This window comes from Xanthomarina arctica (assembly GCF_014638915.1).
Lineage (GTDB): Bacteria > Bacteroidota > Bacteroidia > Flavobacteriales > Flavobacteriaceae > Xanthomarina > Xanthomarina arctica.
Genome location: NZ_BMFQ01000003.1, coordinates 576,714 through 807,399, shown reverse-complemented (window position 1 = coordinate 807,399; position 230,686 = coordinate 576,714). Strand labels below are relative to the sequence as shown.

Below are 230,686 nucleotides of genomic sequence, written 5' to 3'. Positions count from 1 at the left end.
TCGTGAGTTATTGTATTGACATCGGTTGCTGCATTTAAATAAACGACACCAACAATATCTTTTCCACCAGAAGGTGAAAGTTTAAATGCCATTCTAAAATCTAAAATCTCATGATTGTCCCAACTTTCAACTTGTGGTTGGTAAGCGGATAATGTGGAGTCTCCTTGGGATAACTCTTTTGGCCAAAGAATTTCTTGCGAAAAAACGTGGGCTAAAATAGCCAAAAATGCTAATAGACTTAGTGCTAACTTTTTCATTTTTATTAGATTATAATTTTTTATATATTCAAATTTAATATTATTTTCTAAGCTAATTAATCAGAATTATATAAAACTGATCAATGCCTATCTTTCAATTTCAATTTTAAGGCTTAATTAATAAGTAGGTGTTCCTTTTGAGGTAGCCTTTTTTATGTCAGAATTTTTTGTCAATTACCCTAACAGGATTAAGGGAATTGTTGACAATAATTTCAAAGTCAATGACACCTATTACTAATTCTTCTTCAGTTATCACTTCTACCTTCCATAAACCTTCCTTTACATTACTTTTGAATGTATGGCCACGAAAACCTCCATTTCTGCCACCCGAAATTTCATAGCCTATATCCTCTACAATTTCCCATTCTTCTGTTTCATCGTTGTACCATTCCCAACGATGAAAAATTGATTTCTCTATGTCGGTAGGAGCAAATATGGATGCAAAAACATAAACATTTTCACCTGGTTCGTAAAGGTATTTTAATCTATGCTTTCTCCAAAACACATACCATTCATCCCTTTCATACGTGATAATATAATTATTGTTTTCCACTTTAATATTGTGAGCAACGATGCCATTCTCTAAAGCAAGTGGGACAGGCGGAATGAGTTTGAAAAAATAAAATAAATTAATGATTGCGTATATTGAAAATACCAAACCCAAAAGTTTTCCAATACGAATTTCAGCACGCGTACTTGGACTTAAATTATAAATGATAGTTATTAATATAAGCGTAAAAATTAAACTAATTAATCCTGAAATAATAAAAACATTCGTATTCATTAATTTAATGAATACTGGGATTATGAAAGTGAAAAATGTGAAGCTTATAAAGAAATAGACACTAAATTGTAAGTATTTATTTGAGATTCTTTTTTTAAGAAACTCGTTTGCGAAAAGTAATGCAAGTAGGATGATAAAGAATGAAAAGGTTCTTGATAAAGAAACACTTCTTGAGAAATAAATAACAAATGCACTTGAGAGTCCACCAAAGAAAAACTGAATGGCTAAAGGGAAATATGTCTGATAGCGCTCAAGAAAGGTATTTTTCCACTTCCCGTCATCAGCTAAATTATAGAGAAAAAGTGTGATAGTCAATAGGCTCATGTGTAAGCACAAGACAATTAAATCATACAAGCGATCAATGCGACCAAGTGTTAATGTATCGAAAATAAACCCTCCTATAAAAAAAATAAGGGGAGCATACTTTCCGTGCTTTCTAATATAATTTCGAAAGGCACTATTTCTAAACTTAACTAAGGTTCTTTTCATATAAATTTTGAAAGCGTTTAAATGGCTAACGTTTTAGAATATGACTAATAGACTTTCAAATCGCTAAATTTTCGGGTTCTCATATTCTCAAATTTAGTATTGAGCTTTACTTAAAGTTAAACAAAAAAATAAATACTTTTCTAAAATGCTTCATTCACACCAAAATAAATACCACTACTGCCATCAATCCCAATAGCCGCATCGAGTCTTACCCAAGTATCCTGAGTCTTTAAAATCTTATATCTTAAACCTCCGCCGGCACTAGGTTTTAGTTCGTTAAAATTAGCGAGTTCTTTAAAATCGCTTGCTACTTTTCCAAAAAGACCAAACCCAGCTAATGCCCATCTTGGTTTAAAGCGATATCTATATTCTGCCTGAAAGAGATATAGACTGTTATCTATAAAACGACCTTGGTAATAGCCCCGTGCTCTATTGCCTCCACCATACCAAGCCAACCCTTGAAACGGAGCCGTGCCATAATTTCCTTCGTAATAAAGTTGAAGGGCAACAATACTATGTTTGCTTATTTTCTGGTAGGTGCGTAAATCGGCAATAAACTTGTTATAATTCTGAGTGGCTCCAAAAAGTTCACTTGAAAATTGGGCATTTATTTTAAGTAAATGTCCCGCAGTAGGTGATCCCACATTATTTCTAGAATCTAAATTAAAAATGGCACCAAAACCACTTATTATGGCACCATCGCTACCAGGAATTTCTCCGGAAGCTAAAAGACCACCTTCTTGAACCTTTGTAACATCGTGATTTTCATAAATGTATTCGAAGCCAAAATTTAAATCGGGAGGCAACCTTTTTAGAAAACTTACTTTTGTAATGTAAGAGGTCATATCATAAGATTCCTCATTGCTGTTTGGAGTGGTATTACCAATTCCCCAAAAGTTATTCGGAAAAATCTTCCACTTAAAACTCATGTCAAGAAAATAATTACCTTGACCAAAATAAATTTGAGGAATCACATCAACAATAAATTGCTTATTAGATGTCATAATAAAGTCTACAAAAATATTTGAGACGCGGTCGTTATATATATTTTTCTCTTTTAATAAAAATATTTGCGCGCCAGCACCAAATCCAAAACTTGTTTCTGGGGTATAAAAAATAATGGGAATAGCCACAAACTGAAATTTCTTACCCTTATTAAGAGTATCAGATTTTATAACGTCTTCCTTGGTCTGACTATAACTGTCAGGTATTAGAAAGAGACTAATTAATATGAGGAGAATTAGTTTTTTCATTATAGAGGTTTCGAGTCTATTAATATTTTAAAACCAAAAGAAAAAGAAATGTTACTTAGTTCGTAAGTCACATTGTTTGAATTTTGATTAACGCTAGTTCCTTGATTTAAATTTAGCCAATACACATTGTAATTAAGACCTAAATCAAAAACAATTCGATCTTGAATCACATAAGAAAAACCAAACGTAGAAAGAAAACCAAATCCACCGCCCTTATTTATATTTTCAACGTAAATTTCATCTTCCAGACCTCCCAGGGTTTCTCTATATAGCGCGTAACCTGGAGATAAACTAAAAAACACGGAGCCAATACTGCTGGGAGACAAATAGTAAGTTCCTTTAGGGCCTACAAAAAATGTTTCGGAGGTGTTTTCTTCATTTTCATTTTCCTCATTGCTACGTTCCATGTTGACCGATAAGCCTAAGTTTAAGCGGTCTATTAGAAATGTTCCTGTGGCAATTTCAAATCGGTACCAATTGCTTATGGATTTATTATCGGTTTTTGTGTTTTCAAAAGACCCAGAGCCAATAGCCCCAGAAAGTCCTGTTAGCCATCTACCTTTTCTAAAAGGAGTTTGATTACCGTAATCTGTAGAGTCTAATTTAGTGTCTTGTGCAAAAGTTAAAGTAGGCATAAAGCCAATGCATGCAACAAAAAAAAGTAATAAAATTGATTTGTTCGTCACTTAAATAGCGCTTAAATTAAGGTTTTGAATTCTAGGACTAAAGTATTAAAAAAAATAAACAATAAACTTAATTAATTAAAAAGTTGCGAAACTTAAAAGAGCTAATTAATGCAAAAAGAAGGCTTCGATGCTTCAATATAGATTACTTGCTTAGATAATAGAATGTTTAAAATTTTTAAAACTATCTTTGCCATATTAAATTATCATGATGCATAAAGCAGGTTTTGTAAATATTATAGGAAATCCAAACGTTGGAAAATCGACATTAATGAACGCTTTTGTTGGTGAAAAGCTATCAATTATCACCTCCAAAGCACAGACAACCAGACATAGAATCTTGGGAATAGTTAATGGTGAAGATTTTCAGATGATATTATCTGATACACCTGGGATTATTAAACCAGCTTATCAGTTGCAAGAATCGATGATGGGTTTTGTTAAATCGGCTTTCGATGATGCTGATGTGCTAATATACATGGTTGAAATTGGCGAGAAGGAATTAAAAGACGAAGCTTTTTTTAATAAGATAACCAGTTCTAAAATTCCGGTTTTATTACTCCTAAATAAAATTGATAAATCCGATCAAGACCAGCTTGAAGAGCAAGTGCAAAGTTGGGCTGCAAAAGTGCCAAATGCAGAAATATATGCTATTTCGGCTTTAGAAGGGTTTCAAGTAAAAGAAGTTTTTAATAGAATTATTGAGTTACTTCCAGACTCACCTCCATTTTACCCTAAAGATCAATTAACAGATAAACCAGAACGGTTTTTTGTAAACGAAACGATCCGAGAGAAAATATTAATACACTACAAAAAGGAAATCCCTTATTCTGTAGAAATTGATACCGAAGAATTTTTTGAGGAAGAAGAAATTATTAGAATGCGTTCGGTAATTATGGTAGAACGCGAAACCCAAAAAGGAATTATTATTGGACATAAAGGTTCTGCACTAAAACGTGTTGGTGTTGAAGCTAGAAAAGATTTAGAGAAATTCTTTGGTAAACAAGTCCATTTAGAACTTTATGTAAAAGTCAATAAAAACTGGAGAAACGACCAAAAGCAGTTAAAACGTTTTGGTTACAATTAGTATAAAAAGGTGTGAGGTATTAGGTGTGAAGTGTTTTGGAACTGAACATTGAAATTCGGAATATTGATTTATACCTTAAATCTAATCTCTTAAGGTGTCTTTCATAAACCCATGTAATAAATGCATGCCGTCTTTGCCTGTCTTTTTTCCCATCTGGCCAATAACATACAAAGCAACCCAAATAAGAATCATAAGAAACATGACACTTAATTGTACAGCATAACTTGTTTTTAAAGCCCAATTGGTGTATCCCCAAACGCCAAATCCAAGAAAAAGGCCACCAACAATAAAATGAAAAAACATAAACATGGTCCAAACAGTTGGGTTTGGTCCAAATAACCCACGTAATAAACTGTTGTTAGAGTCTATTTCTTCAATTTCTAAATGTAATTGTGGAGACCAAAAATGCTGTTTGTGTTTTGGTAATTTAATAAACACGTGATTGTCAATTCGCGACACTATAAAGTGGTTTTGGTCTTTTTTAGCTTTATCAAATAAGCTCAATAAATCTTCATTATTTTGGGGTCTTTCAAATTTAAAACGTGGTCTTAGAACCACTTCATTGAGTGTTGAGGAGTTGGACATATAAATTTTTAAATTAATCAATGTTTCTAAGTTGGTAAGCCTATAAATACACTCAACGTTTTACGAAGTTTTTGAATTCAGAAGGTATAACTATAAAGTCAATTAAATCGTTTAATAAATGTTGCAAATTATATCTCATTCACATATTTATTTTTTTGAAGCAAACAAAATACAATTTAATACTTAGCATATCATTATATTTGCATCAAAATTATTTAAAATGAGTAACATAGTTGCTATAGTAGGAAGGCCAAATGTTGGGAAATCGACTTTTTTTAATCGTTTAATACAACGAAGAGAAGCGATTGTTGATGCTGCAAGTGGGGTAACCAGAGATAGACATTACGGTAAAAGCGATTGGAATGGAAAAGAATTTTCTTTAATCGACACAGGGGGATATGTAAAAGGAAGCGACGATATTTTTGAAGCTGAAATTGATAAGCAAGTTGAATTAGCTATTGATGAGGCCGATGCTATTATTTTCATGGTAGATGTGGAATCTGGTGTGACAGGAATGGATGAAGATGTAGCGACTTTGCTTCGAAAAATTAAAAAACCAGTTTTTTTAGTAGTTAATAAAGTTGATAATGCTAAAAGAGCTCAAGATGCCGTAGAATTTTATTCTTTAGGTTTAGGCGAGTACTTTACCATTGCAAGTATTAATGGAAGTGGGACAGGAGATTTATTAGATGCCATTGTTGAAACTTTTCCTTTAAAGGAGGAAGTTGAAGAAGATGAGCTACCAAGATTTGCAGTTGTTGGAAGACCAAATGCTGGAAAATCCTCTTTTATCAATGCCCTTATTGGGGAAGATAGATATATAGTTACAGATATTGCTGGAACAACTAGAGATTCTATAGATACCAAATTTAACCGTTTTGGTTTTGAGTTTAATTTAGTGGATACCGCTGGAATTAGACGAAAAGCCAAAGTTAAAGACGACTTAGAGTTCTATTCTGTTATGAGAAGTGTACGTGCAATCGAGCATTGCGATGTGTGTTTGATAGTTATGGATGCTACTCGTGGTTTTGATGGGCAAGTACAAAATATCTTTTGGCTAGCGCAACGTAACAGAAAAGGAATCGTGATTCTTGTAAATAAATGGGATCTTGTTGAAGATAAAGGGAACAATTCTATAAAAGAATATGAACGTGTTATCAGAAGAGAAATGGAACCTTTTACAGATGTGCCAATTGTCTTTATTTCTGTATTAACTAAGCAACGTATTTTTAAAGCTATTGAAACAGCCGTTGAGGTTTATAAAAATAGAACTAAGAAGATTAAAACAAGCGTGTTGAACGAGGTTTTATTACCAATTATAGAACACAATCCACCACCAGCTTATAAAGGGAAATATGTAAAAATTAAGTATATCATGCAGTTGCCAACACCGCAACCGCAGTTTGCTTTTTTCTGTAATTTACCTCAATATGTTAGAGATCCATATAAACGTTTTCTAGAAAATAAATTACGTGATCAATTCGATTTTAACGGTGTTCCCGTGAGTGTGTACATGCGTAAAAAGTAATTATATCTTATTATAAATAAAAAAGGTTCTACATCAAGTGGAACCTTTTTTTTGTTAGAAAACCTGGTATAAAATTATTAATTGAATAACTCAGATTGTAATTCTTAAACGAATGTTATTTAGAGTTTATTTTAGTTTTATTTGGAATCTTTATATGGTGATTTTTAGTTCTCTCACGTTGGATGATCTGATAAAATATCACGAAACTTTAGTGCTGTATTACCAACTTCCACCAGCTCCACCACCAGAGAAACCTCCGCCGCCAAAACCGCCTCCAAAGCCACCGCCACCAGAAGAACCACCAAAACCACCAGAAGAACCGCCAAAGCCACCTCTACCCATATTACTTAGAATAATAGCATCAAGAATACTAAAGCCTCCAGATTTGTTGTTTCCAGAGCCTCCAGAGCCTCCTTTTCGATTTTTAGAAATGGAAATTAAAATAAAAATAAAAATGATAAATAAGAAGAAAATTAAGCCTGCAGGAAATCCAGGATCCTCTGTAGATTGTCTGGAACCTTGATATTCTCCCATTAATACTTGAAAAATAGCATCTGTTCCTTTGTTTAAACCTTCATAATAATCTCCTTTTTTAAATTCAGGAATTATCACGTTTCTTGTAAGTTCACCAACAATACCAGCAGTTAATTTATGCTCGACGCCATAACCTGGCGAAATCCAAATCTGTCTATCGTCTCTGGCTAATAAAACAAACACGCCATTGTCTTCTTTTGCTTGTCCAATACCCCATTCTTGAGCCCATTTGGCAGATAAAAGTCCAATGTTTTCACCTTTGGCTGTTGGAATTATAGCAACCACAATTTGTGTTGAGGTCGTATCAGAATATTTAATGAGTTTTTGTTCTAAACTACTTTTTTCTGAAGCAGATAGTAATGATGCATAGTCGTAAACACTAGTTTGTTCTTCAGGTATTTTAGGAATATCAAACTGTGCAGAAATATTTTCAAATGAAAATAATGAAATACATAAGACTAAAAAATAAAATTTTCTAGAGAGGTTACGAAAAAACTGTAAACTACTAACTGAATACTGCATGCTATTTTATCCTTTTGATATCTCGTTACTTAATTCGTTGGTGTCGTTATGTTGCCAAGGAAAGTGTTTTTCTAAAGCATTTCCTGCTTTTAAAATACCATTTACAAGGCCTTGTTTAAAATTTCCAGATTTAAATTGCGATTGAATAGCATCTTTCGTGTCATCCCAGAAATCTTTACCAACTATGTCATTAATGCCTTTGTCGCCATATATAACAAACGTTTTATCTTCTACAGCAACATAAATTAATACCCCATTTTGTTCTTTTGTATTGTCCATTTTTAAATAATGGAAGACTTCCATGGCGCGATCAAATACGTCCGTTTTAGAAGATTTTTCAAGATGCACCCTGATTTCCCCAGATGTATTTTTTTCAGCCACGCGAATGGCATTAATAATATCTTGTTCTTCTTGAGCAGTTAAAAAATCTTCTATTTTAGACATATCTTTTTATTTAAAATCAAATTCAACTTCTACTGGTTTTTCAGCTCCAGCTTCAGCATCGAAATATGGTTTTCCTTCAAAATTAAAAATACCTGCTAATACAGAATTAGGGAATGTTTTAACATGAGTGTTATAAGGTTTGATAGCTTCATTATAACGTGTTCTAGCAGTTTGAATGGTGTTTTCTGTGCTAGTTAGTTCATCCTGAAGTTTTAAGAAATTCTGATTGGATTTTAGTTCCGGGTATCTTTCAACGGTAACCAAAAGTCTGGATAACGCACTGCTTAATCCTCCTTGAGCTTGATTGAATTCTTGTAATTGCTCTGGTGTAATATTTGAAGGATCAATTGTTGTTTTTGTAGCTTCACTTCTAGCTTTAATAACAGCTTCAAGAGTGCTTTTTTCAAAATCGGCAGCTCCTTTAACGGTATTTACAAGATTGCCAATTAAATCGTTTCTACGTTGATAAGAAGTTTGGACATTTCCCCAAGCTTCACTTACGTTTTCATTAAGTACAACCGCCGTATTATTAAATCCTACAGCCCATCTGTAAACGCCAAAAGCAATGACTGCTATAATAAGTACAGGAATTAACCATTTTTTCATAATATTTAATTTTAAGTGTTAGTGTTTTTTTATATTAGTTGTAAAAGTTATAAAGATGTTACAATTGCTCTTTAATTTTATTTAGTTGCGACTTGATATTTTCTAATTTAGTAATAATTTCGAAAACTTCAAGGGGTTTCTTTTTCTCTTCTTTTAGATGTGTTTTTGCACCTTCAAGAGTAAAACCTCTTTCTTTTACTAGATGAAATATAAATTTTAGATTTTTAATGTCTTCAGGCGTAAACTTCCTATTGCCTTTTGCGTTTTTCTTAGGTTTTAAGACATCAAATTCTTTTTCCCAAAAACGAATTAAAGAGGTATTCACGCCAAAAGCATTAGCTACTTCGCCAATACCGTAATATCGTTTTTCAGGTAAATCTATATGCATTAGTCTAAAGATTGATTTTCTAAGGAAGCGTGTTCCAATAATTTATTAAATTCTTCAGCAGATAAACTTCCGTAATAGAAATTTAACGGATTGATACGTTCGCCATCTTTAAAAATTTCATAGTGTAAATGTGGCGCTTCAGATCGTCCTGTGCTTCCAACAAATCCAATGATATCACCACGTTTTACTTTCTGATTCTTCTTTACATTGTATTTATACATATGTCCGTAAAGACTAACGTATCCATATCCATGATCTATTCGTACATGGTTTCCATAACCAGAAGATGCATTGTCTGCCCTTACTACAACGCCATCCCCAGAAGCATAAATAGGTGTGCCACGAGGTGCTGTAAAATCCATGCCCCAGTGCATTTTTCTTGCTTTGGTAAAAGGATCGGTTCTAATCCCATAACCAGAAGCCATTCTTGTTAAATCTTCATTTGTAACAGGTTGTATGGCAGGAATAGCTTCCAAAAGTTTTTCCTTTTGTTCCGCTAATTTGGTGATTTCATCTAGAGATTTTGATTGTACCACAATTTGTTTTTGCAGTTGATCAATACGTTTATGACTTTCTATAATTAATTTCGAATTATCGAATCCTTCTAAATCTTTATAGCGATTAATACCTCCAAAACCAGCTTTTCTTTGTTCATCTGGTATTGGATTTGCTTCAAAATACAAACGATAAATATTGTTGTCTCTTTCAGCAATGCTGGCTAAAACAGTCTCTGTCTCGTCCATCTTTCTGTTTAATAACTCAAGCTGTAATTCGGCATTCTGTAATTCGTGTTTTAAACCTTTTTCTCTTGGAGATTCAATGAATTGACTAGATATAAAAATAAATATAAAGGCGAAAATAGCAGAGGCCAGTAAAAATAGCATCATGTATTTTACCGTTCTACTTTTTTTTCGCTCTATTCTTCTATAAGAAAGCGTATCAGGATCATAATGATATTTTACCTTACTCATTATCTAATTTATGCTATTTTTGCATGGAATTAATTTATAACAATTTATCAATTAATATCCAAAACGAACAAACCTACAAAATATTTTTAATGTAAATTTAGTGAAAACTAAATGATAAAATAAGAAAGTAGGGTCTCTCAATCCGAAATTTAAAATAGATTTGTAGAGAAATTGTAAAAAATGTCTCGTTTTATAGAAAATTTAACAGAAATCAAGCTTTCAAAATAAATAGATGAAGTCTCAAGAAGTACGCGCAAAATTTTTAAGTTTTTTTAAAGATAAAAAACACAGTATTGTACCATCTGCTCCAATGGTGTTGAAGGACGATCCAACGCTTATGTTTGTCAATTCAGGAATGGCACCTTTTAAAGAATATTTCTTAGGAAATGCTGTACCAAAAAATAATCGTATTTCAGATTCCCAAAAATGTTTGCGTGTATCTGGAAAACATAACGATTTAGAAGAAGTTGGTTATGATACTTATCATCACACGCTTTTCGAAATGCTAGGAAACTGGAGTTTTGGCGATTATTTTAAAAAGGAAGCGATAGCTTGGGCTTGGGAATTGTTAACCGAAGTTTATAAAATTGATAAAGACATCCTTTATGTTACCGTTTTTGAAGGTGATGAAGGTGATGGAATCCCTATGGATCAAGAAGCTTACGATTTATGGAAACAGTATATTTCTGAAGATCGTATTCTAATGGGAAATAAGAAAGATAACTTTTGGGAAATGGGAGATCAAGGTCCTTGTGGTCCTTGTAGTGAGATTCATGTAGATATTCGTTCAGCAGAAGAGAAAGCGAAAGTTGATGGAAAATCTTTAGTGAATATGGATCATCCACAAGTGGTGGAGATTTGGAACCTCGTATTCATGCAATACAATCGTAAAGCAAATGGTTCTCTTGAAGCTTTGCCAAATAAGCATATTGATACAGGCATGGGGTTTGAACGTTTGTGCATGGTTATGCAAGGTGTTCAGTCTAATTATGATACGGATGTGTTTACACCAATCATTAGAGAAATTGAAACTATTGCAGATAAGCCTTATGGAAAAGATGAAAAAGTAGATGTCGCTATTCGTGTTATTTCAGATCACGTGCGTGCAGTTGCATTTTCTATAGCAGATGGCCAATTGCCTAGTAATACAGGAGCAGGTTATGTAATTAGACGAATTTTGCGTCGTGCTATTCGTTATAGTTTTACGTTTTTAGATCAAAAAGAACCTTTTATTTATAGATTAGTAGATGTTTTAAGTGAAAAAATGGGAGATGCATTTCCAGAACTTAAATCTCAAAAGCAACTTATTGAAAATGTAATTAGAGAAGAGGAACATTCTTTTTTAAGAACCTTGGATCAAGGATTAGTCTTACTTAATAGAATAGTTGAAGAAGAGAATTCTGAAATTATTTCTGGGGAGAAAGCTTTCGAATTGTACGATACGTTTGGGTTTCCAATAGATTTAACCGCTTTAATTCTTCGCGAAAAAGGCCTTCGGTTAGATGAAGCAGGTTTTCACGTAGAAATGAAAAAACAGAAAGACCGTTCTCGTGCAGCTAGTGAAATGAGTACCGAAGATTGGACCATTTTAAAAGAAGATGCTGTTCAAGAATTTGTTGGTTACGACCTTCTTGAAACAAACGTGAAATTAACACGATACAGAAAAGTGATTTCTAAGAAAGATGGTGAAATGTATCAATTGGTTTTCAATTTAACACCTTTTTATCCGGAAGGTGGAGGACAAGTTGGAGATAAAGGGTATTTGGAAGATGCACATGGAGATGTGGTTTATATTTTGGATACGAAGAAGGAAAATAATGTTATTATTCACTTTGCGAAAAATCTGCCAAAAAATTTAGAGGAAACTTTTAAAGCTACCGTAGATTCAAAACAAAGATATAGAACAGAGTGTAATCATACTGCAACACATTTGTTGCATCAAGCTTTAAGAGAAGTTTTAGGAATGCATGTCGAGCAAAAAGGCTCTGCAGTACATTCCAAATATTTGCGTTTTGATTTTTCTCATTTTGCAAAAATGACTACAGAAGAATTAAGCGACGTTGAAAATTTTGTGAATGCTAGAATCGCAGGAAAATTACCGCTTCAAGAGAAAAGAAACATGCCTATGGAAGAAGCTATAGAAGAAGGAGCTATGGCACTTTTTGGTGAAAAATATGGCGATACCGTTCGTATGGTTCGTTTTGGTCAATCCATAGAATTATGTGGAGGAACACATGTTAAAAACACAGGTGATATCTGGTTTTTTAAAATTGTATCAGAAGGAGCTGTGGCGGCAGGAATTCGTCGTATTGAAGCGATTACTAACGATGCTTTAAAAGATTATTTCGTAGATGTAAATAAGACGTATACAGAAATGAAATCCTTATTAAATAACAACGAACCTGTTAAAGCACTTCAGAATTTACAAGACGAAAACTTAGATCTTAGAAAACAAATTGAAGGGTTACTTAAAGAGAAAGCTAAAAATGTAAAAGGCGATCTTAAAAACGAATTAACCGAAATAAATGGGATTCAGTTTTTAGCTAAAAAATTAGATTTAGATGCTGCTGGAATTAAAGATGTTTGCTTTGAACTTGGAAGCCAATATAAAAATTTATTCTTGTTATTTGGAGCAGAAAACGACGGAAAAGCCTTATTGTCTTGTTATATATCTAAAGAATTAGTTGCTGAAAAAGGACTAGATGCTGGAAAAATAGTAAGAGAATTAGGAAAACACATCCAAGGAGGTGGAGGCGGACAACCTTTCTTTGCAACTGCAGGAGGAAAGAAACCAGAAGGTCTTGAAGAAGCTTTGGAAGCTGCTAAAGCATATTTAGATTAATATATAACTAAGTTTTTTCACAGAGTTACACAGAGTAAATTCTCAGAGATTCTCAGAGTTTTTTTTAATCCAAATCTCTCTGTGAATCTTTTTAACTCTGTGAATCTCTGTGTAATAATTAAATAAGTGTCTAAATGAACCTCCAAACAAAAATCCCATTAATAAAACAACAGCATAATCAAATAGATTATCATTCGAAATTGCTTTTAATTGGGTCATGTTTTGTAGAAAACATGGGACAAAAATTGGATTATTTTAAATTTCAGTCTCTTCAAAATCCTTTTGGAATTTTATTTCAGCCATTAGCAATTGAAAACTTAATTACAAATGCTATTAACGAAAAAGAATATTCAGAAGAAGATGTTTTTTTTCAAAATGAACAATGGCATTGTTTTGAAGCCCATTCAAAGTTAAGTTCGCCCTCCAAAGAAGATTTGTTAGATAGTTTGAACAAGCAAATCAAACTCACAAAGAAACATCTTCAAGAATCAACACATTTAATAATTACATTAGGAACAGCTTGGGTTTACAGAGCTATCGAAACAGATACTATTGTGGCGAATTGTCATAAAGTACCGCAAAAAAAGTTTTTAAAAGAACTGCTTTCCGTTGATGAGATTTCCCAATCTCTAGAAGCAATATTTAGTTTAATTAAAAGTGTCAACCCTCAAGTGTCAATCATATTTACGGTTTCGCCTGTTAGGCATTTAAAAGATGGCTTTGTAGAAAACACTCTAAGTAAGGCACATTTAATTGCAGCTATTCATCAAGTTTTAAATAGTAATAGGTTCTTGAGCGTAGCCGAAGGATACTTCCCGTCTTACGAAATTATGATGGACGAGCTTCGCGATTACCGTTTTTATGCCGAAGACTTGATACATCCAAGTCAAACAGCTATTAATTACATATGGGAGGCCTTTAAAGAAGTTTGGATTTCAGAAGAAGCTTCAAAAATAATGGAAGAAGTAGATGCCATTCAAAAAGGACTTCAGCATAAGCCATTTAATCCAGATTCTGAAGCTCATAAATTGTTTCTTCAAAAGTTATCTGAAAGACAAAAAAAGCTACAATCTCGTGTGTCACACCTTTCTTTTTAAACTTTATTATAAGAAGAGGAATGTCTAGACGGAGGATCGATATGTAGTTAATAAGGTACGGATATGACGCTTAATCTTTTTTTAATATCTGTTTATCGAATATTTAATTTAGATAAACCTTTAAATTGTACTTTTAATATGCTATTAATCAATTATATTCATAAGCATCAAACAATATCTATCTTTTGAGGGATTGAGTTTGATGTTTTTTTTATGCTTAAATAATTAAAAATATTTGTTGTATTAAAACTTAATAACCCAATGATTAAATAAGAATTTCATTTCCACACTGCCTAAAATTTTATCAAAAAAAAATCTCATTCCGTTAGAACTTACACTTAATATTTTCATCTTCTTTAGAGTGTGAAAATTATAATTTTTAATTGTTCCTGGGTTTTTTGTAATTAATTTGATTCAAAATTTTGTCAAATAAATCATCATATAAAAAGCTTATCGTTTATTCTAACTTGAGTTAATGAAGTACGGAAATGAGTTTTGATTTTTTTAATTGAGTATTTTGTATTAAATTCACTAGTGATTTTTATAAAAAAAAACAGATATTATGAAAAAAATAATTTTTGCCTTATTTGTATTCCCTTTCCTTTTAACTTCCTGCTCAAGTGATGACGATTCACCGTCTCCTATACCTATTGAGAATTCCCTGAAATTGAAAACACAAATATCTACACCTAGCGATGGTGAAGTTGTAACATCCAATTACATCTATGATGGAAATAAACTTATAAAGTTCACAGGTGATCATGGTTTGCACGAGGATTACTTATATACAGGAGAATTTTTAACTGATATAAATGAATATATTAATGACGAACTAGTGACTACATCAAACTTGACATATGATTCGAATAACAGATTAATAAATGTAACCAAAAATTTTGTAGGAAGTAGTTCTGAAGGAATGATAACTACAATTACTTATAATGATGATGATACCGTAACATATAATATAAACAATGAATTAGAATACATCTATACATTTCTAGATGGGAACATTGTTTCGGCGGTTGATACTAATAAGACTAATACTTACTATTATGATAATAAGAATAATCCTTTTACTAATGTTGATCATAAGGAAGTTTTAGGATTTCTTGGATACCCTGTAACAACAAACAACCTAACAACTTTAACTCAAACCGTAAATGCTAATCAACCAAATGTAATTAGGACTGTGGAATATAGTTACAGTTCAGATAATTATCCAATTTCTGCCACCGTATTTTCTGGTGCATTAGGTTCCGAAGAATTTGCAACAATAGAATTCATATATGAATAATTGATTATAAACATACTTTTAAAAGACATTAGTTTGCTTAATTAAATTAAGAAAGCTAATGTTTTTTCTAAATTAGAAATATGAGAAAAATCTTATTCGGTGTTATTATAACTTTAATTGTACTTTTTACCTTCAAATATTGTGGAGATAAGCAAGAAGATGAAACGATTCTTAAAGAAAGTTCTGCCTTAATTCAAGAGCAAATTAAGAATGTAGGAAAGCTAATTGTTACCGAAGGTCATTTTAGTGAAGTTTTTAATTATAAGAATTCTAAAGAGATTTTAGGAGACTATATTACCTCAGAGAAAAAAGCATTAGTTGTTGTTAATGCCGATGTTTTCATTGCATACGATTTAAGTAAAATAGAATTTGAACTAGATGAAGAATCAAAAACACTTATCATTTTATACATTCCCGAAGAAGAAATAAAAATAAGTCCGGATTTTGAATATTACGATGTGCAAGCCGATTTCTTAAATCCGTTTGAAGCAAGTGACTATAATAATATTAAGGAAACGGTCAAAGAAGCATTGATGAAAAAAGTAGAAGCTTCAGAAATAAAAACCAATGCTAAAAATAGATTAATTAGCGAATTATCTAAATTCTATATTCTCACAAATTCTTTAGGTTGGACCTTGCAATACAATCAAACTCCTATTAACAACATCCAAGAATTTCAAGGTTTAAAACTATAATTTTTTTTTCAAATTTATCCAACCTCCACCATTAGTCGCATCTATATTGTGGAGACTTAAATATTCGGCTGCTTCAGAGCTTCTAACGCCACTTTCACAACAAACTATAAACGATTTATTCATTTGTTTTAATTCACTAACATGATTTTGTAAATCATCTAATGGAATATGTTTTGCGTTTTCAATATGCCCATTATCCCATTCGCGTTGAGATCTTACATCCAAAATGACTGCGCCTCTATCTAAATATTCCTGTACCTGTCTTTTTTTTGCGCCAAAAATAAAATCTAAAAATCCCATAGTTTTTCTTTTGATATAAATTTACAACAATTAAATAGAAACTTCAGTTGAAATAAGAATCACATATAGCAGAAATTACAAAAACAGTAACCAAGCTTTTAAGGGAAACATATAGGGCTGTAACTAGGAGAGACTTATAGTTTTTTGCTCAAACTATTCCAACCTCCACCATTTATAGTCTCTATGCCATTTTTATTTAGTAAAGATGTAGCACTTGCAGAACGCATTCCACTAGCACAACAGGCAATTACGGGTTTGTTAAGCTTCTTAATTTCGTTAATTTTACTGTTTAATATTTGTAAAGGAATGTTTTTGGCCCCAGCAATAGCTCCTTGAGCAAATTCCTCTTTCGATCTTACATCTATTATAATAGCTTTTCTAGATTGAAAATCTTTTATTTTATCACCTTTATTACCTGTTAGAAAATCTAATAATCCCATAATTTTATTTTTTTACAAAGTACCTGGTTTTTTTTGAAATTGAATGTAACAAGAGTTACACCTTGATTTTTTGAGTATCTTCATCCAATATTATGAAAGAAATTACACGTAAGGAAGAAATTATAACAACGGCGGCTAAACTTTTTAAGGAAAAAGGATATAGTGCTGTAACCATGAGAGACATTGCAACTGCCATGGGAATGAAGGCGGCAAGTTTATATAATCACATAAGTTCCAAACAAGAAATTCTTAAGGACATTATTATTTCTTTAGCAGAGGAATTTACTGAGGAAATGTTTTTAATTAAACAATCTGAAACCAATACACTCAATAAGTTAGAAAATATTGTTGCTCTTCATGTAAACATAACAAGCAGAAATCCAGATGGAATGGCATCCTTAAATAGTGATTGGATGCATTTGGAAGAGCAACTTGATTACTATTTAGAGTTACGTGTTAATTATGAAAACGACTTTAGAAGTATTCTAAAGTCTGGAATTTTAAATAAAGAGATAGCTAATAACAATATGGAAGTAATGCTCTTTTCCATGCTGTCCACCTTGCGTTCCTTATATATGTGGATACCTTCCAAAGAAGATTTGGAATTACAAAAGATAAGTTCAGAGCTAAGTAAGGTTCTCATAAACGGAATTAACAAATAGTTAAGAATTTATTTTGTAAATTTGTAATCCTAACTAACAAGTGTTAGTTAATTATATTAAAACAATTCATGGCAGATTTTTTTAAATTAAAGGTTGCAGATATATATAAAGAAACTAAAGACACTGTAGTAATATCTTTCGATGTGCCTGATAATCTGAAGGCTCAATTTCAGTTTAAACAAGGGCAACATCTTACGCTGCGCAAAGAAATTAATGGTCAAGACATCCGAAGAAGTTATTCTTTATGTTCAAGTCCGTTGGATAATCAATGGAAAGTAGCTGTAAAAACCATTCGTCAAGGAGTTTTTTCTAATTATGCCTTTAACGAATTAAAAAAGGGAGATGAACTTCAAGTCATGGCTCCTCACGGAGAATTTTTTGTGGATTGTGAGCCAGAATCTTCAAAAAATTATATTGCTTTTGCTGCAGGAAGTGGTATAACGCCAACTTTATCTATTATAAAAACCCATTTGCTTCAAGAGCCAAACAGTACTTTCAAACTGTTTTATTTGAATCGCACAGTAAAATCAATTATCTTTAAAGAAGAGATCGAACAGCTGAAAAATCAATTTTTTGAAAGGTTTCAGGTGTTTTATTTTTTAACAAAAGAACAACGAGATATTCCATTCTTAAATGGTCGTTTCGACGAAGAAAAATTAGGAATTTTAACAAAAACCTTCATAGATATTCCAGACACGGACCATGCATTTATTTGTGGACCTCAAGACATGATTTTCCTAATTCGTGATGAATTGCAGAAAGCCGGTTTATCTAAAGATAAAATACATTACGAATTGTTTTTCTCTGGAAGTTCCGAAGAAGAAAATAAACATATTGCTGAAATTTTAGAAGAAAAAGCAGATGGCACACAAGTAACCATAATTGATGGAGGAAAGGAATTTCATTTTATAATGGACGACGATTTCGATAACATCCTTGATGGAGCACTTGCTGCTGGAGCCGATTTGCCTTTTGCTTGCAAAGGAGGCGTTTGCAGTACATGTAAATGTCAGGTAGTAGAAGGATCTGTAAAAATGAAAGTAAATTATGCGCTAGAAGAAAAAGAAGTAGCGCAAAACTATGTATTAAGTTGTCAAGCCGTACCAACTAGCGAAAAGGTAGTTGTTAATTTTGATGTTTAACATTCCTGCGAAGGCAGGAATCTTATGAATTATAAAATATTCATAATTTGAATTAATGATTATAGCGTTACCCTAAAAAGGGTCAGGCTTTCGGCAGTCGCTCTTTGCAAGGAGCTCCAACAGAGCCTCAATCCTTAACGCAGATTGAATTAAATAAAATAAATGTCACTTGCTAATGGCGATAAGTCAAAAGCTAAAAGCTTATAAATTATGAGTGAAGAACAAATAAATTTGGAGGCCGAGCGTAGTCGAAGCCTAGAAGAACAATTTGAAGCACGTATTGTACGTGACGAAAAAATTGAAGCTAAAGACTGGATGCCAGAGAAATACCGAAAAACTCATATTAGGCAAATGTCTCAACATGCACATTCCGAAATTGTAGGAATGCTTCCTGAAGGAAACTGGATTACCAGAGCACCTTCTTTAAGACGTAAAGTTGCGTTGTTGGCAAAAGTTCAAGACGAAGCAGGACATGGTTTGTATTTATATTCTGCTTGCGAAACCTTAGGGATTTCTAGAGACGAATTGTACGAACAATTGCATTCTGGAAAAGCAAAATATTCCAGTATTTTTAACTATCCAACAGTTACTTGGGCAGACATGGGAGCTGTAGGTTGGTTGGTTGATGGTGCAGCAATTATTAATCAAGTGCCGTTATGTAACACTTCTTATGGACCTTATGCAAGAGCTATGGTTCGTGTTTGTAAAGAGGAAAGTTTTCATCAACGTCAAGGTTATGAAATCATGATTAAGTTAACCAATGGAACCCCAGAACAAAAGGAGATGGCGCAAGACGCTTTAAACCGTTGGTGGTGGCCAAGCTTAATGATGCTTGGACCAACAGATGCAGAATCTATTCATACAGAACAATCTATGAAATGGAAATTAAAACGAAAATCTAATGATGATTTACGTCAGCAATTTATAGATCAAACCGTGCCACAAGCAGAGTTAATAGGATTGACTATTCCAGATCCGGATTTAAAATGGAATGAAGAAAGGGGAAGTTACGATTTTGGAGAAATCGACTGGGAAGAATTTTGGCAAGTCGTTAAAGGTCATGGTCCATGTAATAAAGAGCGTATGAAAGCGCGAGTTGGTGCTTGGGAACGTGGCGAATGGGTTCGTGATGCGGCAATGGCTCATGCAGAAAAGCAACAAGAAAGAAAAGAAAAACAAGCAGTATAAAAGAACTTGAACTTGAAGTTGAAATCGAAAAAGGTTCAACTTCAAGTTCGATTTCAATTTAATAAGAAAATTATGGCAACAAAAAACTGGCCACTTTGGGAGGTCTTCGTAAGAAGTAAAAACGGATTAGAACATCGTCATTTTGGAAGTCTTCATGCGGCAGATGCCGAAATGGCACTTGAAAATGCTCGAGATGTATATACTAGAAGAAATGAAGGTGTTAGCATTTGGGTTGTAGAATCTAAAAATATTACAGCATCAAATCCAGAACACAATGGCGAAATGTTTGAGCCTGCTCAAGATAAAGTGTATCGTCATCCAACCTTTTACGAATTGCCTGATGAAGTAAAATATATGTAACAGAGAAATTGAAACTGAAGTTGAAATTGAAACATGAATGAGAATAAATTTGATTTATCAGAACGTTTAGAAGATTTTGCCGCTTCAGTAATTGTGTTATATAACAATAAGCCACTTTCTTATGCGGGAGAGTATTTAGCAAAACAATTAATAAGATCATCTTGCTCTTCTGCATTAAACTATGGAGAAGCGTTGGGTGCTGGTACAGATAAAGACAAAATTAATAAGTTGCGAATTTCATTAAAGGAATTGAGAGAAAGTCAAAGGAACTTGAATATTCAATCTAAAGCTAATTTATTTTCAGAGGATAATCTTTCAAAGTTAAAAGACGAAAATGATCAACTAATAAGAATAATGGTAACACGAATAAAAAATATTAAGTAAGAATAGAGAATTTCAAAACGAGTGTTAATTTCGATTTCAAGTTCAAATTCAATTTTAAGTTCATTTTATGAAAAACGATAATTTATACAAATACATTCTAGGAATAGCAGATAACTCCCTTATCCTAGGTCAACGTCTAGGAGAACTTTGTGGACATGGACCAAGCCTAGAAACAGATATAGCTTGCACCAACTTATCACTTGATTTATTAGGGCAAGTTAGAAGTTATTATCAATATGCCGCGAAAATTGCTGGAGATGGCAGATCAGAAGATGATATTGCCATGCTTCGTAAAGAACGTGACTATTTAAATGTTTTGTTAGTTGAACAGCCTAATACCGATTTTGCTTATTGCATGGGACGTCAGTTTTTGTTCGATGTTTATCATTTCATGTTTTTAAATGAATTGCAAAAAAGCACCGATTTTACTTTGTCTGCAATCGCTATAAAATCTATAAAAGAAGTAAGTTATCATCAACGTTTTTCTTCCGATTGGATTAAAAGACTAGGAGATGGAACAGAAGAAAGTCATCTAAAAATGCAAACAGCCATTGATGATTTATGGACTTACACAGACGAATTATTTCATCAAACAGATGCTGATAAAGCGATGGTAACTGAAGGAATTGGAGTTGATATTACGAAACTTAAAAGCGCGTATTACCAAAAAGTAAGCGATATTTTAGAGGAAGCTACTCTAAAAGTGCCTGAATCAAAATATTTTCAAAAAGGAGGAAAACAAGGTATTCATACAGAACATATGGGTTTTTTGTTGGCCGAGTTACAATATATGCAACGTGCCTATCCTAATATGGAATGGTAACTAAATTCCTGCGCACGCAGGAATCTAATAAATAATAAACAATATGTCATGCTAAGCTTGTCGAAGCATCTCAAAATGGTTACAGAAAAACAACATATAGCTAATGAATTAATTCCAATTTTGGAACAAGTTTCAGATCCTGAAATCCCAGTTTTATCTATTATGGATATGGGAGTTGTGCGTACGGCTGTTATTGAAAACAACATAGTAAAAGTTCAAATTACTCCAACATACAGTGGTTGTCCGGCTATGGATGTTATTGGAGACGATATTAAAGCCGCTTTAAAAGAAGCGGGATATGATAGTGAGGTCGAATTAATTTTATCACCTGCGTGGACTACAGATTGGATTACTCCAAGAGGCAGAAAAGCTTTGGAAGATTACGGGATTGCGGCTCCTTTAAATGCTGAAGCAGATATAGACGTGTTGCTTCACGGAAAACGCCTTGTAAAATGCCCACAATGTGGATCGACAAACACCAGATTAGTTAGTCAGTTTGGTTCAACAGCATGTAAAGCACAATTTCAGTGTGATGATTGCCAAGAACCTTTTGATTATTTTAAGTGCTTGAAGTAGATGTCATTCTAGATGTCATTCAAAACGAAGTGAAGAATCGGCTGAAAAGGTTGATACGTTCTTACTTCTGAATGACAATTAATAAATTAAGATAAAATAAGATATGAGTAATAATTCAATTCTATTAAAAATTGAGAATAAAGTAGCCTATATAACTCTAAACAGACCAGAAGTGTTTAATAGTTTTAATCGGGAAATGGCATTTTTACTTCATGATACTTTAGATGCTTGTGAGAAAAATGAGGATGTTAGAGCCATCGTACTAACTGGAAATGGAAAAGCATTTTGTGCCGGTCAAGACTTAAAAGAAGTTACAGATCCAGAATTAAATCCAGGATTCAAAAAAATATTAGAAGAACATTACAATCCAATCATAACCAGATTGCGTGCCATAAAAAAACCAATTATTGGAGCTGTAAATGGTGTTGCGGCAGGAGCAGGGGCAAACATTGCTCTAGCATGCGATATTGTTGTTGCCCATGAAAAAGTGAGTTTTATTCAAGCCTTTAGTTTAATAGGTTTGGTGCCGGATAGTGCTGGAACCTTCTTTTTACCGAGATTGATTGGTTTTCAAAAGGCCTTAGCATTAGCTATGTTGGGTGATAAAATTTCAGCTGAAGAAGCCGAAAAAATGGGAATGATTTACAAAATGATTCCACTAGAAAATTTTGAAGAAGATGTTAATAATCTTGCTTTAAAATTAGCCAATATGCCAACTAAAGCGCTTGGCCTAATTAAAGAATTATTTAATCAGTCCATGACGAATGATTTAGAATCTCAACTTGCATTAGAATCTAAATTACAAATAGAAGCCGCTCAAAGTGAGGATTATGCCGAAGGAGTTGCAGCATTTATTGAAAAACGAAAACCAAATTTCAAAGGAAGATAATTAACGATTCATAACCTGCAAGGTTTTTAAAACCTTGTAGGTTTAAATAAAAGAAACACGGAATTTATGAATATAGGAATTATCGGTTGTGGAACCATGGGAAGCGGTATCGCGCAAGTTGCAGCGACTTCTGGTTGTAAAGTAAAATTATTCGATACCAATTTAGCAGCTTTAGATAAAGCAAAAGTAGCTTTAGAAAAGATATTGGCGAGATTAGTTGAAAAAGGACGAATTGATAACTCTGAAAAATCACGAATTCAAAGCAATATTTCATATGTTAATACTATAAAAGAGCTTTCAGATTCTAATCTGACCATTGAAGCGATTATCGAAAATCTGGAGATTAAGAAAAAAGTATTTTCAGAATTAGAAACTTATGTGTCATCAGATTGCATTATTGCATCTAATACGTCTAGTTTATCTATAGCTTCCATTGCAGCCTCATTACAAAAACCAGAACGCTGTGTTGGAATTCATTTTTTCAATCCAGCACCTTTAATGAAGTTGGTTGAGGTTATTCCTGCCATTCAAACTTCAAAAGAAGTACTTGACAAATCGATTCAAATTATTTCAGATTGGAAAAAAGTAGTCGCTGTGGCAAAGGATACACCCGGTTTTATTGTTAACAGAGTGGCAAGACCTTTTTATGGCGAAGCATTACGTATTTATGAAGAAGGACTAGCAGATTTTGCAACTATAGATTGGAGCTTAAAAACCCTTGGAGGTTTTAGAATGGGACCCTTCGAACTAATGGATTTTATTGGGAACGATGTAAATTATACTGTAACTGAAACCGTATTTACAGCATTTTATTTCGATCCAAGATATAAGCCAGCATTCACACAAAAACGATTTTCGGAAGCTGGATATTTAGGAAGAAAATCTGGGAAAGGTTATTATAATTATGATGAAAATGGACGTGTCATTCAGAGCGATGCTGTCATTCAGAGCGATAGCGAAGAATCTCAAAAGAAAGAATTAGCACAACAAATATACGAGAGAATACTAGTGATGCTAATCAATGAAGCTGCAGATGCTCTGTTCTTAAATATCGCATCCGCTGAAGATATCGACAATGCCATGACTAAAGGTGTTAATTATCCAAAAGGATTATTAGCTTGGGCAGACGAAAAAGGTATCGATTGGTGTGTTAAGAAAATGGATGATTTATATAATGAGTATCACGAAGATAGATATCGTTGTAGTCCGTTATTACGTAAAATGAATAAAAAAGGAATGAGGTTTGAGGTATGAGGAAGTCAAAGTATCATTTTAAATTTGAGGAATTAACGATTTATTCGATGGCTATGGAATTCGGAGAAGTTGTTAATATGCAGTCAAAAAAATTCCCAAAGGATGAAAGGTTTGAGTTGACATCACAATTTAAAAGGGCAGCAGATTCTATTGCATTAAATATTGCAGAAGGTTCAAGTGGTTCCGATAAACAGTTTCATAATTATCTAGGTAATGCTTGGTTTAGTACTCATGAATGTATTGCTTGTAGTTCAAAAGCTTGGATAAGAAATTATATAACGATTGAAGAAGACGAAGAAAACAGAAGATTAATTACTGAATTATCAAAAATGATAACAACTTTACGTGCTATAATTTTTAAAAGAATAAATAATTAATTTTAAATAACGGATGAAACCTATTGCCTCACACCTCATACCTGTAAAGATGCTATCCCAAGATGCCTACAGCCAATGGCTTGGTATCGAGATTATCGAAAGCGAAATCGGGCGTTGCAAAGTTGGTATGACCATTAGAAAAGACATGCTAAACAGTATGAACAAAGCTCATGGAGGTATTAGTTATTCGTTAGCAGATACGGCATTCGGATTTGCCGCCAACACGCATGGAAAATATGCCGTTTCTATAGAAACGAGTATCAATCATATGGAAGCTTTAAATGAAGGAGATTATATTGTTGCAGAATCAGTTATCGAAAATGTAAAAAATAAATTAGGCTTTAATATCATTGAAGTTAAAAGAGGAGAAGAACTTGTTGCGCTTTTTAAAGGCGTTGTATACAGAACAAGTAAAGATTGGGAGTTATAAATAGAGGTTTCCATATAATTTAATAAAAAATTTAATGTTATGAAATGGCAAGGTCGAAGACAAAGTAGCAATATGGACGATCGCAGAGGAATGGGATCAAAAGGCAAACTAGCAGCTGGAGGTGGAGTTATAGCCGTAATTGTAATTTTATTACAACTTTTTGGAGGCGAAACAGGACAGCAAATTGCGCCAATAATCGAACAGATAAATCAAGGTCAATCTTCACAACAAGTAGAACAAAGAGATCTTACTGCTCAAGAAAAAGAAGTTGGAAGTTTTGTTGCCACGGTTTTAGCAGATACTGAAGATGTTTGGAACCAGGTTTTTATGGAGAATGGTTTAGGGAATTATAAGGAGCCTACCATGGTTTTATTTTCGGATGCAGTAAGTAGTGGGTGTGGAAATGCAACTGCAGCTTCAGGGCCTTTTTATTGTCCTGCAGACCAAAAATTATATATGGATTTGACTTTTTTCGATGAATTAAAAACACGTTTCGGAGCTCAAGGAGGCGATTTTGCTATTGCCTACGTTACTGCTCACGAGATTGGTCATCACATACAAACATTAATGGGAACATCGCAAAAAGTAAGACAATTGCAACAACAAACTAATAAAGTGGAAGGGAATAAACTCTCCGTTGCTCAAGAACTACAAGCAGATTTTTATGCAGGAGTTTGGGCGCATCATAATCAAGATTATTTAGAAGTAGGAGATATTGAAGAAGCTTTAAGCGCTGCAAATGCAGTTGGAGACGATGCTATTCAAAGAAGAGTGCAAGGAGATGTGCAACCTGATTCTTTTACACATGGAACTTCCGAACAACGTATGGAGTGGTTCATGAAAGGTTATAAAACAGGCGATATGAGACAAGGAGATACATTTTCGGCACTTCTGAATTAATTCTTTTTTTTATATGATTTTAAAAATCTTAAAAGGATAAAATTAGAAACAAAAAACTTCGTATTCGAAGTATAAATAAAAACATTAATTTGAAAAGAAGTTTCAATTTACGACTTCAATTTCAATTTCAATTTTAAACATGGAAGCATATATTATAGATGGTATTAGAACACCAATAGGAAGTTATCAAGGTACGTTATCTGCTGTAAGAACAGACGATTTAGCGGCTCTGGTAATTGAAGAAATAGTAAAGCGAAACCCAAATATTCCTAAAGAAGCATACGACGATGTTATTATAGGTTGCGCTAATCAAGCCGGAGAAGATAATCGGAATGTTGCAAGAATGGCATTACTTTTGGCAGGTTTACCTGTAACCGTTCCGGGAGAAACCGTAAACAGACTCTGTAGTTCAGGATTGTCTGCAATTGTTCAGGCAAATAGAGCTATTAAAGCTGGAGATGGCGATATATTCATTGCTGGTGGCGTTGAAAATATGACCCGTGGGCCATACGTAATTGCAAAGCCATCGACTGGCTTCGGAACAGATGCCAAAATGTACGATTCAAGTTTTGGATGGCGTTTTATCAATCCAAGAATGCAAAAAATGTACGGAACTGATGGGATGGGAAATACAGCTGAAAATCTCGTTGAAAAATATAATATCTCTCGAGAAGATCAGGATAAGTTTGCTTTTTGGAGTCAAATGAAAGCTACTAAAGCACAAGAAAATGGTCGTTTGGCAAAAGAAATTGTTACAGTAGAAATTCCTCAACGAAAGAAAGATCCAATAAAATTCTCTAAAGATGAGTTTGTAAAACCAAACACCTCATTAGAAGTATTAGGAAAATTAAGAGGTGCTTTTAAAGCCGAAGGAGGAAGTGTTACCGCTGGAAATTCATCTGGATTGAATGATGGCGCAGCAGCTACAATCATCGCTTCAGAAGATGCTGTTAAAAAATATAATTTAAAACCCTTGGCAAGAATCGTAAGTTCTGCCGTAGTAGGTGTTGAACCTAGAATTATGGGAATAGGTCCAGTAGAAGCTTCAAACAAAGCCTTGAAAAAAGCTGGTTTGACAATGGCAGATATGGATATTATTGAATTAAACGAAGCTTTTGCCGCACAAGCCTTGGCTTGTACTAGAGCGTGGGGTTTGGCAGATAACGATCCAAGAATAAATCCGAATGGAGGTTCTATTGCCATCGGGCATCCTCTTGGAGTTACTGGAGCAAGATTAGCTCACTCGGCGGCTTTAGAGTTGCAAGAGCAAAATAAACGTTATGCTTTGATTACCATGTGTATTGGTGTTGGGCAAGGTTATGCTGCCATAATTGAAAGAGTATAATTCCTTCGAAGGCAGGAATCTCATAATAAAAGGGACGAACTATATTGGTAAGTCTATTTTTTATAATAGAGAATAAGGATTAACCAACAATAAGATACCTGCCTGCGCAGGCATTCATATGAAAGTAAAAAGAACAGGTTTAATTTTATACGTCAAAGCATATCATGAATGTGTTCTTTTTTATGCTGAAACTTTAAACCTTTCTATTCTGTTTCAGAAGGAAGATTTAACCTGTTTTGATTTTCACGGAACATATCTCATGGTTGAAAAGGAAGATAGAACTGATTATTTAGAAAATCATTCAGAAATAAAAAATCACAGCTGTTTACGAATTCATGTAGCTGATGTGAAAGCGATTTCTGAAAAACTGAAAAACCAAAACATAAAAGTAGATTATCAAGAACATGCTTGGGGGAAAGTAGCAAAATTTAAAGACCCTGAAGGGAATTTAATTGCTTATAAAGACGAAGAGAGTTTTGCAAAACAAATAGAAGATTATAAATCCTGCAAGGTTTTAAAAACCTTGTAGGTATGAATAAAATTAATTAAAACGTTACTTCGAGGGATTCCCATTGTTATCAGATTTGTCTCGAAAACATAAATTAGATTTCCGTTTTTACGGAAACGATAAATAAATTTATCGATGAAAAAAATACAAAATTACGTCACAGGACAATGGTTGGAAGGTAAAGGCGAAGGCGTTCCTATGTTCGATGCTATTACCGGAGAAATTGTAGCACTTTCAGATACTGAAGGTTTGGATTTTGCCGAAATTCTACAATACGGACGAACTAAAGGAGGTGAAGTTTTAAGAAAAATGACTTTCCAAGAACGTGGTAACATGTTGAAAAGTCTCGCCTTATATCTTACAAAAAGAAAAGATGCTTTTTACGAATTAAGTTATAGAACCGGAGCTACTAAAATTGATAGTTGGATAGATATTGAAGGAGGTTTTGGTAATCTTTTTGCCAATGCATCTTTAAGAAAATTATTTCCTAACCAATCCTATCATGTTGAAGGTGAGGCAATCGATTTATCTCGTGGCGGACGCTTTATGGCTCATCATATCATGGTGCCTAAACGAGGCGTAGCAATTCATATCAATGCTTTTAATTTCCCAGTTTGGGGAATGTTGGAAAAATGTGCATCCAATTGGATGGCAGGTGTTCCAGCGATTGTAAAACCAGCAACAAATACGTCGTTTTTAACAGAAGCGGTTGTGCGTGAAATAATCGCTTCTGGTATTTTACCAGAAGGTGCTTTGCAATTAATTACAGGTTCGGCAAGAACTATTTTAGATACTGTAGAATCTCAGGATGTTGTGACCTTTACGGGTTCCGCTACAACCGGAAGATTATTAAAATCTCATAAACGCATCATTGAGGAATCTGTTCCTTTTAATATGGAAGCCGATTCGTTAAACGCATCCGTTTTAGGTGAAGATGCTCTTCCTGGAACTCCAGAATTTGATTTATTTATCAAAGAAGTCAGAAATGAAATGACCGTAAAATGTGGTCAGAAATGTACCGCGATTCGTAGAATTATTGTACCTCAGAATCGTGTTGAAGATGTTCAAATAGCTTTAGGCAAAGCTTTGGATAAAATCACTATTGGAGACCCACGACTTAAAGAAGTTAGAATGGGGGCTTTAGTAAGTAAAGATCAGGTTACCGAAGTTAGAGATCGGGTTCAAGAATTAGCTAAAACAGCTAGTATTGTATATGGCGATTTAGATAAAATTGAAACTATTGGAGCCGATGCTAAAAAAGGTGCCTTTTTAAGTCCTATTTTACTTAGAGAAGACAATCCGTTTATAAATTTAGCCGTTCACGAAACCGAAGCTTTCGGTCCAGTAAGTACCATCATGCCTTATAAAAATTTAGATGAAGCGATTACTTTAGCCCAAATGGGAAAAGGATCTTTGGTCTCTTCTATTGCAACCAACGATGATAAAATTGCCAAAGAATATGTTATCAATGCGGCCACTCATCATGGACGAATTTTGGTTATCAATCGCGATATGGCTAAAGAAAGTACTGGTCACGGTTCGCCATTACCTAGCTTGGTACATGGAGGTCCAGGTCGAGCTGGTGGAGGAGAAGAAATGGGAGGAATGCGTGGTATTAAACATTATTTGCAACGTACTGCCATTCAAGGTTCACCAACTACCTTAACAGAAATTACAGGTATTTATCAGCCAAATGCAGCCTATAAGGAAGCTCCAGAGCATCCATTTAAATATCATTGGGAAGACATTCAACCAGGGATGTCTTTAAAAACACATAAACGTACGTTTACAGATACAGACATTATAAATTTTGCCAATCTTACTTGGGATCATTTTTATGCTCATACAGATATTACCTCTTTAGACGGAAGTATTTTCGAACAAAGGACAGCCCATGGGTATTTCATTATTTCAGCAGCAGCTGGATTATTTGTTTATCCGAATAAAGGTCCGGTTTCAGCAAATTACGGGTTAGAAGAATGCAGGTTCCTAAGACCTTTATATCATAACGATACCGTTTATGTACGATTAACATGTAAGCAAAAAGTAGATAGAGATGTTGTCTCAACAGAGCATCCAAGTGGTATTGTAAAATGGTTTGTTGAGGTTTTTGATTCAGAAGATGAATTAGTGGCGGTTGCAACCATTCTAACGATGGTTCAAAAGAAACAAGAAACGTTTGTTGAGATGACAGAAGATAAAATTACTGAATGTCTTTCGAAATTAAACAAGGATACCAAACCAAAATGGGGAATTTTAACGCCTCAACATCTACTGGAACATTTAGAACATACCTATAGGATTTGTTCTGGAGAAATTCAGGATTTTGATATAGCAACCCCAGAAAAAATATTAGAAAAAGTACATAACTCTTTATATAGTTATGATAAATTTCCAATGGGAACATCTTTTCCAACATATAAAAAGAAAGAGTTGGAAGATTTAGTGCATCCAGATTTTGAGACTTCAAAAGAAAAATTAATAGAAGCTAGAGAAGCTTATAAATTATTTTTCAAAGAGCATCCAGATGCAATAATGAAGAACATGGTTTTTGGAGAATTGAATAAATATGAGTCTTATTTATTGGAAAGAAAGCATCTGAATCATCATTTCGAGCAGTTCAATTTGCTATAGCAAATTGAACTGCTCGAAATTTCCACGAAAGTGGGAATCTCAAATATTAAAATGAAGCATTGTGTCTACATAATAACTAATAAACCCAGAGGTGTAATTTATGTTGGTAAAACTGGACAATTAAAGAAAAGAATTTATCAACATAAAAAGAAAGCTCATCCAAGTACTTTTTCAGCAAGGTATAATTTAGACAAGTTGGTTTATTTTGAATATTATGAAATGGGAGACGAAGCTAAATTAAAGGAGAAGCAGATAAAGAAATGGAATAGAGATTGGAAAATAGAATTAATAGAAAAGCAAAATCCTGATTGGAAGGATTTGTATGAAGAATTATAAAATTAGAGATTAACGAATATTCACTAAAGTGAATAACCAAAAAAAGATTCCCACTTTCGTGGGAACACATAAATGTGATGACCGAACCTTACGTTAAATTAAATATAAAGAATGAAGTAGGATATATTGAGTTTTTTCATCCTGCTCATAATTCCTTACCTGGAGATTTGTTAGCAAAACTGGCTAATACAATTACCGATGTAGGAAATAATTATAAAATAAAAGTACTTGTTTTAAAAAGTGGAAATGACAGAACATTTTGTGCTGGTGCCAGTTTTAAAGAACTTATAAATATCAACGACGAAGCTACTGGAAAGATTTTCTTTTCAGGTTTTGCCAATGTTATCAATGCCATGCGTAAATGTCCAAAATTTATAATTGGTCGTATTCAAGGTAAAACAGTTGGTGGAGGAGTAGGTTTAGCTGCCTCTACAGATTATTGTATGGCTACTAAATTTGCATCTATAAAATTAAGCGAATTAAATGTTGGGATTGGACCTTTTGTAGTTGGTCCAGCTATAGTTCGTAAAATTGGTTTATCAGGAATGTCGCAAATTGCCATAGATGCAGATACTTTTTATTCTGCAGAATGGGCAAAACAAAAAGGCTTGTTTACGCAAGTTTTTGAAACAACGGACGCTTTAGATGAAGCCGTAAAAGAATTTGCTGAGAATTTATGTACATACAATCTTGAGGCTATGAAGGAAATGAAAACCATTTTCTGGGAAGGGACTGAAGACTGGGATAATTTATTAGCAGAAAGAGCGGCAATAAGTGGCCGATTGGTGCTTTCAGAGTTTACCAAAGAAAAACTAAAAGGGTTTAAGTGATTAGGAGTTAGTTGGTAGTCGGTAGTAAAGATTTATTGGAAAGTTTAAATTTAAATTTCAAATGAAAAGTAAGTATCATTTTAATTTTGAAGAGTTGATAGTGTATCAAAAAGCTATAGAATATGGCGAGTTGGTTCATATACAACTTAAAGATTTTCCTAAAATTGAAGATTATAGGTTGTCAGCTCAATTTGCTCGTGCAGCAGATTCCATTGCATTTAATATAGCTGAAGGTTCTGGTAGTTCTGATGCTAGTTTTTTGAACTATTTGAGGATTGCCAAAGATAGTTCTCGTGAATGTGTAGCGGCAACAACAAAAGCGCATTTACGACACTATATAACTTTTGATCAGAGCGAAAATAATCGAGCTCTACTTGTTGAAATTAATAAAATGTTGTCAGCTTTAATGAAACACTTAAAAAATAAAAACAAATAACTTGAATTAATGAAGCAATTGATAAAAATAGACGGAGTTCACCCTCTACCTACTACGATCTAAAAACTATTTTCTATGATTTACAGTTTTAAAGGATACACACCAGTCGTTCACGAAAGTAGTTTCGTGCATCCTCTCGCTGCTGTAACAGGAAACGTCATTATTGGCAAAAATTGTTACATAGGTCCAGGGGCGGCTATTCGAGGAGATTGGGGACAAATTATTTTGGAAGATGGCGTCAACGTACAAGAAAACTGTACCGTTCATATGTTTCCTGGAAAATCTATTACATTAAAAGAAAGTGCTCATGTAGGTCATGGAGCCATTATTCATGGTGCTAATCTGGGCAGAAATTGTTTGATAGGAATGAATTCAGTCATCATGGACGATGCCGAAATTGGGGACGAAAGTATTGTTGGAGCCATGGCATTTGTTAAAGCTGAAACCAAAATTCCGAAACGCAGTTTGGTAGTCGGTAATCCAGCAAAAGTCATTAAAGAAGTAAGTGATGAGATGATTGCATGGAAAACGAAAGGAACGCAATTATATCAACAATTACCAGCCGATTGTCATGAAAGTTTAAAAGAAGTAGAACCTCTGAGAGAAGTTCCAGATAATATGAAAATCCAGGAAGATGTTTATAAAACACTTCGTGATTTCATGAAATAATAAGAATGTCAATCTGCAAGGTTTCTAAAACCTTGTAGGTTTAAATAAAGATCTAAATTTAGTTAATAAATTAAGAAATGAGTGAAGATAAGAGATTTCCACTTTCGTGGGAGCTGAAGATGCCTAAAATGGGCGAAAGTATTACAGAAGGTACCATAATCAATTGGTTAATTGCTGAAGGAGATAGCTTCGAAGAAGGCGATATCATCCTTGAAGTTGCTACCGATAAAGTAGATAATGAAGTTCCTGCTCCAGCTTCTGGAATCTTAGTAAAAACCTTGTTTCATGCAAAAGATGTTGTTCCTGTTGGAGCAGTCATGGCTATTCTTGAAGTTTCAGAAGAGGCAAAATCTTCAAAAAAGGAGAATGTCATTCAGAGCGATAGAGAAGAATCTCATAAAATCCAAAATGAACTAAAAAAGAAGCGAATTGTCATTCCGAGAGCAGTCGAGGAATCTCGTTCAACTTCATTTTTAACAACAAATTCAAACACCTTCTTTTCCCCATTAATCATAAAAATAGCCAAAGAACAGCATATCAGTTTTGAAGAATTGGCTAGAATTCCTGCAACAGGAATGGAGGGCAGATTAAGAAAAAGCGATATTTTTAATTATATAGAAGAAGGTAGGCCTTTTAAATTCGCGCAACCAGTAGCCGAGAAAGATCCAACAGCCTATCGTATTCCGCAATTACAATTTGATAAGGGCAAAGGGAAAATCATTGAGATGGACAGAATGCGCCAGATGATTGCAGACCGCATGGTGTATTCTAAGCACACATCACCCCACGTTACCGCTTATGTTGAAGCAGATATGACAAATATGGTTCAGTGGAGAAATGCCAATAAAGTAGCCTTTCAAGAAAAGCACGGAGAGCGTTTAACATTCACACCACTATTTGTGGAAGCTGTGGCAAAAGCAGTTAAAGACTTTCCAAATATAAACGCTTCGGTAGATGGGACGAATATTATTGTAAAAGAAGATATCAATATCGGCATGGCAACCGCCTTGCCAAGTGGGAATTTAATTGTGCCTGTAGTTAAAAATGCAGATACTAAAAGTTTGGAAGAAATAGCTAATAATGTGAATGCTCTCGCCGTAAAAGCTAGAGAAAATAAGTTAGGAGGAGAAGATATTAAAGGAAGTACGTTCACCATTTCCAACGTAGGAACCTTTGGAAGTGTCATGGGAACTCCAATTATCAATCAGCCAGAAGTAGCTATTCTAGCTTTAGGAATTATTAAAAAACGCCCAGAAGTTATTGAAACTGAAAAAGGCGATGAAATAGCCATTCGAAGTATGATGTATCTATCCTTATCCTTTGACCATAGAGTGGTTGATGGTTTTTTAGGTGGAAGTTTTGTGCGTCGCGTAGCAGATTATTTTGAACAATTTGATATCAATAGAAAAATATAACTAATTCCTGCGGAAGCAGGAATCTCATAATAAAAAGAGTCTAAACATAGTTTAAACACCAACCTAGGTAGATGTGTATTAAAAGAAAATTAGATATGTGTTGCCATTCAAGATTCAATTGGGAATTCACGAAAAATAGTTATAAAATAAAATAGATTCCTGCTTCCGCAGGAATGTGAAAAATTATGAAATACGAAATAAAAATATCCAAAGTCGATAAATCCAGAGTTGATGCTTTAGACTTCAACAACATTCCATTAGGAACCACTTTTACAGATCACATGTTTATATGCGATTTTGAAAATGGACAATGGGTAAATCCTAGAATAGAACCTTTGGCAACCATTCCTACACATCCGGCAGCAATGGCTTTACATTACGGACAAGCTATTTTTGAAGGCATGAAAGCAACTTTGGATTCAGAGGGAAACCCAAGGTTGTTTAGACCTACAAAAAATGCGGAGCGTCTAAATTTTAGTGCAGATAGAATGGGAATGCCAGATTTTCCTGAAACTTTATTTGTGGAAGGATTAAAACAATTGGTAGCATTAGAAAAAAGTTGGATTCCGCCTCAAGATGGAAGTGCATTATATTTACGTCCCTTTATGTATGCCGACGAACCTTTTATCGGGATGCGAGCAGCGACTCATTATAAATTCATCATTATAGCTTCCCCAGCAGGACCTTTCTTTAGTAAGCGCATAAAATTATGGGCAGAAAGAAAATACATTAGAGCAGTCGCTGGTGGAACCGGTGAAGCAAAAGCCGCAGGAAATTATGCGGCAGCCATTCGTCCTACAGAACTAGCAAAAGCAAGCGGTTACGATCAAGTATTGTGGCTCGATGCTGTAGAACATAAATACATTCAGGAAGTTGGAACCATGAATATCTTTTTTAAGATAGCTGGAAAAATAATTACACCTAAAAGAGACGGAGCCATTTTAGATGGTATTACTAGAAATAGTGTTATAGAACTTTTAAAACACAAAGGTTTTGAGGTTATTGAACGTTCAATTAGTATTGACGAGGTTAAAGAAGCATCAAACAACGGAACTTTAGAAGAAGCCTTTGGAACTGGAACAGCAGTAGGTATTGCCTATATTCAGGAAATTGGGTTTGATGGCGATGTGATTCATGTTTCCAATGAAAGCCCCGTTGGTCTGGATATCAATAACACCCTAAACGAAATTAAAACTGGGAAAATTGAAGATCCCTTCAATTGGATGGTTAAAGTTGAAAACGAACGTGCCTAATGAAAAAAGATATTTTAAAAAAAGGATTTTCAAATTTAGTTACTGCCAAAGCAATGGCAGAATTATACGAAGCTAATTTTAAGCAAGTATCCAAATATGTACATGCCACTTCTAGAGGGCATGAAGCCATTCAAATAGCCTTAGGAATGCAGTTATTGCCTCAAGATTATGCCTTTCCATATTATAGAGACGATGCCATGTTGCTTTCTTTTGGTTTAGAGCCTTACGATTTAATGTTGCAACTATTAGCAAAAAAAGACGATCCTTTTTCTGCCGGAAGAACCTATTATTGCCATCCTAGTTTAAAGGATGCAGATAAACCTAAAATCCCACATCAGTCTTCTGCAACCGGAATGCAAGCCATTCCGGCAACAGGAGTTGCTATGGGATTTAATTATCGCGAAAGCGGTAATCTCTTTGCGGATGAAAACAAAACAAAGGATGTTTTTCACCCAGATTACGATGCTTCTGTTCATTCAGAAGATTCCCGCCTTCGCGGGAATGCGCCAATTGTTGTTTGTTCCCTAGGAGACGCATCAGTTACCGAAGGTGAAATAGCAGAGGCATTCCAAATGGCAGCATTAAAACAAATGCCTATTTTATATTTAGTGCAAGATAATGGTTGGGATATTTCAGCAAATGCTGAAGAAACCAGAGCCCAAAATGCCTTTGAATATGCTCAAGGTTTTAAAGGATTAGAGGCTATTTCTATTGATGGAGCTAATTTTATTGAAAGTTATCAAGCCATTGAAAAAGTAATTGAAACCATTAGAAAAGAACGTCGTCCATTTTTGGTTCATGCCAAAGTTCCTTTATTAAATCATCATACATCTGGTGTACGAATGGAATGGTATCGTGACGATTTGGAAGAAGCACGTTCTAGAGATCCATATCCAGTTATAAAACAACAATTATTAGACAACGGTTTTTCTCAAGAAGACATTGAAACTTTAGAAAGTAACGCAAAGGAGAAAGTACAGGCTGACTTCGAAAAGGCACTAAAAGCTGAAGATCCAAATCCTGAAGATTTATTTACAAACGATTTTGTTCCTACCCCAATTACGGAGGAAAAAGGAGAGCGTTCTCCAAAAGGAGCTGAAAAGGTAGTGATGGTAGATTGCGCCTTGTTTGCTATTGAAGAACTTATGGCAAAACATAAAGAGTGTTTGTTATATGGACAAGATGTTGGAGGAAGACTTGGAGGTGTGTTTCGTGAAGCGGCAACCTTAGCACAGAAATTTGGAGACGATAGAGTCTTTAACACGCCAATCCAAGAAGCCTTTATTGTAGGTTCAACCGTTGGAATGAGTGCTGTGGGATTAAAACCTATTGTTGAGGTTCAGTTTGCCGATTATATTTGGCCTGGATTGAATCAACTATTTACCGAGGTTAGCAGAAGTTGCTATTTAAGTAATGGAAAATGGCCCGTTAGCATGATTCTTCGTGTACCAATTGGCGCTTATGGCAGTGGAGGACCTTATCACTCGTCTTCCGTAGAAAGTGTGATTACTAACATCCGAGGAATAAAAATAGCATATCCAAGTAATGGTGCCGATTTAAAAGGTTTGATGAAAGCCGCATATTACGATCCTAATCCTGTAATTATTTTAGAACATAAAGGCTTGTATTGGTCTAAAGTGCCAGGAACTCAAGGAGCTACTTCGGTAGAACCGGCTGAAGATTATGTCTTGCCTTTTGGAAAAGCTTGGGTATTACAAGAAATTTGGAAGCAAGAAGATGTTGAAACCCTGACAATTGTTTCTTATGGAATGGGAGTTCATTGGGCCATGAATGCATCGGCAGAATTAGGAATGACAGATCAAATTGAAGTTATTGATTTACGTACCTTATTTCCTCTGGATGAAGAAACCATCATGAAGTCGGTTAAGAAAACTGGAAAATGTTTAGTAGTTACAGAAGAACCGAGCAATAATAGTTTTGCCAGAGCTTTATCTGGAAAAATTCAGGAAGAATGTTTCAGGTTTTTAGACGCGCCAGTAATGACTATTGGTAGTGAAAACTTACCAGCAATACCATTAAATGCCACTTTAGAACAGGCGATGATTCCTTCAACAGAAAAAGTGAAGGCTAAGATTAAAATGATATTGGATTATTAAATTATAATTCCTTTTTTACTCATACTTTGCAACCAAATAAATTGTAACAAGTAGTTTTATTTTTGAAAACAGCCCATTTGATAAAGACAAGTCAGCATATAAGTATCGAAGAATTTGATGGTAGGAAACATCGAGAAGGGTGTATACAACCTCATGACAAGGCGTTGATTACTCATTATCTTCATAACAATCAGAACAGTGTTTCTAAACATTATAAAAAGGAAGCCTTAAAAGCCATCCACAATTTTATTAGCTATAAAGAACAAGTAGACAATGTGTCTCTTGAGCAAGAAACAGCTTTAAAACAATTACTTTCTGAAGTTGAAAATGTCCCTTTCCCCACTTCTAAAGCTTCTAAATTTAAATTTATAGATTTATTTGCCGGAATTGGTGGTTTTAGATTAGCCATGCAAAACATGGGAGGAAAATGTGTTTTTACTAGTGAATGGGATACAAATGCTCAAAAAACATATAGAACTAATTTTGGTGAAATTCCTTTTGGAGATATTACCAATGAAAAGGTTAAAGGATTTATTCCTAGCGATTTTGATGTGCTTTGCGCCGGCTTTCCATGTCAGGCTTTTTCAATTGCTGGAAACCGAAAAGGTTTTGCAGACACCAGGGGAACTTTATTTTTTGATATTGAACAAATAGTCACAACCCATAGACCCAAAGTCGTTTTTTTAGAAAACGTTAAGAATTTAGTGACACATGATAAGGGGAATACCTTCAAAACAATCATTTCTGTTCTTGAAGATAAGCTTGGTTATAAAACGTTTACTAAGGTTTTAAACTCCATGACGCATGCAAATATTCCTCAAAATAGAGAGCGAATTTTTATTGTAGCATTCGATCCTAAACAAGTTGAAAACTATGAGAATTTTCAGTTCCCAAGTAAAATTGAATTAATAAAAACCATTCACGATATATTAGAAAAAGGAAAACAGGATGATAAACTTTATTATAAAAAAGAACATGCCTATTATCCGGAATTAGAAAAAACGGTAACTTCTAGAGATACAGTTTATCAATGGCGAAGAGTTTATGTTAGGGAGAATAAGAGCAATGTTTGCCCAACCTTAACTGCTAATATGGGTACTGGCGGACATAATGTGCCTATTATAAAAGACGATTATGGCATTAGAAAATTAACTCCTAGAGAATGTTTCTTGTTTCAGGGGTATCCAGAAAATTATCTTTTACCAGAAATGGCCAATGGTAGATTATATACTCAGGCAGGAAACTCGGTAACTACTACTTTAATTGAGCGTATTAGTAAGGAAATTATTAAGGTCTTATAAAGTTTATTCAATGTTACTTATTTCAACATATCAATATGCTTTAAAAATTTAAAGCCAGTAAAATCCATATAATAGTCGGTACTCGATCTAACAATGCAAGTTTCTATGAGGTTTTGTTTTATTACTTCAACAGAAGCAAAGCCACAAAGTAAAAAGGTTAGGTTGTCTTTTTGAATAATAAAAAACACAGTATCGTTTATATCATCTACTTTTAGTGATGGCAAGGTGCCAAAATCAAAAACATGAACATCAATTTTAGTATCGTTTAACTTGATGTAAGGATGGAAATCTGTAAGATTGGCTTTGTCTACATCTATAAGTTCCTTGTTTAAATATTTCTGGACAGCCATCAAACCACCAATATTCTTCATGGTTTTATCAAAAAAGGATTGACCTTCGTATCGATCTCTTAGTTGATTAATGTTAGTAAAACCCAAATGTCCCATAGCGGAATCTCTTATTTGGATTGCATCATTTTTTGAAAACTTAACTTGAGGATATGACCTTAAATACTCACCAAGGTATTTTAAAAATAGTTTCATTTTTCAAATTTGTAAACAAATCTAATAATTTAATTGATTAAATGTTAGATTAAAAAAATTGGAAAGGGAATTTATAAGAGCGAAGGTTAAATAAGATTCGGTAAAATAGAGCTAAAAGTAACTTCAGATAAGAAAAGTGTTAGAAGTTTTTAATGGTTAAAAAGGACAATGATGTAGTTTGAACATAATTATAGAACTTTTAAATTTAAGGTTAAATAAGAACGGAGAAAGTATTCCGTCGGGAAGATAGAAGGTTATAAATGAGTTATTAAATTATTGATTCGAGTTAAATTGTGGAAGGGATGATGTTTATTTTTGATAAACACAAAAATCAAATATTATGAAAAAAGTAATTTTTATGTCATTCATGGCCTTACTTATGGCCACCTCATTTACATCATGTAGAGAGGAGAAAAAAACTCAATCGGAAGAATTAATTGATGATATGCAATCAAAAGGAGCCGATATAGAAGTTAAAGATCGTGCTAATGACACCAAAATCAAAATGGAAACTGATGATAAAAAGGTGAAAATTAAGGAAGGTGACGACGGCGATACCAAAATAAAAGTTAAAGAAAACGAAATGTAATCATGCGCCTAGTTTCTAATGGAATGAAAATTTCCGTTAATTAAAATATAGTAAAATAAAAAAGCCTATCGTAATGATAGGCTTTTTGAAAAAGTTTTAAAAGTATATATTTAGATAACTTTTACGTTAATCGCGTTTAATCCTTTTTTACCTTCTGTTAAATCGAATTCAACTTGGTCACCTTCTCTTACTTCGTCGATTAAGCCAGAGATATGAACAAAATGCTCTTTATTGTTTCCTTCTTCTGTTATGAATCCAAAACCTTTAGAGTCATTAAAAAATTTTACTGTACCAGTACTCATAATAATAATTTATTTAATTAAGCGACAAAGGTAGTGTAATATTCTGATAATTAAAGCTTTTTTTGATTTAGTTTTATAATTTTATTGAATACTTAAAAACTCTCTGTTATTTCTAACCTTTGGTAGTTGATAAAAAGTCTTATTTTATTTATAGATGTTGCCAAGGAATTGACGGTATATTGATAATTTTTGTATATTTATTTTTTTATAAATAATATTAACTAAAAAGAATCATGAAAAAATACGTATCGTTATTAAGCTTTGTAGCTTTATTTTTTATTGGGATGCAATCCTCTAATGCTCAAACAACTGAAAGACAACAAAGTCCTGAAGCTATTGCCAAACAAAAGACTTACCAATTGCACGAGCTTGTAAATTTAACAGGTGAACAACAAAGTGCTGTTTTTAAAGTGTTAGTTGATGCAGAACAAAACATGAGCGAATTGGTGAAAAAAGATACTTCTGACAAATTTAGACAAGAAGGTATTAAAACTGTAGATAAACGAATTGAAGATAGTTATAAGCAGATTTTAACACCATCTCAATATAAAACTTACGAAGAATCGTTAGTTAAAAAGTAATTGTAACATTGTTTTAAAAAAAAAGGGACTCAATTAAATTGAGTCCCTTTTTTTGGTTTCTATTTCTTTTCAGATCCGGGTGGATATAGCTCGAAAATAGAAGTTACAAATTCTTGAATGCGTTCTTCTTTCTTAGTGTTATTCTGACTTAAATAGCCTGTACCAACGCCTTGCCAAACAAGTTCTTTTTTATTGGCATCAATTAAGTCGATGTATAAAACTCCTTCAGTAGAGGTGGTTACCGTATTATAGTTACCGTAATAATATGGACTCCAGCCCCAACCATAGCCATATGGTCCAAAACCATTATTATTATATACATTTACTTGTTCACGAGATTTAGTAAACATACTCACCAATAAATCAGGTGTTTCAGATTTAGTAAAGCCTTTGGCTAATAATTCACTTTCTATAGCACGGAGGATTCTTCGTTTGTCAATATCATTAATTTCAGCTTTATCAATACCAGGTTTATAAAAGGCAAACGTTTTGTATGTTGCAAAATCTGCTCCTTTATCATAATCTGAAGCTACTTTTACAGATGTGCAGGATGAAAGCATAACAGCAATAAGTAAAATGCCTAAAACTGGATACAAATTCTTGTTCGAAAGACTTGTAAAACGAAAGTGCTTTCGACTCGGTAATAATTTTTTCATAGCGTGAATTTTTAAGTTATAACGAGTTAAGTAACTTTTCATCAACTAAGTTAGGAAGTGTGACTTTTAAATTAGGTTCAACTTCCATAGCTCTTTTAATGGCAAAAATAGCTTCTTTGTTTCTTGCCCAACTTCTTCTGGAAATACCATTATTGACATCCCAGAAAAGCATGGATTTTAAGCGTCTTTCTGCATCATTACTACCATCAAGAACCATACCAAAACCTCCGTTTATAACCTCTCCCCAGCCTACGCCACCACCATTATGGATGCTCACCCACGTCGCTCCTCTAAAGCTATCTCCAATAACATTATGAATGGCCATATCTGCTGTAAAGCTTGATCCATCATAGATGTTGCTTGTTTCTCTGTAGGGTGAATCGGTTCCGGAAACATCATGATGATCTCTTCCTAAAACGATATAACCGATGTCTCCTTTTGCAATAGCATCATTAAACGCTTGAGCAATTTTCATACGTCCTTCAGCATCTGCATAAAGAATTCTAGCTTGCGAACCAACTACCAATTTGTTTTCCTGAGCTCCTTTTATCCATTGAATATTATCCGTCATTTGTTGTTGGATTTCTTCTGGAGAATTCTTTTTAATTTCTTCTAGAACCTTACAAGCAATAGCATCTGTTTTTGCTAAGTCTTCGGGTTTCCCTGAAGCACAAACCCAGCGAAAAGGTCCAAAACCATAATCGAAACACATAGGTCCCATAATATCTTGAACATAACTAGGATATTTAAATTCACGCCCTATGGTTGGATTTTCAGACATAACATCTGCACCAGCTCTTGAGGCTTCTAATAGAAATGCATTTCCATAATCGAAAAAATAAGTACCTTTTGCCGTGTGTTTATTAATTGCACGAGCATGACGACGTAAGGTCTCTTGCACTTTTTCTTTAAATAATTCTGGATTGTTTGCCATCATATCGTTGGCCTCTTCAAAAGATATACCTACAGGATAATATCCTCCAGCCCATGGATTATGAAGTGAGGTCTGGTCGCTTCCTAAATCGATAGTGATATTTGCTTCATCAAATTTCTCCCAAACGTCTACAATGTTGCCTAAATAAGCTAGAGAAACCGTTTCTTTATTGGTTTTTGCTTCTGTAACTCTATCAACTAATATGTTTAAATCAGTTATTTTTTCGTCTATCCAACCTTGGTCTAATCGTACTTGGGTTATTTTCGGGTTCACCTCAGCACAAACCGTAATGCAACCCGCAATATTTCCGGCTTTTGGTTGTGCGCCACTCATGCCTCCCAAACCAGAAGTTACAAACAAGTTACCTTTTGGCTCTTTTTTTATTTTTCTAAAACCGTTTAAAACGGTAATGGTTGTTCCATGAACAATACCTTGAGGTCCAATATACATAAAGCTTCCAGCCGTCATTTGGCCATACTGTGTAACGCCAAGGGCATTGAATTTCTCCCAATCGTCAGGTTTAGAATAATTAGGAATCATCATTCCATTTGTAACAACCACTCTTGGAGCTTCTTTGTGACTTGGGAATAATCCCATGGGATGACCAGAATACATGACTAAGGTTTGCTCTTCGTTCATCTCGCATAAATACTTCATGGTCAATCGGTATTGCGCCCAATTGGAAAATACGGCTCCATTGCCACCATAAGTAATTAATTCGTGAGGATGTTGTGCAACAGCATGATCTAGGTTATTTTGAATCATGAGCATGATAGCGGCCCCTTGTTTGGAATTTGCAGGATAGTCGTCTATTGGTCTTGCGTAAATTGCGTAATCTGGACGATAACGATACATATAGATTCTTCCGTAAGTTTCTAACTCGTTTTTAAATTCTGGAAGTAAGGTTTCGTGATGTTTTTTATCAAAATAACGAAGGGCATTTTTAAGAGCTAGTTTTTTTTCTTCAACCGATAAAATATCTTTTCGTTTTGGCGCATGATTCACGCTTGGGTCGTATGATTTTTTTTGTGGTAGGTTTTCTGGAATGCCTTCTAGTATTTGTTCTTGAAATGTCATTTGTTTAATGTTTGGTGTTTTGTTTTCCCGTCTTCGCTAAAAAGCTACGGTCGGGCAAGCAGTTATCTGTTTACTGTTGTGTGCATATTTCTTATTTGAGCAGACCGTTTTTTAATCCATTTACTACCATCTATTTCTTGCAGCTCACTTCATGGCCATTCCCTAATGCCTTTTATCATTAAACCCATAAGGACAGTGTCTGCAGCCGCTTTCGCAACAATAGCCTCTTTTTAGAAGGTATTGTGCTGTAAAACAGCGATATCCTTCTGGTGTTAGGTAATAATCTCCTTCCTCTAAGGGAATATTTTTTTTCATGTTGTAAAGATAGTAGAAATGATTTATGATTTACGAATGATGATTAATGAATATGGATTAAGGCTTGATGATTAACCATTAGCGAATCTCGATTAACCATTGTTGATTAACAATCATGATTCTTGTTAAAAACTCCTTTTTTAACTTTCCATTCTCATAAGTAATCATAGAGTATCCATAGGGAAACCATAGGGAAACCATAGGGAAACCATAGGGAAGCCATAGGGAAGCTATAGGAATGACCCGTCTTAAACATTTTAAGAATGAATTGTAGGATTTATTTTTCATACATTAGTCATACACTCTTCATACATTAGTCATACATGAGCCGTACATGAGCTATACATGAGCCACATTTGTAATCCGTTTTAGAATAACTATACAGATACCACTGCTTTAGCTATTGTTATTAAAAAGAACATATTTAAGTTGTAATTTTGGTTTGATTTTTGAAAGTTTATATTTATGATTTTAATTTTTAAATACATCATTCCGAAAGGTTATACAGGAATTGCCATTTTTCCATGTATCTTTTTAAAACATCCACATCTAAAAAAAGATACAGCATTAATTAACCACGAACGAATTCATTTAAGACAACAAATAGAGTTATTGGTTTTACCTTTTTTTGTGCTTTATGTTTTAGAGTTTTTAATAAGGTTGGTTCAATACAAATCTTGGTATTTGGCTTATAGAAACATTTCTTTTGAGCGTGAAGCTTATGCCAATGAAAAAGACCTTAACTATTTAAAGTCAAGGTCTTTTTGGGGTTTTACAAATTATTTCTAATTATTATTTTAGAATCACCTTTTGTGTTTTTTGAAGTCCGTTTGCTAAAGTAACTTTTACAATAAAAGTTCCAGAAGCATTTTTTAAGTCATTAATAATAACTTCAGATTTTAGAATGTTTTTAGTATCAAATATTACTTTTCCTAATAAATCGTATACCACGATGTCTTTTATAACATCTTTTGCTGAAGTTATTTTAATGTAATCATTTTTTGGAGCAGTAATGCTTAGATCTTTAATAGTATTAAATTCTTCGTTGCTTAAGACATCATTAGTATAGCGTAACACAAAACGATTGTTAAAAGTGCCTACTTCTGCATTAAAACTATAAGGGTTAACTCTTAAATCGTGAATGATTCCAGTAAAGGTGTCTTCTAAATAGATGTCTTGAGCACCTGTTTCAAATAAACCATCTAATGTGTTAATAGCTATGGTGTAGTTTCCAGGTTGGGGAATAAGTAACCCAAGAGGAACCAAATCCGTTTCTATAAATGGGAGGGCTTTTCCTTGAATAGCCATTTTTTCTTCACCTATTAAAGAATAGAATCGTGTGCTAGTTTCACTTAAGTCGTAACCATCATAAAGTAGGTCTAGTCCATCAGTGGCATTTTCAATATATCCCACTAAAATAGAGGTTGCCATATTATTTGGAGCTATTAAATCTAGCCAAATTCTATGTTTTTCAGTTGGAGAAGGATCTTGGTTTGTTCTATAAAATTGGCTATTGTCATATGATGCACTTCTCATCGAATTATTAAAAACGATATTTGAAGGTGTTGCGGCACTATGATCCATTAGAACGAAGAAGCCTTGACCTGATGCAATATTCCCTTGAAACCCCACGGGATTAGGTCCTGAAAGATTGTAGGCTATATAGTCGTTAGGGTTGTAGTTATAAACAAAATCGCCATAAAAAGGATTATTTGAAGTGCTTGGTGCAGATGCGTGCGTCCATAAATAAACAGTGCCTGTAATGCTAGGTGATTCACCTAAAAGGCCCGCATTCTGAATAATGAAACTATCCGCAAAAATAGCAGACGGATATGGATTTCCAATTAAATTCCAATTATCGTCTAAATTAGTTGCCTCCGTGGAATTTCCGGTCCCATAATAATTAGGGCCTGTATAATTACCTCTAGTAATAGGGACAGTTATATCTCCATTATTAATGCGATTAGTAAAGTTACTGGTGATTGTGCCATTCGTACCAGATCGTTTAATATAGCCTTGACCAATATTCATAGATCCAGAAGCTGCTGCCCAGTCTCCATAATGCCCAATTCCATTACTGTTTATAGTTGGTATCCAATAATAGGATGCATTCCCTGGGACATTGCTGATGTTAAAGTTACTTACAGGTGATGACCAGTATACATAGTCATTACTATTAGTTATACTGTTACGTTTTATAGTTCCCTTACCTGTGTTTTGAATGTTGTCTATTTGAATCAAACTGGCATTGTTGTTAACAACAAAATTTCCGTTTGTTTTTACGTCTAAATCTTCTTGTATGAGTAATGTACCATTAACTTCTAAGTTACCATTGGGGTTAACAATGACATTAAGAGCACTCCCAACTGAACCACTATTTATAACAGTAGGATTCGTAGGATTTATAATTACACAATTATCTAATGTTGGCAGAACAGCAGGCTTCCAGTGACTTGGATTATTCCAATCTGTGGTAGCACCTGTAAATACCCTAGTATTATTGGTTACAGTTACACTTCCATTAGCGGTACAGCCATTGGATAGTGTAGATGTAACTGGGATATTAAATGTTGATAAATTCAGCTGAGCTTCAGTCGGTTTTATCCAAATGGTCGTAGCTGGGTTACCAGACGTATAAGGTATTGTGGCTGCAGCATCTGTGTATGCATTTACTGCTGAGGTATCATAATTGAAGGAGGTAGTTAATGGTCTCGTTCCAAATAACTTTATATTATCTACTGCAATTCCATCTCCCCAACCACTTCGAAATTGAATTCTAATGCTTAATGATGATGAACTATTATATGATGTAGGTAGGTTGATACTTTGATTCTCAAAACGTGTGCCTATACCTTCACTTGTTGTATACGTACTTAATGTATTCCAACCTGTTCCTCCATTTGCTTGAATGCGAATTTGATCTCCAAAATTTGAATAATACATATCAAATGTTAGTGTCAGGTTTGTCATGTTGCTAGCATCAACAGGAGTAGTAAGTTGAAGGTATTGATAAACATTGCCAGTAGGAGGATTCACATCTGATGTTGACATGACAAAATGATTACCAGACAAGCCAGATGAAATAGCTGGAGACCAAACTTCTGTATTATTAGGGATGTATGGGCTTGTTTCATTTTGCCAAGCAGTAATACCATCATAGGGATTCCCATTTGGGTTATCATTATTATTTGTGAATACACCTAAGCCTCCATCTTCAAAATTTTCATTTACTAATACCACTTCTTCAACATCTCCTCCAGCAGTTATTTGTATAGCTTCTTCACCACAAAATATAGGGTTTGAAGGTGTGAATATGACGGTTGGTGTAGGGTTTATATTTGCAATTACAGGAGTTCTAAAATAAGATTCACAGGTGCCATTGTAAGCTGTAACCCAGTAAGTTGTTGTTGTGGATATGTTTGGTGTTGTCCAAGTTCCTGTTGATGCAGTATCATCATAGAGCAATGTGCCTCCTGTTTCAGAACTATACCATTTGAATCCAGTAGTTCCAGCAGTTCCAGTAATAGACAAATCTACGGTTCCTGGCCCACAATTGTCACCGTCTATAACTGTTACAATATTAGCATTACACGCAGGAATTACAGTAAAAATATAATCTTCTGCTTCACCATCAGAATAATTCCTATTAGTGTAATCAAAATCTTCACAACTGTCAAAATCATAAGAAGAAGAAGAAGAAACTACATTATTTCTTATACGAATTCTATAATCCCCAATAGGAGTCCCTAAAGGAATAATGACACCAAAAGTGGCAGAACTAGTTGAAACGGTGCCAGTGTCGTAGACTAATTCACCAGAATCACTAAAATCACCATTTTTGTTCCAATCTACCCATGCTTTCACATGAGCACCTCCAGAATAACTTTCATTATTATAATAAATATTCATTCCCTCTCCTTGTGCCTGAACAGCATGTGGTAAATTCGTGAAGTCTTGATATCCATTAGAATATCCGCTATTTAGATTATCTACATCATTCAAAGTTCCCATAAAACGAATATCATCGATATAAACATATTCTGGTCCTTCGGATGTAGGTTCGCAGTAAGTAACTGTTCCTGGTGGTACGACTCGGAGTGTGTAATCTTCAGCTTCACCACGGTTAATTGAACTACAAGGGTTAGGGTTTGTTATATAGAAGTCGTTTCTAATTCTCATGGTATAGTTACCAGCTGCGGTAGCGCCAGGAATGGTGAAATTACCTGTTGCACCAGTAACATATGCGTTACTTGCATAAACTCTTTCACTATTTTCAAAGATTGCATTTTGATTCCAATCTACCCAAATATTAAATCCAAAAGTAGTATCTCTATCACTAAAATCTGTTGAGAAATTTAATACGCTACCTGCAATTTGAGATGCAGATTGAGCCGTATAATCACTATACCCATTTGAAGTAATTCCTGTTCCAGTATTATTATTAGTAATGTTTGTTGTACCTCCAGTTGTACTGAAATCATCTATGTAATATGATGTACTCGTTGAAGAAGGTGTGCAATAGTCTTCATACAATTTTACAATTTGTATTTCATGATTCATTGCGTTACCACTTCTGTGTGACCAATGTGCAGCTTGAGTAGGAGAATTTATTTGGTAATTACGCCATCCTCTACCATAAGCAGTACCATTACCACTTGATGTTGAAGTCCCAATTATTAAAGCTTGATTTATAGATGTTAATCCAGAAGAAGTAATATTAAACGTAGATTCTCCAGCACCATTATCATTATTGCCATTAAAACGAGTTACAGAAATTTCAGGGTTATTTGCAACATGCACAAAATGTCTGTTTCCATTATTTTTTGCATCATGATCCGAATTAAAAGTCCAATCTACAGTTTGGTTATTGCTTCCAGGACTCATCAAAGGCCAATTGTCAGCAATAGCATCATCAACACCGTTATCATCCATATTTCCTCTGTGTTGAGTAAAAATCATAGAATTTGCCCAATCGGTAACACTTGTTGGTGTACCAGTGCCATTAGAATTTGCTCTTAAGTTAACAGATCCTGTGTCTGCGTTTACTGGACCTGAATCACCATGTAAAATGGTCCAATTGCTACCTGTAAATTCTACTAGAGTTATGTAGACGGATACATTATTCGCGTTAGAACCTTTTTGTACTCTTAAAGTTGTTGCATTTTCTAAATAAGCTATTGCTGTACCAGAATCTGCATCATCATCAGATGCATTTGTAACGATTCCAGTTATAAAAGGAATACATTTATTAGCATTAGTAACTCCACTAACAGCTTGTGTAATATTATTTGTAATACCATTTAAATTTACAATTAACCTGTCTCTAACAATAAACTGGTTATTACCGCCAGGTGTACCAGTATACTCCCAAATAGAAGAACTAAATTTCATATTAGTATTTAATGAACCAGAATTTCTAAAGTATGTTAATGTGTTGTTTGCAGTTAATCTTACAGCACCAGATAAATCATCACTATCTAAATTAGTATCAGTTTCATCTGTTCGACCAGCATGCGTTTTTCTATTATTGTTAGGTAAAACAAATGCGCTGTTTGTACTAGATACAGGAGTAAAACTCGTGGTTCCTCCAGTTCTTGCAATATTATTTTGAATATGTTGTACATTAAAATCTTGTCCATACCCTATTGAAGAAAAAAGGAGCGCAAATAATAAGAATAAAGCGTTGAATTTTGCACATAACATGCGTGTTAATACTAAGAGAATGTAGGATTGTTTCATAATAGTTGGGGTCTATTTAGCTTTTATGTTTTTTGATAAATAGGTATTTTGTTGTGATACAAATCATTAAATAACAAGCAAATATAAATAAAAAACGCAGTTAAACTAATAAATCGTACGTTTTATCGACAAAAGCAGTATTTTGTCTGTAATTAATCCTGAAAACGAACAGCGATTCGATATTCTTTATTCTCTAGAGGTATTCGTTTGTGGCTTTATTTTATACGACTTCGAGATCTCTTCGTGAAAATTAAATTTTTAAAATATAGTATGAAGGGTTTCTCGAACAAGTCTCGAACAAGTCTCGAACAAAACCCCTTGAAAATTGGAATTTGTTGTCAAATTGTGTCAATATGTGCCAAATCATACCAAAACGCGCCAAATGCTACCATTTTAGGAATAAAGGGATTTGGAAGGATGTGGATTATAATGTTTGAATCTATTTTCTAAAAGGTAAATTAATGGGCTTTGCATTTAAAAAGGGTGCTAATTAAAAGACCCTTGAATTAAAAAGAATCAAGGGCTTTTTGGTTGGCTATTAATCGGGTAATAAAAAAGATAATTATTTTTTGAGGACTACTTTTTGTGTTTTTTGAAGTCCGTTTGCTAAAGTAACTTTTACAATAAAAGTTCCAGAAGCATTTTTTAGGTCATTAATAATAACTTCAGATTTTAGAATGTTTTTAGTGTCAAATATTACTTTTCCTAATAAATCGTATACCACTATGTCTTTAATAACATCTTTGGTTGACGTTATTTTAATGTAATCATTTTTGGGAGCAGTAATGCTTAGATCTTTAATAATATTAAATTCTTCGTTGCTTAAGACATCATTAGTATAGCGTAACACAAAACGATCGTTAAAAGTGCCTACTTCTGCATTAAAACTATAAGGGTTAACTCTTAAATCGTGAATGATTCCAGTAAAGGTGTCTTCTAAATAGATGTCTTGAGCACCTGTTTCAAATAAACCATCTAATGTGTTAATAGCTATGGTGTAGTTTCCAGGTTGGGGAATAAGTAACCCAAGAGAGACCAAATCCGTTTCTATAAATGGGAGGGCTTTTCCTTGAATAGCCATTTTTTCTTCACCTATTAAAGAATAAAAACTAACTGATGACCCAGCAAATTCATGGCCATCAAATAAACGATCCTTGTTATTTGTTGCGCCTTCTATATATCCAACAAGTATGGAAGTCGCAATTTCATTTGGAGTTATTAAATCTAACCAAATTCTATGGCGTTCTATTTCCGTGAAATTTTCGTTGGCTTCATTTAATTTATAAAACTGACCATTGTCTAACGTTTGATTACGCATGGTGTTATTAAAAACGATGTTTTCTGAAACAGCTGCAATAGGACTGTCTAACATGAGAACAAAAAAGGCCTGTCCAGCTGCAATATCTCCATTAAAACCTGGCGGATTTGATCCTGTGTAATTGTTGTCAATATAATCATCGCCATAATTATAAACAAAATCATAATAGAATGGGCTGTCAATGGCGCTTGGAGCTGCTTGATGGGTCCATAAATAAATTGCTCCATCTATATACGGGTTTGCAGCTATAAAGCTACTATAGGAAATAGCGGAAGGATATGGGTTTCCAATTAAATTCCAATTGTCATCCAATGCCGTAGCTTGGGTATTACCAGGTCCGTCATAATCTCCTGCAACATATGTTCCTCTTGTAATTGGAGTTTCAATAAGGCCATTTTGTGGTTTACCAGTAAAATGTGCCGTATTGGGTGGGACTGGATTAGTAGAAACAAGCCCTCTTACGATATAGCCTTTTCCTCTTGTCATAATTCCAGAGGCAGGAATCCAATCTCCATGAGTCACTCCATTTAAGGTGGGATTCCACTCGTAAATGAGTTCTCCTGTTGCTGAAGAAATATTTGTTACGTTAAAATCGTTATCTGTTGGAGAACTCCAATACACATAATCGTAACTATTGACGCCTGGCACCGTTCTTTGCATGTTCATAACTCCATTTCCAGTATTGTTATTGGTGTTAACAGCGCCATCTGTAACTTGAATTAAACTTCCTGTATCTTGGATATTTAAAGTTCCGTTTAAATCTATTTCATCTGTCACAACTAAATAGCTGCCTGCGAGAATTTCTAGGGTACTGCTTGAATTAATCGTTAGTTTTCTCGTGTAACCAGGTACCGGAGGAAATGGTATCGTGCTAGAATCTATAAAGTCTATTTCAGGAGAATTATTGCTTCCTGAGCTTACGTCTGGGATAACAACACAGTCATTATTATCTGGTTTGCCTACAGGATACCAGTTGTTGTCATTATACCAATTAGTATCTATGTTTCCCGTCCAGGTTTTTTCTGCAGTAATTATTGCCGTTCCTGTTAATCCTGCAATATTCGCGTTGCAATTCATGTCATTGACTGCAGTTAGAGTATAGGTCGTTGCTATAATTGGAGAGACAGTAAAGATGTGAGGAGAAGAAGTAATTCCTGAAATAGTTATAGGAGTTGTGCCATTAGTGTAAGTTACATTCCAAGGTTGCGTTCCGGTAAGTGCTATAGTTATTTCAACATTAGGATCAGCGCAAATAGAACCATCACCTGATATAGATGCCGTAGGTAAATCATTAATAATAACTTCTACAGGAGTTCTATAGGAAGGAACTGCGGAACAAGCGGCATAAAACGTATAGGTTCCAGGCGTACTTGTATCAGGTAGTAAAGTTGTGCCAATAGGATTAAAAGGAGTTCCAGTCCCTATTGACGTGCCTCCAGTGGCTATGTCATACCATTCTATTTCGCCAGAAGATTCACTGCTAAGTACTCCGGGGCCTGTAATATTCCATGAATAAGATTCTGTTTCTAAAACGCTTGAAAAGCTAAAAGCAGTTGTTATAAGAGTGTAGGTTATCCCTGCTGTTAAGTTAGCAGTTAAGATAGCCTCTACACCAACTCCACTGTCATCATCACCAGTTATCCATGTCCAATTTGTTCCTTCTCCTGCACAAGTTCCCGCATTGAATAGTCCATTTGGATCTATTATAATATAACCCATGATATCAAAATCTGGAGCATCTGAAGAGAAGGTATAGGTTCCACTTATCGAAACTTGAAAATTTATCGTTGTATAATTTGCTGTATTCCCATCATCATCAAAATCACAATTATCTGGATTGGTAATGAAAATTTCTGGTTGAATGGCTATACCGCCTGTAGCTCCGTCTAAATTTCCATCAATGGTATTATCAATAATTGTGTTGACAGTACAGGGTGCTGTAGCACTTATGGTTCCAGTATCACCAACGCATATCGTTAAACCAGTTGTAACTGGTAATTCAGGATCTGTGGTAAAACTTTCAGGTCCTATCCAAGTACCTTGACCATTTAGTCCCCCACATTCAGATCTAACCCATACATAATAAGCGGTGTTTGAAGTTAAAGGGCTTAAAGTAACTGAAGTTCCAGAAGTAGAACCGCCTGGAGCTATTGGAAGGGCGCTAAAATTAGGCGCTGTTGGATTTTCTGAAACATAGTAAGAGTATCCATTGGCTGGTGTTGGAGAAGCTGCTGTCCAGCTTAAAACGGATGAAGTTTCTGTTATAGCTAAAAAAACTATGTTTGAAGGGGCGTCTACGCAGGTTGGTGTTAAAATAGTTATAGTATAATCTTCTGCTTCACCATAGTCAAATTCTCCACATGCAGGGGCAGGATTACTAAGATATGCATTTCTAATACGCATTCTGTAATTTCCGGGAGTCTGACCTCCAGGAATTGTTACTGTTCCTAACGCAGCAGGAGTAGCAAGGTATCCAGTAGATATTACATTTTCAGCAGGATCATCAAAGTCTCCATCATCGTTCCAATCTACCCATACATTATAGCCATATGTGCTTGATGGATGAGTTGCAGTAAGTGTAAAGTTAGATCCAGGATATTGACTTACAAAGAGTGTTGAATAATCTGTATAACCAGAAAAACCTGTTCCTGTATTATTAATGTTTGCAACACCACCCGTTGTTGTAACGCCACTAATATAGTATGAAGTTGAATATGTGTTTGTTGGTGTACAATAAGAAATTACAGATGTAAACGTTCCTGTTGAAGAATTTCCGCTAGAAACAGAAGCTGTACAAGTGACAATCAAACGCCATGTTCTAACGATTCCTAGAGCTGGAGCTGTCAATCCAGTAAGCGCTACGTATGATGCCGTTGTTGTGCCTTGGTTTGTCCACGGAGCGCCACCAGTATCACTGTGTTGCCATTGATATGTTAGACCTGTACCTATAGTATAACCTGTGGCAGTTACACCATAGGTAGAACCTGGATTTCCAGATGTAGGGTTTACTGTTACAGTTCCGCCAGTTGGTGTACCAGAACAAACAGCTAAAGTTAGTACTGTAACTGTATAATCTTCTGCTTCACCATAATCAAAAGAACCACAGGCAGGAGCAGGATTGCTAAGAAATGCGTTTCTAATGCGCATTCTGTAATTGCCTGGAGTCTGACCTCCTGGAATTGTTACGTCACCCAACGTTGCAGGAGTAGCCAGGTATCCAGTTGATATAACATTCTCACCGACATCATTGAAATCACCATCATTGTTCCAATCTATCCATACATTATAACCATAAGTGCTAGAGGGGTGTGTTGCCGTTAAAGAGAAGTTCGATCCAGGATATTGACTTACAAAAAGTGCAGAATAGTCTGTGTAACCAGAAAATCCTGTTCCTGTATTGCTAATGTTTGTAACACCACCCGTTGTTGTAACACCACTAATATAGTATGAAGTTGAATAGGTGTTTGTTGGCGTACAATAAGTAATAGCAGATGTAAATGTTCCTAAGGAAGAACTTCCGCTAGAAACAGAAGCTGTACAAGTGACTCTCAAACGCCAAGTTCTAACGACTCCTAAAGCTGGAGCTGTTAGTCCTGTAAGTGCTGTGTAAGATGTATTTGCGGTTCCTTGATTTGTCCACGGAGTACCACCCGTATCACTGTGTTGCCATTGATATGTAAGACCTGTGCCTACTGTGTAGTCAGTTGCATTTACACCATAAGTAGAGCCTGGATTACCAGATATAGGAGCCACCGTTACGTTTCCACCATTTGGCGTACCTGAGCATGGTGTTGTAGAGGTAAATTCTAACTGGATTTGATTTCTATAAGAAGTTCTAACTCCTGCTAAGGTAATAGAAGTAGGATTAGGATTTGTACTATCACTTTGGTAGTATATCCCTGAATTAGTAGTCGGGGAAGGTGTGGATGGTGTAAAAATTCTAAAAGCATTTCCATTACCATTGTAGCCAGTTGCATTTTCGTCTACCGCTACTACTAAGTTATCAATATTGTTGTAATTAAAAGGAGTGTCTAAAGTTATTTCCATCCATCCTGCCAAAGGATTAGCAGGGACTGTTCCTGAAAATACTTGTGTCATTGCTCCAGATAAGATCCAATCAGTATTATTTGTAAAAGTTGTTTTATTGGTATGGCCTAAATGGATTGTCCAATCATTTGAGTTTCCTATAGGAAGGCCAGTGCTATAAAACCTAATCGTTGTAATGGATCCTGCATTGTTGATTTCGGTTTGGGGAATAATTTGTTCAGATAATGAATATCCAAAAAACGGTACTATAGGTAATTTATTACCAGTATTGGTTCCATTTCCTATTGTGACCGTCTGCCCAATCCCATTAAAAGAAATTAAAAAAAATAAAAAACTTAGGTAACAAAATGTGTAGAGAGAATTGTGAGAGTACTTTTTCATCATGCGCTATTAATCAGTTTTAAAACCTGTTTATGGTTATTTATTAGTAAAAGCATTGCTAATGCTTCTTTATATTTTGGGAGAATATTAAAAAATTATGATATTTTTAATTATTTTAATTTATTAGTTCGATTTATTTATAAAATTAACTATAAAGTTTGTGTTTTTGTTGCTATTATGATTAATTTATTAGCAATATGTTAACATAAATGTAATCGTTTTTTTAAGTTGTAAAATGATAGTTTCAAATTTTCGGTTAAAAGCATAAAAACAAGTTTAAAAGCGTACAATTTGGATAAAATGGCAAATTAATTAGGGAATGACTTACAGTTTCTTATTCATATCTTTGCAACTATAAAGTTATTCCCAATTAAATGTTTGAAATAAAAAATCTACTAAATATCGATCTTGATAACCAGGTTTTTATAAAGCCAGATTATTTAAATCATCCATGTATCTCAGGGAATAAATACCGAAAATTAAAGTATAACATTCTTGAAGCTAAACGGTTAAATAAAAAAGTATTGTTAACCTTTGGTGGTGCTTATTCTAATCATATTCAGGCTGTAGCAGCTACTGGAAAAGAATTTGGTTTTAAAACCATTGGCGTGATTAGAGGAGAAGAATTGGCTGATAAAATTCAAGAAAATCCAACCTTATCGTTTGCCAAACAACAAGGCATGGAATTTCAATTTGTTTCTAGAGAAGCTTATCGCGAAAAAACAACTGACTCGTTTATAAATAACTTAAAAAATCTGTTTGGCAATTTTTATCTCATCCCGGAAGGAGGGACAAATAATTTTGCTGTAAAAGGCTGTGAAGAAATACTAACAGAAACCGATAAAACCTTTGATTTTATATGTTGTCCAGTAGGAACTGGAGGCACTATTAGTGGCTTGATTAATTCCAGTTTTCCAGAACAGAAAATTCTTGGGTTTCCTGCGTTAAAAGGTGATTTTTTACAAGAAGAAATTAGTAAATTTGCAAATAATTCCAATTGGGAATTAATTCTAGAGTATCATTTTGGGGGTTATGCTAAAATAAATACCGAATTAATAAGTTTTATTAACATGTTTAATGAAAGGTATTCCATTCCATTGGATCCTATTTACACAGGAAAAATGATGTTTGGGATATTCGATTTAATAAAACAGGGTTATTTCCCCAAAGGGTCTAAAATTTTGGCTATTCATACAGGAGGGTTACAGGGAATTGAAGGAATGAATAAGACATTAATAAGGAAGAAATTACCAATAATTAATTAATAGATTGCCGCTTTCCTGTCTGCCGACAGGCTGGTGCGAAGAAAATAAATATGAGAAAATTTATATTGCTATTTGTTTTAGGGATGATTGTTTTTAGTTGTGGTTCTAGTAAGAAAACAAGTTCAAAACGCTCTAAAAGTAAAGCGAAAACGGAACGTGTTGTTAGAGATACGAGACCAACACCTACGCCTAAAAAAGAAGAAACTGTAGAGGTGATTGTGGTAGAAGAAACGGTTGTAAAAGTTCCAAATTCAATTGAAGAATACATTCTTCTTTTTGCTCCTATCGCACAAGAAGAAATGCGTTTATATCATATTCCTGCAAGCATCACTTTAGCGCAGGGTATTTTGGAGTCTGGTTCGGGAAAAGGTCGTTTGGCTGCCGAGGCAAATAATCATTTTGGAATTAAATGCCATGAGTGGACGGGTGCGAAAATTTATCATGACGACGATGCTTCCCAAGAATGTTTCAGAAAATATAATGATGCCAAATATTCATATAGAGATCATTCCTTGTTTTTAACCAATAGATCACGTTATCAAAATCTCTTTCAGTTGAATATTCATGATTATGAATCTTGGGCCAAAGGGTTACGCCAAGCAGGTTATGCAACCGATAAAAAATATCCAGAAAAATTAATAAGCTTGATAGAACGTTACCAACTTTATAAATACGATGATGTTGTTTCTGAAAATAAAACCACTAGAGCTACTAGTCCTGAAAAAACTGAAAATACACACCAAATTGCAAAAGGAGACACCTTGTATTCTTTGTCAAGAAAGTATCAAACAAGTGTTGAGGAGCTAAAAAAACTAAATAATTTAACGAGTAACGATTTAACTATAGGTAGAATTCTAGTAGTTAAATCTAATTAATAAGAACTTATTTCATGCAATATAAAAGAAGTCATGCGTTATTTGCAGAAGCAGAAAAAGTGATTCCTGGAGGTGTAAATTCACCAGTTAGAGCGTTTAACGCTGTTGGAGGAACTCCTGTTTTTATAAAAAAAGCCTTTGGAGCTTATTTGATAGATGAAGACGATAATCAATACATTGACTATATAAATTCTTGGGGTCCTATGATTTTAGGTCATGCGCACAAACCCGTAGTTGATGCCGTTATTGAAAAAACCAAATTAGGAACTTCTTTTGGAACACCTACAGAAATTGAAACAAAAATTGCGCAATTAGCTGTTTCTATGGTGCCAAATATAGAAAAGATTCGTTTTGTAAATTCAGGAACTGAAGCTTGCATGAGTGCTGTGCGCTTGGCAAGAGGTTATACAGGGAAAGATAAAATAATAAAGTTTGCAGGTTGTTATCATGGTCATAGCGATTCGTTTTTAATTCAAGCTGGAAGTGGAGCCATTACTTTTGGAAGTCCTAATAGTCCTGGTGTTACCAAAGGAACTGCTCAAGACACGTTATTGGCAAGATATAATGATATTGATAATGTGGAACAACTAATTGAAGCTAATAAAGGTGAAATTGCTTGTATTATTTTAGAACCGGTTGCTGGAAATATGGGGTGCATTCCTCCAAAAGAACAATTTTTACAAAAGCTTAGAAGCTTATGTGATGCTAACAACATCTTATTGATTTTCGATGAGGTTATGACAGGTTTTAGATTAGCAAAAGGTGGCGCACAAGAATTATATGATGTTGTTGCAGATCTTGTTTGCTTTGGAAAAGTTATTGGCGGAGGCTTACCTGTAGGCGCTTTTGCAGGACGTTCAGAAATTATGGATTGTTTAGCACCAATTGGTCCTGTGTATCAGGCAGGGACTTTAAGCGGGAACCCTTTAGCTATGGCGGCAGGATTGGCCATGCTAACAGAATTAAATTCAGATAAAAACATTTATGATCGCCTTGCTGAAAAGACAGCGTATTTACATAAAGGTTGTGAAGCCATTTTAAATAAACATAAAATTCCGCATACTATTAATAGAATTGGTTCTATGATCTCCATTCACTTTTCAGATACAGATGTGGTTGATTTTGAAACTGCAGTCGAAGGAAATAATGATCGCTTTAAAGGATTTTTTCACGGGCTATTAAAAGGGGGAGTTTATATTGCGCCAAGTGCTTTTGAAACTTGGTTTATAACAGATGCTTTAAGCTATGAGGATTTAGATAAAACTATTGCTGCTTGCGACACTGTTTGCAGTACGCTATAAAAAAAAAGCTACCCTAACTAAAATAGGGTAGCTTTTTCTTATTGATTAAAACAGAACTTATTGTTTTTGCGCGCCCAAACTTGCTTTTTTCTTGTGTTGCATGTTTTTTTGATGCTTCTCTTTCTTTTCCTCATTCATTTTCTCCCATTTGGTATATTGTTCTGGAGTAAGAATGCTTTTCATTTCTTTCTTCATCTTTATTTGATGATCTAATCTGTCATTTTTCATCTGAAGTTTATCTTCCTTACTAAGCTCATTTTTAGAAGCGACTTCTTTATTTTCTGAGCCTCTTTTTTCTTGCATTACCTGTCTTTCTTTTGCATTTTCAAGCTGAATTTGTTCCACTTGTTTTTGCTGGGTGTCGCTTAAATCTAAATCTAAAGTAAGTTGTTTTGTTTGTATCTGTGCCATTTCTTCTGGCGTGTAGTCTTGCATTTTTTGTTTACTCTGCATCTTTTCTTGTGCATTTGTAAAACTTACCATAAATACTAGAGCGATAAATGCTAATTTTTTCATTTTATATTATTTTAGGATTATGTTATTAAGACTCTTTAAAGATAAAAAGGTTTAATGATAACCAATTAATCTATAAGGTATTTAAATACTCTCTAATTAAATCATAGCCTTCCGGATGCATCATCGTTGTTCCAATTAGTGGCATGCTTATCCCATCATAATACATAGACATTCTAAAATCTATGTTGGGTTTGTCTTCCAGAATATAAGTATCTGCAAAAGGTGTGTCGTAATCAAACCTTAAGTAAGACTGATCTCCACAACTGCCACCAGCACTATGGCAATGGGCGCAATTCATATCAAAGTAAGCTCTTGCTCGTTCTTCTAAAGTGTAATTTACAGCATCTTCCCAATTAGGTAAAATCGAAACTTGGGATGCGTCTGTTAAATTACTGATGTAATTGTTTGCAATCCACTCTTCTAATTGGTTATTTCCGTTTATTGCTCTTAGTTTTGGACCAATAGGTAAAATAACATTGCTAGAACTATGGCATTCTATGCAATCTTGGGCAGAAGGAATCACATAATCTACATTAACCGTCGCTCCATTATTGTTTGCATAACTTATAGGAACAGTACTTGTAGTGTTGTCTAAAACAGCGTCTGTTTGATTGGCATTCCACTTGTAGTTGCCTAACTCCCAAACTCCATTTTTCTTAATGATGATACGTGTTTCAATTAATTGTCGACCTTCAGACTCATCTCTCTCATTATTAAAGTAATAAAAAGTTTTTGCAATAACGGTGTTGTTTGGAAAAACAGGGAAACCATCATCCACATATTCCATTGTTGTTCCTTCTGGGAGGGCTAAAACACGTTGTTTGTGTGAATAATCTGTAAAAAGTGTGGTATTTAAGTCGTAAATAAAAGCACGATCACTGGGTGTTAAATCGTTTAAATTTTCTGTGAATAAGTTGAGGTCAGACAAATTAGGTAAAAACTCGGGAACCACAAGTGGAGCAGCAGTTGTAAAGCTTATTGGTCCTGTGTATAGACTCATGTTAGATGCAGAACAGTTGGCTTTTACATAAACATCGTAAATTGAATTACCTGACAAATTAGATAATGATGCCGAATTACTGTTAATATCTATCGATGTTCCTGATCCTATTGAAAATCCAGACAGACCATATTCTAAAGTGTAAGAGGTGTTGCCATCATTGTCCCATATTATGGAGGCGCTATCAAAAGTTATATTGTTGACAGTTATATTTTGTGGTTGATCGCATTGTGCTACAATCACTTCATCATCATTATCAGAACATGATGTGAATGTAAAGATTAGAGCGACTAAATAGATTATTTTTTTCATTTTATGAATTGATTTTTGCTGAGTGAAAATAATAAAAAAGTTTTATAGGAAGATGAAAATAGCGATAAAAATCTGATATATAAATAACAAGCATCTATATTCGGATTTCTTTTCATCTAAAATTTATGTCTAAAACCCTGAAATAGCCAATGGTTTTATATAAATAAAATACTATTTTTGTGCTATGCAAAACACCATAAAACCGTTTGTAAACGAAAATGTTTTAAGTCAAGTTCTTGAACTTTTAAATCATGATCATTTATCGGTTAAGGTGAAAAAAGAGCGAAAAACCAGACATGGGGATTATAGGTCTTTACCTAATGGAAAACATCAAATTACGGTTAATTCTAATTTAAATTCTTATCGATTTTTAATAACCTTAATACATGAAGTAGCCCATTTTGAAGCTTATAATAAATTTGGTAGATTTATAAAACCACACGGAAAGGAATGGAAATATACTTTTCAGCGCTTGATGTTGCCATTTTTAAATCCCGAAGTTTTTCCAAAAGAATTATTACCTCTTCTTGCGCAACATTTTAAAAACCCAAAAGCCAGTAGCGATTCGGATGCTAAATTAGCATTAGCTCTAAAGCAATTTGACGAGCCAAATGATAAAACCTATGTTTTTGAGGTGCCAATAGGTGTAAACTTTAAGTTATATAATGGAAAAATATTTAAAAAAGGAGAAACCAGAACAAAACGGATTGAATGTGTTGAAATAGGAACTGGAAAGTTGTATCTTTTCAATCCGAATGCGGAAGTAGAGTTGTTGGATGAGTGATTTTATTCCATAATGAATGGGGAGCTTTTAACGGGTTTGATGAAATAGATTGTTACGTTTATACTTCGGCTTCGACTATGCTCCGTGTGACATCTCGCAACGATAAATAGAAATTTTAATAAAATAGATTTCCTTCATCAAAGGAATGAAAAAAACAGTTTCAATGAATAAAAATTATTACGCCATATTAATGGCTGGAGGCGTAGGCTCCAGATTTTGGCCAGTAAGTACACAAGATTTTCCTAAGCAGTTTCACGACATGCTTGGAACTGGAGATACATTAATTCAAAAAACATTTCAAAGACTTTCTAATATAATTCCGAAGGAGAATATTTTCATTTTAACCAATGAACGTTATAACGATTTGGTTTTTCAACAACTTCCCGAAGTTACCAAACGCCAAGTGGTATTAGAACCAGCCATGAGAAACACAGCACCGTGCATTTTATATGCGTCTTTAAAAATTCAAAAAGAAAACCCAGATGCTGTTATGATTGTTGCTCCAAGCGATCATTGGATTGAAGACGAACAGGCTTTTACAGATAATGTGCAACAAGCTTTTGATTATTGTTCAAAAAACGATGCTTTAATGACTCTGGGAATTAAACCTACTTTTCCAAATACGGGTTATGGGTATATTGAATATAATACCAGTTTTGAAAAAGACATCAAACAGGTCAATCAGTTTAGAGAGAAGCCAGATTATGCAACGGCCAAACAATTCATGGAACAAGGTAATTTTTTATGGAATGCAGGTATTTTTATGTGGCATGTAAAACATGTTGTAGCCGCTTTTAAAACGAATCAACAGGAATTGTTTCAACTTTTTGAAAAGGGAATTCCCGTTTATAATACCGAAGGTGAGAGCGATTTTATAAATGAAAATTATGGTTTGGCCGAAAATATTTCAGTTGATTATGCCATTATGGAAGCTTCTAAAAATGTCTATGTTATTCCTGCCACTTTCGATTGGAATGATCTGGGGACTTGGGGAAGTTTATACGACAAACTGGATAAAGATTCAAACCAAAATGCCGTAGTAAATGCAAAGACCATATTGGAAAATGCTTCTGGTAATATGATAAGCACTAAAAAAGATAAAGTGGTAGTTGTAGATGGGCTAAAAGACTATATTATTGTCGACAAAGACGACGTGTTACTTATTTATCCTAAGTCCAAAGAACAAGACATTAAAGCGGTGCTGAACAAAGTAAAAGATACTTTTGGAAATCACTTGGGATAAGCATTAAAAATTTTACTAAGAAATAATTCAAAAAAAATAACCAACGATATTTATTTATATCTTGGACGCAAGTTTTAAATACCAAAAAATGGAAGAGAATAAGTTCAATTTTTCTGAAGAAGAAACAGCTAAAAATGAAGCCGCTGAGAATGCGAAAAAAGATGAAGCAGTGAAAGCTTCAAAAGAAGCTGTAAAGAAAGATGCGAAAGGTTTATTTCATAATATTAAGAATTTTTTAAATGAACTTCTAGATTTTAGAGAAGATACAGATAGAGACGAAACCATTGAAGCTATAAAAAGAGACATCTCTTTTAAAGGCGCGACAGCTTGGATTTTAGTTTGTTCTATCTTTGTGGCTTCCATTGGGTTAAATGCAAATTCTACGGCTGTTGTTATTGGAGCCATGTTAATTTCTCCCTTAATGGGCCCTATTTTAGGAGTTGGTATGTCGGTGGCAGTTAACGATATTGACACCATGAAAAAATCGTTAATAAACCTTGCAATCATGATTGTGTTGAGTTTATTAACAGCCTTTTTGTTTTTCTGGTTATTTCCACTTAGCGAAGATACTTCCGAACTTTTAGGAAGAGTAAAGCCAGATATTCGAGATGTATTGATTGCCTTTTTTGGTGGTTCTGCCTTGATTATTGCTAAAACAAAAAAAGGAACCATAGCATCTGCTATTTTTGGTGTGGCAATTGCTACAGCTTTAATGCCTCCTTTATGTACTGCAGGTTATGGTTTGGCAAAAGGGAATTGGCCTTACTTTTTTGGAGCCATGTACTTATTTGTAATCAATACTATTTTTATTGCCTTGGCAACCTTTATCATTTTAAAGGCCTTGCGTTTTCCTATGCTTAAATATGCGAACTCTCAAAAGAGAAAGCGTATAGCAAGAATTGCATCTGTTTTGGCAATTATTGTGATGATTCCAGCAGTATGGACTTTTGTTGAAGTGTTGCGAGAGAGTAATTTTTATGCTGATGCTAGAAATTATGTTGAAAAGGAAGTAAGTGGTTTGCCAGATTATGAATACATTAAAAAGAACATTATCTATAAGTATGATAAGAATGAGCCAAATATTGTTTTTAATACGTATGGTTTAACTGAAATGCCCCAGTCCACTATTGATCTTTTAAAACATAGAAAAGATGCTTATCCGGCTTTAGCAAATACCAAAATATTATTTAATCAAAGTAAGATTGAAAAATATGATAACATGAAATATATGGAGCAGTTAAGAACTCGTGACTCCCTAGATTTAATGTCTCAGACTGAAAAGATTGAATTTTTGGAAAAACGTGTGAAATCCTTATCAGCTTTGGAAAAAAACACGATTCCGTTTAGTCAAGTGGCTCAAGAAGTGAAAATTAATTATGAAAATGTATCAGATTTTAGTTATGCAAATCTTATAAAAACAAACTTCAAAACAACAGATACCATTCCTGAATTTTTAGTGACTTGGGACAAAGAAAAATTGAAAGCTGATGACATTGTCAAGGAACAAGACAAACTAGAACGCTGGCTAAAAGTAAAGCTAAAATTAGATACGTTGGTGGTAAGACGAGTTAAAATTAGATAACTTCAAATTTTACACGTTAAGAAGGTTATAAGTAACTTTGATGATTTATTTCATTGGAAGACTTTTTAGATGCTAATCCAAATAAGATTTTTTGACATCTACATTATAGACTCTTGAAGTATATTTAAGGTTTCAGGAAGAATCACAAATCACGGGGTTTTTAGTAAACAACCGTCCTTATGATTTTTGAATAGAGCGTTAAATTTATAATGAATAGAAGACTTAAGAGGAAATTATTAGTTTCTTTCCTCTATGTACATCTGGCGTACTTTTTTAAATAACTCAGAGGAGTAAACAAAATCCGTAACAACCTCGTTGTCGGTTTTAAAAATAGTTTCTTTTGTTCCTTCCCAAGCTTTTAAACCATCTTTTAAAAACACAATTTTTTCGCCTATTTGCATCACGGAGTTCATGTCATGCGTATTAATGATGGTCGTCATATTATATTCCTCGGTTATTTCATGAATCAGGTTATCGATTACAATAGCTGTTTTTGGATCTAAACCGGAGTTAGGTTCGTCGCAAAATAAATATTTAGGTTTATTTACAATGGCACGAGCAATGGCAACCCTTTTTTGCATTCCACCCGAAGCTTCACTAGGCATTTTATTATGGGCATCTTCAAGATTGACACGCTTTAATACAAAATCTGCACGATCTTGCATTTCACTTTTACTTTGTTTGGTAAACATGCGTAACGGAAACATCACGTTTTCCAAAATGGTCATCGAATCAAACAAAGCACTGCCTTGAAAGACCATGCCCATTTCAGAACGCAGGTCTCTTTTTTCATTGCTACCTAATTCTGAATATATTTTTCCATCATATGAAATAGTGCCTTCTTCAGGTTCAAACAAGCCTAACAGACATTTCAAAAACACGGTTTTTCCAGAACCACTCTGTCCAATAACTAAACTGGTTTTTCCTTTCTCAAACGTGGTGGATATCCCTTTTAAAATATGGGCATCACCAAAAGACTTATGGATGTTTTTTACTTCTATCATTAGCTTAGTAAGAGTTGGGTTAATATATAATTTAAAAGAATAATAGCCACACTAGTCCAAACAAAGGCTGTTGTACTTGCTTTACCAACTTCTAATGCGCCACCTTGCATAAAATAACCATGATAGGACGGAATGGTTGCAATAACAAAAGCAAAAACAAAAGTTTTAATAAAGGCATAGGTTATATGAAAGGGAATAAAATCTAATTGGATACCTATAATATAATCGTCTATCGTGCTATAGCCACCATAAATGCAAGCAACCATACCTCCAATAATACCTAAAAACATAGCAATAGAAATAACAAAAGGATAAAGCATTAAAGCAATAAACTTAGGGAAAACCAAATAATTAATGGCGTTAATTCCCATAACTTCCAAAGCATCTATTTGTTCTGTAACACGCATGGTTCCTATACTTGAAGTTATAAAAGAACCTACCTTTCCAGCCATAATAATAGAAATAAAGGTTGGTGCAAACTCCAAAATAATGGATTGTCTGGTAGCGAAACCAACTAGATATTTTGGAAACAACGGACTGGTCATGTTTAATGCCGTTTGGATGGTTACAACACCACCAACAAAAAACGAGATAAAAGCTACTATGCCTAAAGATCCAATAATTAAATCGTCTATATCTTTAAAGATAAGTATCTTCATCACAGACCATTTGGTAGGTTTGCGAAACATATCTTTAATCATTATAAAATAAGCACCAATACTGTTCAGGTATGTCATGTTCTAATTTGTTGTTGCTAAAGTATAAAAATAACCTTAATTTAAAATAATGACGTGTTAAATTCCTTATTTTTGAAGTTAAATAAGTCTACATAATGAAAAAGCTAGTTTTTGCCCTTTGTCTTTTAATATCGAGTGTATCATGCAAATCTCAAAATGAAACAGTTATATCTTCTAGTAAAATTGAAATTCCTCAAGATAATCCAAAGTTAGTAATTGGTATTGTTGTAGACCAAATGCGGTACGATTATTTAACACGTTTTTATAACAAATTTGGTGATGGCGGTTTTAAACGCATCTTAAACAATGGTTTTAATTGTAAAAATAACCACTACAATTATATTCCAACCTATACTGGCCCAGGACATGCCTCAGTATTTACAGGTACAACACCAAAATATCATGGAATTATTGCTAATGATTGGTTTGATAAAGAAATAAAAGAATATGTTTATTGTGCAGGAGATGATACAATGAATCCTGTAGGAACCGAATCTAGCGCAGGACAAATGTCGCCACACAGAATGAAAACGACTTCTTTTGCTGATGAAAATAGAATGTTCACCCAATTGAAGGGGAAAACTATTGGAATTGCTATTAAGGATAGGGGAGCTATTTTACCTGCAGGACATACGGCCAATGCGGCATATTGGTTTCAAGGAAAAGATGAAGGCCGTTGGATAACAAGTTCCTATTATAGAAATGATTTACCAAATTGGGTAACAGAATTCAACGCTTCAGATGTTGCAGAGTCTTACCTTAAACCTTGGAACACACTTTATGATATTAATACCTATACAGAAAGTGGTTCGGATTTAAATATTTTTGAAGGCGGATTTAAAGGAAAAGAAACAGCAAATTTTCCTTACGATTTAAAAGCATTAAGTACAGATAATGGCGGTTTCGATATTTTGAAGGCTACAGCTTACGGAAACTCATTAACTACAGATTTCGCTATTGCTGCAATTAACGGGGAGGAATTAGGGCAAGATCTTTTTACAGACGTTCTTACTCTTAGTTACTCTAGTACAGATTATGTGGGACATAATTTTGGCGTAAATTCTAAAGAAGTGGAGGATACCTATATTCGATTAGATCTAGACCTTGAACGTTTAATGAATGAACTTGATGCAAAAGTAGGAGAAGGAGAATATGCGTTGTTTTTAACTGCAGATCATGGTGCAGTAGAGGTTCCTGCTTATTTGAAAAGTTTGAGGATCCCTTCAGGGAATGTAGATAATAAAACAACTAAAGCTCGATTTAATACATTTATGCAAGAGACTTATGGGGCTTCAGATTTAGTTGAAAATGTGAGTAACAACCAAATATTTTTAAATAGAGAAAAAATAGCATCATTAGATTTAGATTTAGCAGACGTACAGCAAAAAATAGTTAACGAATTAATTAACTATCCTAATGTGGATAAGGTTTATAGTGCAACAACTATGAGTACCACTTCATTTACCCAGGGAATTGAGGAATTACTTCAAAACGGGTATAGCCAAAAGCGATCTGGAGATATTTTAATTGTAAACGATCCTGCATATATATCTTATGGACTAACAGGCTCCACTCATGGTTCTGGATTAAATTATGACACACATGTGCCTTTATTATTTTATGGAAAAGGTATAAAACATGGTGCTAGCTTTAAAAGAACTGAAATTATTGATATAGCTCCAACGATGTCTGCATTGTTAGGTATTAGTTTTCCTAATGGCTCTACAGGTATTCCATTAGAGATGGTTTTAGAATAGGTAGTTTGAAAGTTTAAGCAATAAAGCTCAAACCTTGAATAAAGAATTTTAAATATTGAATTGGGTAGGAGTTTACTTTCGGTAGAGGAAATAATTGTTAACAAGCCCTATATAAGTTTCTTTCGCTTCATCTTGAGTGATGGATTGAATTTGAAATAAGGCATTTGTTTTAAAAGCTGTAATTAAAGGTTTGCTACTACTTGGTCTACTATAGTCGTTTGTTGCTTTTTTATAATAGGCATATAAACGCAATAAAAAATCGGCAGGAAAAGGTTCTGTATAATCGTTAATCCGATCTACAGCTTCTCTAAATTCAATATCTAATTCTTCAGAAGTCATTATTTCTCTGCAATGATGGTTTCACCACCACGAACTTTTTGATTTAATTGTACTTTAATCTTGGTATCTAAAGGTAGAAATAAATCGACTCTAGATCCAAATTTTATAAAGCCTGAATCTTCACCTTGTAAGACCGGTTGATCCACTTTGGCATAATTTACAATTCGTTTTGCTAGTGCTCCGGCAATTTGTCTGTACAAGACTTTTCCATAACTTTCATTTTCAACAACAACGGTTGTGCGTTCGTTTTCTTCACTGGCTTTTGGATGCCAAGCTACTAAGTATTTACCTTTGTGGTATTTACTAAATAGAACTTTACCACCAATTGGGTAACGAGTAACATGGACATTTATAGGCGACATAAAAACACTTACTTGAATGCGTTTTTCATTGAAATATTCTTTTTCAAAAACTTCTTCAATAACAACTACTTTTCCATCGACAGGAGATACAACATGATCAGCATCTCTATGACTAAATCGTTTTGGATTTCTAAAAAATTGTAAAACGATGATTAAAAATGCTAAATAGATAATCATTAACACCGTATTCAACCATGGAATGGTTACAAAGCTATCTGTTAATAGAAATAGAGCAACAATTACAATAAGTGTTACTAAAATAATTCTGTGGCCTTCTTTATGAAACATAATTTATAATGCGTAAAAACAAATAAATAAAAGGTGCAGCAAACACAATGCTGTCAAACCTATCTAACAATCCGCCATGTCCTGGCATAATAATTCCGCTATCTTTTACCTTAGCTTGACGTTTAAATTTAGACTCTATTAAATCACCTAGAGTACCAAAAACACTTATAATAATACCTAAAATTAGCCAATTGCTAAAACTCAGGGTTTCTGTAAAGGTAGCAATAAAATAACTTGCTACACTAGCAAAAAATAAACCTCCTAAAAATCCTTCTACCGTTTTTTTTGGAGATATGCTTGGAAATAATTTTTGTTTACCAAAATTCTTTCCTACTAAATAGGCAAATGTATCATTAGTCCAAACTAAAATAAAAGATCCTAAAATAATTAAAGGACTAAACGTATCATGATAATTGGCAATTAAAACCAAAAACACAAAACCACTAGAAATATAAAAAGTAGTAAGTATTATTTTTTTAGAAATAAATAGCGGGATATTTTTTTCTGTAAATAAATCTCTAATTAAGAAGAGTTGCACAAAAATGGTAATTACCTGAAGAATTTGAGTGGCTTCGTTTAAGCCAGAATTGGAGTTCATTACAAATTGCCAATAGCCAAAAACGCCATAAAGTACTGTGAAAACAATATAAGGTGCAAATGATTTATAGTGGATTAATTTTTTTAATTCGGCTAAACAAATTATCCCGAAAATGAAAAATAGCACTATAAATACATGTTTGTTGAAAAGTGAAAAAACCAACAAAGAAACATATACAAGTCCTGAAAGAGCTCTTATTAGAATTTCTTTCATGGACGCAAGTTTGTTTTTTTATTTAAAAAAAATGCTAAGATTAATTTCATGAATGGTTTTTAGAACTAAAATTGGTTGTTTTCTAAATAAGTTAGGCTATAAATCTTCTAGCAATAACAAATATAAATTTTTTGAACTACTACCATAGGTCATAAAATCTTTTTCTTCTAAAGATTTAAAGTGCTTAATGGTTGTAATATTGGTTGGTATTTGCTTTTTGTTTTTAGATTTAATGCTTTTAAGCCCTTCGCCTATATTTTCAACTATTTGACTAGTTGTTGCAAATACAATAAAGTTTTCTGGTAATTCTATTAATCTTTTTTCTGCTATTTGTTTAGATGAAATCAACAAGGATCCATCATCTGCAATTAAGTTTTCGCAAGTCGATAAAAAATAGGATGCTTCTTGAGAATTAGAAGATGTAGGTAAATTAAAATCTTTAAAGCGATCTTTTAAGTTTTTGTCAAAAATAAGAGCTTGCTTTTCTTCCCATTCATTTTCCTCAATAATACTATTTAAAGAATTAAATATCTCATCTAAATTTTCGCAATATAGAAACTTGCCACCATTAGCTTTAAAGTTTATTGTAAACCTTTCATCTACTGGTAATTTTATTTCTGGCATATATTTGCCTCTCTCATGTGGCTTTAATTCATCCTCTGATTTTTCAGATTTAGAACCAAAAATTTTTCTAAAAAGACTCATTTAAATGTTGCTATTAATCTAGGCATCGAAAGCTTATTTTCAAATATAAAAAATCTTAAATTAACCATAGGGTCAATTTAAGATTTTTGCTTAACCTTAACAAATATATAGTAGAAATTTTATTCTTCTTTAGTTTTGTCTAGTTCTTTTTCTTCTTCTATTATTTCTATTGTTTCTTCAACCTTTTTATTGACAACCATTTCTTCTTTTTCAAATGGACGCTTTCCGAAAATTAATTCTAAATTATCTTTAAAGATGACTTCTTTTTCAAGTAATACATCTGCAAGCTGTGTTAATTTATCTTTATTTTCTTCAAGAAGTTTGATTGCTCGTTGATATTGAACTTCAATAATATCGGATATTTCTTTATCAATTAATTCAGCTGTTTTCTCACTATATGGTTTAGTAAAACCATATTCGTTTTGTCCAGAAGAATCATAATAGGTTAGATTTCCTACTTTCTCACTTAAGCCATAAATAGTTACCATAGCTCTTGCTTGTTTGGTTACTTTTTCTAAATCGCTTAAAGCTCCTGTTGAAATTCTATTGAAAATTACTTTTTCTGCAGCACGACCACCTAAAGCGGCGCACATTTCGTCTAACATTTGTTCTGGGTGAACAATTAAGCGTTCTTCTGGTAAATACCAGGCAGCACCTAAAGAACGTCCACGAGGAACAATAGTAACCTTTACCAAAGGAGCAGCATGTTCCAACATCCAGCTTACTGTAGCATGACCAGCTTCATGAAAAGCAATGGCTCTTTTTTCGGCTACGGTCATTATTTTATTTTTCTTCTCTAAACCTCCTATAATTCTATCAACAGCATCTAAGAAATCTTGTTTGTCAACAGCTTTTTTACCTTGTCTCGCGGCAATTAAAGCCGCTTCATTACAAACGTTTGCTATATCTGCACCAGAAAAACCAGGGGTTTGTTTCGCCAAGAAATCGATATCAAGATCTTTAGCTTTCTTTAAAGGTCTTAAATGAACTTCAAATATTTCATTACGTTCGCGAACATCTGGAAGATCTACAAATATTTGTCTATCAAAACGTCCTGCACGCATTAAAGCTTTATCTAAAATATCAGCTCTGTTGGTTGCAGCAATAACAATAACGTTTGTGTTTGTACCAAACCCATCCATTTCTGTTAATAACTGGTTTAAGGTGTTTTCACGCTCGTCATTACTTCCAGACATGGCGTTTTTACCTCTTGCACGACCAATAGCATCTATTTCATCAATAAATATAATGGCTGGCGATTTTTCTTTTGCTTGTTTAAAAAGGTCTCTTACTCTAGAAGCTCCAACACCTACAAACATTTCAACAAAATCTGATCCAGATAAAGAGAAGAAAGGTACTTGTGCTTCACCAGCAACAGCTTTCGCTAATAAGGTTTTTCCTGTTCCAGGAGAACCAACTAATAAAGCTCCTTTTGGAATTTTACCTCCTAAAGATGTGTATTTTTCAGGGTTTTTAAGGAAGTCTACAATTTCTTGAACTTCTTCTTTTGCTCCTTCTAATCCAGCAACATCTTTAAACGTTGTTTTTACATCGGTATTCTCGTCAAAAAGTTTGGCTTTAGATTTACCAATATTGAAAATTTGACTTCCGCCGCCACCTCCAGCACCACCGCCAGACATACGACGCATAATAAAAATCCAAACTCCTATTAAAAGTACAAATGGTAACAAACCAATAAGGAAATCTCCCCATAGGTTTTGTTCGGTTTTATACTCGATTTTTGGTTTTGGATCTAAATGCTCGTCTGTAACTACCTTAGCAATTTCATCTTCAAAATTTTGAAGATCACCAAATTCAAATTTATAATTTGGTAATTGTGTAGCAGATGGTAATAAAGAAGTAGGCTTCGATTTTTTATGCGTTTCTTTTTGTTCAGCTTCAGGAGTTAAATAAACTTTAGCTTCTCTTCTGTTTACAATTTCTACTTTCTCAACATCACCTTCTTTTAAGAATGTCATAAATTGTGAAGGGGTAGTTGTACTAGCTTCTTGGAAACTACTACCACTAAACAATTGCATACCCAAAAAGATGACTATGATGATTCCATAAATCCAGTAAGGACTGAATTTAGGTTTTTTAGGATTAATTTTTTTCTTATTTGTCATTAATTCTTTTAATAATTTGTTTCAACTACTGTTGTTTTTGCATCTCCCCAAAGGCTTTCAAGGTCGTAATACTCTCTAATTTGTTTTTGAAAAACATGTACAACAACGTTTACGTAGTCCATTAAAACCCATTCAGCATTGTCTTGACCTTCAGTATGCCAAGGATGGTCTTTTAATTCTTTACTTACTTTCTTTTGTATGGAATTTACAATGGCATTTACTTGTGTGTTAGAGGTACCTTCGCAAATAATAAAGTAGTCGCAAACTGTATTTTCTATGTCTCGTAAATCTAGAATATTGATGTCTTTTCCTTTAACATCTTCGATTCCACTTAAGATAGTTGCTATTAGCAAGTCTGCATTTGGTTCTTTTTTAGCCATTAATCATTTTTAATTTGTGCAAAGTTATTATTTTTTAGTTCTTTATACTCTAAAATTTTCATAAGATTTTACAGTACGAATATAACCAATTAATATGCGTATAATCAAACTTAATGCCATCGATTCGACAAATAGTTATTTAAAACAATTAAGTGTTGAGGAGTCCTTAGTGGACAATACGATAGTTGTTACTAATTATCAAACTAAGGGAAGAGGACAAATGGGAACTACTTGGGTTTCTGAAGACTCTAAAAACCTTATGTTTAGTGTTTTAAAGGACGTTTCTTGGCTTCATGCCGATAAAAGTTTTTATATTAGTATGGTAACTTCTTTGGCTATAATTAAGTCTTTAGAATATTTTTCTATCCCTAAATTACGTATTAAATGGCCTAACGACATTTTGTCAGAAGACATGAAGGTCTGTGGTGTTTTAATTGAAAATGTCATAAAACACACACATTTAAAAGATTCCATTATAGGAATAGGGCTAAATATAAATCAAACAGATTTTTCTAATTTGCCAAAAGCAACTTCCTTAAGGTTAATTTCGGGCCAAGTTTTTAATTTGGATGAAGTTATGATTATGATAATTAAAGAAATTACCTATTATTTTAAACTTTTAAAAGCCGGAAGGTTTCAAGAAATAAAAAATCTTTATGAAACTTTATTGTTTAGAAAAGATAAACCTTCAACATTTAAAGATGCTGAAGGTTCTATGTTTTCTGGTTTTATAAAATCAGTTTCAAATTCTGGTAATCTTCAAGTCTTGCTGGAAGATGATATTATTAAAGAATTCGATTTAAAAGAAATAAGTCTGCTATATTAAATAGAAGATGGGATATTACATGCTAAGGTTTCAATAAATTTAGAGATAGGACCTTTTATCATCATCGCCATCATGGAATTAAATTCGCCATCGAAAAGTAATTGCACTTCGCTTTTGCCAGCCTCAAGTTCCGTAATATTTCCTGTTAAAGAAAAGTCTAATTTTCCACCAGCGGCACCTAAAACTACTTTATTAGGAGAGATTAATTCTTTTTTCTTAAGTACAATTTCCGGCATCCCTTTTAAAGCGAATAAAAACTTCTCATCGTTTAAAACTTCAAATTTACTAATGTTTTCAGGCATTAATTTTTCAAAGTTTTTTATATCAGATAAAAAATTAAAGACTTCTTCTGCAGATTTCTCTACTGTAACTGTTGTTGATTCTAAATTCATCTTATTATTGTTTAGTTCTATGCCGTGAAGCTATTTATTTGTTGGGTTTCAATAAAATCTACTATTTTGTCTCGACATCTTAAGCGCTTCACGCCTTTACATTTTTAAACTCAATGGCCATTCCACTCACTAGGATTGGCGTTCCAATCTGATAATGTTTTTATTTCTTTTTGAGTTATATAATTGGTTTCTAAAGCTTGTTCTAATAAGCTTTCGTAATTACTTAAGGTGTGAAGGGTAATATTTTCAGATTCGAAATTTTTAACAGCAATATCGAAGCCATAAGAAAAGATGGCAACCATACCTTTTACATTTAAATTAGCTGCTTTCAAAGCTTTAACAGCATTCAAACTGCTATTACCTGTGCTAATTAAATCTTCAATAACAACCACATTTTGTCCGCCTTCAGCATGCCCTTCAATTTGATTTTGTCTTCCATGAGATTTAGCCTCAGGACGCACATATATAAAAGGAACACCTAAATATTCTGCTACCAACATACCAATACCAATAGCACCAGTAGCTACACCTGCTATAACATCTGGTTTACCATAATGTTTCTCAATTTGTTTCGCCATGGTTTCACGAACATAATTTCGAATAGTAGGGTAGGATAATATAATTCTATTATCACAATATATTGGAGATTTCCACCCTGACGCCCAGGTAAAAGGCTCTTGTGGACTTAATTTAATAGCATTAATTTGCAATAAAACTTCTGCGGTTTTTCTTGCGGTATCTTTGTTGAAAATCATAGGAGCAAAATTACACTTTTTTAATTAAAATTATAATTTGAATTTGTATTTATAATTACCTATGAAATCTATTGTTATGAATAAAAAATTTTTATTTTTACATTTCATAACTGCCTTAAAACACTTTATGCAGAAAGTTTTTGTAAACGATAAGCCCATAATTTTAACTACTATAGTTGAAAAGGAAGATGGATTTAAAAACTATTCCTTAAAATCTGTTAACCTTAATAAAGTTATTCGGGAGCTTAACCATACCTCTTTAAAAGAGGTTCGGTTAATTCATAAAAAGGAAGATAAGCTTTTAAAGAAATTCTTAAAAAAGCTACCTAATGTTATTGCTGGTGGCGGAAAAGCTTTCAACGAAAAAGGTGAAATTTTATTTATTTATAGAAATGATAAATGGGATTTACCTAAAGGGAAAGCCGAAAAAAAAGAGACTATAGAAGATACTGCTCTTAGAGAAGTTGAAGAAGAAACAGGTGTTCAAGGTCTTGAAATAGTCAAACCTCTTGAAACGACCTATCATATTTTTAAACGAAATGGGAGGAATAAAATTAAAGTTACCCACTGGTTTGAGATGAAAACAGCATATACTGGAAAACTAGAACCTCAGCAAGATGAAGGCATTACAAAAGTAGCTTGGTTAAATCAAGATCAAATTGTAACGGCTATGGAAAATTCCTATGCAAACATTAAAGTTTTGGTTTAAATTTTCTCCTCAATTTTGACCGTATTAAGGATTAAATTTGAAGCAATTTTAAATAAGACGAAAATCTGATAATTAAAATAAGGTCAACTCTTTATTAATAGCAATCAAATCCTTAAATTTGCATCTTTAAAATTCAGAAGAAGTATGTTTAATAATTTAAGTGAAAAGTTAGATAAAGCCTTACACGTATTAAAAGGTCACGGAAGTATTACAGAAGTAAACGTAGCCGAAACCTTGAAAGAAGTGCGTAGAGCGCTTTTAGATGCCGATGTTAACTTTAAAATTGCTAAAGATTTTACCGTTCGTGTAAAAGAAAAAGCACTTGGACAAAATGTACTAACAACATTACAGCCAGGACAATTAATGGTTAAAATCGTTAAAGACGAATTAACCGAATTAATGGGTGGAGATGCAGAAGGACTTAATTTGTCTGCTAATCCAAGTATTATATTAATGTCTGGTTTGCAAGGTTCTGGTAAAACAACCTTTTCTGGGAAACTTGCAAATTTTCTTAAAACAAAAAAAACAAAAAAACCTTTATTAGTTGCTTGTGATGTGTATCGTCCTGCGGCGATAGACCAATTACATGTAGTTGGAGAGCAAATAAAAGTAGAGGTTTTTAGCGATAAAGGAAATACAGATCCGGTTGCTATTGCTAAAGCTGGTGTAGCTTATGCGAAAGCCAATGGATTTAATGTGGTAATTATTGATACAGCTGGACGTTTGGCTGTAGATGAGGCCATGATGACCGAAATCTCGAACATTCATAAAGCCATCGAGCCACAGGAAACATTATTTGTTGTGGATTCCATGACTGGTCAAGATGCAGTTAATACGGCAAAAGCCTTTAACGATGTCTTAAATTTTGATGGGGTTATTCTTACCAAATTAGATGGTGATACTCGAGGTGGAGCCGCTATTTCTATTAAATCTGTAGTTAATAAACCAATTAAGTTTATTGGTACTGGAGAAAAAATGGAAGCGATTGATGTGTTCTATCCATCGCGTATGGCAGATAGAATTCTTGGAATGGGAGATGTTGTGTCTCTTGTTGAAAGAGCTCAAGAGCAATACGACGAGGTAGAAGCAAGAAAACTTCAAAAGAAAATTGCCAAGAACCAATTTGGTTTTGATGATTTTTTAAAGCAGATTCAGCAAATAAAAAAGATGGGGAACATGAAAGACCTTATCGGAATGATTCCTGGAGCTGGAAAAATGATGAAAGACATAGATATAGACGACGATGCTTTTAAAGGTATTGAAGCTATCATTCATTCTATGACACCTTTAGAGAGAACAAATCCATCTGTTATAAACTCTAGTAGAAAAAAACGTATTGGTAGTGGTTCTGGAACATCAGTTCAAGAAGTGAATCAATTATTGAAGCAGTTCGACCAAATGAGTAAAATGATGAAAATGATGCAAGGTGGAAAAGGGAAAGCTATGATGCAAGCAATGAAGGGAATGAAATAGTTTTCAGTCTCAGTCCCAGTTTTCAGTTTTTATCCAATTAAAATTTAGAATAATAAAATAGGATGGATTTTAAAAAATTAATAGCATACCAAAAAGCATTTGATTTGGCTATGTCTGTTTTTGAGATTTCAAAATCATTTCCAAAAGAAGAAACTTATTCTCTGACAGATCAAATTAGAAGAAGTTCACGTTCCGTAAATGCTAACTTAGCTGAAGCTTACAGGAAAAGAAAATATCCAAAGCATTTTATTAGTAAGTTAACAGATGCTGACGGTGAAAATTCTGAAACACATACATGGTTAGATTTTGCTCTTGCCTGTAAATATATTTCTAATAAACAACATATAGATTTATCAAACAAAGGAATTGAAGTTGGTAAATTAATAAATTACATGATAAACAATCCAGGAAAATTTGGAGTAAAAGAAGATTAGCTTAGTTTCTTATAAAAAGATTAAGTGTTTTTACTAAAACCTGCGACTGAAAACTAACACAAGAGTAAGCGCTGAAAACTGCGACTGCGACTGAAAACTAATAACTATGATTTTACTCGACGGAAAGAAAGTAAGTAACGACATTAAAAATGAAATTACTGAAGAAGTAAAAAAAATGAAAGCTAAAGGAGAAAAAGTGCCTCATTTAGCGGCTATTATTGTTGGTAACGATGGCGCGAGTTTAACTTATGTAGCTAGTAAAGTTAAGGCCTGCGAGCGTGTTGGTTTCGAATCTACTATGATTCGTATGTCTAATACAACTAGCGAAATTGAGCTTTTAGATAAAATTGAAGAATTGAATTTAAATGACGAGATCGATGGGTTTATTATTCAATTACCGCTTCCTAAGCAAATAGATACCCAAAAAGTTTTAATGGCTGTCGATCCAGATAAGGATGTCGATGGATTCCATCCAATGAACTTTGGGAAAATGGCACTAGATATGTCAACCTTTATTCCTGCAACTCCTTTTGGAATCCTAGAATTATTGGATAGATATAATGTCGAAACAAAAGGAAAACATACCGTAGTTATTGGTCGTTCTCATATAGTTGGTCGTCCTATGAGTATCCTCATGGGGAGAAAAGGTTTTCCAGGAAACTCTACAGTAACTATTACCCATAGCCACACAAAAAATATCACGCAAATTACCTCTCAAGCAGATATTATTATTTCTGCATTAGGAGTTCCTAATTTTCTTAAAGCCGAAATGGTAAAAGACGATGTGGTTATTATTGATGTTGGAATTACACGCGTTGCAGATGAGTCTTCTCCTAAAGGTTATGTTATTACTGGCGATGTAGATTTTGAAAACGTTAGTAAAAAAGCAAGTTTTATAACTCCTGTTCCTGGTGGCGTTGGACCAATGACAATTGCCATGTTATTAAAAAACACGTTGTTAGCAAGAGAGTTACGTCATAAATAGGCTTTCGGAAAAAGAGCGATTTTATTTCTACCATAAAATTCTTACCTTTTCCGGAAATAACCAATCCTATGAATTCTTTTTCGAAATACGCAATTCTACTTTCTGTTTTTGTGCTAGCTTGCCAGTCCAAATCATCAGATACATCTAAAGAGTCTCATATTTCTGTATCCTATTCTGACAGTCTGAATCTGGATAATCTGGATGGCAGATTACTTCTTGTTTTAGCTGATAATAATGAGGATGAACCTCGATTTCAAGTTGCCTACGATTTAAAAGCTCAACCTATTTTTGGAAAAAATGTAGAAACATTAAAACCTAATCAAGATGTTGTGTTTTCTGATGACGTTTTTGGTTTTCCATACGAATCATTATCCAATGTAAAACCAGGTGAATATTATGCACAAGCTGTGTTGCATGTCTACGAAACCTTCAATTTGTCTACGGGAAAAACGGTTAAACTACCTATGGATAATGGTGAAGGGCAACAATGGAGCAAGTCTCCTGGGAATTTATATAGTAAACCGGTTAAAATTAAAATTACCGAAAATTCGGTTCCAAGTATCCATCTTGTTATGGATCAAATTATTCCTGAAATAATAGAACCCGAAGATACAGAGTGGATAAAACATGTGAAAATTAAATCGGAATTGTTGTCAAAATTTTGGGGACGTGATATGTATATAGGAGCTCATGTATTGTTACCAAAAGGCTTCAAGGAGCATCCCGAAGCCAAATATCCACTTATGGTTTTTCAAGGACATTTTCCAAGCGATTTTGGCGGATTTAGAACCTCTCCTCCAGATCCAAATTTAGAATCTGAATATTCAGATCGCTTTGGAGTAGACGGTTATAACATAATAGAACAAGAAGAAGCCTACAATTTTTATAAACGTTGGAATGAGCCAGATTATCCAAGATTTTTAATCATTCAAATACAACATCCAACGCCTTATTACGACGATTCTTATGCTGTAAACTCTGCAAGTCAAGGCCCTTATGGAGATGCTTTAACTTATGAATTAATTCCATATATAGAAAAGATGTTTAGAGGCCAAGGAGAAGGATGGGCACGATTTTTATATGGGGGCTCAACAGGTGGTTGGGAAGCTTTGGCTGTTCAAGTAAAATACCCTACTGAATATAACGGTTGTTTTGCAGCTTGTCCAGATCCAATAGATTTTAGAGCCTATTGTTTAATTAATATCTATGAAGATGAAAACGCTTATTATGCAAAATCTAATCATAACACTGTTGAGATTCCAGCGCATAGAGATTATTTAGGCAATATTAGTGCAACTTTAAAAGATGAAAACCATTTAGAATTAGTTCTAGGAAATAAATCTCGATCCGGAGGTCAATACGATATTTGGGAAGCTACTTATTCGCCTCAAGGAGCAGATGGTTATCCTGAGCCTATTTGGGATAAATATTCTGGAGACATAAATCATGAAGTTGCTACATATTGGAAAGAAAACTACGATTTAAGACATATATTGGAACGTGATTGGGATAAATTAGGAGATGATTTGAAGGGTAAAATTCATATTTATTGTGGCGATATGGATAATTATTATTTGAATAATGCCGTTTATTTAATGGAAGATTTTCTGGAAAGTACAACAGATCCATATTATGAAGGGGAAGTAGCATATGGAGATCGAGCTGAACATTGTTGGAATGGCGATCATGAAAATCCTAACTATATTTCAAGATTGCGATATAATAGTATGTACGTGCCAAAAATTATGAAACGGATTATGGAGTCTGCTCCAGAAGGTGCAGACTTAACCAGCTGGCATTATAAGTAATATGCTATTTAGCAAATAACTGATTCATATCTTTAAACGCTTTAAACTCTAAAGCATTTCCAGCAGGATCATAGAAAAACATGGTTACCTGTTCGCCAACTAAACCTTCAAAACGGATATAAGGTTCTATAATAAAGTCAATATCCTTTTGTTTCAAATTTTCAGCAAAGGTTTGAAATGTATCCCAAGGTAAAACCACACCATAATGTGGCACAGGAACCGATTTTCCATCAACTGAATTGGTGTGTACTTCTTCTTCAGACTTTGGTTTATAATGAATAACCAATTGATGCCCAAAGAAATTAAAATCGACCCAATGGTCGCTACTTCTGCCTTCTTCACAGTTCAAAACATCGCGATAAAAATTTCGGCATTCACTTAAATTATGAACTGGGATGGCAATGTGAAAAGGACTAAGATTTGACATGTTTTTATAAGGTTTGTTTTCTTTAAACAAGAAAGCACTTTTAATTCAAAGTTTTGCCTTATTTCAAAATTAAAATTTGGTAGTAGAAAGCGTCTAAACTTTGATTTACTGAGTTTATAATTTTACAATTTTAGAAAAATAACTTTTATGCTCGTTGGTAATTTTAACAAGATATACGCCAGGGTTTAAAAAGCTAGTTGAAAACGTCTTTGAACCTTCTATTTCTTTAATTATTTGACCCGAAATAGAATAAATCGCAATCTTTTTAATATCTTTTTTTGTACTAATCCAGACGATATCACGGGTTGGATTTGGGTAAAGTACTAAAGGAGAATCTAATTCGAAAGAATCTGTATTTAAAGTATATGCGTCCTTAAATCGGACAAGCATTGTTTGTGGACTGGTATTTGCCGAAGATGTTTTTACGCCTACTGAAAGTATTTTTCCATTAGCCTGTATTAAGACATCATTAGAGAATTCTTGTAATGTACTATTTTGATGTAAAAACTGACCATTTGTGGCAAAACTACTGTCTCTAGTGCCATTGATGTGATATGCTGTAAGTAATAAGTCGTAATTATTATTACCAATCGCATTACCAGAAACTAATAAATTACCATTCGGCATTATATTAATATCTGTCCCGAAACAGGTATTGTAATTAGAATGGTCTGGAGATTCAATAAGCTTACCATCTGTACTAAAATTAGTATCTAATGAACCATCAAAATTATAGCTTGCTATTCCAATATGTGGCAAAAAATCTGTGGACGAAATAGTGCCAACTGCTATAATTTTTGTGTCTGTAATTACAAATTCGTTTATGGATTCATTTAAATAACCAAAATCTGTAATTACAAGTCCATTTGTTCCAAAGGAGGTGTCAAAACTGCCATTACTATTCAATTTTGCTAGAAGGAAATCCTTATCATTTGTAACTCCTATTAAAGATCCAGAAAGTATGATGCTATCATCACTTTGTACGAAAATGGAAGTTAAATTGATGTTATTATCTAAGGCTATATTCTCAATTCCATTAGAGCCAAAGTTTGTATCTAAATTACCATTAACATCATATTTTAAAACCTGGGCCGTATTATTTCCGGAGTCAGATTCTGTGCTGTGAGAAACTGCATAAATATGAGTAGAACTAGTTATGTAGATGTCGCTAATATAATCTTCATTAGAACCTAAATCTGTTTTTACAAAACCATTATCTCCAAAAGATGTGTCAATACTACCATCTGCATTAAATCTAGCTAATAGAGCATTATAATAATAGCCAGATAATGACGGATCAATATCTGATTGTCCAGCAACAATAATTTTACCGTCCTGTTGCAAGGCTATTTTATAAATAGCTTCTTTTTGGTTATTAATGGAGCTTATAGTTGTAGAGCCATATCCATTGGTTCCAAATGTTGTATCAAATGAACCGTCTGTATTATATTTAGAAATGTAAAATTGGTTACTAGCATTCTTTGTGCCGGCAACTAGCGTTTGATTATTAGGTAATAAAATGGCAGAGGTTATGTAATTGCCACTAAAAACGCCATACTCAAATTGGTAGCCATCGGTGCCAAAAGTAGTGTCTAAACTAATGTTTTGTGATGAAACCAGATTTACAATAAAAAAAACGGACAGAGTTGTGATGAATCTACCAATCATGATGAAAAATTTTTAAAATGGATGAAAGGAATAATCAAAAATCTCTACTCTTTTCTTCTTTTAAAAGTATGAGTTTTTTTGGGTTCCTTAGTCGAAGAAGGTTTTTTAGATTCTTTGTAATGCATATCAGAATCTTCTAATAGCAAGTTAAGATCTTTAAATTCAGTTGCCGTTAATTCTCGGTATTCTCCAACTGGAATATCTAGTTTGATATTCATAATTCGAACACGTTTCAGGGTTTCAACCTCGTAGGTTAAATATTCGCACATACGTCGAATTTGTCTGTTCAATCCTTGTGTTAAAATAATTCTAAACTCGTTCGAGCCTAGTTTTTCTACCGTACACGGTTTGGTAGTTTTTTCTAATTCATCTAAATAAATACCTCTAGACATATATTCTAGAAATGTTTGAGAAATACGCTTATCTACTGTAACAATATATTCTTTTTCGTGATTGTTACTAGCTCGAAGAATTTTATTTACAATGTCTCCATCGTCTGTTAAAAGAATTAAACCCTCACTTGGCTTGTCTAATCTTCCAATAGGGAAAATTCGTTTTGGGTATTTAATATAGTCAATAATATTGTCTTTTTCTACACGAGTATCTGTAGTACAAACAATACCAACAGGCTTGTTGAATGCTAAATATACAAATTTTTGTTTGGTGTTTTCTATTAACGATCCATCTACATGAACCTCGTCATTAGGTCCGATTTTAGTCCCCATTTCAGGAACCTCGCCGTTAATTGTAACACGACCAGCATCGATAAGTTTGTCGGCCTCACGACGCGAGCAATATCCAGCTTCACTTAAAAACTTATTGATACGTTTTAAATTTTCTTCCATAAGGCAAAGATAGAACTTTAGTTGTCTATAAAGTCGTAAATGTAATTTGAAACTTCGTCTGTAGCTAAAGAATGACCGAAACCTTCCGTGGTAATTAGCGTACTGTTTTTGTATTTGGTTTTAATAAGTAGGGCATCATTATAAGGAATAATTCTGTCTGTTTTATCATGAATTATTAAGCCTTGAGAGGTGTTATGTTCTAGAAAATTAGCAGTAGAATATGCTTCTGGAAGTTTCCCGAAACGGTCTTTAATGACTAAATCTATTTTTTTAGATACTCGTTTGCTGTAACTCATCATATCTGTATAACGTTTTATAACATCAGAAAACTCTGAAGGTGCTCCTAAAAAAATCATTTTTTGAATATGCTCCTTTTTGTAAGTGTGTTGAAAAAGTGCAGAAGCCATCCCGCCAACCGAATGCCCAATAATAATACTTGGTTGGAAACGATCTGAAACTACTTTTATAAATTCAGAATACATAATGGCATTAAACCTATTGCTTCCTGAGCGACCATGTGCAGGAGCGTCAAGGGCAACAACACCATAACCTTTTTTCTTTAAGTTGGTGATTAATACTTGCCATCTAGCCGAATTACTTTCCCAGCCATGAACCAGTAAAATAGTCTGCTTTTCTCCAAGCCAACGATATGTCATGATTGGCATGTTATTAAATTTTAACTCTTCAATAAAGGCCGTTTCTAAAAAATCGGATTGTTTTTCGTTTGGTTTTCCTTTTAATGGTTTTGTAAAAAGAAATAAAGCCATTCTAGCAGCTAATTTTGGAAAGAATAATCCTGTAATGTTTACAATGAAACCAATTAATTTTTGCAAGATTGTTTTCATTCGCTCTCTCTATTTACAAGGTCCGGAGAAAAAGCTGGTAAACAAATAGCAAGGTATTCGCAAGGCTCTGTAAAGGGATTGGAATATTGAACTCTGGTGTTCTTTTCTATTTTAATAGATTGTCCAGCTTCTAATATAATTTCTTCGCCATCTATTATAAACTGCTTTTTTCCTTTTATAATAAAAGTATATTCGTCGAATTCTGGAGTTTGAAAAGGTTCGCTCCAACCAGCAGGCGCAACCATGTGCGCGATACTAATTTGAGAATCTCCTTGAGTAGCATTTCCAAAATGTTCCTTAATTATTTTACCATCGGTTGTTGGAACCATAAATGGTGAATTCTGAATGGTATATTTCTTGTTTTTTTGCATTTGTTTTAATTATTACTGTGACTGTGACTGTGACTGTGACTGTGACTGTGACTGTGACTGTGACTGTGACTGTGACTGTGACTGTGACTGTGACTGTCCACTATATCTACCAGCCAATCATGAAATATTTAATTTTTGCATTCCCTGGTATTTGTACAGCTTCAATTTTTTTGCTTGTGTCAAATTGTAATTCGGCAGGTAATTGACTTTTATCAATAGTGAAAAAAGCATTGATTTCGTTTACAAAAACCACAATGTTTTTAAGGGTGTTTTGAATACTCGAAATTTTGTAATTTTTTTCTATGTCTGCAAAGGTGCTTTTAGTGCTAATTCCTTTGTCCGTTTTAAATCTAGAATCCAATATTTTAATTGTTTCTATAGTAGAAGTAGAGTCTACAAGTACTTTTGGTGTTAAAGTAAGTAATTTGTTTCCTGCTTTATCAAAAACATCAATATCTGTTCTATTAAAGGAAAATTCCTTGTCTAGAAGTCTTTCTACAACAGAATCGTTTACCAAAACAGCTTTTAATTCTTTTACTTGCGTCGAATCTGTTAACAGTCCTATATTTTGTTTACTAATTTGAAATGGGTCTTGCTCTTTTTTACAAGCAACAAATAAAAGGGTTATAATAGCTAAACTGAAAATAGATTTTTTCATATTAATTAGGGGTGAATTTTAAATTATTTTAAAGATTAATTTGGGTGTTTATTTTTTCATCATCTTAGTTAAGATGCCAAAAACGCTTCTAATAAAAGTAGCGCTTGTAAGCACTTTTACAATTGGGTTCATGGCGCTACTTTTTCTAGTAGAAGAGGTTCTGCTTTTAGAAACCGCCTTTTCCATAACTTCTTTTTCTTTTCGTGCTTTTTCTTTTAATTCCTCGGCTTCTGCTTGCTCAATTTTTTCATTCAGCATTTCGTAAGCACTCTCTCTATCAACCTCTTCGTTGTATTTTTTTACAAGTTTAGAATTATCTAATAAATTGTCTAATTCAGAATCTGTTAAAATATCCATGCGACTCATTGGAGCACGCATCATCGTTGCTGCTAATGGAGTTGGTCTTCCTTTTTCATTTAAAGCAGAAACAAGAGCTTCTCCAGTACCCAAAGAAGTAAGAACGCTAGCGGTATCATAATATTCTGTGTCTGGATAATTTTGTGCTGTAAGTTTAATGGCTTTTCTATCTTTTGCTGTAAAAGCTCTTAAAGCATGTTGTATTTTTAAGCCTAACTGACTTAAAACAGCTTCAGGCACATCTGTTGGATTTTGAGTTACAAAATACAAACCAACACCTTTACTTCTTATTAATTTTACAATGCTTTCAATTTGATTTAATAAGGCTTTCGAAGCTTCATTAAAAATTAAATGGGCTTCGTCGATAAACATAACGAGCTCAGGTCTTCCTGAATCTCCTTGTTCTGGAAAAGTAGAATAGATTTCAGCTAACAAACTTAACATAAAGGTAGAAAACAGTTTGGGTTTGTCTTGAATATCTGTTAACCTTATAATATTTATGTAACCTCTTCCGTTTTCATCGATTCTTAATAAATCTTGAGGGTCGAAAGATTTTTCACCAAAGAATATATCCCCACCTTGTTGTTCTATTTCTACAATTTTTCTTAGAATAGCTCCAGTGGAAGATGTAGAAATTCGGCCATAAGCTTCTTCAAATTCTTCTTTACCTTCATTAGTGGCATACTGAAGTATTTTTTTAAAATCTTTTAAATCTAATAGTGGTAGCTTGTTATCGTCGCAATATTTAAAAATTACGGAAATAATTCCAGCTTGCGTTTCAGTAACATCTAAAATTCTTGAAATTAAAACAGGACCAAACTCACTAATAGTCGCTCTAAGTCTTACGCCATTTTGAGCAGAAAGCGTTAATATTTCAACAGGAAATCCTTTGGCTTCAAAAGGAATTCCTATTTGTTCATGGCGTTCGTTTATTTTTTCATGACCAGGACTTGGTTGTGCCAAACCACTTAAATCCCCTTTAATATCCATGAGTAATACTGGAATACCTTTTTCGCTTAAATTTTCGGCAAGTACTTGTAATGTTTTAGTTTTACCAGTTCCAGTAGCTCCCGCAATTAAACCATGTCTATTCATGGTTTTTAAAGGTATGTTTACAAAAGCATTTTTTATAGCTTTACCATCTAACATGGCAGAACCTAAGGTAATATATTCACCTTTGTTCGTGTTCCCTTCTTCAATATGGCTAAAGAACGCTTCCTGTCTATTCATGGTTTTTGAAAATTTTTATAAAAATACTAATCTTGAGTCAATCCGAAGATAAATCTTTTCAACAATTTAAGAATTAGTTGTCAGAGATTTATTAATAATTAGTAAAGTTAGCTTCCCTATTGAATAGAAGGGTGTTAATGATTTCCGAAAAACTGTTTGCTGTATACTACTTACTGAATACTGTTTCATATCTTTGCAAACTATGACAAAAAGTGAAAGACAAGAACTGATTGATAAGGGGTTGCTTCTTCCGTTAATGGAAGAGTTTTACACCATTCAAGGAGAAGGATTCCATAAAGGAACGGCGGCTTATTTTGTAAGAATTGGTGGTTGCGATGTTGGATGCCATTGGTGTGATGTTAAAGAAAGTTGGTTGGCAGATTTACATCCTCCAACAGAGATTGATAAAATTGTTGCCAATGCTACAAAATACAGTAAAACGATTGTTGTAACAGGAGGAGAGCCATTAACTTGGAATATGGATCCGTTAACAACAGCTTTAAAAGCTAACGGACTACAAACGCATATTGAAACCTCTGGAGCTTATAAATTAACTGGTGTTTGGGATTGGATTTGCTTATCTCCTAAAAAATTAAAATTACCAACCGAAGAGATTTATGAGAAAGCACATGAGTTAAAATGTATTATTTTTAACAAGAGTGATTTTAAGTTTGCAGAAGAACAGGCAGCAAAAGTAAATAAAGATTGCATTCTATATTTGCAACCAGAATGGAGCAAACGAGATAAAGTAGTTCCGGAAATTGTAGATTATGTTATGGCAAATCCACAGTGGAAAGTATCCTTGCAAACGCATAAATATTTGAATATCCCATAAAAGGCATGAGGTATTAGGGATGAGGTTTAATTTTACAAGAATAAAAAATGTTCCAAAGCATTTAAGCTATGGAACATTTTTTATTTTTTGAATTCTAAACTTAAAACTCTGAATTTATTTGATTGGCACTGCAACTCTTAAAGTGTCCCAACCCATGTACATTGTTCCATCGTCATCAAAAGCCATAGAAAAAGCTTCTAAAGATTCCTCGTCTTGAGTAACTGGTACTGTTACTCTAGCAATATCGTTAGCTTCGTTGTAAGAATAAGATCCCCACGCATTTAAATCTGAGTTTAGTATTATAGTCCATTCAGCTTCATTTGGAATAGTGTACATAGTATAAGTACCTGCTTTTACTTTTTTGTCTCCAAACATTTTGTCTTGGTAAAAAGTAATCTCCACAGCTTCGTTTGCGCCAGTTCTCCATACTTTACCATCTGGAGCTAAAGTTGCAACGTCTCTTCCTTTTAATTGTGGTCTACTATAAATTACTTTTACTTGTTTCTCTGAAACTTTGTAACTACTAGGAAATGACGCCGCATCTAACGGGCTTTTGTCTAAATCGCTGTAAGTTTGTGCAGATAAGGTTGTTGATAATAGCATGACAAGTGAAAATGCTAAAGTTGAAATTAAAGTTGATTTTTTCATAGAATGTGTTTTTATCTCCTAAATTACCTTGAGATTCCACCAAAGTTTTAGGATTTATTTTGTTAAAGTTTAAAAATATTAGAATCGTCTTAATATTTGTCGGAAGGATATGTTAAAATTTACAATTTGGATGAAAATAAAAATAAATCATCCATAAAAACTACAAATAGGCACTAAATAAGTCTATTTGATTTTAAATTGTAACAGTTTTATGATTATATGTTTCATATTTACAATAATTAGTTCAATTTTGCTTAACTATTTAAAATAAGTATCAATAAAAAATAAAGACTATGTGTGGCATTGTATGTGCATTCGATTTAAAAGAAACCGCTGAGGAATTAAGACCTCAAATATTAGAAATGGCTAAAAAGATTCGTCATAGAGGTCCAGATTGGAGCGGTATTTATAGTAATGATAAAGTAATCATGGCTCATGAACGTTTGGCTATTGTAGATCCAGCTTCAGGAAAACAGCCTTTATTGAGTGAAGATAAAAAACTTATTCTTGCTGCCAATGGTGAAATTTACAACCATAGAGAGTTAAGAAAACAATTAAAAACGGCTTATAACTTTCAAACTGAAAGCGATTGTGAAGTTATTTTAGCATTATATAAAGAAAAAGGAGTTGAATTTTTAGATGATATGAATGGCATTTTTGGATTTGCTATTTACGATGTTGAAAATGATAGCTATTTTATTGCCAGAGATCATATGGGAATTATTCCTTTATATATTGGTTGGGATGAAAATGGGACTTTTTACGTAGCTTCAGAATTAAAAGCACTTGAAGGTGTTTGCTCTAAAATTGAATTATTTCCGCCAGGACATTATATGTCTAGTACAGATGGAAAATTCGTGAAATGGTATAAACGTGAGTGGACTGAATTCGATGCAGTAAAAGATAACGAAACGAGTATAGCAAATATTAAAGACGCGCTAGAAGCGGCTGTTCATAGACAATTAATGAGCGATGTGCCTTATGGGGTTTTACTTTCTGGTGGTTTAGATTCTTCTATTACATCTGCAATTGCGAAAAAATATTCACAAAAACGTATTGAAAGCGATGACACTTCTGAAGCTTGGTGGCCACAACTTCATAGTTTTTCTGTAGGACTAGAAGGTTCTCCAGATTTAATAGCTGCAAAAAAAGTGGCAGATCATATTGGAACAGTTCATCATGAAATAAAATTTACAATTCAAGAAGGTTTAGATGCTATAAAAGATGTGATCTATCAATTAGAAACTTACGATGTAACCACTATTAGAGCTAGCACACCTATGTATTTAATGGCAAGAGTTATTAAATCGATGGGAATTAAAATGGTATTATCTGGTGAAGGTGCAGATGAACTTTTTGGAGGTTATTTGTATTTTCATAAAGCGCCAAATGCACAAGAATTTCACGAAGAAACGGTTAGAAAATTAAGTAAACTTCATCAATACGATTGTTTAAGAGCAAACAAAAGTTTAGCAGCTTGGGGAATTGAAGGGCGTGTGCCATTTTTAGATAAAGAATTTATGGATGTGGCTATGCGCATCAATCCTCAAGATAAAATGATCAATGGAGAACGCATGGAAAAATGGGTGCTAAGAAAAGCGTTTGAAGATGTAATTCCACTAGAAATTGCCTGGAGACAAAAAGAACAGTTTAGTGATGGAGTTGGTTATAGTTGGATTGACACACTAAAAGAAGTGGTAGCTAAAGAAGTAACCGACGAACAATTGGCAAATGCGAAATACAAATTTCCTATTCAAACGCCAACAAGTAAAGAGGAGTTTTACTATCGTTCTATTTTTACTGAACATTTTCCAAGTGATACAGCGGCTTTATCTGTGCCTCAAGAAGCCAGTGTGGCTTGTAGTACAAAAATCGCTTTAGAATGGGATGAGGCATTTAAAAACATGAACGACCCTTCTGGAAGAGCTGTTGCAAAAGTGCATGCAGATGCATATTAATGAAGCTCTAAATTTTCAAGACGCAGTCGTAGAAAATTTAGTTAGCTGAATTAATCCCGATGCATATCGGGATCGTTTGAAAGTAATTATTCAACAAGACGCAGTCGTAGAAAATTTAGTAAAACCGAATTAATCTCGATGCATTTCGGGATCTTTTCATGAAAACACATTTTATAATATTCAAAGATTAGGCGTCATAAATTAAATAATTGAAAACCAGCTAACCAGCTGGTTTTTTACATTTAAAAAATAACTATCTTTAGACATTGACCAACCAACCAACCAACGAAATGAATACATACTTCTGTGTCTTCTATTGTGCTTTTAGTAAATACACTTTAAAGCCTCTAACTTCTTGTTTATTAATACTACTGTTTATAAGTAACAATGGATTTGCACAACAAAAAACACCACTTATAGATGTTTTTTACCAAGCGCTTTCATTAACAGAAAACGACACGTTAAAACCTTCTGGTAGTTTTTATGAATTCAGTCTTAAAAATTACGACAATGAAATTATTGACCCTCGAGCAATAATTAAAAAATATCCAGATGCCAAACGTTATTTAGTAAACGATTCTATTTTTAATATTAGGTGTGCTTTAGAAATAAATGGATTAATTGAAGATTTATCTATATTGGATCCACGAATTACAATTAAAAATTTTCATTTTTCAAATGATGTCCAATTAAGTTTAAAAATCTATTCCGATATCGAAGATGAAGTATTCAATTCTTCAAGATTAGTGTTTGTAAATATTAAGGCAGACCAAATGTTTATGATTTGGTTCAATAATTTCGTCACCTATTTTGGTGCTGTTGATATCAATCATTTATGGATAGGGAACGAATCTGTAGTTTCACCCAGAATTTTTGTACAAAATAGTCATATCGACTTCCTGCAACTTTGGGCTATTAAACCAGGTGAAATCAAGATAATTAATAATCAATTAGGCATTGTAGAAATTACGGAAGTTGAAACTAAAAAGTTTGATATAATTAGTAATACTTTTCAACTTCCTAAAATTCCAGAAGATAATAATTGGTATTCAACTGAAGACAGATTTAATACCCAATTAGACTCGACCGACAGTGAATTTATAAATAGGGATCATGCTATTAAAGGTAATTATTTATTAGCCATCATGTCTAACGATCGTACCATAAACACCTTGAATATAAAAGGCAATACCTTTATAGATAGTACAGCATCTGTTCCAGTTATTTTTGGGCAAAAGTCCAATAAAATGGAGGTAGTAAAAAACACGTTTCAAACACCTCTAATTTTATCTTCTATTGTAAGCGATAATTTTGAATTAGACAATAATGTTTTTACTACAGTGAGTATGGGAGCTTCCATGCCATCGACGCCTCAAAATATTGTCAATGTTAATTGGAAGGATTTAAAAGGGAAGTTAGTCTGGCAACCTACTATTTTTTCTACACCTTATCGAGGCATTTCAGAAACCGAATTACAAGACTCAAAAAGCTTTTTTCATCTTTTAGGATCACACAGCAGGCTTTTAGAAGTTTATAAAAACTATGGCAATCTGGACGATGCGAACGATGTATTTCTGGACATGAAAGGCTTGCATTTAAATCGCTATGAATATCTATATAAAACAGATGGTGGCACAACCAACTTCTTCCAATTATATCTTAATAAATTATTGAGTGTTTACACCAAACATGGCACAGATCCAGCACAAGCCATGACAGCTTCACTCTGGATAATTATCTTCTTTAGTATTATTTATTTTTTTTTCCCATCAGATTGGGATGTTTCTTCCAAGCAAAAATTAGTAGCAGATTTTAACACCTTTATAGAAAAAAACGAGAAAGGCTATGTTAGACCCTTTCTGTCATTAGCAAAAGGGTTTTTTATTAGTTTTTTCAATGCTATCACTTTAAGCGTTAATAGTTTTGTGACTTTAGGTTTTGGAACGATACCAACACGTGGCTTGGCTAAATACATTTGTATTTTTCAAGGCTTCTTAGGCTGGTTTTTATTAAGCATTTTTATAGTGGCATTAATCAATCAAATTCTAGTATAAGTAATGATTAAATTCTTTAGACATATAAGACGTAACCTCATGGAAACAGGAAAAACAGGCAAGTACTTTAAATACGCTATAGGTGAAATTGTGCTTGTAGTTATTGGGATTTTGATTGCATTACAAATTAATAACTGGAATGAAGACAGAAAATTAAGAACTGTAGAACATGCTATCCTTCAAAATATTAAAAGCAATCTTATAGATTCTAAAAGTAAGTTAGATAGGGTTGTAAATAGGGATGAGGAACAAATAAAACATTACAAACGCATCCTTCATTATATAGATCAAGATTTGCCATATAACATAGAACTAGATTCATCTTTTATATATATTTCAACTTGGGCGAGTCCTTATTTGACTTATATAGACTATGAAACTTTAAAAACGAAGGGTTTGGATATTATCCAAAACGATAGTATTAAAAATGGCATTACCTATATATATGAATCTGCTTTTGCTTGGCTTGTAGACGATTTTGATAGATTAGAATGGGCACGAGCTGAAAATGTGACCATCCCGTTTTCCGAAAAACATATTCGATATAATATCGAGAATAATCTTGCAAGACCTAATGATTTTGAAGCCTTAAAAACAAACGACGAGTTTATAAATATTTTAAATAACAACATGTATTTTCGGAAAAATGGAATAGAAGCTTGCAAAAGAATAAATAAGGAAATTGAAGAAGTTATTCAAATGATAGATAAAGAGCTAAAACAGCATGATTAAATTCTCTAGAAAAATACGATATAACCTTATGGAACAAAATTAGAAATAGAAATCCTCAATCCAATTTTTTTTGAAGCCATTCCAACGAATTATAAAGAATTGCTAAATGATACTATTTATATAAATATGATTAAGCACAGAGGATCTTTTCGAAATCATAGTGCCGAAATAAAAAAAGTGGCACTTAAAAAATCTCTATGTTAAAACAAGGAATTAATGCATACCTAGAATAGTAAATAAAACGAAACCAACCAATGAAACATTTATTAGTTATCCTAAGCATCAGTTTTTTAGTATGTAGCTGTAATACAAAAGAAAAATCAGAAAATGCTATACAGACTGATACACAAACTTATAATACCAATAGTTATGACGATTTAGTAAAGCTATTTAAGGAATGGCGTGCTTTTGAAAACCCTCCAAAACTTGATGGCGCACCAGATTACACGAAAGCAACCTTCTACAAACGTTGGCCTGAGTTTAAAGAACTTCAAAACCAATTAAAAACGATTGACACGTCAAATTGGTCTATAGCAAACCAAGTAGATTGGATGATTGTTTGGGCCGAAATGAACGGTTACGATTTTAATAATAACATATTAAAACCTTGGGTTCGCGATCCTGCGTATTACAAAGCTATTTGGATGTATAGAAGTGATGTTCCAGCACACGAAGGACCAACAAACCATGGCATTCTTGAAGTATGGAAGTATAATTTTCCGTTATCTCCAGAAGCCAGAGCTAAGTTCATTTCTGAGCTAAAAGTCATTCGTCCATTAAACACACAAGCACAACTAAACTTAGCAGGCAATGCTAAAGATTTATGGATTACAGGCATTAGGGATATTGAATATCAAAGTTATGAACTTGCACAACTTAAAGAAATGAAAGGGATAAAAGAGGATGCTGAAATAATTGAAGTTATTGATCAAGCCATTGCATCTACAAATAATTTTGTTTCATGGTTACAAAAAGAAGGGAATTCAAAAACGGGTCCATCTGGAATAGGAAAAGACAATTATACTTGGTATTTACAAAATGTTCATTTGGTGCCATTAACTTGGGATGACGAAGTTATGATTTTGAAACGAGAACTCGCTCGTGCTTGGACAGCATTAAAACTTGAGGAACATAGAAATAGAGGCCTTCCTGAACTTAAAGATGCTAATTCACCAGAAGCTTATAACAAAATGGCTGAAGCTTCAGCAGTAAGTTTAATGAACTTTTTAGAGGACCAAGATATTGTAACTGTAAAACCTTATTTCGATTCTGCACTACGCGAGCACTTAGGCGAATATATTCCAAAAGAGGAACGTAATTTTTTCTCGATTGGACAACACTATGATGCGCGACCATTATACTCACACTTTTATCATTGGTTTGAATTAGCACGTATGGATAATGAGCCACACAAAAGCGAGATTAGACGAGAACCTTTACTCTATAACATATTCGATTCAAGAAACGAAGGTACAGCCACAGCTGTTGAAGAGATGTTTATGCAAGCTGGGTTGTATGACGACAGTCCACGAACCAAAGAAATCGTCTATATCATGATAGCACAGCGTGCTGCACGAGGATTAGGCTCATTATATGCACACTCTAACGATATGACCATGGAAGAAGCTGGTGGCATTCACAGTGAGTATACACCAAGAGGTTGGATGAAAACTGAAAAAGAGCTTCTTATTTTCGAGCAGCATTTGTACTTACGTCAACCTGGTTACGGCACCAGTTATATTACTGGAAAGTATTTATTAGAAGCTGCTATGGCAGATTATGCACGAATACAAGAACTTAATGGAAACGAATTTAAAATCAAAGATTTTTTCGATACACTAAACAGTATTGGTAGCATACCAACATCTCTAGGACATTGGCAAATGACAGGAGAAAAGAAACATTTAGAATCTATTATTAATGATTAAAATCTTCAGATTATCGAAACAAAATTTTGCCTAAGCAAAATCGAATGTCCAGTGGGCATTTGGTGAAGATAGCCGTTTACGGACTTAACCTTACTCAATTTAAAACTATGATAAAATTCTTTAGACATATCAGGAAATCATTACTCATGGAAAAACCAACCTTCGCTAAAGCTTCGTCAGGCTCGAAAACCTCGAAATACTTCAAATACGCCATTGGCGAAATCATCCTCGTTGTTATTGGAATCCTGATTGCGCTTCAAATAAATAATTGGAATGAAAATCGCATCAATAACATCAAGTTAAAAAGTTATTTAACAGAAATAATTAAAGATTTGAAAAACGACACTTTAAGTGTAAATAACTCAATAAATCTCGCTAAAAGACGGATTAAGACTACCAAATCATTCTTGGCATTAACAGATTACAACGCATTAACTATAGATAGTTTAGAAAAAAGTCTGGAAACATTCTATTCAGAAGTTCCTTTTAGTACTTCCACATTTAAAAAAATAGAAAGTTCCGGAATTACAAATTTTGGTAAGTACGAGGATTTAATAGAACGTTTTAAAATCTATTATACTTTTATTATTCCAAATATTAAGGGTTTTGAAGGAACACAAAATCGCGCAGTAGATATAGAGGATAATTATTGGCGTTATAATCAAAATATATATGAGTTTAGCTATGAAGGTGATTTAGCTTCTTATCAAAATAAAGAAGAAGCTAGAAAACAATTAATACAATTATTACAATCACCAACAGCACGTAACATATTAAAAATAGATTATCGAAGAAATATTAGAAATATGGAAAGGCTAAACAGATTAAATGGTCAAGTAATGCAATTAATAGAAGCAACCGAAACTGAACTCAATGATTAAATTCTTTAGAAAATTACGATACAATCTCATGGAACAAAATAAAACAGGCAAGTACCTCAAATACGCCATTGGCGAAATTATTCTTGTAGTCATTGGAATTCTCATTGCACTTCAAATTAATAATTGGAATGAAAAAAGACTCAAACAAGAACAACTCATTTCAGTTTATGAACGCACGCTAACCGATATTGAAAACGATATTCAAGAGTTGACTACTAATTTAGAATATTACAATGGCATAGAATATATCTTTAAAAAAGTGATTAACGATTCTATAACCCCAGATTTATTCGATGTAGGATTATCTAGAATGTTAACAACTTTTGGTGTGGCTACAAGCCTAAATATGACAGGAGTCAATCAATTAAAAACATTGAATGTTAAAGATAGTTTGTCACTAGAAATAATAGATGTCTATGCTAATATGGAGATTTTATTGATTAATGGTTTTGAAAAAAGGATCAATCAGGAAAGTGAAGATTTAATATATAAATTTAGAGATAACTACAGTTGGTATCCTGAATACATGGGTAAAACCATCATGCAAGATAATAGCAGTAAAGAGTTGCAAGATTATTTTCTATACAATTCTGAATATAGGCATCGCGTGATTAGTAGCTATCAATTAATTTATAATAATTACGTAAGAATGCTAAATGGGATGATACCAGCACTAAAAGAAATCACAGAAGAATTAAAAATAAAATTAGAAAAGGCATAACATGATTAAATTTTTTAGACATATCAGAAAATCATTACTCATGAAAAATCAAACAGGCAAATACTTCAAATACGCCATTGGAGAAATTATTCTTGTAGTCATTGGTATTCTTATCGCGCTTCAGATTAATAATTGGAATGAAAATCGTAAAAGAACAAATCAAGAACATGTTATTTTACGTTCCTTAAAATCCGATTTTAAAGAATCTGAAAAACGACTGCAACATACGTTGATGATGCAGAAAAATTCTTTGGCACGAAGTATTTCTTTAATTTCTGTTTATGAAAACAAAATACCCATGCCTATTAATGATTCTATAAAAATGTATGTTGAATATGGTGCTTTTTCATGGTACAGAGCTGAGTTGGTAACAGGAGCTTATGATGCTTTAATAAATACTGGAGATTCTGACTTAATTAAAAATGGCGAACTTAATAGATTGTTGGCTGAATATTTTTCCATACTAAATGCTGGGTTTGAAGATCAGGAAACAAGTATGTTTCTCCTAAACAGATTACAAATAATTGCTGAACCCATATTGCTTACCTTGTCCGTTCCGCAATTAAGAGATCGGATAGAATTAGAACAAAATTCAGATAGAGCCAAAGAAGCAGAAGCCATAAAATTCTTATTTGAGCAAAAAGCTTTTTTTGGTCATTTGTATAATAAAACACAATTAGAAGATTTGCGACATATTATTCAAAAGGATTTAATGAATCTAATCTCTGAAATATTAGAAATAATTGATAAAGAATTGAAAACTATTAAAAATGATTAAATGCTTCCGAAAAATGAGTCAAAATAGGAATCCTTTAAATTCAATAAATCACCTCACATCAACGATTGCTGTTTTTGTGTTTTGACATTTAGAAATAAATCATCAAAATCTATTTTAAAGGTGTTTTAAGGCTTTCTGAGACGTTTTAATGTAATTAACAAATGTTGATAAAAATAGACGATATTCGTTAAAATGCTTTTTAAAAGCCTTATTTGTTTGTATCTTTGTTTGTATTCAAAAGGATGCCTCTAGCATCTTTTTTTATGTTAATGAAACTCTGAATTTTCAAGTCGCTGAGACGAATAAAATTTAGAAAGTTGAATTAATCCCGTTGAAGAACGGGGTCTAAACAAACAATAAAAATAAATAATTTCTTATATGAGCGATAAAAGAGAAGAATTTAATAAGGACAACTATTCAGCAGATAGTATTCAGGCCCTTGAAGGCATGGAGCACGTGCGTATGCGTCCATCCATGTATATTGGTGATACGGGTACAAGAGGTTTGCATCACTTGGTTTATGAAGTTGTGGATAACTCCATTGATGAGGCCTTGGCTGGACACTGTGATAATATTACGGTTATAATTAATGAAGATAATTCTATTACCACAGAAGATGATGGGCGTGGTATTCCTGTAGATCTACATAAAAAAGAAGGTGTTTCCGCATTAGAAGTTGTAATGACTAAAATTGGTGCAGGTGGAAAGTTTGATAAGGATTCTTATAAAGTTTCTGGTGGATTGCATGGGGTTGGTGTAAGTTGTGTGAATGCATTATCAGATCATTTAACAGCTACAGTCTTTAGAAAAGGTGAAATCTGGGAGCAGGAATACCAAAAAGGGAAACCAATGTATCCTGTTAAGAAAATTGGTGAAACGGATAAAAGAGGAACTATTGTTACCTTTAAACCGGATGCTACTATTTTTACTCAAACATTAGAGTACAACTACGATACTTTAGCGAGTAGAATGCGTGAGTTGGCTTATTTGAATAAAGGAATTACCATTCATTTAATTGATAAAAGACATAAAAAAGATGATGGCGAGTTTGAAGGTGAAACTTTTCATTCGACTGAAGGTCTTAAAGAGTTTATAAAATTCTTAGATGTTAATAGAGAGCCTTTAATAAAAGAGGTGATCGCTTTTGAAGGTGAAAAAAATGGTGTTCCTGTTGAAGTTGCTATGGTTTACAATACGTCTTATGCCGAAAACTTGCATTCGTATGTGAATAACATTAATACACATGAAGGGGGAACGCATTTATCAGGTTTCCGTCGTGGATTAACACATACGCTTAAAAAGTATGCAGATGATTCTGGCCTACTTAAAAATTTAAAATTCGAAATTGCTGGAGATGATTTCCGTGAAGGCTTAACAGCTATTATTTCGGTAAAAGTTCAAGAACCACAATTCGAAGGGCAAACAAAAACAAAGTTAGGAAACAGAGAAGTTTCAGCTGCCGTAAGTCAGTCTGTTTCAGAAATGTTAACGGATTATCTTGAAGAACATCCAGAAGATGCAAAAATAATTGTACAAAAAGTTATTCTTGCGGCTCAAGCACGTCATGCAGCTCAAAAGGCGCGTGAAATGGTGCAACGTAAAACCGTTATGAGTATTGGTGGTTTACCTGGAAAATTATCTGACTGTTCAGAACAAGATCCAGCAAAATGCGAAGTTTACCTAGTAGAGGGAGATTCGGCAGGTGGAACAGCCAAACAAGGTAGAGATAGAGCTTTTCAAGCCATTCTTCCATTGCGTGGTAAAATCTTGAATGTGGAAAAAGCCATGGTTCATAAGGTGTTTGAAAACGAAGAGATCAAGAATATCTTTACGGCACTTGGTGTAACTATAGGAACTGAAGAAGATAGTAAAGCCTTAAACTTATCGAAATTAAGATATCATAAAGTGGTTATTATGTGTGATGCCGATATAGATGGTAGTCACATTGAAACCTTAATCTTAACGTTCTTTTTCCGTTTTATGAAAGAGCTTATTGAAAATGGGCATATTTATATTGCAACGCCACCTTTATATTTAATTAAGAAAGGTGCTAAAAAGCAATATGCTTGGAATGAAGAGGAACGTACTGCTATTATGAAAGATTTTGGCGATGGAAGTAAGATTCAACGTTATAAAGGTCTTGGAGAGATGAATGCGGAACAACTTTGGGATACGACTATGAATCCTGAATTTAGAACCTTACGTCAAATTCAAATAGATAATGGCGTGGAAGCAGATAGAATATTTTCTATGTTAATGGGAGACGAAGTGCCACCACGTAGAGAGTTTATTGAAAAGAATGCTATTTATGCAAATATTGATGCTTAGACTTTTAAGTATATAAAAGATAATTAAAGTGCAAGAGTTTAAATCTTGCACTTTTTTATTTTAACACAAAATAATTAGTACTTTTGTTATCATTAAAAACAACACAAATTTAAAATACAATATATTATGAAAGTAACAGTAGTTGGAGCAGGAGCAGTAGGAGCAAGTTGTGCAGAATACATAGCAATTAAAAATTTTGCTTCAGAAGTCGTTTTATTAGATATTAAAGAAGGTTTTGCTGAAGGTAAAGCTATGGATTTAATGCAAACAGCTTCATTAAATGGATTCGATACAAAAATTACAGGAATTACTAACGATTATTCGGCAACTGCAGATAGTGATGTTTGTGTAATTACTTCTGGAATTCCTAGAAAACCGGGAATGACTCGTGAAGAATTAATTGGAATTAACGCAGGAATTGTAAAAGCTGTTTCTTCTAGTTTAGTAAAACATTCTCCAAATACTATCCTTATTGTTGTAAGTAATCCAATGGATACCATGGCTTATTTAGCAGCTAAATCAACAGGATTACCAAAGCAAAGAGTTATTGGAATGGGTGGCGCTTTAGATTCTGCACGTTTTAAATACAGATTAGCTGAAGCTTTAGGAGCCCCAATAAGTGATGTTGATGGAATGGTTCTTGGTGGTCATAGTGATACAGGAATGATTCCTTTAACAAGATTAGCAACAAGAAATTCTTTTCCAGTAACAAATTTTTTATCTGCAGATCGTTTAGAGCAAGTTAAAGAAGATACGAAGGTTGGTGGAGCTACGCTTACTAAATTGTTAGGTACATCGGCTTGGTATGCTCCTGGAGCGGCTGTAAGCAGTATGGTTCAAGCTATTGCTTGCAATCAAATGAAAATGTTCCCTTGTTCGGTTTTTCTTGAAGGTGAATATGGCATGAAAGATATTTGTTTAGGGGTTCCTGTTATTCTTGGAAAAAACGGAATTGAAAAAATAGTTGAAATAGATTTAAACGATGCCGAAAAAGCAAACATGCTTGAAAGCGCAGAAGCTGTTAGAAAAACTAATGGTTTACTAGAATTATAGAATTCTTAATTTAACCTAAAACAATTTAAAAAGATGAAAAAAATATTATTTATACTGTGCGTTGCCATTTCAAGTGTTGGTTTTTCTCAAGAAGCAATTACTGAAGGCGTTGTGTTGTCTAAGCAAACCATGTCTACTGATAATGCCGAGTTACAAGGGCAATTAGCAATGATTGGAGATATTGTAACAACCACTTATTTTAAAGGAAATAAAACCCGTTCTGAAACTAATAATTTCATGACTGGTTCTTCAGTAGCTATTATGGATAAAGATAACAACCAGATGTTTATGTCCTTGAATAATCAAGCTTTAGGCAAAAAGTATGTGCTTAACACTATGGAGCCTTCGGCAGAAGATACCAAAGATGTTGTTGTTACTAAAGGAGACCTAACTAAAACGATTCTTGGATACGAATGTCAACAATATCTTGTTGAAATAAATAAAGAAGGCGTGACTGTAAAAATGGATGTGTACACAACAGACAAAGTAAGTGCGCTTTCACAACAATCTACAATGATGGGAGCCGATTTAAACGGATATCCTATGTATTTGGCTATGAGCATGAGTCAGATGGGAATGGATTTAACCATTATCCAAGAAGTTACAGAAATTAAAAAAGAAACTGTACCTGATGATAAATTTGATATGACACCTCCAGAGGGTTACGAAAAAACGGACAAGTTACAAGGTATGTAAGTCAACATTTTTAGTATTATAAAAAAAACAGCTTTTTAAGCTGTTTTTTTTTGTTATATGTCTCAAACATTTTGTTAAATAAGTATAGAAGATATATATTTGCTCGTTTTTAAAAATATCAACAAGAGAACTAATTAATTTAATAAATAATGCAGAATAAAGGATTAGTAAAGCTATTTGCAATTTTATTTGGTTTGGTAAGTATTTACCAATTGTCTTTTACATTTAAGGCAAACAGTATAGATGACGATGCAATTGTATATGCAAATGGTGATGACGTAAAGGAACGTCAGTATTTAGATTCATTAGCTAACGTTAATGTTTATAACTTAGGTATTGCAGATTATACTTACAGTGAAGTTAAGGAAAATGCCATGAATCTTGGTCTTGACCTTAAAGGTGGTGTTAGTGTTATTCTTCAAGTATCTGTAAAAGATATCTTAAAAGGATTATCGAATTACAGCAAAAACCCAGTTTTCAATAGGGCTTTAGATGATGCTTCAGAGCTTCAGAAAAACAGTCAAAACACTTATTTAGAGGATTTCTATGTAGCATTCGATGCTATTAAAGGAGATACTAAATTAGCTTCTCCAGATATTTTTGCTAATAGATCTTTAAGTGAAGAAATAACTTTCGATATGTCTGATGATCAGGTAAAACCTATCATTTCTAGAAAAATCGATGAGTCTATTGTTTCTGCATTCGAAGTGTTACGTAAACGTATTGACGAATTTGGTGTAACATCACCAAGTATTCAACGTTTAGGAAACTCTGGACGTATTTTAGTAGAACTTCCTGGTGTAAAAGACAAGGAAAGAGCTCTTAAATTACTTCAAAGTACTGCACAATTAGAATTTTGGGATACCTACAAAGGAGAACAATTTATGGGCTTCTTAAACCAAGCTAACGAATTAATCAAAGGCCTTGAAACTTTAGAAGATGAAACAGCAATAGAAGACGTTGTTGTAGAATCTCAAGATTCTGAAAATGATAAAATCGCCGATTTATTAGGTGACGATCCAGATTCTTTAAGTGTTGAAAACAATCCAATAGGAGAATTAATTAGAGGTTTTGGTTACCAAGGTGGTCCAATTGTAGCACAATTTGCTATAAAGGATGAAGCAAAAGTTTTAGGGTATTTAAATATGCCTCAAGTAAGAGCGTTGATTCCTGCAGAAATGCGTGACGTGAAATTTGTTTTTGGGAAACCAGAAAAAGATAGCGAAATAGCAGATTTATATGCCTTAATAGGAAATAGAGATAATGTACCACCATTAAGTGGTGCTGTTGTTACAGATGCTCGTCAAGATTACGGACCAACTAGTAAGCCAGTAGTATCCATGCAAATGAATGCTAAGGGCGCTAAAATTTGGGAAGAAATGACTGGAAAAGCATTTGCTCAAGGAAGTTATATTGCTATTGTTCTTGATAACGTGGTGTATTCTGCGCCAGGAGTTACTACAGGAGCTATTTCTGGAGGAAACTCTCAGATTTCAGGTCAATTCTCATTAAATGAAGCAACGGATTTAGCAAACGTATTACGTGCTGGTAAATTACCTGCTTCTGCAGATATTATTCAAGGTGAAGTAGTTGGACCATCTTTAGGACAAGAAGCTATTGATAGTGGTAAAATGTCTTTCATGATTGCACTTTCTTTAGTGTTAATATGGATGATTTTATATTACGGAAAAGCAGGTTTATTTGCAGATATCGCAATGGCGCTTAACATCTTATTAATATTTGGTGTGTTATCTGGATTAGGAGCTGTTTTAACACTTCCTGGTATTGCAGGTATCGTATTAACTATTGGTATGTCTGTAGATGCAAACGTACTTATCTTTGAGCGTATTCGAGAGGAGCTCGCGAAAGGGAAAAGTCAGAAAGAATCTATTCAAGATGGATTTAGTAATGCCTTGTCTTCTATTTTAGATGCCAACATTACAACTGGTTTAACAGCATTGATTTTATTTATCTTTGGAACAGGACCTATTAAAGGATTCGCAACTACCTTATTAATTGGTATTGCTACTTCTTTATTTACTGCTATCTTTATTACTAGATTAATTGTTGATTGGTATGTTGGAAGAGGAGGAAAATTAGATTTCTCTACAAGTCTTACTAAAAACTTATTTAGAAATATCAATATAGATTTCTTAAAGAAACGTAAGATTGCTTACATTATTTCTGGAATTGCTATTGTATTAAGCTTAGGTTCTTTATTTACAAATGGTATAGATCAAGGTGTGGATTTTGTTGGAGGTAGAACGTATCAAGTGCGTTTTGCGCAAGATGTAAGTTCTTCTGAAATTACAAGCCTGCTTTCAGATCCTGCAGTGTTTGGAAGTGCAGATGCTAAAACATTTGGTAGTTCAAATCAGTTAAAAATTACAACAAAATATAAAGTTGACGAAACGGATAATGCAATAGATGAAGAATTAAGAAACTCTTTATTTGTGGCTTTACAACCACATTTAGAAGGTGTAACTTATGAAGATTTTATTAGTGATGACGAGCATAAAACCGTTGGTCTAATGAAATACTATAAAGTAAGTCCAACTATTGCGGATGATATTAAAAAGGAATCTTTCTGGGCAATTCTAGGTTCATTAATCGTAGTATTCCTTTATATCTTGTCTCGATTTAAAAGATGGCAATTCTCTTTAGGAGCAGTTGTGGCAGTATTCCATGATGTTATAATTGTATTAGGAGTTTTCTCTTTAACATATAAATTCATGCCTTTTGCAATGGAAGTCGATCAGGCATTTATTGCGGCAATACTAACAGTAATTGGTTACTCTCTGAATGATACGGTGGTGGTATTCGATAGAATTCGTGAATTCTTTAACGAACACACAAATTGGCCTTTAGAGAAAGTAATTAATGCTTCTTTAAGTAGTACGTTAAGTAGAACCTTAAATACCTCATTAACAACATTGGTTGTATTATTAGCTATCTTCATTTTTGGTGGAGATTCTATTAGAGGATTTATGTTTGCATTAATTGTTGGTGTGGTAGTAGGTACTTACTCATCATTATTTATTGCAACTCCAGTTATGTACGACTCTGTTAAAAGAGGAAATGCTGCAGATTCTTTAAGAGATAAAACTCCAGAAGAATTAGAAGCTTTAGAAGAAGCGAAAGCTTAATTCTCTTTTTAAAAGATATAAAAAAAGCCTTTCAGTTTAAACTGAAAGGCTTTTTTGTTGTTTATATAAATTTCATCAGACCTTTCAGGTTTTTAAAACCTGAAAGGTCTTTATGTATTTGTTTTTATATAGAAAGATATGGTTAAGGAAGAATGGCTTAAAAACAATTCCTAGACTTAATGAAAACCTAACTAGGAGTGACATTTTTATTTATGGAAGACTATGACTTCTAATATTTGCTTTCAGGTCTTGTTTTAAGCTTGTAAGGTGACTTTCAACCTAATTAAGTATGGATTGATGTTATTTGTGTTTAGGACAGCTCAAGCTTTATTTAAACATGTAGAAAGTTTGATTTAAAGTCTTATTCAATAGGTTTAAAGGAAACATTTACTTCTGATTAGCCATTTGTATGTTAAAGGCTAAAACTATAATTATTTGCTTTCAAATTATATTTAAAACTTGAATGTGCACAATAAAAATGAATTAGTTTGGAATAGTATTTTTAAAATTTTTCCCAAACACTAAACACTACTGATTACTTGCTGAAAATTCCATCTTATCACCAACTTGCAGTCCCCATTTATTTACCAATCCCGCATTTACTTCTAAAACATATTGAGCAGGAGCATTCGATGGTAAAGAACTTTCATTCATCGGCTCAGCGTTTTCTTGAAAGCTCACAATGTTTTTATTAGCATCCAAATAGATAAGGTCTAAGGCAAATTTTGTGTTTTTCATATAAAAGGAACGCGGTTGCGAATCTGGAAACACAAATAACATCCCTCGATCTTCCTTCATGGAATTCCGGTACATCAATCCTGTTTGCGTATCATATTCATTGTCGGCTATTTCAATATCTAATTTTGTAATAATCGAGTCTGTTGCTAATTTATAAAGAGTTAATTCTCCTTCTTTTTTAAATGAAACTTCGGTAGTCTTTATAACCTTTTTATCGTCTTTACAAGAAGTTATAACACTTGTTGTAATGATGCTAAGTGCTAAAACAAATGAGAATGTGTGTTTTATTTTGAAAGTCATATTAGCTATTTTCTGCTTTGGGTTTATAACCGAACATAAAATAAAGTCCAATAATTATAAAAGGAATACTTAACATTTGTCCTGTGTTTAGGCCCATAAAAGTAATATATTCTTCACCTTGAGGTTCTTTTACAAACTCTACAAATAAACGTACAGTCCATAATAAAACTAGAAACAAGCCAAACAAAAATCCTGTCTGATTTCCTTTATTGGTTTTAGAATAAAAATACCATAAGATTAAGAATACAAAAATATAACAAAAAGCTTCGTATAATTGTGCTGGATGCCTAAAGGGAACGGCTTGCAATAATTCTTGAAATTGCGGATTATTAGCAATAGCATCATATGCGGCTCTGGGTGTTTTCATGCCTGTAAGTTGCATGGCTTCTCCTGGACTATATTCATCTTGTATAAAACGAACTCCAAAAGCGGAATCTGTAACTTTACCTATGATTTCAGAATTAATAAAATTCCCAATTCGGATAAAAACAGCACCCGAAGCTACTGGAATAACAACACGATCTAAAATCCACATTAAAGATTTATACTTATATTTTCTTCTATATAAATACATACCTACAATAATTCCTATAGCAGCACCATGACTGGCTAAACCTTGAAACCCTGTGAATTCAAATTCTGGATGAAAACGAAATGGTAGAAAGATGCTAAAGAAATCTTGAGAAATTAATTCCGATTGATAAAATATAACATGTCCCAAACGTGCCCCAAGCATGGTAGCAAAAACCGTGTAAATAAATAAAGGATCTAAATATTCTAGCTTTATTTTGTCTTTGACAAAAATACGTTTCATAATATACCATCCTAACATGAAGGCGGTAATCCACATAACACTATAAAAATGAAGTTTGAAATTTCCAATAATATCAATTCCAGAGATTGGATTCCAATCGAACTTAAGTAAAAACATAGGTTTTATTTTATGAATGTAAATATAACATTTATGGATTATTTAAATGAATATGTTAAAAATGATTAACGAGAATTTATCATTTAAAGCTTGTGTGAGTATTTAAAGTAAAATGTCTTAGAAGGGAAACTATTTTAGTTGTCATCCTTTTCGGGAACTGGATAATACCCTGATTTTCCCCAGGGCGATGGAGCGAATCAGAAATGTACAGTGTACATTTTTAGCGAACATGCGAGGTGGCGCGTTGGCAATTTTTAGTTGTCATCCTTTTCAGGAACTGGATCATACCCCGATTTTCCCCAGGGCGATGGAGCGAATCAGAAAATGTACAGTGTACATTTTTAGCGAACATGCGAGCTGGCGCGTTGGCAATTTTTAGTTGTCATCCTTTTCAGGAACTGGATCATACCCTGATTTTCCCCAGGGATGACAACTAAAAATCCTTATAATCGCTAATTTCCCACCTTTAAAAAAACCATGTTTTTCTAAAGCTTCTTTGGCGTAATGAGAACAAGTTGGTTGAAACCTGCAAGAAGCTGGTGTTAATGGAGAAATAACCGTTTGATATATTTTTATGAGTAGTAAAAAGGGATAAGCCAATATCTTTTTCATAAGTCTATTTAAATATCATCTCCCTCTGGGAGTTTAAGTAAATCTGGATTTGGGCTAAAGACTACAAATTAAAACTCGTTCCATCCTTCCCATCATTCAATTGAATTCCAAGAGTATCAAGTTCATTGCGGATTTGGTCTGATAGTGCAAAATCTTTGTTAGCTCTTGCTTCTTGACGTAATTTAATCAATAATTCAACGGTTCCAGAAAGCTTATCAGAATTTCCATTAGCATTAGTGGAAACAGTATCTTGAAGGCCCATAATATCAAATACAAAGGCGTGAATAGTTTCTTTTAAAATAGCTAAATCTTCTTTTGTAATTGTAGCTTTTTCATCATTAATTTGATTGATGTATTTAGCTGCTTCAAATAAGTGAGCGATTAAAATGGGTGTATTAAAATCATCGTTCATAGCATCATAACATTTCTGTTTCCATTCTAAAACATTCAATGTCGATGTAGTTGCAGTTGGTAAACTATCTAATAAATGAATAGCATCCATAAGTCTATTAAAGCCTTTTTCACTGGCTAATAAACCATCATTAGTAAAATCTAACACAGATCTGTAATGTGCTTGAAGCATGAAGAATCTGGCGACAGAAGGTGTAAAACCTTTAGAGATATGTTCATTATCTCCAGAGAAAATCTCATTCGGAAGAATAAAATTCCCGGTAGATTTTGCCATTTTCTTACCATTCATGATAAGCATGTTGGCATGCATCCAGTAATTTACCGGTGTTTGGCCTTTAGCGGCTTGGTTTTGTGCTATTTCACATTCGTGATGTGGAAATTTTAAATCCATACCACCACCGTGAATATCAAAATGCTCACCAAGATATTTGGTACTCATGGCTGTACACTCTAAATGCCAACCAGGAAAACCATCGCTCCAAGGAGAAGGCCAACGCATAATATGTCTCGGTTCGGCTTTTTTCCAAAGTGCAAAATCTTGAGGATTTTTCTTATCACTTTGTCCATCAAGTTCGCGTGTGTTATGAATTAAGTCTTCCACCTTACGCTTACTTAAAATACCGTAATTATTTATTTCATTATATTTTAAAACATCAAAATAGACGGAGCCATTTACTTCATAAGCAAAGCCGTTGTCTATGATGGTCTTAATCAATTCTATTTGCTCAATAATGTGTCCAGTGGCAGTAGGTTCAATACTTGGAGGAAGAAAATTGAAAGCATTTAAAGTGTTATGAAAATCGACCGTATAACGTTGAACCACTTCCATAGGTTCAATTTCTTCCAAACGGGCTTTTTTAGCAATTCTGTCTTCTCCTTCATCAGCATCATTTTCTAAATGCCCAGCATCAGTAATATTTCTAACATAGCGTACTTTAAAACCCAGATGTTTTAGATATCTGAAAATCATATCAAAAGACATAAAAGTTCTCACATTTCCTAAATGGACATTGCTATAAACCGTTGGGCCACAAACATACATACCAACGTAGCCTTCATGAATAGGTTTAAAAACGTCTTTTTCTCCTGAAAGTGAATTGTAGATTTTTATCTCTTGCTGTTTGTAAAGTGGCATATTTTTGATGTTTGTTGTTGAGATGTTATTTGTAAAGTCGTTTGTTGTTGAGATGTTAATTCAAAGTTTTTACTTCAAAAGAGTTAAGTCGTTTATCTGTTATTCTAAGGGAAACGAAGAATCTGATTCCAAGCGGTTAAATAGTTAGCTGAAAATCGAAAATCAACAATCGTTAATCATCTATCTCCAATTAAAAAGAAGTATCCAGTTTAATATAATCTAAAAACTCTCTTTTAGTTTCTTTTTCTTTAAATTTTCCGCCAAATTCAGCCGTAATCGTACTACTTGCCGTATCTCTAATTCCACGAGAATTTACACATAAATGTTTCGCATCCACAACGCATGCAACATCTTGAGTATTTAAGACTTCTTGTAATTCTTTTACAATTTGAATGGTTAAGCGCTCTTGAACTTGAGGACGTTTGGCATAATAATCAACAATGCGATTCATTTTAGACAAACCAACTACAGTGCCATTAGAAATATAAGCTACATGAGCTTTTCCAACTATAGGTAATAAATGGTGTTCGCAAGTAGAGTAGAGCGTAATGTTTTTCTCTACCAACATTTCACCATATTGATATTTATTGTCAAAAGTAGAAGCAGAAGGTTTTTGATTCGGATCAAGGCCAGAAAAAAGCTCTTTTACAAACATTTTTGCAACGCGATTAGGAGTTCCTTTTAAACTGTCGTCTGTAAGATCAAGGCCTAAAGTTTCCATAATGTGTTTTACATCCTTTTTAATAATCTCAATTTTCTCTTCGCCTGATAATACAAAGGCATCATCGCGCATTGGATTGTTGGAAGATGTTCCTATATGGTTATCTCCTAAAGACTCAAATTCTTCAATTTTTTTATCAAATTTCATTCGTAAAAATTAAATATGTATTTAATCTGCAAAGATAAGAAAATCCATATTTAATGGTGTTTTATTAACATAGAAATAATTTCGTAAAAAATTTAACTGTATTTTTCATAAAATTTCCTTAATTTTCAGCTCAATTTTAACAATATAGACATGTTTAGTTAACGTAAAAGTGTTAATTAAATATGGTTTACCACGATTCTCCCTATGAAAAAGTTAATTACCCTCTGTTTTCTTTTATTTCTTAGTACTACCTATGCCCAACTTATAGCCATTGACGATGTCGTTGTTGGAAGGTCAGATAATCCAGCCGATTCTTATGCAACGAAAGACCAAATTTTCCTGAACGATTATTTAAATGGCACCGCCATTGGTTTTACTACATATAGCAATTTTTCCTATTCAGAATTAATTCCTGACCCTACAGGGAATACACACTTAATTACAACTGGATTTCCAAATATTCGAATTGACGCCAACACTCCAGAAGGTATTTATTATATTACCTATGAAATTCAGGAAATTGCGAATCCGGCAAATATTGCTTCTGCAGTTATAGAAATCAGAGTATATCCAGGTAGTTTAAGTTCTGGTACTGGTTCTTCTGATATGACTATTGCTACTAGTTCTGGTGCAATATATTGTGGAGGTAACGTTTGTATTACAGATGCTTTTTGTGTCGATATAAATACAGGAACCATTCCACCCTTAACTTTAACGGCAGATTATAATGAAGTTGGAGAATCTAATTCATATGATGTACGTTCTATTCTCTTTAATCCACAATTTCCATCTACAATTTCACTTACACCTTCTGAAACTGCCTTAAACCTAACTTCTGATGATGACTGGAGTCCAGTAGTGAATTTTGCTTTCGATTTTGAGTTTTATCAAACTAATTATAGCCAATGTGTGCTTTCTACTAATGGTGCTGTAAGTTTTAATTTGGCTAGAGCCAACCAACCTCACGGCTGGGCCTTTAATCCTACTGATTTGATTCCAAGAAATAATCCAGGAGCTTTTACTGGTGCAAATATTTTTGGAGCCATGCATGATACAGATCCAAATGCGTCAGGGGTTAACGAGGTTAATTATAAAATAGCATACGATGTAAAAGGAGAAGCCCCATTTAGAGCTTTTGTTTTTAGTTTTTATAATGTAGCACAATATAGTTGCAATGCTTTAAAAACGGAACAAATGATTGTGTTTTACGAAACCACGAATATTATTGAAACTTATATCTATAAAAAACCTATCTGTTCATGGAATGGAGGATTAGCCGTTATAGGGATTCAAAACCCTGGTGGAACACAAGGGGTGGCACCTCCAGGAAGAAATACAGGTGTTTGGAATGTTCCTGAGTTAAGTCCTGAAGCTTGGCAATTTTACCCAAATGGCACACCAATTACAACCTTTCAATGGTTAGACGAAGCTGGTGCTGTTATTGGAACAGACCCAGCAAATTTAACTGTTGCACCTAGCCAAACTACAACCTACGTCGCACAAGTAACTTATACAGATGCATTAACAGGTGATTTGTTTACTGCTTACAGACCAATTACAGTAGTTGTTGCACCAACTCCGGTAGTAACCGTAACTAGTAGTGCAGATGTTTGTACAGGTGGAGATGCTGTGTTTACCATTACTGGATCTGAAAATGATGTGGTAGAATATATTTTAAATGGAGGAGCGGTTCAAACGGTAACTCTAGATTCAACAGGAATTTTTGTAATTACTATTACAGGAATAACTGCTACACAAACTATCGAATTAATCTCTGCAAATAATATTAACTCTGTATGTGGTGATACGTTCTCTTTAACTGAAGATGTAAATTTATTTACAACACCAGTTGCAGATGCTCCCACAGATGTTACAGCATGTAACGATTATACCTTGCCAGCCTTAACTATTGGAGATTACTTTACTGCCACTGGAGGAGCCGGAGGAACGGGAACCATGTTAAATGCTGGTGACGTTCTTACAACAACACAAACCATTTATGTGTATGCTGAAACGGGAACAACACCAAATTGTGTTGATGAAAATAGTTTCGTATTAACTATAGATTCTTGTACCTTATCTGTAACAGCAACTGCCGATATGCCTTCTATTTGTCATGATGCCGGCGCCGATGTTACTTTAACAGCAACGGCAAGTCCAGCAGTCGCTGTTGGAGTCTATACTTATAGTTGGAATATTCAAGGTGATGCAACGGTTTTAGGAACTGGTACGACATTATTATTGTCGCCCCCACCGGCAGCCACAACCGTATATGAAGTCACTTTAACAGACGATGGTTTAACTGCGCCAAACGATACAGTAACAAATACCGTAACCGTAACAGTTAATACCACCCCTACGGTTGATGACCCAATAGATGTTGTTGTTTGTGATAGTTATATATTTCCAGCATTAACAAGTGGAGATTATTATAATGGTACTGGAGGAACAGGTGGTTTAATAACGGCAGGTACATCTATTAGCAGTACACAAACCGTGTATGTATATGCCGAAACAGGAACAACACCAAATTGTTTTGATGAAAACAGTTTTCTAGTAACTATTAATCCGACGCCAACTGTCGACGCCCCAACAGATGTTACAGCTTGTGATAGTTATATTTTACCAGCGTTAACAGGAGGAGATTACTATAATGGTTCAGGAGGTTTAGGCGGTTTAATTTCTGCTGGGACATCTATTAACAGTACACAAACTATTTACGTGTATGCTGAAACAGGAACAACGCCAAATTGTTTTGCAGAAAACAGTTTTGTGGTAACTATTAATACAACACCAATTGTAGATAACCCAACAGCTGTAACGGCTTGTAATGAATATGCTTTACCTGCACTTACAAGTGGGACTTATTATACAGGTCCTGGCGGAACGGGAACAGTATTAACGGCAGGACAATTAATTACAACAACTCAAACTATTTATGTATATGCTGAAACAGGTACAACACCAAACTGTTTTGATGAAAATAGTTTTATAGCTACTATTGATATATGTACTATATCTGTAACAGCTACTGCAGATATGCCATCCATTTGTCATGATGCAGGTGCCGATGTTACTTTAACAGCTAATCCTTCGCCAGCAGTTCCAGTTGGAAGCTATAGCTATAGTTGGAATGTGCAAGGTGATGCAACGGTTTTAGGAACCAATGCAACTTATGTAATATCGCCTCCTCCAGCAGTAACCACAATCTATGAGGTAACTTTAACAGATAACGGGTTAGTGGCTCCTAATGATACGGCAACAAATACGGTAACCATAGTGGTCAATACCACTCCAACGGTTGATGACCCTATAGATGTTACAGCTTGCGACAGTTATATTTTACCAGCTTTAACAAGTGGAAATTATTACACGGGTCCTGCAGGTACCGGCACTGCGTTAAGTACAGGAGCAACCGTTTCAAGTACACAAACTATTTATGTGTATGGAGAAACAGCAACTACTCCTAATTGTACAGATGAAAATAGCTTTGTAGTTACTATTAATAACACTCCAATAATTGACTCGCCTGCAGATGTATCTGCATGTGACAGTTATACGTTGCCTGCCTTAACTGGTGGTGCTTATTATACTGGAGCAGCAGGAACGGGAACAACTTTAAATGCAGGCGACCCTATTACCACAACTCAAACAATTTATGTGTATGCAGAAACAGGTACAACACCAAATTGTGCTGTGGAAAACAGCTTTGTAGTAACTATTAGTGCAACGCCTACCGTTGATGCGCCAACAGATGTTACTATGTGTGATACTTACACGTTGCCAGCACTAATAAATGGAGCTTATTATACTGGGTCAGGTGGAACAGGAACCGTGCTGAATGCGGGAGATCCAGTTACAAGTACACAAACTATTTATGTATATGCCGAAACAGGAACGACTCCTAATTGTTCTGATGAAAACAGTTTCATAGTTACCATTAACATAACCCCAGTTGCAGATGCACCAGTTGCTGTTACGGCTTGTGATAGTTATACGCTTCCTGCTTTAACAGTTGGTTCTTATTTTACAGGAACATCTGGAACCGGAACTGCATTAAATGCAGGAGATCCTATAACAACTACTCAAACTATTTATGTTTATGCAGAAACAGGAACCACTCCAAATTGTACAGATGAAAATAGTTTTGCTGTAACAATAAATGTAACACCTTTAGTAGATGCGCCAGCAAATGTTGCAGAATGTGTAAGTTACACTTTACCTGCCTTAACAAACGGGACATATTATACAGGGACTTCCGGTACAGGGACTGTTTTAAATGCAGGAGAGGTTATTACTAGCACACAGACTATTTATGTTTATGCTGAGACAGGAACAACGCCAAACTGTTCTGCTGAAAATAGTTTTGTAGTCACTATAAACCCGTTGCCAACAGTAGTTGCTCCAACCCCATTAATTGTCTGTGATGATAATGTAGCGGATGGCATGACAGAAATGGATTTAAATGATAAAAACAATGAAATTTCTGGTGGAAACACCAATTATATTGTAACCTATTATAATAGCCTTACAAATGCTCAAAATGGTACGCCAGAAGTAATGCCTTCTTCTTCAACTTATATTGGTACAAATAATGAAGTTGTTCATGTAAGAGTAGAAGATGCTACAACCGGTTGTTTTGATTTAACTACTTTAACATTGAATGTGGTGGAAGCGCCAGCTGCGATTACTCCTCCAGACCTACATTACTGCGATCCGAATAATGATGGTTTTGGTGTTTTCGATTTAGATAGTAACATTCCATTAATTACAACAGATCCAGCTTTACAAGTAAGCTTTTATAGAACGTCACAAAATGCTATAAATAGTTTAGAGCCACTAACCAGTCCTTATACTAATGTAGATATCGATCAACAAATTATTTACGTGCGTGTAGATTATGTAGGTACAACAACAGATTGTCCAACCTATCTTCAGTTCAATATTATTGTCGATAAAACACCTGTAATTGAAATGAATCCTGAGCCAATTGTACTTTGTGATTACGATGGCGTTGCAGATGGGATGACAGTATTCAATTTAACAGATAGTAATACTGAAATTTTAAATGGTCTAAATCCTTTAGATTATACAGTTACTTATTATACTGATCAAGCTGGAGCTGAAACAGGTCCAACAGCTTTAACGTATATTTCAACACCTGCAGCGTTTACAAATACCAATGCACCAAGTCAAATTGTTTGGGTTCGCGTTGAAAATAATACAACAACTTGTGTAACGGTAACATCTTTAGAGTTAATAGTAAATCCGTTACCAATACCTGTAACAACTACAGATGCGGTTTTATATGAAATTTGTGACGACACCATTAACAACGACGGATACGCTGTTTTTGATCTAACATCTCAGGATAATGCTATTACTGGAGGAAACTCTAATTGGTCTGTTAATTACTTTGAAACAATGGCAGATGTAACAGCTAACAATCCTATTCCAGATTACACAGCTTATACAAATATCTCAGTTGGAGGCTTACCTCATAATCCTCAAACTATTTTTGTAACGGTTTCAGAAACAGCAAACAACTTAGATTGTTATGCTATCTCTACATTAACATTAACGGTTAATCCGGTGCCAACTCCGAATCCGGTTTTACCAGCTTTAGAATTATGTGATGATATGAATCCAGGAGATTTAGAAGAGGCTTTCAATCTAACATTAAATGAAGGTCTAATGGGGCTTTCTTACAATCAAACTGCAACGTATTATACAGATATGTCAGATGCAGAATTAGGGAATAACCCTATTCCAAATCCAACTGCTTACGTAAGTCAGTCTCAAACTATTTATGTAAATGTAGCATATACGGGAGATCCTGCTAATCCATTAGATAATGGAACAGGATGTTCAACGGTTGTATCATTTGAAGTTATTGTAAATCCATTACCAGTTGCAACTCCAGTTGATAATATGATTGCTTGTGAGTTAAATACAGATGGTTACTTTACTTTCGATTTAACCACTCAGAATGATGCTATTTTAAACGGTCAACTAGAGCCTGATTTTGCTGTAACTTATTATACAACTTTGGCAGCAGCCGAAGCCGGAACAGGTTTTATTGCTAATCCGTCGGCTTATCAGAATATGATGGATCCTGCTAATCCAGGACAACCACTTAATCCGCAAGAGATTTTTGTAAATATCACAAATACGATTACTGGCTGTGATGTTACTACGGTTAGTTTCTTTATTGAAGTTCAGGAATCTGCTGAGGTAAATCCAAATTACAATTTATTCGCTTTATGTGATGATAATATGGAATTTGATGGAGATCCTTCTAACGATACAGTAGGGTTTGATTTATTATCTCAAAACACCATTTTATTAAATGGACAAAATCCTGCTAACTTTAATGTGGCATACTATGTGAATCAAGATGATGCGCAAGATGAAATAAATGCTATCGATGCCTCTTCTCCTTATGTTAACCTATCAAACCCACAAGTTATTTGGGTTCGAATAGATAACGATACCAATGCAAATTCTATTTGTTTTGATATTAAGCCTTTAACTTTAATGGTGGATCCAATTCCAGCATTCGATTTAAAAGACGTTTATACCATTTGTGTCAACTTAAATGGAACCGAAGTTATTGGAGCGCCATTAATGGAGACTGGTTTAAGTACAGCTTTATATACGTTTGAGTGGATTGAAACTGGAGATCCTTCAGTGATATTAAGTACAGATTCATCTTATATGCCAACAGTAGCCGGTAATTATACAGTTTTTGTTGAAGATATTAATAATGGATGTACAAGTTCAGATTCTACAGTGGTTCAATTAAGTTCGCCACCAAATATGACTGCAACACTAACAACTCAAGCTTTTGCTAGTAACAGTATTATAGAAGTTACTGCAACAGGAGATGGAGCCGCTTTATTTGAGTTTAGTATTGATAATGGTCCTTGGTTAAGTAATGAGCCAAATTCTAATACCTATACTTTCTCAAATGTGCCTTTTGGAAATCACCTGATACAAGTTAGGGATATTAATGGATGTGGTATTGCCAGTGATAATGTCTTAGTTATGGATTATCCATTATTCTTTACACCAAACAATGATGGTTATAATGATACATGGCAAATTTTCGGAATAGAATATTTAACAGATGTTAAAATCTATATTTTTGATCGCTATGGAAAACTATTAAAACAATTAAGTCCTACTGGACCAGGTTGGGATGGAACTTATAACGGCGAATTATTGCCTTCTAATGATTATTGGTTTACAATAGACTATAAGGAGTTAGGAGAAAGCGAAGGAGCTCAAAAGCAATTTAAAGCGCACTTTAGCTTAAAAAGATAAAGTTGTTTTAAACTTTAATAAAAACTCAGACTTGGCGAAACAAGTCTGAGTTTTTTTTGTTTCTATACAATTCTTTTTAACTTGTTATAAACCATTTTAGATAACACTTATTTTCCTGCATCTACATCTGTAACTGTGAAGCCAAAATATATTTTAATACGACCATGGCTTCTAAATAAGCATGAAGGAATTCTTTAAGTTTTGTTAACTACTTGTTGGATTAAAGGGTTTCAGTCACGTAGGTAGAGTAGGAGTAGAATTGTTCTTTTTGAGCAGAATACAGGACCTGTATTGATTCTTAAGTAACCGATAGGTGTTTTATGTAAACCTATAGATTCCAATTGAGATGATTAATAAGGATGAAGTGTCACCTAAAAATTGGAATAAAAAAAACTCAGACAAGATTCGAATCTTAACTGAGTTTTTAAATTTTTATAATGAAATGTTTTACAGATTGAAAGCAACTGTAAATGTTACATTAGTATATCTGGAATCTATGGAAGCACTACTTGGGAACCCAGAATTATTAAATAATCTGTATTCTGAAGATTGTTTTGCTTGATCGAAAGCCATATCCATTCTGAACTTACCAAAATTATAACCTAAACCTAGAGAGTATCCATTTAAATCGCCTAAAGTATTGGCGTCTTTGTATGGACTTTCTTCAAATCTGTAACCACCTCTTAGACTTACTTGGTTCAATCTAATTTCTGCACCAACTTTATAAGTAGAAGCAGTTGTTAACTGATTATTGATGGCATTGTTCTGTCCAGAAAAATAAGGGTTAGATGTTGGTTTAAATTTAGTGTTGCTGTAGTCTTTTAAAGAATAATCAAAACTTATTAAACCATATTCTCCAAAAATATAAGCTAAACTTCCTGTAAATTTCCCTGGAGTTTGGATATTGTATGCAGGGTAAACATTAATTATATTTGAAATATAAGCTATCTCAGGGTCGGCAATATTAGAACTAATGCTTTGAATTAATTCTTCTTCTATTCGATACCATGTTGGAGAATTGTAAGTAACACCAAATCTCAAATCGTTTGTAATTTTTGCAATGGCACCTAGTTGAAAAGAAACTCCTGATCCAAATGTTGATAGCAAGTTATCAAAAACAATATTTTTTGCTAAAGAATTGGGATCAGAATTGGTTTCATAAAAACTGGTGAACTTATCATAATTAATAAAATGAGAATTTAAATTAACACCTAGATATAATCTGTCTTTAAAAGCTGTGGCAAAGTTTAATGAGAACTTACCATTGTATCCTGAGGCGGCATAATAATATTCCTGATAGAGGGCATTTGCTGGAGCCGTATTAGATACGTAATCAATATTATCATTGTTGGTATCGTTGTCCATATTAAAAGGGTCTATAATTCCAGCCCAATAACCTAAAAATACTTGTTGAACAGGATAGCCGTAATTTGGATTTGATCCAATATCAGCATAAGCTCCTTCAATATATTCACCTGGCTGTAGTTTTAAAACTCCAAAAGGGACTGCTTGATTTTCAGTGATGTCAAGGAAGTACCTGTCTATAGATGTTGAATTTGTTCCATTGGCATACCAATCATTATTATAATTCTGCACTTTATCATATGCAGCACTAAAAGCGAACTTAGACCAATCGGAATTGCTATTTTTATTATAAACAACAAAAGTAGCGCCAGTTTGATTTAAATCAATGTTCGATTCTTTAGATGTATTAAATCCATTAAAATACTGAACATCATTTTTAATGTTATTGTTTGATAAAGATATTGAAATGTGGCTATCATTAAAAATAGCAGATCCAGCAGGATTAATACTAACAGCACTCATGTCGCCTCCTAAAGCTCCAAAAGCACCGCTTAATCCTCTAAACCTAGCTGTTCCTTGTATTTCGTCCTGAGAAAATCTCACAGCATCTGTAACGTCCTGAGCGTATAGTGTAGCCATAGAAAATGTGACTACGAATAGTAAAAGTAACTTTTTCATATTTTTTTCTTTTTCTTTTTCTTCAATGCAATTTTATCCTCGTCCTCTAGAACCTCCAGAACTTCTTCCACCTCCTCCAAAAGAACCTGACGATCTAGCCGATCCCGAAGAGTAAGATCTTGAACTTCCAGAAGATCGACTTGGAGTAACCGATTTACTAGGAGTAGTTGTAGCTCTTGGTCTAGTAGTTGATGAACTATTCGTTCTAGTTTTTGTTGAAGGACTTAAGGTTGAACTAGAATTTGTTGTAGTACTAGGTCTAACCGTATTTGTACTTGGTCTAACAGTCTCATTAGATCGAGTAGTCGATCTTGTAGTCGTGTTTGGACTAACTGTGGAATTAGTTCTAGTTCTTGTTTGAAGTGTAGAATTTGTTCTTGCGTTAGTATACCCTAAACTAGAACCCGTTGTTCTTGTTCTAGCATTGTAATAATTTGAACTTCTATTATTATAATTGTTTCCATTATAATAAGTTCCACGACCTCCAGAACTGTAAGATACGCCTCTGCCTCCATAAGCATAATAGCCTCCACCATAATATCCTCCGCCATAATAACCACCGCCATAATAACCATAAGGTGTTGGTCTTGGTGCATAATAGCCCCAGCCATATCCATAATAAGGGTAATAAGGGTTATATCCACCATAATAATATGGAGAATACCAAGGACTATAACCCCAACCATAACCAAAACCTGTATTTATAGTAATAGTTACGTTGCTATTATCTTCTCCCCAACCGGCATATTCGTTATATTCTACATTAGTAGTGTCTTGAACTACAGCATATTCGCCTTCATAAGAATCGACATCTGTAAAAACATCAGCTTCATTTTCTTCTTCAGGTAATTGGTATTCTAAAGATTTTTCTTTAAAATAGTTTTTATAAAAAGTTTGGCTACTAGGTTCTTGTACTGTTTCTACAACAGCAGTTTCTTGATATTCAACTTTGGTTTCAGAACCATAAATACCATCATTGTCTTGTGAAACCTGTTGTGAAGAACCACAAGATGCTAAAACAACAAATAAGCTAAAAACAGCTATTTGAGGTGTTTTAGTTAAAAAGGAGTTATTATTTTGCATATCTCTTGAATTTTTATTGTTGAACGTAACAAAAATAGTTAGTTTTGCGCAACTATTTTTATATTAATTATATTTAACACAATCACAATTTTTGTGCCAAAATCCTGAATATGAGTAAAAATCTTACGAGTAGAGCTGAAGACTATTCTAAATGGTACAACGAACTTGTTGTAAAAGCAGACCTTGCGGAGAATTCTGCAGTTAGAGGTTGTATGGTAATCAAACCTTATGGCTACGCTATTTGGGAAAAAATGCAAGCAGAGTTAGATCGTATGTTTAAGGAAACTGGACATCAAAATGCATATTTCCCTCTATTAATACCAAAAAGTCTATTTGAAGCCGAAGAGAAAAATGCTGAAGGTTTTGCCAAAGAATGTGCTATTGTTACACATTATAGATTACAAAACGATCCTGATAATCCAGGGAAATTGCGTGTGGATCCAGATGCTAAATTAGAAGAAGAACTAATTGTTAGACCTACTAGTGAAGCTATTATTTGGAATACATATAAAGGGTGGATACAGTCTTATAGAGACTTGCCATTGCTTATTAATCAATGGGCCAATGTGGTTCGTTGGGAAATGAGAACACGTTTGTTTTTACGTACTGCTGAATTTTTATGGCAAGAAGGTCATACTGCTCACGAAACAAAAGCGGAAGCTATTCAAGAAGCGGAATTAATGAATAACGTCTATGCTACTTTTGCTGAAAACTTTATGGCTATTCCAGTTATTAAAGGAGTAAAAAGTGAAAGTGAACGTTTTGCTGGTGCTGTTGAAACCTATTGTATTGAGGCCTTAATGCAAGATGGAAAAGCTTTACAAGCTGGTACATCGCACTTTTTAGGTCAGAATTTTGCTAAAGCTTTCGATGTGAAATTTACGTCTAAAGAAGGAAAGCAAGATTATGTTTGGGCAACTTCTTGGGGAGTTTCAACCAGATTAATGGGTGCTCTAATAATGACGCACAGTGACGATAAAGGTTTGGTTTTACCTCCAAATTTGGCCCCTAACCAAGTGGTTATTGTTCCTATATATAAAACAGATGAGCAATTAGAAGAAATCTCTAAAATCGCCAATTTAATGATGGGAGATTTAAGAGCGAAGCATATTTCTGTGAAATATGACAATAGAACAACTTTAAGACCTGGTGCTAAGTTTGCACAACATGAATTGCAAGGAGTTCCATTAAGAATCGCTATTGGGCCTAAAGATCTTGAAAATGGCACTGTTGAGGTGGCTAGAAGAGATACCTTAACCAAAGAAGTGATTGCATTAGATAATGTAACTTCTACTGTTGAAAATTTAATGACTGAAATTCAAACGGCTTTATATACAAAAGCATTGAATTTTAGAGATTCTCATGTAACCTTGGTAGATACATTCGATGAATTTAAAAATGTTTTAGAAACTAAAGGTGGCTTTATTTCAGCCCATTGGGATGGAACAATTGAAACTGAAGCTAAGATAAAAGAAATTACAAAAGCCACTATTAGATGTATCCCTACGGATGAAGTGCCTGAGAACGGGATTTGTGTCTATTCTGGAAGCTCTTCAAAAGGTAGAGTATTGTTCGCAAAAGCTTATTAATAAATTTTTTAAAAAAAATATCAATAAGCTCTTGCAACATTTAAAAATAGTTGTATTTTTGCACCCGCTTGAATGATATAAATTAACTCAGTCAAGTAAACAATGGAAACATTGTAAGTTATTTTGAAATAAGTATTGTGAATTAAAATATATAGTTATATATTTGCACACTCAAAACAAAATGGCCCGTTCGTCTATCGGCTAGGACGCCAGGTTTTCATCCTGGTAAGAGGGGTTCGACTCCCCTACGGGCTACAATTTTTATAAAAGAAAAGATAATAAAATGGCAAATCATAAGTCAGCATTAAAGAGAATTAGAAGTAACGAAGCTAAACGTTTAACTAATAAATATAAGCATAAGACAACTCGTAACGCGATCAAAAAATTGCGTGAAATAGAGTCTAAGCAAGAAGCAGAAGCTTTGTTTCCTGAAATAGCTTCTATGATCGATAAATTAGCTAAGAAAAATATTATTCATGCTAATAAAGCAGCGAATTTAAAATCGAATTTAACTAAGCACGTAGCTGCTTTATAAGAGTCGATTAACTCAATATATAAAAAACCTTTCAATATTTTGAAAGGTTTTTTTTGTGCCAAAAATTAAAATATTAAAAAAGGAAAAGCCTTGATTTCTCAAGGCTTTATTTATTATAATAATGAAAGAGGTTTATCCATTCATGGAAATTAAAAACTCTTCGTTGTTTTTGGTCTTCTTAAAGCGTTCGTTAATAAACTCCATAGCTTCCACAGGATTCATATCTGCTAAATACTTACGCATAACCCACATTCTTTGAATGGTGTTGGCATCAAGTAAAATATCGTCGCGACGTGTACTAGAAGATGTCAGATCGATAGCAGGGAAAATTCTACGATTAGATATTTTTCTATCCAGTTGTAACTCCATATTACCAGTTCCTTTAAATTCTTCGAAAATTACTTCGTCCATTTTAGAACCTGTTTCTGTAAGTGCTGTAGCAATAATGGTAAGCGAACCTCCATTTTCTATGTTACGAGCCGCTCCAAAGAAACGTTTTGGTTTATGTAGTGCATTAGCATCCACACCACCACTTAATATTTTACCAGAAGCTGGTTGAACACTATTGTAAGCTCTTGCTAAACGTGTAATAGAATCTAAAAGAATCACAACATCGTGACCACATTCTACTAATCGTTTTGCTTTTTCAAGAACAATATTTGCAATTTTTACGTGCTCATGAGCTTCCTTATCAAATGTAGAGGCAATAACTTCTCCACGTACATTTCGCTGCATATCTGTAACTTCTTCTGGGCGTTCATCAATCAATAGAATCATTTGATAAACTTCAGGATGGTTTGCGGCAATAGCATTAGCTACATCTTTTAGCAACATGGTTTTACCTGTTTTCGGTTGCGAAACAATCATTCCACGTTGTCCTTTTCCAATTGGGGAAAACAAATCCATGATTCTTGTTGAAATGGTACTTTGTCGTCCTGCTAAATTGAATTTCTCTTGAGGAAATAAGGGTGTTAAATGTTCAAAAGAAACGCGGTCTCTAACCACATTTGGGTCTTGACCATTAATTTTACTTACTCTAATTAAAGGGAAATATTTTTCTCCTTCTTTTGGTGGACGTACTTGTCCTAATACGGTATCTCCAACTTTTAAACCAAATAATCTAATTTGTGATTGAGATACATAGATGTCATCTGGCGATGATAAATAGTTGTAATCCGATGAGCGTAAAAAACCATAACCATCTTGCATAACATCTAAAACACCTTCACTTTCTATAATAGCGTCAAATTCAAAATCTGGCTCTCTATATCTGTTTCTAGTATCTTTATTCCCGTTATTGCTATTGGAATTTTGGTTTTTATTTTTACTTTCTCTTTTTGGACGATTTTGATTATCGTTTTTAGAGTTTGTTTTGTGATCTTCTTTATCCTTGTTATTCGAATCTTTATCTTGAGCTGGTCTAGCAGGTCTTGCAGGTCTCGGAGTTTTTTGTTGAATTGGTTTGCGAGGTTCTGGTTTAGGAGTTTCTTCCTTTGGGATCTCAGCTTTTGAAGTTTCCATTTTCGGAGTCTCAACTTTAGGAGTCTCAACTTTAGGAGTCTCAACTTTAGGAGTTGCTACTTTAGGCGTTTCTGCTTTTGGAGATTCTGATTTTGGGGATTCTATTATAGGAGTTTCAGCTTTGCTTTCTTGTGATATATTGTTATCACTATTTTTAACCTCGTTGGAGGGACGTTGAATTCGTTCTCTTGGTTTTTTTGGTTGTTGTTTAGGAGCTTCTTTTTTAGGTTCTACTTTTACAACTTCTTTAACTGCGCTAGGATTTGCAGCTTGCTGATCTAGTATTTGATAGACTAAATCTAATTTCTTTAAGGAACGATATTTTGAGACGTTCAGTTTTTTTGCTATATCCTGTAACTCAGGAAGCTTCATTTCTTTTAATTGTGAGATTTCAAACATTGATGTTGAATTGAATATTTGGATTAAATATTAAAATTGATTTTTTCTGAAAAAAAATTGATTTTATTCTGAAGAATTAACAGCTTACAACTGTGGTAGTTGTCCATTGTTATTGCAATTATACAACTTTATTTTATTAATTTAAGTTAATTTATTAAAAAGAAACGTCTATTTTTGTCTCTTCAAAATTAGAAAAGGAATGCTTCAAAGAATTCAAACCATATATCTATTATTAGCTGCAGGAGTCTCTGGAGGTCTTATATATGTTTTTGAATTATGGACAACACCCGAAAATGTGAAAGTATTTGCAGACGATATCAATTATATTTTTGCAATGTTTTTAGTGTCAGCATTTTTTTCGGTTTTATCAATAACTAGATTCAAACAAAGGAAATCTCAATTTGTGTTGGGAAGACTAAACATCATATTAAACTTTTTTTTACTAGGATTATTTGTGTATCAATCTCTAAACGTATCTGGAGAAACGGAAGTTTCGGAGAAAGGTATTGGGATTTTTCTCCCTATTATTTCTATCGTGTTGTTGGCATTAGCCAATAAGGCCATTAAGAAGGATGAAGATCTTGTAAAATCTGTAGATAGATTAAGATAAGCCTAACATCTTAGTAATTTTTTAGTGCGTGAACCCAAGGTGAAGATCTTGGGTTTTTTTATTAGTGAAACCCAAAACTCAAAAGCAAAGCGCATTGAGTTTTGTTGGTTGAACTAATCCCGCTGAAAAGCGGGATCTTAAAGTTGTTTAGCAAAGGATTCTTATGGAAAAGCAAAGCGCATTGAGTTTTGTTGGTTGAACTAATCCCGAAGAATGGAGAGATTTCAATTTTTTTAGTTTTTTCGGATATAATATGCTTATGCTCTAAATCGTTTGCTTTTTTGGAATTTGGTATTTCATTTTTTGGAATTTTATTTTATCATCTCCCTTCAAACTCTATAACTTCTAAATCTTTAATATTACTACCATCTATTACAAATCGAAGCATGGTTCTTACTTTATGGAATCCGTATTTTCCAACTGCTCCTGGATTCATGTGTAATAAATTTAATTTTTTGTCTGGCATGACTTTTAGAATGTGAGAATGTCCGCAGATAAATAATTTTGGTGGACTTTTTCTCAAGGCTTCTCTAATTCTTATATCATATCTATTTGGATAACCTCCAATATGCGTTATCCAAACATCAACACCTTCGCACATAAATCTGTTGTTTTCCGGGAATTCCGTTCGCGCTTCATGTCCGTCAATATTTCCGAAAACGGCTCTCAACGGTTTTAATTTCTTGATTTGGTTTGTTACTTCCAAATCACCAATATCTCCAGCATGCCAAACTTCATCTGCTTGTTTTACATGTTTTAAAATGGCATCATCTATATAACTATGAGTATCTGATAGGAGGAGGATTTTTTTCATGGATTGCTTTCGGTATACGGAAATCTCTTTTTATTTAACTTTTATTTGAAATTTCAAGAAGGATTAAAATTCTATCTTTGCACCTTACAAAAATAGTACTTTAGCTTGAGATATTTTTTAGAGATAGCATATAACGGAACAGATTATCATGGTTGGCAAATACAGCCCAATGCTATATCTGTACAAGAAGTTATTGAAAAAGCGTTGTCTACACTTTTAGGTCAAAGTACCACCATTTTTGGAGCAGGAAGAACAGATGCTGGCGTGCATGCCAAACAAATGTTTGCTCATTTCGATACAGAAAAAGCTTTTTTAAATGAGGATCTAGTTTATAAACTTAATTCCTTTTTACCTAGTGATATTGCTATTCTAGATGTTTTTAAAGTTATTTCAGATGCTCATGCTAGGTTTCATGCCTTGAGTCGTGCGTATGTGTACCGAATTTCATTGGAAAAAGATGTCTTTAACATCGTTGGAGCTTATTATTTGAAGCAAAAAGTGGATGTAATTAAAATGAGGGAAGCCACAAAGGTTCTATTGGAATATCAGGATTTTCAATGTTTTTCCAAAAGTAAAACAGATGTAAATACTTATAATTGTAACATCATGGAAGCCGAATGGTCCTTGGAAGGAATCGAATTGCAGTTTACAATTAAAGCCGATAGATTTTTAAGAAATATGGTTCGTGCGATTGTGGGAACTTTAATTAATGTAGGTTTAGGGAAACTTGAAGTTGCAGATATGCATAACATTATAACTTCTAAAAACAGGAGTGAAGCTGGTTTTTCTGTGCCTGCGCATGGCTTGTATTTGGTAGAAGTGGTTTATCCAGAATCAATTAAATTAAACTAATAAGATTTTTTTAAAATTATATGAGTAAAGTGGATTCCATATTGGAGATAGATTTGTTTAAAAAGCTTTTAAAGTTTATTAGACCTTATAAACATGTTTTTGTAGGAGTGCTAATTGCGGTTTTTTTACTGGCTATTTTTGGAGCTTTAAGACCTTACATACTTCAGCAAGCCATTGACCATAATATTACTAATAAAAAAATTGAAGGATTTTTTCCATATATTTTAATTATGGCTGGCCTTTTAATGGCCGAAGTTATTTGTCAGCTCTTATTTATTTATTACTCAGGTTTTCTTGGGCAAAGTGTTGTAAAAGATATCCGTGTGAAACTCTTCGATCACATGATTCGTTTTAGAATGAAATACTTCGATAACTCATCTGTAGGAATTTTAATTACTAGAGCCGTTACAGACATGGAGCGTATTGCAGATGTTTTTGGGGAAGGCTTTTTTATGATATTTAGAGATTTACTAACCATGTTGGTCGTTTCTATTGTGATGCTTTATATGAATTGGGAATTAAGCTTCATAGTATTTTTAATGCTTCCTTTGGTTTTATATGCCACTAGAATTTTTCAAAAGTATATGAAACGTGCTTTTGAAGAAGTTAGAACCGAAGTTTCTAATTTAAATTCCTTTGTTCAAGAACGGATTACTGGAATGAAGATCCTTCAGTTATTTACAAGAGAAGATACAGAATACAAAAAGTTTCAAGAAATAAACGAACGTCATAAAAAAGGCTGGTTGAAAACGGTTTGGTACAATTCCATTTTCTTCCCAATTGCCGAATTATCTTCTTCCATAACCATCGGTATTATTGCTTGGTATGGCGGTTTAAATACGGTTATAGATCATACAGCTTCGCTTGGAGATTTAACGGCTTTTATCATGATGATTCCGATGTTGTTTAGACCATTGCGTCAAATTGCCGATAAGTTTAACACGCTTCAAATGGGAATGGTTGCTGCTAGAAGAGTTTTTAAAGTACTTGAAACTACCTCGCAAATTGATGATCGTGGAACTTTAGAAGTGTCTCATTTTAAAGGGCATATTGTTTTTAAAGATGTGCATTTTAGTTATGTTGAAGATGAAGAAGTTTTAAAAGGAATTTCTTTAGAAGTGAACGTAGGAGAAACGGTTGCTATTGTTGGAGCAACTGGAGCAGGAAAATCGACAATTATTAATTTACTGAATCGTTTTTACGATATTCAAAAAGGGACTATTTGTATCGATGACATTAATATAAAAGACATCAAATTAGCTTCTTTAAGAAAACCAATAGCCATTGTATTGCAAGATGTGTTTTTATTTGCCGATACCATTTTAAGTAATATTACATTGAATAACCCAGATATAACCTTTGAGCATGTCGAACAAGCCGCAAAAGATATTGGTATTCACGATTTTATCATGAGCTTACCAAACGGGTATGACTATAATGTGAAAGAACGAGGCGCTATGTTGTCTTCCGGACAACGTCAATTAATTTCATTTTTAAGAGCCTATGTTACTAACCCAAGTATCTTGGTTTTGGATGAAGCAACATCTTCTGTAGATTCGTATTCAGAGCAACTTATTCAAAATGCCACCTATAAAATAACTAAGGAAAGAACCTCCATTATTATTGCACATAGACTGGCAACTATTAAAAAAGCCGATAAGATTATTGTAATGGATGCTGGAAAAATAGTTGAAGTAGGAACTCACGAGGAGCTCCTTAAAATTGAAGCTGGTTACTATAGAAATTTATACGAAGTTCAGTTTTTAAAGGAGGAAGTTGCTTAGTTTTTGCAAATCATCATCTTTAAACTATATCGTTTTTAATAAGTTGGATAAGTTCTTTAGTGTCTTTAAACATAATAAATTCACCATCTTTAAATAAAGATATTTGACCGGTTTCTTCACTTACAGCAAGAGCCAAAGCATCAGTTTTTTCAGTAATTCCAACAGCAGCGCGATGTCTTAATCCAAAACGTTGTGGTAAGTTGTTGTCACTGCTAACAGGAAGAATAACTCTAGTTGCTTTCACAATATTATCGACTACAATAATGGCTCCATCGTGCAACGGACTATTTTTGAAAAAGATACTTTCAATAATGGGTTGAGTCACTTTTATATTCATCTCATCTCCTGTATTTAATAGGAAATCTAAATTATTGTTACATTCAAAAACAATTAAAGCGCCCGTTTTAGTCGAAGACATTTTAGTGCAAGCAGCAACTATAGATTCGACATCTGTTAAACTATCTGTTTCTGTTTTTAAGAATTTTAATTTCCCAAAGAATTTTCTTCTCTTACTGAAATTGGTTGAGCCAACCATCAATAAAAATTTTCTAATTTCTTGCTGAAAAACTACAATTAAGGCAATTAAACCAACACTCATAAAACCGCCAAGAATTTTACTTAGCATTTTCATCTGCAAAGCTTCTGTAAGTAAATAGATGAAATAGATTATTACAATCCCTATAAAGATGTTTATGGCAACAGTACCTTTTACAAGTTTATAAACATAATAGAGTAGGGTTGCCACAAGAATGACATCTACAATATCTATAATTGTAAATTTTAAGAGGTCGTCAAAGATTTCCAAGCGCAAGGAGTTTTGGTAAATTTAACAAAATATCCTTAGAACTCAACTTAATAAAAAATGAACTCGTCATTGGCAATAAGTACCTGTTTGTTATTTAATTGATTTAAAAGAGATTTGAAAGTGATGTAATTCTGAAAAGTTAAGTTTTTATTGAAAAATAACTGGATGGTTTCTAAGGCTACATTTTTTGAAGTGATTGTTTTTAGATCTTCTAATAATGTAGCTTTTGAAGTTTTGATAGTCTCGTTATCTGGTAATTTTAATTCAATATCGGAATCCGAATTAAAAAGAACAACTAATGTATTTGGTTCTAAAGTAAAATCCTCTGATTGTTTTTCTTTGTAATAAACATCCGTAAATTCAATAAAACCTAAGTTTTTTATGGATGAATTGTTACAGGTATAATAATTTTTTGCAGCGGCATTTTTATGTACTTCTGCATTTCTTTTTTTGTCTTGCAGATATATTATTTTTGGAATGGCCTGTTTTAAGGTTAAACGTTTGTCTACGTTTACCAGCCAGTTGGTGGTTCCAATTATTGATTTTCTATTAAGTTCTATGCTGTCCTTTTTCGTTTCATCATAAAAGAGATAAGCCGCGGAGACATCCAAAATTTCTGAAACCTCAGAATGAGTTATCTCAGGAAGTTGAACAATTTTTTCATTACCACAAGACATGATTAAAAGGAGTAATGCTATTTGGAAATATTTCATTTTTAAGATTTTAATTGTTCTAATAATCGAATACATTCCACAGCTTCTTTGACATCGTGTACCCGTAAAATAGAAGCTCCTTTTTGTAATGCTATAGTATTTAACACGGTCGTTCCATTTAAAGCTTCTTGAGCCGTGTTTTCTAAGGTTTTATAAATCATTGATTTTCTGGAAACTCCAATTAAAACTGGTTTTTCAAGTAATTTAAAAAGTTCTAACTGCTTTAGAATTTCGAAATTCTGTTCTCTAGTTTTTGAAAATCCAAAACCAGGATCTACAATCACATCCATAATACCAAGAGCTTTTGCTTTTGCTATTCTTTCAGAAAAATAGAAGAGCATCTCTTTTATAATATTCTTGTAATTGGTTTCCTGTTGCATGGTTTGAGGCGTTCCTTTCATGTGCATCATAATATATGGCACTTGCAATTTGGCAACAGTTTCAAGCATTTTTTCATCTAAAAGTCCGGCAGAAATATCGTTAATTAAAGAGGCTCCTGCTTCGATTCCTTGTTTAGCGACCTGACTTCTAAAAGTGTCAATAGACAAAAGTGCCTCTGGAAATTCTTTCAGAATTAAAGTAACTATGGGTAATAGACGTTTTAATTCTTCTTCCTCAGAAATGTGATTGGCGTCTGGACGAGAGCTGTAAGCGCCAAGATCAATAAACGTTGCTCCAGCTTTGAGCATGATATAAACTTGAGACAAGATTTCGCTCTCATTTTTGAATTTTCCGCCATCGTAAAAAGAATCTGGAGTCAGGTTTAAAATCCCCATGACTTTAGAAGTGGATAAATCTATGAGTTTGCCTTTGCAGTTGATAGTCATATTAAGGTTTCGAGTTCTAAATTCAAATTCAAAAAAGGATAAACAAAATTAACACAATCAGACTAAAACATTGGTGTTTTCGAAGGAAAATAAAAACATTGCACATGGAACTTTGAACTTTAAACTATTTAAGCGAAATTTACGCAAAATTCATTTTAATTCATGCAAGACACTTCAAAACAATACGACTCAGTTATTAAAACATGTAGAGATTTATTCGTTAAAAAAATGTCGGATTATGGAAGTGCTTGGCGCATTTTGCGTTTACCATCTCTAACAGATCAAATTTTTATAAAAGCACAACGTATTCGCGGGTTGCAACAAAATGAAGTTCAAAAAGTAAATGAAGGTCAGGAAAGTGAGTTTATTGGAATTATAAACTACAGTGTCATGGCGTTAATCCAATTAGAGAAAGGCGTTGTAGAACAACCAGATTTATCTGTTGAAGAAGCCACGAAACTTTATGATGATAAAGTAGCCATCACCAAACAGCTTATGATGAATAAAAATCATGATTATGGTGAAGCTTGGAGAGACATGCGCGTGAGTAGTTTAACCGATTTAATCCTTCAAAAGTTATTGCGTGTCAAACAAATTGAAGACAATAAAGGAAAAACTTTGGTGAGTGAAGGAATAGATGCTAATTATCAAGATATGGTAAATTATGCGGTTTTTGCTTTAATTCATCTTAATGATAATTAATTTTTTTGCTACTGATCGTTGTTCACTGAGCGAAGTCGAAGTGAGTTGAAGCAAAAAGAATTGTTTAAATAGTAGTATTATTAAATAGATTCCTGCCTTCGCAGGAATGCAATATAAAATTATGAAATACATAGTAAACATTAGTAGAATTTTAGTTGGCGTTTTATTCATTATCTCAGGATTTGTAAAACTTAATGATCCATTAGGGTTTTCATACAAACTGCAGGAGTATTTTAGTGCAGATGTGTTAAATATTCCGTTTTTGGAACCCTACGCTCTTATGATTTCTGTATTTGTAGTAGTATTTGAAGTCTTACTGGGAATTTTTCTTCTAATTGGGTACAAACCTAAATTTACTGTTTGGAGTCTTTTAGGAATGATTGTATTTTTTACTTTCTTAACATTTTACTCTGCATATTTCGAGAAAGTAAAGGATTGTGGATGTTTTGGGGATGCTATTCCATTAACTCCTTGGGAAAGTTTTACTAAAGATGTTATTTTATTGGTACTTATTTTAATCCTATTTATGGGTGTAAAACACATCAAACCCTTATTTAGTAAGTTTGGATTAGCTGTTGCATCTTTATTGAGTTTTATTGCTTGTTTATCCTTTGGCTACCATGTGTTAATGCACTTACCATCTATTGATTTTAGAGCATACGCTGTAGGGAATAATATTATGGAAGGTATGATTATACCAGATGATGCTCCAAAACCTGTTCAAGAATTTACCTGGACTTTTAAAGTGAATGGTGAAAATCAAGATTTTGTTACAGACGGCAGTTATCCTGAAGTGGACGGCGAATATGTAGGTGTTGAAACAAAAATTATTGATGAAGGTTATGATCCTCCGGTAAAAGATTTCTCTATAGAAACTATGGATGAAGATTTTACGGAATATTATTTAAATGAAGACAACTTGATCATGATAGCGATGTATAATTTAGATACTGCTGAAAAAGATGGGGTTGTAAAACTGAAAGCCTTTACAGATGAAGCAATTGAAAAAGGCTATACAGTTATTGGTCTATCAGCATCTGGTGAAGAAACGAAACAACAGTTCAAAGAGCAAAACAAACTTAATTTTGACTTTTTCCTATGCGATGAGAAAGCAATAAAAACTATTGTTCGTTCTAGTCCAGGAGTTTTAAAGCTGGAAAAAGGAACTATTACTCAAAAAGTCCATTGGAATGATTTAGAGGATATGGATTTACCAGCAGTAGAGCGCAAGCCAGAGCCATTACAGGAAAAGATAGTTGTTGAAGAAGTCATTCTTTATCTTGTGGATGGTACAGCATATGAAAAATCTTATGTAGATCAAATTGACCCAAATACCATAGAGTCAATGAGTGTTATAAAGGATACGACTCTAATGAGAGAAAAAGGGATTGTAGATTATAATTCAATGATTGAAATTACTTTAAAGAAATAATAATCTGATAAACTATCTATTAAATAAAATCTTTTACGCCTTACTTACATTATTTGGAGTAATAACTGTGATATTCTTTTTATTTAATGTTCTTCCTGGAGATCCTGCTCAAATGATGCTTGGTCAAAATGAAGATAGTTCGCAATTAGCTATAGTTAAACATAAATATGGTTTCGATAAACCCATAAGGACACAGTATTTTTATTACTTAAACGATTTGTCGCCAATTTCTTTTCATTCAAAAAATAAAGACGATTACACCTATTTAAGAGACGGAAAATATACAGCTACAAAATTGTTTTCGATTGGAAATACAACCACCGTTTTAAAATTCCCGTATTTAAGAGAATCTTTTACCAAACAGGGAAAAAAAGTAAGTCAGGTGTTGGCTGAAACATTACCAAATACTATTGTTTTGGCTGTAAGTGCTATTTTTATAGCGCTTATAATTGGTTTGGTTTTGGGTGTTGTTTCTGCTTTATATAAAGATACATGGGTAGACAAAGTCATTCAAATAGTAAGTACCATAGGAATGAGTGTGCCTTCATTTTTTAGTGCTATTTTATTTGCTTGGTTGTTTGGTTTTGTGCTTCATAAATACACCAATCTGGAGATGACAGGGAGTTTATACGAATTGGACGATTATGGAGAAGCCATGCACATTCAGTGGGAAAATTTAATTCTTCCTGCTATTGTTCTAGGTATTCGTCCTTTGGCTGTTGTCATTCAGCTTATGCGAAATTCCTTATTAGAAGTTTTTAATCAGGATTATATTAGAACCGCAAGAGCAAAAGGGCTAACCGAATTACAGATTATTAGAAAACACGCCATTAAAAATGCTTTAAATCCAGTAGTTACCGCCATATCTGGTTGGTTCGCTTCTATGTTGGCTGGAGCTGTTTTTGTAGAGTATATTTTTGGATGGAATGGTTTAGGAAAAGAAATTGTAAATGCTTTAAACACTTTAGATTTACCTGTAATTATGGGTTCTGTGTTAATTATTGCGTTACTCTTTATAATAATCAATATTTTTGTAGATATAATTTACGCTTGGTTGGATCCTAAAGTGAAGTTGGAGTAAAGCCAACCAAACCTGCAAGGTTTTTAAAACCTAGCAGGTTTATAAAATCAATTTTAATTAAAAGATACCTGCTTTCGCAGGCAAAGAGATGAGAAAACATATCGTTGCAGGAAACTGGAAAATGAACAATGATTTGGCAATGACTGAATCATTAATTACGGAACTTAAAAATCAATCGCAAACTTCTAATGCTGAAGTGATGATTGCACCAACGTTTACAAATCTTTGGCATGCGTTTGAAGCTTTAAGAAGTTCAAATGTAGAAGTGATAGCACAAAACATGCACTTTGCAGAATCAGGAGCTTACACCGGAGAAATTAGCGCAGAGATGCTTAAAAGTGTTGGAGTGCAAACCGTTATTTTAGGACATAGTGAACGTCGTGCTTATTTCAATGAAACCGATGAGTTACTTGCTAAAAAAGTGGATGCGGCTTTAAAAAGCAACATGAGAGTTATCTTTTGTTTCGGGGAAGAACTTGCTGATAGAAAGGCCGGAAACCACGAAACAATAGTCGGAAACCAAATTAAAAACGGGTTATTTCATTTAGAAGCTGAAGCATTTAAAAACATCGTATTAGCTTACGAACCTGTTTGGGCTATTGGAACAGGTGAAACGGCTAGTCCGGAGCAAGCACAAGAGATGCATGCTTTTATAAGAGAAACACTGGCTAATAAGTATGGTCAAGAAACCGCCAATTCTGTCTCTATCTTATATGGTGGGTCCGTGAAGCCAAATAACGCAAAAGAAATTTTTTCTAAACCCGATGTCGATGGTGGTTTAATTGGTGGAGCAGCACTTAATGCTGAAGATTTTTATACGATTGTAAACGCTTTTTAATTTTTAATTATGTCAAATAATATTTATATAGGTTACGATTTTAAAGTAACTCCTTTACAACCTGGAACCGAAATTTTAATTGCAGAATTAGGTTATGCAGGCTTTGAAAGTTTTGTTGAAACTGATGGTGGTGTTACAGCTTATATTCAAAAAGACGAATGGAATGACACTATTTTAGAGGATATCCAGATTTTAAGTTCAGACGAATTTGAAATAAGCTATTCTTTCAGCGAAATAGAACAAGTGAATTGGAACCAAGAATGGGAAAAGAATTTTAATCCGATTATTGTTGAAAATGAATGTTCCGTTCGTGCACCTTTTCATGAGAAACCAGATACAAAATTCGATATTGTTATTGAGCCAAAAATGAGTTTTGGAACGGGACACCATGAAACCACTCACATGATGATTCATCATATCCTAAAAAACGATTTTGAAGGAAAATCGGTTTTAGATATGGGTTGTGGTACAGGCGTTTTAGCTATTCTTGCTGAAATGAAAGGTGCAAACCCACTTGATGCTATCGATTATGATAATTGGTGCTTTATTAATAGTTTAGAAAATGTAGAACGCAATAACTGTAAGCATATTACAGTTTTAGAAGGTGATGCCGCTTTACTGAAAGACAGAAAATACGATGTTATTATTGCTAACATCAACCGAAATATCTTACTTAACGATATAGAAGCGTACACCAAATGTTTAAATACTAATGGCATGTTGTTTTTAAGTGGATTTTATAAAGACGATATTCCCGTTATTGAAGAAGAATGCAATAAATATCATTTAAACCTCGTTGAAACATTGGAAAGAAACAATTGGGTTGCTTTAAAATTCTTAAATTAATAAATATTTTGTCATTACAACGTGTCACATTGAGCTTCCCTGTATTGAGCGTAGTCGAAATGTAGGTGCGAATTTAATTCATAAGATGTATGAGTACTAAAGAAAAAATACAGGAACAAGGAAGTGTTGACACTTTAGAGCAAAAAAACAATGAAATTGTATTGTATAACGACGAAGTAAACACCTTCGATCATGTTATTAATACACTCGTTTTTGCTTGCGAGCACACTCCAGAACAAGCCGAACAATGTTCGATTATAGTTCACTACAAAGGAAAATGCACTGTCAAAACTGGAGCTTATGACGAGTTGGAGCCTAGGTGTTCTATGTTATTAGATGCCGGTTTAAGTGCGGAAATAATATAAAAATAGTCACTTTAAAAAGATCACAGTTTTAAAATAGTAGCATTATTTCTCCTCTAAATTATATTGAATAATCTTAAACTACAAAAGTCTTAAAAGATAAATATAGTTGCCTAACTTAGCCACGTTTTTTAAGTGGTTTCTTTTATTAAAACCAAAATATTAAATTCAGAGTTCATGAGAACATGAACTTGATTAATCTAATTTTATTTATTAGATTTAGCATAAAGAAATCAATTCATTAAATTGGTTTCTTTTTAACATGATAATCTATTTACTCTATGAAAGTTCGTGAATACTTTGTAATTATTTCTATTGTTTTAACTGCTTCGGTAGCTGTTATAGCACTTTTTTGGACACCCATTTTATGGTTGTATATAATTGTTATCCCTCTTATACTTTTGGGAGTTTTTGATATGGTTCAAAAAAAGCGGAGTATAAGAAGGAACTTTCCGCTACTAGGGCGTATTAGATATATGTTAGAGTCTATTAGACCTGAAATCATGCAATACTTTGTAGAAACTGATACTCAAGGACGTCCTATAAACCGTATTTTAAGGTCGTTAGTATACCAGAGAGCAAAAGGGCAAAATGATACAGAGCCTTTTGGAACTCAGATGGATATTTATCATTCAGGTTATGAATGGATGGAACATTCCATGTATGCAAAAAATAACCCAAAGAATATTGGTGAATTCCCTAGATTATTAATTGGAGGTAAAGATTGTAAGCAACCTTATTCTTCAAGTTTATTGAATATTTCGGCAATGAGTTTTGGGTCTTTAAGTAAAAATGCCATCATGGCATTAAATAAAGGTGCTAAAATGGGAGGTTTCGCTCATAATACTGGAGAAGGTGGGATTAGTAATTACCATTTAGAACATGGTGGAGACCTTATTTGGCAAATTGGAACAGGTTATTTTGGTTGCAGAAAAGATGATGGTACTTTTAATGATGAGACATATAGAGTAAACGCTTTAAGACCTGAAGTAAAGATGATTGAAATAAAATTATCTCAAGGAGCCAAGCCAGGGCATGGGGGAATTTTACCAGCGTCTAAAAACACAGAAGAGATTGCGAAAATTAGACATATAAAACCTTTTGTAGCGGTACATTCGCCTCCCTCACATTCTGCTTTTTCAGATCCTATTGAGTTTATGTATTTTATTAAAAAACTTAGAGATCTTTCTGAAGGGAAACCAGTTGGTTTTAAACTGTGTTTGGGTAGAAAGCAGGAATTTATGGATTTTTGCGAAGCCATGATTTATACTGGAATACAACCTGATTTCATAACCGTTGATGGTGGTGAAGGAGGAACTGGTGCTGCGCCTGTTGAGTTTTCAAATTCTATGGGAATGCCATTGCGTGAAGGACTTATTTTTGTTCACGATACCTTAGTTGGCTTTGGTTTAAGAGATGATATAAAAGTAATTGTAGCTGGGAAAATAATTACAGGTTTCCATATGGCTAGAGCTTTGGCTTTAGGTGCAGACGGATGTAACAGCGCTCGCGCCATGATGCTTTCAATAGGATGTATCCAAGCTTTACAATGTAACACAAATACCTGTCCGGTTGGTGTTGCAACTCAAAATCCTTCATTAATAAAAGGTTTGGTAGTGGATGATAAAGCACCAAGAGCAAATAGATATCATGAAGCCACCATACATAGTTTCTTAGAACTTATAGCCGCTGCAGGACTAAATGGGCCTGAAGAGTTAAATCGTAGTCATATTAGTAAAAGAGTAGGTTTGTATAATGTGCAGACGTATGAAGATATCTATCCATATATGGTTCCAGGATCGTTAATAGATATAGCCAACATTCCTGAAAGTTATAAAAAATTCTTTCAATTAACTAGAATGATGAAGTAAAGTGGGTGAGATTTTCTTGCAATTAGCTATAAAAATAGATTAAACTTTGTACGAAATTCACTTCCTTTCAACTTAGAATTTTAAATAAATTAAAACGTGTAGACCAATAGAGAACCGAGAGGTTTTAAATTGTTCTACACGTTTTTTTATATACTTGAATAATTTAGTATTTAATGTGGAAGCTTATCCTTTAACACACCATAAACATAAGTTCCTAATAGAGCCGCAAGAATTACAATTAGTACAGTAAAAGCACCAGTGCCTACCAAAATATACATAGGTCCTGGACAAGCTCCAGATAAAGCCCAACCTAAACCAAAAATAGACCCGCCAAGTAAGTATCTGGTAAGACCATTTTCCTTTTTAGGAACAGTCATTAAGTGTCCTTCAATATTTTTAAAATGTAATTTTTTTGTTAGAAGCATTAAAACAATCCCGGTTGTTACAGCGCTACCAATAATTCCGTACATATGAAAAGATTGAAATTTGAACATTTCGAAAATGCGATACCAAGAAACAGCTTCAGATTTAACAAGAACAATTCCGAAGAAAATTCCAACTAATAAAAATTTTAAATATTTCATGTTTTTATAAGTTTTAGAAAATTAATGGAAATAGTAAATGAATCATAATCAAACCTCCTATAAAAAAGCCAATAACAGCAATTAATGAAGGTAATTGCAAACTGCTTAAGCCTGTTATAGCATGGCCTGAAGTACAACCTCCAGCATAACGTGTTCCAAAGCCAACAAGAAAACCCCCAACAATTAAAATAGAGATTCCTTTTAAAGTGAATACGGCGTCCCAACTATAAAGTTCGGCAGGTAAAAGTGTTTTTCCCGCATTTTCAAATCCTAGTAGAGAAAGGTCACTGACAGTTTCAGGATTCAGATCAATGTCTATTGGAGCTGAAAGCATAAAATGTGCAATAAAACCACCAATTATGGCACCAACGACAACCATGAGGTTCCATCGTTGTTCCTTCCAATCAAAATCAAAAAAAGCTGTGTTTTTTCCAGCGCCGCCAATAGCACATAAGGTTCTTAGGTTGGAAGACATGCCAAAGGTTTTACCAAAATATATAAGTATAAACATAACAAGAGCTAGGAGTGGTCCAGTAATATACCATGGCCAAGGCTGTAAAATATAATCCATAAATTTTAAATTAATTGCAAATATAGAAAGAGCATTGCATTTAATTTGGAATTTTATGACTCTTTTAAAAGAGGGAAATAAGTGAGAAGTAAACTTGATTTGGCTTGAATAAATAAATTAAAAAAGCATCTACGTTTTTAAGTAGATGCTTTTTTAGTAGAAAAAAAATCAGAATATTTTTAATTAAAATTCACTAATTTTATTTTTCAAGCGTTTTCTCACTCTTCATAACAATTGTTCTATAAGGAAATGGGATTTCAATTCCTTCCTTGTCAAATCGTTTTTTTATACTTTCAAGAACATCGCATTTTAAAGTAAAAGAATCTGAAAAATCCTTAGACCAAGCCCAAGCTCTTATAGTCATGGAAGAATCGTTAAGTTGCGTTAAAGCTGTTTTTACTATTGGCAGACCGTTTGTTTCTTCCAGTTTCGTGCGGTTATCTAAAATTAGTGGGTGATTTTCACATTCTTCTTGCATGATTTTTTTTGCGAGATCTATATCGCTATCATAAGAAATACCAATTTCAATACGTTCACAACATTTAAGTTCACCTAAATCGTAATTGATTATTTTTTCTTTATTCATGATGGCGTTTGGAATAACGATCATCTTATTTTCAAAATTACGAAGTACCGTATGTCTCAACGTAATGTCTGAAACTGTACCAACCATGGTGTCTGTTAACTTAACAACATCACCAATTTTAAAAGGTTTAAATGAAATAATAAAAACACCACCTACCAAATTAGATAAAGCCTCTTGAGACGAAACACCAGCAATTATTGCTAGTACACCAGCGCCACCTAAGGCTGTTTGCGCAACACCTTTAAGAGAAGGGAAAGCTAATAAGGCGAATAAACAACCAATAAAACAAATGGAAAACACCGCAACATAACGTAAGAATTTGTAGCTAGTGGAATCATATTTCAATGCAATTTTTTCTTGAATTTTGTGTTTAAACCACATGTTGCAGAGTGTGGCTAATACTATGGTTACTACGGCTACAATACCTAAATAAGACGCTAATTTAAAAAAGTGAATCAGAGTTTCACTTTTATCGTTGTCAACAAAATTATAGCTTAATGCAATAACACCTAAAACCAACCATAAAATATTTAAAATACGTTTAATAATGTTTACCGGTCTTAATGGAGCGTCTGGAAAAATACGTTTCTCCTTTTTCAGTAACCAATTGTAAAAAATAGTAGTTGTAAAATAAAGAGTCGCAACAACGACTATAATAATAGCCGAATTGATTAATTGCGATTTATGTAATTCGAAAAATTCTGTCATATTAATTATACGCTATAATTTTTATTTAAGCTTAGCTAAATTTCTATCTGTTGGATAAATTAGAAGATGATAAATTGGCTATAGCAAGATACCAAATTGCATATTCTTCAACAATCATTTTTTATAAAATAAACAGATGTTTTTTTTTGTACAAAAGCTAGGATTCCTTTTGAGTCTAAACCAATCTCGTGTTTGATTGTTTCGAGGGGTTAGTAATAAACAAAATTAGTATACATTATTAATATTCTCATTTTTAAGTATTTATTTTGCCAGCTAATAAAAAGTGAATAAATAAAATAAAAATAGAGTTGATTAAATAGTTTTTAGTAATTTCATTATCTAGAATCGCAAGGAAATTCAAACAACGAAGTGGATATCTATTATTAAAAAATGAATATGATTAAATTAATTACCCTTAAAGCTTTCAGGCTAAATTTAGTGTTGAATAATTATTTAAAAGCATTTGTACTTCTGTTTGTATTTTGTGCGTATTCTCCAATATCTCATGCGCAAACAAAATCAGATTCAATAAAAAAACATAAAGAGAAATTCTCTTTCAAAATGCTAAAAGACACCTTAGATGGAAATTTAGATATGAGTTATGTCTTGATGCATAACAACGGGTTTATTCCTGTTCCTCAAATTGTTACCGAGTCGGCATTGGGAGGTATCGGACTTGTAATGGCTCCCGTTTTTATTAAGCCAAATAAACACCAAGTAGAAGGGGAACATGTAGCACCCAATATTACAGCAGCATTTGCTGGTTATACAGCGAATAAAACATGGGGTTTTGGTGGTTTTCGTAAAGCTTCTTTGCCAAAGTATCACTTAAAGTATACTGTTGGAGCGATGTATGCTAATATAAATATGGAGTTTTATAGAGATATTCCTGTTGTTGGAAATAAAGAATTTGATTTTAATTTTAGAGTTGCAGGAGGGTTTGTTTCTGTTTTAAGGGAAATTGCCAACACAGATTTATATATGGGGTTACAGTATTATTATGGACATGTTGATGTGACACCTCAGTTTCAAAATGTTGAAATAGCAGATTTTTTTAAGGAAAAAGATTTTAGTAGTAATATTGGCAGTTTAGGCCTAGCCTTAGAATTTGATAAGCGGGATAATGTTTTTACTCCTGATAAAGGTTGGTATATATCTTCACAGTACCAAGTAAATGCTAATTGGACAGGAAGTGATTACGATTTTCAAAATTTTAATTTAGAAATTCTTAAGTATTTTCAAGTGACTCCAAAATGGGTGAGTGGCTTACGTTTCCAATCTCAACTCCAGTTTGGAGATGCTCCCTTTTACTTAGAACCCTCTGTAGTTATGAGAGGTGTTCCAATGGCGAAATATCAAGGAGATGAAGTTTATGTTTTAGCTATGGAACAACGTTATGATTTTCTCTATAGATGGAGTGCCATTGGTTTTGGTGGTTTAGCAAAAGCCCCAACTAAAAGAGTGTCCTTTGATGATGCCGAATTAGTCTATAGTTATGGAGGTGGTTTTCGATACCTTATTGCTAGAATGTTTAAATTAAGAACAGGTGTTGATGTTGCTTGGTCTAATAACGGCGATTTTGGCTGGTATATCGTTTTTGGATGCGCATGGAATAATTTTAATTAATTATCATTACAAACTTATCACTATTCATATACCTCGTTTATTTTTACACTAGTCATCAGTTTGGGCTTCAGCCTTTAGGTTTTTTAAAGATTTTTTATAATGTTTATTCTTTGAGTCGAAATCTATTTATTAACTCCAATTAGAACTGATGTTCACACGGAGTCACTACGGAGTCACTACGGAGTCACTACGGAGTCCATGTGGGTGAATTTAAGCTTTGACTTTTAATAAAATAACGATGTAGGATTAATTTTTAAACCGTTAGAGAATTTTCTGCAAATGAAAAAATCTGCATTTTCATAAACGTTGTAAAGTGCTGAATTTATATACTCATTTAATAATATGTATAGTATAACGAATTGCTAATTGAATCTTTTATAGAAGTGCTTGGAATACGTTCAATTAATGTTTGTTGAGTTTACATCATCTCTCGGCTTAATTTTTTCAACCCCCATTTCCGGCAACATAGTTAGGGCTCCAATAAAAAAGCAAAAAGCTCCGGTCAGGGTAAATAAAAGACTTATTTCCAGGGAGAAATTATTTGCACCTCCTTGAGGTATAAAAGCAAAAATAGCAGAGGTCATAAAGGCAATACACCCGATAAGATTGATGAAAACCACCCACCAAGACATATTTTTTGTTTCCCATTTCCAATAGCTATGGCCTACTTCTATAAAGGCCAAATATCCTGAAATAAGAAAGAAAATTGAACCAACAACGTCTGGCGTCCAAATCCATACATCAGATTGTGAGGTGCTCAGATTTGATTTTGTAGCATTATAGGTATTTACATTAAAGAGCAGGGTCCCGACAAACTGAAATAGGGCACTGAGATACCCTAAAGAGGATAAATTATAACCCTTCCTTTCGCTATGAGACTTTATCGATTTGAGCAGTTTTTTGCTTGCAAGATAAGTTTGCAATAACTGAAGAAATGCGGCAGATGTAAATGGAATTGATCCTAAAAAGAAAACAAAGTTTACTTCTGTAGGATTGAGATTAAGAAATAATGCCAATCGAGTCCATAGACTTAATATGCTTCCAAACATAAAAAGAGAGGCCCCAAAAGCAAATAAAATACTGATCCACCAATTTAGAGTAGCTACTTTTTTAAAGCCATTCGAAAATGCAATTCGAACCGATTTAAAATCTTTTAAAAAAGTAGCCTCTAAACCTTTTCTATGGCGTCTAGATTCCCAAGTATTGATTATATCGTAATAATTACGAACAATCAACTTGGTTACAAATGGTCTAGGTCCTTCAGTTATAAGTGTTTTTGTGTTTTTCAATGCGATTGATCACTAATGATTAAACCCGGAAGCTTCTTCTTTACTTAGAGGAACCTGAATAGGATGTTTTTCAAAAAAGTTGATACTATCTTGAATGTCATTAAGAAGTAAATCGGCCAAGTCGAAGCTTACGCCATGGCGAACAAGTATGCGCTGAATAGCAATATCTTCACAATTGGAAGGAAGTGAATATGCAGGTACTTGCCATCCTTTTATTCGGAGTCTGTCTGCAAGATCATAAAGCGTGAAACCTGGTGTTTCACCCGATTTTATTTTCCAACACAAGGCAGGAATTCCTGATTCCATATCACCATTGTAAATGATGTCAAACATGCCTAATTTTTGTAATTCTGCAGAGATGTATTGTGCCGTTTTATAACAAGCAGAATGGATTTTGTTGTAACCTTCTTTACCTAACCTAATAAAATTATAATATTGAGCAATTACTTGTCCGCCGGGACGTGAAAAGTTTAGGGATATGTCGCGCATATTACCTCCTAAGTAATTTACCCAAAAAACAAGTTCTTCCGGTAAATCAGTCGCTTCACGCCAAACAACCCATCCCACACCAAGTGGACATAATCCAAATTTATGTCCAGACGTATTTATTGATTTTACTCTTGGAAGTTGAAAATCCCATTCCAATTCTGGGGCACAAAAAGGGGCTAAAAATCCACCGCTAGCACCGTCAACATGAATAGGTATATCTAGGCCAGATTCCTTTTGAAAGGTATCAAGAGCTTCGGCTACTTGTTTTACAGGTTCGTATTGACAAGTAAATGTAACACCTAAAGTTGGAACGACCCCAATGGTGTTTTCATCACAACGTTTTAAAACTTCCTCGGGTGTCATCAAAAACCGATCTTTATCCATAGGAATTTCACGATGTTCTATATTCCAATATCTTGTAAACTTATGCCAGCAAACCTGGACTGGCCCTGTAACTAAATTCGGTTTGTCGTAGGGTTTACCTGCTGCTTTCTGTTTGGCCTCCCATTTTCTAAGCATTGCCATTCCTCCAAGCATTGCAGCTTCACTAGAGCCTACGGTAGAACAACCTGTCGTTTTTGCTGAATCAGGTGAATTCCAAAGATCAGCTAATATATGAACACAGCGTTGTTCAATCTCAGCGGTTTGAGGGTACTCATCCTTATCAACCATATTTTTATCCATACACTCATCCATAAGCTTGTGGACTTCTGGTTCAGACCATGTTTGACAAAAAGTAGCCAGATTCTGTCGTGAATTTCCATCGAGCATCAACTCATCGTGTACGACTTCATAGGCAAATCGGGGATCACTTTCTAAGGTTGGCATTTTAAATTTAGGGGCTCTACCCGCCATTCCTTTAGTAGCAAATACATCTAAATTTGATTGATAATCTGTTGGGTTTTTATCTTTTTTACTCATTTATTGTATCGTTTATCATTTGTTAATTGCACTTTACTTTATTGAAGCTACAAGTTACACCTTTGCATAATAATAAAGAAATGATTCAATATTTAACCTCCATTTCATTTGTAAGAAAGTAGAAGAAGGGTTTCTTAGCGACCTTATTGAAATTATACCTTTTCGGGTTTAATTAATGTTTAATATACCCTTCTGAGTATCTTTAAGAAATATCTTCTAGAGAGCTCATGACCAATTCTTATAAAAGGATAAAAAGATTATTATAAATGAAAAAAAAATCACCTTTATTGGGTAAAACATTAGAGGTGATTAATGATTTTTCTGCAAATAGTGTGAAAATTAAAAAACCAGCATTTACAAAAAGCTTTGTAAAGTGCTGGTTTTAGTAGTGACCTCGACTGGATTCAAACCAGTAACCTCTTGAGCCGTAATCAAGTGCGCTATTCAGTTGCGCCACGAGGCCTTTTTAAGTGGGTGCAAATATATTCCTTTTTTATAATATCATCAAAATAAAATTCAAATTAATCTAATGAATTTTTTGTAACGTACAATTTCCAACCAAAAATAGCCATCTGAAATTTGGATGCTTTACTTAAATCTAACCTTTGTTTTGTGAAACTTGGTAGAATGGCTTTATTCACTTTCGCTAATAATTTAAAGAAGTTCTTTTTCATATAACTTATAGAGATGAATTCCGGATGGTTTGATTACTAAAACGTTAAATTTAACTAATTTATAATTCATATAATAAATAAAAGAGGAAGAGTTGATTACATTTGCTAAAAATCTTCCTTCATGAAACAATTAATTACTTTCTTGAGCTTCCTAATTTTAGGACAGCTTTCTTATGCACAAATAGTAATAAACGAATTAGATTGCGATTCTCCTGGAATTGACGATAAAGAGTTTATAGAGTTAAAATCTGATACGCCAAACATGCCTTTAGACGGTTATGTGGTCGTTCTTTTTAACGGTTCATCTTCTGGAAACGATTCAAGCTATTTTACAATTGATTTAGATGGTTTCACTACGGATGATAATGGTTTACTTTTAATTGGAAGTGATGCTGTTTCTCCTTTTCCGCAATTACTAATTGCGGCAAATGTTATCCAAAATGGTGCGGATGCCTTGGGTATTTATCTGGGAAGTGATACAGATTTCCCTGAAGGAACCGAAGCGACACAAACTAATTTAATTGACGCGTTGGCATATGATACTAGCGATTCAGACGACACAGCCCTTATGGCTCTTCTAGGACTTACAGAACAAATAAATGAAGGTTCGGCTAATAACACCAATTCTATTCAACGTAATAATGATGGAAGTTATTTTGTAGGAACTCCAACACCTAGATTATTAAATGATGGAGCTGGTGTTATTTTTAATGCTATATCTATAGCAACTGCAGAATCCCAATACAATGAAGGTGATGTTTTTGATATTGTTTTCACTGCTCAACAAAATGTAACAGAGGATGTAACCTTTACTTTTACATTAGACAACTATGGTTTTGATGCTTCCGATTTTACAGGAAACACAACCCTAACTATCCCTTCAGGACAAAACACGGTTACAACTACAATTACTTTAATAGATGATTCTTTGGATGAAGGAGATGAAGAACCTATTGTAAAGTTTGTAAATTTAGATTGGCCTTACATACCAAATAATAATTTCTTAAAACTTCGTGTTATTGATAACGATTTTACGGTTGCTCCTTTTGGAACACCTTTAAATTCTACTTATGGAATAGTTTCAAGTACGCAACCAAGCGGGTATTATAATAGTTTGGATGGTTTAGAAGATGTGGTTTTGCGCCAAGCTTTGCAAGATATTATTGCAGATCCAAATGTGGTAAGAGCACAAACCTATAACGATTGTATTGATATTTTAAAAGAAGCAGACCAAAATCCTGAAAATAGTAATGAGGTTTGGTTGGTATATTTAGAACAAGGTCGTGCTAAATTGGATTTTCAATTAACTTCAGTAAATACAGGAACTTGGAATAGAGAACATACCTTTCCTAGATCTCGTGCTGGATATTATAGTATTGAAGAAGATGAAATTGCAGATGGTATCGATGTGTTTTGGGAAACAAAAGCCGATTCCTTACGTCATGGGAATTCAGATGCTCATGCTTTAAGAGCGGTAGATGGTCCTGAAAATAGTAGTCGTGGAAATCAGTTTTATGGTGAATATAATGGGCCAACAGGAGTTCCTGGTGGTTTTAGAGGAGATGTTGCTCGTGGCGTGTTTTACTTAGCGGTAAGATATAATGGATTAGAAATTGTAAATGGTTTCCCTGAAGGCTTAGTTGGTCAGTTTGGAGATTTACAAACCTTACTTGAATGGCATAGAAATGATCCGCCAGATGATTATGAAATGAATAGAAACAATGTCGTTTACAACTGGCAATTTAATAGAAATCCATTTATCGATCAACCAGATTTAATTGAATATATCTGGGGTGATATGATTGGTGAAACTTGGGAACAAAATTTATCTATAGAAGAAGTACAAGAACTAAAAGTAAGTTTATACCCAAATCCAACAAGTGGAAAATTATTTATTAATGGTATTGTAGCAGAAACAGCTGTTGAAGTATTTTCTATTGATGGTAGACAATTAATGAAGACTTCAATTAATGGGAATGGTCAGTTAGATTTAAATTTTACAAGTGGTATGTATCTTGTTAAATTAACTTCTGAAGGAAAATCTGTTGTTAAAAAGGTGATTATTAAATAGAACAACTATCGAATAAAAAAAAATCCCAAACATAAGTTTGGGATTTTTTTTGTTTTAAAGGTATTGAAGTTATTTTTTAGTGGTTATCTCAATTACACCATTTTTTCCTTTTTCTCCATACTTTTTAACTGCTGTGTCTCCTTTTAAAATATTGACACTAGCAATCAAGTCTGGAGTTACCTGTTTCATTTCTTCATTTGTAATTTCTTTGCCATCAAGAATGAAGATAGGCGATTCTTTATCAATTGATTTGAGTGTGATCTCATCTTCTCTTAACTTAAAACTTGTTGGGTTTTGATTGTTTGAAGTCACGTCATCACTCTGCAATAAAAAAGTTTTTCCATCTTCAATAATAATTTCTTGTTTTACTAATTTACCATCCTTCACTTTCTTGGTAATCTTGATGTGTTTTGTTTCTGGCTCGTTATTGGAAGATATGTTGGAATTTAGAGAATTAGATTCAGATGTGGAAATAATTAGTTTTTCACCTGTCTTTATTAAATTTCCATTAGCATCTTCAACAATAACTTCTAAATCTGTTGAGTCATTATTAGAAAGAAAATAAATGGTTTCCTCCGGATCTTTTGATTCTAATTTAGTTGTATGTCCATTTTTAGTAATTAAAGACACGGTTTGGTTTTCAGATTCGGTAGAAGTGCTTCCAATATAAATATGGCTTCCGTCTTTATTAAAACTAATTATAATTGGAGATATTGGGAGGTCTGTTTTAACATGATAGTTGGTAGTTGTCTCTTTTGAAGCTACATCTATTTTTATGGCAATTATTTCGTCAGAAACATTTCGTTTAATACTTTTAATTTTAATTGTGAATCCTTCTTGTAAAAGTTGACTTTTAATTTTTCCTAATTCGGTGTCTGTGAAGTCTTTAGTAATAAGAAGTGTTCCTTGGTTTGTTGAATTTTGTAGTGAATTATTTACAGATGAAGTTTCTATTAAGACTTCTTTTGTGCTAAAGCTCATTAGAAATAGAGCAAGTAAAGGCAGAATGATGCCAAACTTCCAGGCATTTAATTTGTTTGATTTTGATTTGTGTAACATAACGATTCGTTTTTTGACCTGCCCGAATGGCTTTCCTATAATTAGTTTTTTTCCAAAAAGGGTCAGGCGGGTTAATGAATTATAAAAATTATTGGTAATAACCAATGGGTGATTAGGGATTGACGTTTTTAATAATAAACGTTGGTAACTTTGCTCGCAGGTTGAAATGTCCTGCGCTTGATTGTCTGCAATAAATTCTAAGTTTTGTTGCAATTCCTTTTTGTATAACCAACAAAACGGATTGAACCAAAATATCACACAAGTTAGTTGAGCAAGCAAAACATCAATAGAATGATATTGCCTGGCATGTGCTTTTTCATGGTTTAAAACATGAGTTAACTCTTCTTTTTGAAATTGATTTGGATTATAAACAATCCACTTAAAAAATGAAAAGGGAGGTACATTGTTTTTAGTTTCAATAAAAGTAAAACCAGTTTCTTTTTTATGTGAATCATTTTTAATTAATGAAAATAAAGAAGTGAATTCTAAAAGGAGTTTTCCTGAAAATAAAAGTATTCCAACCAGGTAGATCCAAGAAATGATTTGCAATAAGCTGAAAGCTGTTATTTTGGATTCATCTTGTATTTGATTCGCAGATAAGAGGTTGCTTGGAATTGAAATAGGGTTGTAATCTACATATAGAGGAATCACTAACAAGGGAAGAAAAATAGCTACAACTATACCAGTTAATAAAAACCATCTGTTGGCATTAAAAAATGTTTCTCTTTGTAAAAAGAGTTTGTAGCAGATATAAAATATACCCAAAACAGCTGAGGCTTTGATAAAATATTCCATGATATTATTTTTTAGAATTGGACTTGCTTTCTATTAAAGCGATAATTTCTTTTAGCTCGTCAACGCTAATTTTTTCTTCTTTGGCGAAAAAGGAAACCACATTTTTGTAAGAGCTATTAAAATAGTTTTCAATAGCTGTAGTCATAAAGCGTTTTTTGTAAGCTTCTTTGGTAACCAATGGAAAGTACTGATGTGTTTTTCCATAAGCATGATATCCAACGTATCCTTTTTCTTCTAAGTTTCTAATAATGGTCGAAAGCGTATTGTAATGTGGTTTTTCCGTATCTATTTCTGCTAAAACATCTTTTACAAATGCTTTTTCAAGCTTCCATAAAATGTGCATGATTTCTTCCTCTTTATTTGTTAATTTTTGCATTGAAAATCTATTTGCGTTTCCATTGAATTGGAAAACTTGTTATTATTGAAGTTCAAACATACAACTATTTTTATAGTTATACAACTGTAAATTTAGTTATTTAACGAAATTTTTAGTTTTCGCTAACTTTTCAAAGTAAATGTTATCTTTGCAAAAAAATAGTTTATGAGCATTGTTTGGATTATTCTAGGTTTGATTTTGTTAGTTGTAGGAGGGGAGTTTTTAGTGCGTTCTTCTGTTGCATTATCTTTTAAATTTAATATTTCAAAATTGGTTATTGGAATGACTGTTGTTTCTTTTGCAACTTCTGCTCCAGAACTTTTAGTAAGCTTACAAGCCGCTTTAGATGGTTCGCCGGATATTGCTTTAGGAAACGTAATTGGTTCAAATATTGCAAATATTGGATTGGTTATGGGGATCACTGCAATTATTTCACCTTTAATAATAAGTCCCGATTTTTATAAGCTTAATTGGCCCATGATGATGCTTTTGTCAATAGCCTTGTATTTTGTTTTGCAAAGTGGACAGGTTATTAATTTTACAGAAGGGTTATTGCTCTTTGTATCCTTAATAGTTTTCTTATACATATTAATAAAACGCTCTAAAGGCAAAGAAGAGGTGGATGTAGAAGAGGTAGATGATGCTTTACAAACAACATCCAATTTTAAAATTATTGTTTGGCTATTAATTGGTGGCTGCTCTCTTTATTTTGGTAGTGAATGGTTGGTTTTTGGAGCGAAAGATGTGGCCATGTCTTACGGCGTTAGCGAACGGGTTATTTCTGTAACTATGGTAGCTATGGGGACTAGTATTCCTGAATTAGCAGCTTCAGTTATTGCAGCCATGAAACAAGAGAAAGCCATTTCGTTAGGAAACTTAATTGGTTCCAATATTTTTAATATCGCTTCTGTAATTGGGCTAACAGCCATGATACATCCAATTGCTTTAGATAATCCTAAAATATTAACTAATGATATTTTTTGGATGATTGGTTTCGCGGCCATCCTGATTCCTTTCATGCTATTACCTAAAAAGTTTGAAATTGGTAGAATTAAAGGGTTTATTCTACTTGGTGCTTATATATTGTTCGTTTATATGGCATTTGCAGGCGAAAAATAGGGTTAAGACTCCTTGATTTGTTAATTTTATAAGTCTACCCCTATATTTTTAGGGGGTAAGTTGTTATGTAATGAATTTTTTTTATAAATTTGTCCTGAAATATTCACAACTAACAAACAAAATATGTCAACCTTAAGATTCTACGCTATTAAGAAATCGCTTAATAGAAAACCAGTTAAAATTGAAGAAAATGAACGTCGTTCAGCTCTTTTTGGAAGAAATGTCTTCAATGAAGATAAAATGCGACAATACCTTACTAAAGAGGCATTCAATAGTGTTATGGATGCTGTCCAAAATGGTTCAAAAATAGATAGAAGCGTTGCAGATCACATTTCAACTGGAATGAAAGAGTGGGCAATTTCTAAAGGTGTTACACATTATACGCATTGGTTTCAGCCATTAACGGGTTCGACAGCCGAAAAACATGATGCTTTTTTTGAGCCTATAGGTAATGGTCGTGCCATCGAGAAATTTGGTGGTGGGCAGTTGGTACAACAGGAGCCAGATGCTTCAAGTTTTCCAAATGGAGGGATTAGAAATACGTTCGAAGCTAGAGGTTATACTGCTTGGGATCCTACTTCTCCAGCTTTTATTTATGGGACAACTTTGTGCATTCCAACGGTATTTGTATCCTATACGGGTGAGGCTTTAGATTATAAAACGCCTTTATTACGTGCCTTGCAGGCTATTGATACAGCAGCGGTAGATGTGTGTAAATATTTTGATAAAAATGTAAAAAAAGTGAATGCTTCTTTAGGTTGGGAGCAAGAATATTTTTTAATTGATAGTGGTTTGGCAGCTTCAAGACCAGATATCCAACTAACAGGTAGAACGTTACTAGGACATTCTTCAGCCAAAGGACAACAGTTAGATGACCATTATTTTGGGACTATTCCACTTAGAGCCATGCAGTATATGCGTGACTTGGAGACCGAATGTATGTTGCTAGGTATTCCAGTTAAAACAAGACATAACGAAGTTGCTCCAAATCAATTTGAGTTGGCTCCCGTTTATGATGAAGCTAATTTAGCCGTGGATCATAACTCCTTATTAATGGATGTAATGCATAAAGTAGCAGAACGTCATGATTTTAAAGTTCTTTTTCATGAAAAACCTTTTAAAGGTGTTAATGGTTCTGGTAAACATAACAACTGGAGTTTAAGTACAAATACAGGTGTAAACTTATTAGGCCCAGGGAAAACACCTATGAGCAATCTACAGTTTTTAACCTTTTTTATAAATACCATCAAAGCAGTTCACGATAATGAAGAATTGATTAGAGCTTCTATTGCTTCTGCTAGTAACGATCACCGATTAGGAGCAAACGAAGCGCCTCCCGCCATTATTTCCGTTTTTATTGGGGAACAACTAACAAGTGTTTTGGATGAGTTGCAAAATGTTACAAATGGCAAGTTGTCTCCAGAAGAGAAAACAGATCTTAAACTAAACGTTGTTGGAAAAATACCTGAAATATTATTAGATAATACAGATAGAAATAGAACGTCACCTTTTGCCTTTACGGGGAATAAATTCGAATTTAGAGCCGTAGGTTCTACTGCTAACTGCGCGAATCCTATGACGGTTTTAAACACCATAGTTGCAAATCAATTAATTGAGTTTAAGAAAGAAGTCGATGCGTTAATTGCTAAAGAAAGTTTAAAGAAAGACGAAGCCATCTTTAATATTCTAAGAGAATATATTAAAAAGTCTAAAAATATTTTATTTGAAGGTAACGGTTATGGAGAAGCTTGGGAAAAAGAAGCTAAAAAACGCGGTCTAAGCAATTTTAAGACAACTCCTGAAGCTTTGAAAGCAAAGGTGTCTAAAAAGGCTATTAAGCTTTTTGAAGATCTGGGTGTAATGAATAAGATTGAATCTGTTTCTCGTTATGAAATAGAAATGGAGGAATACGTGCTTCATATTCAAATAGAAGGACGTGTGCTAGGAGATATAGCTAGAAATCATGTGGTTCCAACAGCGGTGAGATACCAAAACATCTTGATCGAAAATGTTAAGGGACTTAAAGAAATCTATGGAGATGGATTTAAGAAATTAGCTAAAGAGCAAATGGCATTAATTGAAGAGATTTCAAGTCATATTGAATCTATAAATTCGAATGTTACTAAAATGACAAACGAAAGAAAGATATCTAATAATATTGAAGATCTCGAGATTAAAGCTCATGCCTATTGTTCTAAAGTGAAACCATTCTTCGATGATATTAGATATCATTGTGATAAGTTGGAGTTATTGGTTGACGACGAGCTTTGGCCATTAACAAAATACAGAGAATTATTGTTTACTAAATAATTCTAATTTTAAAATAAAAGATCAAATTTAAGAGTCCTATTAATCAGGACTCTTTCTTATTAAATAGGGCTAGTGTCGTTTGACTGATTAATTTTGTATGTCAACGAAAAAGTGATTTTTGACAAATGAAGTAGGTTGTTTTTTAGTACTTTAGCAGTGCTATTAATCAATTATACATATTTAACATGAAAAGGCTCATAATAAGTGTTCTTATGCTTATGGCTGCAACATTTATTTTTTCACAAAGAAATAGTGAAGATAATAAAGTGAAATCGCAGCAAGATTTAATTGTTCATCAAGAAACAAAAATAAGTAAGTTTTAAGAATTCTTTAAAACATTTAAATTGAACTCACACTAGTTTAATAATGAAAATTTAATTCATTGTTAAGCTAGTTTTTTTTTTTTGCTTAAAAATTCTTTTCAAGAAGGTGTAATCTAATAGGGGTTCTAAAAGAAAAGTTAAAACTAATGTAAACCTGCCTACTATTAATAATTCCAAACCTATAATTAACGTTTAAATAAATTACAATTCTTACTTTTGCATTTCAAACCAATTTCATGAGTGGAGAAATAAGTAAAAGGTATTCGCAAAGAGGTGTTTCAGCCTCCAAAGAAGATGTTCACAACGCTATAAAAAATATTGATAAGGGGCTTTTTTCTAAAGCCTTTTGTAAAATTGTGCCAGATTATCTTACAAACGATTCTGATTACTGTTTGGTAATGCATGCTGATGGAGCTGGAACCAAAAGCTCCTTGGCTTACATGTATTGGAAAGAAACAGGAGATATTTCAGTTTGGAAAGGCATCGCTCAAGATGCGCTTATTATGAATATCGATGACTTGCTTTGTGTTGGAGCTACAGATAATATCATGCTATCTTCAACCATAGGAAGAAATAAAAACCTGATTCCTGGCGCAGTGCTTTCGGAAATTATTAATGGTACCGAAGAGCTTCTTGCCGAATTAAAATCTTTTGGTGTGACTATTCATTCCACTGGTGGAGAAACGGCAGATGTTGGTGATTTAGTTAGGACTATAATTGTTGATTCTACAGTTACCGCTAGATTAAAGCGTAGTGATGTTATAGATAATGCAAATATCAAACCTGGAGATGTTATTGTTGGTTTGGAATCTTTTGGTCAAGCTTCTTACGAAAAGGAGTATAATGGAGGTATGGGTTCCAACGGACTAACTTCTGCAAGACACGATGTATTTCATAAATATTTAGCTGAAAAATATCCCGAAAGTTTCGATGCTTCAGTTCCTGAAGATTTGGTTTATTCCGGTCAAGTAAAACTTACAGATGCTGTAGAAAATTCGCCTATCAATGCTGGGAAACTTGTTTTGTCTCCAACCAGAACCTATGCGCCAATTATTAAAAGCATTTTGTCTAAATATAAAAGCGACACTATTCATGGAATGATTCATTGTAGTGGTGGGGCTCAAACAAAGATTCTTCATTTTATTGATAAACTTCATATTGTAAAAGATAATATGTTTCCAGTTCCTCCGTTGTTTAAACTTATTCAGGAGCAATCTAAAACAGATTGGAAGGAAATGTATCAAGTATTCAATTGTGGTCATCGTATGGAGCTGTATGTGTCTCCAGAAGTGGCTCAAGATATTATAGCTATTTCCAAATCTTTTCAGGTTGATGCTAAAATTATAGGTCGCGTAGAGGCGTCAGAAAAAAAGAAACTTACTATTTCTAGTGAGTTTGGAGAGTTTGTTTATTAGTATTTTTTTTTAAAATTTCCGATTAATGAAGAGAGTCATATTCATTTTATCTTTTATTAGCTTTCAATTTATATCTGCCCAGCCAGATTCATTGTTCTTTAAAATTGAAGATATCAATATTCCAAAGTGGACTCAAAAAAATGAGGCAAGTGCACTTTTAAGTGAGGTAGCTTTTGTGAATTGGAATTCAGGTGGAAGTAATTCTATCTCTGCTTTGTTTAATTTTGAAGGAGCCTTAAAATATCGCTACAAACATCTTATTTGGCAAAACTTAGTGATTACTCGGTATGGTATCAATAAGCAGGAAAATCAAGGTTTAAGAAAAACAGACGATATAATTGATTTGAGTTCAACTCTTGGTTATAGAAATAATGAAACTACCAATTGGTATTTTTCTTCTAGGTTTAATTTTAAAACACAATTTACAAAAGGTTATAATTATCCAGACGATACATACGTCTTGTCGCAATTTATGGCTCCTGGTTATTTGTATATTGGGGGAGGACTAGAATATGGTAAGAATATAGATAAATTCTCAGTTTATTTTTCGCCATTAACAGTGAAAACTACTTTTGTTTTGGACGATGCCTTAGCAAATGCAGGCTCTTTTGGTGTAACTCCCGCTGTTTACGATAGTGAAGGTAACATAATTGAAAAAGGGGAGCATATTAGAAAAGAAGTAGGTATTCTTTTGACAAGTGCATACGAAGCTCAAATTTTTGAAAATGTCATGCTTTATAATTATGTGGGACTTTATACAGATTACCTAAATGATTTTGGGAATATCGATGTCGATTGGCAGATCAATTTCGATTTTAAGGTGAATAGTTTCATGAAAGCTAATTTTGGATCACATTTAAAGTACGATAATGATGTAAAAACACTTGTTGAAACGGATGTAGAAGGTGACTATGAAACCGAAGGTGCGAAGGTGCAATGGAAGCAAATACTAGGTGTAGGCGTGGTTGTAGCCTTTTAAAATAAAATAAATTATTTGTTAACTTTTTATTGTTAATAAATTTTAAAAAACTGATAATCAGTTCTTTATTAATATTTCTTGTAAACTTTGTGATTTTTATCATGCTTTAAGTTTAAAATTTTCACGTTCTTTACAGTTCCTAAAAAAGAATATTAAATTTTAAATTAATCCATAAACATGCCAACAAAAACCCAATCAAAAGTTCTCCCTCCTACATATTCTCAAGACGATGCCTTTGAGGCATCTGTTAAGTACTTCAAAGGCGATGATTTAGCCGCTCGCGTTTGGATAAATAAATATGCCTTAAAAGATTCTGACGGTAATTTATACGAGTTAACGCCAAACGATATGCATAAGCGTATTGCTAAAGAAATTGCAAGAATCGAGGTGCGTTACCCAAATCCTTTATCTGAAAAAGAAGTTTTTGATTTAATTAAAGACTTTAAATATATAGTCCCACAAGGAAGTCCTATGGCTGGAATTGGAAATCCATACCAAATAGCATCCCTTTCAAATTGTTTTGTTATTGGAAATGAAGGTGATTCAGATTCCTATGGAGGCATTATGAAAATCGACCAAGAGCAAGTGCAGCTTATGAAGCGTCGTGGTGGTGTTGGTCACGATTTATCGCACATACGTCCAAAAGGATCTCCAGTGAAAAATTCAGCTTTAACATCAACCGGTATTGTTCCATTTATGGAACGTTATTCTAATTCTACTCGCGAAGTGGCTCAAGATGGGCGTCGTGGTGCTTTAATGTTATCAGTTTCTATTAATCACCCAGATTCTGAAGATTTTATCGATGCTAAATTAGAGCAAGGGAAAGTGACAGGAGCAAATGTTTCCGTTAGAATAGACGATGAGTTCATGAGAGCTGTAAAAGCAAATTCAACCTATACTCAGAAATATCCAATATTTAGTGAAAACCCAAAGTTTTCAAAAACGATAGAAGCCAATAAAATTTGGAAGAAAATTGTTCATAATGCATGGAAATCGGCAGAACCTGGAATTCTATTTTGGGATACGATCATTAATGAATCTGTTCCAGATTGCTATGCAGACTTAGGTTATAAAACCGTTTCGACAAATCCATGTGGAGAAATTCCTCTTTGTCCTTACGACTCTTGTCGCTTGTTAGCCATAAATTTATTTTCATATGTAGAAAATCCGTTTACTGATAAAGCAGAATTTAACTTCGAATTATTCAAAAAACACATTCATGTAGCGCAACGCATCATGGATGATATTATCGATTTAGAATTAGAGAAAATCGATGCTATTATTGAAAAAATAGATGCAGATCCAGAAGTAGATGAGGTAAAAGCTACCGAAAGAAACCTTTGGTTAAACATTCAAAAGAAAGCAAACGAAGGACGTAGAACAGGAATTGGTATTACTGCTGAAGGAGATATGCTTGCGGCTTTAGGTATTAAATACGGAAGTAAAGAAGGAAATGCCTTTTCTGTTGAAGTACATAAAACATTGGGAATTGAAGCTTACAGAGCGTCAGTTTATGCGGCAAAAGATAGAGGTGCATTCGCTATTTTCGATGCTGAGCGTGAAAAAAACAATCCGTTTATCCAACGTTTAAAAGAAGCAGACGATAAGTTGTATTACGAAATGTTAGAACATGGCCGTAGAAATATTGCTTTGCTAACTATTGCTCCAACTGGAACAACTAGTTTAATGACACAAACATCTTCAGGAATTGAGCCAGTTTTTATGCCAGTTTATAAACGTAGAAGAAAAGTAAATCCAAACGATAAAAATGTTCGTGTTGATTTTGTAGATGAAGTTGGAGATTCTTGGGAAGAATATGTGGTGTTTCATCACAGATTCAAACAATGGATGGAAGTTAACGGATATGAAGTTTCAGCAAATTACGACCAAAAAGAATTGGATGCTATAGTTGAAAAATCGCCATATTATAAAGCCACTTCCAACGATGTGGATTGGATGAGTAAAGTAAGCATGCAAGGAGCTGTGCAAAAATGGGTGGATCACTCAATTAGTGTAACCATCAATTTACCAAACGATGCCACCGAAGAATTGGTTGGACAACTATATATGGAAGCTTGGGAAGCAGGTTGCAAAGGTGTTACTGTTTATAGAGATGGTTCGCGTTCTGGAGTATTAATTTCAAACGAAGAAAAGAAGGAAGAAGAACTAGAAATTCTAACAACTTTTCCAACAAAACGTCCGCAAGTGCTGGAAGCAGATGTGGTTCGTTTTCAAAATAATAAAGAAAAATGGATTGCTTTTATTGGTTTGATCGATGGAAAACCTTACGAAGTATTTACTGGTTTAGCAGATGATGAAGATGGGATTTTAATTCCACGTTGGGCTAATAAAGGACTCATTATTAAGAATAGAAATGAAGATGGCACAACGCGTTACGATTTTCAATATACCAATATTAGAGGTTACAAAACCACGATTGAAGGTTTGTCTCATAAGTTCAACCCAGAGTTCTGGAATTATGCCAAACTAATCTCAAGTACCTTACGTCATGGCATGCCAATCGATAAAATTGTAGATTTAATTAATAGTTTACAATTGGATAACGAGTCTATTAATACCTGGAAAAATGGGGTTGTTCGAGCAATTAAACGCTATGTAGAAGATGGAACTCAGGCTAAAGGGCAAACTTGTACTAACTGTAGTTCAGAAAATTTAATTTACCAAGAAGGCTGTTTAACCTGCAAGGATTGTGGTTCTTCTAAATGTGGATAATCTAAATTATAATTTAAATTTAAAAGAAGCTATTTCAATTGAAATAGCTTCTTTTTTTATAGCGTATTTTGACTAATATATTTAAAGTCTTCAAGCGTTTTTAAATCGGTAATCAGTTTAGAATGACCATCTTTTATGAGATATAATCTATCGCTGGCTTCTATAATATCGCGATACAAATGATCCGTAATTATGATGATTTTTCGTTGCTTTTCTTCAGATATCAGTTTTTTTATTATTTCAATATATAAAGGTGCAACATGTAAAAATGGTTCATCCAAAAGAATAATTTTGCCCGGACTTTTTAATAATAAATAGGTTTCCACGATGCGCCGTTCGCCACCGGGCAGTTGATGAAATTTGTAGTTTTTATAGATGCTGAAGGATTCAAAATGGGAAATAAATTCATCCCAATTCACTTGAAACAATTTGAAAGCCATTTTAAGTCTCAGGTTATTAGGTATAATGGGAAGTTGAGGTAGAAACTTAACTAGTTTTGTTTGATAAAGTGGTTTTAAAATGGGCTTGCTGTCTAAACGAATCAACTTATATTTTGGAATTAGAGTTCCAAAAATAATATTCAGGATGCAACTTTTTCCGCAACCGTTGCTGCCTAATATTCCAGTAACTTCACCTGTCTGAGCTTTCAGATATATGCCATTAAGAATGCGTTTATCCTTAAAATACAGTTCGACATTATCTAATTCTAAAATCATATAAAGACATCAATCAGCTTAAAAATAAGGCTGGTTATAAAGATATCAATAATAAATAGGGTACTGAAAAGTTTGAAGGTAGAAATGCCCAAGTTTTTATAAAAAAGTAGTTTGCGTTTCGCAGTGGTTTCAGATAAAAAATACCATAAAAACGCAATTAAAAATAGCTTTGCAATAAAGATAACCACTAAGTTGGACTTAAAAGCCATTAAAAAAAGTGTGACACCAAATGACCAAATAACATAAGGTTTATAGAAAATTAATATAGCTCCAAAGCGTTGTATCATGTATGGGAAACGGAATTTTGAAGTAATTATTTTAGTTAATTCGGTTAAAAATAATTTGCATGACCATAAGATATAACAATTCATAAATTATCGTATTTTTGTCAAACAATTTAAAAAGCTACATGTTAGATAAATTACAAATAGTAAAGCAACGTTTTGATGAGGTTAGTGATTTGATCATTCAACCAGATATAATGACAGATCAAAAACGCTATGTAGAGTTAAACAAAGAATATAAGGATTTACGTTTATTAATGGATAAACGTGAGGAATATATTGAGCTTACGGAAAACTTGAAGGAGGCTGAAGAAATTCTTGCTGATGGAAGCGATCAAGAAATGGTTGACATGGCTAAAATGCAGTATGACGAAGCTAAAGAAGGTATTCCTAAATTAGAAGATGCTATTAAAGTGCTTTTAATTCCTAAAGATCCTGAAGATGTTAAAAATGCTGTAGTAGAATTACGTGCAGGAACAGGGGGAGACGAAGCCAGTATTTTTGCAGGAGATTTATTTAGAATGTATTCTAAATATTGCGAAAGCAAGGGTTGGAAAGTAGATACTGTAGATTATAGTGAAGGTACCAACGGCGGATTTAAAGAAATTCAATTCGAGGTTACTGGAGACAATGTTTATGGAACTTTAAAGTTTGAAGCTGGTGTGCACCGTGTACAACGTGTACCACAAACTGAAACTCAAGGTCGTGTGCATACTAGTGCGGCAACCGTTATGGTATTTCCAGAAGCTGAAGAGTTTGATGTGGAAATTAACCCAAAAGAGGTACGTGTCGATTTTTTCTGTTCTTCTGGTCCTGGAGGACAATCGGTAAATACTACTTATTCTGCTGTGCGTTTAACACATATTCCAACTGGTTTAGTGGCTCAGTGTCAAGATCAAAAATCGCAACATAAAAATAAAGAGAAAGCGTTTAAAGTATTACGTTCTAGATTGTACGAGATGGAATTAGCAAAGAAAAATGCTGAAGATGCTCTTAAGCGTGGTTCCATGGTGAGTTCTGGAGATAGAAGTGCTAAAATTAGAACTTATAATTACTCTCAAGGGCGTGTAACAGATCATAGAATTGGATTAACGCTTTACGATTTAGGAAATATTGTAAATGGCGATATACAAAGAATTATAGACGAACTTCAGTTAGCGGAAAACACCGAAAAGTTAAAAGCAAACACTGATGTGATTTAAAACCGAGCCTCTTTTGAGGCTTTTTTTATAAGATGACGACAACCCAACTTATTTCAGAAATCAAAAAAAAGAGATCCTTTCTTTGTATCGGATTAGATGTTGATTTAAATAAAATACCACAGCATTTATTAAAAGAAGAAGATCCCATTTTTGCTTTTAATAAAGCCATTATCGATGCTACGCATCACTTATGTGTGGCTTACAAACCTAACACGGCTTTTTATGAAGCTTATGGTTTAAAAGGCTGGAAATCTTTAGAGAAAACTATTAAGTATTTGAATGAAAAACATCCTGAAATCTTTACCATTGCAGACGCAAAACGTGGAGATATTGGGAATACCAGTAGCATGTATGCTAAAGCTTTTTTCGAAGATTTAGGCTTTGATAGCGTTACAGTTGCTCCATACATGGGAAAAGATTCTATAGAACCTTTCTTGGCTTTTGAAAATAAACATACTATTATGTTGGCATTAACTTCAAATGAAGGCGCTTTCGATTTTCAGACGAAATTAGTTGAAGGAAAAGAATTATACAAACAGGTTTTAGAAACGTCAAAAACTTGGAAAAACTCTAAAAACTTAATGTATGTTGTTGGTGCTACAAAAGCCGAGTACTTTGCTGCAATTAGAAGCATAGTTCCAGATAGCTTTTTATTAGTTCCAGGAGTGGGCGCACAAGGAGGGAATCTGCAAGATGTTTGTAAATACGGTATGAACAAAGATGTTGGTTTGCTTATTAATTCTTCAAGAGGTATTATTTACGCTTCCAATCAAGAAGATTTTGCAGAAGCTGCAGCCGAGAAAGCAAAAGAATTGCAAATGCAAATGGAAATTATCTTGAGTTTGCAGTCACAGTAAAAAGTCACAGTTTTTCGCATGACTGAGCCTGAAAACTGCGACTGCGACTGTAAACTATATAAATGAAAGACCAGTTAAATAGAACCATTCAAATAAATTATATTCCTAAGAGGATAGTCTCCTTAGTCCCTTCACAAACCGAATTGCTTTACGATTTAGGTTTAGAAATATCGCTTGTTGGCATCACCAAATTCTGTGTCCATCCACAGCATCTTCTCTCTAATATAGCTATAGTTGGCGGAACCAAGCAGGTTCATTATCATAAAATAAAAGCTCTTAACCCAGACATTATTCTTTGTAATAAGGAAGAGAATACGGCTGAAATGATTGAAGAATTGGAGAAAATAGCTCCAGTTCACTTAAGTGATATTTATACTATTGATGATTGTTTGGAATTGATTAAAATGTATGGAAGTCTATTTTCCGTAGAAGTTAAAGCTGAAGGTATTATTACCAGTATTAAAAATCAACAATTAGAATTTCAAGAATTTATTAAAGAGCAACCTAAAGTGAAAACAGCCTATTTTATCTGGAAAAATCCTTGGATGGTTGCTGCAGATAATAATTTTATAAATGCTTTGTTAAGAGAGGCTAAATTTGAAAATTATTTTGGTGATTTAGATAGGTATCCAGAAATTGATTTGGAAAAAGACTTGGATAAGGATGTTGAAGTCGTCATGCTTTCTACGGAGCCTTTTCCTTTTAAAGAAGAGCATGTTCAAGCTCTTAAATTAAAATTTCCAAAAGCGAAAGTTTGGTTAGTTGATGGCGAATTATTTTCGTGGTATGGATCTAGATTGGCTAAATCTTTTAAATATTTCAAAACACTTAGATCTAAATTATAAGATTAAGACTTCTATTCTACTAGTTTATTACTAAAAACATTTAAGTTTATAACAGCTGTTTTTTTGCAGGTTCTCTACTTAAATACCGTAATCTATTTAATTTGTTTAAAAGCTTAATAGCTTTAAATTCTGAAATATCACTCATAGCAGAATCTGTTTCACGAAGATTATAGGCCTGTTCTATAAGTTGTTTGTAGCGTAATTGTAACTTGATTTGGTTTTGTTTGATTTTACTTAAATTTTCCATTGCTGACCCCTTTGAAAATTAAATATATCTAAAATAATAGAATTCAGCAAGTTAAATCTTCAATTTGTTGATAAAAAAAAATCGATTCACCACGAATCGATTTTTAATCTTAATAACTAACTTAATTCAAATTTTCACAGAAGAATGAAATTTTCCATATTGAAATAAAATCAATACAAAGGTTGCTTTTTTTTAGCCCTTTTGTGTTAACTTAATATCAACTTAAGTTTAAATAACTAATTTTTATCTATTTGAATCTTGTAAAGCAAAAACTTGTTTCAATAAATTAGTTGTTCTCGCAGAATATTTTGTTCTAATATCTTTTTCTTCAACAGCAATCATGGTATAAACTCCTTTAAGAGCTTCTTTAGTAACATAATCTGTTAAATCAGGATTTACATTGGTTGTAAAAGGGATGGCGTTGTATTTGCTAATTAAATTAGCCCAGATTTTGTCTGCTCCTACTTTTTGAAAAGACTGGTTAATTATAGGTTGAAACTCGGTATATAACGACGCTTCAGTTTTTCCTGCTAAATAAAGAGATGCTGCATCATCACTTCCTAGTAAAATGGTTTTAGCATCATTAAAAGTGATGTCTTTTACTGCCTTTACAAAAATAGGTGTAGCTGTGCCAACAGCATCCTCGGCCGCATGATTTAAAACTTTTAAACCTTCATCAGCCAAAGAGCCCAATCCAATGTTTCTTAGTGCTTTATCAACTTTTTGTAATTCTTCAGGAAGCATTATTTTTACCAAACTATTATTGTAAAACCCGTCTGTTTGAGTAAGCTTGTTTACCTGTAAGTTAATTCCCAATTCCAAGGCAGACCTTAATCCAGCTGCTATTTCTGTATTGCTAATTCCTGTGGTTCCTTCTGGTAATTGATTTACCACCTCTTGCAACTCGGCACAGGATAAGAAATTGATAACAAATAAAAAGGCAAAACATTTTTTAATCATGATATTTTTTTTGCAAATATAAGGCAATCATATATTCTTTGAGGAGTCGAATAGAGATTATAAACTAAAAGTAGTACGCTGTGTTTGTTGAATATTACGTAAATTTGTGCCACTAAAAAAAACGATTTTATACATGGAACCTATAGCGCCTTATAAACCCAAACATAAAGTACGAATAGTAACTGCAGCCGCCCTTTTTGATGGTCATGATGCAGCAATAAATATCATGAGACGAATTATTCAGGCAACTGGAGTAGAAGTTATTCATTTAGGTCATGATAGAAGTGTTGAAGAAGTAGTAAATACAGCCATTCAAGAAGATGCTAATGCTATTTGTTTAACCTCCTATCAAGGAGGTCATAATGAGTATTTTAAGTATATGTACGATTTGTTGAAGGAAAGAGGTTCAGAGCACATCAAGATTTTTGGTGGTGGTGGTGGTGTTATTTTACCTTCTGAAATCCAAGAATTAATGGATTATGGAATTGCTAGAATATATTCTCCAGACGATGGTAGAGAATTAGGACTTCAAGGAATGATTAATGACTTGGTACAGAAATCCGACTATGCTATTGGAGATTCTTTAACTAATGAAATAGATTTACTTCCGAAGAAAAATGCTAAAGCTATTGCTCGAGTTATTTCTTCTGCTGAAAATTTCCCAGAAGTAGCAAAAAGTACTTTAGATAAAATTCATCTTACAAATAAATCTTCTACCACGCCAGTTTTAGGAATTACAGGAACAGGTGGTTCAGGAAAATCCTCTTTGGTAGATGAGTTGGTTAGACGATTTTTAGTCGACTTTCCTGAAAAAACAGTGGGTTTAATCTCTGTAGATCCTTCAAAAAGAAAAACAGGTGGTGCACTTTTAGGTGATAGAATTAGAATGAATGCGATTAATTCTCCTCGAGTTTATATGCGTAGTTTGGCGACCCGTCAGTCTAATCTGGCCTTATCCAAATATGTACATGAAGCCGTTGAGGTTTTAAAAGCGGCTGGATACGATTTAATTATTTTGGAAACATCTGGAATCGGACAATCAGATACAGAAATTATAGAGCATTCAGATGTGGCACTTTATGTTATGACTCCAGAATTTGGAGCAGCAACACAGTTGGAGAAAATAGATATGTTAGATTTTGCCGACTTAGTCGCTATTAATAAATTTGACAAACGTGGCTCATTAGACGCGCTTCGTGATGTGAAAAAACAATACATGCGCAACAATCATCTTTGGGATACACCACAAGATGAATTGCCTGTTTATGGTACTATCGCTTCGCAATTTAACGACCCTGGAATGAATACGCTTTACAAAGCGATAATGGATAAATTGGTTGAAAAAGTAGACTCTGATTTGAAATCTACTTTTGAAATATCAGCAGAAATGAGCGAAAAAATCTTTGTGATTCCACCATCAAGAACACGTTATTTATCTGAAATTTCTGAAAGCAATCGTGCTTACGATAAAAAAGTTATCGAACAAGTTGATGTGGCTCAGAAACTGTATGGAATTTGTAAAACCATAGAATCTGTTTCAGGTATCAAGCTAAGTTTGACTAAGCATGGTATTGATAGTGACGGTCTTCGCCAGTCTCAGACTGAAGATAATAAAGATTTCTTAAAGCTTTTGTTGGCTGAGTTCGACAGAGTAAAACTAAATCTTGACCCATACAATTGGGAGGTTATTACTGGTTGGGACGAAAAAGTTAATAAATATAAAAACCCTATTTATTCATTTAAAGTAAGAGGGAAAGAAATAAAAATTGAAACGCATACAGAATCCCTTTCTCATACGCAACTTCCTAAAGTAGCTTTACCAAAGTACCAAGCTTGGGGAGATATTTTAAGATGGTGTTTGCAAGAAAATGTACCAGGGGAATTCCCGTTTACAGCAGGATTATATCCTTTTAAAAGAACAGGGGAAGATCCCGCAAGAATGTTTGCAGGTGAAGGTGGTCCTGAACGTACCAACAGACGTTTTCATTATGTAAGTGCCGGATTGCCAGCAAAGCGATTATCGACAGCCTTCGATAGTGTTACACTTTACGGAAACGATCCAGATTTACGTCCAGATATTTACGGGAAAATTGGAAATGCAGGGGTTTCAATTTGTTGTTTAGACGATGCTAAGAAATTATATTCTGGTTTCGATTTAGCCAACGTCATGACCTCGGTGAGTATGACTATTAATGGTCCAGCACCTATGTTATTAGCTTTCTTTATGAATGCGGCTATAGATCAACAATGTGAGTTCTACATTAAAGAAAATGGCTTAGAAAAAGAAGTTGAAGCGAAAATTGCTAAAATATATAAAGGTAAAACCCGACCATCTTATAATGGGGAATTACCAGAAGGAAACAATGGTTTAGGTTTAATGCTTTTAGGCGTTACTGGCGATTTGGTTTTGCCAGCAGACGTTTACGCTGAAATTAAAATGAATACGATTGCTCAAGTTAGAGGTACGGTTCAAGCAGATATTTTAAAAGAAGACCAAGCCCAAAATACCTGTATTTTTTCAACAGAATTCGCTTTGCGTTTAATGGGTGATGTACAGGAATATTTTATAGAAAATAATGTGCGTAATTTTTATTCGGTTTCTATTTCTGGCTATCATATTGCAGAAGCAGGAGCCAATCCAATTACACAATTAGCATTGACATTGTCTAACGGATTTACCTATGTAGAATACTATTTAAGTAGAGGGATGGATATTAATAAATTTGGCCCAAACCTTTCTTTCTTTTTCTCGAATGGAATCGATCCGGAATATGCGGTTATTGGTCGTGTAGCAAGGAAAATATGGTCTAAAGCCATGAAAAATAAATATGGAGCAAATGCAAGAGCACAAATGCTGAAATACCATATTCAAACCTCGGGACGTAGCTTACATGCTCAAGAAATTGACTTTAATGACATCCGTACAACGCTTCAAGCTTTATACGCTATTTACGATAACTGTAACTCGTTGCACACAAATGCTTACGATGAAGCTATTACAACGCCAACAGAAGAATCTGTACGTCGTGCTATGGCTATTCAGTTAATTATTAATAAAGAATTAGGGTTGGCTAAAAATGAAAACCCAATTCAAGGTTCTTTTATTATTGAAGAATTAACCGATTTGGTAGAGGAAGCTGTTCTTTTAGAATTCGATAGAATTACTGAAAGAGGAGGTGTTCTAGGAGCTATGGAAACCATGTACCAACGTTCTAAAATTCAAGAAGAGAGTTTGTATTACGAAACTTTAAAGCATAATGGGAAATTTCCTATTATTGGAGTGAATACCTTTTTAAGTTCTAAAGGCTCTCCAACGGTTCAACCAGCAGAAGTTATTCGCGCTACGGAAGAGGAAAAACAGTTCCAGATAAAAACGCTAGAGAATCTTCAAAAAGCAAATAATACTGAAGGATTGCTAAAAGATCTTCAAGTAAGAGCCATTCATAATGAAAATATTTTTGAAGCTTTAATGGATGTTTGTAAGGTGTGTTCTTTAGGTGAAATTACTTCATCTCTATTTGAAGTAGGCGGACAGTATAGACGAAATATGTAATAGATACGATACCATACGAGTTAACTGTTTGTGTATAATATATTATTAAGTGTTTTAGAAGAATGCTTCTTTTTTGCAATGATAAGGCAAGATTGAAGCATTTTTTTTTTTTATGGGAAGGGACAGCTCGCGAGCTGTCCGTTCGGGAAAGGAAATATTAATGAATAAAATTGGTTATATTTAATTGTTAATTTATAGTGTTTTAAAATTATTGGAGTAAATGATAAATGCTGGGACAGCTCGCGAGCTGTCCCAGCATTTATAAATAATTATCGTTAAAATGAAAAACAGGAAACGAAATAGAATGAAAGGGTTTGATTATTCAAGTAATCATTTATATTTCGTAACGATTTGTGTAAAAGATAGATTGTGTTGTTTTGGGGAGGTTGTTGTTGGGACAGCTCGCGAGCTGTCCGTACAGGATATAAGAAATAAAAATATTATCAATAACGATAAAATCGATCCCAATCCATTCAATAAAATCATGAAATTAAATTCCTTTGGTTTAATAGTTCAGGATAAAATGCTGTGGCTGGAAACACAATATCCTTATGTTGTTTTATATAATTTTGTGGTAATGCCTAATCATGTTCATGCAATAATTGAAATAGATAGTTTGAAAATGACAGACAAGGAGATTAAAATAAAATCGTTATCAAGTTTAGTTGGTGCTTTTAAGACCACTTCGTCTAAATTGATTCATGAGAAAGGTTTTAATGATTTTTCTTGGCAGCGTTCTTTTTACGATCATATTATTAGAACACAAAAGGCATATCATAATATTTCTAATTATTTAGATATGAATCCACAAAAGTGGCAACAAGATTCTTTGTTTTTGAAAGATTAATACAACTCCAATTGTGCGAGCTGAGTTTTTTTGCTTCAATAGAATTTAAAAAAAATCAAAATAGTTGCATCTTTTTCAAAACATCTACGTCTATTATATGAACCTTTAAATATAATAAAATGATAAATAAAGAATGTACCTGCAACTGCTCTGGTTGCAAAGATGGAAATTGTAAAAATTGCACCTGTGAGAATTGTACATGTAGCAATTGTAATTGTTAAGTTATCTTAAAACACCAAAGAAACAGCATCTTTTTAGTAATTTTATACTAATTAAGATGCTGTTTTTTTAATTTATAACCTATGACTACTCAAACAATTTGGAATCTATATGCCGAAGATGTTAAGCGCTTTATTTTGGCTCAAGTGAAGGACGCAACGGCTACAGACGATTTACTTCAAGACACTTTTATTAAAATTCACACCAAAAAGGAGACGTTAAAAGATGAAGCTAAGATGAAAGCCTGGATTTTTTCTATTGCTAGATATACAGTTATGGATTATTTTAGGGAGCATAAAATGCCGTATTCAGAATCTCAAACCGAAACTTACTCTGAAATTGAAACTAATAAACATACGGAACATGATTGTTTGTACGGCATTTTAAAACAGTTGCCCAAAAAATATAGAGACCCATTGTTTTTGGCTGACATAAAAGGCTTAAAACAGGCAGAAGTGGCCAAAGAGTTGAATGTTTCTCTACCAACTGTCAAGTCGCAAATACAAAGAGCCAGAAAACTTATTGCTAAAGGATACATGGATTGTTGCGATTTAAAAATGAATTCTGAAGGTTTTTTAGTTGGAGAAATTAAAGAAAAAGAAGATTGTAAGATCTGTAATTATTAAAAGTATGTGTTGTGTTTCTTTGGTATAGGAAATACCTGTTTTTAATCGTATTTTTTTGTAACTCTATGTTTTTTAGAGCAATATATATGTTGTTTGACTAAATAATTATTCAAATATAGTCTCATTCTGTAATTTTGAAGTGTTCATTTTTAAACACTATAATTATGGAAGCAACTTTAAATTACAACTTTAGAAGAAAATCTGAGAACCATTTAGATTGGTTACTTAACATTATTAAATCTGAAAAATATTTCGAAGCAGATAGCTATATCGTTCCATTGAACCAAGCTAGTTAATGAAATATTTAAGGCATAGAATTAAAAGGAGGTTGTCTATAAAATGATTTTAGACAACCTCTTTTTGCTCAAGTATGGTATGTATTATTTTTTTACTATTAATTTTTTAGATACATGTCCATTAGGAGTGAAAATATTCAATAGGTACATGCCTTCAGATAAATTAGATACATTAATAGTGTTATTATTTGATAAATTTATCATGATTTTCTTGCCTGAAACATCAAATAATTCAACATAGTCAATAATTGTTCCTTCATTAGGTTTTAAGTGCACGACATGACTTGCAGGATTTGGATATAGTAAAATATTCATTTTTATTAATTGCTCCACCAAGTCTAATGTAAAAGTAGATGTGAAAGTGTCTACTGCAAAACCATCGCCATTACCACCGTTAAAAAGTATTAGTATTAAGCCTGACAAATAATTGTCGGGCTGAAATGATTTAGAAAATCCATCACCATTTCCACCGTTAAAAATAGAGGTGATAAATCCTTCTAAAAAAGCGGAATTTAGTATAGCATAATCAGAACCATCACCTACATTGCCCTTATAAAGAATACTTAAGTCTTGTCCGTTAAGTATCGACTGAAAGCCATTACGTGAATGACCATCGCCAGAATTCCCATAATATAAACTGTTCATGTTGCTTCCGGAAATTGTTAAAGAGGCAATATCTTTTGAAAATCCATCACCTGAACTACCATGGTATATCTCAAAATTATTAACAGCTAGCAGTAACTGATTGCTATGGGCATCATGGCCATCGCCGGATGTGCCTTGGTAAAGCACGGAAAGGGATCCAATATTTCCATTCAACTTACTTCCATGCAATGTCGCTAGATCGCTTCCGTCATTGCTTCCTCCAATAAATTGGGCGTTTAGATTATTTGCAATTAAGAACGCAGCTATAATAATATATAGTTTATGAATCATAATATATTTATTTTAATCTATTGATCTTGCCCCACGAAACCCTAATCTGTTGTTAGCTCCAGCAAGTACTGATGCCGCATCGAACCTGTCTGAAACTCTTATAAAATTTGAGCCATTAAAATAAGACCCTCCTTTGTATCCTATTCCTTCTCCATTACTTAATGGCCAATTTGGTTGATTAGATAATCCGGATTCAGTTAGAACACCATCACCGGGCATACCATCGAATATTCTGCCTTCAGGTAATCCAACCGTAACACAACGCTCATATAGATTTCCCGAAAGCTCCATAATGCCGTAATAACTTCCACCGGTCTCTTCTCTGTTATTGTTGATGGCACTGGCTGCCAGTATTCCTGCACGTTTTGGGCCAGTTGGAGTTCCGTTAGTTTCCCCATAAATAATATTCCCAACGCCTTCTTCAGGGTTGCTAACTTGCTCATTAGGTTGTCCAAGATTAATATAAGTATAACTAGTGGTGGCAATGTTAGCATTTCCCCAAGCAAATTCTCCTGGTTTAGGTGCAATTGGTCCACGACAAGCTTTTTCATATTCCAATTCTGTAAGGTGTCTCAATCCAGCCCAATCCAAATAGCTGTTTAATCGAAGATTATTAATGTAATTTAGTGGTAAATCAGGACTCGTAGTTGTGGCATTAGAACTGCCGTCAGACCAAGAAATGCCGTTCCTGTTAAGTTCGGTGTCCTGACTTTTACCATCAGCATCAGTCACGTCATTAGTGATTTTCTGAGTGGGAGTCAGGGTGTTGAAAAAATCAACCCATTGCCCTTGCGTTACTTCATATTTCATAGTATAAAATGCTTGAAACCCTTTTGGGAATTCTGTTGGGATCGGGCCTAACTGATCTCCCGGTCTTGATCCGCCTACAGAGGTGTCATAATAAAGGTTTCCTGCACTATTGGCAACTGTAATGGCATTTTCTGAAGTGATTTCATAGGACATTGTAGAATTTCCTCCTTCAAAAAATTTACCTACTTCATCTCCAGAAGTTCCTCCAACCCAGAATGCACCTTCAGGGACGTAGACCATTTCTACTGCAAATACTTGTATATCGATAATATCGTTGGTGTTTACAGAACCATAGTCCCAGCGTAAACGCATATTTTGCAGATTTAAATCCCCGCTTCCATCGCTATCTCTGTAAATAAAAGCTCCAAGGCCATCACTCGAAACATCTATGGTACTTCCTGTAGCTGCAACAAAATCGGATGTGCTTAATTGCGCATGAGCCCAATCTCCACTGTTTACACGATATTTAATAATTACCCATGCGGCATCCCAATTTGATGGTCCAGCACTTAATCTCCAAGAATTTTCCCAGCTTAGATCAAATTCTACTTGAACCCAGTTGGGCTCATTTAAGTTCTCCAATGAAATATTGCTAACTGTAATGTTATTGGCATTTGTTAAAAAGCAAAACATCATTGCTAATATTAGTGTCCCTTTTGTTTTCATCTTTATAATTTTAAAATTATTGTTTAAACAAAATTACATATGGATGGAGGAAAGGGATATCACTATTGTAACAAAGTACACAAGATATGTAACATGATTGGGATTAAGCTTGCAGCTGATTGATTTACCAAAGAAATTTAACCCATTATTTATTTGAATTCTATGTCATAATGGGGAAATGGAAGTAAAAAGTATTTTTTTGGATGTGGAAATTATTTGAATTTTTATTAAAATAAAAAGACCCAACTAATGTTGAGTCCTTAATTGATATGGTGTTATTTTATATTAACCTTTTATAATACCTCTAGAAATTACAATCTTTTGAATCTCTGAAGTACCTTCATAAATCTGTGTAATCTTTGCATCACGCATTAAACGTTCTACATGGTAGTCCTTTACAAAACCGTTTCCACCGTGTATTTGCACAGCTTCAACTGTATGAGTCATGGCAACTTGAGAGGCATAAAGTTTAGCCATAGCGCTAGACATGTCGTAATTGTTACCTTGGTCTTTATCCCAAGCAGCCTTCATTACTAACATTCTTGCAGCTTCAATTTCGGTAGCCATGTCTGCTAATTTAAAAGCAATAGCTTGGTGATTACAAATTTCTGTACCAAAAGCTTTACGCTCTTTAGAATATTTTAAAGCTAATTCATAAGCTCCAGCGGCAATTCCTAAGGCTTGAGCAGCGATTCCGATACGTCCACCAGAAAGTGTTTTCATTGCGAATTTAAATCCGAAACCATCTTCTCCAATTCTGTTTTCTTTAGGTACTTTTACATCGTTAAATTGTAAGGTATGCGTATCGCTACCTCTAATCCCTAATTTATCTTCTTTTGGACCTATATCGAATCCTGGCATGCCTTTTTCAAGAATAAATGCATTGATTCCTTTGTGTCCTTTATCTTTATCTGTTTGCGCAATTACTAAGTAAACTCCCGCACGACCACCATTAGTAATCCAGTTTTTTGTACCGTTTAATAAATAATGATCTCCCATATCTATGGCAGTTGTTTTTTGCGAAGTCGCATCACTACCTGCTTCTGGTTCGCTTAAGCAAAAAGCTCCAATAATTTCACCTTTAGCTAATTTTGTAAGATATTTTTCTTTTTGGGCTTCATTAGCATAAGATTCTAAACCATAACAAACCAATGAATTGTTTACAGAAACCATAACAGAGGCCGAAGCATCTATTTTAGATAATTCCTCCATAATTAACACATATGAAATTGCATCCATGCCAGATCCACCATATTTTGGATCTACCATAACCCCCAAAAATCCAAGTTCTCCCATTTTGCGTACTAAGCTTTCTGGAAATGTTTGAGCATTATCGCGTTCTATTACACCTGGCAGTAATTCGGTTTGTGCAAAATCGCGAGCAGCATCGCGAATCATAATGTGTTCTTCTGTTAGATTAAAATCCATAGTTTTCTGTAATTGTAATTTTTTTTAATAGAGCACAAAGATACTTTTTTATTAGTATTTTTTCAAAAGGGATTGTTATTTTTACGGGATATGAATAAATCCGAATATCACATTGTTGGCGTCATGTCCGGAACATCTTTAGATGGAGTGGATTTAGTAAACCTAACTTTTACTTATGTTGAAGGTGATTGGAGTTATAAAATACATTCGTCATCTACGGTTCCATACTCCAAGAAGTGGTATGATATTCTTAAACATGTGGTTTCAAAATCTTTAGAAGATATTCAAGAGATTGATATGGAATATACAACCTATTTGGGATCTATTATCCAGGATTTTATTACACGAAATGGTATTAAAGACTTAGACGCCGTTTGCTCTCATGGACATACAGCCTTGCATCAGCCAGAGAAAGGTATGACTTATCAAATAGGGAATTTACCTATTATATATGATATTTTAAAAACACCCATTGTTTGCAATTTTAGAGTTCAGGATGTTGCTTTTGGAGGTCAAGGAGCTCCTTTGGTTCCAATAGGTGATAAATTGTTGTTTTCAGATTTTGATTTTTGCCTAAATTTAGGTGGTTTCGCTAATATTTCAACTGAAATAAAAAATGAACGAATAGCATACGATATTTGTCCCGTAAATATTGCTTTAAATCATTATGTCTCATTATTGGGTTTGGATTATGACGATAAAGGCCTAATTGCTTCTAATGGGATTATCCATTTAGAGCTGTTAAATCAATTAAACAGCTTGGACTTTTATAAGAAAAACCCTCCTAAATCTTTAGGCTTAGAATGGGTGAATCAGCACGTTTTTCCCTTAATAGATAGTTTTCAACTTCCTGTAGAAACGGTTTTAAGAACATTTGTGGAACATGTAGCTATGCAAATTTCAAAGGAAATAAATAAAAAACCCAAAGCTAAGGTCTTGGTTACAGGCGGTGGTGCTTACCATTCGTTTTTAATAAAACAAATTGAAGGAAGGACTTCTAATAGTTTAATTATACCAGAGAATGAGCTGGTTGAGTTTAAAGAGGCTTTGGTTTTTGGTTTTCTAGGGGTGCTAAAATTACGGGAAGAAGTAAATTGTTTGAGTAGTGTTACTGGAGCAAAAAGAGACCATAGCTCCGGAATAATTTTTAATCATTAATATTCTTATAAATTTAATAAGAAAGGCTATTAGTTTTTTATATTTGTTTCACATTTATTAAATAACCATCCGAATGAAATATTGTCTCGTTAATAGTTCGCAATTAGTTGTGATTTTTATTATTCGATGACTTTCACTTGTTTGTAAATCACATTACTTAGATGAAAGAATTACTTCAAAAATACGAAGCCAAAGAGCCAGAAATTATTTTTAATTGGAAAGATCCAGAAACGGATGCTGAAGGATGGACTGTTATAAACTCTTTAAGAGGTGGAGCTGCTGGTGGAGGAACTAGAATGAGAAAAGGATTAGATATGAACGAAGTTCTGTCTCTTGCTAAAACCATGGAAGTTAAGTTTACTGTTTCTGGTCCAGCTATTGGAGGTGCAAAATCTGGGATAAATTTCGATCCGAAGGATCCAAGAAAAAAAGGCGTTTTAGAACGCTGGTATAAAGCCGTTTCCCCTTTGTTGAAAAGCTATTATGGTACTGGAGGCGATTTAAATGTCGATGAAATCCATGAAGTAATTCCTATTACCGAAGAAAGTGGTGTTTGGCATCCACAAGAAGGTGTTTTTAACGGGCATTTTAGACCTACGGAAGCAGATAAAATTAATAGAATTGGTCAATTGAGGCAAGGTGTTATTAAGGTTATTGAAAATCCTGATTTTTCTCCAAGTGTTAAAAGAAAATATACCATTGCAGATATGATTACAGGATTTGGTGTCGCCGAAGCTGTAAAACAATATTATGAGATTTATGGAGGCAGTGTTGTAGGGAAAAAAGCCGTTGTTCAAGGGTTTGGAAATGTTGGAGCTGCTGCCGCTTTTTATTTAAGTCAAATGGGAGCCAAAGTGGTCGGTATAATTGATATTTCTGGTGGGTTGATAAATGAAGAGGGATTTACATTTGAAGAAATTACCAACTTATTTTTAGCCAAAACAGGAAATACACTTGTGTCAAACCATTTGATTCCATTTAATGAAATTAATGAAAAAATCTGGGGACTGCAAACAGAAATATTTGCACCTTGTGCTGCTTCCAGATTAATTACAAGAGATCAAGTAGACCAATTGATAGGTAGTGGATTGGAAGTTATTTCTTGCGGTGCCAATGTGCCTTTTGCTGACAAGGAAATATTTTTCGGATCTATTATGGAGCATACAGATAAGCGTGTTAGTCTCATTCCAGATTTTATTTCTAATTGTGGAATGGCTCGCGTATTTGCTTATTTCATGGAAGCTCGTGTTACAATGACGGACGAAGCTATTTTTAATGATACTTCGAATACCATTAGGAAAGCCATTCAAAACGTTTACAATCAAAACAAATCAAAAACCGATATTAGCGAAACCGCATTCGAAATTGCATTAAAACAACTTATATAATAGTTAAATTTTATGGAAACAATTATCATATTAGTATTTGTACTTGGGTATTTAGCTATTACCTTAGAACACAACCTAAAAATAGACAAACTTATCCCTGCTTTAGTCATGATGGCTATCTGCTGGGCTTTAATAGCTTTAGGTTTAGATCATTTTACAGAATGGTTTGACTCTTCCACACACACATTACTTGAAAATTTCGGCCTTCTAGGTCACGAAGAGAAGTTACATTTAATGGAAGAAACTTTATTGCACCATCTTGGTAAAACTGCCGAAATATTGGTGTTCCTATTGGGAGCCATGACTATTGTTGAAATCATAGATTATTTCGATGGCTTTGCAACCATTAAAGGTTTTGTAAAGACAAAAAGTAAAAAACGTATTCTGTGGATTTTCGGTTTTTTAGCATTTTTTCTTTCAGCTATAATAGATAACTTAACAGCTACTATCGTTTTAATATCGATTTTGCAAAAACTTGTTAGTGATAAAAGTGTTCGTATCTGGTATGTTGGACTGATAGTTATTGCTGCAAATGCAGGAGGTGCTTGGTCTCCAATTGGAGATGTTACAACTACCATGTTGTGGATTGGTAAAAAAGTAACAACAGGACACTTATTTGTATACCTATTTATACCATCACTATTATGTATGTTGGTTCCAACTTTTATTGCTTCATTTTTACCAGCATTTAAGGGGAATTTAGAAAATGTTGAAGAAGATAAAAATGATAAACCTAAAAGTAAATACAGTGCAACGATGTTGTATTTAGGATTGGGAGGAATTGTTTCCGTTCCTATTTTTAAAACCATTACACATTTACCTCCTTATGTGGGGATGATGTTAGCATTAGGTGTTGTGGCCATATTTGCGGAACTGTACAGTAATTCTAAATTCGCTTTATCTTATGATGGCGATGATTGCTCTGAAGCTTCAGATCACGAAGGACATCATAGCCCTGTACATGCTTCGTTAGCTAAAATAGAGTTGCCTAGTATACTTTTCTTTCTAGGAATTTTAATGGCTGTTGCCGCTTTAGAATCTCTTGGGATTTTATTTGGTTTTGCTACAAGTTTACAAGATAATATGCCAATGTTAGGAACAGAATTGCACCATGCAGGCGTTTCAGATTTAGTGGTGTTATTATTAGGAGTGGGATCGGCAGTTATCGATAATGTGCCTTTAGTAGCAGCTAGTTTAGGGATGTTCACAGAACCTATCGATAATGAGTTATGGCATTTTATTGCCTTTTCTGCAGGAACAGGAGGAAGTATGTTAATTATTGGTTCAGCCGCCGGAGTTGTTGCCATGGGAATGGAGAAAATAGACTTTTTCTGGTATTTAAAGAAAATATCTTGGTTGGCTTTAATTGGCTTCCTAGTAGGCTCGATTGCCTTTATGTTTACTAGAACTATTTTTTAAGTATAATTTAAAATATAAACGAACGTTATAAGCGTACTAATAGAATAAAATATGATGAACTTATTTTTACAAGATGCTCAAGAAGGAGCAGAGCTACTGACTGATGTCGAGCCTGTAGAAAAAACATTGTCCATAATCGAGTTGATAACGAGCGGAGGAACAGCTGGGATGATTATTATGACCATCTTGTTTGTATTGTTAATTGTTGCCACTTATATTTATTTTGAGCGCTTGTTTGCTATTAAAGCAGCCTCCAAGATAGATGCCAATTTTATGAACCAAATTAAAGACCATGTCTCTAATGGTAAAATAGATTCGGCTCAGGTATTATGTGCTCAAGTTAATTCTCCTGTTTCAAGATTGATAAGCAAAGGTATTTCTCGAATCGGAAAACCTCTAGAAGATATCAATACAGCTATTGAAAATGCGGGACGTTTAGAAATTTATGGTCTGGAGAAAAATGTGAGTGTTCTTGCCACCATTTCTGGTGCAGCGCCTATGATTGGATTTCTAGGTACTGTAATTGGAATGATTTTATCCATTTTCGAAATTGCAAATTCAGGAGGTCAAATAGATATTAAATTATTAGCCGATGGATTATATACAGCTATGACAACAACTGTTGGAGGTTTAATTGTTGGTATTATAGCATACATTACTTATAACCATTTGGTAGTAAAGACCGATAAAGTTGTATATCAAATGGAAGCTAATTCATTAGAATTTTTAGATCACTTAAACGAACCAATTTAATGAATTTAAGAGGAAGAAATAAAGTAACACCAGAGTTCAATATGTCTTCTATGACAGATATTGTCTTTTTGTTACTTATCTTTTTTATGCTTGCATCCACTTTGGTAACCACTAATGCTATAGATATTTTATTACCTACAGCTAGTGGAAAAACAGAAAACAAGAAGTCGGTGTCCGTAAGTATTAAAAAAGATTTGACTTATTATATAGATCAAAAACGTGTTGGCGAAAGTGTCTTAGAATCTGAATTAATTGCGGCATTATCTACAGAAGATAAACCAACTTTAGTTTTAAGAGCAGAGAAATCTGTTCCCGTAGAACATGTAGTAAAGGTTATGGATATTGCTAACAGAAATAAGTTTAAGGTTATTTTAGCAGTGAAACCCAATTAGTTTTATGAAAGATCTATGTCCAATATCTAAATGCATTGGGAATTGAATTTTTGGATCTTTAACAAGACTATTGGTAAATAATAAGTAAGAACATGAAATATTTCGAAACCATACATGAACGTAATTCAGCAAAAATTACCGCGCTAATCGCGGTGTTGATTATTTTGTTATTGTTTATAGTTGGTACGGAATATATGGATCCGCCAGAAGAATATGGCATAGCTGTAAATTTTGGGACCACCGATTTTGGAAGTGGAGATATACAACCTGCAAAACCTATCAAATCTGAACCAAGGGAAGTTATAGAACAGCCACAGGAAGCCGTTAAGCAACCAGAACAGAAACAACCAGAAGCGGCATCTTCAAAAACGAAAGCAGAGGATGTTTTAACGGATGATAATGCTGAATCTATTGCCATAAAAAAGAAAAAGGACGCTGACGCAAAAGCCAAAAAAGAGTCGGATGCGAAAGCCAAGGCTCAAGCTGATGCTGACGCTAAGGCCAAAGCTGATGCGGATGCTAAGGCGAAAGCCGAGGCAGATAAAAAAGCCAAGGAACAGGCTGAAAAAGATGCCAAAAAGAAAAAACTGGATGCTTTAATTGGCGGGGTTAGTAAATCTGAAGGTCAACAATCTGGAGGTGAAGGCAATGACAATAAAGCAGGAGATAAAGGTCAGTTAGATGGAGATCCCTATGCCACAAGTTATTTTGGTGAACCTGGATCTGGTAGTGGAGGCGTTGGGTATGGTTTAAAAGGACGAGGAACGCCTTCAAAAAAAGTTTTTAAACAAGACTGTAACGAATCTGGTATGGTAATCGTAAAGATTGTTGTCAATAGAAATGGCGATGTTATAGAGGCCATTCCTGGTGTTAAGGGAACAACCAATACAGCTTCTTGCTTATTGGAACCAGCAAAAAAAATTGCTTTATCACATAAATGGAGAGCAGATAATAATGCACCAACCAAGCAAATTGGTTTTGTAAAAGTAAACTTCAATTTAGGTCAATAACAATTATAATGACATATCAAGATACCGTTAGTTGGATGTTTTCTCAGCTTCCAATGTATCAACGACAAGGGAAATCGGCTTATAAAGCAGATTTAAATAATACCTTGTTATTTGCTGCGCATCTAAAAAATCCAGAACATCATATTAAAACAATTCATGTAGCCGGAACCAACGGAAAAGGTTCTACAAGTCACATGTTGGCTTCCATATTGCAGGAAGCGGGCTATAAAGTGGGATTGTTTACTTCACCACATTTAAAAGATTTTAGAGAAAGGATAAGAATTAACGGAACGGTAGTAAGCAAAGCTTTTGTACGCGAGTTTATTAAACGAAATAAGACATTTTTAGAGGCTCATAGCTTATCTTTTTTTGAAATGACTTCAGGCATGGCTTTCGATTATTTTGCAAAACAAAAAGTGGACATCGCTGTTATTGAAGTTGGTTTGGGAGGGAGATTAGATTCTACAAACATTATTACTCCTGAAGTTTCTGTCATTACTAATATTGGTTTCGATCATACCCAGTTCTTAGGAAATACCTTAGAAGCTATTGCTTTTGAAAAAGGAGGTATTATAAAGTCACATGTTCCTGTGGTTATTGGTGAAACACAGCAAGAAACAATGGTTGTTTTTACTAAAATGGCTAAGAAAAATCAATCGGATATTTATTTTGCAGATGTTTTAATTGATGAAGTTTATTCAAGCGATTTAAAAGGCAATTATCAGCGGAAAAATATTAAAACAGTTTTACAAACTATTAAAGTTCTCAAATCTAAGTCCTTTTTGATTTCAAAAAAGCAAATTCAAAACGGGTTGCTTCAGGTTGTAAAAAACACAGGTTTGCAGGGAAGATGGCAAATATTGCAAGAGCAACCTAGAATAATTTGCGACACAGCTCACAACAGAGAAGGACTAAATTATGTAGTTAAACAATTGGCGGAAGAGAAATTTAGCGACTTACATATGGTGTTTGGAGTAGTTAGTGATAAAGATCTTATTTCTATTTTAGACATTTTACCCAAAAAAGCCACTTATTACTTTTGCAAACCAGATGTTCCTCGCGGAATGGACATCAATTTGTTGGAACAGCAATTTAAGGCGTTCGGCTTTAAAGGTTCGAGCTATCTAAGTGTAAATGAGGCTTTAAAAAGCGCGAAAAAACACGCAAGAGATACCGATTTAATTTATGTTGGAGGCAGTACTTTTGTTGTTGCAGAAATAATTTAAAAATTTTTCAAAAAACCTTTTGTAGATTCAAAAAGGGGTGTATATTTGCAATCCAATTACAGAGGGCGATTAGCTCAGTTGGTTCAGAGCATCTGGTTTACACCCAGAGGGTCGGGGGTTCGAATCCCTCATCGCCCACATCAAATAGGAAATCCACACTTTTAGTGTGGATTTTTTTATTTCCTCTGATTTCAAAATTTATTTTGAAATCAGAGGAAATAAAAAAAGTCCAAATTGCTACTGCAATTTGGATTTTATATTTGCAGGAGTGGTTTCGACCAGGGATATGTAATCCCTCTTTTATTACTTTTATTCGGAATTCAAAATTTATTTTAGAAATCAGAGGAAATAAAAAAAGACCAAATTGCTACTGCAATTTGAATTTTATATTTGCAGGAGCGGTTTCGACCAGGGATATGTAATCCCTCTTTTATTACTTTTATTCGAAATTCAAAATTTATTTTGGAATCAGAGGAAATAAAAAAAGAACAAATTGCTACTGCCATTTGGATTTTGTATTTGAAGAAGCGGTTTCGTTCAGGGTTATGTAACACTTCTTTTATTCTTTTTTAATATGAAAATTTTCGTTCTTGAAAATTAAAGGTGTTTTATGTTTCACTTTTTTAAACTGTCTATTAAAATTTGAAATATTGTTGAATCCCACTTTAAATGCAACATCAGAAATAGTAAGGTTCTTTCCAGATAGCATGAGCTTGCAGGAATGTTCTATGCGTAATTCATTTAAAAATTTCCCATAGGTTTTATTTGTGTATTTTTTGAAATATTTGCAAAATGCGTTTTTCGTCATGTTAGCCACATTAGCAACCGATTCTAGGGTAACGTCTTTTTCGTAATGAGACATGGTATATTCAATAACATCCCGCATGCGTTCACCTTCAACTAGAGAATAATTTTTTTCATATATAAAAGATGATAAACTCTTATAGTCACTAATAGAAAGAATTTTTAAAAGATGTAATAAAATGGTAAATCTATCCAGTTTTGAAGACAATTCAATTCGATTAAATAGAGCTATTATTTCAATTTGATTAGAATTGACTTTAAATCCATGTTTGGCTTGCTTGAAGAAAACTTGTAATTCTATTAATTCCTCTAATCCAAAGAAGCCTTCTCCAAAACTGCTTTCGGTAAAAAAAAGCGTTTGCATATGCGATTGACTGTGCTTCTCTTGATCGCTTTCAAATACATGTGGTAATTGACTTCCCAAAATAAGAATATCCCCTGTTTTATAATAATTAATGGTGTCACCTACAATTAAAGTGCCTTCCCCACTAACGATATAACTTATTTGAATTTCTTCATGCTGATGTAACTTATTATAAAAATAAGGTTCCAGATCTACTTGATAAACTAAGTTGGAACCTTCTGGTTTAGGAATTTTAAAAGGTAGTACTTTCATTATAAGCTAATTTTGAGTACAAAATTAAGCAATTATTAGCATTTTTGATAATAATAAGATAATATAGTATTATAATTGGATAATGTCAGGTTAATATTCAATGCCATTCTTAATTAAATTTGTGATAATTAAAAAAAGCAAATTATGAGTATTCAATGGAAAGGCATCATGCCAGCAGTTACTACTAAGTTCAACCATGCAGATGAATTGGATTTAAAAATGTTCGAGGTTAATATCAACGCACAATTAGAAGCCGGAGTTCACGGGATTGTTCTTGGAGGTACCTTAGGTGAAGCTAGTACGTTATTAGATGAAGAAAAACGTATTTTAACAAGAACTACCGTAGATATTGTTCAAGGGAAGGTTCCTGTGTTCATAAACATTGCCGAACAAGCTACCAAAGCAGCTATTCATGCTGCTCAAAAAGCGGAAGAAGATGGAGCAAAAGGGCTTATGATGTTGCCTCCCATGAGATATAAATCTGGAGATAGAGAAACTGTAGAATATTTTAAAGCAGTGGCTAATAATACGTCGTTACCAATTATGGTTTATAACAATCCAGTCGATTATAAAATTGAAGTCACCTTAGACATGTTCGAAGAGCTCTTAAAATGCGATAATATTGAAGCTGTTAAAGAATCTACTAGAGATACTACAAATATTACTAGAATTAAAAATCGTTTTGGAGATCGTTTAAAGATCATGACTGGTGTAGACACTATAGCTCTAGAAAGTTTGTTGTTAGGAGCAGATGGTTGGGTAGCAGGTTTGGTTTGTGCTTTTCCAGCAGAGACTGTGGCTATTTACGAACTTCAAAAAGCTGGCAGAATAAAAGAAGCTCTTGACATTTATAGATGGTTCATGCCTTTGTTAGAGTTAGATATTAACCCTAAATTAGTACAGAATATTAAATTGGCAGAAGTAGCCACTGGTATTGGTACAGAAAACGTTCGGGAGCCAAGATTACCACTTTTTGGAGAGGAGCGTAAACACGTATTAAAAGTGATAGAAGATAGTTTGAAAAACAGACCAACACTACCAGATTATAAAAATTTATAACATGATATCAGGAAAAAATTATATAGGAAATCAACTTTCAGCAAAAGGAATTAAAACGTATAAAACTTTTAATCCGCAGTTGAATATTGAAAACAATCCTATTTATACCGAAGCAACAAAAGAAGAAATAGATGAAGCAGTCTCAATGGCTTCAAATGCATTTAAAACATTTAGAAGTACTTCTGGGAAAGAGAAAGCGGCTTTTTTAAATGCGATTGCAGACGAAATTTTAGCGTTAGATTCCAAATTAATAAAAACTTATTGTTCTGAAACAGGTTTACCAGAAGGTCGTGCCATGGGCGAAAGAGGCAGAACAGTTGGCCAATTGCGTGCCTTTGCCGAATTAGTTCAAGAAGGGTCTTGGGTAGAAGCTACCATAGATACGGCGCAACCGGAGAGACAGCCTATGGCAAAATCTGATATAAGAAAAATGATGGTGCCATTAGGTCCTATAGTAGTCTTTGGAGCTAGTAATTTTCCTTTGGCATATTCGACAGCTGGAGGAGATACAGCCGCCGCTTTTGCAGCAGGTTGCCCAGTTATTGTAAAATCACATCCTATGCATGCAGGAACTGGCGAATTAGTAGCTTCGGCAATTATCAAAGCCGCAGAAAAAACAGGCATGCCAAATGGGGTGTTTTCAAATATAAATAGTAGTGGAATAGATGTAGGAACACAATTGGTTTCTCATCCTGGAGTTAAAGCAGTAGGTTTTACCGGAAGTATTCGTGGAGGTCGAGCTTTGTACGATTTAGCAGCAACACGTGAAGAACCGATTCCAGTATTTGCTGAAATGGGAAGCATCAATCCCGTAGTTATTTTGCCAGAAGCTTTAAAGAGTAGAGGTGAAGCGCTAGCAAAAACCTATGCTGGATCTATTATGGTAGGAACAGGTCAGTTTTGTACCAACCCTGGTTTGCTATTAGGAATTAAAGGTGACAGTTTATCACATTTTATTCAAAATTTATCCAATGAAATTATAAAAATAGAACCTACTTGCATGTTGCATCCAAATATTATTGGAGCTTATGAGCGTAACAAACAAAAAGCATTGTCTCAGCCCGAATTAACCGTTGTTGCCGATTATAGTTCAGATGTAAAATCAAATTATGCTAGACAAACGGTAACTACAGTTGAAGGGGCTACTTTTCTAAATAATACATCATTACATCAAGAAGTTTTTGGGCCTTATTCTATGGTTGTTCAATGTGAAAGTGCCGAACAATTAGAACAGATTATTTCAAAACTTGAAGGACAGTTAACAGGAACTTTAATTGCCGATGAAAATGAAGCAACTCATTATCCTAAAGTTATTGATGCTTTACAAAATCGTGTAGGTCGTATCATTTACAATGGTGTGCCAACAGGGGTTGAGGTTTGCCCGTCCATGGTTCATGGTGGTCCATATCCAGCTTCAACGGATAGCCGATTTACGGCAGTTGGTATTAATTCCATCAAACGTTGGGTAAGACCTTTTAGTTATCAAGATTGGCCAAATAATTTGTTGCCAAATGAATTAAAGAATGAAAACCCATTAAATATTTCACGTTCAGTAAATAACAAGCAAACCACAGATACTATCTAATTCTATGAAAGTTTCAAAACTTTTAACCCTCTTTTTTTTGTGCAGTTTTATAGCTTGTAAAAAAGAAGTCCCTGAAAATAATTCTTCAGAAGTATTGTTGGAAGATATTATTAAAACATATGAAACTGAAAGAGAATACGATTTTGAACGAAATGAATCAGTAGAAAATACCATTGCATATTATCAAAAGGAAGCAGATTTTGCAGAGGAACTTCAGCAAGAACTTTCAAAAGTGAATGAAGAAACGCTATCGGAATCTGAGACTATTTCCTTGGAATTGTTACAATTTGTCTTACAAGATAAAATCGATACAAATACCTTTAAAACCTATCTCAATACGATTACTTCAGAATCTGCTTTTCATTTAAATTTAAGCAATATGGCAAATATCACTTTTGCAGATTATGAAGATGTAAAAGAATATTTAGTCCAATTAAACGATTTACCAAAAACGGTAGATTATAATTTAGCACTTCTAAAGGAAAGCGTGAAAGAAGGCATGTCGCAACCAAAAGCTGTTTTTGGTGACTATAGTTTTACGTATAATAAACATCTTGTTGATGATTATACTAAAAGCGACTTTTATCTACCTTTTAATACCTTGCCTGAAAGTCTTACTAAGCAGCAAAAAGACAGTGTTTTGACAGTTGTTAAACTCAGTATTGAAAACAATGTGGTTGCTCAATATCAAAAGATTAAAGATTTTTTTGAAATCGAGTATTTTCCAAATTCTCGTAAAAAATTAGGCATCACATCTACACCCAATGGCGAAGCTTTTTATCAAAATAGAATTAATTATTTTACCACAAGCAATCAATATACAGCCGAAGATATCCATCAAATAGGGTTAAAGGAAGTGGCTAGAATTAAAGGCAAAATGCAAGTCATTATTGACGAATTGGAATTTGAAGGAAGTTTTGAAGATTTTCTAGCATTTCTTCGAACCGATCCACAGTTTTACGCAAAAACGCCTAAAGAATTAATGATGTTTGCTCGTGATATTTCTAAAAGAATAGACGGTGAGTTACCAAAATATTTTAAAACCTTACCAAGAAAACCATATGGCGTTGTTCCTGTTCCTGCCGCTATTGCACCAAAATATACTGGAGGAAGATATTCAGGGTCAGACAATGATAAAACGGCAGGATTTTATTGGGTGAATACTTATGATTTACCAAGTAGAACCTTATATACTATTCCCGCTTTAACTGCGCACGAAGCTGTTCCAGGGCATCATTTACAGATCTCTTTAAACAACGAATTAGGTGATTCCATTCCAGAGTTTAGAAGAAACTTATACCTTTCTGCTTATGGGGAAGGTTGGGGTTTATACTCCGAATATTTAGCCGATGAAATGGGGATTTACACAACACCTTACGAGAAATTTGGTCAGTTAACTTATGAAATGTGGCGAGCCTGTAGATTGGTTGTCGATACTGGAGTTCACGCCATGGGCTGGACTAGGCAAGAAGTTCTAGATTATTTGGCTTCAAATACAGCTTTGTCTATTCACGAAGTGACTACCGAAACGGATAGATATATTTCTTGGCCAGCACAAGCTATTTCCTATAAAATAGGCGAAATAAAAATTAGAGAATTACGTGAAAGAGCTGAAACTGAATTACAAGATAAATTCGATATTCGAGAGTTTCACGAAGTCATTTTAGGAGAAGGAACAGTAACCTTATCTATTATGGAACAAAGAGTAAATAGTTATATAGAAGCTGTTAAAAATGAATAAAAGCACATTTGTTTGTATCGATGCGCATACCTGTGGAAACCCGGTTAGAGTTATAAAACATGGTGGTCCAGACTTGGTTGGAAATACCATGAGCGAAAAGCGTCAGCATTTTTTAAAAGAGTACGATTGGATCCGTAAAGGTCTCATGTTTGAACCTCGTGGTCACGATATGATGAGTGGTAGTATTTTATATCCACCACACCATCCAGAAAACGATTTTGCCATTCTGTTTATTGAAACCTCAGGTTGTTTGCCCATGTGTGGACACGGAACTATTGGAACCATTACCATTGCTATTGAAGAAGGTTTAGTTATTCCAAAAATTCCAGGAAAAATTAGAATGGAAGCTCCGGCTGGATTGGTAGAAATTGAATATCAACAAACAGGAACTAAAGTCGATTGGGTAAAACTAATTAATGTGAAAAGTTATTTAGCGGCGGAAGGTTTAACGGTTGATTGTCCCGAATTGGGAGAAATTACATTCGATGTGTCTTATGGTGGAAATTATTATGCCATTGTAGATCCACAGAAAAATTTCTCTGGAGTTCAGGATTTTTCTGCTTCAAAAATCATTCAATATTCGCAAGTAGTTAGACAACGGATCAATGAAAAATATCCAACTTTATTTATTCATCCAGAAAATGAAACCATTCGAGATGTCACACACATGCTTTGGACCGGAACTCCAATCGATCCGGCATCGCATGGCAGAAATGCTGTTTTTTATGGCGACAAAGCTATCGATAGAAGTCCGTGTGGAACAGGAACTTCAGCAAGATTGGCACAATTACATGCCAAAGGACAATTGAAAGTTGGAGAAGATTATATTCATGAGAGTTTTATTGGAAGTAAATTTGTTGGACGTGTTGAAAAAGAAACTACTTTAGATGGGAAATTAGCAATTCTTCCTAGCATCCAAGGTTGGGCAAAAGTTTTTGGACATAATACTATTACTATAGATACTGAAGATGACCCGTATGCTTTAGGTTTTCAGGTAATTTAATTCGAAGAATTAAATTACTCCCAACTTGATTGGGAATCTCAATAAACAAGTATAACGCTTTCGCATTATTACTATGAAAATAAACAAGGAAGACATTTTAAAAAATCATTGTTATACGGAACTTGTTTATAAAAGGATAAATAAGAAATTAGGCACTAATTTTTCCAAAGAAGAAAGTGAAGCGCTTATTAAGAAGGTCTTAGCAGAAACAGATATAGCGTACTTCAATAAGAAAGGAAAGAATTTTTATATTACAAACATCGAGTATAATATTAAAATCACAGTAAATTCAAATACATTTCGAATTATAACAGTAGATCGTATTAAAAAAGGAAACATAGAATAATTAGTTTTTTAATCTGTAATAAGTTTAAAATAAGAAGTTAAATGTCAAAAAGCATTATAATTATAGGCGGAGGCATCATTGGTTTATGTTCTGCATACTACCTTCAAAAGGAAGGACATCAAGTAACTATTATAGATCAGTCTAACATGGATACAGGAGCTTCTTATGTCAATGCAGGGTATTTGTCGCCAAGCCATTTAGTGCCATTATCGGCTCCTGGAGTTATGAAAAAAGGTTTAAAATGGATGCTGAATTCGGCAAGTCCGTTATATATAAAACCACGTTTGAATACCGATTTTATTAAATGGACATTGGCGTTCAATAAATCTTGTGATGCCAATCATGTTAAAAGAGCTATTCCTGCTATTAAAGGAATTGCTTTATGGAGTCAGGATTTATATGATGATATTAAGCGGGATGAAAATTTTAATTTTCATTACCAGAAGAAAGGCTTGCTTATGTTGTGTCAAACAGATAAGATGCTTGAGGAAGAAATTGAAATGGCACATTTAGCAAAACGTGAAGGTTTAGACGTTAGTGAAATTAGCAAAGAAGAATTAAAAGCTTTAGAGCCAAATGCCACTTTTAATATTAAAGGAGCCACTTATTTTAAGTGTGACTCTCATATGACGCCTCAGGAATTTATGACCGAGATGAAAGCGCATTTAAAAGCAGTTGGCGTTCGGTTTTTTCCAAATGAAAAGGTGGAAGATTTAGTCGTAAATAATGAAAAAATAGAAGCTGTTAAAACGAATAATCAAACCTTAAAAGCAGATGAATTTGTTTTGTCGGCTGGGTCTTGGAGTTCCTTATTAAGTAAAAAATTAGGCTTAAAGTTGTTGCTTCAAGCAGGAAAAGGTTATCGGATAAATACAACGCAAGATACAGGAATTACTATTCCTTCCATTTTAGCTGAAGCTAAAGTGGCTGTAACTCCAATGAATGGTTTTACTCGTTTTGCAGGAACCATGGAAATTGCTGGAATAAACGACAACATCAATAAAGTTCGAGTAGAGGCGATTGCTAAAGCTGCATCAAGTTTTTATCCAGAAATAACACTTACTCAAGAAGAAAAAAACGATGTAGCTTCAGGTTTACGACCTGTTTCTCCAGATGGTTTGCCATATATTGGAAAATCTTCAAAATGTAAAAACTTAACCATTGCAACAGGTCATGCCATGATGGGTTTAAGTATGGGGTCTGCAACCGGAAAATTAATATCTGAAATTATTTCAGATAAAAAAACAACATTAAACATCAATCCATTTCATCCAGATAGAAAATTTTAAACATGAGATATAATCAAATTTCAAATAAGCTATTTATTAAAAATAGAATTCATTTTAGTAAAAAAATGTCATTTAATTCTTTAGCCATTCTTACATCCAATGATGTGAAACATAACAATGCAGACGATGTCATGGGGTTTACCCAGAATAACGATTTGTTTTATTTATGTGGTATCGATCAAGAAGAAACCATTTTGGTAATGTATCCTAATGCCTATAAAAGAGAGAATCGCGAGATTTTGTTTATTAAGGAAACAAACGAGCAAGTTAAAATTTGGGATGGCGATAAGTTAAGCAAGGAACAAGCTGCAGATATTTCAGGAATTTCACGAGTAGAGTGGGTTCATGATTTTGAAAAAGTCTTGCAACTCATGGCTTTTGATGCTGATGGCATTTATCTTGGGCACAACGAACATATTAAACGTGTAACCTTCAATCAACAAACACAACAAGATAGAATGATAATTTGGTGCAAGGAAAAATATCCTTTGCATGACTATTATCGTGTGGCAAAAATTACTCGAGATTTAAGACTTATTAAATCTGATGAAGAAATTGCCATGATGCAAAAAGCAGCAGATATTAGTGTTGAATCTTTTAAGCGTGTTTTGAAGGCATGCAAGCCTGATATGAAGGAGTTTGAACTTGAAGCTGAATTATCTTATAATTTAATAAAATCTGGAGCCACGCGTCACGCTTTTAAACCTATTATCGCTTCCGGGAAAAACGCCTGCGCACTTCATTATAATACGAATGATGATGTGTGTGAAAATGGGGAGATGATTCTTCTAGATTTTGGCGTTTGTTATGCGAATTATAACAGCGATACAACTAGGTGTTTTCCTGTAAACGGGACATTTTCTAAAAGACAAAAAGAAGTTTACAGCTCCGTTTTATACTGTTTAAAAGAAGGAAGTAAGTTGTTGAAACCAGGAATTCTGCCTTCAGATTATGAAGCTCAAATGGCAAAACTTGTTGAAGCAGAACTTATAAAATTAGGTCTCTTAGATGCAATTGATGTTGCAAATCAGAATTCTGAAAAGCCATTATATAAAAAATATTTCATGCATGGAACGGCTCATCATATTGGGTTGGATATTCATGATGTTGGTTTGTATTCTAAACCATTGGAAGCTGGAATGGTTTTAACTTGCGAACCAGGAATTTACATTCCAGAAGAAGGTATTGGTTGCAGATTAGAAAACGATTACTTGATTACCAAAGATGGAAACTTCAATCTAACCGAAGCTATGCCAATAGAAATCGAAGAGATTGAAGCGTTGATGAAATCCTTATCTTAAAATAAATCCATCTTTCATTGGGTCATTCGGGTCAATTACAAAGGTGTGCATTCCTGTAATATAAGCGGTTCCTTCTACTTGTGGAATGACCGCTTTGAACGGACCGTAATTTTCTTCTGAAAGAATAGAGCCAGTAAACACAGAATCTGTAATACTTTCTATGGTCATTTTGTCTCCGTAATTTATTTCATTTCTAGCTTTATGAATAGCCATTCTTCCGGAAACACCAGATCCTGTAGGGCATCTATCGACTTCGCCTTCTGCAAAAACGCACACATTTCTACTATCTACTCCATTTTCTTGTTTACTATTATCTATAAAAATGGTGCCATAAAGAAAACTTAAATCTTCCTCAAATGGATGAAGAATCTCTTTATCATTTTCCATGACAGCATGTTTAATGTCCATGCCTTTTGTAATTAAAGAACGATAAGATTCTGGTTTTAAATTGAAGTCAAAATTGTTTTTTGCCAAATCTACATAAGCATAAAAAGCACCGCCATAAGCCAAATCATAAGTTACTTCTCCTAGGCCATTTACTTGGACCTTTCTGTCTAAACCAACAACAAAACTTGGTACACAATGAAACTTTACACTCGTTACTTGGCCTTTTTCAACTTGCGTAAAGGAAGTAATTCTACCACAAGGCGCATCAATTTTTAAAATGTTTTCTCCTTCTTTTACGGCTATCCAATTCATTTCGACCGCCAAAGTTGAAATGGCTATAATGGCATGTCCACACATGGTTGAGTAGCCTTCATTGTGTAAAAAGATAATCCCAAAATCGCCTTCATCATCATTTGGAGGTGTTAAAATACAGCCATACATATCTGCATGTCCACGGGGTTCAAACATTAAAACTGTTCGTAAATGATCAAAATTTTTAAGACAATATTTGCGATATTCTAAAACGGAATTCCCTTTTAATTCTGGGAAACCATCAACAATAACACGAAGTGGTTCGCCCCCTGTATGCATATCAATTGTTTTAATTTGAAGCCAATTTTTATTTGGTTTAAAATCGGTTTTACTTAGGATATTTTGATAGGTGTTAGTCATTTTTAAATTTATTATAATAGTAAGTAGCTGCAGTTAAGTCTTCCAATGAATGACCAACAGACTTAAAAAAGGTGATTTCATCTTTATTTTGTCTTCCCGATTTTTGATTGGAGCAAAGCTGAAATAGGTCTGCTTTAATATCTTTTTCTTGAAGAGTCCCATTTTTTAAAGGAATAACAATATCTCCACTTTCTTTTAAGCCACCTTGAAAGGTATCAATAAAGATGGAAGCTTTTTTGATGGTGTCATCATCCGCTTCTCTCATGTCTGGTTTGTATGCGCCTACTAAATCTAAATGCTGCCCGGATTTTAAATAGGCACCTAAAACTAAAGGCGTTTTAGATAATGTAGCACAAGAAACAATATCGACTTCTGAAATCTTTTCTTCAATGGTTTTAATAGGGTAAACGTTGAATTTTTCATTTTTAAGCTCTTTAGCAATTGCTTCAGCTTTTTTGAAATTTCTACCCCAAATAAAGACGTTTTCAATTGGTCTAACCGAAGCGTGTGCTTTAATTAGATTTATAGATAAGGCTCCAGTGCCAATCATTAACATGGATTTTGAATCTTTCCTAGATAAATAAGATGAAGCTAAAGCAGATGCTGCTGCTGTTCGTTTAACAGTTAAACTTTTAGCTTCCATAATAGCCTTTACAGTTCCTTTTAAAGCATCAAAATAAATATAGGTGCCTTGAATGGAAGGTAATCCAAACTGACTATTTTCTGGGCTTACTGTAACAATTTTTACACCAGCAATTTTACTCGGATTCCATGCTGGCATTAATAAAAGTGTCGAGTCTGCGCTGACTTCAGGATTTGGAAAATCGTGATGATGGCGTAAGGGAACAATGACATTATTGTTAGAGAAACTCTGTTTTAATTCTAGAATTAATTCAGAAAAAATAGTGTTTTGCTCTATAAAAGAGTCTCCAATTTGTAAAATATGATCCATAGATTAAAAGTAACCAAAATTTGAATTCTAATTACATTTTGGCGGAACATCAGTGAAAATGGTATCAATATTGGATAATATAGTATCTAAATAGAAATACTTATTCAAATTACTTATTCTTTTAACCAGCCATCAATAATAGCGTAAATTTCTTTCTGACTTTCTGGACTAAAGCTTTTTATTCTGGTGGTATGACTTCCTTGTGGTTGGACAAATTTATAGACTTCTCTATCTGAAGCATCATCTTTTAGCTCTACAGCTGTTGCACTCCAAGCATCATATTCACCATAAATAAATAGCATGTTTTCCGCAGAATTATCTAGAAAAGCTTGAACCTCCAACATAGGTGCTAAATCGTATGGTTTTGAAATGCCTTCAGGGAAAGCCCATTCGAATGTGTAAATTTCTTCGGTGTTTAAATATTGTTTAAAAGGCGCTGTTTCATAACCATAAATACCTTGTTGCGTTAATGCAGCCCAAAAGTATGGTTGCAAACCTTGAACCCCTTTTTCTTCATAAAAACCATAGCCAACCACATTAATTAAATGATCGTAAATCTGTTGGGTAGTAGCATTTTCTGTAGGAATGCTTTCTGTTGGAACTCCCCATTGCCAAAAGGCAAATGAATATTCAAGTATGGTATAATCGATAGCTTTATCTACGCCAAATTCCCAAGACATGTTTTTTTCAACGGCAGAGGCTTTCATCATTTCTAAAAGTGCGTCTCTATTTTCAAAGCATAAGTTTTGAAAAGCTTTTACTTTATCTCTATTCTCTTGTGTACTTACATTGTTCAAAAACTCATAAACTCTAGGGTCTTCACGTTCATAATTCAAAGGGCCAACATAACAAACACAGGCATCCACATTTTCTGGAAAATATCTTCGATGTAACATGGTTGTTTGACATCCTTTAGAGATTCCTGTAGAAATAAATTTAGCATTTGGAAATAACGCATCCCTTATAGCATCAATAATTCTTGCTTGATCTTTAGCGGCATTTTCTACAGTAAGCGTATTCCAATCGATGCTCTCTGGTTTCGAATTATTAAAGTATCTATGTTCAATGTTTAACTGGTTCGCTTTATAATGGCTAGCTAGTTCTCCAGCTTTCTCAGTGCCAATGCCATAACCTTGAAGCTCCACGATAACTGGTTGCGTTGCATTTTCATAACCTAAAAGCACGCGTTGTTTAAAGGTGCCTTTAGAAAGGTCGTTATAATCTATGGGCTGTTCGAACCAAATTTCATAATTTTCATTAAAATGACTAACAGCATCTCTTTTTTCGATGACTACAACATTTTTTATGGAAGCTAATTTTTCAAAAACAGGAAGTTTTACTTCAGCTGTAATAGTTGACTGCGATGTTTTGCATCCTGTTATTGATAAAACAAAAAGTGAAAGAAATAACGTGCGAATTAGTTTCATGAGTTGTTGTTTAAATTAGGTTCTATGAAAGATAAATATAATAATTATACAATTGAATAAGCTATTAGAATAAATCTAAAATACGCTCTAAAGCCATACCTCGAGATCCTTTAATGAGTAAGGTGGCGTCTTCTAAACTTTTCAAATTGAATTGTTCTTTAAAATCGTTGAAGGTTTTAAACGTTTCATGGCCAATTGGAAGGGCATTATGAAAATTTTCTCCTATAAAAATAATTTTTGAAATAGGTAATGAATTTGCCAATGTCGCAATTGTTAAATGTTCTTTTTTGGCATCTGTACCTAACTCGAACATATCTCCAAGAATAGCGACCTTGTTTGTAGTTTCTAATTTCCCAAAATTTTGCAAGGCTACTGTCATACTTGACGGATTGGCATTATAGGCATCCAAAATAATTTCAGTATTTCCTTTTTTAACAATTTGAGACCTGTTGTTTTTTGGAGTATAGTTTTCAATTGCTTCTTTTATAAGTTTTTCATCTACCTTAAAATAGGCGCCAATGGCAATAGCAACTGCTATGTTATTGAAATTATAATCGCCAATAAGTTGGCTGTTTATTTCAATATTATTAAAACGAACAGTAACATTAGGTTGTGCGCTTACAAAATGAATAATGTAATTATCAGTTTTGTTTTGACCAAAAGAAACGGTAGTAGCTTCTTGACTTTTCTCTAGTTGAATAGAATCGCTTGAGTTTACAAACATGGTTTTGTTATGGTTTATAAGATGTTTGTACAGTTCTGATTTTGCTTCAATAACGCCTTCAATACTTCCAAAACCTTCCAGATGTGCTTTTCCGAAATTGGTTATTAAACCATAATCAGGAAAAGCGATGTTACATAAAAACGCTATTTCACTTTTATGATTGGCGCCCATTTCAACAATACCCATTTCGGTATTGTGATTCATTTTTAGTAAAGTTAGAGGAACACCAATATGGTTGTTGAGGTTTCCAAAAGTTGCAACCGTTTCGAATTTTTTAGAAAGCACAGCATGAATCAATTCTTTCGTAGTCGTTTTTCCATTACTTCCTGTTAAAGCAATAATGGGCAGGCTTAGATGTCTTCTATGATATCTTGCTAATTCTTGAAGGGTTTCTAATACATTTTCAACAACAATACATTGCTTGTTAAGTGCAAATTCCTCTTCGTCTATAATGCAATAGGAAGCGCCATTTTCAATAGCTAGTTTGGCAAACCTGTTGCCATTAAAATTGTCGCCTTTTAAGGCGAAATATAAATTGTTTTTAGAAATTTTTCTAGTGTCTGTTGAAACAGATGGATGCTTTAAGAAAAGCTTATGTAATTTTTCGATGTTCATAAAATAAATGTATAAAAAAAGTCCTAACAAATTGTTAGGACTTTTTTAAAAGATATGAAATTTCTTAATTTTTTGTTTTGTTCTTGCTCTTCGATTTAGAACCTACACGAGACATAGCACATCTAAAGCCAATATAATCTGTAGCCATAGTTTGTGGGAAATAACGTCTTTGAGCTGGATCTAACCAATATTCTCTGTCTTTCCAAGAACCACCTTTGTAAACACGAACTTCGTCGTTAATTAATGAGGTTCTTTTGTTAGACTTGTCGTATTCTCTAATTAAAACTCCTGTAGAATCGTCTGTAGTAACACTGTGTTTAGGCGAATTGTACATTTTACTTGTTACGGAGGCGCCTACTATTATATTGCCATTTTCATCAGTTTCAGTAAAACTTTCTCTGTATTGACGAGACGACTGTTTGTCTCCATCTCTAAAGTTTCTGTTATCACTTCTGTCAAAATTTTGTCTTAAATATGTTTCATCTTCGTCAATTGGAATTTGAGCAATTTCTCCAGGTAAATCTCTGGCAACCACTTTTCCGTTAGGTAATGTGTCAAAAACAATTTCGTCTGTAGTTACAATAGTAACAGTCCCATCTTCATTGATCGCATTTTTTGTATAGACGTTTCCACGGTAGTAGTTAAAGTCGTTGAACTCATCATCAACTATCGGTCTGTAAACATCGGCAACCCATTCGGCTACGTTTCCAGCCATATCATATAAACCAAAATCGTTTGGTTCGTATTGTTTTACTTCATTAGTAATATCTGCACCATCGTCAGACCATCCAGCAATTCCACCGTAATCTCCATTACCTTGTTTGAAGTTAGCCAATTGGTCTCCACGAACTTTACGTTTTCCAGAACGTGTGTATTGACCATCCCATGGGTATTTTTTTCTACCTCTATAGATGTTATAACTACGTAATTCTGTTAAACCTAATGCCGCATATTCCCACTCAACTTCTGTAGGAAGTCTGTAACTAGGTGAAATAAGACCAGTTTCTCTAGTAGCATATACACCAGTAGTATCACCAGAAGCAGTTGTTTGTACTCTTCTTCTCGTGTTATCTGGACTAGTAAGACTATCATTACCACCATATACTTGAGAAGGAGCGTTGATATAAGTTTCGGTATTGAATGTTTCTCCAGCTCCAACACTCGCTATTTTAGCATCTCTAGTAATGTAACCAGCTTCCTCTAAATACATTTCATTAACACGATCTGTTCTCCAGCTAGCAAATTCAACTGCTTGAATCCAACTAACTCCTACAACAGGATATTCTCCATAACCAGGATGACGTAAATAGTTTTCAGTCATTACTTCATTAAATCCTAATCTGTTTCTCCATACTAATGTATCAGGAAGTGCACCATCATAAATGGCTCTATAGTTTTCTTCTGAAGGAGGATAAATTCTTTTTAACCAATCTAAGTATTCTAAATACATTTTATTGGTAACTTCTGTTTCGTCCATATAAAAAGACTGAACGTGTTGTTGATTTGGTGTGTTGTTCCAGTCGTGCATAACATCATCTTGAACTCTACCCATAGTAAAAGTACCACCTTCAACAAACACCAATCCTGGAGCAGTTTCCTGTTCTTGAAATTGTGTGTTATACTGAAACCCACCCTCTCTATCGTTTATATCCCAACCTGTAGCTCTAGAGCTGTTAGAATTTGATGATCTTTTACAACCAATCGTAGCTAGTGAAATTGCTACTAGAAGCAAAATCTTGAATGCCATTACTTTTTTCATATCCATACTTTTAAGTAAGCTTATAATATTTTTGGTGACGCAATATAAGAATTATCGGTAATTATACAAGATAAAATGTAAAATATGATTAAATATTTATGTATTTCATCCTATTTATTACACGTTATAACGATGTTTTTCTCGTTTTAATCCTCCAATTTGTGTTTAAATAACGTGTTTTTTTATAATTTATTATTGTAAATTTGAAACGTTTTTTAAAATTGTTTGTTTTGTCATACTAACATGCAATTATTCACGTTATTTAAACAATGAAAAAGAAATTATTATTCTTAAGCTTTTTTACCTCCTTAGTGATCTATTCTCAACAAAAGCAATTTCAAATTCTTTGGGATGGTGATGAGGTGTTCTCTACAGGGAGTTTTAGTGTTACTGTTCCGTCTTTTAATAAGGCAAACTTTAATTATAGTGTAACAGAAGGTGTGCAGTTTGTTTCTCAATGGGAAATTAATCAATCTGTGGACGAGTCTTCGGTAAAGGTTGAGAATGTAACCTATGCATCTATCTCAAGAAGCGAATTAAAAAATATTGATGTAGAATCCTTGCCTACAGAGTTGCGCTTTAGTCTTAAAACAGCTATTGCTAGAGATAAGATGCAAGCATATTTTGTGTTATCTCCTATAATTAAAACAGGCAATGGAGTTTATAAGAAAGTAACATCGTTTACGGTTAGTTATTCTAATGGAGGACAACTTTCCTACCGAAACCAGAACCAACGTGTTATTCAGAATTCAGTTTTAAGTAGCGGGCAATGGTATAAATTTTATGTAGATAAAACAGGTGTTTTTAAAATTTCAAAAAACTTTCTCTCTCAAATGGGAGTGAATGTAAATAATATAGATCCTCGAACCATTAAACTATATGGAAATGGAGGTAATATGATTCCTTATTCCAATTCTATTCCCTATCCTATTGATGTTACTGAGAATGCTATAAGAGTAGTTGGAGAGAGTGATGGTGTTTTTCACGATAGTGACTATATTTTATTTTATGCGCAAGGCCCGCATGAATTTAGTCCAGATAGTAACACGAATATTAATTGCTACACAGATCAAACCTATTATTATATAAATATAAGTCCAGGAAACGGAAAAAGAGTGCAACCTTTTATGCAACCATCTGGTGCAGTGGATTTAATGATTGATACTTTTCAGGATTATAAATATCATGAAATTGACGAGTATAACCTAGTAAGTGTTGGAAGACGTTGGTTTGGCGATAAGTTTGATGTGGACGATACCAAAACCTTCGATTTTAGTTTTCCAGACTTGGTAACCACTATACCAGTAAATCTAAAAGTATTTGTTGCAGGTACTTCTGTTACCCCAACAACAATGTCAGTCAATGTTAATGGTGACAACATAACCACCTTACCTCTTGCTGCAATTACAGATTCTAATTTAGCTACAGAATCTAGTTACAATAACAACATTACTGTTAATTCATCTAACCTGGCCGTTACATTAACACATAATAATGGTGGTAATCCGTCAGCCTTAGCTTATATAGATTATATTTCGCTTGAGGCCACTAGAGCATTAAATTTCTCAGGAAATCAATTCACTTTTAAAAATAAGGAGGTTACCCTAATGTCTGGAATTGGTCAATATAATGTTACCAATACAGCTCAGGTAAATGAAATTTGGAATGTAACAGACATATATAATGTTACCACTTATTTAAATCCAGGGAATAGTTCTAATTTAAGTTTTACCTCCACTTTGGGAAGTTTAAAAAAATATGCCATTGTAACACCTTTAAATTATTATGAACCTTTTTTAGCTTCTAATTCTTCGGTTTATAATCAAAATATTAAAGGAACAATTTTTAAAGATGCACAAGGTCAGGATATAGATATTGATTATTTAATAATAACTCCAAGCTTTTTAAAAGGTCAAGCCGAAAGATTAGCTCAAATAAATAGGACGCAGTATAACTTATATGTTAAGGTTGTGACCTTAGATGAAATCTACGCCGAATTTAGTACAGGAAATCAAGATATTGGAGCGATAAGAAATTTAGTAAAATATGTGTATGACAATGCCTCGACTCCAGAAAAGAGGGTGAAATATTTATGTCTATTTGGAGATGGCTCTTTCGATTATAAGGACCGAATTCCAAATAACACTAATTTAGTACCATCTTGGCATGCCTACAATAGTTTTAATCTTACCAACTCGTTTATATCTGACGACTTTTTTGGGATGATGGATTTTAACGAAGGGGATATGGCTATTTCAGATAAATTAGATATCGCTACAGGTAGAATATTGGCCGAAAATTATCAGAGTGCTAGAGAGTTGGTCGATAAAATTGAAAGATATTATAGTGAAGCCTCATTTGGGAGTTGGAGAAATAACTTTGTAGTTATTTCAGATGATGTCGATGCTAGCTGGGAACAATCTCTTGAGGAAACTACAGATGAAATTGGTAACGCAGTGGCACTCGAAAAACCATTTCTAAATGTTACCAAAATACATTCAGATGCTTTTGTACAAGAATCTTCTGCTGGAGGTAATAGGTATCCAACAGTTAATGTGGCTATAAAAAATGCCATAGAAAATGGTGCTTCAGTAATAAATTATTTTGGTCATGGGGGAGAAGATGGTTTAGCTCACGAACGTATTTTTGAAAAACCTGATGCTCAAGGACTTAATAATTTCTGTAAACTTAATTGCTTTGTTACGGTTACTTGTGAATTTACCAAATTCGATAACCCTTTAAGACCTACAGCTGGAGAATATACCTATTGGAATAAAGATGGTGGTGCCATAGGGTTAATTACAACAACTAGACAAGTTTTTGTAAACGTAGGGATTAGCTTTAATAATGTTTTAGAAGAATATCTATTTTCATATAGCGATAATGATACGTATCCAGATTATGAGTATCCTAGTATGGCTGAGGCTTTAAGACTTACAAAAATAGATCCAGCAATTTCCATTATTTCACAAAGAAGATTGGTGTTTTTTATTGGTGATCCAGCCATGAAATTAACATTTCCAAAACCAGACATTGTTTTAACAAAAATAAACGATGCGCCAATTTCAGGACCTACAGATGTTTTGCAGGCCTTGAGTCGTGTTAAATTATCTGGAGAAGTCGTTGACTTGTCAGGAAACGTGATAACAAATTATAATGGGATACTTTCAACCACAATTTACGATAAGAACATCCAAAGACAAACCTTAGGAAATGACGGAACCACATCTAATGGTCAACTAATAATTATGGATTTTGAAACTCTTGGACCAATTATTTTCCGAGGGCAGGCTTCTGTAACCAACGGTCAATTTGATATCGAGTTTGTTGTACCAAAGGATATTGGGATTCCAGTAGGTTTTGGTAAAGTAAGTTTTTATGCTAAAAAGGAAGGCGTTCTAATAGATCAGGCTGGAGCTAGTGTCAATCAAGTTCAAATTGGAGGTTTAAACGAAAATGCTCCAGAAGATAATATAGGCCCAGTAATTGCGGCTTATATGAATGATGAAAGCTTTGTTTCTGGCGGTATTACAAATAGGTCTCCAAGTTTATTGGTAAAGCTGCAAGATGAAAACGGGATTAATACAGCTAGTGGTATTGGACATGATATTGTAGGTGTTTTAGATGGAGATGAAGCCAATCCATATATTTTAAACGATTATTACCAAACAGAACTTGACGATTATCAACAAGGTATTGTAAATTACCCTTTAAGAGATTTGGAGCCTGGCTTGCATACGTTATCTATAAAAGCATGGGATGTTTATAACAATTCTTCTGAAACAGAAATACAATTTGTGGTGTTTGACGAGAATCAAGAGTTGGTCATCGAAAATGTTTTAAATTATCCAAATCCCTTCGTTAATTACACTGAATTTTGGTTTAACCACAATAGTTCGGAACCATTAGACGTTTTAGTGCAGATATTTACTGTTACTGGAAAAATTGTAAGAACTCTCAGTGGACAAACAAATTCAGGAAATTGCTGTAACGATGGCGGCTCTTCATTATCAAGAGAAATTATTTGGGATGGAAGAGATGATTTTGGAGACAAAATAGGAAAAGGTGTTTATATTTATAAGCTAACAGTCCGTTCGGCTGCATTAAATAAAACAGTAGAAAAAATAGAGAAACTTGTTATACTATAATAAAAATATATATTTGCTAAATAAAAATAATTTATGAAGAAATCACTTTTAATATTTTCAGCATTATTCTGTGCTGTTCAAATACAAGCTCAAAACGTTGTTGAAATTATTACTCCAGACCCTTACTATTCCGGAGTTATTACTACAGGTGTCCCTTTTTTATTAATTGCTGCTGATGCGCGTGGAGCTGCATTAGGAGATATGGGGGTTGCAACTTCTGTAGATCCGTTCTCACAACAATGGAATGCCTCTAAATATGCTTTTTCTGAAACCAAACAAGGGGTTGGACTTAGTTACACACCTTATTTAAGTAAATTAGTAAATGATATCTCTTTAAGTAGCATAAACTATTTTAACAGGTTAAACGAAAGAAGTGCTTTTGCTGCTAGTTTTAGATATTTTGGACTTGGAGAAATTGAATTTGTTGAAGATGAAAACCAAACGCCATATATTGTTAAACCTAACGAATTTGCTTTGGATGTTTCTTATGCCTTAAGATTAAGCGACGAATTTTCCATGGCTGTAGTTATGCGTTATGTAAATTCAGATTTGAAAATACCAAATGCAAATACAGATACCTCACCAGCGAGTACTTTTAACGTAGATATTACTGGTTTTTATCAAAGTGAAGAACAAGCTTATAATAGCTTCAATGGAAGATATAGATTTGGATTTGCTATTCAGAATATCGGGCCTACATTTAAATATGACGAAGGAGGACAAGAGAATTTTCAACCTACAAATTTACGTTTAGGGGCTGGATTTGACTTCATTTTAGACGATTATAACAAAGTAACTCTAACAACAGAATTTACTAAATTATTAGTGCCAACACCTCCATTAACTGGAAATGTACTTGTGTTTGATGATGTAAATGGTGATGGAGAATATGATGTAGCTGATGGTGATATACTTATTAGTGATACAGATAATGTTATTTTAGAAGGTAAAAGTAATGATGTAGGTTTTATGAAAGGCATGTTCCAATCATTTGGTGATGCTCCAGGAGGATTTAGCGAAGAAATGCAAGAATGGACTTGGGCTATTGGTGCCGAATATTACTACCAGGATTCTTTTGCTTTTAGAGCAGGATATTTCCATGAAAGTCCAGACAAAGGAGCTAGACAATTTTTTGCTATTGGTGCCGGATTTAAATATAATGTGATAGGTCTTGATTTATCATATTTATTTTCTGCTTCAAAAATACCAAGCCCTTTGGAAAACACCTTACGTTTTTCTTTAACGTTTAATATCGATAGAGAAGCTTACAGAGAATATTAGAAATTGTTTTAATTTGCCTTACAAACGGCATCAAAAAATGAAAGAAAATTCAGAGCTTGTCCCTAGGGACAGCTAAAAGGATATTAATTATAAAAAAACTATTGCAAACGCAATAGTTTTTTTGTCTAAAATAGTATCATTACCTTTAAGTATAATAAAAGTACATCCCAAAAGTATGAAGGAAATAAAAATTGAATCCATTTTATCCGTTTATGATAATCTAGACGAGTTACCTGCAGATATTGTAGGATTAATGGATCAAGCAGTTTTAGCCAGAGAAAATTCCTACTCACCTTATTCTAAATTTAGTGTTGGAGCGGCTATATTGTTAGATAATAATGAAATTGTTTTAGGGTCTAATCAGGAAAATGCGTCGTATCCATCCGGATTATGTGCAGAACGAACCGCTATTTATTATGCAGGTTCGCAATATCCGAAAGCTAAAATTTTAAAAATGGCCATAATTGCAGGTTCTAGAATTCGTCAGACAGTGACACCAATTCCTCCTTGTGGGGCTTGTCGTCAAGCTATTGCGGAATACGAAGTGAAACAGGATTCACCAATAGAAATCTATTTTATGGGTGAAACTGGAAAGGTCGTAAAATCGCATTCCTTGGCTAATTTACTGCCTTTGGTTTTCGATAAATCAGTTTTATAAAAATCGTTTTATTAGATATTAACGTTTTGAATTAAAATTTTACGAATTACTGTTTTTTCATTAGTGACTAAAGTGTTACTTTTGTTAATTGTTTCTATCTTTTTAAAAAGAAAGAATTATTATTCTTAAGCCTTACATAGGTTTATATTGAAAATTATTTTTTTAATATTTATTTAAATGCAAAAAATAACCAAAGAAGTTTACCTTAAGTGGTATGAAGACATGTTGTTTTGGAGAAAGTTTGAAGACAAACTAGCTGCTGTTTATATCCAACAAAAAGTAAGAGGATTTCTTCACCTATACAATGGTCAAGAAGCAGTATTGGCGGGAGCTTTACATGCTATGGACTTAACAAAGGATAAAATGATTACGGCATACCGAAATCACGTACAACCCATTGGAATGGGTGTTGATCCAAAACGCGTCATGGCCGAATTATTTGGTAAAGCTACTGGAACCTCTCAAGGTCTTGGTGGTTCTATGCATATCTTTTCCAAGGAACACCGTTTTTATGGGGGTCACGGAATTGTAGGAGGACAAATTCCATTAGGAGCAGGAATTGCTTTTGGTGATAAATACCACAATATAGATGGTGTTACTATTTGTTGTTTTGGAGATGGAGCAGCAAGACAAGGTTCATTACATGAAACTTTTAATATGGCTATGCTTTGGAAACTTCCTGTAGTTTTTGTTTGCGAAAATAATGGATACGCCATGGGAACGTCAGTAGAACGTACAGCAAATCATACAGATATTTGGAAACTTGGATTAGGTTACGAAATGCCTTGTGGACCTGTAGATGGTATGAATCCTGTAAAGGTTGCTGAAGCTTTCGACGAAGCGATTCAAAGAGCTAGAAGAGGTGACGGACCAACATTCTTAGAATTAAAAACATACAGATATAGAGGTCACTCCATGAGTGATGCACAGCATTATAGAACCAAGGATGAAGTAGAGGAGTACAAGAAAATTGATCCTATTACTCAAGTAAAAGATATTATTCTTGAAAATAAATATGCTACGGAAGCTGAAATCAAAAGTATTGATAAACGTGTAAAAGAGTTGGTAAGTGAGTGCGAAAAATTCGCTGACGAATCGCCTTATCCTGAAAAAAATGTCATGTACGACGTTGTTTACGAACAAAAGGATTACCCTTTTATTGAACATAAAATATAAGCTATGGCAGAAATTATAAATATGCCTCGTTTAAGCGATACCATGGAAGAAGGTACTGTGGCTACTTGGTTGAAAAAAGTTGGTGACAAAATAGTTGAGGGAGATATTCTTGCTGAAATTGAAACAGATAAGGCAACCATGGAATTCGAGTCTTTTCATGAAGGAACTTTGCTTTATATTGGTGTTCAAGAAGGTGAAACAACTAAAGTCGATACCTTATTAGCTATTATTGGAGATGAAGGTGAAGATATTTCAGATTTGATTTCAAATACCAAAACAGAAGATCCAATTACCAAAACTGAAGGAAAGAAAGATGTCAATCAGAGCGATAGCGATGAATCTCAAGAAGAATCTCATTCAGATTCAAAAGAAGAAGTTAAAACCGAATCTGGGTCAGTGAGCGAAACCGAACTGCCAGAAGGTGTAATTATAGTAACCATGCCACGTTTAAGTGATACCATGGAAGAAGGAACGGTTGCTACTTGGCTTAAAAAAGTTGGTGATGAAGTTTCTGAAGGAGAAATTCTTGCAGAAATAGAAACTGATAAAGCAACTATGGAATTTGAAAGTTTCCAATCAGGAACTTTATTATATATTGGATTGCAAGAAGGAGAATCGGCGAAAGTAGATTCACTATTAGCTATTATTGGTCCAACGGGAACAGATGTTTCTCAATTGGCCAAAAACTATGGTACGCAAGAATCTTCAACTAAAAGTGAAGCACCTGCAAAAGAAGAAGCTAAAAAAGAACCTCAAACTTCTAGCCCTAGCGAAAAGTCCGAAGCTTCAACTTCAACTTCAACTTCAACTTCAAGTTCAAGTTCAAGTTCAGATTCATCCAGAGTATTTATTTCCCCATTAGCCAAAAAAATGGCTGATGAGAAAGGAATTAATATTTCTCAAGTAAAAGGTTCTGGAGAAAACGGGAGAATTATAAAACGCGATATTGAAAACTTTACACCATCAGCTTCTGCTACAGCTTCAGTTGGAAAATTTGTACCAACCGGGCAAGAAGATTTTGATGAGGTAAAACACTCTCAAATGCGTAAGGTTATTGCTAAACGATTAGGTGAATCTAAATTTACAGCACCACATTATTATTTAAATGTGGAGTTCGATATGGAAAATGCCATGGCATTCCGCTTGCAATATAATTCGATACCAGATACTAAAATATCATATAACGATATGATTGTTAAAGCTTGTGCTTTGGCTTTAAAAAAGCATCCACAAGTAAATTCTCAGTGGTTTGACGATAGAATGCGTCTTAACAATCACGTACATATTGGCGTAGCAGTTGCTGTTCCAGATGGTTTAGTAGTTCCTGTAGTTAAATTTGCTAACGAGCAAAGCTTAACACAAATTGGAGCTGCTGTAAAAGATTACGCAGGTAAAGCAAGAAACAAAAAACTAACGCCTCAGGAAATGGAAGGTAGTACCTTCACCATTTCTAATTTAGGTATGTTTGGGATTGAGAGTTTTACTTCTATTATCAATCAGCCTAATTCTGCTATTTTATCTGTAGGTGCTATTGTTGAAAAACCAGTAGTTAAAAACGGACAAGTAGTTGTTGGAAATACCATGAAATTAACCATGGCTTGCGATCATAGAACGGTTGATGGAGCTACAGGATCGGAATTTCTTATAACCTTGAAAGGATATATTGAAAATCCGGTAACTATGTTAGTTTAAATCTGATAACAATAAGTTGAAAAAAATATAAATTAAAAACCTGTTTCATTTTAAATGAAACAGGTTTTTTTATCTTTAAACAAAATATATAAAACTCATGAAACATCTTTTATACCTTATTTTTATTGGAGTCTTTTTTTTAGGCTGTAAACCATCAACAGTGGTCACTAATAATAACGATCCAAGTGAAATAGTTATTTCAACACCTTCCAAATATCAAGCGGTAATCCCTTCTGCTACTAAATTAGATAAACCTTATGTTGTTACTAGTATAGAACTAAAGGAAACAGTTGAGTTTTTAGCCTCAGACGAATTAAAAGGAAGAGCTACAGGGAGCGTCGGTATTGAAAATGCAGCAGTTTTTATAGAAAATAAGTTTAAAGAATACAACCTGAAGCCTTATTTTGAGACCTACAGAGATCCCTTTATGGTTGGAGACTTAAACGCTTATAATATGGTAGGTTTTCTTGAAGGTCAAGATGCAAAACTTAAAGAGGAAGTAATAATTATAGGAGCACATTATGATCATATTGGCTATGGAAAAATAGTTGAAAACGATTCTATTGCGAATGGTGCAAATGATAATGCCGCTGGAACAAGTTCTGTTTTGGCAATGGCTAAATACTTTTCAGAATCTAAAACCAATAGCAGAAGTATCATGTTTGTTTTGTTTTCAGCCGAAGAAATGGGCTTGTTAGGTTCTAAACATTTAGCAGATAAATTAAAAGCAACAGACATTAATTTATACACTGTTTTAAATATGGAGATGATTGGTGTTCCTTTTGTAGATAGAGACTATGTGGCTTTCGTTACAGGTTACGATACCTCAAATATGGCAACTAAAATAAACGAGTATGTTGGCAGTAATCTCATTGGTTTTTCAAAAGTTGCTAAGCAATATGGCTTGTTCAAAGCATCTGACAATTATCCTTTTTATGAAGCTTTTAAGATACCTAGTCAAACCATTTCATCTTGTGATTTGTCTAATTATAATTATTATCACCATGTAGATGATGAAGCAGATAAGTTGGATTATGTACATATGGCTTCATTAATCAACAGCTTTATTCCTGCTGTCGAAATGATAAGTCAGACCCCAACTAAAGAAATTGTGTTGTATGAAGAGTAAAAATATTATTATTACAGGTACGAGCAGAGGTATCGGATTCGAACTTGTAAAATTATTTGCAAGTCAGGGACATCAAGTTTTGGCATTATCCAGAAACCATAATCCCGTAACTAATCTAAAATTGAAAAATGTTACGGCTTTAACTTTTGATTTATCAGAACCTTCAAATTACAAAATAGTAACAGATTTTGTTGAAAAGGAATGGAAGCAAGTGGATGTTTTAATAAATAATGCAGGCGCTTTATTAAATAAACCATTTAAAGAGACAACCTTTCAAGAATTCGAAACGGTCTATAAAACAAATGTATTTGGGGTTTCAGAAATGATACGTACCATTCTTCCATTTACAAAGAAAGAGAGTCACGTTGTTACTGTTAGCTCCATGGGTGGCGTTCAAGGTAGCGTTAAGTTTCCTGGCCTTTCAGCCTATAGTTCTAGTAAAGGTGCGGTAATTACGCTTACAGAATTGCTTGCAGAGGAGTATAAAGAATCTGGTCCAAGTTTTAATGTTCTAGCTTTAGGAGCCGTACAAACAGAAATGTTGGAAGAAGCCTTTCCTGGATATCAAGCCCCAACAACAGCTTTAGAGATGGCAAAATATATTTCAGATTTTGCCTTAAACGGCCAAACATATTACAACGGGAAAATGCTACAAGTTTCTAATTCTACGCCTTAGTAAAAATTTTAAATTATTATAACTTGATACCTTGGGTTGTAAAAGATATGCCCTGTTGCCCAGAAGTAGAAATCATAACAGCTTCAAAAAAGGGTTCATGATCGTTGTTGCTTAAAGCCCAGTCGAATACAAAATTAGCGCCAGAACCTCCATGATCATCTTTTTCATCAATAACAATTTCTATGGTTTCAAGGGGTTTAAGGGAAATAGGTTCGTCAAAATAAGTTCTAATTAAATCGCCTTTCGTGTTGTAATAATTTGCCTTAAATAGATAAATATTATGAAGCGTACTTACATTTCTCAGACTTACTGTCACCGTTAAATTGATAGTTCTATGTTCCGTAATGCTATATATTTCAGAATAAACGGATAAGTAACTTTGACCTTTTGCCAAACTGTCTATTTTAGGTAAGTTGACAGTACGATTTTTCCAGTTTACAGCGTTTATATTTGTAGGTTCCTTGGTTTCTTCACACGAAAAAAATAAAATACAGCACGAGAATATTAATAGAAAGTGTTTCATAAGTTCTAAGTATTAAATGGAAATGCAATTTAGTTTATTTATGTAACAATTTTTATTGCTTTACACAATTGCTTTCAGTTTTAAAAAAGTAATTTTGCATTTCTAAACACGGATTAAATGAATCAGACTACAAATACCATCTTAATGATTCGTCCTGTACATTTCAGGATGAATGAACAAACGGCTGTGAATAATTATTTCCAAGAAGATCTGGATTTAAAAAATGCTGAGATAAATGCCAAAGGCCAAGAGGAATTTGATGTTTTTGTAGAAAAATTACGAGCTGTAGGAGTTCAAGTTATTGTTGAAAATGATGATAAGACTTTAGATACTCCAGATTCTATTTTTCCAAATAATTGGGTGAGTTTTCACGAAAATGGCGATGTAGCTTTATATCCCATGTTTGCAGAAAACCGTAGAAAAGAACGTAGGGAAGAGGTTTTATTACGATTAGAAAAAGAAGGTTTCTCCATAGAGAATATTGTGGATTATACAGATGCTGAAGAAGAAGGTGTTTTTTTAGAAGGCACTGGAAGTTTGCTTTTAGATCGTGTAAATAGTAAAGCCTATTGTGCTTTATCTGCTCGAGCAGATGAAGATTTATTTATTGAATTCTGTGAGGACTTTGAATATACTCCAGTAGTTTTTACAGCCTACCAAACTGTTGAAGGAGCAAGAAAAGCTATTTATCATACCAATGTTATGATGACTTTGGCCGAAACTTTTGCTGTAATTTGTTTGGATTGTATCGACGATAAAAAAGAACGTAAAAATGTCTTAAGTCATTTAAAAGAAGATGGCAAGGAAGTTATTGCCATTACAGAAAAGCAAGTTGCTCATTTTGCTGGAAACATGTTGCAAGTTAGAGGTAAAAATGATAAAAGATATTTAATTATGAGTCAAGCGGCTTTCGATATCTTAACACCAGCTCAAATTCAAAAAATAGAGAAGCATAGCGAAATTTTATCTAGCTCTTTGGAGACTATTGAAACTTGTGGAGGAGGAAGTGCTCGTTGTATGATGGCAGAAGTGTTCTTGCCTAAAGACTAGTTTTCTGGATGAGATTTTGGTAGTTCCACATAAAAGGTGGTGCCTACATTCAAGTCACTTTCAACCCAGATTCTTCCATGATTAAGATCTACTAATTCTTTACATATAGTTAAACCTAAACCGGTTCCTTTTTCGTTTTGGGTTCCAATGGTTGTAAACGAAGAATTCTTAAATATTTTCTGTTGGTTTTCTTTAGAGATTCCAATTCCAGTGTCTGAAATACTAATTATTGATTTCCCGTTGCTTATCTGGTTTGCAATAGTAATGGTATCTCCTGGTTTGCTAAATTTTATAGCATTTGTAAGTAGATTTTGAATAATAATTTCTACCATACTTTTATCTGCGTAAACATAATCCCTTAAGGTTTTATCTCTTAAAATAATGCCTTTCTTTTCAAGTTTTTGCTCAAGTAAATTAGTCTTATCTTCAAATACTTCTTGTAAATCGAATAAACTTGGGCTTGGTTCTAAAGATTGCATTTGCGATTTAGACCAGTTTAATAAGTTGAATAATAATAAGGAAGCATTGTTAGCATTCTCACTTAATTCTGGTATTAAGGATTTAAATTCCTCCTGTGTTAATGAGCCCTCTTTTAGTAAATCTATAAACCCTTTAATGGACGTTAAAGAATCCTTTAAATCGTGAGACACTATAGAAAACAACTTGTCCTTAACTTTGTTTATCTCTTCTAAATGCTTGGTTTGTTCTAAAATTGCTTCATTTTGAATTTCAATACGTTTGTTTTTTTCTTCAAGCTCTCGGGTATATTGTAAACGACTATTCCTTTTTAAATATATTAGAACTAAAAAAGTAGAAAGAATGGCTATAGCTCCTAATAATGCATAAAAAATAATGCGTAATTTATCAAAATCTTCTTGAGTTTTATCCGTTCCAATTTTAATTTCAGATGCTGTTTTTTCTTCAGAAGTGTTATTTATTTCTAAATCACTTATAGTTATAGGTTCTTCAGCTTCAACAAATAATTTAGTTTCTTTTTTAGAAATTTCATTTTTAAGATTGTAATAATCCCTTTGCCAAATAAAAGCACGATCAAATCTCTTGTTGGTGGAGTCTAAGGTCTTTAAAAGATCATAATTTTTTAATTGTTCTTCTTTGTCGTCAGTAGAACTTGCAATATCTTTAGCTTCATACAATTGAATTTCGGCATATTTTAAAAAGTTTCTTTTTAAGTTTAGTTCCCCAAGATTGTTCAGTGAAACTAGAATACCATGAGAATTGTCTAATCTTCTGTTTAGTCTCAAGCCTTCAATTAAATATTGTAAAGCTTTATCATAGTCGTTAAATTGTAGATATTCACCTCCTAATTTAGGAAGGATTTCGCCTCTTAAAGAATCATTATCTACAGAAGTTAGTTTTAGAACTTTTTCGTAATAATCTATAGATTTTCTGTTTTCTTTTTGAAGAGAATATAACTCGGCTAACGTTTTTAAAACTTCAATGGAACCTTCGTTGTTGTTTATCTGCTTTTCTACATCCAAAGCTTTTACATAGTATTCTGTAGCTTTGTTAATATCGTTTATACTAAAATAGGCTTTTGCTAAACATTCATAGGCCGAACGTAATTCACTTTTTAAATTTCTTTTTTCAAATTCTTTTAAAGCTAAAAGTGAATATTGAAGTCCAATATTATAGTTACCTCTTTTAATTTCGTTTAAACCAATACTATTATTTACTCTTGCAATATTTAACGTATCGTTAATTTGAATAAATAATTCCTTGGACTTTATATAGTTATCTCTTGCATTAATATAGTCGTCTTTTAAGGCATAAATTAAGGCCTTGTAATAAGTCATTTCGGCTATACCATTTTGATAATTTAATTTTTGAGATAATTTTTCTGTTTGAGAAATGTACTTTAAAGCTTTATTATATTCTTGGTTATTGTAAAGGACTTTAACAAGTAATAAGGAGGTTTCTATTTTGGTGGTATCAGAATTTTGGAAAGCTAATTGTATAGTAAGACTATCCTGTTCCTTGGTTTGGGAAAAACCAATGAAAAAAATAAGACAAGTGATTAAAGAAAATAACTTCTTCATAATTAGTCTTACAGAAATAAACAAAAAGCTTTTTAACTTGTTGGAGTTAAGTCTTTTAGCTAGTATTTAGAGCCGTAATAGTTAGTTTTTATAGAGATCCCATAGCATTGGGACATTTAATAGCTTTACTTAACAAAAATTGTAAAAAGAGATCTAATACACTAATTTTTGCGTTTTAATACCAATAAATTAGTTGAAGTGGCACTTAAAAAAATGTTAAAAATTAGCCACATCGATGAAAGGCAAATAAGTAGGGAAAGATACACTTTGGTCGTTGAAATGCACCTTTGCGATTTTCTTAAAAAAGGATTTTAACTTTTTATATATAAAAACAAATAACAAAATGGATTCCTAATGGCGTTAAAGTAAGATAAGACTCCATTTAAGATTAAAACCTTTAATAAAAGTTTTATCTTTGCATCCTTAAAAGCACTAGAATATGGGTCTTCAAGACGTCTTATCAAAACATGTAGTTCAGGCTGTAAAAGCTATTTATAACCAAGATTTACCAACAGTAGAATTTCAGGCAACTAGGAAAGAATTTGCGGGAGATATTACTGTCGTTATTTTCCCAATGCTACGAGTAGTAAAAGGAAACCCTGTACAAATAGGTGAAGCTATAGGTCAATATTTAGTAGATCATGTTGATGAGGTTGTTGGCTTTAATGTTATAAAAGGCTTTTTAAATGTTGAAATAAGCGACCCTTATTATATACATTTTTTTAATGATATAAAATCGGACGCAAACTTTGGATTTGTAACTCCAAACCCAGAAGACAAAGCTGTTATGGTTGAATATTCTTCACCTAATACCAATAAACCGTTGCATTTAGGACATGTTAGAAATAACTTGTTGGGTTATAGTGTTGCTGAAATTATAAAAGCTTCAGGAAAGAAAGTTTACAAAACACAGATTATAAACGATAGAGGAATTCATATTTGTAAAAGTATGATAGCTTGGCAGTTATTTGGTAATGGTGAAACCCCAGAATCCACAGGTTTAAAAGGGGACAAATTAGTAGGAAACTACTATGTAAAGTTTGATCAAGAGTATAAAAAGGAAATTAAAAATTTAATTGCCGAAGGTCAGACAGAAGAAGATGCTAAGAAAAATGCACCTATTTTAAAAGCAGCTCAAGACATGCTTCTTAATTGGGAAGCGGGAGATAAAGAAACAGTTGCTCTTTGGGAGAAAATGAACCAATGGGTTTATAAAGGTTTTGATGTTACTTATAAGAGTTTAGGCGTTGATTTTGATAAACTTTATTATGAAAGTGAAACCTATTTATTAGGAAAAGAATTTGTTGCCGAAGGATTAAGTACTGGTGTTTTCTTCAAAAAAGAAGACGGTTCTGTTTGGTGCGATTTAACAGATGAAGGTTTAGACGAGAAAATTGTGTTGCGTAGTGATGGAACTGCCGTTTACATGACTCAGGATATTGGAACCGCTATACAACGTGTTAAAGATTATCCAGATGTTGGTGGCATGGTTTATACCGTTGGAAACGAGCAGGAATATCATTTTAAGGTTCTCTTTTTAATTATAAAGAAGTTAGGTTTCGAGTGGGCTAAAAACCTGTTCCATTTAAGCTATGGGATGGTTGATTTACCTTCTGGAAAAATGAAAAGTCGTGAAGGCACGGTTGTAGATGCCGACGATTTAATAGAAGAAATGGCATCAACAGCAGGTGAGATTTCCGAAGAATTAGGAAAACTAGATGGGTATTCAGAAGCTGAGAAACAAGACCTATATCAGGTTATTGGTTTAGGAGCTTTAAAATATTACATTCTAAAAGTGGATCCTAGAAAGCGTATTTTGTTTGATCCAAAGGAGTCTATAGATTTTCAAGGAAATACAGGTCCGTTTATTCAATATACCTATGCTAGAATTCAATCTATATTAAGAAAGGCAGATGTTGATTTTAATGCAACACTTGATGTTAGTGAGGTTTCCTTAAATGAAAAGGAAAAAGAACTGATTAAGCAGATTCAGCTTTTCGCAGACGTCATTCAAAGTGCCGCGGAAAACCATAGTCCGGCATTAATTGCTAATTATACTTATGATTTAGTTAAGGAATTTAATTCCTTTTACCAGAATGTATCCATTTTAGGTGCAGATTCTGATATCGAAAAACAATTTAGAGTGCAATTGTCCAATGTTGTGGCAAACATCATTAAAAACGCTTTTAATTTACTAGGTATTACTGTTCCTGAGCGTATGTAGTTTGTGATAGATTAAATGCGAAGGATTGATTTAATACTCGTTTTCATCTTCAAATTCAATAATGGTTACATCAAATTCAGCTTCAGTAAATTCATCCTTGCTCATCCAATAATCAGATGTGGTAAGCATATAGGTGTTTTCACCTTTAGAAGTTAAATCCCAGATAATGCTTTCGGCTTCATCAAAAGCTTCTTTTCCGGCAAGTTGATTGGAGAATAAACGTTTTATAACATTGTTATTGGCAAGCGTCGCGTTAAAAGCTTTTAAAACATTTTCCTTTGTAATCTCTTTATTTGGTGTTATTTCAAATTCAATTAATGTGGCCTTAGCATTTGGAAACGTTCCATTGTAGGCTTTATGAAGTAATTGATTGATATTATATAATTCATGATGCAAGGAAATATCAGCATATTCCTCAGAAATCTTGTCAAGAAGCATTTCATGAGAAATTTGCTCTATTTGATTTTCGTTTAAATGGTCTGACAATTTATAATCTAAAATAATTGTGGCAGCTTCTTCTGGCTCAAAATCTGAAATAGCCATAAATAGTAGCTCTAATAATTCTTCAGGTTTAGAATCTTTTGCATCTTCAAACCCGAATTTATCAAGCAATTGAATATAATCTGTATTTGACCAAGCATCTTTTAATTCTTCAACAGATTTTACACTATTGATAATAACGTGATATTTCATAGGTTTCAAATTATATTAAGGAATTACTATAACTACTAAGCTAAATAAATTTACTTGGTACAACAAAGATATTTTAGACTATTTTCGAATAGCTTTAAGACCTTCGTAAACAACGATACCTACCGCATTTGCAAGGTTTAAACTCCTTACATGTTCACTAAACAAAGGAATTTTAAAAAGGTGTTCTGAATGGTTTTCAAGAATCGATTTTGGAAGTCCAACAGATTCTTTTCCAAAAACTAAAAACATGTCATCTTCAAATTTAATATCCCAATGATTTTTTGTGCCATGGCTAGATAAAAATACCATTTTAGCATTTTTGTTTATCTGGAAGAATTCTTCGATATTTTCATAATAATGAACATTTAGATGCTTCCAGTAATCTAATCCAGCTCGCTTTAAACGGGAATCGCTAATCTCGAAACCAAAAGGTTTTACCAAATGTAAATTAGATCCTGAAGCTAAGGCTAAACGACCGATATTTCCAGTGTTATTAGGTATTTCGGGTTCTATAAGTACAATATTAAGCGCCATGTTTTGAAAATAATTTTATAATAATTAATCTTAAGAGTAATACAAACGGAAAACCATGTAAAATAACATCGAACCAATCCATAAACTGCATTCCAGTAGCGCCGCCTAAAATCCATTTTAGTTTACCAAGAATATGTGGTTCTGGTAAAAAAGGAGCCAAGCCTAATGTTAAACATAGTAATATGATAAGTTTCCAGTTGTTAAGTGTTTTCATCCTTACTTAAGTATAGATTTAACAAAACTATTAATTTTTGTGACACCTTCCTTTGTTAAATGCTTAATAAAAGCAGAACCTATAATGGCACCTTTTGAAAACTGAGTAGCTTGTAAAAATGTTTTATTATCTGAAATACCAAACCCAATAATTTGTGGATTTTTAAGATTCATATCCGCAATACGTTTAAAATAGTTGGTTTGCTCATCTCCAAATCCTGACTGACTTCCCGTAACACTGGCACTACTTACCATATAGATAAATCCGTTAGAAATAGAATCTATAAAACGAATGCGCTCTACAGAAGTCTGGGGTGTTATTAAAAACACATTAATTAGTCCATGCTTTTCGAATGTAGCTTTATATTTTTCATTGTAAACATCTACTGGTAAATCTGGAATAATGAGTCCGTCGATACCAATTTCTTCACATTTTTTACAAAATGCTTCCACGCCATATTGCAAAATAGGATTAAAATAACCCATAATAATTAGAGGAATATTGACTGATTCTCTAATATCTTTTAATTGCTTGAAAAGAACTTCGGTGGTCATGCCGTTTTTTAAAGCTTGTGTGGAACTAGCTTGAATGGTTGGACCATCGGCAAGAGGATCGCTAAATGGAAGTCCGATTTCTATCATGTCCACACCAGATTTTTCAAGATTTTGGATGATATTGACAGTATCATCAGTTTTCGGGTAGCCAGCAGTAAAGTAAATAGATAGTATTTTTTTACTTTCTTGTATTTTTTTATTTATTCTATTCATAATTATAGGTTAAAATAATTAATATAGGTTTCTAAATCCTTATCACCACGACCAGATAAACTTAATACTACAACATCTTCAGGTAGAAACGTTTTTTGCTCAAAAACGGCCAAGGCATGGGAGCTTTCAATAGCCGGAATAATACCTTCTAACTGGCATAATTCTAGACCTGCTTTCATAGCTTGATCATCTGTAATAGAGATGAATTGGGCGCGTCCAGATTTGTATAAATGGGCATGCATGGGGCCAACACCTGGATAATCTAAACCAGCAGAAATAGAGTAGGGCTCTGTTATTTGTCCATCAGGAGTTTGCATTAACAAAGTTTTACTCCCGTGAATAATGCCTTCTTTTCCTAAAACAGATGTTGCTGCACTTTCACCAGAGTGAATGCCTTTTCCAGCCGCTTCAACCGCAATTAGCTTGATATTTGTGTCTTCCAAGAAATGATAATATGCACCTGCCGCATTACTGCCTCCGCCAACACATGCTACAACATAATCTGGTTTTGTTTTTCCTTCGTGTTCTTGTAATTGCCATTGAATTTCTTCGGAAACTACAGCTTGAAAACGAGCTACCATATCTGGATATGGATGAGGTCCAACAACGGATCCAATAATATAATGTGTGTCAACGGGATTATTAATCCAATCGCGAATAGCCTCGTTCGTTGCATCTTTTAAAGTACGACTCCCTGATAAAGCAGGAACGACTGTTGCTCCAAGCATTTTCATTCTAGCGACATTTGGTGCTTGTCTTGCAATATCAATTTCACCCATATAAACAATGCATTCCAAACCCATTAACGCGCAAACAGTTGCAGTGGCTACACCATGTTGCCCGGCACCAGTTTCAGCAATAATCCGATGCTTACCTAAGCGCTTTGCCATTAGAATCTGACCAATCGTATTGTTTATTTTGTGTGCTCCAGTGTGGTTTAGATCTTCACGCTTTAAATAAATTTTTGTGTTGAATTTTTCTGAAAGACGTTTTGCAAAATATAGAGGAGACGGACGACCAACATAATCTTTTAAAAGCTGATTGAATTCTTTCTGAAACTCAGGTTCGGCCATTATTTTTAAATAATTTTCCCGAAGCTCTTCCACATTGGGATAAAGCATTTCTGGAATATAAGCTCCTCCAAATTCGCCGTAATATCCTTTTTCGTTGATGTTGTAAGTCATTTTATTTTTTTTTGTTATTCAGAATATTCCGATGATAATCGGAGTTGAAGAATCTCATAAGAGATGCTTCGACAAGCTCAGCATGACAGGTTGTTTTTAAATTCTTTTAATTTTTCTAAATCCTTTAATCCAGGTTCCATTTCAAACTGACTGTTTACATCAATGGCATAACAGTATTTTGACGCTTCACTTTCAGAAAAACGATTTAAATTTTCAATTTGGTTTATCCCAATGCCTCCGCTTAAAAAATAAGGTTTAGTCGATGGGTAATTTTCTAAAACAGACCAATCGAATGTGTATCCATTTCCTCCTGGTAATTTTCCTTTGGTGTCGAATAAAAAGTAATCGCAAACTGATTCATAAGGAGCTAATACCGAAAAATCGAAGGTGTCTTTTATAGAAAACACTTTTACAATTTTGGCTTTTGTTGATTGTAACAACCTACAATCTTCTGGCGATTCATGACCATGTAATTGGATAACAGATAAGTTGTGTTTTTTCATTTGGTTGTATATGAATTCTACTTTTTCATCTACAAAAACACCCACTTTTTGAATTTGCTCTGGAAGAGCAGGAATTACATTATCAAAGTCTCTAAGGGATTCATTATGAAAAATAAAACCAAGATAATCAGGTTGCAAACTTGCAATTTCTGTAATGTTTTCGGGATATTTCATCCCACAGATTTTTAGTTTCATTTTTCTAATGTTTTAATGAATTTTTGGGCACTTTCTCCAGGATTTTCAGTTTTCATAAAGTTTTCTCCAATTAGGAATCCTTTGTAACCATAAGGCTGTAGTTCTTTAATCGACTCGATGGAACTAATTCCACTTTCAGAAATTTTTATAAACTCATCTGGAATGAGGTTGCTTAATTGTTTACTGTTTTCTATGCTTACTTCAAAGGTTTTTAAGTTTCTGTTGTTAACTCCAATCATATCTAAAGTAGGCATGATGGCCTTCTGCAATTCGGCTTCGTTATGAACTTCTAGAAGAACTTCTAAATTTAAGCTTTTTGCTAGTTCAGAAAATTGCTTGATTTCAGCTTTTGTTAAAATAGAAGCGATTAATAAGATAACATCTGCTCCAAAAGCTTTGGCTTCAATAATTTGAAATTCGTTTATAATAAAGTCTTTTCTAAGGATGGGTAAATTGCAACTTTGTCTTGCCGTTATCAAATCGTCCAAGGTGCCACCAAAATAAATTTCGTCTGTTAAAACCGACATACCACAAACGCCAGCATGTTCGTAACCTATGGCTACATCTTCAACCATAGATGTGTTGTTTATGATTGATTTTGAAGGAGAACACCTTTTGAATTCTGCAATAATACCAGAAGAACTCTTTTTTAAATTATGAGTTAACGAAATTGTTTTTCTGTCAAAAAACGGAATTTGTTCCAGCATATCTGTAGTAATTATCTCTTTTTTTGAAATAACTTCTTTACGTTTGTCGGCTACTATTTTATCTAAAATATTCATATTTACTATCTGCTAAAGTGGAAATAATTTTTATCTAATACTAAGGTTTACCAATGTTTTAAAGCTATGTAAGGCATTGCCTTCGATTAACGATTTTTTTGCCATTTCGAAACTTTCAGCCACAGATTTTTCTGTAACCGTTGCAATGGCCATAGCGGCGTTGGCACAAACCACATGATTTTGAGCATCGGTACCTTGACCTTCTAAAATTTGTGTAAATATTTTAGCTGAAGTTGCTATGGAATTGCCACCATAAATATTTTCCTGATTTAAAATATCTAATCCAAAATCTTCAGGATTTATAATGTATTCCGATTTTTTTTGAATCACTTTTGTTGGACCTGTTAGCGAAATTTCGTCATAACCATCTAAAGCATGAAGAATGGTGTAGTTGATATCGGTAGTTTGATATAAATAGCCATACATACGAAGTAACTCCAAATTAAAAACTCCAACCATTTGATGTTTTGGAAACGATGGATTTACCATGGGACCCAACATATTAAAAAAGGTTTTTACACCCAGTTCTCGTCTTATAGGAGCCACATGTTTCATGGCTGGATGAAATAATGGCGCGTGTAATACACAAATTCCAGCTTCGTCTAAACTGCGCTTTAAAAAGTCTGTATCTGAAGTAAATTTTACTCCTAAATATTCCATGACATTTGAAGAGCCACAGGCAGAAGATACACCATAATTTCCGTGTTTGGTAACATTTAATCCAGCTCCAGCGGTTATAAAAGAAGCTAATGTTGAAATGTTAAAAGTGTCTTTTCCATCTCCTCCTGTTCCACATAAATCAATAGCCTTGTAATCTTTTAAATCTACTGGGATGCATAATTCTAAAAGGGCATCTCGAAATCCTGAAAGTTCTTCTATAGTGATACTTCGCATCATAAAAACAGTTAAGAAAGATGCAATTTGGCTTTGGTTATAATCTCCTTTCGAAATGTTTACCAAAACTTTTTTTGCTTCTTCGCTAGAGATGCTTTCTTGGTTGATGAGTTTGTTTAAAATTTGTTTCATTCCTATCCCTAACCCTTTCCAAAGGAAAGGGGATTTTTATGTTAAATAATTATATATTTTTTATTCATTCGAGTAAATACTGTAAACTGTGACTGAATACTGCTCACTGATTCACCCAGTTTTCCAAGATTTTTTTACCATTTGGTGTTAAAACAGATTCTGGATGGTATTGAACACCTTTTACATCATAAACTTTATGTCTTAAGGACATGACTTGTCCGTTTTCATCAAAGGATGTAGCTTCAAGTTCATTGGGTAAATTGGCATCTACCACCCAGGAATGATATCTACCTACATCAAAAGTTTTGTCTAAACCATCAAAAAGCGTTTCATCTTGAACGCAGGTAGTAACTTTGGTTGCAACCCCATGAAATACGGAATCTAAATTAATGAGCTTTCCACCAAAGACTTCCGCTATGGCTTGCTGCCCTAAGCAAACACCTAAGATGCTTTTTGTTGATGCATATTTTGCAATAATAGGTTTGAGTAAACCGGCTTCATCAGGGATTCCAGGTCCGGGAGATAAGAGGATTTTATCGAAAGCTTCCACATCATCTATATGTAATTGATCGTTTCTTCTTACGGTTACTTTACAACCCAAGTCTTCCAAATAATGAACCAGGTTGTATGTAAAACTGTCGTAATTATCTATAACTAATATATTTTTCATGTTTATTTCCCACGTAAGTGGGAATCTTTTTGTTAATATTTAATAGTTTGAATAAATATCTGACCTTTGAAATTTGTTAATCTTCAAATTTAAAATGTTTATTTCATTCATGAGATTCCTGCCTTCGCAGGAATTTATATATCCTCTGCCAATTCAATAGCTTTTGTTAAGGCACCTAATTTATTATATACTTCTTGTAATTCGTCTTCCGGATTTGATTTGGAAACCAAACCTGCTCCAGCTTGCCAATGTAATTGATGATTTTTACTCAAAAAAGTTCTTATCATAATCGCATGATTAAAGTTTCCTTCGAAATCCATAAAGCCAATGGCTCCACCATAGAAACCACGACTTGTTTTTTCGTAAGCTTCAATAAGTTGCATTGCTTTGTGTTTAGGCGCACCACTTAATGTTCCTGCAGGAAAAGTGTCTGCAACCATTTGCATGGTTTTGGTGTCTTTATGTTTGGTTCCTGTAACCTTACTTACTAAATGGATGACATGAGAAAAGAATTGCACTTCCCTATATTTTTCTACAAGTACCTCGCTGCCATTTCTGCTTAAATCGTTTCTGGCTAAATCTACCAACATCACGTGTTCAGCATTTTCTTTTTCGTCTAAAGCTAATTTTTTTGCTAGTTCAGCATCTTTTTCGTCATCTCCACTGCGTTTAAAAGTCCCTGCAATAGGATGAATTTCAGCTTTATCTTTATTAATTATTAGTTGGGCTTCAGGAGAACTTCCAAAGATTTTAAAATCGCCATAATCGAAATAAAATAAGTATGGAGACGGGTTGATACTTCGTAAAGCACGATATACATTAAACTCATCTCCTTTAAAATCTTGAGAGAATTTTTTTGAAAGCACTAACTGGAATACGTCACCACGAGCGCAATGTTTTTTTGCTAATTCAACTTGGTCTTTATATTCATTATCTGTAAGATTGGAAGTTGTTTCTCCTTGGGTAGAAAAATTAAAGGCTGTAAAGTTTTTCGATTTTATCAGTTGAAGGATTTCATCAATATTATTTTCAGCATTAAAACAATGTGCAAAAACATAAGCTTCATTTTTAAAATGATTGATTGCTATGATGTTTTGATACACCGCGTAATAAATATCCGGAATATTTAAATGATCTTCCTTTTTTGAGATTTCTATATCCTCAAAATAACGTACGGCATCGTAGGCAATATATCCAAAAATACCATTGTTTATAAATTTAAATTGGTCGTCAGCCTGTACTTTAAATCGTTTAGTGAATTTATGTATGACTTCTGTAACACGCGTTTCCTTGTTGATGTTATTTGTAAAAACAGAGCCATCAGGAAATGTTTGGGTAATAATTTCATCCTTCACTTTAATAGACGCTATTGGATTGCAGCAGATGTAAGAAAAACTGTTGTCGTTTCCACGATAGTCGCTACTTTCCAAAAGAATACTATTTGGAAATTTATCGCGTATTTTTAGATAAATGCTTACAGGGGTCATCGTGTCTGCAAGAATTTTTTTATGATGTGTATAGAGACTAAATGTTTTCATATGTATTCTTTTGTCATTTCCACGAAGGTGGAAAGCTACTTGAAACGGTTATTATTAAAACGACAAAAGGCTTGTCGTGATTGACAAGCCTTTATATATTGAGTTTTAAATATACGATAGGATTACTTCACGAATGTAAGTTTCGAAAGTTCCACCACCAAGTATGATTTAAAATTGTGTTCATTTTTGTTTTTAATATGTGTCAAATATAAGAATGAAATTTAGCTTTCCCAATTATTTAGAATAATTTTAATAAAAATAATTTTCAAGATTTGATGTAAGGCCTTTAACTATAGCGATTTAGATAGGGTTGTAGTTGCTGTTGAATATTTATGAATTTTGTAATTTTTATTTGAAAGGTAACGGATTAATTTTTTGTTAAAGTTGCTACAAGTTCATTGCCGTTTTCTAATTTTATAAAATGAGAAAAGCTTTATATTTAGTGATTTTACTTATGTTTTCCTGTAATAATGATAATAAGGTTAAAGGTGACGAAGGTTTGGAAAAAGAAATTAATGCCGGAGAATTAAAAGTTTACGACTTTAAGGGTTTCGAAAAATATCTAAGTACTACAACGGATAAAATATATGTCGTGAATTTTTGGGCAACCTGGTGTGCTCCCTGTGTTAAGGAATTACCTTTTCTAGAAGAATTAAACAAAAATTACGCAAACCAGAACGTGGAAGTTATTTTGGTGAGTTTAGATTTTCCTAATGCTTACGAAACAAAGTTAAAACCATTTATTAAAAATAAGAAATTACAATCTAAAGTTGTAGCTTTGAATGATACAGATTCTAATACATGGATACCAAAAGTTTCTGAAGATTGGTCTGGAGCTATTCCAGCGACTTTAATATTCAATAAAGAAAAGCGTATGTTTTATGAACAATCTTTTACATATGCCGAGTTAGAAAACGAAATAAAACAATTTTTAAAATAAATAAGATGCACAAATTCAAAACATTCTTTTCCGTAATTGCTATAGTTATTACCTCAAGTATTATGGCACAAAGTGGTTATAAAGTGGGAGATATCGCTACAGATTTTAAATTAGAAAACGTAGATGGAACCATGGTTTCCTTGTCGGATTATAATCAGGCAAAAGGCTATATTGTTATCTTTACTTGTAATACATGTCCTTTTTCTGTGGCTTATGAAGATAGAATTGTCGCTTTAAATAATATGTTTGAAGCTCAAGGTTATCCAGTAATAGCCATTATGCCAAATAACCCAACAGCAAGTCCTGGAGATAGCATGGAAGCTATGAAGGCAAGGTCGAAGGCTAAAGGGTTTACCTTTCCATATGTCATGGATAAAAATCAAGAGATCTATCCAAAATATGGGGCTTCTAAAACGCCACATGTCTATGTGTTGCAAAAAACAAAAAAAGGGAATCAGGTAAAATATATTGGAGCCATAGATGATAATTACCAAGACGCAGAAGCTGCTAACCAAAAATATGTTGAAGATGCAGTTAATGCCTTATTGGAAGGGAAGCCAGTTTTAGAAACACATACTAGAGCAATAGGTTGTACGATAAAAGTTTAAATTAATAAAAAAACCGAAGTTATTACTTCGGTTTTTTTTAGCTCTTAATTTATTTAGAAACAGTATTTTTGCACAAACAATAATTTGACATGGCAGATTTAAACCAAGAACAATGGCAAGAGCAATTATCTAAAGATGATAATGCTTTAATTTTAGATGTACGTACTGAAGATGAAGTAGCAGAAGGTTATATTAAAAAGGCAAAACATATTGATATTTATCTTGGACAGGAATTTGTAGAGCAAATACAAGCTTTAGATAAGAGTAAAAATTATTATGTGTATTGTCGTTCTGGAGGAAGAAGTGCACAAGCTTGTGCTATTATGAATGAGCTTGGTTTTCCTAATGCTTATAATTTATTAGGTGGATTTAATGAATGGCAAGGTACGGTCGAAAACGAATAAGTTTATTCTCTAATTCAAAATAAAAATTTTAATAATGAAACGTTTCATATTCAGTATTCTTTTATTAGTTGTAGTTCTTGGATGTAAAGATCCTGGAAACAAAAACATTACGGTTGTAACAGCCGAAGAAATGCAGGCTATTTTGGATCTTGACGAGGTGCAACTCGTAGACGTTAGGACTCCTGAAGAATATTCAGCGGGTTTTATAAAAAGTGCTCAAAACATCGACTTTTTGTCGGATACCTTTGAAGAAGATATCTTAAAATTGGATAAATCCAAGCCAGTAATTTTATATTGTCAATCTGGTGGTAGAAGTGCTAAATGTTCAAAAAAACTTGTTGAAGCAGGTTTTATAAAAGTCTATGATTTACAAGGAGGTATTACTCAATGGAAACACAAGGGTTTGAAAATTGAAGGTTTACAATAAATGCTTGTTTAGAAATTTGTTAAATAACTCATCGTTACTTTCATACAATCTTGGTGGAGCAAGGCTTTTAATTTCTTTCTGAAGTTCTTTATCTTCCCAAACAATATACACGCCTAATATGGTATTCAAATCGTAACTGTCGCTTCTTGATACATAAGAAGCGTAATAATATTTGCTATTTATATTTTTTAGAAAATTAAAAACTTCTGAAGCCAATATCAAAAAATTCTCATTACAATCACTGTTTAAATCGTACATATAGAACACAGGAGTTTTTTGTTTTTTGTAGTCTATTAAATCATCGACAGTAATTTCTTCTTCAGTAAATGTTCTATTTCTAATTTTATTATAAAGTCTTTTAGAAATTGGTAAAAACACACAATGTCCTGAATAATACCCAGAGGTATCAAAAGTAATTTTGTTTAGTTCCGGTAGTAATTCTACTGCTTTTAAAATTAATTCTTTTGAAATAGGTTTTAGGATATGTGGCTGAATTAATGTCCCTCTAATAATATCATTCAAATCTGAATCGTACTTAATGGTCCTAGCTCTATCAAAAGTTTCTTTTAAATCTAAAATCCAATTTGGGTCGGGCAATTCCTTAGAAATAGAACTTAAGGAATATCGTCTTACATTAAAATCGTAAAAGGTTGGGATTGAAACAGGGGCATTTAGGTTTCTAATTACTTGATATGGGATAAACGTTATATCCACCATCGCCTCTTCCTTATCAGGTTTTAGTAAGGTTGCATTTTTTTCCCATCGTATTATTGTTCTAATGTCTACATCAAATTTTGAAGCCAATTCACCTTGAGACATAGAATTGAAATTTCTAAAATCTATTAGCAAAGCACCTAAAGATGTGTATTTCTTCATTTTTAATTCGGGTTATTTTGTAAGTAAAAGTAACTTTTTTTATTTACATGACACAGAACGTCATACCATTCCTGATTGATAGACTCTACTTTTGCCTTAATAATGAATTTGTATGAATAATAAAGTTAACAAAATATATTTTGCAAGAATTCATAAAACTTCACTAACAGAAAAAATTTTTGTTAAAAAAACCATGAATCTAGTAGTTGGAAATAACACTAAAAGTACGGGGTCAATTGAAAAAGGCATTGAATATTTAGAGGACCTAAATAATTTAATTCTTAGTCACAAAATTCAACTCTGGCATATTAGAAATAATTCTATAATGAAAACGATTAAAGATATTAATATATGATTCAATCCAAAATCATATTTCTTGAACAGGAATTAAATAAAGACCCATTGAAAAATGGGGACATATTAGAATCTGTAAGAAGTTTAAATAAACTTTTAAACCAAATAGATTTTAATGCTGAATTTGTACCTGTAGAAAACATTAAAAGACTTCACAATCTTTTTGAGTCTTTAAAAGAGGAGGCCTTAACAAAACAGGAAAAGGCTGTAATTAAAAAATTATCAAAATTTTAAAATATTAATTATGAGAAAACAACATTTAATTTCTTTCAATATCTTATTGTTTGTATTGGCAAGTTTGCTTATAGTAAATTGTGTTTCTAGAACCGATGGTAAAATGGAAAATGGTTATGTTAATGAAATAGATACGCTTTTTGAAGAAAACACTACTAATATTATTGCCATAGGTAGAACATTTTACAGAAAACAGGCAACCATTCATAATGGTCTTTTAGAGTTTAAGCAACCGGACGGGGAGAAATATATCATAGTTGTTGTAAAAGAAAAGGAGTCTGACGAGTTTTCATTATTTGTTATTGAAGATTTTAATGAATTCATAGAAAAAACGAAGGTTGTAATGAACAACAGTAGCAAAGATTATACAGTGAGTATTGACGATTTAGAATCTACTTTCATGAGAAAAAGTTTATCTTTTGATAAGGGGGTTTTTATAAGAAAGGAAGCCAATAATACGCCTTCGACCATATTTGATTTATCAGAAAAAGATATTAATGAAATAGATGCTGCGTATAATTCATTTTTAAATGAATAACATTTTAACAAATTTTTCTATTAAAACTCATTAAAAATTGACGTTTATCTAATATTTCGCACCTTAATCTATAAAATAATCAATAATTCAAAATCTTTTAATACATTTAAGTAATTACGTGTTTAAAGAATAATATTCCCAAATCATAATTCATAAAAAACGTAAACATATTTTTTATTAACTTAAAACTTATTATACTATGAATGGATTTGTTATTTTATCAATCATCGTCGGAATGTTTTTATTTTTCTATTTGTACTCTTATAGAACCGTTGCATTAGAGGACAAGAAACGAGCAGACATCTGGAAAAAAAGACGACAACTTGAAGACGCTTTCAATAATAGAATGCGTGAAAGAGCGGAATTAAGACGTCAGAAATTCGAGAAATTCTTGAACCGTAGTAAAGAGATTCAACAAGAACTCTTGAGATTACGTAATAATAGACAAATACAGCAAAATTAAATTGCTATTTATTTTATAAAAAAACCTCTCAATTTGGAGAGGTTTTTTTATGTTTAGAAATCAAGGAATAAAATCTGTTTTCTTACAGATTTAAATGTTAAATTTCATTTTATTGCAATTCTGAATTCTTTATATTACCAACTCCAAAAATTTAACAATTAATACGAATTTGAAACAGCTTAAAGACAAAGAATTTATTTTTTGGACAAAACTTAAAGATGGCAATGTAGATGCTTTGGGTGAGTTGTACGATATGTTTATTAACGAATTGTTTAGCTATGGCATGCAATTATGTAATGACAAAAGTTATGTTATGGATTGTATCCACGATTTATTTCTAAACCTTTATAAGTATAGAAAAAATTTGGCAACAACAGATAATGTAAAGTATTATCTATTTCGTTCGTTAAAAAACCAGATTTTAAAAAAATCAAATAATAAAACATCGCTTTTTAAAGAAAACATACACCATAATATATACTCCAGTTCTATTGAAGATGAAATTATAACGAGTGAAATCAGCAATGAACGAGCACTTAGATTATCCAACGCTATGAATTCATTAAGCAAGAAACAAAGAAAAAGTTTGTTGTTGCGTTTTACTGAAGAGCGCTCCTACGAAGAGATTGCTGACATTATGGAAGTCTCTGTACAAACTTCTAGAACAATTATTTACAGAGCTATAAAAGTCCTACGTAAAAATATGGCATTCCTTATCCTTTCCATTTTTTCTTAGTGAAACTCTTTTTTGAAAAGTAGCAAAGCAACGAATTCAAAATAGATAGTTGACCTAATCCCGCTTTTTAGCCGGATCTTAGGTTTATTGCCTCTAAACCTGCTTCAGGGTTTTAAAAATTGTATTCACTATAAACCCATTTTGTACCTGCTAAAAAGGTTATTTATTAAAATTTAGTAAAAAAAGTGTCTATACATTAAAGGTTATTTACTTATTAAGATAGTAGCTGTTATGTTTTATTCAGAAACATAATTCAATTGCTTAAAAAACAAATAGTTATATAGATGGAAAAGAATAAATCTTCTCAAAATATAGATTTCACAGAACTTTCTAAAGACGAGAAGTCACAGTTAAAACATAGAATTACAGATTCAATCTATAGCTATATACAAAAAAAGCGACGCATGAAGTATGCCCTAGGTATTGCGGCAGCTTCTGTTATTATTCTATTTTCTATTGGAATTTTTCATACTGAAAACCAAGAAAGTGCTATTGAGAAATTTGCAAAAACACAAAAAGATCAAAGCCCAGTTAACCATATCAATCTTATTTTAGGAGATAGTAAAAAGATTGAAATTACTGAAGATCATTCAACCATCGCATATTCCAACTCGGGACAAAATGTAACTATAGGAAATTCTAAATCCGTAAGTCAACAAGCATCGAAAGCTAATAATGTAATTTTTAACACCTTAATCGTTCCTTATGGTAAACGGTCGGAAATTGTTTTGACAGATGGTAGTAAAGTTTGGTTGAATTCTGGTTCTAAATTAATATTTCCCGCCACTTTTTTAGGAAATACACGTGAAGTATACTTGGAAGGAGAGGCTATTTTTGAAGTGACCCATAATAAACAGCAACCTTTTATTGTAAAATCCGGGAATCAAAATATCGAAGTTTTAGGAACTGTTTTTAATGTAAGCAATTATGCTGATGATGATGCCATATATACCATATTAAAAAGTGGTAGCATCCAATTGAGTTATAAAAATAATAAAAAAGAACAGTTTAAAATCTTACCAAATACCCTTGCAACCTATAATAGGTTAGGTGAAGATTTAAAAACCAAAACAGTAGATGTAGATAAATATTTTTCATGGAGAGATGGGGTTTTTATCTTTAAAAATGATGCGTTAAAATCGATCATGAAAAAAATTGCTAGATATTATAATGTAGAGGTTGTTATAAACGATGCCAACTTGGCCAACCAGAAATTCTCCGGTTACCTAGACGTAACAGAAGATATAGAGCACGTTATGCAAACGATAAAAGCGGCAGAAGTTTCAACGTTTGAATACCACATAACCAATACGAACCAGCTAATTATTAACTTAAAAAACACAGATCATTTGAAATAATACACGCCTAAAAAAAAACTAGAAGATGCGACAACATCTTCTAGCTTAAAAAAATTAACATCACAGTCTAACACAGCAATATTAACCACTAAAACAAAATTATGAATAAAAATAAGAACCTTTATGCTTTTAAAAGGATAAAATCTTTAAGATACTATTTGGTAAATATTATGAGAGTCTTTCTACTATTAATAACCATTGGTTTAAGTTCTGCTTTTGCAAATAGCACAAAAGCACAAACTAAAATAGATATAAACGTCAACGATGTTTCTTTAGAAGAGTTATTTAAAGAGATACAGAGTAAAAGTGAGTTTATATTTTTTTATAAGGACAACGTTTTAAACCACCAAGTATCCCTTAATCTAAAAAAAGCAACCCTATCTAATATTTTAGATGCGGCATTGGCAAATACCAACTTAACCTATACGGTTGATTATAGGCAAGTTGTTATTAAAGAAAACTTGGATGCCAAACCGTCAAGTGCTATTAATACTGTTTTGAGGCAAACCTCATTAAAAGGAACGGTATTAGATGAAGCTGGTATTCCTTTAATAGGAGCAACCATTATAGCAAAAGGAACAACCGTTGGAGTTTCTACAGATTTTGACGGGAATTTTGAATTGTTGGTACCTGAAGGCACAATAACATTAGTTGTATCTTATATTGGCTACATCACCCAAGAAATTAATATTGCTGGTAAAACCACCATTGACATTAAAATGGTAGCAGACGATACCGCTTTAAATGAAATTGTAATAATTGGTTATGGTAGCGAAAAGAAAGCATTGTTAACAGAGTCTGTCTCGTTTATCAGTTCTGAACAAATCAAAGATTTGCACGTTTCATCTGTGGATGGGATTCTTCAAGGTCAAACTTCAGGAGTTCAGGTTATGCAAAACTCAGGAACTCCAGGGGGGGAAATGTCTGTAAGAATTCGTGGGTTAAGTTCCATAACAGGTTCTAATCAGCCACTATATATTATTGATGGTATTCCAGTAACTACTGGCGATTTCGGACAAATTGGTTATTCTGGTCAAGGTTCTAGTGCGCTTACAGATTTAAATCCAGGAGATATAGAATCTATTAGTGTTCTTAAAGATGCTTCAGCTACTGCAATTTATGGGGCTAGAGCAACTAATGGTATTGTTTTAATTACTACCAAACGCGGTAGCAACCAAGAAACGGTAGTTAATGTAAATATATCATCAGGAATGCAGCAAGCTTGGAATCAAATTGAAATGCTAGATGCGCAACAGTGGATGGAATATAGAAACGATCTAGCTGGAACTACGGTATTTACCCAAGAAGATATGGATAACAATACCATAGATACAAATTGGCAAGATGTTATTTTTAGAACAGCTCCTGTTAATAGTTTCGAAATTTCTGCAGTAGGAGGTTCAGAAAAGACTAAATTTTTTATGGGTGGAACCTTGTTTGACCAAGAAGGGATTTTAATAGGAACCGATTATACTAGGCTTAACGCTAGAGTAAATGTGGATCATAAAATATCTGAGGTAGTTACTATTGGTACCAGTATTGGAATGACTTATTCAAAAACAAATCGTGTAGAAAGTGATCAAACTTTACATGGACCGTTACCTAATGGACTTTCTACACCGGCCATATTTCCTGTGTACAATCCAGATGGATCGTATAACCAAGATGGGCCTTATGCCAATCCAGTTTCTATTGCAAATGAAGCTATAAACGAAAACTTTTCATATAGAACTAACTCGAATGTTTACGCAGATTTTAAAATAATTGATAATTTAATTTTCTCGACTAAATGGGGAGTTGATTTTTTAAATTTTAGAGAGCACGCCTATGAATCGACTCAAACTGTTCAAGGGGCTAAATATAATGGCTTAGGATTTGAAGCTTACAGCAATGTTTTAAATGTTGTTTCCAATAATCTTTTAACCTACAAAATAAATTTAAACAAAAACAAATTAGAAGGTTTATTGGGATATAGTTTTGAAAGCTATGAATATCGTTCTTCATTTATTAGAGGTCAAGATTATGCGGATGACGATTTGGAGTATCTCAATTCTGCTGCAACCATTGTTTCCGCATCTGCTAGTGCTTTAGATAGCGGGTTAGAATCTGTCTTTGGAAGAGTAAACTATAACTATGATGAAAAGTACATTTTTACTTTTACTGGTCGTTTTGATAGTTCTACAAAATTTGGTGATAATAATAGAACAGGGTTTTTTCCAGCAGGTTCCGTTGCATGGCGAGTTATAGAAGAGGGTTTTATGAAAAATCTAAATGTGGTTTCCGATTTAAAACTTAGAGTTAGTTATGGACTTACAGGAAACGATGATATTAGCCCTTTCCTTTATTCTGAGCTTTATGGCAATACCTCTTATGGCGGTCAACCAGCAATTTATCCAAGTAATATTCCTAACCCAGACTTAAAATGGGAAAGTACAGCACAATTTAATGTAGGTATTAACTTAGGGTTTTTTGATAATAGGTTGACTCTTACTGCAGATTATTATAACAAACAAACTAACGATTTACTTTTAAGCAGACCTTTGCCAGCTAGTTCTGGTTTTTCTTCAATTACTGAAAATGTTGGAAAAGTAGAAAACCAAGGAATAGAATTGAGCATTGAATCTCAAAATTTTATAGGTGAAAATTTTACTTGGAGTACACAATTTAATATTTCAGGTAACAGAAATAAAGTATTAGAACTTTATAACGGACAAGCCATTGATGATATTGGTCGTGGTGGTAACCGTATTATGGAGGGCGAACCAATTGGTATTTTTTACAGTTACAATTCTTTAGGAGTTGATCCTTCTACAGGAGATATTGTATATGAAGATACTAATTTTGATGGGGTTATTACTTCAGAAGATAGAACCATTGTTGGTAATCCACATCCCGATTTTATTGCGGGTCTTACTAATAGTTTCAGTTATAAAGGTTTAGACTTACTTATTTTCTTTCAAGCATCTTACGGTAATGATGTCTTTAATGGGTCTCGTCTTTTCTTAGAGTCATTACAAGGAGGAGATAACCAAGTGGAAGCAGTTATCAATCGTTGGCAACAACCAGGTGATATTACAGATATCCCAAGAGCAACTACAGATCCTGTAGCTTCTGCGCAAAACAAACGTGTATCTTCAAGGTTTATTGAAGATGGTTCTTATCTAAGACTAAAAAATATAACACTTGGTTATACTATTAGCAAAGATTTTTTAAGAAGAAGTATGTTTGAGAGTGTTAGGGTTTATTTAAGTGCTACAAACTTAATGACATTTAC

General features: G+C 33.6%; 201 protein-coding genes and 3 tRNA genes (2 of these 204 only partly in view). 119 read left to right on the top strand and 85 right to left on the bottom strand.

What is annotated here, in order from left to right; genetic code table 11:
• The 4 genes from IEV77_RS14810 to IEV77_RS14795 all read right to left on the bottom strand — a co-directional run.
• A protein-coding gene (locus IEV77_RS14810) for a hypothetical protein (protein WP_188466171.1) crosses the window boundary here: on the bottom strand, positions 1–257 show its start. It extends 2,041 nt beyond the left edge of the window; the window shows 257 of its 2,298 coding nt (coding positions 1–257); the start codon lies at positions 255–257; the stop codon falls past the left edge of the window.
• A gap of 157 nt (positions 258–414) precedes the next feature.
• Positions 415–1,530: a DUF2914 domain-containing protein gene (locus tag IEV77_RS14805; RefSeq protein WP_188466169.1), complete on the bottom strand. Its 1,116-nt coding sequence runs from the start codon at positions 1,528–1,530 to the stop codon at positions 415–417.
• Between the two features lie 140 nt (positions 1,531–1,670).
• On the bottom strand, positions 1,671–2,783 hold the full coding sequence (locus tag IEV77_RS14800; RefSeq protein ID WP_188466167.1) for a BamA/TamA family outer membrane protein: 1,113 nt from the start codon (positions 2,781–2,783) through the stop codon (positions 1,671–1,673).
• Complete coding sequence (locus IEV77_RS14795) at positions 2,783–3,418, bottom strand: hypothetical protein (RefSeq protein WP_229736681.1); 636 nt, start codon at positions 3,416–3,418, stop codon at positions 2,783–2,785. The genes IEV77_RS14800 and IEV77_RS14795 overlap by 1 nt, the downstream gene beginning before the upstream one ends.
• Positions 3,419–3,674: 256 nt before the next feature.
• Between IEV77_RS14795 and era the strand changes: the two genes are divergently transcribed.
• Entirely contained in the window at positions 3,675–4,553 is an 879-nt protein-coding gene (era, locus tag IEV77_RS14790; RefSeq protein ID WP_188466163.1) for a GTPase Era, read from the top strand.
• An 81-nt stretch (positions 4,554–4,634) separates the two neighbouring features.
• On the opposite strand, the gene IEV77_RS14785 is transcribed toward era, so the two are convergent.
• The gene (locus IEV77_RS14785) at positions 4,635–5,138 is read right to left on the bottom strand and encodes a GTP-binding protein (protein ID WP_188466161.1); all 504 of its coding nucleotides are present in this window, start codon (positions 5,136–5,138) and stop codon (positions 4,635–4,637) included.
• A 220-nt stretch (positions 5,139–5,358) separates the two neighbouring features.
• Between IEV77_RS14785 and der the strand changes: the two genes are divergently transcribed.
• Complete coding sequence (der, locus tag IEV77_RS14780; RefSeq protein ID WP_188466159.1) at positions 5,359–6,666, top strand: ribosome biogenesis GTPase Der; 1,308 nt, start codon at positions 5,359–5,361, stop codon at positions 6,664–6,666.
• A 219-nt stretch (positions 6,667–6,885) separates the two neighbouring features.
• Here the strand turns inward: der and IEV77_RS14775 are convergent, their stop codons facing one another.
• The 5 genes from IEV77_RS14775 to IEV77_RS14755 are packed head-to-tail and all read right to left on the bottom strand — an operon-like array spanning position 6,886 to position 10,131.
• The gene (locus IEV77_RS14775; RefSeq protein ID WP_188466157.1) at positions 6,886–7,722 is read right to left on the bottom strand and encodes a TPM domain-containing protein; all 837 of its coding nucleotides are present in this window, start codon (positions 7,720–7,722) and stop codon (positions 6,886–6,888) included.
• A gap of 6 nt (positions 7,723–7,728) precedes the next feature.
• Complete coding sequence (locus tag IEV77_RS14770; protein ID WP_188466155.1) at positions 7,729–8,166, bottom strand: TPM domain-containing protein; 438 nt, start codon at positions 8,164–8,166, stop codon at positions 7,729–7,731.
• Positions 8,167–8,172: 6 nt separating this feature from the next.
• The gene (locus IEV77_RS14765; RefSeq protein ID WP_188466153.1) at positions 8,173–8,772 is read right to left on the bottom strand and encodes a LemA family protein; all 600 of its coding nucleotides are present in this window, start codon (positions 8,770–8,772) and stop codon (positions 8,173–8,175) included.
• A gap of 58 nt (positions 8,773–8,830) precedes the next feature.
• On the bottom strand, positions 8,831–9,160 hold the full coding sequence (locus tag IEV77_RS14760) for a MerR family transcriptional regulator (protein WP_188466151.1): 330 nt from the start codon (positions 9,158–9,160) through the stop codon (positions 8,831–8,833).
• Positions 9,160–10,131 (bottom strand): M23 family metallopeptidase, encoded by a 972-nt coding sequence (locus tag IEV77_RS14755; RefSeq protein WP_188466149.1) that lies wholly within the window; start codon positions 10,129–10,131, stop codon positions 9,160–9,162. Before IEV77_RS14755 ends, IEV77_RS14760 begins: the two co-directional genes overlap by 1 nt.
• Before the next feature lie 232 nt (positions 10,132–10,363).
• Between IEV77_RS14755 and alaS the strand changes: the two genes are divergently transcribed.
• From alaS to IEV77_RS14735, 4 genes are all read left to right on the top strand, one after another.
• The gene (gene alaS, locus IEV77_RS14750; RefSeq protein ID WP_188466148.1) at positions 10,364–12,973 is read left to right on the top strand and encodes an alanine--tRNA ligase; all 2,610 of its coding nucleotides are present in this window, start codon (positions 10,364–10,366) and stop codon (positions 12,971–12,973) included.
• Between the two features lie 134 nt (positions 12,974–13,107).
• Complete coding sequence (locus IEV77_RS14745; protein ID WP_188466146.1) at positions 13,108–14,070, top strand: GSCFA domain-containing protein; 963 nt, start codon at positions 13,108–13,110, stop codon at positions 14,068–14,070.
• A gap of 562 nt (positions 14,071–14,632) precedes the next feature.
• A complete protein-coding gene (locus IEV77_RS14740; protein WP_188466144.1) occupies positions 14,633–15,367 on the top strand; it encodes a hypothetical protein in 735 nt (244 codons plus the stop codon).
• Between the two features lie 80 nt (positions 15,368–15,447).
• Positions 15,448–16,062, top strand: a complete 615-nt coding sequence (locus IEV77_RS14735; protein ID WP_188466142.1) for a DUF4230 domain-containing protein — start codon at positions 15,448–15,450, stop codon at positions 16,060–16,062.
• Here IEV77_RS14735 and IEV77_RS14730 read toward each other — a convergent pair.
• Positions 16,057–16,362: a rhodanese-like domain-containing protein gene (locus IEV77_RS14730; protein WP_188466141.1), complete on the bottom strand. Its 306-nt coding sequence runs from the start codon at positions 16,360–16,362 to the stop codon at positions 16,057–16,059. The genes IEV77_RS14735 and IEV77_RS14730 overlap by 6 nt on opposite strands.
• Positions 16,363–16,496: 134 nt before the next feature.
• A complete protein-coding gene (locus tag IEV77_RS14725) occupies positions 16,497–16,802 on the bottom strand; it encodes a rhodanese-like domain-containing protein (RefSeq protein ID WP_188466139.1) in 306 nt (101 codons plus the stop codon).
• Between the two features lie 92 nt (positions 16,803–16,894).
• Between IEV77_RS14725 and IEV77_RS14720 the strand changes: the two genes are divergently transcribed.
• The 23 genes from IEV77_RS14720 to IEV77_RS14610 all read left to right on the top strand — a co-directional run bounded on the left by IEV77_RS14720 (position 16,895) and on the right by IEV77_RS14610 (position 38,631).
• Positions 16,895–17,464, top strand: coding sequence for a TetR/AcrR family transcriptional regulator (locus tag IEV77_RS14720; protein WP_188466137.1), 570 nt, complete (start codon positions 16,895–16,897; stop codon positions 17,462–17,464).
• Between the two features lie 68 nt (positions 17,465–17,532).
• Entirely contained in the window at positions 17,533–18,606 is a 1,074-nt protein-coding gene (paaE, locus tag IEV77_RS14715; RefSeq protein ID WP_188466135.1) for a 1,2-phenylacetyl-CoA epoxidase subunit PaaE, read from the top strand.
• A 210-nt stretch (positions 18,607–18,816) separates the two neighbouring features.
• Positions 18,817–19,794: a 1,2-phenylacetyl-CoA epoxidase subunit PaaA gene (gene paaA / locus IEV77_RS14710; protein WP_188466133.1), complete on the top strand. Its 978-nt coding sequence runs from the start codon at positions 18,817–18,819 to the stop codon at positions 19,792–19,794.
• 72 nt (positions 19,795–19,866) lie between these two features.
• Complete coding sequence (paaB, locus tag IEV77_RS14705; RefSeq protein ID WP_188466131.1) at positions 19,867–20,154, top strand: 1,2-phenylacetyl-CoA epoxidase subunit PaaB; 288 nt, start codon at positions 19,867–19,869, stop codon at positions 20,152–20,154.
• A gap of 33 nt (positions 20,155–20,187) precedes the next feature.
• On the top strand, positions 20,188–20,538 hold the full coding sequence (locus tag IEV77_RS14700; RefSeq protein WP_188466129.1) for a four helix bundle protein: 351 nt from the start codon (positions 20,188–20,190) through the stop codon (positions 20,536–20,538).
• Positions 20,539–20,605: 67 nt separating this feature from the next.
• Positions 20,606–21,361, top strand: a complete 756-nt coding sequence (paaC, locus tag IEV77_RS14695) for a 1,2-phenylacetyl-CoA epoxidase subunit PaaC (RefSeq protein ID WP_188466127.1) — start codon at positions 20,606–20,608, stop codon at positions 21,359–21,361.
• Between the two features lie 75 nt (positions 21,362–21,436).
• Positions 21,437–21,937 (top strand): 1,2-phenylacetyl-CoA epoxidase subunit PaaD, encoded by a 501-nt coding sequence (paaD, locus tag IEV77_RS14690; RefSeq protein WP_188466126.1) that lies wholly within the window; start codon positions 21,437–21,439, stop codon positions 21,935–21,937.
• A 103-nt stretch (positions 21,938–22,040) separates the two neighbouring features.
• Positions 22,041–22,826: an enoyl-CoA hydratase-related protein gene (locus IEV77_RS14685; protein ID WP_188466124.1), complete on the top strand. Its 786-nt coding sequence runs from the start codon at positions 22,041–22,043 to the stop codon at positions 22,824–22,826.
• Positions 22,827–22,892: 66 nt separating this feature from the next.
• Entirely contained in the window at positions 22,893–24,080 is a 1,188-nt protein-coding gene (locus tag IEV77_RS14680) for a 3-hydroxyacyl-CoA dehydrogenase NAD-binding domain-containing protein (protein WP_188466122.1), read from the top strand.
• Positions 24,077–24,457 (top strand): four helix bundle protein, encoded by a 381-nt coding sequence (locus tag IEV77_RS14675; RefSeq protein ID WP_188466120.1) that lies wholly within the window; start codon positions 24,077–24,079, stop codon positions 24,455–24,457. The genes IEV77_RS14680 and IEV77_RS14675 overlap by 4 nt, the downstream gene beginning before the upstream one ends.
• Before the next feature lie 13 nt (positions 24,458–24,470).
• The gene (locus IEV77_RS14670; protein ID WP_188466117.1) at positions 24,471–24,887 is read left to right on the top strand and encodes a hotdog fold thioesterase; all 417 of its coding nucleotides are present in this window, start codon (positions 24,471–24,473) and stop codon (positions 24,885–24,887) included.
• A 39-nt stretch (positions 24,888–24,926) separates the two neighbouring features.
• A complete protein-coding gene (gene ypfJ, locus IEV77_RS14665) occupies positions 24,927–25,787 on the top strand; it encodes a KPN_02809 family neutral zinc metallopeptidase (RefSeq protein ID WP_188466115.1) in 861 nt (286 codons plus the stop codon).
• Positions 25,788–25,926: 139 nt separating this feature from the next.
• Positions 25,927–27,132 carry a 3-oxoadipyl-CoA thiolase gene (gene pcaF / locus IEV77_RS14660; protein ID WP_188466114.1) on the top strand — a complete coding sequence of 402 codons (1,206 nt, stop codon included), beginning with the start codon at positions 25,927–25,929 and terminating at the stop codon, positions 27,130–27,132.
• 118 nt (positions 27,133–27,250) lie between these two features.
• Positions 27,251–27,661, top strand: coding sequence for a VOC family protein (locus IEV77_RS14655; RefSeq protein ID WP_188466112.1), 411 nt, complete (start codon positions 27,251–27,253; stop codon positions 27,659–27,661).
• Between the two features lie 114 nt (positions 27,662–27,775).
• Positions 27,776–30,274: a phenylacetic acid degradation bifunctional protein PaaZ gene (gene paaZ / locus IEV77_RS14650; RefSeq protein WP_188466110.1), complete on the top strand. Its 2,499-nt coding sequence runs from the start codon at positions 27,776–27,778 to the stop codon at positions 30,272–30,274.
• Positions 30,275–30,325: 51 nt separating this feature from the next.
• The gene (locus IEV77_RS14645) at positions 30,326–30,610 is read left to right on the top strand and encodes a GIY-YIG nuclease family protein (protein ID WP_188466108.1); all 285 of its coding nucleotides are present in this window, start codon (positions 30,326–30,328) and stop codon (positions 30,608–30,610) included.
• A gap of 77 nt (positions 30,611–30,687) precedes the next feature.
• Positions 30,688–31,440 (top strand): enoyl-CoA hydratase/isomerase family protein, encoded by a 753-nt coding sequence (locus IEV77_RS14640; RefSeq protein ID WP_188466106.1) that lies wholly within the window; start codon positions 30,688–30,690, stop codon positions 31,438–31,440.
• A 61-nt stretch (positions 31,441–31,501) separates the two neighbouring features.
• Positions 31,502–31,876, top strand: coding sequence for a four helix bundle protein (locus IEV77_RS14635; protein ID WP_188466104.1), 375 nt, complete (start codon positions 31,502–31,504; stop codon positions 31,874–31,876).
• A 75-nt stretch (positions 31,877–31,951) separates the two neighbouring features.
• Positions 31,952–32,545: an acyltransferase gene (locus IEV77_RS14630; protein ID WP_188466102.1), complete on the top strand. Its 594-nt coding sequence runs from the start codon at positions 31,952–31,954 to the stop codon at positions 32,543–32,545.
• Between the two features lie 77 nt (positions 32,546–32,622).
• Positions 32,623–33,960: a dihydrolipoamide acetyltransferase family protein gene (locus IEV77_RS14625; protein ID WP_188466100.1), complete on the top strand. Its 1,338-nt coding sequence runs from the start codon at positions 32,623–32,625 to the stop codon at positions 33,958–33,960.
• A gap of 185 nt (positions 33,961–34,145) precedes the next feature.
• The gene (locus tag IEV77_RS14620; RefSeq protein WP_188466098.1) at positions 34,146–35,213 is read left to right on the top strand and encodes a branched-chain amino acid aminotransferase; all 1,068 of its coding nucleotides are present in this window, start codon (positions 34,146–34,148) and stop codon (positions 35,211–35,213) included.
• Positions 35,213–37,330 carry an alpha-ketoacid dehydrogenase subunit alpha/beta gene (locus IEV77_RS14615; protein ID WP_188466096.1) on the top strand — a complete coding sequence of 706 codons (2,118 nt, stop codon included), beginning with the start codon at positions 35,213–35,215 and terminating at the stop codon, positions 37,328–37,330. The genes IEV77_RS14620 and IEV77_RS14615 overlap by 1 nt, the downstream gene beginning before the upstream one ends.
• Before the next feature lie 77 nt (positions 37,331–37,407).
• Positions 37,408–38,631: a DNA cytosine methyltransferase gene (locus IEV77_RS14610; protein ID WP_229736679.1), complete on the top strand. Its 1,224-nt coding sequence runs from the start codon at positions 37,408–37,410 to the stop codon at positions 38,629–38,631.
• A 17-nt stretch (positions 38,632–38,648) separates the two neighbouring features.
• Here the strand turns inward: IEV77_RS14610 and IEV77_RS14605 are convergent, their stop codons facing one another.
• The gene (locus IEV77_RS14605; RefSeq protein WP_188466094.1) at positions 38,649–39,173 is read right to left on the bottom strand and encodes a hypothetical protein; all 525 of its coding nucleotides are present in this window, start codon (positions 39,171–39,173) and stop codon (positions 38,649–38,651) included.
• Positions 39,174–39,513: 340 nt separating this feature from the next.
• Between IEV77_RS14605 and IEV77_RS14600 the strand changes: the two genes are divergently transcribed.
• Complete coding sequence (locus tag IEV77_RS14600) at positions 39,514–39,762, top strand: hypothetical protein (RefSeq protein WP_188466092.1); 249 nt, start codon at positions 39,514–39,516, stop codon at positions 39,760–39,762.
• A 110-nt stretch (positions 39,763–39,872) separates the two neighbouring features.
• On the opposite strand, the gene IEV77_RS14595 is transcribed toward IEV77_RS14600, so the two are convergent.
• A complete protein-coding gene (locus IEV77_RS14595; protein ID WP_007646460.1) occupies positions 39,873–40,064 on the bottom strand; it encodes a cold-shock protein in 192 nt (63 codons plus the stop codon).
• A gap of 233 nt (positions 40,065–40,297) precedes the next feature.
• On the opposite strand from IEV77_RS14595, the gene IEV77_RS14590 reads away from it, so the two are divergent.
• On the top strand, positions 40,298–40,645 hold the full coding sequence (locus IEV77_RS14590) for a hypothetical protein (protein ID WP_188466090.1): 348 nt from the start codon (positions 40,298–40,300) through the stop codon (positions 40,643–40,645).
• 59 nt (positions 40,646–40,704) lie between these two features.
• Here IEV77_RS14590 and IEV77_RS14585 read toward each other — a convergent pair whose 3' ends face one another.
• The 3 genes from IEV77_RS14585 to IEV77_RS14575 all read right to left on the bottom strand — a co-directional run bounded on the left by IEV77_RS14585 (position 40,705) and on the right by IEV77_RS14575 (position 43,627).
• The gene (locus tag IEV77_RS14585; RefSeq protein ID WP_188466088.1) at positions 40,705–41,301 is read right to left on the bottom strand and encodes a DUF4136 domain-containing protein; all 597 of its coding nucleotides are present in this window, start codon (positions 41,299–41,301) and stop codon (positions 40,705–40,707) included.
• A 16-nt stretch (positions 41,302–41,317) separates the two neighbouring features.
• Positions 41,318–43,312: a urocanate hydratase gene (gene hutU, locus IEV77_RS14580; RefSeq protein ID WP_188466086.1), complete on the bottom strand. Its 1,995-nt coding sequence runs from the start codon at positions 43,310–43,312 to the stop codon at positions 41,318–41,320.
• A 162-nt stretch (positions 43,313–43,474) separates the two neighbouring features.
• A complete protein-coding gene (locus IEV77_RS14575; RefSeq protein WP_188466084.1) occupies positions 43,475–43,627 on the bottom strand; it encodes a C1orf53 family protein in 153 nt (50 codons plus the stop codon).
• 465 nt (positions 43,628–44,092) lie between these two features.
• Between IEV77_RS14575 and IEV77_RS14570 the strand changes: the two genes are divergently transcribed.
• Positions 44,093–44,416, top strand: a complete 324-nt coding sequence (locus IEV77_RS14570) for a hypothetical protein (protein ID WP_188466082.1) — start codon at positions 44,093–44,095, stop codon at positions 44,414–44,416.
• 3 nt (positions 44,417–44,419) lie between these two features.
• On the opposite strand, the gene IEV77_RS14565 is transcribed toward IEV77_RS14570, so the two are convergent.
• Positions 44,420–49,366, bottom strand: coding sequence for a RemA C-terminal-like gliding motility protein (locus IEV77_RS14565; protein ID WP_188466080.1), 4,947 nt, complete (start codon positions 49,364–49,366; stop codon positions 44,420–44,422).
• 562 nt (positions 49,367–49,928) lie between these two features.
• Positions 49,929–55,115: a RemA C-terminal-like gliding motility protein gene (locus IEV77_RS14560; protein WP_188466078.1), complete on the bottom strand. Its 5,187-nt coding sequence runs from the start codon at positions 55,113–55,115 to the stop codon at positions 49,929–49,931.
• Positions 55,116–55,486: 371 nt separating this feature from the next.
• On the opposite strand from IEV77_RS14560, the gene IEV77_RS14555 reads away from it, so the two are divergent.
• Genes IEV77_RS14555 through hemL form a run of 3 tightly spaced genes read left to right on the top strand, consistent with a single transcriptional unit; the run spans position 55,487 to position 58,553 of the window.
• Complete coding sequence (locus IEV77_RS14555; protein WP_188466077.1) at positions 55,487–56,377, top strand: 1-aminocyclopropane-1-carboxylate deaminase/D-cysteine desulfhydrase; 891 nt, start codon at positions 55,487–55,489, stop codon at positions 56,375–56,377.
• A 50-nt stretch (positions 56,378–56,427) separates the two neighbouring features.
• A complete protein-coding gene (locus IEV77_RS14550) occupies positions 56,428–57,252 on the top strand; it encodes a glucosaminidase domain-containing protein (RefSeq protein ID WP_188466075.1) in 825 nt (274 codons plus the stop codon).
• Positions 57,253–57,266: 14 nt separating this feature from the next.
• Positions 57,267–58,553 carry a glutamate-1-semialdehyde 2,1-aminomutase gene (hemL, locus tag IEV77_RS14545; RefSeq protein WP_188466073.1) on the top strand — a complete coding sequence of 429 codons (1,287 nt, stop codon included), beginning with the start codon at positions 57,267–57,269 and terminating at the stop codon, positions 58,551–58,553.
• Positions 58,554–58,610: 57 nt separating this feature from the next.
• Here the strand turns inward: hemL and IEV77_RS14540 are convergent, their stop codons facing one another.
• Both IEV77_RS14540 and IEV77_RS14535 read right to left on the bottom strand, forming a co-directional pair.
• The gene (locus IEV77_RS14540) at positions 58,611–59,069 is read right to left on the bottom strand and encodes a DUF4890 domain-containing protein (RefSeq protein ID WP_188466071.1); all 459 of its coding nucleotides are present in this window, start codon (positions 59,067–59,069) and stop codon (positions 58,611–58,613) included.
• 70 nt (positions 59,070–59,139) lie between these two features.
• A complete protein-coding gene (locus IEV77_RS14535; RefSeq protein ID WP_229736678.1) occupies positions 59,140–60,381 on the bottom strand; it encodes a hypothetical protein in 1,242 nt (413 codons plus the stop codon).
• Between the two features lie 184 nt (positions 60,382–60,565).
• Between IEV77_RS14535 and IEV77_RS14530 the strand changes: the two genes are divergently transcribed.
• The 3 genes from IEV77_RS14530 to IEV77_RS14520 all read left to right on the top strand — a co-directional run bounded on the left by IEV77_RS14530 (position 60,566) and on the right by IEV77_RS14520 (position 63,990).
• On the top strand, positions 60,566–61,165 hold the full coding sequence (locus IEV77_RS14530; protein ID WP_188466069.1) for a SprT-like domain-containing protein: 600 nt from the start codon (positions 60,566–60,568) through the stop codon (positions 61,163–61,165).
• A 163-nt stretch (positions 61,166–61,328) separates the two neighbouring features.
• On the top strand, positions 61,329–62,408 hold the full coding sequence (locus tag IEV77_RS14525; protein ID WP_188466067.1) for a mannose-1-phosphate guanylyltransferase: 1,080 nt from the start codon (positions 61,329–61,331) through the stop codon (positions 62,406–62,408).
• A gap of 88 nt (positions 62,409–62,496) precedes the next feature.
• On the top strand, positions 62,497–63,990 hold the full coding sequence (locus IEV77_RS14520) for a DUF389 domain-containing protein (RefSeq protein ID WP_188466065.1): 1,494 nt from the start codon (positions 62,497–62,499) through the stop codon (positions 63,988–63,990).
• Positions 63,991–64,226: 236 nt separating this feature from the next.
• Here IEV77_RS14520 and IEV77_RS14515 read toward each other — a convergent pair whose 3' ends face one another.
• Both IEV77_RS14515 and IEV77_RS14510 read right to left on the bottom strand, forming a co-directional pair.
• On the bottom strand, positions 64,227–64,994 hold the full coding sequence (locus IEV77_RS14515; RefSeq protein WP_188466063.1) for an ABC transporter ATP-binding protein: 768 nt from the start codon (positions 64,992–64,994) through the stop codon (positions 64,227–64,229).
• Positions 64,994–65,731 carry an MlaE family ABC transporter permease gene (locus IEV77_RS14510; RefSeq protein ID WP_188466061.1) on the bottom strand — a complete coding sequence of 246 codons (738 nt, stop codon included), beginning with the start codon at positions 65,729–65,731 and terminating at the stop codon, positions 64,994–64,996. Before IEV77_RS14510 ends, IEV77_RS14515 begins: the two co-directional genes overlap by 1 nt.
• A 95-nt stretch (positions 65,732–65,826) precedes the next feature.
• Between IEV77_RS14510 and pafA the strand changes: the two genes are divergently transcribed.
• On the top strand, positions 65,827–67,488 hold the full coding sequence (pafA, locus tag IEV77_RS14505; RefSeq protein ID WP_188466059.1) for an alkaline phosphatase PafA: 1,662 nt from the start codon (positions 65,827–65,829) through the stop codon (positions 67,486–67,488).
• Positions 67,489–67,560: 72 nt separating this feature from the next.
• Here the strand turns inward: pafA and IEV77_RS14500 are convergent, their stop codons facing one another.
• The 6 genes from IEV77_RS14500 to rsfS form a co-directional block, all read right to left on the bottom strand.
• Positions 67,561–67,827 carry an acyl-CoA-binding protein gene (locus IEV77_RS14500; RefSeq protein ID WP_188466058.1) on the bottom strand — a complete coding sequence of 89 codons (267 nt, stop codon included), beginning with the start codon at positions 67,825–67,827 and terminating at the stop codon, positions 67,561–67,563.
• Entirely contained in the window at positions 67,827–68,477 is a 651-nt protein-coding gene (locus IEV77_RS14495) for a phosphatidylserine decarboxylase family protein (RefSeq protein WP_188466056.1), read from the bottom strand. The genes IEV77_RS14500 and IEV77_RS14495 overlap by 1 nt, the downstream gene beginning before the upstream one ends.
• On the bottom strand, positions 68,467–69,288 hold the full coding sequence (locus IEV77_RS14490) for a phosphatidate cytidylyltransferase (RefSeq protein ID WP_188466054.1): 822 nt from the start codon (positions 69,286–69,288) through the stop codon (positions 68,467–68,469). The genes IEV77_RS14495 and IEV77_RS14490 overlap by 11 nt, the downstream gene beginning before the upstream one ends.
• Before the next feature lie 96 nt (positions 69,289–69,384).
• The gene (locus IEV77_RS14485) at positions 69,385–69,993 is read right to left on the bottom strand and encodes an LUD domain-containing protein (RefSeq protein WP_188466052.1); all 609 of its coding nucleotides are present in this window, start codon (positions 69,991–69,993) and stop codon (positions 69,385–69,387) included.
• A gap of 119 nt (positions 69,994–70,112) precedes the next feature.
• Complete coding sequence (ftsH, locus tag IEV77_RS14480) at positions 70,113–72,119, bottom strand: ATP-dependent zinc metalloprotease FtsH (RefSeq protein WP_188466050.1); 2,007 nt, start codon at positions 72,117–72,119, stop codon at positions 70,113–70,115.
• Positions 72,120–72,127: 8 nt separating this feature from the next.
• On the bottom strand, positions 72,128–72,499 hold the full coding sequence (gene rsfS / locus IEV77_RS14475; RefSeq protein ID WP_188466048.1) for a ribosome silencing factor: 372 nt from the start codon (positions 72,497–72,499) through the stop codon (positions 72,128–72,130).
• A 94-nt stretch (positions 72,500–72,593) separates the two neighbouring features.
• Between rsfS and IEV77_RS14470 the strand changes: the two genes are divergently transcribed.
• Positions 72,594–73,325, top strand: a complete 732-nt coding sequence (locus IEV77_RS14470) for a biotin--[acetyl-CoA-carboxylase] ligase (protein ID WP_188466046.1) — start codon at positions 72,594–72,596, stop codon at positions 73,323–73,325.
• Here IEV77_RS14470 and IEV77_RS14465 read toward each other — a convergent pair.
• Positions 73,322–73,717: an SRPBCC family protein gene (locus IEV77_RS14465; protein WP_188466044.1), complete on the bottom strand. Its 396-nt coding sequence runs from the start codon at positions 73,715–73,717 to the stop codon at positions 73,322–73,324. The genes IEV77_RS14470 and IEV77_RS14465 overlap by 4 nt on opposite strands.
• Before the next feature lie 110 nt (positions 73,718–73,827).
• On the bottom strand, positions 73,828–74,472 hold the full coding sequence (pyrE, locus tag IEV77_RS14460) for an orotate phosphoribosyltransferase (protein WP_188466042.1): 645 nt from the start codon (positions 74,470–74,472) through the stop codon (positions 73,828–73,830).
• Positions 74,473–74,599: 127 nt separating this feature from the next.
• On the opposite strand from pyrE, the gene IEV77_RS14455 reads away from it, so the two are divergent.
• The 5 genes from IEV77_RS14455 (at position 74,600) to IEV77_RS14435 (ending at position 79,881) form a co-directional block, all read left to right on the top strand.
• A complete protein-coding gene (locus tag IEV77_RS14455) occupies positions 74,600–75,181 on the top strand; it encodes an NUDIX hydrolase (RefSeq protein ID WP_188466040.1) in 582 nt (193 codons plus the stop codon).
• A 144-nt stretch (positions 75,182–75,325) separates the two neighbouring features.
• On the top strand, positions 75,326–76,654 hold the full coding sequence (gene ffh / locus IEV77_RS14450) for a signal recognition particle protein (protein WP_188466038.1): 1,329 nt from the start codon (positions 75,326–75,328) through the stop codon (positions 76,652–76,654).
• Between the two features lie 62 nt (positions 76,655–76,716).
• A complete protein-coding gene (locus tag IEV77_RS14445) occupies positions 76,717–77,088 on the top strand; it encodes a four helix bundle protein (protein WP_188466036.1) in 372 nt (123 codons plus the stop codon).
• Positions 77,089–77,194: 106 nt separating this feature from the next.
• Positions 77,195–78,073: a bifunctional 5,10-methylenetetrahydrofolate dehydrogenase/5,10-methenyltetrahydrofolate cyclohydrolase gene (locus IEV77_RS14440; protein WP_188466034.1), complete on the top strand. Its 879-nt coding sequence runs from the start codon at positions 77,195–77,197 to the stop codon at positions 78,071–78,073.
• A gap of 68 nt (positions 78,074–78,141) precedes the next feature.
• On the top strand, positions 78,142–79,881 hold the full coding sequence (locus IEV77_RS14435) for an alpha/beta hydrolase-fold protein (protein ID WP_188466032.1): 1,740 nt from the start codon (positions 78,142–78,144) through the stop codon (positions 79,879–79,881).
• Between the two features lie 4 nt (positions 79,882–79,885).
• Here IEV77_RS14435 and IEV77_RS14430 read toward each other — a convergent pair whose 3' ends face one another.
• The 7 genes from IEV77_RS14430 to IEV77_RS14400 form a co-directional block, all read right to left on the bottom strand.
• The gene (locus tag IEV77_RS14430; RefSeq protein ID WP_188466030.1) at positions 79,886–80,308 is read right to left on the bottom strand and encodes a VOC family protein; all 423 of its coding nucleotides are present in this window, start codon (positions 80,306–80,308) and stop codon (positions 79,886–79,888) included.
• Between the two features lie 114 nt (positions 80,309–80,422).
• The gene (locus IEV77_RS14425) at positions 80,423–81,976 is read right to left on the bottom strand and encodes a T9SS type A sorting domain-containing protein (protein WP_188466028.1); all 1,554 of its coding nucleotides are present in this window, start codon (positions 81,974–81,976) and stop codon (positions 80,423–80,425) included.
• A gap of 44 nt (positions 81,977–82,020) precedes the next feature.
• Positions 82,021–82,821, bottom strand: a complete 801-nt coding sequence (locus IEV77_RS14420) for a pseudouridine synthase (RefSeq protein ID WP_188466027.1) — start codon at positions 82,819–82,821, stop codon at positions 82,021–82,023.
• Positions 82,822–82,838: 17 nt separating this feature from the next.
• Positions 82,839–83,666 (bottom strand): alpha/beta hydrolase, encoded by an 828-nt coding sequence (locus IEV77_RS14415; protein ID WP_188466025.1) that lies wholly within the window; start codon positions 83,664–83,666, stop codon positions 82,839–82,841.
• The gene (locus IEV77_RS14410) at positions 83,663–84,037 is read right to left on the bottom strand and encodes a cupin domain-containing protein (protein WP_188466023.1); all 375 of its coding nucleotides are present in this window, start codon (positions 84,035–84,037) and stop codon (positions 83,663–83,665) included. Before IEV77_RS14410 ends, IEV77_RS14415 begins: the two co-directional genes overlap by 4 nt.
• A gap of 106 nt (positions 84,038–84,143) precedes the next feature.
• Positions 84,144–84,695 (bottom strand): hypothetical protein, encoded by a 552-nt coding sequence (locus IEV77_RS14405; protein ID WP_188466021.1) that lies wholly within the window; start codon positions 84,693–84,695, stop codon positions 84,144–84,146.
• A gap of 48 nt (positions 84,696–84,743) precedes the next feature.
• Positions 84,744–86,282 (bottom strand): helicase HerA-like domain-containing protein, encoded by a 1,539-nt coding sequence (locus IEV77_RS14400; protein ID WP_188466019.1) that lies wholly within the window; start codon positions 86,280–86,282, stop codon positions 84,744–84,746.
• A gap of 202 nt (positions 86,283–86,484) precedes the next feature.
• On the opposite strand from IEV77_RS14400, the gene IEV77_RS14395 reads away from it, so the two are divergent.
• Positions 86,485–87,117 (top strand): 7-carboxy-7-deazaguanine synthase QueE, encoded by a 633-nt coding sequence (locus tag IEV77_RS14395; protein WP_188466017.1) that lies wholly within the window; start codon positions 86,485–86,487, stop codon positions 87,115–87,117.
• A 114-nt stretch (positions 87,118–87,231) separates the two neighbouring features.
• On the opposite strand, the gene IEV77_RS14390 is transcribed toward IEV77_RS14395, so the two are convergent.
• Positions 87,232–87,765: a DUF2911 domain-containing protein gene (locus IEV77_RS14390; RefSeq protein WP_188466015.1), complete on the bottom strand. Its 534-nt coding sequence runs from the start codon at positions 87,763–87,765 to the stop codon at positions 87,232–87,234.
• 293 nt (positions 87,766–88,058) lie between these two features.
• Between IEV77_RS14390 and asnB the strand changes: the two genes are divergently transcribed.
• From asnB to secDF, 11 genes are all read left to right on the top strand, one after another.
• The gene (gene asnB / locus IEV77_RS14385; protein WP_188466013.1) at positions 88,059–89,723 is read left to right on the top strand and encodes an asparagine synthase B; all 1,665 of its coding nucleotides are present in this window, start codon (positions 88,059–88,061) and stop codon (positions 89,721–89,723) included.
• Between the two features lie 290 nt (positions 89,724–90,013).
• Complete coding sequence (locus tag IEV77_RS14380; RefSeq protein ID WP_188466011.1) at positions 90,014–91,777, top strand: ion channel; 1,764 nt, start codon at positions 90,014–90,016, stop codon at positions 91,775–91,777.
• 39 nt (positions 91,778–91,816) lie between these two features.
• Entirely contained in the window at positions 91,817–92,509 is a 693-nt protein-coding gene (locus tag IEV77_RS14375; RefSeq protein ID WP_188466009.1) for a DUF6090 family protein, read from the top strand.
• Positions 92,510–92,763: 254 nt separating this feature from the next.
• Entirely contained in the window at positions 92,764–94,437 is a 1,674-nt protein-coding gene (locus IEV77_RS14370; RefSeq protein WP_188466007.1) for a hypothetical protein, read from the top strand.
• Positions 94,438–94,583: 146 nt separating this feature from the next.
• On the top strand, positions 94,584–95,318 hold the full coding sequence (locus IEV77_RS14365; protein WP_188466005.1) for a DUF6090 family protein: 735 nt from the start codon (positions 94,584–94,586) through the stop codon (positions 95,316–95,318).
• Positions 95,311–96,039: a DUF6090 family protein gene (locus tag IEV77_RS14360; protein ID WP_188466273.1), complete on the top strand. Its 729-nt coding sequence runs from the start codon at positions 95,311–95,313 to the stop codon at positions 96,037–96,039. The genes IEV77_RS14365 and IEV77_RS14360 overlap by 8 nt, the downstream gene beginning before the upstream one ends.
• 1 nt (position 96,040) lies before the next feature.
• On the top strand, positions 96,041–96,817 hold the full coding sequence (locus IEV77_RS14355; RefSeq protein WP_444542123.1) for a DUF6090 family protein: 777 nt from the start codon (positions 96,041–96,043) through the stop codon (positions 96,815–96,817).
• Between the two features lie 378 nt (positions 96,818–97,195).
• Entirely contained in the window at positions 97,196–99,145 is a 1,950-nt protein-coding gene (gene gyrB / locus IEV77_RS14350; protein WP_188466003.1) for a DNA topoisomerase (ATP-hydrolyzing) subunit B, read from the top strand.
• Positions 99,146–99,271: 126 nt separating this feature from the next.
• On the top strand, positions 99,272–100,198 hold the full coding sequence (mdh, locus tag IEV77_RS14345) for a malate dehydrogenase (protein ID WP_188466001.1): 927 nt from the start codon (positions 99,272–99,274) through the stop codon (positions 100,196–100,198).
• A gap of 33 nt (positions 100,199–100,231) precedes the next feature.
• Positions 100,232–100,894, top strand: a complete 663-nt coding sequence (locus IEV77_RS14340) for a hypothetical protein (RefSeq protein ID WP_188465999.1) — start codon at positions 100,232–100,234, stop codon at positions 100,892–100,894.
• Positions 100,895–101,043: 149 nt separating this feature from the next.
• Positions 101,044–104,040: a protein translocase subunit SecDF gene (gene secDF, locus IEV77_RS14335; protein ID WP_188465997.1), complete on the top strand. Its 2,997-nt coding sequence runs from the start codon at positions 101,044–101,046 to the stop codon at positions 104,038–104,040.
• 528 nt (positions 104,041–104,568) lie between these two features.
• Here the strand turns inward: secDF and IEV77_RS14330 are convergent.
• From IEV77_RS14330 to folE, 5 genes are all read right to left on the bottom strand, one after another.
• Positions 104,569–105,078 carry a DUF192 domain-containing protein gene (locus tag IEV77_RS14330; protein WP_188465995.1) on the bottom strand — a complete coding sequence of 170 codons (510 nt, stop codon included), beginning with the start codon at positions 105,076–105,078 and terminating at the stop codon, positions 104,569–104,571.
• A 1-nt stretch (position 105,079) separates the two neighbouring features.
• Positions 105,080–106,009, bottom strand: a complete 930-nt coding sequence (lgt, locus tag IEV77_RS14325; protein WP_188465993.1) for a prolipoprotein diacylglyceryl transferase — start codon at positions 106,007–106,009, stop codon at positions 105,080–105,082.
• 375 nt (positions 106,010–106,384) lie between these two features.
• On the bottom strand, positions 106,385–106,621 hold the full coding sequence (gene yidD, locus IEV77_RS14320) for a membrane protein insertion efficiency factor YidD (RefSeq protein ID WP_188465991.1): 237 nt from the start codon (positions 106,619–106,621) through the stop codon (positions 106,385–106,387).
• A gap of 61 nt (positions 106,622–106,682) precedes the next feature.
• Complete coding sequence (gene cysS, locus IEV77_RS14315) at positions 106,683–108,167, bottom strand: cysteine--tRNA ligase (protein WP_188465989.1); 1,485 nt, start codon at positions 108,165–108,167, stop codon at positions 106,683–106,685.
• 190 nt (positions 108,168–108,357) lie between these two features.
• Positions 108,358–109,035: a GTP cyclohydrolase I FolE gene (gene folE / locus IEV77_RS14310; protein WP_188465987.1), complete on the bottom strand. Its 678-nt coding sequence runs from the start codon at positions 109,033–109,035 to the stop codon at positions 108,358–108,360.
• Positions 109,036–109,239: 204 nt separating this feature from the next.
• Between folE and IEV77_RS14305 the strand changes: the two genes are divergently transcribed.
• Positions 109,240–116,361: a T9SS type B sorting domain-containing protein gene (locus IEV77_RS14305; RefSeq protein ID WP_188465985.1), complete on the top strand. Its 7,122-nt coding sequence runs from the start codon at positions 109,240–109,242 to the stop codon at positions 116,359–116,361.
• Positions 116,362–116,808: 447 nt separating this feature from the next.
• On the opposite strand, the gene IEV77_RS14300 is transcribed toward IEV77_RS14305, so the two are convergent.
• Together IEV77_RS14300 and IEV77_RS14295 are read right to left on the bottom strand one after the other, a co-directional pair.
• A complete protein-coding gene (locus tag IEV77_RS14300) occupies positions 116,809–118,344 on the bottom strand; it encodes an OmpP1/FadL family transporter (RefSeq protein WP_188465983.1) in 1,536 nt (511 codons plus the stop codon).
• A gap of 33 nt (positions 118,345–118,377) precedes the next feature.
• On the bottom strand, positions 118,378–119,427 hold the full coding sequence (locus tag IEV77_RS14295; protein ID WP_188465981.1) for a hypothetical protein: 1,050 nt from the start codon (positions 119,425–119,427) through the stop codon (positions 118,378–118,380).
• A 110-nt stretch (positions 119,428–119,537) separates the two neighbouring features.
• Between IEV77_RS14295 and proS the strand changes: the two genes are divergently transcribed.
• The 3 genes from proS to rpsT all read left to right on the top strand — a co-directional run bounded on the left by proS (position 119,538) and on the right by rpsT (position 121,551).
• Complete coding sequence (gene proS / locus IEV77_RS14290) at positions 119,538–121,016, top strand: proline--tRNA ligase (RefSeq protein ID WP_188465980.1); 1,479 nt, start codon at positions 119,538–119,540, stop codon at positions 121,014–121,016.
• A 183-nt stretch (positions 121,017–121,199) separates the two neighbouring features.
• Positions 121,200–121,271, top strand: a tRNA-Glu gene (locus IEV77_RS14285).
• Positions 121,272–121,299: 28 nt separating this feature from the next.
• Positions 121,300–121,551, top strand: coding sequence for a 30S ribosomal protein S20 (gene rpsT / locus IEV77_RS14280; protein ID WP_188465978.1), 252 nt, complete (start codon positions 121,300–121,302; stop codon positions 121,549–121,551).
• Positions 121,552–121,683: 132 nt separating this feature from the next.
• Here rpsT and rho read toward each other — a convergent pair whose 3' ends face one another.
• A complete protein-coding gene (gene rho, locus IEV77_RS14275) occupies positions 121,684–123,471 on the bottom strand; it encodes a transcription termination factor Rho (RefSeq protein WP_188465976.1) in 1,788 nt (595 codons plus the stop codon).
• A 199-nt stretch (positions 123,472–123,670) separates the two neighbouring features.
• Here rho and IEV77_RS14270 point away from each other — a divergent pair, with 199 nt between their 5' ends.
• Positions 123,671–124,081: a DUF4293 domain-containing protein gene (locus IEV77_RS14270; protein ID WP_188465974.1), complete on the top strand. Its 411-nt coding sequence runs from the start codon at positions 123,671–123,673 to the stop codon at positions 124,079–124,081.
• Between the two features lie 319 nt (positions 124,082–124,400).
• Here the strand turns inward: IEV77_RS14270 and IEV77_RS14265 are convergent, their stop codons facing one another.
• Entirely contained in the window at positions 124,401–124,895 is a 495-nt protein-coding gene (locus IEV77_RS14265; RefSeq protein WP_188465972.1) for a metallophosphoesterase family protein, read from the bottom strand.
• A 105-nt stretch (positions 124,896–125,000) separates the two neighbouring features.
• Between IEV77_RS14265 and truA the strand changes: the two genes are divergently transcribed.
• Positions 125,001–125,747: a tRNA pseudouridine(38-40) synthase TruA gene (gene truA / locus IEV77_RS14260; protein ID WP_188465970.1), complete on the top strand. Its 747-nt coding sequence runs from the start codon at positions 125,001–125,003 to the stop codon at positions 125,745–125,747.
• A 20-nt stretch (positions 125,748–125,767) separates the two neighbouring features.
• On the top strand, positions 125,768–127,531 hold the full coding sequence (locus IEV77_RS14255) for an ABC transporter ATP-binding protein (RefSeq protein WP_188465968.1): 1,764 nt from the start codon (positions 125,768–125,770) through the stop codon (positions 127,529–127,531).
• Positions 127,532–127,550: 19 nt separating this feature from the next.
• Here IEV77_RS14255 and cdaA read toward each other — a convergent pair whose 3' ends face one another.
• Genes cdaA through folP form a run of 3 tightly spaced genes read right to left on the bottom strand, consistent with a single transcriptional unit; the run spans position 127,551 to position 129,876 of the window.
• A complete protein-coding gene (cdaA, locus tag IEV77_RS14250) occupies positions 127,551–128,336 on the bottom strand; it encodes a diadenylate cyclase CdaA (RefSeq protein WP_188465966.1) in 786 nt (261 codons plus the stop codon).
• Positions 128,337–128,383: 47 nt separating this feature from the next.
• Complete coding sequence (locus IEV77_RS14245) at positions 128,384–129,049, bottom strand: hypothetical protein (protein ID WP_188465964.1); 666 nt, start codon at positions 129,047–129,049, stop codon at positions 128,384–128,386.
• Between the two features lie 2 nt (positions 129,050–129,051).
• On the bottom strand, positions 129,052–129,876 hold the full coding sequence (folP, locus tag IEV77_RS14240) for a dihydropteroate synthase (RefSeq protein ID WP_188465962.1): 825 nt from the start codon (positions 129,874–129,876) through the stop codon (positions 129,052–129,054).
• Between the two features lie 162 nt (positions 129,877–130,038).
• Here folP and IEV77_RS14235 point away from each other — a divergent pair, with 162 nt between their 5' ends.
• The 7 genes from IEV77_RS14235 (at position 130,039) to IEV77_RS14205 (ending at position 137,008) form a co-directional block, all read left to right on the top strand.
• On the top strand, positions 130,039–130,578 hold the full coding sequence (locus tag IEV77_RS14235) for a DUF1599 domain-containing protein (protein ID WP_188465961.1): 540 nt from the start codon (positions 130,039–130,041) through the stop codon (positions 130,576–130,578).
• A 121-nt stretch (positions 130,579–130,699) separates the two neighbouring features.
• Entirely contained in the window at positions 130,700–132,010 is a 1,311-nt protein-coding gene (locus IEV77_RS14230) for a BT_3928 family protein (RefSeq protein WP_188465959.1), read from the top strand.
• A 4-nt stretch (positions 132,011–132,014) separates the two neighbouring features.
• Complete coding sequence (locus IEV77_RS14225) at positions 132,015–133,091, top strand: ABC transporter permease (protein WP_188466258.1); 1,077 nt, start codon at positions 132,015–132,017, stop codon at positions 133,089–133,091.
• 88 nt (positions 133,092–133,179) lie between these two features.
• Entirely contained in the window at positions 133,180–133,929 is a 750-nt protein-coding gene (gene tpiA, locus IEV77_RS14220; protein WP_188465957.1) for a triose-phosphate isomerase, read from the top strand.
• Between the two features lie 9 nt (positions 133,930–133,938).
• On the top strand, positions 133,939–134,775 hold the full coding sequence (gene prmA, locus IEV77_RS14215) for a 50S ribosomal protein L11 methyltransferase (protein WP_188465955.1): 837 nt from the start codon (positions 133,939–133,941) through the stop codon (positions 134,773–134,775).
• Positions 134,776–134,864: 89 nt separating this feature from the next.
• A complete protein-coding gene (locus tag IEV77_RS14210; RefSeq protein WP_188465953.1) occupies positions 134,865–135,140 on the top strand; it encodes an ATP-dependent Clp protease adaptor ClpS in 276 nt (91 codons plus the stop codon).
• 278 nt (positions 135,141–135,418) lie between these two features.
• Positions 135,419–137,008 (top strand): FMN-binding glutamate synthase family protein, encoded by a 1,590-nt coding sequence (locus IEV77_RS14205; RefSeq protein WP_188465951.1) that lies wholly within the window; start codon positions 135,419–135,421, stop codon positions 137,006–137,008.
• 170 nt (positions 137,009–137,178) lie between these two features.
• Here IEV77_RS14205 and IEV77_RS14200 read toward each other — a convergent pair whose 3' ends face one another.
• From IEV77_RS14200 to IEV77_RS14190, 3 genes are all read right to left on the bottom strand, one after another.
• Positions 137,179–137,592 carry a DUF6691 family protein gene (locus tag IEV77_RS14200; protein ID WP_188465949.1) on the bottom strand — a complete coding sequence of 138 codons (414 nt, stop codon included), beginning with the start codon at positions 137,590–137,592 and terminating at the stop codon, positions 137,179–137,181.
• Positions 137,593–137,605: 13 nt separating this feature from the next.
• Positions 137,606–138,163 (bottom strand): YeeE/YedE family protein, encoded by a 558-nt coding sequence (locus IEV77_RS14195; RefSeq protein WP_188465947.1) that lies wholly within the window; start codon positions 138,161–138,163, stop codon positions 137,606–137,608.
• Positions 138,164–138,362: 199 nt separating this feature from the next.
• Positions 138,363–139,457 (bottom strand): mechanosensitive ion channel family protein, encoded by a 1,095-nt coding sequence (locus IEV77_RS14190; protein WP_188465945.1) that lies wholly within the window; start codon positions 139,455–139,457, stop codon positions 138,363–138,365.
• Between the two features lie 396 nt (positions 139,458–139,853).
• Between IEV77_RS14190 and IEV77_RS14185 the strand changes: the two genes are divergently transcribed.
• Positions 139,854–141,083, top strand: a complete 1,230-nt coding sequence (locus IEV77_RS14185) for a BamA/TamA family outer membrane protein (RefSeq protein WP_188465943.1) — start codon at positions 139,854–139,856, stop codon at positions 141,081–141,083.
• Between the two features lie 398 nt (positions 141,084–141,481).
• Here the strand turns inward: IEV77_RS14185 and IEV77_RS14180 are convergent, their stop codons facing one another.
• From IEV77_RS14180 to IEV77_RS17500, 4 genes are all read right to left on the bottom strand, one after another.
• A complete protein-coding gene (locus IEV77_RS14180; protein ID WP_188465941.1) occupies positions 141,482–142,372 on the bottom strand; it encodes a hypothetical protein in 891 nt (296 codons plus the stop codon).
• 12 nt (positions 142,373–142,384) lie between these two features.
• The gene (gene gad, locus IEV77_RS14175) at positions 142,385–143,782 is read right to left on the bottom strand and encodes a glutamate decarboxylase (RefSeq protein WP_188465939.1); all 1,398 of its coding nucleotides are present in this window, start codon (positions 143,780–143,782) and stop codon (positions 142,385–142,387) included.
• Positions 143,783–144,171: 389 nt separating this feature from the next.
• A tRNA-Arg gene (locus tag IEV77_RS14170) sits at positions 144,172–144,245 on the bottom strand.
• Between the two features lie 58 nt (positions 144,246–144,303).
• Positions 144,304–144,456: an SsrA-binding protein gene (locus tag IEV77_RS17500; RefSeq protein ID WP_229736677.1), complete on the bottom strand. Its 153-nt coding sequence runs from the start codon at positions 144,454–144,456 to the stop codon at positions 144,304–144,306.
• Between the two features lie 121 nt (positions 144,457–144,577).
• Here IEV77_RS17500 and IEV77_RS14165 point away from each other — a divergent pair, with 121 nt between their 5' ends.
• A complete protein-coding gene (locus IEV77_RS14165; protein WP_188465937.1) occupies positions 144,578–146,527 on the top strand; it encodes an endonuclease in 1,950 nt (649 codons plus the stop codon).
• A gap of 69 nt (positions 146,528–146,596) precedes the next feature.
• Here the strand turns inward: IEV77_RS14165 and IEV77_RS14160 are convergent, their stop codons facing one another.
• Positions 146,597–148,381 carry a M56 family metallopeptidase gene (locus IEV77_RS14160; protein ID WP_188465935.1) on the bottom strand — a complete coding sequence of 595 codons (1,785 nt, stop codon included), beginning with the start codon at positions 148,379–148,381 and terminating at the stop codon, positions 146,597–146,599.
• A gap of 4 nt (positions 148,382–148,385) precedes the next feature.
• On the bottom strand, positions 148,386–148,757 hold the full coding sequence (locus tag IEV77_RS14155; RefSeq protein WP_188465933.1) for a BlaI/MecI/CopY family transcriptional regulator: 372 nt from the start codon (positions 148,755–148,757) through the stop codon (positions 148,386–148,388).
• Between the two features lie 165 nt (positions 148,758–148,922).
• Here IEV77_RS14155 and IEV77_RS14150 point away from each other — a divergent pair, with 165 nt between their 5' ends.
• The 5 genes from IEV77_RS14150 (at position 148,923) to IEV77_RS14130 (ending at position 157,636) form a co-directional block, all read left to right on the top strand.
• The gene (locus tag IEV77_RS14150) at positions 148,923–149,876 is read left to right on the top strand and encodes a calcium/sodium antiporter (RefSeq protein ID WP_188465931.1); all 954 of its coding nucleotides are present in this window, start codon (positions 148,923–148,925) and stop codon (positions 149,874–149,876) included.
• 123 nt (positions 149,877–149,999) lie between these two features.
• Positions 150,000–152,186, top strand: a complete 2,187-nt coding sequence (locus tag IEV77_RS14145; protein WP_188465929.1) for a glutamine synthetase III family protein — start codon at positions 150,000–150,002, stop codon at positions 152,184–152,186.
• 559 nt (positions 152,187–152,745) lie between these two features.
• Positions 152,746–153,924: an AIR synthase related protein gene (locus IEV77_RS14140; RefSeq protein WP_188465928.1), complete on the top strand. Its 1,179-nt coding sequence runs from the start codon at positions 152,746–152,748 to the stop codon at positions 153,922–153,924.
• 25 nt (positions 153,925–153,949) lie between these two features.
• Positions 153,950–154,903, top strand: a complete 954-nt coding sequence (locus tag IEV77_RS14135; protein WP_188465926.1) for a DUF3078 domain-containing protein — start codon at positions 153,950–153,952, stop codon at positions 154,901–154,903.
• 177 nt (positions 154,904–155,080) lie between these two features.
• Positions 155,081–157,636 carry an adenosylcobalamin-dependent ribonucleoside-diphosphate reductase gene (locus tag IEV77_RS14130; RefSeq protein ID WP_188465924.1) on the top strand — a complete coding sequence of 852 codons (2,556 nt, stop codon included), beginning with the start codon at positions 155,081–155,083 and terminating at the stop codon, positions 157,634–157,636.
• A gap of 56 nt (positions 157,637–157,692) precedes the next feature.
• Here IEV77_RS14130 and IEV77_RS14125 read toward each other — a convergent pair whose 3' ends face one another.
• Positions 157,693–158,352 carry an ATP-binding cassette domain-containing protein gene (locus tag IEV77_RS14125; protein WP_188465922.1) on the bottom strand — a complete coding sequence of 220 codons (660 nt, stop codon included), beginning with the start codon at positions 158,350–158,352 and terminating at the stop codon, positions 157,693–157,695.
• Positions 158,353–158,761: 409 nt separating this feature from the next.
• Here IEV77_RS14125 and prfA point away from each other — a divergent pair, with 409 nt between their 5' ends.
• The 3 genes from prfA (at position 158,762) to IEV77_RS14110 (ending at position 161,540) form a co-directional block, all read left to right on the top strand.
• Positions 158,762–159,838, top strand: a complete 1,077-nt coding sequence (gene prfA / locus IEV77_RS14120) for a peptide chain release factor 1 (RefSeq protein ID WP_188465920.1) — start codon at positions 158,762–158,764, stop codon at positions 159,836–159,838.
• Between the two features lie 32 nt (positions 159,839–159,870).
• On the top strand, positions 159,871–160,695 hold the full coding sequence (gene pyrF, locus IEV77_RS14115; protein WP_188465918.1) for an orotidine-5'-phosphate decarboxylase: 825 nt from the start codon (positions 159,871–159,873) through the stop codon (positions 160,693–160,695).
• Between the two features lie 62 nt (positions 160,696–160,757).
• The gene (locus IEV77_RS14110; protein WP_188465916.1) at positions 160,758–161,540 is read left to right on the top strand and encodes an ABC transporter substrate-binding protein; all 783 of its coding nucleotides are present in this window, start codon (positions 160,758–160,760) and stop codon (positions 161,538–161,540) included.
• Positions 161,541–161,586: 46 nt separating this feature from the next.
• On the opposite strand, the gene IEV77_RS14105 is transcribed toward IEV77_RS14110, so the two are convergent.
• Positions 161,587–161,787 carry a Lacal_2735 family protein gene (locus IEV77_RS14105; protein WP_188465914.1) on the bottom strand — a complete coding sequence of 67 codons (201 nt, stop codon included), beginning with the start codon at positions 161,785–161,787 and terminating at the stop codon, positions 161,587–161,589.
• A 243-nt stretch (positions 161,788–162,030) separates the two neighbouring features.
• On the bottom strand, positions 162,031–162,747 hold the full coding sequence (locus IEV77_RS14100) for a DUF4197 domain-containing protein (protein ID WP_188465912.1): 717 nt from the start codon (positions 162,745–162,747) through the stop codon (positions 162,031–162,033).
• 133 nt (positions 162,748–162,880) lie between these two features.
• On the opposite strand from IEV77_RS14100, the gene IEV77_RS14095 reads away from it, so the two are divergent.
• The 4 genes from IEV77_RS14095 to IEV77_RS17565 all read left to right on the top strand — a co-directional run bounded on the left by IEV77_RS14095 (position 162,881) and on the right by IEV77_RS17565 (position 168,288).
• A complete protein-coding gene (locus IEV77_RS14095; RefSeq protein WP_188465910.1) occupies positions 162,881–166,300 on the top strand; it encodes a methylmalonyl-CoA mutase family protein in 3,420 nt (1,139 codons plus the stop codon).
• 280 nt (positions 166,301–166,580) lie between these two features.
• Positions 166,581–167,147: a transposase gene (locus tag IEV77_RS14090; protein ID WP_188465908.1), complete on the top strand. Its 567-nt coding sequence runs from the start codon at positions 166,581–166,583 to the stop codon at positions 167,145–167,147.
• A 302-nt stretch (positions 167,148–167,449) separates the two neighbouring features.
• Complete coding sequence (locus IEV77_RS14085) at positions 167,450–167,992, top strand: sigma-70 family RNA polymerase sigma factor (RefSeq protein WP_188465906.1); 543 nt, start codon at positions 167,450–167,452, stop codon at positions 167,990–167,992.
• 164 nt (positions 167,993–168,156) lie between these two features.
• Positions 168,157–168,288: a hypothetical protein gene (locus IEV77_RS17565; protein ID WP_262891662.1), complete on the top strand. Its 132-nt coding sequence runs from the start codon at positions 168,157–168,159 to the stop codon at positions 168,286–168,288.
• An 84-nt stretch (positions 168,289–168,372) separates the two neighbouring features.
• On the opposite strand, the gene IEV77_RS14080 is transcribed toward IEV77_RS17565, so the two are convergent.
• From IEV77_RS14080 to IEV77_RS14070, 3 genes are all read right to left on the bottom strand, one after another.
• Complete coding sequence (locus tag IEV77_RS14080; RefSeq protein WP_188465905.1) at positions 168,373–169,224, bottom strand: T9SS type A sorting domain-containing protein; 852 nt, start codon at positions 169,222–169,224, stop codon at positions 168,373–168,375.
• A 12-nt stretch (positions 169,225–169,236) separates the two neighbouring features.
• Entirely contained in the window at positions 169,237–170,700 is a 1,464-nt protein-coding gene (locus tag IEV77_RS14075) for an SUMF1/EgtB/PvdO family nonheme iron enzyme (RefSeq protein ID WP_188465903.1), read from the bottom strand.
• 285 nt (positions 170,701–170,985) lie between these two features.
• Entirely contained in the window at positions 170,986–172,128 is a 1,143-nt protein-coding gene (locus IEV77_RS14070) for an acyl-CoA dehydrogenase (protein WP_188465901.1), read from the bottom strand.
• A gap of 90 nt (positions 172,129–172,218) precedes the next feature.
• Here IEV77_RS14070 and IEV77_RS14065 point away from each other — a divergent pair, with 90 nt between their 5' ends.
• From IEV77_RS14065 to IEV77_RS14030, 8 genes are all read left to right on the top strand, one after another.
• Positions 172,219–173,286, top strand: a complete 1,068-nt coding sequence (locus tag IEV77_RS14065; protein ID WP_188465899.1) for an anhydro-N-acetylmuramic acid kinase — start codon at positions 172,219–172,221, stop codon at positions 173,284–173,286.
• A gap of 161 nt (positions 173,287–173,447) precedes the next feature.
• The gene (locus tag IEV77_RS14060) at positions 173,448–174,674 is read left to right on the top strand and encodes a Glu/Leu/Phe/Val dehydrogenase dimerization domain-containing protein (protein WP_188465897.1); all 1,227 of its coding nucleotides are present in this window, start codon (positions 173,448–173,450) and stop codon (positions 174,672–174,674) included.
• Between the two features lie 12 nt (positions 174,675–174,686).
• Positions 174,687–176,093: a sodium:proton antiporter NhaD gene (gene nhaD, locus IEV77_RS14055; RefSeq protein WP_188465895.1), complete on the top strand. Its 1,407-nt coding sequence runs from the start codon at positions 174,687–174,689 to the stop codon at positions 176,091–176,093.
• 51 nt (positions 176,094–176,144) lie between these two features.
• Positions 176,145–176,846, top strand: coding sequence for a MotA/TolQ/ExbB proton channel family protein (locus tag IEV77_RS14050; protein ID WP_188465893.1), 702 nt, complete (start codon positions 176,145–176,147; stop codon positions 176,844–176,846).
• Positions 176,846–177,238 (top strand): ExbD/TolR family protein, encoded by a 393-nt coding sequence (locus tag IEV77_RS14045; RefSeq protein ID WP_188465891.1) that lies wholly within the window; start codon positions 176,846–176,848, stop codon positions 177,236–177,238. Before IEV77_RS14050 ends, IEV77_RS14045 begins: the two co-directional genes overlap by 1 nt.
• A 92-nt stretch (positions 177,239–177,330) precedes the next feature.
• Positions 177,331–178,248, top strand: a complete 918-nt coding sequence (gene tolA, locus IEV77_RS14040; protein WP_188465889.1) for a cell envelope integrity protein TolA — start codon at positions 177,331–177,333, stop codon at positions 178,246–178,248.
• An 8-nt stretch (positions 178,249–178,256) separates the two neighbouring features.
• On the top strand, positions 178,257–179,474 hold the full coding sequence (locus IEV77_RS14035; RefSeq protein ID WP_188465887.1) for a bifunctional folylpolyglutamate synthase/dihydrofolate synthase: 1,218 nt from the start codon (positions 178,257–178,259) through the stop codon (positions 179,472–179,474).
• Positions 179,475–179,537: 63 nt separating this feature from the next.
• Positions 179,538–179,612, top strand: a tRNA-Val gene (locus IEV77_RS14030).
• A 421-nt stretch (positions 179,613–180,033) separates the two neighbouring features.
• On the opposite strand, the gene IEV77_RS14025 is transcribed toward IEV77_RS14030, so the two are convergent.
• A complete protein-coding gene (locus IEV77_RS14025; RefSeq protein ID WP_188465885.1) occupies positions 180,034–180,894 on the bottom strand; it encodes an AraC family transcriptional regulator in 861 nt (286 codons plus the stop codon).
• Positions 180,895–181,038: 144 nt separating this feature from the next.
• Between IEV77_RS14025 and IEV77_RS14020 the strand changes: the two genes are divergently transcribed.
• From IEV77_RS14020 to IEV77_RS13990, 7 genes are all read left to right on the top strand, one after another.
• On the top strand, positions 181,039–181,953 hold the full coding sequence (locus tag IEV77_RS14020; protein WP_188465883.1) for a dihydrodipicolinate synthase family protein: 915 nt from the start codon (positions 181,039–181,041) through the stop codon (positions 181,951–181,953).
• A 1-nt stretch (position 181,954) separates the two neighbouring features.
• Entirely contained in the window at positions 181,955–183,538 is a 1,584-nt protein-coding gene (locus tag IEV77_RS14015) for an aldehyde dehydrogenase (NADP(+)) (protein WP_188465881.1), read from the top strand.
• A 4-nt stretch (positions 183,539–183,542) separates the two neighbouring features.
• Positions 183,543–185,279, top strand: coding sequence for a DUF885 domain-containing protein (locus IEV77_RS14010; RefSeq protein ID WP_188465879.1), 1,737 nt, complete (start codon positions 183,543–183,545; stop codon positions 185,277–185,279).
• Positions 185,272–186,282 carry a 4-hydroxyproline epimerase gene (locus IEV77_RS14005; RefSeq protein WP_188465877.1) on the top strand — a complete coding sequence of 337 codons (1,011 nt, stop codon included), beginning with the start codon at positions 185,272–185,274 and terminating at the stop codon, positions 186,280–186,282. The genes IEV77_RS14010 and IEV77_RS14005 overlap by 8 nt, the downstream gene beginning before the upstream one ends.
• 73 nt (positions 186,283–186,355) lie before the next feature.
• A complete protein-coding gene (locus tag IEV77_RS14000; protein ID WP_188465876.1) occupies positions 186,356–186,628 on the top strand; it encodes a DUF3781 domain-containing protein in 273 nt (90 codons plus the stop codon).
• Between the two features lie 41 nt (positions 186,629–186,669).
• Entirely contained in the window at positions 186,670–187,917 is a 1,248-nt protein-coding gene (locus tag IEV77_RS13995) for an NAD(P)/FAD-dependent oxidoreductase (RefSeq protein ID WP_188465874.1), read from the top strand.
• A gap of 2 nt (positions 187,918–187,919) precedes the next feature.
• Positions 187,920–189,218 carry an aminopeptidase P family protein gene (locus tag IEV77_RS13990; RefSeq protein ID WP_188465873.1) on the top strand — a complete coding sequence of 433 codons (1,299 nt, stop codon included), beginning with the start codon at positions 187,920–187,922 and terminating at the stop codon, positions 189,216–189,218.
• Here IEV77_RS13990 and IEV77_RS13985 read toward each other — a convergent pair.
• The 5 genes from IEV77_RS13985 to gldJ all read right to left on the bottom strand — a co-directional run bounded on the left by IEV77_RS13985 (position 189,210) and on the right by gldJ (position 195,760).
• Entirely contained in the window at positions 189,210–190,277 is a 1,068-nt protein-coding gene (locus IEV77_RS13985) for a proline racemase family protein (RefSeq protein WP_188465871.1), read from the bottom strand. The genes IEV77_RS13990 and IEV77_RS13985 overlap by 9 nt on opposite strands.
• Entirely contained in the window at positions 190,270–191,229 is a 960-nt protein-coding gene (gene lhpI / locus IEV77_RS13980; RefSeq protein ID WP_188465870.1) for a bifunctional Delta(1)-pyrroline-2-carboxylate/Delta(1)-piperideine-2-carboxylate reductase, read from the bottom strand. The genes IEV77_RS13985 and lhpI overlap by 8 nt, the downstream gene beginning before the upstream one ends.
• A gap of 113 nt (positions 191,230–191,342) precedes the next feature.
• Positions 191,343–192,656 (bottom strand): S28 family serine protease, encoded by a 1,314-nt coding sequence (locus IEV77_RS13975; protein ID WP_188465868.1) that lies wholly within the window; start codon positions 192,654–192,656, stop codon positions 191,343–191,345.
• 64 nt (positions 192,657–192,720) lie between these two features.
• Positions 192,721–193,995: a UDP-N-acetylmuramoyl-tripeptide--D-alanyl-D-alanine ligase gene (locus tag IEV77_RS13970; protein ID WP_188465866.1), complete on the bottom strand. Its 1,275-nt coding sequence runs from the start codon at positions 193,993–193,995 to the stop codon at positions 192,721–192,723.
• Positions 193,996–194,059: 64 nt separating this feature from the next.
• A complete protein-coding gene (gene gldJ / locus IEV77_RS13965) occupies positions 194,060–195,760 on the bottom strand; it encodes a gliding motility lipoprotein GldJ (protein WP_188465865.1) in 1,701 nt (566 codons plus the stop codon).
• A gap of 263 nt (positions 195,761–196,023) precedes the next feature.
• On the opposite strand from gldJ, the gene porU reads away from it, so the two are divergent.
• The 7 genes from porU (at position 196,024) to IEV77_RS13930 (ending at position 206,514) form a co-directional block, all read left to right on the top strand.
• Positions 196,024–199,902 carry a type IX secretion system sortase PorU gene (gene porU / locus IEV77_RS13960; RefSeq protein WP_188465863.1) on the top strand — a complete coding sequence of 1,293 codons (3,879 nt, stop codon included), beginning with the start codon at positions 196,024–196,026 and terminating at the stop codon, positions 199,900–199,902.
• Between the two features lie 33 nt (positions 199,903–199,935).
• A complete protein-coding gene (porV, locus tag IEV77_RS13955) occupies positions 199,936–201,183 on the top strand; it encodes a type IX secretion system outer membrane channel protein PorV (protein ID WP_188465862.1) in 1,248 nt (415 codons plus the stop codon).
• A gap of 175 nt (positions 201,184–201,358) precedes the next feature.
• Positions 201,359–201,841 (top strand): cytidine deaminase, encoded by a 483-nt coding sequence (gene cdd, locus IEV77_RS13950; protein WP_188465860.1) that lies wholly within the window; start codon positions 201,359–201,361, stop codon positions 201,839–201,841.
• Positions 201,842–202,018: 177 nt separating this feature from the next.
• Entirely contained in the window at positions 202,019–203,017 is a 999-nt protein-coding gene (gene pdhA, locus IEV77_RS13945; RefSeq protein WP_188465858.1) for a pyruvate dehydrogenase (acetyl-transferring) E1 component subunit alpha, read from the top strand.
• 3 nt (positions 203,018–203,020) lie between these two features.
• Positions 203,021–204,709: a pyruvate dehydrogenase complex dihydrolipoamide acetyltransferase gene (locus IEV77_RS13940; RefSeq protein WP_188465856.1), complete on the top strand. Its 1,689-nt coding sequence runs from the start codon at positions 203,021–203,023 to the stop codon at positions 204,707–204,709.
• Between the two features lie 97 nt (positions 204,710–204,806).
• The gene (locus IEV77_RS13935) at positions 204,807–205,838 is read left to right on the top strand and encodes a M28 family peptidase (RefSeq protein ID WP_188465855.1); all 1,032 of its coding nucleotides are present in this window, start codon (positions 204,807–204,809) and stop codon (positions 205,836–205,838) included.
• Positions 205,828–206,514, top strand: coding sequence for an SDR family NAD(P)-dependent oxidoreductase (locus tag IEV77_RS13930; RefSeq protein ID WP_188465853.1), 687 nt, complete (start codon positions 205,828–205,830; stop codon positions 206,512–206,514). Before IEV77_RS13935 ends, IEV77_RS13930 begins: the two co-directional genes overlap by 11 nt.
• A gap of 16 nt (positions 206,515–206,530) precedes the next feature.
• Here IEV77_RS13930 and IEV77_RS13925 read toward each other — a convergent pair whose 3' ends face one another.
• Positions 206,531–207,037 (bottom strand): DUF3124 domain-containing protein, encoded by a 507-nt coding sequence (locus tag IEV77_RS13925; protein ID WP_188465851.1) that lies wholly within the window; start codon positions 207,035–207,037, stop codon positions 206,531–206,533.
• Between the two features lie 117 nt (positions 207,038–207,154).
• Between IEV77_RS13925 and ctlX the strand changes: the two genes are divergently transcribed.
• A complete protein-coding gene (ctlX, locus tag IEV77_RS13920) occupies positions 207,155–208,087 on the top strand; it encodes a citrulline utilization hydrolase CtlX (RefSeq protein ID WP_188465849.1) in 933 nt (310 codons plus the stop codon).
• Here the strand turns inward: ctlX and IEV77_RS13915 are convergent.
• Complete coding sequence (locus IEV77_RS13915; RefSeq protein ID WP_188465847.1) at positions 208,084–210,144, bottom strand: tetratricopeptide repeat-containing sensor histidine kinase; 2,061 nt, start codon at positions 210,142–210,144, stop codon at positions 208,084–208,086. The two genes, ctlX and IEV77_RS13915, sit on opposite strands and share 4 nt — an antisense overlap.
• 439 nt (positions 210,145–210,583) lie before the next feature.
• Here IEV77_RS13915 and argS point away from each other — a divergent pair, with 439 nt between their 5' ends.
• Positions 210,584–212,368, top strand: a complete 1,785-nt coding sequence (argS, locus tag IEV77_RS13910) for an arginine--tRNA ligase (protein ID WP_188465845.1) — start codon at positions 210,584–210,586, stop codon at positions 212,366–212,368.
• A 30-nt stretch (positions 212,369–212,398) separates the two neighbouring features.
• Here the strand turns inward: argS and IEV77_RS13905 are convergent, their stop codons facing one another.
• The 10 genes from IEV77_RS13905 to IEV77_RS13860 form a co-directional block, all read right to left on the bottom strand.
• Complete coding sequence (locus IEV77_RS13905; RefSeq protein ID WP_188465843.1) at positions 212,399–213,061, bottom strand: hypothetical protein; 663 nt, start codon at positions 213,059–213,061, stop codon at positions 212,399–212,401.
• Positions 213,062–213,139: 78 nt separating this feature from the next.
• The gene (locus tag IEV77_RS13900) at positions 213,140–213,595 is read right to left on the bottom strand and encodes a tRNA (cytidine(34)-2'-O)-methyltransferase (RefSeq protein WP_188465841.1); all 456 of its coding nucleotides are present in this window, start codon (positions 213,593–213,595) and stop codon (positions 213,140–213,142) included.
• Positions 213,585–213,809, bottom strand: coding sequence for a hypothetical protein (locus IEV77_RS13895; RefSeq protein WP_188465839.1), 225 nt, complete (start codon positions 213,807–213,809; stop codon positions 213,585–213,587). Before IEV77_RS13895 ends, IEV77_RS13900 begins: the two co-directional genes overlap by 11 nt.
• A 2-nt stretch (positions 213,810–213,811) precedes the next feature.
• Complete coding sequence (gene trpA, locus IEV77_RS13890; RefSeq protein ID WP_188465837.1) at positions 213,812–214,576, bottom strand: tryptophan synthase subunit alpha; 765 nt, start codon at positions 214,574–214,576, stop codon at positions 213,812–213,814.
• A gap of 2 nt (positions 214,577–214,578) precedes the next feature.
• Entirely contained in the window at positions 214,579–215,760 is a 1,182-nt protein-coding gene (gene trpB, locus IEV77_RS13885; RefSeq protein WP_188465835.1) for a tryptophan synthase subunit beta, read from the bottom strand.
• Positions 215,761–215,837: 77 nt separating this feature from the next.
• Positions 215,838–216,458 carry a phosphoribosylanthranilate isomerase gene (locus IEV77_RS13880; protein ID WP_188465833.1) on the bottom strand — a complete coding sequence of 207 codons (621 nt, stop codon included), beginning with the start codon at positions 216,456–216,458 and terminating at the stop codon, positions 215,838–215,840.
• Positions 216,455–217,240 carry an indole-3-glycerol phosphate synthase TrpC gene (gene trpC / locus IEV77_RS13875; RefSeq protein ID WP_188465832.1) on the bottom strand — a complete coding sequence of 262 codons (786 nt, stop codon included), beginning with the start codon at positions 217,238–217,240 and terminating at the stop codon, positions 216,455–216,457. The genes IEV77_RS13880 and trpC overlap by 4 nt, the downstream gene beginning before the upstream one ends.
• 30 nt (positions 217,241–217,270) lie before the next feature.
• The gene (trpD, locus tag IEV77_RS13870) at positions 217,271–218,266 is read right to left on the bottom strand and encodes an anthranilate phosphoribosyltransferase (protein ID WP_188465830.1); all 996 of its coding nucleotides are present in this window, start codon (positions 218,264–218,266) and stop codon (positions 217,271–217,273) included.
• 103 nt (positions 218,267–218,369) lie between these two features.
• On the bottom strand, positions 218,370–218,936 hold the full coding sequence (locus tag IEV77_RS13865) for an anthranilate synthase component II (RefSeq protein WP_188465829.1): 567 nt from the start codon (positions 218,934–218,936) through the stop codon (positions 218,370–218,372).
• 134 nt (positions 218,937–219,070) lie between these two features.
• Positions 219,071–220,474 (bottom strand): anthranilate synthase component I family protein, encoded by a 1,404-nt coding sequence (locus IEV77_RS13860; protein WP_188465827.1) that lies wholly within the window; start codon positions 220,472–220,474, stop codon positions 219,071–219,073.
• A gap of 421 nt (positions 220,475–220,895) precedes the next feature.
• On the opposite strand from IEV77_RS13860, the gene IEV77_RS13855 reads away from it, so the two are divergent.
• From IEV77_RS13855 to IEV77_RS13840, 4 genes are all read left to right on the top strand, one after another.
• On the top strand, positions 220,896–221,414 hold the full coding sequence (locus IEV77_RS13855) for a TlpA disulfide reductase family protein (RefSeq protein ID WP_188465825.1): 519 nt from the start codon (positions 220,896–220,898) through the stop codon (positions 221,412–221,414).
• A gap of 5 nt (positions 221,415–221,419) precedes the next feature.
• A complete protein-coding gene (locus tag IEV77_RS13850; RefSeq protein ID WP_188465823.1) occupies positions 221,420–222,022 on the top strand; it encodes a thioredoxin family protein in 603 nt (200 codons plus the stop codon).
• 89 nt (positions 222,023–222,111) lie between these two features.
• Positions 222,112–222,426 carry a rhodanese-like domain-containing protein gene (locus IEV77_RS13845; RefSeq protein ID WP_188465821.1) on the top strand — a complete coding sequence of 105 codons (315 nt, stop codon included), beginning with the start codon at positions 222,112–222,114 and terminating at the stop codon, positions 222,424–222,426.
• Positions 222,427–222,460: 34 nt separating this feature from the next.
• On the top strand, positions 222,461–222,853 hold the full coding sequence (locus tag IEV77_RS13840; protein ID WP_188465819.1) for a rhodanese-like domain-containing protein: 393 nt from the start codon (positions 222,461–222,463) through the stop codon (positions 222,851–222,853).
• On the opposite strand, the gene IEV77_RS13835 is transcribed toward IEV77_RS13840, so the two are convergent.
• On the bottom strand, positions 222,845–223,729 hold the full coding sequence (locus IEV77_RS13835) for a hypothetical protein (protein WP_188465817.1): 885 nt from the start codon (positions 223,727–223,729) through the stop codon (positions 222,845–222,847). The two genes, IEV77_RS13840 and IEV77_RS13835, sit on opposite strands and share 9 nt — an antisense overlap.
• A gap of 351 nt (positions 223,730–224,080) precedes the next feature.
• Between IEV77_RS13835 and IEV77_RS13830 the strand changes: the two genes are divergently transcribed.
• From IEV77_RS13830 to IEV77_RS13805, 6 genes are all read left to right on the top strand, one after another.
• Positions 224,081–224,317 carry a hypothetical protein gene (locus IEV77_RS13830; protein ID WP_188465815.1) on the top strand — a complete coding sequence of 79 codons (237 nt, stop codon included), beginning with the start codon at positions 224,081–224,083 and terminating at the stop codon, positions 224,315–224,317.
• Between the two features lie 10 nt (positions 224,318–224,327).
• On the top strand, positions 224,328–224,855 hold the full coding sequence (locus tag IEV77_RS13825; RefSeq protein ID WP_188465813.1) for a hypothetical protein: 528 nt from the start codon (positions 224,328–224,330) through the stop codon (positions 224,853–224,855).
• Positions 224,856–225,054: 199 nt separating this feature from the next.
• On the top strand, positions 225,055–225,318 hold the full coding sequence (locus IEV77_RS13820) for a hypothetical protein (RefSeq protein ID WP_188465811.1): 264 nt from the start codon (positions 225,055–225,057) through the stop codon (positions 225,316–225,318).
• A 169-nt stretch (positions 225,319–225,487) separates the two neighbouring features.
• Positions 225,488–226,054 carry an RNA polymerase sigma factor gene (locus tag IEV77_RS13815; protein ID WP_188465809.1) on the top strand — a complete coding sequence of 189 codons (567 nt, stop codon included), beginning with the start codon at positions 225,488–225,490 and terminating at the stop codon, positions 226,052–226,054.
• 284 nt (positions 226,055–226,338) lie between these two features.
• Positions 226,339–227,412, top strand: coding sequence for a FecR family protein (locus tag IEV77_RS13810; protein ID WP_188465807.1), 1,074 nt, complete (start codon positions 226,339–226,341; stop codon positions 227,410–227,412).
• Between the two features lie 101 nt (positions 227,413–227,513).
• Positions 227,514–230,686: the 5' portion of a TonB-dependent receptor gene (locus IEV77_RS13805; protein WP_229736676.1), read on the top strand. 124 nt of this gene lie beyond the right edge of the window; the window shows 3,173 of its 3,297 coding nt (coding positions 1–3,173); the start codon lies at positions 227,514–227,516; the stop codon falls past the right edge of the window.

Coding starts and splice junctions, on each gene's coding strand:
- IEV77_RS14070 (WP_188465901.1), bottom strand. CDS start 172,128: ATGGATTTTAATCTAACAGAAGAACACATTATGATTCGCGATGCTGCT.
- IEV77_RS14635 (WP_188466104.1), top strand. CDS start 31,502: ATGAAAAGTAAGTATCATTTTAATTTTGAAGAGTTGATAGTGTATCAA.
- IEV77_RS14125 (WP_188465922.1), bottom strand. CDS start 158,352: ATGATTTTAGAATTAGATAATGTCGAACTGTATTTTAAGGATAAACGC.
- secDF (WP_188465997.1), top strand. CDS start 101,044: ATGCAGAATAAAGGATTAGTAAAGCTATTTGCAATTTTATTTGGTTTG.
- IEV77_RS14095 (WP_188465910.1), top strand. CDS start 162,881: ATGGAACCTATAGCGCCTTATAAACCCAAACATAAAGTACGAATAGTA.
- IEV77_RS14065 (WP_188465899.1), top strand. CDS start 172,219: ATGAATAAATCCGAATATCACATTGTTGGCGTCATGTCCGGAACATCT.
- IEV77_RS14425 (WP_188466028.1), bottom strand. CDS start 81,976: ATGATTGGTAGATTCATCACAACTCTGTCCGTTTTTTTTATTGTAAAT.
- IEV77_RS14770 (WP_188466155.1), bottom strand. CDS start 8,166: ATGTCTAAAATAGAAGATTTTTTAACTGCTCAAGAAGAACAAGATATT.
- IEV77_RS14190 (WP_188465945.1), bottom strand. CDS start 139,457: ATGACAGAATTTTTCGAATTACATAAATCGCAATTAATCAATTCGGCT.
- IEV77_RS14195 (WP_188465947.1), bottom strand. CDS start 138,163: ATGGATTATATTTTACAGCCTTGGCCATGGTATATTACTGGACCACTC.
- IEV77_RS14205 (WP_188465951.1), top strand. CDS start 135,419: ATGAAAGTTCGTGAATACTTTGTAATTATTTCTATTGTTTTAACTGCT.
- IEV77_RS14330 (WP_188465995.1), bottom strand. CDS start 105,078: ATGACTTTCAAAATAAAACACACATTCTCATTTGTTTTAGCACTTAGC.
- IEV77_RS14605 (WP_188466094.1), bottom strand. CDS start 39,173: ATGAAACTATTTTTAAAATACCTTGGTGAGTATTTAAGGTCATATCCT.
- IEV77_RS14485 (WP_188466052.1), bottom strand. CDS start 69,993: ATGAGTCTTTTTAGAAAAATTTTTGGTTCTAAATCTGAAAAATCAGAG.
- IEV77_RS14700 (WP_188466129.1), top strand. CDS start 20,188: ATGAATGAGAATAAATTTGATTTATCAGAACGTTTAGAAGATTTTGCC.
- IEV77_RS14185 (WP_188465943.1), top strand. CDS start 139,854: ATGATTAAATTAATTACCCTTAAAGCTTTCAGGCTAAATTTAGTGTTG.
- IEV77_RS13995 (WP_188465874.1), top strand. CDS start 186,670: ATGTCAAAAAGCATTATAATTATAGGCGGAGGCATCATTGGTTTATGT.
- IEV77_RS14140 (WP_188465928.1), top strand. CDS start 152,746: ATGAGTGGAGAAATAAGTAAAAGGTATTCGCAAAGAGGTGTTTCAGCC.
- IEV77_RS14405 (WP_188466021.1), bottom strand. CDS start 84,695: ATGAAAAAATCTATTTTCAGTTTAGCTATTATAACCCTTTTATTTGTT.
- IEV77_RS14415 (WP_188466025.1), bottom strand. CDS start 83,666: ATGAAAACAATCTTGCAAAAATTAATTGGTTTCATTGTAAACATTACA.
- IEV77_RS14625 (WP_188466100.1), top strand. CDS start 32,623: ATGAGTGAAGATAAGAGATTTCCACTTTCGTGGGAGCTGAAGATGCCT.
- ftsH (WP_188466050.1), bottom strand. CDS start 72,119: ATGACAAATAAGAAAAAAATTAATCCTAAAAAACCTAAATTCAGTCCT.
- IEV77_RS13860 (WP_188465827.1), bottom strand. CDS start 220,474: ATGAAAACATTTAGTCTCTATACACATCATAAAAAAATTCTTGCAGAC.
- IEV77_RS14165 (WP_188465937.1), top strand. CDS start 144,578: ATGAAACAATTAATTACTTTCTTGAGCTTCCTAATTTTAGGACAGCTT.
- IEV77_RS14005 (WP_188465877.1), top strand. CDS start 185,272: ATGAATAAAAGCACATTTGTTTGTATCGATGCGCATACCTGTGGAAAC.
- IEV77_RS14155 (WP_188465933.1), bottom strand. CDS start 148,757: ATGCAAAAATTAACAAATAAAGAGGAAGAAATCATGCACATTTTATGG.
- IEV77_RS13820 (WP_188465811.1), top strand. CDS start 225,055: ATGAATGGATTTGTTATTTTATCAATCATCGTCGGAATGTTTTTATTT.
- IEV77_RS14100 (WP_188465912.1), bottom strand. CDS start 162,747: ATGATTAAAAAATGTTTTGCCTTTTTATTTGTTATCAATTTCTTATCC.
- IEV77_RS14560 (WP_188466078.1), bottom strand. CDS start 55,115: ATGATGAAAAAGTACTCTCACAATTCTCTCTACACATTTTGTTACCTA.
- IEV77_RS14465 (WP_188466044.1), bottom strand. CDS start 73,717: ATGAATTTAGAATCAACAACAGTTACAGTAGAGAAATCTGCAGAAGAA.
- lhpI (WP_188465870.1), bottom strand. CDS start 191,229: ATGGATCATATTTTACAAATTGGAGACTCTTTTATAGAGCAAAACACT.
- IEV77_RS14520 (WP_188466065.1), top strand. CDS start 62,497: ATGGAAGAGAATAAGTTCAATTTTTCTGAAGAAGAAACAGCTAAAAAT.
- IEV77_RS14615 (WP_188466096.1), top strand. CDS start 35,213: ATGAAAAAAGATATTTTAAAAAAAGGATTTTCAAATTTAGTTACTGCC.
- IEV77_RS13835 (WP_188465817.1), bottom strand. CDS start 223,729: ATGAAGAAATACACATCTTTAGGTGCTTTGCTAATAGATTTTAGAAAT.
- IEV77_RS14755 (WP_188466149.1), bottom strand. CDS start 10,131: ATGAGTAAGGTAAAATATCATTATGATCCTGATACGCTTTCTTATAGA.
- trpA (WP_188465837.1), bottom strand. CDS start 214,576: ATGAATAGAATAAATAAAAAAATACAAGAAAGTAAAAAAATACTATCT.
- IEV77_RS14645 (WP_188466108.1), top strand. CDS start 30,326: ATGAAGCATTGTGTCTACATAATAACTAATAAACCCAGAGGTGTAATT.
- IEV77_RS14430 (WP_188466030.1), bottom strand. CDS start 80,308: ATGTCAAATCTTAGTCCTTTTCACATTGCCATCCCAGTTCATAATTTA.
- IEV77_RS14420 (WP_188466027.1), bottom strand. CDS start 82,821: ATGGAAGAAAATTTAAAACGTATCAATAAGTTTTTAAGTGAAGCTGGA.
- IEV77_RS14135 (WP_188465926.1), top strand. CDS start 153,950: ATGAAGAGAGTCATATTCATTTTATCTTTTATTAGCTTTCAATTTATA.
- IEV77_RS14585 (WP_188466088.1), bottom strand. CDS start 41,301: ATGAAAAAATTATTACCGAGTCGAAAGCACTTTCGTTTTACAAGTCTT.
- IEV77_RS14080 (WP_188465905.1), bottom strand. CDS start 169,224: ATGATTCATAAACTATATATTATTATAGCTGCGTTCTTAATTGCAAAT.
- mdh (WP_188466001.1), top strand. CDS start 99,272: ATGAAAGTAACAGTAGTTGGAGCAGGAGCAGTAGGAGCAAGTTGTGCA.
- IEV77_RS14150 (WP_188465931.1), top strand. CDS start 148,923: ATGAGCATTGTTTGGATTATTCTAGGTTTGATTTTGTTAGTTGTAGGA.
- IEV77_RS13895 (WP_188465839.1), bottom strand. CDS start 213,809: ATGAAAACACTTAACAACTGGAAACTTATCATATTACTATGTTTAACA.
- IEV77_RS14440 (WP_188466034.1), top strand. CDS start 77,195: ATGATTTTACTCGACGGAAAGAAAGTAAGTAACGACATTAAAAATGAA.
- IEV77_RS14515 (WP_188466063.1), bottom strand. CDS start 64,994: ATGATAGAAGTAAAAAACATCCATAAGTCTTTTGGTGATGCCCATATT.
- IEV77_RS14800 (WP_188466167.1), bottom strand. CDS start 2,783: ATGAAAAAACTAATTCTCCTCATATTAATTAGTCTCTTTCTAATACCT.
- pcaF (WP_188466114.1), top strand. CDS start 25,927: ATGGAAGCATATATTATAGATGGTATTAGAACACCAATAGGAAGTTAT.
- IEV77_RS14600 (WP_188466092.1), top strand. CDS start 39,514: ATGAAAAAAGTAATTTTTATGTCATTCATGGCCTTACTTATGGCCACC.
- rsfS (WP_188466048.1), bottom strand. CDS start 72,499: ATGGCTAAAAAAGAACCAAATGCAGACTTGCTAATAGCAACTATCTTA.
- IEV77_RS13915 (WP_188465847.1), bottom strand. CDS start 210,144: ATGAAGAAGTTATTTTCTTTAATCACTTGTCTTATTTTTTTCATTGGT.
- IEV77_RS14390 (WP_188466015.1), bottom strand. CDS start 87,765: ATGAAAAAATCAACTTTAATTTCAACTTTAGCATTTTCACTTGTCATG.
- IEV77_RS14795 (WP_229736681.1), bottom strand. CDS start 3,418: ATGCCTACTTTAACTTTTGCACAAGACACTAAATTAGACTCTACAGAT.
- IEV77_RS14410 (WP_188466023.1), bottom strand. CDS start 84,037: ATGCAAAAAAACAAGAAATATACCATTCAGAATTCACCATTTATGGTT.
- IEV77_RS14300 (WP_188465983.1), bottom strand. CDS start 118,344: ATGAAAAAGTTACTTTTACTATTCGTAGTCACATTTTCTATGGCTACA.
- trpC (WP_188465832.1), bottom strand. CDS start 217,240: ATGAATATTTTAGATAAAATAGTAGCCGACAAACGTAAAGAAGTTATT.
- hutU (WP_188466086.1), bottom strand. CDS start 43,312: ATGACATTTCAAGAACAAATACTAGAAGGCATTCCAGAAAACCTACCA.
- IEV77_RS14470 (WP_188466046.1), top strand. CDS start 72,594: ATGCGTATAATCAAACTTAATGCCATCGATTCGACAAATAGTTATTTA.
- ctlX (WP_188465849.1), top strand. CDS start 207,155: ATGAATCAGACTACAAATACCATCTTAATGATTCGTCCTGTACATTTC.
- IEV77_RS14210 (WP_188465953.1), top strand. CDS start 134,865: ATGAGTACTAAAGAAAAAATACAGGAACAAGGAAGTGTTGACACTTTA.
- paaZ (WP_188466110.1), top strand. CDS start 27,776: ATGAAAAAAATACAAAATTACGTCACAGGACAATGGTTGGAAGGTAAA.
- pyrF (WP_188465918.1), top strand. CDS start 159,871: ATGACGACAACCCAACTTATTTCAGAAATCAAAAAAAAGAGATCCTTT.
- prfA (WP_188465920.1), top strand. CDS start 158,762: ATGTTAGATAAATTACAAATAGTAAAGCAACGTTTTGATGAGGTTAGT.
- paaA (WP_188466133.1), top strand. CDS start 18,817: ATGAGTGAAGAACAAATAAATTTGGAGGCCGAGCGTAGTCGAAGCCTA.
- IEV77_RS14270 (WP_188465974.1), top strand. CDS start 123,671: ATGCTTCAAAGAATTCAAACCATATATCTATTATTAGCTGCAGGAGTC.
- IEV77_RS14395 (WP_188466017.1), top strand. CDS start 86,485: ATGACAAAAAGTGAAAGACAAGAACTGATTGATAAGGGGTTGCTTCTT.
- IEV77_RS13975 (WP_188465868.1), bottom strand. CDS start 192,656: ATGAAACTAATTCGCACGTTATTTCTTTCACTTTTTGTTTTATCAATA.
- paaB (WP_188466131.1), top strand. CDS start 19,867: ATGGCAACAAAAAACTGGCCACTTTGGGAGGTCTTCGTAAGAAGTAAA.
- IEV77_RS14375 (WP_188466009.1), top strand. CDS start 91,817: ATGGAAACAGGAAAAACAGGCAAGTACTTTAAATACGCTATAGGTGAA.
- IEV77_RS14380 (WP_188466011.1), top strand. CDS start 90,014: ATGAATACATACTTCTGTGTCTTCTATTGTGCTTTTAGTAAATACACT.
- IEV77_RS14075 (WP_188465903.1), bottom strand. CDS start 170,700: ATGAAAACAAAAGGGACACTAATATTAGCAATGATGTTTTGCTTTTTA.
- IEV77_RS14655 (WP_188466112.1), top strand. CDS start 27,251: ATGAAAGTAAAAAGAACAGGTTTAATTTTATACGTCAAAGCATATCAT.
- IEV77_RS14255 (WP_188465968.1), top strand. CDS start 125,768: ATGAGTAAAGTGGATTCCATATTGGAGATAGATTTGTTTAAAAAGCTT.
- gldJ (WP_188465865.1), bottom strand. CDS start 195,760: ATGGATATGAAAAAAGTAATGGCATTCAAGATTTTGCTTCTAGTAGCA.
- IEV77_RS14725 (WP_188466139.1), bottom strand. CDS start 16,802: ATGGGATTATTAGATTTTCTAACAGGTAATAAAGGTGATAAAATAAAA.
- IEV77_RS14735 (WP_188466142.1), top strand. CDS start 15,448: ATGAGAAAAATCTTATTCGGTGTTATTATAACTTTAATTGTACTTTTT.
- IEV77_RS14745 (WP_188466146.1), top strand. CDS start 13,108: ATGAACCTCCAAACAAAAATCCCATTAATAAAACAACAGCATAATCAA.
- trpD (WP_188465830.1), bottom strand. CDS start 218,266: ATGAAACAAATTTTAAACAAACTCATCAACCAAGAAAGCATCTCTAGC.
- asnB (WP_188466013.1), top strand. CDS start 88,059: ATGTGTGGCATTGTATGTGCATTCGATTTAAAAGAAACCGCTGAGGAA.
- IEV77_RS14760 (WP_188466151.1), bottom strand. CDS start 9,160: ATGCATATAGATTTACCTGAAAAACGATATTACGGTATTGGCGAAGTA.
- IEV77_RS14295 (WP_188465981.1), bottom strand. CDS start 119,427: ATGCAAAATAATAACTCCTTTTTAACTAAAACACCTCAAATAGCTGTT.
- IEV77_RS14490 (WP_188466054.1), bottom strand. CDS start 69,288: ATGAAAGAAATTCTAATAAGAGCTCTTTCAGGACTTGTATATGTTTCT.
- IEV77_RS14640 (WP_188466106.1), top strand. CDS start 30,688: ATGACCGAACCTTACGTTAAATTAAATATAAAGAATGAAGTAGGATAT.
- pyrE (WP_188466042.1), bottom strand. CDS start 74,472: ATGATTTTCAACAAAGATACCGCAAGAAAAACCGCAGAAGTTTTATTG.
- IEV77_RS14720 (WP_188466137.1), top strand. CDS start 16,895: ATGAAAGAAATTACACGTAAGGAAGAAATTATAACAACGGCGGCTAAA.
- IEV77_RS13970 (WP_188465866.1), bottom strand. CDS start 193,995: ATGAACATCGAAAAATTACATAAGCTTTTCTTAAAGCATCCATCTGTT.
- IEV77_RS14590 (WP_188466090.1), top strand. CDS start 40,298: ATGAAAAAATACGTATCGTTATTAAGCTTTGTAGCTTTATTTTTTATT.
- IEV77_RS13900 (WP_188465841.1), bottom strand. CDS start 213,595: ATGGCGCTTAATATTGTACTTATAGAACCCGAAATACCTAATAACACT.
- IEV77_RS14130 (WP_188465924.1), top strand. CDS start 155,081: ATGCCAACAAAAACCCAATCAAAAGTTCTCCCTCCTACATATTCTCAA.
- proS (WP_188465980.1), top strand. CDS start 119,538: ATGAGTAAAAATCTTACGAGTAGAGCTGAAGACTATTCTAAATGGTAC.
- IEV77_RS17500 (WP_229736677.1), bottom strand. CDS start 144,456: ATGAAAAAGAACTTCTTTAAATTATTAGCGAAAGTGAATAAAGCCATT.
- IEV77_RS14230 (WP_188465959.1), top strand. CDS start 130,700: ATGAAATACATAGTAAACATTAGTAGAATTTTAGTTGGCGTTTTATTC.
- IEV77_RS13905 (WP_188465843.1), bottom strand. CDS start 213,061: ATGAAATATCACGTTATTATCAATAGTGTAAAATCTGTTGAAGAATTA.
- IEV77_RS14145 (WP_188465929.1), top strand. CDS start 150,000: ATGTCAACCTTAAGATTCTACGCTATTAAGAAATCGCTTAATAGAAAA.
- IEV77_RS14575 (WP_188466084.1), bottom strand. CDS start 43,627: ATGAAAAAAAATATTCCCTTAGAGGAAGGAGATTATTACCTAACACCA.
- IEV77_RS14570 (WP_188466082.1), top strand. CDS start 44,093: ATGATTTTAATTTTTAAATACATCATTCCGAAAGGTTATACAGGAATT.
- pdhA (WP_188465858.1), top strand. CDS start 202,019: ATGCAAAAAATAACCAAAGAAGTTTACCTTAAGTGGTATGAAGACATG.
- rpsT (WP_188465978.1), top strand. CDS start 121,300: ATGGCAAATCATAAGTCAGCATTAAAGAGAATTAGAAGTAACGAAGCT.
- tolA (WP_188465889.1), top strand. CDS start 177,331: ATGAAATATTTCGAAACCATACATGAACGTAATTCAGCAAAAATTACC.
- IEV77_RS14765 (WP_188466153.1), bottom strand. CDS start 8,772: ATGAAAAAATGGTTAATTCCTGTACTTATTATAGCAGTCATTGCTTTT.
- IEV77_RS14265 (WP_188465972.1), bottom strand. CDS start 124,895: ATGAAAAAAATCCTCCTCCTATCAGATACTCATAGTTATATAGATGAT.
- nhaD (WP_188465895.1), top strand. CDS start 174,687: ATGGAAACAATTATCATATTAGTATTTGTACTTGGGTATTTAGCTATT.
- IEV77_RS13850 (WP_188465823.1), top strand. CDS start 221,420: ATGCACAAATTCAAAACATTCTTTTCCGTAATTGCTATAGTTATTACC.
- folP (WP_188465962.1), bottom strand. CDS start 129,876: ATGACTATCAACTGCAAAGGCAAACTCATAGATTTATCCACTTCTAAA.
- hemL (WP_188466073.1), top strand. CDS start 57,267: ATGCAATATAAAAGAAGTCATGCGTTATTTGCAGAAGCAGAAAAAGTG.
- IEV77_RS14360 (WP_188466273.1), top strand. CDS start 95,311: ATGATTAAATTCTTTAGAAAATTACGATACAATCTCATGGAACAAAAT.
- IEV77_RS14680 (WP_188466122.1), top strand. CDS start 22,893: ATGAATATAGGAATTATCGGTTGTGGAACCATGGGAAGCGGTATCGCG.
- IEV77_RS14525 (WP_188466067.1), top strand. CDS start 61,329: ATGAATAAAAATTATTACGCCATATTAATGGCTGGAGGCGTAGGCTCC.
- trpB (WP_188465835.1), bottom strand. CDS start 215,760: ATGACTTACAACATCAACGAAAAAGGATATTACGGCGAATTTGGAGGA.
- ffh (WP_188466038.1), top strand. CDS start 75,326: ATGTTTAATAATTTAAGTGAAAAGTTAGATAAAGCCTTACACGTATTA.
- IEV77_RS17565 (WP_262891662.1), top strand. CDS start 168,157: ATGGAAGCAACTTTAAATTACAACTTTAGAAGAAAATCTGAGAACCAT.
- paaC (WP_188466127.1), top strand. CDS start 20,606: ATGAAAAACGATAATTTATACAAATACATTCTAGGAATAGCAGATAAC.
- IEV77_RS14775 (WP_188466157.1), bottom strand. CDS start 7,722: ATGCAGTATTCAGTTAGTAGTTTACAGTTTTTTCGTAACCTCTCTAGA.
- IEV77_RS13845 (WP_188465821.1), top strand. CDS start 222,112: ATGGCAGATTTAAACCAAGAACAATGGCAAGAGCAATTATCTAAAGAT.
- cdd (WP_188465860.1), top strand. CDS start 201,359: ATGAAGGAAATAAAAATTGAATCCATTTTATCCGTTTATGATAATCTA.
- paaD (WP_188466126.1), top strand. CDS start 21,437: ATGGTTACAGAAAAACAACATATAGCTAATGAATTAATTCCAATTTTG.
- IEV77_RS14025 (WP_188465885.1), bottom strand. CDS start 180,894: ATGAAAGTACTACCTTTTAAAATTCCTAAACCAGAAGGTTCCAACTTA.
- era (WP_188466163.1), top strand. CDS start 3,675: ATGATGCATAAAGCAGGTTTTGTAAATATTATAGGAAATCCAAACGTT.
- cysS (WP_188465989.1), bottom strand. CDS start 108,167: ATGCCACTTTACAAACAGCAAGAGATAAAAATCTACAATTCACTTTCA.
- IEV77_RS14200 (WP_188465949.1), bottom strand. CDS start 137,592: ATGAAATATTTAAAATTTTTATTAGTTGGAATTTTCTTCGGAATTGTT.
- IEV77_RS14010 (WP_188465879.1), top strand. CDS start 183,543: ATGAAAGTTTCAAAACTTTTAACCCTCTTTTTTTTGTGCAGTTTTATA.
- IEV77_RS14355 (WP_444542123.1), top strand. CDS start 96,041: ATGATTAAATTTTTTAGACATATCAGAAAATCATTACTCATGAAAAAT.
- folE (WP_188465987.1), bottom strand. CDS start 109,035: ATGAAATTTGATAAAAAAATTGAAGAATTTGAGTCTTTAGGAGATAAC.
- IEV77_RS14400 (WP_188466019.1), bottom strand. CDS start 86,282: ATGAATAGACAGGAAGCGTTCTTTAGCCATATTGAAGAAGGGAACACG.
- IEV77_RS14675 (WP_188466120.1), top strand. CDS start 24,077: ATGAGGAAGTCAAAGTATCATTTTAAATTTGAGGAATTAACGATTTAT.
- der (WP_188466159.1), top strand. CDS start 5,359: ATGAGTAACATAGTTGCTATAGTAGGAAGGCCAAATGTTGGGAAATCG.
- IEV77_RS14050 (WP_188465893.1), top strand. CDS start 176,145: ATGATGAACTTATTTTTACAAGATGCTCAAGAAGGAGCAGAGCTACTG.
- IEV77_RS14340 (WP_188465999.1), top strand. CDS start 100,232: ATGAAAAAAATATTATTTATACTGTGCGTTGCCATTTCAAGTGTTGGT.
- IEV77_RS14365 (WP_188466005.1), top strand. CDS start 94,584: ATGGAAAAACCAACCTTCGCTAAAGCTTCGTCAGGCTCGAAAACCTCG.
- IEV77_RS14105 (WP_188465914.1), bottom strand. CDS start 161,787: ATGGAAAATTTAAGTAAAATCAAACAAAACCAAATCAAGTTACAATTA.
- IEV77_RS14785 (WP_188466161.1), bottom strand. CDS start 5,138: ATGTCCAACTCCTCAACACTCAATGAAGTGGTTCTAAGACCACGTTTT.
- IEV77_RS14595 (WP_007646460.1), bottom strand. CDS start 40,064: ATGAGTACTGGTACAGTAAAATTTTTTAATGACTCTAAAGGTTTTGGA.
- IEV77_RS14245 (WP_188465964.1), bottom strand. CDS start 129,049: ATGAAATATTTCCAAATAGCATTACTCCTTTTAATCATGTCTTGTGGT.
- porV (WP_188465862.1), top strand. CDS start 199,936: ATGAAGAAATCACTTTTAATATTTTCAGCATTATTCTGTGCTGTTCAA.
- paaE (WP_188466135.1), top strand. CDS start 17,533: ATGGCAGATTTTTTTAAATTAAAGGTTGCAGATATATATAAAGAAACT.
- porU (WP_188465863.1), top strand. CDS start 196,024: ATGAAAAAGAAATTATTATTCTTAAGCTTTTTTACCTCCTTAGTGATC.
- IEV77_RS14060 (WP_188465897.1), top strand. CDS start 173,448: ATGAAAGAATTACTTCAAAAATACGAAGCCAAAGAGCCAGAAATTATT.
- IEV77_RS14555 (WP_188466077.1), top strand. CDS start 55,487: ATGTTTGAAATAAAAAATCTACTAAATATCGATCTTGATAACCAGGTT.
- IEV77_RS14805 (WP_188466169.1), bottom strand. CDS start 1,530: ATGAAAAGAACCTTAGTTAAGTTTAGAAATAGTGCCTTTCGAAATTAT.
- IEV77_RS13855 (WP_188465825.1), top strand. CDS start 220,896: ATGAGAAAAGCTTTATATTTAGTGATTTTACTTATGTTTTCCTGTAAT.
- IEV77_RS13925 (WP_188465851.1), bottom strand. CDS start 207,037: ATGAAACACTTTCTATTAATATTCTCGTGCTGTATTTTATTTTTTTCG.
- IEV77_RS14085 (WP_188465906.1), top strand. CDS start 167,450: ATGACTACTCAAACAATTTGGAATCTATATGCCGAAGATGTTAAGCGC.
- IEV77_RS14510 (WP_188466061.1), bottom strand. CDS start 65,731: ATGACATACCTGAACAGTATTGGTGCTTATTTTATAATGATTAAAGAT.
- IEV77_RS14620 (WP_188466098.1), top strand. CDS start 34,146: ATGAAATACGAAATAAAAATATCCAAAGTCGATAAATCCAGAGTTGAT.
- IEV77_RS14305 (WP_188465985.1), top strand. CDS start 109,240: ATGAAAAAGTTAATTACCCTCTGTTTTCTTTTATTTCTTAGTACTACC.
- IEV77_RS13940 (WP_188465856.1), top strand. CDS start 203,021: ATGGCAGAAATTATAAATATGCCTCGTTTAAGCGATACCATGGAAGAA.
- ypfJ (WP_188466115.1), top strand. CDS start 24,927: ATGAAATGGCAAGGTCGAAGACAAAGTAGCAATATGGACGATCGCAGA.
- IEV77_RS14535 (WP_229736678.1), bottom strand. CDS start 60,381: ATGAAAAAAATAATCTATTTAGTCGCTCTAATCTTTACATTCACATCA.
- IEV77_RS13830 (WP_188465815.1), top strand. CDS start 224,081: ATGATTCAATCCAAAATCATATTTCTTGAACAGGAATTAAATAAAGAC.
- IEV77_RS14685 (WP_188466124.1), top strand. CDS start 22,041: ATGAGTAATAATTCAATTCTATTAAAAATTGAGAATAAAGTAGCCTAT.
- yidD (WP_188465991.1), bottom strand. CDS start 106,621: ATGAAAAAGATATTGGCTTATCCCTTTTTACTACTCATAAAAATATAT.
- IEV77_RS13930 (WP_188465853.1), top strand. CDS start 205,828: ATGAAGAGTAAAAATATTATTATTACAGGTACGAGCAGAGGTATCGGA.
- IEV77_RS14020 (WP_188465883.1), top strand. CDS start 181,039: ATGAGTATTCAATGGAAAGGCATCATGCCAGCAGTTACTACTAAGTTC.
- IEV77_RS14455 (WP_188466040.1), top strand. CDS start 74,600: ATGCAGAAAGTTTTTGTAAACGATAAGCCCATAATTTTAACTACTATA.
- IEV77_RS13825 (WP_188465813.1), top strand. CDS start 224,328: ATGAGAAAACAACATTTAATTTCTTTCAATATCTTATTGTTTGTATTG.
- IEV77_RS14565 (WP_188466080.1), bottom strand. CDS start 49,366: ATGAAACAATCCTACATTCTCTTAGTATTAACACGCATGTTATGTGCA.
- gad (WP_188465939.1), bottom strand. CDS start 143,782: ATGAGTAAAAAAGATAAAAACCCAACAGATTATCAATCAAATTTAGAT.
- IEV77_RS14500 (WP_188466058.1), bottom strand. CDS start 67,827: ATGACTTCTGAAGAATTAGATATTGAATTTAGAGAAGCTGTAGATCGG.
- lgt (WP_188465993.1), bottom strand. CDS start 106,009: ATGTTTTTACTTAAGTTCGATTGGAATCCAATCTCTGGAATTGATATT.
- IEV77_RS14000 (WP_188465876.1), top strand. CDS start 186,356: ATGAAAATAAACAAGGAAGACATTTTAAAAAATCATTGTTATACGGAA.
- IEV77_RS13810 (WP_188465807.1), top strand. CDS start 226,339: ATGGAAAAGAATAAATCTTCTCAAAATATAGATTTCACAGAACTTTCT.
- IEV77_RS14730 (WP_188466141.1), bottom strand. CDS start 16,362: ATGGGATTTTTAGATTTTATTTTTGGCGCAAAAAAAAGACAGGTACAG.
- IEV77_RS13985 (WP_188465871.1), bottom strand. CDS start 190,277: ATGACTAACACCTATCAAAATATCCTAAGTAAAACCGATTTTAAACCA.
- IEV77_RS14630 (WP_188466102.1), top strand. CDS start 31,952: ATGATTTACAGTTTTAAAGGATACACACCAGTCGTTCACGAAAGTAGT.
- IEV77_RS14370 (WP_188466007.1), top strand. CDS start 92,764: ATGAAACATTTATTAGTTATCCTAAGCATCAGTTTTTTAGTATGTAGC.
- IEV77_RS14530 (WP_188466069.1), top strand. CDS start 60,566: ATGCAAAACACCATAAAACCGTTTGTAAACGAAAATGTTTTAAGTCAA.
- IEV77_RS14550 (WP_188466075.1), top strand. CDS start 56,428: ATGAGAAAATTTATATTGCTATTTGTTTTAGGGATGATTGTTTTTAGT.
- IEV77_RS13990 (WP_188465873.1), top strand. CDS start 187,920: ATGAGATATAATCAAATTTCAAATAAGCTATTTATTAAAAATAGAATT.
- argS (WP_188465845.1), top strand. CDS start 210,584: ATGGGTCTTCAAGACGTCTTATCAAAACATGTAGTTCAGGCTGTAAAA.
- IEV77_RS14495 (WP_188466056.1), bottom strand. CDS start 68,477: ATGTTTCATAAAGAAGGCCACAGAATTATTTTAGTAACACTTATTGTA.
- alaS (WP_188466148.1), top strand. CDS start 10,364: ATGAAGTCTCAAGAAGTACGCGCAAAATTTTTAAGTTTTTTTAAAGAT.
- IEV77_RS14045 (WP_188465891.1), top strand. CDS start 176,846: ATGAATTTAAGAGGAAGAAATAAAGTAACACCAGAGTTCAATATGTCT.
- rho (WP_188465976.1), bottom strand. CDS start 123,471: ATGTTTGAAATCTCACAATTAAAAGAAATGAAGCTTCCTGAGTTACAG.
- IEV77_RS14670 (WP_188466117.1), top strand. CDS start 24,471: ATGAAACCTATTGCCTCACACCTCATACCTGTAAAGATGCTATCCCAA.
- IEV77_RS14110 (WP_188465916.1), top strand. CDS start 160,758: ATGAAAGACCAGTTAAATAGAACCATTCAAATAAATTATATTCCTAAG.
- IEV77_RS14445 (WP_188466036.1), top strand. CDS start 76,717: ATGGATTTTAAAAAATTAATAGCATACCAAAAAGCATTTGATTTGGCT.
- prmA (WP_188465955.1), top strand. CDS start 133,939: ATGTCAAATAATATTTATATAGGTTACGATTTTAAAGTAACTCCTTTA.
- IEV77_RS13840 (WP_188465819.1), top strand. CDS start 222,461: ATGAAACGTTTCATATTCAGTATTCTTTTATTAGTTGTAGTTCTTGGA.
- IEV77_RS14235 (WP_188465961.1), top strand. CDS start 130,039: ATGCAAGACACTTCAAAACAATACGACTCAGTTATTAAAACATGTAGA.
- IEV77_RS13880 (WP_188465833.1), bottom strand. CDS start 216,458: ATGAAACTAAAAATCTGTGGGATGAAATATCCCGAAAACATTACAGAA.
- IEV77_RS13865 (WP_188465829.1), bottom strand. CDS start 218,936: ATGAAAAATATATTAGTTATAGATAATTACGACAGTTTTACATACAAC.
- tpiA (WP_188465957.1), top strand. CDS start 133,180: ATGAGAAAACATATCGTTGCAGGAAACTGGAAAATGAACAATGATTTG.
- pafA (WP_188466059.1), top strand. CDS start 65,827: ATGAAAAAGCTAGTTTTTGCCCTTTGTCTTTTAATATCGAGTGTATCA.
- IEV77_RS14160 (WP_188465935.1), bottom strand. CDS start 148,381: ATGGAATATTTTATCAAAGCCTCAGCTGTTTTGGGTATATTTTATATC.
- IEV77_RS14035 (WP_188465887.1), top strand. CDS start 178,257: ATGACATATCAAGATACCGTTAGTTGGATGTTTTCTCAGCTTCCAATG.
- IEV77_RS14740 (WP_188466144.1), top strand. CDS start 14,633: ATGAAAAAAATAATTTTTGCCTTATTTGTATTCCCTTTCCTTTTAACT.
- IEV77_RS14015 (WP_188465881.1), top strand. CDS start 181,955: ATGATATCAGGAAAAAATTATATAGGAAATCAACTTTCAGCAAAAGGA.
- IEV77_RS14540 (WP_188466071.1), bottom strand. CDS start 59,069: ATGAAAAAATTAGCATTTATCGCTCTAGTATTTATGGTAAGTTTTACA.
- gyrB (WP_188466003.1), top strand. CDS start 97,196: ATGAGCGATAAAAGAGAAGAATTTAATAAGGACAACTATTCAGCAGAT.
- IEV77_RS14435 (WP_188466032.1), top strand. CDS start 78,142: ATGAATTCTTTTTCGAAATACGCAATTCTACTTTCTGTTTTTGTGCTA.
- IEV77_RS13935 (WP_188465855.1), top strand. CDS start 204,807: ATGAAACATCTTTTATACCTTATTTTTATTGGAGTCTTTTTTTTAGGC.
- IEV77_RS14090 (WP_188465908.1), top strand. CDS start 166,581: ATGAAAAACAGGAAACGAAATAGAATGAAAGGGTTTGATTATTCAAGT.